234 protein-coding genes, 3 tRNA genes, 1 other RNA gene and 5 pseudogenes (2 of these 243 running past the window's edge) are annotated in these 226,089 nt (G+C 57.6%); 164 read left to right on the top strand and 79 right to left on the bottom strand.

From position 1 onward, the window contains the following. The 5 genes from KFE19_07220 to KFE19_07200 form a co-directional block, all read left to right on the top strand. Positions 1–416 carry the end of a relaxase/mobilization nuclease domain-containing protein gene (locus KFE19_07220; GenBank protein ID QUO39276.1) on the top strand. It extends 1,210 nt beyond the left edge of the window, so only the last 416 of its 1,626 coding nucleotides appear in the window; the start codon falls outside the window, past its left edge; it ends in the stop codon at positions 414–416. After that, positions 406–792 (top strand): cysteine-rich VLP domain-containing protein, encoded by a 387-nt coding sequence (locus tag KFE19_07215; GenBank protein ID QUO39275.1) that lies wholly within the window; start codon positions 406–408, stop codon positions 790–792. The genes KFE19_07220 and KFE19_07215 overlap by 11 nt, the downstream gene beginning before the upstream one ends. A 72-nt stretch (positions 793–864) precedes the next feature. Beyond that, positions 865–1,659, top strand: a complete 795-nt coding sequence (locus KFE19_07210) for a replication initiator protein A (protein ID QUO39551.1) — start codon at positions 865–867, stop codon at positions 1,657–1,659. Further along, positions 1,656–2,498 (top strand): ATP-binding protein, encoded by an 843-nt coding sequence (locus KFE19_07205; GenBank protein QUO39274.1) that lies wholly within the window; start codon positions 1,656–1,658, stop codon positions 2,496–2,498. The genes KFE19_07210 and KFE19_07205 overlap by 4 nt, the downstream gene beginning before the upstream one ends. A 14-nt stretch (positions 2,499–2,512) precedes the next feature. Further along, positions 2,513–2,707, top strand: coding sequence for a transposon-encoded TnpW family protein (locus KFE19_07200; protein ID QUO39273.1), 195 nt, complete (start codon positions 2,513–2,515; stop codon positions 2,705–2,707). A gap of 64 nt (positions 2,708–2,771) precedes the next feature. On the opposite strand, the gene KFE19_07195 is transcribed toward KFE19_07200, so the two are convergent. After that, complete coding sequence (locus tag KFE19_07195; GenBank protein ID QUO39550.1) at positions 2,772–2,972, bottom strand: hypothetical protein; 201 nt, start codon at positions 2,970–2,972, stop codon at positions 2,772–2,774. 225 nt (positions 2,973–3,197) lie between these two features. Between KFE19_07195 and KFE19_07190 the strand changes: the two genes are divergently transcribed. The 13 genes and pseudogenes from KFE19_07190 to KFE19_07130 all read left to right on the top strand — a co-directional run bounded on the left by KFE19_07190 (position 3,198) and on the right by KFE19_07130 (position 15,752). Then, positions 3,198–4,814 (top strand): recombinase family protein, encoded by a 1,617-nt coding sequence (locus KFE19_07190; GenBank protein ID QUO39272.1) that lies wholly within the window; start codon positions 3,198–3,200, stop codon positions 4,812–4,814. Positions 4,815–4,835: 21 nt separating this feature from the next. Beyond that, positions 4,836–5,000: pseudogene (locus tag KFE19_07185) on the top strand (hypothetical protein). Positions 5,001–5,066: 66 nt separating this feature from the next. Continuing rightward, complete coding sequence (locus KFE19_07180; GenBank protein QUO39271.1) at positions 5,067–5,933, top strand: hypothetical protein; 867 nt, start codon at positions 5,067–5,069, stop codon at positions 5,931–5,933. Positions 5,934–5,945: 12 nt separating this feature from the next. Next, a complete protein-coding gene (locus KFE19_07175; protein ID QUO39270.1) occupies positions 5,946–6,503 on the top strand; it encodes an adenine methyltransferase in 558 nt (185 codons plus the stop codon). 5 nt (positions 6,504–6,508) lie between these two features. Next, a complete protein-coding gene (locus KFE19_07170) occupies positions 6,509–6,931 on the top strand; it encodes a PrgI family protein (GenBank protein QUO39269.1) in 423 nt (140 codons plus the stop codon). Beyond that, the gene (locus tag KFE19_07165; protein ID QUO39268.1) at positions 6,861–9,284 is read left to right on the top strand and encodes a PrgI family protein; all 2,424 of its coding nucleotides are present in this window, start codon (positions 6,861–6,863) and stop codon (positions 9,282–9,284) included. Before KFE19_07170 ends, KFE19_07165 begins: the two co-directional genes overlap by 71 nt. Before the next feature lie 2 nt (positions 9,285–9,286). Then, positions 9,287–10,048 carry a phage antirepressor KilAC domain-containing protein gene (locus KFE19_07160; protein ID QUO39267.1) on the top strand — a complete coding sequence of 254 codons (762 nt, stop codon included), beginning with the start codon at positions 9,287–9,289 and terminating at the stop codon, positions 10,046–10,048. Positions 10,049–10,050: 2 nt separating this feature from the next. After that, the gene (locus tag KFE19_07155; protein ID QUO39266.1) at positions 10,051–10,686 is read left to right on the top strand and encodes a hypothetical protein; all 636 of its coding nucleotides are present in this window, start codon (positions 10,051–10,053) and stop codon (positions 10,684–10,686) included. After that, positions 10,674–11,690 carry a DNA cytosine methyltransferase gene (locus KFE19_07150; protein ID QUO39265.1) on the top strand — a complete coding sequence of 339 codons (1,017 nt, stop codon included), beginning with the start codon at positions 10,674–10,676 and terminating at the stop codon, positions 11,688–11,690. The genes KFE19_07155 and KFE19_07150 overlap by 13 nt, the downstream gene beginning before the upstream one ends. Continuing rightward, on the top strand, positions 11,691–13,589 hold the full coding sequence (locus KFE19_07145; protein ID QUO39264.1) for a C40 family peptidase: 1,899 nt from the start codon (positions 11,691–11,693) through the stop codon (positions 13,587–13,589). A 16-nt stretch (positions 13,590–13,605) separates the two neighbouring features. Next, on the top strand, positions 13,606–14,346 hold the full coding sequence (locus tag KFE19_07140) for a phosphoadenosine phosphosulfate reductase (GenBank protein ID QUO39549.1): 741 nt from the start codon (positions 13,606–13,608) through the stop codon (positions 14,344–14,346). Then, positions 14,333–14,614 (top strand): DUF4315 family protein, encoded by a 282-nt coding sequence (locus tag KFE19_07135; GenBank protein QUO39263.1) that lies wholly within the window; start codon positions 14,333–14,335, stop codon positions 14,612–14,614. Before KFE19_07140 ends, KFE19_07135 begins: the two co-directional genes overlap by 14 nt. Further along, on the top strand, positions 14,604–15,752 hold the full coding sequence (locus tag KFE19_07130) for a DUF4366 domain-containing protein (GenBank protein QUO39262.1): 1,149 nt from the start codon (positions 14,604–14,606) through the stop codon (positions 15,750–15,752). The genes KFE19_07135 and KFE19_07130 overlap by 11 nt, the downstream gene beginning before the upstream one ends. A gap of 51 nt (positions 15,753–15,803) precedes the next feature. On the opposite strand, the gene KFE19_07125 is transcribed toward KFE19_07130, so the two are convergent. Next, positions 15,804–16,517, bottom strand: a complete 714-nt coding sequence (locus tag KFE19_07125) for a toll/interleukin-1 receptor domain-containing protein (GenBank protein ID QUO39261.1) — start codon at positions 16,515–16,517, stop codon at positions 15,804–15,806. 90 nt (positions 16,518–16,607) lie between these two features. Here KFE19_07125 and KFE19_07120 point away from each other — a divergent pair, with 90 nt between their 5' ends. From KFE19_07120 to KFE19_07110, 3 genes are read left to right on the top strand one after another with little or no spacing between them, the layout of a single operon-like run. Continuing rightward, positions 16,608–18,704, top strand: coding sequence for a DNA topoisomerase 3 (locus KFE19_07120; protein QUO39260.1), 2,097 nt, complete (start codon positions 16,608–16,610; stop codon positions 18,702–18,704). Continuing rightward, positions 18,694–19,221, top strand: coding sequence for a hypothetical protein (locus KFE19_07115; GenBank protein QUO39259.1), 528 nt, complete (start codon positions 18,694–18,696; stop codon positions 19,219–19,221). The genes KFE19_07120 and KFE19_07115 overlap by 11 nt, the downstream gene beginning before the upstream one ends. Positions 19,222–19,233: 12 nt before the next feature. Continuing rightward, positions 19,234–21,093: an antirestriction protein ArdA gene (locus tag KFE19_07110; protein ID QUO39258.1), complete on the top strand. Its 1,860-nt coding sequence runs from the start codon at positions 19,234–19,236 to the stop codon at positions 21,091–21,093. 152 nt (positions 21,094–21,245) lie between these two features. On the opposite strand, the gene KFE19_07105 is transcribed toward KFE19_07110, so the two are convergent. Next, complete coding sequence (locus KFE19_07105; GenBank protein ID QUO39257.1) at positions 21,246–21,536, bottom strand: hypothetical protein; 291 nt, start codon at positions 21,534–21,536, stop codon at positions 21,246–21,248. 239 nt (positions 21,537–21,775) lie between these two features. Here KFE19_07105 and KFE19_07100 point away from each other — a divergent pair, with 239 nt between their 5' ends. From KFE19_07100 to KFE19_07080, 5 genes are read left to right on the top strand one after another with little or no spacing between them, the layout of a single operon-like run. After that, positions 21,776–22,291: a hypothetical protein gene (locus KFE19_07100; GenBank protein QUO39256.1), complete on the top strand. Its 516-nt coding sequence runs from the start codon at positions 21,776–21,778 to the stop codon at positions 22,289–22,291. 12 nt (positions 22,292–22,303) lie between these two features. Further along, the gene (locus KFE19_07095; GenBank protein ID QUO39255.1) at positions 22,304–23,119 is read left to right on the top strand and encodes a methyltransferase domain-containing protein; all 816 of its coding nucleotides are present in this window, start codon (positions 22,304–22,306) and stop codon (positions 23,117–23,119) included. A 14-nt stretch (positions 23,120–23,133) separates the two neighbouring features. Then, the gene (locus KFE19_07090) at positions 23,134–23,793 is read left to right on the top strand and encodes an L-2-amino-thiazoline-4-carboxylic acid hydrolase (protein QUO39254.1); all 660 of its coding nucleotides are present in this window, start codon (positions 23,134–23,136) and stop codon (positions 23,791–23,793) included. Between the two features lie 17 nt (positions 23,794–23,810). After that, on the top strand, positions 23,811–24,302 hold the full coding sequence (locus KFE19_07085; protein QUO39253.1) for an ABC transporter permease: 492 nt from the start codon (positions 23,811–23,813) through the stop codon (positions 24,300–24,302). A 13-nt stretch (positions 24,303–24,315) separates the two neighbouring features. Further along, positions 24,316–25,182 (top strand): alpha/beta hydrolase, encoded by an 867-nt coding sequence (locus KFE19_07080; GenBank protein QUO39252.1) that lies wholly within the window; start codon positions 24,316–24,318, stop codon positions 25,180–25,182. A gap of 48 nt (positions 25,183–25,230) precedes the next feature. Here the strand turns inward: KFE19_07080 and KFE19_07075 are convergent, their stop codons facing one another. From KFE19_07075 to mobC, 3 genes are all read right to left on the bottom strand, one after another. Beyond that, positions 25,231–25,566: a hypothetical protein gene (locus tag KFE19_07075; protein QUO39251.1), complete on the bottom strand. Its 336-nt coding sequence runs from the start codon at positions 25,564–25,566 to the stop codon at positions 25,231–25,233. A gap of 93 nt (positions 25,567–25,659) precedes the next feature. After that, entirely contained in the window at positions 25,660–27,009 is a 1,350-nt protein-coding gene (locus tag KFE19_07070) for a relaxase/mobilization nuclease domain-containing protein (GenBank protein QUO39250.1), read from the bottom strand. After that, positions 26,970–27,299: a plasmid mobilization relaxosome protein MobC gene (gene mobC, locus KFE19_07065; GenBank protein ID QUO39249.1), complete on the bottom strand. Its 330-nt coding sequence runs from the start codon at positions 27,297–27,299 to the stop codon at positions 26,970–26,972. The genes KFE19_07070 and mobC overlap by 40 nt, the downstream gene beginning before the upstream one ends. 262 nt (positions 27,300–27,561) lie before the next feature. Here mobC and KFE19_07060 point away from each other — a divergent pair, with 262 nt between their 5' ends. From KFE19_07060 to KFE19_07030, 7 genes are all read left to right on the top strand, one after another. Continuing rightward, on the top strand, positions 27,562–28,533 hold the full coding sequence (locus tag KFE19_07060) for a helix-turn-helix transcriptional regulator (GenBank protein QUO39248.1): 972 nt from the start codon (positions 27,562–27,564) through the stop codon (positions 28,531–28,533). A 147-nt stretch (positions 28,534–28,680) separates the two neighbouring features. After that, a complete protein-coding gene (locus KFE19_07055; protein ID QUO39548.1) occupies positions 28,681–29,277 on the top strand; it encodes an MptD family putative ECF transporter S component in 597 nt (198 codons plus the stop codon). Further along, positions 29,277–30,029 carry an energy-coupling factor transporter transmembrane protein EcfT gene (locus KFE19_07050; protein QUO39247.1) on the top strand — a complete coding sequence of 251 codons (753 nt, stop codon included), beginning with the start codon at positions 29,277–29,279 and terminating at the stop codon, positions 30,027–30,029. The genes KFE19_07055 and KFE19_07050 overlap by 1 nt, the downstream gene beginning before the upstream one ends. Continuing rightward, entirely contained in the window at positions 30,026–31,492 is a 1,467-nt protein-coding gene (locus tag KFE19_07045) for an energy-coupling factor ABC transporter ATP-binding protein (GenBank protein QUO39246.1), read from the top strand. The genes KFE19_07050 and KFE19_07045 overlap by 4 nt, the downstream gene beginning before the upstream one ends. 128 nt (positions 31,493–31,620) lie before the next feature. Next, positions 31,621–33,405 carry an ABC transporter ATP-binding protein gene (locus tag KFE19_07040; GenBank protein ID QUO39245.1) on the top strand — a complete coding sequence of 595 codons (1,785 nt, stop codon included), beginning with the start codon at positions 31,621–31,623 and terminating at the stop codon, positions 33,403–33,405. Next, positions 33,406–35,154 (top strand): ABC transporter ATP-binding protein, encoded by a 1,749-nt coding sequence (locus tag KFE19_07035; GenBank protein QUO39244.1) that lies wholly within the window; start codon positions 33,406–33,408, stop codon positions 35,152–35,154. 18 nt (positions 35,155–35,172) lie between these two features. Further along, entirely contained in the window at positions 35,173–35,544 is a 372-nt protein-coding gene (locus tag KFE19_07030) for a metal-dependent transcriptional regulator (GenBank protein QUO39243.1), read from the top strand. A 61-nt stretch (positions 35,545–35,605) separates the two neighbouring features. On the opposite strand, the gene KFE19_07025 is transcribed toward KFE19_07030, so the two are convergent. After that, positions 35,606–35,935 (bottom strand): helix-turn-helix transcriptional regulator, encoded by a 330-nt coding sequence (locus tag KFE19_07025; protein QUO39242.1) that lies wholly within the window; start codon positions 35,933–35,935, stop codon positions 35,606–35,608. 221 nt (positions 35,936–36,156) lie between these two features. On the opposite strand from KFE19_07025, the gene KFE19_07020 reads away from it, so the two are divergent. From KFE19_07020 to KFE19_07000, 5 genes are all read left to right on the top strand, one after another. Next, entirely contained in the window at positions 36,157–36,330 is a 174-nt protein-coding gene (locus tag KFE19_07020) for a hypothetical protein (protein ID QUO39241.1), read from the top strand. Continuing rightward, on the top strand, positions 36,308–36,856 hold the full coding sequence (locus KFE19_07015) for a sigma-70 family RNA polymerase sigma factor (protein QUO39240.1): 549 nt from the start codon (positions 36,308–36,310) through the stop codon (positions 36,854–36,856). Before KFE19_07020 ends, KFE19_07015 begins: the two co-directional genes overlap by 23 nt. Continuing rightward, on the top strand, positions 36,849–37,091 hold the full coding sequence (locus KFE19_07010; GenBank protein QUO39239.1) for a helix-turn-helix domain-containing protein: 243 nt from the start codon (positions 36,849–36,851) through the stop codon (positions 37,089–37,091). The genes KFE19_07015 and KFE19_07010 overlap by 8 nt, the downstream gene beginning before the upstream one ends. Positions 37,092–37,615: 524 nt before the next feature. Continuing rightward, on the top strand, positions 37,616–37,822 hold the full coding sequence (locus tag KFE19_07005) for a helix-turn-helix domain-containing protein (GenBank protein QUO39238.1): 207 nt from the start codon (positions 37,616–37,618) through the stop codon (positions 37,820–37,822). A 20-nt stretch (positions 37,823–37,842) separates the two neighbouring features. Next, complete coding sequence (locus KFE19_07000; GenBank protein QUO39237.1) at positions 37,843–39,237, top strand: site-specific integrase; 1,395 nt, start codon at positions 37,843–37,845, stop codon at positions 39,235–39,237. A gap of 186 nt (positions 39,238–39,423) precedes the next feature. Here KFE19_07000 and KFE19_06995 read toward each other — a convergent pair. The 3 genes from KFE19_06995 to KFE19_06985 all read right to left on the bottom strand — a co-directional run bounded on the left by KFE19_06995 (position 39,424) and on the right by KFE19_06985 (position 40,977). Further along, a tRNA-Arg gene (locus KFE19_06995) sits at positions 39,424–39,500 on the bottom strand. A gap of 27 nt (positions 39,501–39,527) precedes the next feature. Next, a tRNA-Arg gene (locus KFE19_06990) sits at positions 39,528–39,593 on the bottom strand. Between the two features lie 217 nt (positions 39,594–39,810). Beyond that, positions 39,811–40,977 carry a phosphoglycerate dehydrogenase gene (locus KFE19_06985; protein QUO39236.1) on the bottom strand — a complete coding sequence of 389 codons (1,167 nt, stop codon included), beginning with the start codon at positions 40,975–40,977 and terminating at the stop codon, positions 39,811–39,813. A gap of 337 nt (positions 40,978–41,314) precedes the next feature. On the opposite strand from KFE19_06985, the gene typA reads away from it, so the two are divergent. From typA to KFE19_06960, 5 genes are all read left to right on the top strand, one after another. After that, a complete protein-coding gene (typA, locus tag KFE19_06980) occupies positions 41,315–43,138 on the top strand; it encodes a translational GTPase TypA (GenBank protein ID QUO39235.1) in 1,824 nt (607 codons plus the stop codon). 147 nt (positions 43,139–43,285) lie between these two features. Next, a complete protein-coding gene (locus tag KFE19_06975) occupies positions 43,286–44,278 on the top strand; it encodes a hypothetical protein (GenBank protein QUO39234.1) in 993 nt (330 codons plus the stop codon). A 125-nt stretch (positions 44,279–44,403) separates the two neighbouring features. After that, positions 44,404–44,766 (top strand): BlaI/MecI/CopY family transcriptional regulator, encoded by a 363-nt coding sequence (locus tag KFE19_06970; protein ID QUO39233.1) that lies wholly within the window; start codon positions 44,404–44,406, stop codon positions 44,764–44,766. A gap of 2 nt (positions 44,767–44,768) precedes the next feature. Beyond that, positions 44,769–48,110 (top strand): hypothetical protein, encoded by a 3,342-nt coding sequence (locus KFE19_06965; GenBank protein ID QUO39232.1) that lies wholly within the window; start codon positions 44,769–44,771, stop codon positions 48,108–48,110. 80 nt (positions 48,111–48,190) lie between these two features. After that, a complete protein-coding gene (locus KFE19_06960) occupies positions 48,191–49,360 on the top strand; it encodes a PatB family C-S lyase (GenBank protein ID QUO39231.1) in 1,170 nt (389 codons plus the stop codon). 64 nt (positions 49,361–49,424) lie between these two features. On the opposite strand, the gene KFE19_06955 is transcribed toward KFE19_06960, so the two are convergent. From KFE19_06955 to mgtE, 4 genes are all read right to left on the bottom strand, one after another. After that, the gene (locus tag KFE19_06955; GenBank protein ID QUO39230.1) at positions 49,425–49,793 is read right to left on the bottom strand and encodes a TSUP family transporter; all 369 of its coding nucleotides are present in this window, start codon (positions 49,791–49,793) and stop codon (positions 49,425–49,427) included. After that, complete coding sequence (locus tag KFE19_06950) at positions 49,790–50,173, bottom strand: sulfite exporter TauE/SafE family protein (protein ID QUO39547.1); 384 nt, start codon at positions 50,171–50,173, stop codon at positions 49,790–49,792. The genes KFE19_06955 and KFE19_06950 overlap by 4 nt, the downstream gene beginning before the upstream one ends. Positions 50,174–50,287: 114 nt before the next feature. Then, positions 50,288–50,470: a DUF1540 domain-containing protein gene (locus KFE19_06945; GenBank protein ID QUO39229.1), complete on the bottom strand. Its 183-nt coding sequence runs from the start codon at positions 50,468–50,470 to the stop codon at positions 50,288–50,290. Positions 50,471–50,653: 183 nt separating this feature from the next. Then, positions 50,654–52,033 carry a magnesium transporter gene (gene mgtE, locus KFE19_06940; protein QUO39228.1) on the bottom strand — a complete coding sequence of 460 codons (1,380 nt, stop codon included), beginning with the start codon at positions 52,031–52,033 and terminating at the stop codon, positions 50,654–50,656. 460 nt (positions 52,034–52,493) lie between these two features. Between mgtE and radC the strand changes: the two genes are divergently transcribed. The 7 genes from radC to ybaK all read left to right on the top strand — a co-directional run bounded on the left by radC (position 52,494) and on the right by ybaK (position 58,570). Continuing rightward, complete coding sequence (gene radC, locus KFE19_06935; protein QUO39227.1) at positions 52,494–53,168, top strand: DNA repair protein RadC; 675 nt, start codon at positions 52,494–52,496, stop codon at positions 53,166–53,168. A 348-nt stretch (positions 53,169–53,516) separates the two neighbouring features. Then, positions 53,517–55,487, top strand: a complete 1,971-nt coding sequence (gene uvrB, locus KFE19_06930) for an excinuclease ABC subunit UvrB (GenBank protein ID QUO39226.1) — start codon at positions 53,517–53,519, stop codon at positions 55,485–55,487. Between the two features lie 132 nt (positions 55,488–55,619). Then, positions 55,620–55,721 carry a UvrB/UvrC motif-containing protein gene (locus KFE19_06925; GenBank protein QUO39225.1) on the top strand — a complete coding sequence of 34 codons (102 nt, stop codon included), beginning with the start codon at positions 55,620–55,622 and terminating at the stop codon, positions 55,719–55,721. A gap of 72 nt (positions 55,722–55,793) precedes the next feature. Further along, positions 55,794–56,171 carry a hypothetical protein gene (locus KFE19_06920; protein ID QUO39224.1) on the top strand — a complete coding sequence of 126 codons (378 nt, stop codon included), beginning with the start codon at positions 55,794–55,796 and terminating at the stop codon, positions 56,169–56,171. A 544-nt stretch (positions 56,172–56,715) separates the two neighbouring features. Beyond that, positions 56,716–57,129: an EamA family transporter gene (locus KFE19_06915; protein QUO39223.1), complete on the top strand. Its 414-nt coding sequence runs from the start codon at positions 56,716–56,718 to the stop codon at positions 57,127–57,129. A gap of 27 nt (positions 57,130–57,156) precedes the next feature. Beyond that, a complete protein-coding gene (locus KFE19_06910; GenBank protein QUO39222.1) occupies positions 57,157–58,056 on the top strand; it encodes an EamA family transporter in 900 nt (299 codons plus the stop codon). A 7-nt stretch (positions 58,057–58,063) separates the two neighbouring features. Next, positions 58,064–58,570, top strand: coding sequence for a Cys-tRNA(Pro) deacylase (gene ybaK / locus KFE19_06905; protein QUO39221.1), 507 nt, complete (start codon positions 58,064–58,066; stop codon positions 58,568–58,570). Here ybaK and KFE19_06900 read toward each other — a convergent pair. Then, entirely contained in the window at positions 58,517–58,774 is a 258-nt protein-coding gene (locus tag KFE19_06900) for a hypothetical protein (protein QUO39220.1), read from the bottom strand. The genes ybaK and KFE19_06900 overlap by 54 nt on opposite strands. Before the next feature lie 85 nt (positions 58,775–58,859). Between KFE19_06900 and KFE19_06895 the strand changes: the two genes are divergently transcribed. Then, complete coding sequence (locus tag KFE19_06895) at positions 58,860–59,078, top strand: helix-turn-helix transcriptional regulator (protein ID QUO39219.1); 219 nt, start codon at positions 58,860–58,862, stop codon at positions 59,076–59,078. A 793-nt stretch (positions 59,079–59,871) separates the two neighbouring features. Further along, on the top strand, positions 59,872–62,697 hold the full coding sequence (uvrA, locus tag KFE19_06890) for an excinuclease ABC subunit UvrA (protein ID QUO39218.1): 2,826 nt from the start codon (positions 59,872–59,874) through the stop codon (positions 62,695–62,697). A gap of 9 nt (positions 62,698–62,706) precedes the next feature. On the opposite strand, the gene KFE19_06885 is transcribed toward uvrA, so the two are convergent. Further along, a complete protein-coding gene (locus KFE19_06885; protein ID QUO39546.1) occupies positions 62,707–63,027 on the bottom strand; it encodes a multidrug efflux SMR transporter in 321 nt (106 codons plus the stop codon). Positions 63,028–63,218: 191 nt separating this feature from the next. Here KFE19_06885 and era point away from each other — a divergent pair, with 191 nt between their 5' ends. From era to KFE19_06830, 11 genes are all read left to right on the top strand, one after another. Next, positions 63,219–64,118 (top strand): GTPase Era, encoded by a 900-nt coding sequence (gene era / locus KFE19_06880; protein QUO39217.1) that lies wholly within the window; start codon positions 63,219–63,221, stop codon positions 64,116–64,118. 524 nt (positions 64,119–64,642) lie between these two features. Continuing rightward, positions 64,643–64,810 carry a hypothetical protein gene (locus KFE19_06875; GenBank protein ID QUO39216.1) on the top strand — a complete coding sequence of 56 codons (168 nt, stop codon included), beginning with the start codon at positions 64,643–64,645 and terminating at the stop codon, positions 64,808–64,810. Positions 64,811–65,036: 226 nt separating this feature from the next. Continuing rightward, positions 65,037–65,804, top strand: coding sequence for a DNA repair protein RecO (gene recO / locus KFE19_06870; GenBank protein ID QUO39215.1), 768 nt, complete (start codon positions 65,037–65,039; stop codon positions 65,802–65,804). Between the two features lie 48 nt (positions 65,805–65,852). Next, positions 65,853–66,320: a hypothetical protein gene (locus tag KFE19_06865; protein QUO39214.1), complete on the top strand. Its 468-nt coding sequence runs from the start codon at positions 65,853–65,855 to the stop codon at positions 66,318–66,320. Positions 66,321–66,356: 36 nt separating this feature from the next. Beyond that, entirely contained in the window at positions 66,357–68,750 is a 2,394-nt protein-coding gene (locus KFE19_06860) for an endonuclease MutS2 (GenBank protein ID QUO39213.1), read from the top strand. Between the two features lie 74 nt (positions 68,751–68,824). Continuing rightward, a complete protein-coding gene (udp, locus tag KFE19_06855; protein ID QUO39212.1) occupies positions 68,825–69,598 on the top strand; it encodes a uridine phosphorylase in 774 nt (257 codons plus the stop codon). A 246-nt stretch (positions 69,599–69,844) separates the two neighbouring features. After that, positions 69,845–70,156: a hypothetical protein gene (locus KFE19_06850; protein QUO39211.1), complete on the top strand. Its 312-nt coding sequence runs from the start codon at positions 69,845–69,847 to the stop codon at positions 70,154–70,156. After that, complete coding sequence (locus KFE19_06845) at positions 70,153–70,353, top strand: hypothetical protein (GenBank protein ID QUO39210.1); 201 nt, start codon at positions 70,153–70,155, stop codon at positions 70,351–70,353. The genes KFE19_06850 and KFE19_06845 overlap by 4 nt, the downstream gene beginning before the upstream one ends. A 24-nt stretch (positions 70,354–70,377) precedes the next feature. Beyond that, the gene (locus tag KFE19_06840; GenBank protein QUO39209.1) at positions 70,378–70,704 is read left to right on the top strand and encodes a hypothetical protein; all 327 of its coding nucleotides are present in this window, start codon (positions 70,378–70,380) and stop codon (positions 70,702–70,704) included. A gap of 12 nt (positions 70,705–70,716) precedes the next feature. Continuing rightward, on the top strand, positions 70,717–71,025 hold the full coding sequence (locus tag KFE19_06835; GenBank protein ID QUO39208.1) for a hypothetical protein: 309 nt from the start codon (positions 70,717–70,719) through the stop codon (positions 71,023–71,025). A gap of 4 nt (positions 71,026–71,029) precedes the next feature. Beyond that, positions 71,030–71,236, top strand: a complete 207-nt coding sequence (locus KFE19_06830; GenBank protein QUO39207.1) for a helix-turn-helix transcriptional regulator — start codon at positions 71,030–71,032, stop codon at positions 71,234–71,236. A 258-nt stretch (positions 71,237–71,494) separates the two neighbouring features. Here the strand turns inward: KFE19_06830 and metA are convergent, their stop codons facing one another. The 3 genes from metA to KFE19_06815 form a co-directional block, all read right to left on the bottom strand. Continuing rightward, the gene (metA, locus tag KFE19_06825; GenBank protein QUO39206.1) at positions 71,495–72,433 is read right to left on the bottom strand and encodes a homoserine O-succinyltransferase; all 939 of its coding nucleotides are present in this window, start codon (positions 72,431–72,433) and stop codon (positions 71,495–71,497) included. Position 72,434: 1 nt separating this feature from the next. Further along, positions 72,435–73,718, bottom strand: a complete 1,284-nt coding sequence (locus KFE19_06820) for an O-acetylhomoserine aminocarboxypropyltransferase/cysteine synthase (protein ID QUO39205.1) — start codon at positions 73,716–73,718, stop codon at positions 72,435–72,437. A 343-nt stretch (positions 73,719–74,061) separates the two neighbouring features. After that, the gene (locus KFE19_06815) at positions 74,062–74,901 is read right to left on the bottom strand and encodes a mechanosensitive ion channel family protein (GenBank protein ID QUO39204.1); all 840 of its coding nucleotides are present in this window, start codon (positions 74,899–74,901) and stop codon (positions 74,062–74,064) included. Positions 74,902–75,292: 391 nt separating this feature from the next. On the opposite strand from KFE19_06815, the gene KFE19_06810 reads away from it, so the two are divergent. Together KFE19_06810 and KFE19_06805 are read left to right on the top strand one after the other, a co-directional pair. Further along, the gene (locus KFE19_06810) at positions 75,293–75,808 is read left to right on the top strand and encodes a flavodoxin family protein (GenBank protein QUO39203.1); all 516 of its coding nucleotides are present in this window, start codon (positions 75,293–75,295) and stop codon (positions 75,806–75,808) included. After that, entirely contained in the window at positions 75,793–76,407 is a 615-nt protein-coding gene (locus tag KFE19_06805; GenBank protein ID QUO39202.1) for a hypothetical protein, read from the top strand. The genes KFE19_06810 and KFE19_06805 overlap by 16 nt, the downstream gene beginning before the upstream one ends. Before the next feature lie 136 nt (positions 76,408–76,543). Here the strand turns inward: KFE19_06805 and KFE19_06800 are convergent. The 5 genes and pseudogenes from KFE19_06800 to KFE19_06780 all read right to left on the bottom strand — a co-directional run bounded on the left by KFE19_06800 (position 76,544) and on the right by KFE19_06780 (position 80,825). Next, positions 76,544–76,869: pseudogene (locus KFE19_06800) on the bottom strand (hypothetical protein). A gap of 1,047 nt (positions 76,870–77,916) precedes the next feature. Beyond that, entirely contained in the window at positions 77,917–78,531 is a 615-nt protein-coding gene (locus tag KFE19_06795; protein QUO39201.1) for a DUF1349 domain-containing protein, read from the bottom strand. 246 nt (positions 78,532–78,777) lie between these two features. After that, entirely contained in the window at positions 78,778–79,482 is a 705-nt protein-coding gene (locus KFE19_06790) for a flavodoxin (protein ID QUO39200.1), read from the bottom strand. Beyond that, positions 79,479–79,853 carry a MerR family transcriptional regulator gene (locus KFE19_06785; GenBank protein ID QUO39545.1) on the bottom strand — a complete coding sequence of 125 codons (375 nt, stop codon included), beginning with the start codon at positions 79,851–79,853 and terminating at the stop codon, positions 79,479–79,481. Before KFE19_06785 ends, KFE19_06790 begins: the two co-directional genes overlap by 4 nt. Before the next feature lie 105 nt (positions 79,854–79,958). Then, positions 79,959–80,825 (bottom strand): LysR family transcriptional regulator, encoded by an 867-nt coding sequence (locus KFE19_06780; GenBank protein QUO39199.1) that lies wholly within the window; start codon positions 80,823–80,825, stop codon positions 79,959–79,961. Between the two features lie 121 nt (positions 80,826–80,946). On the opposite strand from KFE19_06780, the gene KFE19_06775 reads away from it, so the two are divergent. Together KFE19_06775 and KFE19_06770 are read left to right on the top strand one after the other, a co-directional pair. After that, positions 80,947–81,447, top strand: a complete 501-nt coding sequence (locus tag KFE19_06775; protein QUO39198.1) for an NAD(P)H-dependent oxidoreductase — start codon at positions 80,947–80,949, stop codon at positions 81,445–81,447. 11 nt (positions 81,448–81,458) lie between these two features. Then, positions 81,459–82,496 carry an aldo/keto reductase gene (locus KFE19_06770; protein QUO39197.1) on the top strand — a complete coding sequence of 346 codons (1,038 nt, stop codon included), beginning with the start codon at positions 81,459–81,461 and terminating at the stop codon, positions 82,494–82,496. Between the two features lie 92 nt (positions 82,497–82,588). Here KFE19_06770 and KFE19_06765 read toward each other — a convergent pair whose 3' ends face one another. The 5 genes from KFE19_06765 to KFE19_06745 all read right to left on the bottom strand — a co-directional run bounded on the left by KFE19_06765 (position 82,589) and on the right by KFE19_06745 (position 86,141). After that, a complete protein-coding gene (locus tag KFE19_06765; protein ID QUO39196.1) occupies positions 82,589–83,593 on the bottom strand; it encodes a helix-turn-helix transcriptional regulator in 1,005 nt (334 codons plus the stop codon). Positions 83,594–83,603: 10 nt separating this feature from the next. After that, on the bottom strand, positions 83,604–83,975 hold the full coding sequence (locus KFE19_06760) for a winged helix-turn-helix transcriptional regulator (protein ID QUO39195.1): 372 nt from the start codon (positions 83,973–83,975) through the stop codon (positions 83,604–83,606). Between the two features lie 53 nt (positions 83,976–84,028). Then, positions 84,029–84,379: a CGGC domain-containing protein gene (locus tag KFE19_06755; protein QUO39194.1), complete on the bottom strand. Its 351-nt coding sequence runs from the start codon at positions 84,377–84,379 to the stop codon at positions 84,029–84,031. A gap of 26 nt (positions 84,380–84,405) precedes the next feature. After that, positions 84,406–85,164, bottom strand: a complete 759-nt coding sequence (locus KFE19_06750) for an NAD-dependent protein deacetylase, SIR2 family (protein QUO39544.1) — start codon at positions 85,162–85,164, stop codon at positions 84,406–84,408. Between the two features lie 65 nt (positions 85,165–85,229). Continuing rightward, positions 85,230–86,141: an NAD-dependent protein deacetylase gene (locus KFE19_06745; protein ID QUO39193.1), complete on the bottom strand. Its 912-nt coding sequence runs from the start codon at positions 86,139–86,141 to the stop codon at positions 85,230–85,232. Between the two features lie 108 nt (positions 86,142–86,249). Between KFE19_06745 and KFE19_06740 the strand changes: the two genes are divergently transcribed. From KFE19_06740 to KFE19_06730, 3 genes are read left to right on the top strand one after another with little or no spacing between them, the layout of a single operon-like run. Next, complete coding sequence (locus KFE19_06740) at positions 86,250–86,708, top strand: Rrf2 family transcriptional regulator (protein ID QUO39192.1); 459 nt, start codon at positions 86,250–86,252, stop codon at positions 86,706–86,708. A gap of 4 nt (positions 86,709–86,712) precedes the next feature. Beyond that, positions 86,713–87,588: a patatin family protein gene (locus KFE19_06735; protein ID QUO39191.1), complete on the top strand. Its 876-nt coding sequence runs from the start codon at positions 86,713–86,715 to the stop codon at positions 87,586–87,588. 43 nt (positions 87,589–87,631) lie between these two features. After that, positions 87,632–88,225: a sugar O-acetyltransferase gene (locus tag KFE19_06730; GenBank protein QUO39543.1), complete on the top strand. Its 594-nt coding sequence runs from the start codon at positions 87,632–87,634 to the stop codon at positions 88,223–88,225. 82 nt (positions 88,226–88,307) lie between these two features. Here the strand turns inward: KFE19_06730 and KFE19_06725 are convergent, their stop codons facing one another. After that, positions 88,308–88,673, bottom strand: a complete 366-nt coding sequence (locus KFE19_06725; GenBank protein ID QUO39190.1) for a helix-turn-helix transcriptional regulator — start codon at positions 88,671–88,673, stop codon at positions 88,308–88,310. Between the two features lie 150 nt (positions 88,674–88,823). On the opposite strand from KFE19_06725, the gene KFE19_06720 reads away from it, so the two are divergent. Genes KFE19_06720 through KFE19_06710 form a run of 3 tightly spaced genes read left to right on the top strand, consistent with a single transcriptional unit; the run spans position 88,824 to position 90,945 of the window. After that, complete coding sequence (locus KFE19_06720; GenBank protein QUO39189.1) at positions 88,824–89,327, top strand: flavin reductase family protein; 504 nt, start codon at positions 88,824–88,826, stop codon at positions 89,325–89,327. Positions 89,328–89,353: 26 nt separating this feature from the next. Further along, positions 89,354–90,043: a radical SAM mobile pair protein A gene (locus tag KFE19_06715; protein ID QUO39188.1), complete on the top strand. Its 690-nt coding sequence runs from the start codon at positions 89,354–89,356 to the stop codon at positions 90,041–90,043. Then, complete coding sequence (locus KFE19_06710) at positions 90,031–90,945, top strand: radical SAM mobile pair protein B (protein QUO39187.1); 915 nt, start codon at positions 90,031–90,033, stop codon at positions 90,943–90,945. Before KFE19_06715 ends, KFE19_06710 begins: the two co-directional genes overlap by 13 nt. An 86-nt stretch (positions 90,946–91,031) precedes the next feature. Here the strand turns inward: KFE19_06710 and KFE19_06705 are convergent, their stop codons facing one another. Both KFE19_06705 and KFE19_06700 read right to left on the bottom strand, forming a co-directional pair. Next, on the bottom strand, positions 91,032–91,580 hold the full coding sequence (locus KFE19_06705; protein QUO39186.1) for a flavodoxin family protein: 549 nt from the start codon (positions 91,578–91,580) through the stop codon (positions 91,032–91,034). A 14-nt stretch (positions 91,581–91,594) separates the two neighbouring features. Further along, complete coding sequence (locus KFE19_06700; GenBank protein QUO39185.1) at positions 91,595–92,140, bottom strand: flavodoxin family protein; 546 nt, start codon at positions 92,138–92,140, stop codon at positions 91,595–91,597. A 173-nt stretch (positions 92,141–92,313) separates the two neighbouring features. Here KFE19_06700 and KFE19_06695 point away from each other — a divergent pair, with 173 nt between their 5' ends. From KFE19_06695 to KFE19_06680, 4 genes are all read left to right on the top strand, one after another. Continuing rightward, positions 92,314–92,631 carry a helix-turn-helix transcriptional regulator gene (locus tag KFE19_06695; GenBank protein ID QUO39542.1) on the top strand — a complete coding sequence of 106 codons (318 nt, stop codon included), beginning with the start codon at positions 92,314–92,316 and terminating at the stop codon, positions 92,629–92,631. Between the two features lie 205 nt (positions 92,632–92,836). Further along, positions 92,837–93,055, top strand: coding sequence for a cation transporter (locus tag KFE19_06690; protein ID QUO39184.1), 219 nt, complete (start codon positions 92,837–92,839; stop codon positions 93,053–93,055). Positions 93,056–93,082: 27 nt separating this feature from the next. Next, positions 93,083–95,083 carry a cadmium-translocating P-type ATPase gene (gene cadA / locus KFE19_06685; protein QUO39183.1) on the top strand — a complete coding sequence of 667 codons (2,001 nt, stop codon included), beginning with the start codon at positions 93,083–93,085 and terminating at the stop codon, positions 95,081–95,083. Positions 95,084–95,281: 198 nt separating this feature from the next. Then, a complete protein-coding gene (locus tag KFE19_06680) occupies positions 95,282–95,449 on the top strand; it encodes a hypothetical protein (protein QUO39677.1) in 168 nt (55 codons plus the stop codon). Positions 95,450–95,740: 291 nt separating this feature from the next. Here the strand turns inward: KFE19_06680 and KFE19_06675 are convergent, their stop codons facing one another. After that, positions 95,741–96,028 (bottom strand): helix-turn-helix transcriptional regulator, encoded by a 288-nt coding sequence (locus KFE19_06675; protein ID QUO39182.1) that lies wholly within the window; start codon positions 96,026–96,028, stop codon positions 95,741–95,743. Between the two features lie 200 nt (positions 96,029–96,228). Here KFE19_06675 and KFE19_06670 point away from each other — a divergent pair, with 200 nt between their 5' ends. Continuing rightward, positions 96,229–97,620 (top strand): IS1182 family transposase, encoded by a 1,392-nt coding sequence (locus KFE19_06670; GenBank protein QUO39181.1) that lies wholly within the window; start codon positions 96,229–96,231, stop codon positions 97,618–97,620. A 274-nt stretch (positions 97,621–97,894) separates the two neighbouring features. Here KFE19_06670 and KFE19_06665 read toward each other — a convergent pair whose 3' ends face one another. The 5 genes and pseudogenes from KFE19_06665 to KFE19_06645 form a co-directional block, all read right to left on the bottom strand. Continuing rightward, entirely contained in the window at positions 97,895–99,310 is a 1,416-nt protein-coding gene (locus KFE19_06665; GenBank protein QUO39180.1) for a transcriptional regulator, read from the bottom strand. A gap of 122 nt (positions 99,311–99,432) precedes the next feature. Next, on the bottom strand, positions 99,433–99,717 hold the full coding sequence (locus KFE19_06660; protein ID QUO39179.1) for a helix-turn-helix transcriptional regulator: 285 nt from the start codon (positions 99,715–99,717) through the stop codon (positions 99,433–99,435). A 372-nt stretch (positions 99,718–100,089) separates the two neighbouring features. Then, positions 100,090–100,329 (bottom strand): helix-turn-helix transcriptional regulator, encoded by a 240-nt coding sequence (locus KFE19_06655; GenBank protein ID QUO39178.1) that lies wholly within the window; start codon positions 100,327–100,329, stop codon positions 100,090–100,092. A gap of 299 nt (positions 100,330–100,628) precedes the next feature. Further along, a pseudogene (locus tag KFE19_06650) lies at positions 100,629–100,760 on the bottom strand (peroxiredoxin). A gap of 201 nt (positions 100,761–100,961) precedes the next feature. Then, positions 100,962–104,777 carry a CoA-substrate-specific enzyme activase gene (locus KFE19_06645; protein ID QUO39541.1) on the bottom strand — a complete coding sequence of 1,272 codons (3,816 nt, stop codon included), beginning with the start codon at positions 104,775–104,777 and terminating at the stop codon, positions 100,962–100,964. Between the two features lie 166 nt (positions 104,778–104,943). Between KFE19_06645 and KFE19_06640 the strand changes: the two genes are divergently transcribed. The 6 genes from KFE19_06640 to KFE19_06615 all read left to right on the top strand — a co-directional run bounded on the left by KFE19_06640 (position 104,944) and on the right by KFE19_06615 (position 108,962). After that, a complete protein-coding gene (locus KFE19_06640; GenBank protein ID QUO39177.1) occupies positions 104,944–105,621 on the top strand; it encodes a Crp/Fnr family transcriptional regulator in 678 nt (225 codons plus the stop codon). A 129-nt stretch (positions 105,622–105,750) separates the two neighbouring features. Then, the gene (locus tag KFE19_06635; GenBank protein QUO39176.1) at positions 105,751–106,770 is read left to right on the top strand and encodes an ABC transporter substrate-binding protein; all 1,020 of its coding nucleotides are present in this window, start codon (positions 105,751–105,753) and stop codon (positions 106,768–106,770) included. Then, entirely contained in the window at positions 106,760–107,509 is a 750-nt protein-coding gene (locus KFE19_06630) for an ABC transporter permease (GenBank protein QUO39175.1), read from the top strand. Before KFE19_06635 ends, KFE19_06630 begins: the two co-directional genes overlap by 11 nt. After that, on the top strand, positions 107,503–108,189 hold the full coding sequence (locus KFE19_06625; GenBank protein QUO39174.1) for an ABC transporter ATP-binding protein: 687 nt from the start codon (positions 107,503–107,505) through the stop codon (positions 108,187–108,189). The genes KFE19_06630 and KFE19_06625 overlap by 7 nt, the downstream gene beginning before the upstream one ends. Positions 108,190–108,267: 78 nt before the next feature. Next, entirely contained in the window at positions 108,268–108,597 is a 330-nt protein-coding gene (locus KFE19_06620) for a cupin domain-containing protein (GenBank protein ID QUO39173.1), read from the top strand. Between the two features lie 20 nt (positions 108,598–108,617). Further along, positions 108,618–108,962 (top strand): cupin domain-containing protein, encoded by a 345-nt coding sequence (locus tag KFE19_06615; protein QUO39172.1) that lies wholly within the window; start codon positions 108,618–108,620, stop codon positions 108,960–108,962. A 245-nt stretch (positions 108,963–109,207) separates the two neighbouring features. Here KFE19_06615 and KFE19_06610 read toward each other — a convergent pair whose 3' ends face one another. From KFE19_06610 to KFE19_06590, 5 genes are all read right to left on the bottom strand, one after another. Then, a complete protein-coding gene (locus KFE19_06610; protein QUO39171.1) occupies positions 109,208–111,301 on the bottom strand; it encodes a heavy metal translocating P-type ATPase in 2,094 nt (697 codons plus the stop codon). A 52-nt stretch (positions 111,302–111,353) separates the two neighbouring features. Next, the gene (locus tag KFE19_06605; GenBank protein ID QUO39170.1) at positions 111,354–111,626 is read right to left on the bottom strand and encodes a hypothetical protein; all 273 of its coding nucleotides are present in this window, start codon (positions 111,624–111,626) and stop codon (positions 111,354–111,356) included. 168 nt (positions 111,627–111,794) lie between these two features. After that, entirely contained in the window at positions 111,795–112,715 is a 921-nt protein-coding gene (locus KFE19_06600) for a helix-turn-helix transcriptional regulator (GenBank protein QUO39169.1), read from the bottom strand. A 110-nt stretch (positions 112,716–112,825) separates the two neighbouring features. After that, the gene (locus KFE19_06595) at positions 112,826–113,248 is read right to left on the bottom strand and encodes a flavodoxin (GenBank protein QUO39168.1); all 423 of its coding nucleotides are present in this window, start codon (positions 113,246–113,248) and stop codon (positions 112,826–112,828) included. A 44-nt stretch (positions 113,249–113,292) separates the two neighbouring features. Continuing rightward, positions 113,293–113,844, bottom strand: coding sequence for a DUF3793 family protein (locus KFE19_06590; GenBank protein ID QUO39167.1), 552 nt, complete (start codon positions 113,842–113,844; stop codon positions 113,293–113,295). Positions 113,845–114,106: 262 nt separating this feature from the next. Here KFE19_06590 and KFE19_06585 point away from each other — a divergent pair, with 262 nt between their 5' ends. Continuing rightward, positions 114,107–114,502 (top strand): metal-dependent transcriptional regulator, encoded by a 396-nt coding sequence (locus KFE19_06585; protein ID QUO39166.1) that lies wholly within the window; start codon positions 114,107–114,109, stop codon positions 114,500–114,502. A 198-nt stretch (positions 114,503–114,700) separates the two neighbouring features. Here KFE19_06585 and KFE19_06580 read toward each other — a convergent pair whose 3' ends face one another. The 6 genes from KFE19_06580 to KFE19_06555 all read right to left on the bottom strand — a co-directional run bounded on the left by KFE19_06580 (position 114,701) and on the right by KFE19_06555 (position 120,181). Then, positions 114,701–114,937 (bottom strand): hypothetical protein, encoded by a 237-nt coding sequence (locus KFE19_06580; GenBank protein ID QUO39165.1) that lies wholly within the window; start codon positions 114,935–114,937, stop codon positions 114,701–114,703. Continuing rightward, entirely contained in the window at positions 114,882–115,127 is a 246-nt protein-coding gene (locus tag KFE19_06575) for a heavy-metal-associated domain-containing protein (GenBank protein QUO39164.1), read from the bottom strand. The genes KFE19_06580 and KFE19_06575 overlap by 56 nt, the downstream gene beginning before the upstream one ends. A gap of 6 nt (positions 115,128–115,133) precedes the next feature. Further along, a complete protein-coding gene (locus KFE19_06570; protein ID QUO39163.1) occupies positions 115,134–115,820 on the bottom strand; it encodes a class I SAM-dependent methyltransferase in 687 nt (228 codons plus the stop codon). Between the two features lie 183 nt (positions 115,821–116,003). Then, a complete protein-coding gene (locus KFE19_06565) occupies positions 116,004–117,743 on the bottom strand; it encodes an ABC transporter ATP-binding protein (GenBank protein ID QUO39162.1) in 1,740 nt (579 codons plus the stop codon). Beyond that, the gene (locus tag KFE19_06560) at positions 117,740–119,491 is read right to left on the bottom strand and encodes an ABC transporter ATP-binding protein (GenBank protein ID QUO39161.1); all 1,752 of its coding nucleotides are present in this window, start codon (positions 119,489–119,491) and stop codon (positions 117,740–117,742) included. The genes KFE19_06565 and KFE19_06560 overlap by 4 nt, the downstream gene beginning before the upstream one ends. A 69-nt stretch (positions 119,492–119,560) precedes the next feature. Further along, on the bottom strand, positions 119,561–120,181 hold the full coding sequence (locus KFE19_06555; GenBank protein ID QUO39160.1) for a TetR/AcrR family transcriptional regulator: 621 nt from the start codon (positions 120,179–120,181) through the stop codon (positions 119,561–119,563). Positions 120,182–120,347: 166 nt separating this feature from the next. On the opposite strand from KFE19_06555, the gene KFE19_06550 reads away from it, so the two are divergent. The 3 genes from KFE19_06550 (at position 120,348) to KFE19_06540 (ending at position 124,525) form a co-directional block, all read left to right on the top strand. Then, on the top strand, positions 120,348–120,977 hold the full coding sequence (locus tag KFE19_06550) for a TetR/AcrR family transcriptional regulator (GenBank protein ID QUO39159.1): 630 nt from the start codon (positions 120,348–120,350) through the stop codon (positions 120,975–120,977). 75 nt (positions 120,978–121,052) lie between these two features. Next, positions 121,053–122,798, top strand: a complete 1,746-nt coding sequence (locus tag KFE19_06545; GenBank protein ID QUO39158.1) for an ABC transporter ATP-binding protein — start codon at positions 121,053–121,055, stop codon at positions 122,796–122,798. Beyond that, positions 122,795–124,525, top strand: coding sequence for an ABC transporter ATP-binding protein (locus tag KFE19_06540; GenBank protein ID QUO39157.1), 1,731 nt, complete (start codon positions 122,795–122,797; stop codon positions 124,523–124,525). The genes KFE19_06545 and KFE19_06540 overlap by 4 nt, the downstream gene beginning before the upstream one ends. Positions 124,526–124,615: 90 nt before the next feature. Here KFE19_06540 and KFE19_06535 read toward each other — a convergent pair whose 3' ends face one another. Next, positions 124,616–124,846 (bottom strand): helix-turn-helix transcriptional regulator, encoded by a 231-nt coding sequence (locus KFE19_06535; GenBank protein QUO39540.1) that lies wholly within the window; start codon positions 124,844–124,846, stop codon positions 124,616–124,618. A gap of 156 nt (positions 124,847–125,002) precedes the next feature. Between KFE19_06535 and KFE19_06530 the strand changes: the two genes are divergently transcribed. From KFE19_06530 to KFE19_06480, 11 genes are all read left to right on the top strand, one after another. Beyond that, on the top strand, positions 125,003–125,494 hold the full coding sequence (locus KFE19_06530; protein ID QUO39156.1) for a hypothetical protein: 492 nt from the start codon (positions 125,003–125,005) through the stop codon (positions 125,492–125,494). Between the two features lie 288 nt (positions 125,495–125,782). Then, a complete protein-coding gene (locus KFE19_06525) occupies positions 125,783–126,568 on the top strand; it encodes a ZIP family metal transporter (protein ID QUO39155.1) in 786 nt (261 codons plus the stop codon). An 18-nt stretch (positions 126,569–126,586) separates the two neighbouring features. Continuing rightward, positions 126,587–127,279 carry a class I SAM-dependent methyltransferase gene (locus KFE19_06520; protein ID QUO39154.1) on the top strand — a complete coding sequence of 231 codons (693 nt, stop codon included), beginning with the start codon at positions 126,587–126,589 and terminating at the stop codon, positions 127,277–127,279. Between the two features lie 41 nt (positions 127,280–127,320). Continuing rightward, positions 127,321–128,136, top strand: coding sequence for a class I SAM-dependent methyltransferase (locus KFE19_06515; protein ID QUO39153.1), 816 nt, complete (start codon positions 127,321–127,323; stop codon positions 128,134–128,136). Between the two features lie 24 nt (positions 128,137–128,160). After that, positions 128,161–128,985 carry a class I SAM-dependent methyltransferase gene (locus KFE19_06510; GenBank protein ID QUO39152.1) on the top strand — a complete coding sequence of 275 codons (825 nt, stop codon included), beginning with the start codon at positions 128,161–128,163 and terminating at the stop codon, positions 128,983–128,985. A 137-nt stretch (positions 128,986–129,122) separates the two neighbouring features. Further along, on the top strand, positions 129,123–129,722 hold the full coding sequence (locus tag KFE19_06505; protein ID QUO39151.1) for an MptD family putative ECF transporter S component: 600 nt from the start codon (positions 129,123–129,125) through the stop codon (positions 129,720–129,722). A gap of 1 nt (position 129,723) precedes the next feature. Then, entirely contained in the window at positions 129,724–130,419 is a 696-nt protein-coding gene (locus KFE19_06500) for an energy-coupling factor transporter transmembrane protein EcfT (GenBank protein QUO39150.1), read from the top strand. Next, positions 130,413–131,795, top strand: coding sequence for an energy-coupling factor ABC transporter ATP-binding protein (locus tag KFE19_06495; protein QUO39149.1), 1,383 nt, complete (start codon positions 130,413–130,415; stop codon positions 131,793–131,795). The genes KFE19_06500 and KFE19_06495 overlap by 7 nt, the downstream gene beginning before the upstream one ends. Positions 131,796–131,813: 18 nt before the next feature. Beyond that, on the top strand, positions 131,814–132,794 hold the full coding sequence (locus tag KFE19_06490; GenBank protein ID QUO39148.1) for a helix-turn-helix transcriptional regulator: 981 nt from the start codon (positions 131,814–131,816) through the stop codon (positions 132,792–132,794). A 60-nt stretch (positions 132,795–132,854) separates the two neighbouring features. Then, on the top strand, positions 132,855–134,651 hold the full coding sequence (locus KFE19_06485) for an ABC transporter ATP-binding protein (protein ID QUO39147.1): 1,797 nt from the start codon (positions 132,855–132,857) through the stop codon (positions 134,649–134,651). 2 nt (positions 134,652–134,653) lie between these two features. Further along, on the top strand, positions 134,654–136,399 hold the full coding sequence (locus KFE19_06480) for an ABC transporter ATP-binding protein (GenBank protein QUO39146.1): 1,746 nt from the start codon (positions 134,654–134,656) through the stop codon (positions 136,397–136,399). A 75-nt stretch (positions 136,400–136,474) separates the two neighbouring features. Here the strand turns inward: KFE19_06480 and KFE19_06475 are convergent, their stop codons facing one another. Next, the gene (locus tag KFE19_06475) at positions 136,475–137,440 is read right to left on the bottom strand and encodes a helix-turn-helix transcriptional regulator (GenBank protein QUO39145.1); all 966 of its coding nucleotides are present in this window, start codon (positions 137,438–137,440) and stop codon (positions 136,475–136,477) included. Between the two features lie 189 nt (positions 137,441–137,629). On the opposite strand from KFE19_06475, the gene KFE19_06470 reads away from it, so the two are divergent. Genes KFE19_06470 through KFE19_06460 form a run of 3 tightly spaced genes read left to right on the top strand, consistent with a single transcriptional unit; the run spans position 137,630 to position 140,480 of the window. Beyond that, on the top strand, positions 137,630–138,241 hold the full coding sequence (locus KFE19_06470; protein ID QUO39144.1) for an MptD family putative ECF transporter S component: 612 nt from the start codon (positions 137,630–137,632) through the stop codon (positions 138,239–138,241). After that, positions 138,238–138,963, top strand: coding sequence for an energy-coupling factor transporter transmembrane protein EcfT (locus KFE19_06465; GenBank protein ID QUO39143.1), 726 nt, complete (start codon positions 138,238–138,240; stop codon positions 138,961–138,963). Before KFE19_06470 ends, KFE19_06465 begins: the two co-directional genes overlap by 4 nt. Continuing rightward, the gene (locus KFE19_06460) at positions 138,960–140,480 is read left to right on the top strand and encodes an energy-coupling factor ABC transporter ATP-binding protein (GenBank protein ID QUO39142.1); all 1,521 of its coding nucleotides are present in this window, start codon (positions 138,960–138,962) and stop codon (positions 140,478–140,480) included. The genes KFE19_06465 and KFE19_06460 overlap by 4 nt, the downstream gene beginning before the upstream one ends. Positions 140,481–140,533: 53 nt before the next feature. Here the strand turns inward: KFE19_06460 and KFE19_06455 are convergent, their stop codons facing one another. Further along, positions 140,534–141,286 carry an alpha/beta fold hydrolase gene (locus tag KFE19_06455; protein QUO39141.1) on the bottom strand — a complete coding sequence of 251 codons (753 nt, stop codon included), beginning with the start codon at positions 141,284–141,286 and terminating at the stop codon, positions 140,534–140,536. Further along, on the bottom strand, positions 141,283–142,290 hold the full coding sequence (locus tag KFE19_06450) for a helix-turn-helix transcriptional regulator (protein QUO39140.1): 1,008 nt from the start codon (positions 142,288–142,290) through the stop codon (positions 141,283–141,285). The genes KFE19_06455 and KFE19_06450 overlap by 4 nt, the downstream gene beginning before the upstream one ends. A gap of 169 nt (positions 142,291–142,459) precedes the next feature. Here KFE19_06450 and KFE19_06445 point away from each other — a divergent pair, with 169 nt between their 5' ends. Both KFE19_06445 and KFE19_06440 read left to right on the top strand, forming a co-directional pair. After that, a complete protein-coding gene (locus tag KFE19_06445; protein QUO39139.1) occupies positions 142,460–144,223 on the top strand; it encodes an ABC transporter ATP-binding protein in 1,764 nt (587 codons plus the stop codon). Then, positions 144,216–145,925, top strand: a complete 1,710-nt coding sequence (locus tag KFE19_06440) for an ABC transporter ATP-binding protein (protein QUO39138.1) — start codon at positions 144,216–144,218, stop codon at positions 145,923–145,925. The genes KFE19_06445 and KFE19_06440 overlap by 8 nt, the downstream gene beginning before the upstream one ends. A 196-nt stretch (positions 145,926–146,121) precedes the next feature. Here KFE19_06440 and KFE19_06435 read toward each other — a convergent pair whose 3' ends face one another. From KFE19_06435 to KFE19_06405, 7 genes are all read right to left on the bottom strand, one after another. Continuing rightward, complete coding sequence (locus tag KFE19_06435) at positions 146,122–147,057, bottom strand: DNA adenine methylase (protein QUO39137.1); 936 nt, start codon at positions 147,055–147,057, stop codon at positions 146,122–146,124. After that, positions 147,054–147,398 carry a hypothetical protein gene (locus KFE19_06430; GenBank protein QUO39136.1) on the bottom strand — a complete coding sequence of 115 codons (345 nt, stop codon included), beginning with the start codon at positions 147,396–147,398 and terminating at the stop codon, positions 147,054–147,056. The genes KFE19_06435 and KFE19_06430 overlap by 4 nt, the downstream gene beginning before the upstream one ends. 152 nt (positions 147,399–147,550) lie before the next feature. Continuing rightward, positions 147,551–148,588, bottom strand: a complete 1,038-nt coding sequence (locus tag KFE19_06425; protein ID QUO39135.1) for a hypothetical protein — start codon at positions 148,586–148,588, stop codon at positions 147,551–147,553. Beyond that, on the bottom strand, positions 148,588–149,766 hold the full coding sequence (locus KFE19_06420) for a hypothetical protein (protein QUO39134.1): 1,179 nt from the start codon (positions 149,764–149,766) through the stop codon (positions 148,588–148,590). The genes KFE19_06425 and KFE19_06420 overlap by 1 nt, the downstream gene beginning before the upstream one ends. Then, entirely contained in the window at positions 149,759–150,745 is a 987-nt protein-coding gene (locus tag KFE19_06415; protein ID QUO39133.1) for a DUF4314 domain-containing protein, read from the bottom strand. Before KFE19_06415 ends, KFE19_06420 begins: the two co-directional genes overlap by 8 nt. Beyond that, positions 150,746–151,456, bottom strand: a complete 711-nt coding sequence (locus KFE19_06410) for a hypothetical protein (GenBank protein ID QUO39132.1) — start codon at positions 151,454–151,456, stop codon at positions 150,746–150,748. It abuts the gene before it with no gap. Positions 151,457–151,857: 401 nt separating this feature from the next. After that, entirely contained in the window at positions 151,858–152,895 is a 1,038-nt protein-coding gene (locus KFE19_06405; GenBank protein QUO39539.1) for an antirestriction protein ArdA, read from the bottom strand. A 188-nt stretch (positions 152,896–153,083) separates the two neighbouring features. Between KFE19_06405 and KFE19_06400 the strand changes: the two genes are divergently transcribed. The 4 genes from KFE19_06400 to KFE19_06385 all read left to right on the top strand — a co-directional run bounded on the left by KFE19_06400 (position 153,084) and on the right by KFE19_06385 (position 155,945). Then, positions 153,084–153,503 carry a hypothetical protein gene (locus KFE19_06400; protein QUO39131.1) on the top strand — a complete coding sequence of 140 codons (420 nt, stop codon included), beginning with the start codon at positions 153,084–153,086 and terminating at the stop codon, positions 153,501–153,503. Beyond that, entirely contained in the window at positions 153,493–153,849 is a 357-nt protein-coding gene (gene tnpB / locus KFE19_06395) for an IS66 family insertion sequence element accessory protein TnpB (GenBank protein QUO39130.1), read from the top strand. Before KFE19_06400 ends, tnpB begins: the two co-directional genes overlap by 11 nt. 79 nt (positions 153,850–153,928) lie before the next feature. Then, positions 153,929–155,545: an IS66 family transposase gene (locus KFE19_06390; protein QUO39129.1), complete on the top strand. Its 1,617-nt coding sequence runs from the start codon at positions 153,929–153,931 to the stop codon at positions 155,543–155,545. 187 nt (positions 155,546–155,732) lie between these two features. Further along, a complete protein-coding gene (locus tag KFE19_06385; GenBank protein QUO39128.1) occupies positions 155,733–155,945 on the top strand; it encodes a helix-turn-helix transcriptional regulator in 213 nt (70 codons plus the stop codon). A 357-nt stretch (positions 155,946–156,302) separates the two neighbouring features. Here the strand turns inward: KFE19_06385 and KFE19_06380 are convergent. The 4 genes and pseudogenes from KFE19_06380 to KFE19_06365 form a co-directional block, all read right to left on the bottom strand. Then, a pseudogene (locus KFE19_06380) lies at positions 156,303–156,518 on the bottom strand (hypothetical protein). Between the two features lie 14 nt (positions 156,519–156,532). Continuing rightward, positions 156,533–157,213 carry a hypothetical protein gene (locus KFE19_06375; GenBank protein QUO39127.1) on the bottom strand — a complete coding sequence of 227 codons (681 nt, stop codon included), beginning with the start codon at positions 157,211–157,213 and terminating at the stop codon, positions 156,533–156,535. A gap of 71 nt (positions 157,214–157,284) precedes the next feature. Further along, positions 157,285–157,959, bottom strand: coding sequence for a hypothetical protein (locus KFE19_06370; GenBank protein QUO39126.1), 675 nt, complete (start codon positions 157,957–157,959; stop codon positions 157,285–157,287). A gap of 342 nt (positions 157,960–158,301) precedes the next feature. Then, a tRNA-Ala gene (locus KFE19_06365) sits at positions 158,302–158,378 on the bottom strand. Between the two features lie 373 nt (positions 158,379–158,751). On the opposite strand from KFE19_06365, the gene ffs reads away from it, so the two are divergent. The 4 genes from ffs to KFE19_06345 all read left to right on the top strand — a co-directional run bounded on the left by ffs (position 158,752) and on the right by KFE19_06345 (position 162,838). Then, positions 158,752–158,851, top strand: an RNA gene (gene ffs, locus KFE19_06360) — signal recognition particle sRNA small type. A gap of 41 nt (positions 158,852–158,892) precedes the next feature. Further along, the gene (dnaX, locus tag KFE19_06355; GenBank protein QUO39125.1) at positions 158,893–160,608 is read left to right on the top strand and encodes a DNA polymerase III subunit gamma/tau; all 1,716 of its coding nucleotides are present in this window, start codon (positions 158,893–158,895) and stop codon (positions 160,606–160,608) included. 16 nt (positions 160,609–160,624) lie between these two features. Continuing rightward, the gene (locus KFE19_06350; protein ID QUO39124.1) at positions 160,625–160,987 is read left to right on the top strand and encodes a YbaB/EbfC family nucleoid-associated protein; all 363 of its coding nucleotides are present in this window, start codon (positions 160,625–160,627) and stop codon (positions 160,985–160,987) included. 66 nt (positions 160,988–161,053) lie between these two features. Further along, entirely contained in the window at positions 161,054–162,838 is a 1,785-nt protein-coding gene (locus KFE19_06345; GenBank protein ID QUO39123.1) for a DUF4127 family protein, read from the top strand. A 70-nt stretch (positions 162,839–162,908) separates the two neighbouring features. Here KFE19_06345 and KFE19_06340 read toward each other — a convergent pair whose 3' ends face one another. Continuing rightward, positions 162,909–163,676 carry a hypothetical protein gene (locus KFE19_06340; protein ID QUO39122.1) on the bottom strand — a complete coding sequence of 256 codons (768 nt, stop codon included), beginning with the start codon at positions 163,674–163,676 and terminating at the stop codon, positions 162,909–162,911. A gap of 333 nt (positions 163,677–164,009) precedes the next feature. Here KFE19_06340 and KFE19_06335 point away from each other — a divergent pair, with 333 nt between their 5' ends. Genes KFE19_06335 through KFE19_06315 form a run of 5 tightly spaced genes read left to right on the top strand, consistent with a single transcriptional unit; the run spans position 164,010 to position 168,040 of the window. Continuing rightward, on the top strand, positions 164,010–165,068 hold the full coding sequence (locus tag KFE19_06335; GenBank protein ID QUO39121.1) for an FAD:protein FMN transferase: 1,059 nt from the start codon (positions 164,010–164,012) through the stop codon (positions 165,066–165,068). Then, entirely contained in the window at positions 165,052–165,453 is a 402-nt protein-coding gene (locus tag KFE19_06330) for a NusG domain II-containing protein (GenBank protein QUO39120.1), read from the top strand. Before KFE19_06335 ends, KFE19_06330 begins: the two co-directional genes overlap by 17 nt. 10 nt (positions 165,454–165,463) lie before the next feature. Continuing rightward, entirely contained in the window at positions 165,464–165,979 is a 516-nt protein-coding gene (locus KFE19_06325; protein QUO39119.1) for a Gx transporter family protein, read from the top strand. 4 nt (positions 165,980–165,983) lie between these two features. Continuing rightward, positions 165,984–167,054 (top strand): AAA family ATPase, encoded by a 1,071-nt coding sequence (locus KFE19_06320; GenBank protein ID QUO39118.1) that lies wholly within the window; start codon positions 165,984–165,986, stop codon positions 167,052–167,054. Then, a complete protein-coding gene (locus KFE19_06315) occupies positions 167,051–168,040 on the top strand; it encodes a 2-hydroxyacid dehydrogenase (protein ID QUO39117.1) in 990 nt (329 codons plus the stop codon). Before KFE19_06320 ends, KFE19_06315 begins: the two co-directional genes overlap by 4 nt. Positions 168,041–168,154: 114 nt before the next feature. Here the strand turns inward: KFE19_06315 and KFE19_06310 are convergent, their stop codons facing one another. Further along, positions 168,155–169,432: a LysM peptidoglycan-binding domain-containing protein gene (locus KFE19_06310; protein ID QUO39116.1), complete on the bottom strand. Its 1,278-nt coding sequence runs from the start codon at positions 169,430–169,432 to the stop codon at positions 168,155–168,157. A gap of 336 nt (positions 169,433–169,768) precedes the next feature. On the opposite strand from KFE19_06310, the gene KFE19_06305 reads away from it, so the two are divergent. From KFE19_06305 to KFE19_06255, 11 genes are all read left to right on the top strand, one after another. Next, the gene (locus KFE19_06305; protein ID QUO39115.1) at positions 169,769–170,221 is read left to right on the top strand and encodes a Na+/H+ antiporter subunit E; all 453 of its coding nucleotides are present in this window, start codon (positions 169,769–169,771) and stop codon (positions 170,219–170,221) included. A gap of 2 nt (positions 170,222–170,223) precedes the next feature. Then, positions 170,224–170,550 (top strand): sodium:proton antiporter, encoded by a 327-nt coding sequence (locus KFE19_06300; protein QUO39114.1) that lies wholly within the window; start codon positions 170,224–170,226, stop codon positions 170,548–170,550. Continuing rightward, on the top strand, positions 170,540–170,863 hold the full coding sequence (locus KFE19_06295) for a monovalent cation/H(+) antiporter subunit G (GenBank protein QUO39113.1): 324 nt from the start codon (positions 170,540–170,542) through the stop codon (positions 170,861–170,863). The genes KFE19_06300 and KFE19_06295 overlap by 11 nt, the downstream gene beginning before the upstream one ends. Further along, positions 170,860–171,111 carry a DUF4040 domain-containing protein gene (locus KFE19_06290; protein QUO39112.1) on the top strand — a complete coding sequence of 84 codons (252 nt, stop codon included), beginning with the start codon at positions 170,860–170,862 and terminating at the stop codon, positions 171,109–171,111. Before KFE19_06295 ends, KFE19_06290 begins: the two co-directional genes overlap by 4 nt. Next, the gene (locus KFE19_06285; GenBank protein ID QUO39111.1) at positions 171,104–172,000 is read left to right on the top strand and encodes a hypothetical protein; all 897 of its coding nucleotides are present in this window, start codon (positions 171,104–171,106) and stop codon (positions 171,998–172,000) included. The genes KFE19_06290 and KFE19_06285 overlap by 8 nt, the downstream gene beginning before the upstream one ends. A 45-nt stretch (positions 172,001–172,045) precedes the next feature. Then, positions 172,046–172,408: a cation:proton antiporter subunit C gene (locus KFE19_06280; GenBank protein QUO39538.1), complete on the top strand. Its 363-nt coding sequence runs from the start codon at positions 172,046–172,048 to the stop codon at positions 172,406–172,408. Next, positions 172,408–173,922, top strand: a complete 1,515-nt coding sequence (locus KFE19_06275) for a sodium:proton antiporter (protein ID QUO39110.1) — start codon at positions 172,408–172,410, stop codon at positions 173,920–173,922. Before KFE19_06280 ends, KFE19_06275 begins: the two co-directional genes overlap by 1 nt. A 37-nt stretch (positions 173,923–173,959) precedes the next feature. Beyond that, positions 173,960–175,408, top strand: coding sequence for a proton-conducting membrane transporter (locus KFE19_06270; protein QUO39537.1), 1,449 nt, complete (start codon positions 173,960–173,962; stop codon positions 175,406–175,408). 40 nt (positions 175,409–175,448) lie between these two features. Beyond that, positions 175,449–176,936, top strand: a complete 1,488-nt coding sequence (locus KFE19_06265) for a proton-conducting membrane transporter (GenBank protein QUO39109.1) — start codon at positions 175,449–175,451, stop codon at positions 176,934–176,936. A gap of 16 nt (positions 176,937–176,952) precedes the next feature. Beyond that, on the top strand, positions 176,953–178,896 hold the full coding sequence (locus tag KFE19_06260; protein ID QUO39108.1) for an NADH dehydrogenase: 1,944 nt from the start codon (positions 176,953–176,955) through the stop codon (positions 178,894–178,896). Between the two features lie 79 nt (positions 178,897–178,975). Next, positions 178,976–179,704 carry a ZIP family metal transporter gene (locus tag KFE19_06255; GenBank protein QUO39107.1) on the top strand — a complete coding sequence of 243 codons (729 nt, stop codon included), beginning with the start codon at positions 178,976–178,978 and terminating at the stop codon, positions 179,702–179,704. A 94-nt stretch (positions 179,705–179,798) separates the two neighbouring features. Here KFE19_06255 and KFE19_06250 read toward each other — a convergent pair whose 3' ends face one another. The 6 genes from KFE19_06250 to KFE19_06225 form a co-directional block, all read right to left on the bottom strand. Further along, positions 179,799–181,550 (bottom strand): recombinase family protein, encoded by a 1,752-nt coding sequence (locus tag KFE19_06250; protein QUO39106.1) that lies wholly within the window; start codon positions 181,548–181,550, stop codon positions 179,799–179,801. Further along, the gene (locus tag KFE19_06245) at positions 181,547–181,852 is read right to left on the bottom strand and encodes a hypothetical protein (GenBank protein QUO39105.1); all 306 of its coding nucleotides are present in this window, start codon (positions 181,850–181,852) and stop codon (positions 181,547–181,549) included. Before KFE19_06245 ends, KFE19_06250 begins: the two co-directional genes overlap by 4 nt. A gap of 19 nt (positions 181,853–181,871) precedes the next feature. Beyond that, positions 181,872–183,137, bottom strand: a complete 1,266-nt coding sequence (locus KFE19_06240) for a plasmid recombination protein (protein ID QUO39104.1) — start codon at positions 183,135–183,137, stop codon at positions 181,872–181,874. A 348-nt stretch (positions 183,138–183,485) separates the two neighbouring features. After that, the gene (locus tag KFE19_06235; GenBank protein ID QUO39103.1) at positions 183,486–183,707 is read right to left on the bottom strand and encodes an LLM class flavin-dependent oxidoreductase; all 222 of its coding nucleotides are present in this window, start codon (positions 183,705–183,707) and stop codon (positions 183,486–183,488) included. Between the two features lie 420 nt (positions 183,708–184,127). Beyond that, a complete protein-coding gene (locus KFE19_06230; GenBank protein QUO39102.1) occupies positions 184,128–185,426 on the bottom strand; it encodes a DNA primase in 1,299 nt (432 codons plus the stop codon). Further along, positions 185,401–186,015 carry a DNA primase gene (locus KFE19_06225; protein ID QUO39101.1) on the bottom strand — a complete coding sequence of 205 codons (615 nt, stop codon included), beginning with the start codon at positions 186,013–186,015 and terminating at the stop codon, positions 185,401–185,403. The genes KFE19_06230 and KFE19_06225 overlap by 26 nt, the downstream gene beginning before the upstream one ends. Positions 186,016–186,188: 173 nt before the next feature. Between KFE19_06225 and KFE19_06220 the strand changes: the two genes are divergently transcribed. The 7 genes from KFE19_06220 (at position 186,189) to KFE19_06190 (ending at position 195,907) form a co-directional block, all read left to right on the top strand. Further along, positions 186,189–187,304 carry a hypothetical protein gene (locus KFE19_06220; GenBank protein ID QUO39100.1) on the top strand — a complete coding sequence of 372 codons (1,116 nt, stop codon included), beginning with the start codon at positions 186,189–186,191 and terminating at the stop codon, positions 187,302–187,304. A 32-nt stretch (positions 187,305–187,336) separates the two neighbouring features. Then, positions 187,337–188,527: a hypothetical protein gene (locus tag KFE19_06215; protein QUO39099.1), complete on the top strand. Its 1,191-nt coding sequence runs from the start codon at positions 187,337–187,339 to the stop codon at positions 188,525–188,527. Between the two features lie 240 nt (positions 188,528–188,767). Beyond that, the gene (locus KFE19_06210) at positions 188,768–189,121 is read left to right on the top strand and encodes a hypothetical protein (GenBank protein ID QUO39098.1); all 354 of its coding nucleotides are present in this window, start codon (positions 188,768–188,770) and stop codon (positions 189,119–189,121) included. Then, on the top strand, positions 189,114–190,778 hold the full coding sequence (locus KFE19_06205; GenBank protein ID QUO39097.1) for a type I restriction-modification system subunit M: 1,665 nt from the start codon (positions 189,114–189,116) through the stop codon (positions 190,776–190,778). Before KFE19_06210 ends, KFE19_06205 begins: the two co-directional genes overlap by 8 nt. Before the next feature lie 3 nt (positions 190,779–190,781). Further along, a complete protein-coding gene (locus KFE19_06200; GenBank protein QUO39096.1) occupies positions 190,782–191,591 on the top strand; it encodes a hypothetical protein in 810 nt (269 codons plus the stop codon). Further along, the gene (locus KFE19_06195; protein ID QUO39095.1) at positions 191,584–192,783 is read left to right on the top strand and encodes a restriction endonuclease subunit S; all 1,200 of its coding nucleotides are present in this window, start codon (positions 191,584–191,586) and stop codon (positions 192,781–192,783) included. The genes KFE19_06200 and KFE19_06195 overlap by 8 nt, the downstream gene beginning before the upstream one ends. Further along, positions 192,776–195,907 carry a type I restriction endonuclease subunit R gene (locus KFE19_06190; protein ID QUO39094.1) on the top strand — a complete coding sequence of 1,044 codons (3,132 nt, stop codon included), beginning with the start codon at positions 192,776–192,778 and terminating at the stop codon, positions 195,905–195,907. The genes KFE19_06195 and KFE19_06190 overlap by 8 nt, the downstream gene beginning before the upstream one ends. Before the next feature lie 120 nt (positions 195,908–196,027). Here KFE19_06190 and KFE19_06185 read toward each other — a convergent pair whose 3' ends face one another. From KFE19_06185 to KFE19_06170, 4 genes are all read right to left on the bottom strand, one after another. After that, on the bottom strand, positions 196,028–196,279 hold the full coding sequence (locus KFE19_06185) for a hypothetical protein (GenBank protein QUO39093.1): 252 nt from the start codon (positions 196,277–196,279) through the stop codon (positions 196,028–196,030). Between the two features lie 219 nt (positions 196,280–196,498). Next, entirely contained in the window at positions 196,499–198,007 is a 1,509-nt protein-coding gene (locus KFE19_06180) for a carbon starvation protein A (GenBank protein QUO39092.1), read from the bottom strand. A 230-nt stretch (positions 198,008–198,237) separates the two neighbouring features. Continuing rightward, positions 198,238–198,945 (bottom strand): response regulator transcription factor, encoded by a 708-nt coding sequence (locus KFE19_06175; GenBank protein ID QUO39091.1) that lies wholly within the window; start codon positions 198,943–198,945, stop codon positions 198,238–198,240. Positions 198,946–198,960: 15 nt separating this feature from the next. Then, entirely contained in the window at positions 198,961–200,025 is a 1,065-nt protein-coding gene (locus KFE19_06170) for a DUF4118 domain-containing protein (protein ID QUO39090.1), read from the bottom strand. A gap of 242 nt (positions 200,026–200,267) precedes the next feature. On the opposite strand from KFE19_06170, the gene KFE19_06165 reads away from it, so the two are divergent. The 20 genes and pseudogenes from KFE19_06165 (at position 200,268) to KFE19_06070 (ending at position 213,703) form a co-directional block, all read left to right on the top strand. Further along, the gene (locus KFE19_06165; protein QUO39089.1) at positions 200,268–200,843 is read left to right on the top strand and encodes a hypothetical protein; all 576 of its coding nucleotides are present in this window, start codon (positions 200,268–200,270) and stop codon (positions 200,841–200,843) included. Between the two features lie 142 nt (positions 200,844–200,985). Continuing rightward, positions 200,986–201,441 (top strand): terminase small subunit, encoded by a 456-nt coding sequence (locus KFE19_06160; protein ID QUO39088.1) that lies wholly within the window; start codon positions 200,986–200,988, stop codon positions 201,439–201,441. Further along, entirely contained in the window at positions 201,374–202,678 is a 1,305-nt protein-coding gene (locus tag KFE19_06155) for a PBSX family phage terminase large subunit (protein QUO39087.1), read from the top strand. The genes KFE19_06160 and KFE19_06155 overlap by 68 nt, the downstream gene beginning before the upstream one ends. Positions 202,679–202,719: 41 nt before the next feature. Beyond that, positions 202,720–203,850: pseudogene (locus tag KFE19_06150) on the top strand (serine/threonine protein phosphatase). A gap of 74 nt (positions 203,851–203,924) precedes the next feature. Beyond that, the gene (locus KFE19_06145; protein QUO39536.1) at positions 203,925–204,806 is read left to right on the top strand and encodes a hypothetical protein; all 882 of its coding nucleotides are present in this window, start codon (positions 203,925–203,927) and stop codon (positions 204,804–204,806) included. A gap of 27 nt (positions 204,807–204,833) precedes the next feature. Next, positions 204,834–205,178 (top strand): hypothetical protein, encoded by a 345-nt coding sequence (locus tag KFE19_06140; protein ID QUO39086.1) that lies wholly within the window; start codon positions 204,834–204,836, stop codon positions 205,176–205,178. A 15-nt stretch (positions 205,179–205,193) separates the two neighbouring features. Next, positions 205,194–206,225 (top strand): phage major capsid protein, encoded by a 1,032-nt coding sequence (locus KFE19_06135; GenBank protein QUO39085.1) that lies wholly within the window; start codon positions 205,194–205,196, stop codon positions 206,223–206,225. A gap of 67 nt (positions 206,226–206,292) precedes the next feature. Then, entirely contained in the window at positions 206,293–206,658 is a 366-nt protein-coding gene (locus KFE19_06130; GenBank protein QUO39084.1) for a hypothetical protein, read from the top strand. Continuing rightward, entirely contained in the window at positions 206,655–206,978 is a 324-nt protein-coding gene (locus tag KFE19_06125) for a hypothetical protein (protein QUO39083.1), read from the top strand. The genes KFE19_06130 and KFE19_06125 overlap by 4 nt, the downstream gene beginning before the upstream one ends. Beyond that, positions 206,975–207,466, top strand: coding sequence for a hypothetical protein (locus tag KFE19_06120; protein QUO39082.1), 492 nt, complete (start codon positions 206,975–206,977; stop codon positions 207,464–207,466). The genes KFE19_06125 and KFE19_06120 overlap by 4 nt, the downstream gene beginning before the upstream one ends. Then, positions 207,463–208,530: a phage tail sheath subtilisin-like domain-containing protein gene (locus tag KFE19_06115; GenBank protein QUO39081.1), complete on the top strand. Its 1,068-nt coding sequence runs from the start codon at positions 207,463–207,465 to the stop codon at positions 208,528–208,530. The genes KFE19_06120 and KFE19_06115 overlap by 4 nt, the downstream gene beginning before the upstream one ends. Positions 208,531–208,588: 58 nt before the next feature. Continuing rightward, complete coding sequence (locus KFE19_06110) at positions 208,589–208,978, top strand: hypothetical protein (protein ID QUO39080.1); 390 nt, start codon at positions 208,589–208,591, stop codon at positions 208,976–208,978. Continuing rightward, positions 208,975–209,292, top strand: coding sequence for a hypothetical protein (locus KFE19_06105; GenBank protein ID QUO39079.1), 318 nt, complete (start codon positions 208,975–208,977; stop codon positions 209,290–209,292). Before KFE19_06110 ends, KFE19_06105 begins: the two co-directional genes overlap by 4 nt. A 4-nt stretch (positions 209,293–209,296) precedes the next feature. Further along, complete coding sequence (locus KFE19_06100; GenBank protein ID QUO39078.1) at positions 209,297–209,785, top strand: hypothetical protein; 489 nt, start codon at positions 209,297–209,299, stop codon at positions 209,783–209,785. Between the two features lie 32 nt (positions 209,786–209,817). Next, on the top strand, positions 209,818–210,378 hold the full coding sequence (gene safA, locus KFE19_06095) for a SafA/ExsA family spore coat assembly protein (GenBank protein ID QUO39535.1): 561 nt from the start codon (positions 209,818–209,820) through the stop codon (positions 210,376–210,378). Continuing rightward, a complete protein-coding gene (locus KFE19_06090; protein ID QUO39077.1) occupies positions 210,375–211,319 on the top strand; it encodes a hypothetical protein in 945 nt (314 codons plus the stop codon). The genes safA and KFE19_06090 overlap by 4 nt, the downstream gene beginning before the upstream one ends. After that, the gene (locus tag KFE19_06085; GenBank protein ID QUO39076.1) at positions 211,320–211,694 is read left to right on the top strand and encodes a hypothetical protein; all 375 of its coding nucleotides are present in this window, start codon (positions 211,320–211,322) and stop codon (positions 211,692–211,694) included. Between the two features lie 15 nt (positions 211,695–211,709). Beyond that, positions 211,710–212,054, top strand: coding sequence for a hypothetical protein (locus tag KFE19_06080; protein ID QUO39075.1), 345 nt, complete (start codon positions 211,710–211,712; stop codon positions 212,052–212,054). A 13-nt stretch (positions 212,055–212,067) separates the two neighbouring features. After that, a complete protein-coding gene (locus KFE19_06075) occupies positions 212,068–213,126 on the top strand; it encodes a baseplate J/gp47 family protein (protein QUO39074.1) in 1,059 nt (352 codons plus the stop codon). Positions 213,127–213,130: 4 nt separating this feature from the next. Further along, a complete protein-coding gene (locus tag KFE19_06070) occupies positions 213,131–213,703 on the top strand; it encodes a hypothetical protein (protein QUO39073.1) in 573 nt (190 codons plus the stop codon). 44 nt (positions 213,704–213,747) lie between these two features. Here KFE19_06070 and KFE19_06065 read toward each other — a convergent pair whose 3' ends face one another. Then, the gene (locus KFE19_06065) at positions 213,748–214,980 is read right to left on the bottom strand and encodes a serpin family protein (GenBank protein QUO39072.1); all 1,233 of its coding nucleotides are present in this window, start codon (positions 214,978–214,980) and stop codon (positions 213,748–213,750) included. A 144-nt stretch (positions 214,981–215,124) separates the two neighbouring features. On the opposite strand from KFE19_06065, the gene pdaA reads away from it, so the two are divergent. The 6 genes from pdaA (at position 215,125) to KFE19_06035 (ending at position 220,236) form a co-directional block, all read left to right on the top strand. Beyond that, positions 215,125–215,958, top strand: coding sequence for a delta-lactam-biosynthetic de-N-acetylase (gene pdaA, locus KFE19_06060; protein QUO39071.1), 834 nt, complete (start codon positions 215,125–215,127; stop codon positions 215,956–215,958). Between the two features lie 223 nt (positions 215,959–216,181). Continuing rightward, on the top strand, positions 216,182–217,111 hold the full coding sequence (locus tag KFE19_06055) for a transcriptional regulator (GenBank protein QUO39070.1): 930 nt from the start codon (positions 216,182–216,184) through the stop codon (positions 217,109–217,111). A gap of 183 nt (positions 217,112–217,294) precedes the next feature. Beyond that, positions 217,295–217,903, top strand: a complete 609-nt coding sequence (locus KFE19_06050; protein ID QUO39069.1) for a DAK2 domain-containing protein — start codon at positions 217,295–217,297, stop codon at positions 217,901–217,903. A gap of 37 nt (positions 217,904–217,940) precedes the next feature. Further along, positions 217,941–218,939, top strand: a complete 999-nt coding sequence (locus KFE19_06045) for a dihydroxyacetone kinase subunit DhaK (protein QUO39068.1) — start codon at positions 217,941–217,943, stop codon at positions 218,937–218,939. Positions 218,940–218,942: 3 nt separating this feature from the next. Then, positions 218,943–219,830 carry a 3-hydroxy-5-phosphonooxypentane-2,4-dione thiolase gene (lsrF, locus tag KFE19_06040; GenBank protein QUO39067.1) on the top strand — a complete coding sequence of 296 codons (888 nt, stop codon included), beginning with the start codon at positions 218,943–218,945 and terminating at the stop codon, positions 219,828–219,830. Positions 219,831–219,912: 82 nt separating this feature from the next. Continuing rightward, positions 219,913–220,236, top strand: a complete 324-nt coding sequence (locus tag KFE19_06035) for a hypothetical protein (GenBank protein QUO39066.1) — start codon at positions 219,913–219,915, stop codon at positions 220,234–220,236. Positions 220,237–220,306: 70 nt separating this feature from the next. Here KFE19_06035 and KFE19_06030 read toward each other — a convergent pair whose 3' ends face one another. Then, positions 220,307–221,536, bottom strand: a complete 1,230-nt coding sequence (locus KFE19_06030) for a class I SAM-dependent rRNA methyltransferase (GenBank protein ID QUO39065.1) — start codon at positions 221,534–221,536, stop codon at positions 220,307–220,309. A 91-nt stretch (positions 221,537–221,627) separates the two neighbouring features. Here KFE19_06030 and KFE19_06025 point away from each other — a divergent pair, with 91 nt between their 5' ends. Both KFE19_06025 and rny read left to right on the top strand, forming a co-directional pair. Further along, on the top strand, positions 221,628–222,377 hold the full coding sequence (locus tag KFE19_06025) for an N-acetylmuramoyl-L-alanine amidase (GenBank protein QUO39064.1): 750 nt from the start codon (positions 221,628–221,630) through the stop codon (positions 222,375–222,377). A gap of 312 nt (positions 222,378–222,689) precedes the next feature. Next, positions 222,690–224,237, top strand: a complete 1,548-nt coding sequence (gene rny / locus KFE19_06020) for a ribonuclease Y (GenBank protein ID QUO39063.1) — start codon at positions 222,690–222,692, stop codon at positions 224,235–224,237. A 115-nt stretch (positions 224,238–224,352) separates the two neighbouring features. Here rny and KFE19_06015 read toward each other — a convergent pair whose 3' ends face one another. Continuing rightward, entirely contained in the window at positions 224,353–225,318 is a 966-nt protein-coding gene (locus tag KFE19_06015) for a hypothetical protein (protein QUO39062.1), read from the bottom strand. Positions 225,319–225,519: 201 nt separating this feature from the next. Here KFE19_06015 and proS point away from each other — a divergent pair, with 201 nt between their 5' ends. Beyond that, positions 225,520–226,089 carry the 5' portion of a proline--tRNA ligase gene (gene proS / locus KFE19_06010; GenBank protein QUO39061.1) on the top strand. The gene runs 870 nt beyond the window's last position, so only the first 570 of its 1,440 coding nucleotides appear in the window; the start codon lies at positions 225,520–225,522; its stop codon lies off the right edge, out of view.

Here is a 226,089-nt window from a genome sequence, read left to right as displayed (position 1 = left end):
AGAAAATGCGCCAGACCAGCGGCGAACTGAAAGCACTGGAAACGAAGCTGCAAGGGAAAAAGAAGTTGCAGCGGCAGGTGTTGGCCTACGCCCAGACCAAGGCCGCCCGCGACGGGCTGCGGGCACAGAAATCCGAGAAAGCCCGCGCCGCATACCGGCAGGCCCATGAGAGCGATTTTATCATAGCCGACGCAGCAGCCCGGTATTTCAAGGCGCATGGCATTACCAAGCTGCCCGCCCGGAAAGCGTTGCAGGCCGAGATCGAGCAGCTTATCTCCGAGAAAGACGGCCTGTATAACACCTATCACGAACAGAAACAGCGGTTCAAGGAGTTGCAGACCGTCAAGCGGAACATCGACCAGATTTTGCGCCGGGACGAGCCGCACCGCAGAAAGGAGCAGAGCCATGAGCGATAACCTGCCCCACATGGACTACCGCCAGCACCGGCGGGCGCGGCGGCTGGTACATGAGTGCTGTAACTACGATGAGGGGAACTGCCTGCTATTGGACGACGGGGAGCCTTGCGTGTGCGTCCAGAGCATTTCCTTTTCCCTCATGTGCCACTGGTTCCGTGTGGCTGTCCTGCCCCTTGACGGGGAGCTGGCCGCAGCCCTCTTGTGCCGGGGAAGCCGGAAACGGTGTGCCGTCTGCGGGGCGGCCTTTGTCCCCAAATCCAACCGGGGAAAATACTGCCCCGACTGCGCCGGGCGCATGAAGAAAATCAAAGCCGCCGAGAGAAAGCGGAAACAAAGGCAGAGATGTCACGCTTTAGAGCCTTTCAAACCCGCATAAATCAAGGCTTTTTTCGTGGGTGTCAAAGGGTACGCGATACATTTATCCTTTTCCCCCGGAAACGGCGTTTTAATGCGTGACAATACGCCAAAATCAACCCGAACACAGGGAGGTGATCCTATCGCTGATTATATCAGGGCAGACACGCGGCTGCCCGCCTATCTGCCGTATCCCCGTTTCCTGCTGAAAATGGAGATTTCACAGACCGCCAAGCTGCTGTATTCGCTGCTGTTAGACCGTTCCACCCTCTCCCAGAAAAACAAGTGGCTGGACGACGAGGGCAGGATTTATATTATCTATCCCATCGCGGAGATAGCAGAAATACTGGATAAAGGCAGCACCACCATCAAGGGGGCGCTTAATGAACTGGACACGGCGGGGCTGTTGGAACGGGAACGGGGCGGCTTCTCCGCACCGAACCGGCTTTATGTCAAAGTACCGCCAGTGCCACAGGTACAGTTTTCAGACCAACTGATGGCCGGAAGTCCGCCCCTCATAGAGCCGGAAAACCGTCCTACTGATGGTCAGAAAACCGACCTTATGATGGTCGGAAAACCGTCCCCTAACCAAACTACTATAAACAACCTTACAGAGAGCCAAACAAAGGGAGTGAGTGGGGGGCCGTCCGCGCCCTATGGCCGATATGGAAATATTTTTCTGTCACAGACCGAATACGACGAGTTGCAGGCAGAGTACCCTGACAGGCTGGAACGGTTCATCGAGGAAATGAGCCGCTACCTTGCCGCCAACGGGAAAAGCTACCAGAACTATGCCGCCGCCCTGCGGATATGGGCGGGGAACGACAAAAAGGAAGCCCCTAAAAAGGGCATACCAGACTACTCATGCAAGGAGGGCGAGAGTTTATGAAGAATGAAATCAACGCGGTTTTGGAGAATATGACGACCACCATCCCGGAGCCGGAGGACTACACCGGCGAGGACGGTTTACTGTACTGCGGCAAGTGCCGCAAGCCGAAAGAAGCCTATTTTGCGCCGGATAAGGCCGCTATCTTCGGGCGCGACCGCCACCCGGCAGAGTGCGACTGCCAGAGAACCGCCCGCGAGGAACGGGAAGCCGCCGAAAAGCGGCGCAGACACCTTGACACCGTGGAAGAACTGAAACGCCGGGGCTTTACCGACCCCACCATGCGGGACTGGACTTTCGAGAACGACAACGGCAGGAACCCGCAGACCGGGCTTGCCCGCCGGTATGTGGAGCATTGGGAAGATATGCGGACAGACAATATCGGCTGCCTGTTCTGGGGCGGCGTAGGCACCGGCAAAAGCTACCTTGCAGGCTGTATCGCAAACGCCCTCATGGAGAAAGAAATCCCCGTCCGCATGACGAACTTTGCTCTTATCCTCAATGACCTTGCCGCCAGCTTTGAGGGGCGCAACGAGTACATTTCCCGCCTTTGTCGTTATCCGCTGCTGATCCTTGACGACTTCGGCATGGAACGCGGGACGGAATACGGGCTGGAACAGGTGTTCAATGTGATTGACAGCCGTTACCGCAGCGGCAAGCCGCTGATCGTCACGACCAACCTTACGCTGGACGACCTGCACAACCCGGAGGACACCGCCCATTCCCGGATTTATGACCGCCTGCTTTCCATGTGCGTCCCGGTACGCTTTACCGGCGACAACTTCCGGCAGGAAACCGCCAAGCGGAAAATGGAGAGCATGAAGAAACTGATTACCGACTGAAAGGAGTATTGCCTATGGCAGATAACAAGCAGCACGACACCCGCACCACCCGCCGCCCTGACTGTGTGACGGAAATCCGCATGGGCAATTCCGTCCTTGTCGTGTCCGGCTATTTCAAGAAAGACACCACAACCACAGCCGCCGACAAAATGGCGCGGGTACTGGAAGCGGAAGCCGCTGCTACACAGGAGCCGACTTATCCGGCGTGAACCGGGGCATGGAAAAGCGGCCATGCCAGGGAGCATGACCGCTGGAACGAAAATCGGAAGTGCTTTAGCAATTCTTAATCTCATTCTCTATAAAATAATTTGCAATTTCAAAGGCTTTTATTCTTCTCTTTGCCAATGTGATTTGTGATTTATAACGCTCGGAATTATCCTTTGATTCAAATGTTTTTACTGTTTCTCTTAGCTTGTGCAGAGTTGAATCAATTTGCCTTTTGGCCGCGGTTAATTCATCTATTGTATACTTCATGTTTTCTCCTTTAACTTCTGATTTTTTTGTTAAATCAGAGTATACCACGGAGTTATGAACTTTTCTACTGCAAATATGGGACGACAACCCATACCATAAAAATCGGAAAATTGAAAAGCTGTAAAGAAGCAAATTTAACGCTTTTGCCGCTGTACAGCCCCCGCCGTTCCGTGGTACAATGAAACCACGGAATAGTGGGGCTGGCTGTCGGAAACGGAGGATTTTATGTTAAGACAAGCCACCCAAAACCTCATTACCGCCCTTTATCCGAGATTGTCCCACGAGGATGAATTGCAAGGCGAGAGTAATTCCATATCGAACCAAAAAAGGATACTCGAAACCTACGCAAAACAGAACGGCTTTACCAATCTGCGCTGGTACACCGACGACGGTTTTTCCGGCGCGAACTTCCAGCGGCCCGGATTTCAAGCCATGCTTGCGGACATTGAAGCCGGGAAAGTGGGTACGGTCATCGTCAAGGACATGAGCCGGTTAGGGCGAAACTACTTGCAGGTAGGGTTTTACACGGAAATGCTGTTCCCTCAAAAGGGTGTGCGTTTTATCGCTGTCAACGATAATGTGGACAGTGCCAGCGAGGGCATGGACAACGATTTTACCCCGCTGCGAAATCTGTTCAATGAATGGCTGGTGAGAGATACGAGCAAGAAAATCAAGGCAGTGAAAAAGTCAAAAGGCATGAGCGGCAAGCCTGTTACCAGCAAGCCGGTTTACGGCTATGTGATGGACGAGGACGAGAATTTTATTATAGACGAGGAAGCCGCCCCGGTGGTGCAGCAGATTTACCAGCTTTGCCTTGCCGGGAACGGCCCGACCAAGATTGCCCGTATGCTGACGGAGCAGCAAATCCCCACGCCGGGGACGCTGGAATATCAGCGGACAGGCAGCACCCGCCGTTATCACCCAGGCTATGAGTGCAAATGGGCGACCAACACCGTCGTTCATATCCTCGAAAACCGAGAGTACACCGGATGTCTGGTGAACTTCAAAACGGAAAAGCCTTCTTATAAGGTCAAGCACAGCATAGAGAACCCCGTCGAGAAGCAGGCCATTTTCGAGAACCACCATGAGCCGATCATCGACAAGGAAACATGGGAACGGGTGCAGGAGTTACGCAAACAGCGCAAACGCCCGAACCGCTACGATGAAGTGGGGCTGTTCTCCGGGATTTTGTTCTGCGCCGACTGCGGCCATGTGCTGTATCAGCAGCGGTATCAGAACAAAGACCGCAAACAGGACTGCTACATCTGCGGCAGCTACAAGAAGCGCACCCGCAACTGTACGGCGCACTTTATCCGCACCGATCTGTTGACCGCTGGTGTCCTGGCAAATCTCCGGCAAGTGACCGAATACGCAGCCAAGCATGAGAGCCGGTTTGTGAAACTACTTGTCCAGCAGAACGAGATCGGCGGCAAGCGAAAGACCGCCGCAGCCATCAAGCAGCTTGAACAGGCGCAGGAACGCATTTCTGAAATCAGCCGCATTATCAAGCGGCTGTATGAGGACAATGTAAACGGCAAAATCAGCGATGAGCGTTTCATGGAACTGTCGGCTGACTACGAAGCCGAGCAAGCGGAGCTGAAAAAGAGAGCCGCCGCCCTGCAAGCCGAACTGGACAAGTCACAGGCAGCTACCGTCAACGCCGAGAAATTTATGGGCATTGTCCGCAAGCACCTTGCCTTTGAAGAACTGACCCCCACTCTCTTGCGGGAAATGATCGAGAAAATTGTGGTGCATGAGTGCAGCTATGATGAGAACGGCACCCGCAGGCAGGACATTGAGATTTATTACAGCTTTGTCGGCAAGATTGACTTGCCCGAATAACCGCCCGACCTATCCGACACAATGGCCAAGTGTCGGATAGGAACGGCAAAATTTTTTGCACTTCTATTGCTTCTTTATCACACATAAGCAAAAAGCCAGGGCATCAAGCAGCTCATGGCCGGCGGCGGTGTCGCCCTCATCGGCCTGACCCTGATCCCCCTGCTGTCCGGCCTGCTCTCCGCCTGATGTCTGCCAGCAGACCCCACGGGAGGCCCCGGCACACGGGGCCTCCCGGAAAGGAGGTGATCCCCGTTGATCTTTGACGCGATACAGGAGTGGTTCCAGGAACTGCTCATCGACGGTATCATTTCAAACCTGACCGGGATGTTTGATACCCTGAATACCAAGGTGGGCGAGATCGCCGGGGAGGTGGGCATGACGCCTTCCGCGTGGAACAGCGGCATTTTCAACATGGTCCGCAACCTCTCGGAGACCGTGATCGTCCCCATCGCCGGCATCGTCCTCACCTTTGTCATGTGCTATGAGCTCATCCAGCTCATCGTAGAAAAGAACAACCTCCACGACTTCGACACCTGGATCTTCTTCAAGTGGATCTTCAAGACCTTCTGCGCGGTGCTCATCGTCACCAACACCTGGAACATCGTCATGGCGGTGTTCGATGTGGCGCAGAACGTGGTCAGCCAGAGCGCCGGCGTCATCATTTCGGACGCGGGCATCGACATATCCGGCGTGACCGCCGACCTGGAGACCCAGCTCGCGGACTGGAGTATCGGCGCTTTGCTGGGGCTGTGGTTCCAGAGCATCTTTGTGGGGCTGTGTACGCAGATCCTCTCCATCTGTATCTTCCTGGTGATCTACGGAAGGATGATTGAGGTGTATTTGGTGACCTCGATAGGTTCCATCCCCTTTGCCACGATGGTGAACCGGGAATGGGGCAACACGGGGCAGAACTATCTCCGCTCCCTGCTGGCCCTGGGCTTCCAGGCGTTCCTCATTATGATCTGCGTGGGCATCTACGCGGTGCTGGTGGAGGGCATCTCCCTGAGCGGCGACAACATTTCCGGCGCCATCTGGGGGTGCATGGGGTACACGGTGCTCCTGTGCTTCACCCTCTTTAAGACCGGCAGCCTCGCAAAGTCCCTGTTTGGGGCGCATTAGGGGGAGGCCGATATGGAGAAGAAATACAATGTCATTTACGCGGACCCGCCCTGGTCCTACAAGGTATGGAGCAAAAAGGGCGCGGGCCGGAGCGCGGAAAGCCATTATCCGACCATGAGCATAGAGGCCATCAAGGCGCTGCCCGTGTCCCGGCTTGCAGCCAGGGACTGCGCCCTGTTCCTCTGGATCACCTTCCCCATGCTCCGGGAGGGCTGGGGCGTTATGGACGCCTGGGGCTTCACCTTCAAGACGGTGGCCTTCGTGTGGGTGAAGCAGTGCCGCAAATCGGACAACATCTTCACCGGGATGGGATACTGGACCCGCGCCAACGCGGAGATCTGCCTGCTGGCGACCCGCGGGCACCCGAAACGGGCAGCCAGGGACGTCAAGCAGGTCATCCTCTCCCATGTTGAGGAGCACAGCAAAAAGCCGGATGAGGCGCGGCGCCGGATCGAGGCCCTGATGGGGGACGTCCCCCGGATCGAGCTGTTCGCCCGGCAGGCGACCCCCGGCTGGGATGTATGGGGAAATGAAGTAGCAAGCAACATTCAGCTTGCGGAAAGGAGCTGATTTTATTGGCCTATGTAACGATCCCGAAGGACCTGAGCAAGGTACAGAGCAAGGTCCTGTTCGGGCTGACCAAACGGCAGGTGATCTGTTTCGGAGCGGCGGCAATTATCGGCGTGCCGCTTTTCTTTTTGACCAAGGGGGCACTTGGCACCACCACGGCGGCCCTGTGCATGATCCTGGTGATGCTTCCCTTCTTCCTGTTCGCCATGTACGAGAAGAACGGGCAGCCCCTGGAGGTGTTCCTGGGACATCTCATTGAAAACAAATTTATCCGCCCAAAGACGCGGATCTACCAGACCAACAACCTGTACTCCGCCCTGGTGCGGCAGTACGAATTGGAACAGGAGGTGAGAGCGATTGCAGGCAAAAACGGCAAGACCCGCAAAACCGGCAGGGGCAAGGCGCAAGCTGACCCGCGCCGAGCGTAAGCAGATCGAGGCGGTGGTCCGCCAAGCCAAGGGGGACGGGAAAGCCCATACAGTGCAGGAGAGCATCCCCTTCCGCAATATGTTCCCGGACGGCCTGTGCCGGCTGGAGGGCGGGGCCTTCTCCAAGACCATCGCCTTCGAGGACGTCAACTACCGTCTGGCTTCGCCGGAGGATCAGCGGGATATTTTTGAACACCTCTGCGATTTCTACAATGGCTACGACCCCACCATTGGGGTGCAGGTGTCGCTCAGCAGCCGGTATGTGGAGCATGGGCCGGAGGAGGACCTGTTCGGCATCCGCCCCCAGGGGGACGACCTGGACCCTGTCCGGGAGGACGCGGCCGGGATACTCCGCTTCCAGTATGAGCGGGGCAGCAACGGCTATGTGAAAACCAAGTATGTGACCCTGACCATCGAGGCGGAAAACCTGGCGGCGGCGCGGGCGCGCTTCGCCCGCATCGAGACCGACACCCTCAACCGCTTCAAGGTCATGGGCGCCGCCGCCCATGTGCTGGACGGGAAAGAGCGGCTGGAGCTGCTTCACGGCATCCTCCACCCGGAGGGAGGCAAGTTTGCCTTCGATTGGGACTGGCTGGTGCCCAGCGGCCTTTCGGTCAAGGACTTCATCGCCCCGTCCTCCTTCCACTTCGGGGAGACCCGCACCTTCCGCATTGGCGAGATGTACGGGGCGGTGAGCTTTTTGCAGATCACCGCCCCGGAGATCCACGACCGCATTTTGGCGGAGTTTATGGAGACCGAGGGCAACATCCTGGTAACTATGCACATCCGGGGCATCAACCAGAACGAGGCCATCAAGATGGTCAAGCGCAAGATCACGGATTTGGACGCCATGAAGATCGCGGAGCAGAAGCGGGCGGTACGCAGCGGCTACGACATGGACATCCTCCCCAGCGACCTTGCCACCTACGGCGGCGCGGCAAAGACCATCCTCCAGGACCTGCAAAGCAGGAATGAGCGAATGTTCAATCTGACCTTCCTGGTCATGCACATGGCGGAGACCAAGCAGAAGCTGGAGATTGCCGTGTCCCAGGCGGCCAGCGTGGCGCAGACCTACAACTGCCTCCTCACCCGGCTGGACTTCCAGCAGGAGGACGGACTGATGAGCAGCCTTCCCCTGGGGCTCAACCGTATCAAAATCGAGCGGAGCCTCACCACTTCGGCGCTGGCGGTGTTCGTCCCCTTCGTCACCCAGGAGCTGTTTATGGGCGGGGACGCCATGTACTACGGCCTCAACGCTTTGAGTAACAACATGATCCTTCTGGACCGCAAACAGTCCAGAAGCCCCAACGGGCTGGTGTTCGGCACGCCGGGCAGCGGCAAGTCCATGAGCTGCAAGCGGGAGATCACTTTCATCATCCTGACCACAAAAGATAATGTCATCATCTGCGACCCGGAGGACGAGTATTCGCCCCTGGTGCGCCGACTGGGCGGGCAGGTGATCCGGCTGTCCCCGTCCAGCACCGACTATGTGAACCCCCTGGACATCAACCTGAATTATTCGGATGAGGAGAACCCCCTGGCGCTGAAAAGTGATTTTGTCCTGTCCTTCTGCGAGCTCATCATGGGGAGCAAGACGGGGCTGGAGGCCATCGAGAAAACGGTCATCGACCGGGCGGTGCAGAAGATCTACCAGCCCTACTTCGCAGACCCCCGGCCGGAGAATATGCCCATCCTGGGCGACCTGATGGAGGCGCTGCTGGCGCAGGGCATCCCGGAGGCCGACCGGGTGGCCCAGGCGCTGGACCTGTATGTGAACGGTTCGCTGAACTTCTTTAATCACCGCACTACCGTGGACATCCGCAACCGGCTGGTCTGCTTTGACATCAAGGGTCTGGGCAAAAACCTGAAAAAGCCGGGGATGCTCATTGTCCAGGATGCGGTGTGGAACACCGTCACCATCAACCGGGCCATTGGGCGCTCCACCTGGTATTTCGTGGACGAGTTCCACCTCCTGCTGAAGGAGGAGCAGACGGCGGCCTATTCGGCGGAGATCTGGAAACGGTTTAGAAAATGGGGCGGGGTGCCCACCGGGGCGACCCAGAACCCCAAGGACCTGCTCTCCTCCCCGGAGATCGAGAACATCCTGGAAAACAGCGATTTCATCTATATGCTCAACCAGGCCGCCGGCGACCGCAAGATTTTGGCGGAGCGGCTGGGCATTTCGGCGGAACAGCTTGCCTATGTGACCAATTCCGAGCCGGGCCATGGGCTGCTGTTCTTCAACAATGTGATCCTGCCCTTTGCGGACGACTTCCCAAAGGACACGGAGCTTTATAAGCTGCTTACCACCAAGCCCAGCGAGGTGGAGCACGCGGCGGAAACGGAGGCGTGAATATGAACATGGAGATATTCAGAAACAGTGAATTTGGCAGTATCCGCGTGATCGAGGAGGACGGGAAATACCTGTTCTGCGGTTCGGATGTGGCAAAGGCCCTGGGGTACAGCAATCCCCGAAAGGCTGTCCGTGACCATGCGAGGGGTGGAACGAAACGTTCCATCCCCACCGCAAGCGGTGACCAGACAATGACCTTCCTCCCGGAGGGCGACGTCTACCGCCTGATCGTTCATAGCCGGCTGCCCGGCGCGGAGCGGTTTGAGAAATGGGTGTTCGATGAGGTGCTTCCCACGATCCGCAGGACCGGGGGCTACATGACGCCCTCCCTGCTGGAGGAGGCGGCCAGGCACCCGGAGATCCTTCTCTCCTTTGCGGACCAGCTCCTGGCGGAGCATGAGAAGAACCGCCGCCTTACCGGGGAGGTGGAACGGCTGCGGCCGAAAGCGGATTTTTACGACGCCTTTGTGCGCCCCGGCAACTGCACCAATATCCGGGCCACAGCCAAGGAGCTGGGCGTGGGCGAGCGCGACTTCTGCCGCTTCCTGATGGAGGAGGGCTTCCTCTACCGCTGCCCGGCCGGATACCTTCTGCCCTACGCCAAGCCCTCCAATAAGGGGCTGTTCCAGGTGAAGGACTTCTGGAAGTACGGGCATTTCCGCCAGCAGACCCTTATCACGCCCCAGGGGAAGGACCTCCTGCGGATGATGCTCTGCGGCGGGCAGATGAGCATGGAATTTGATTTTTGTGAAAGCGAGGCGTGAATATGAAAAACAAGATTTACATTATCGACGGCAAGACCTATCTCAACCACATCAACGATGAGGTCCACCTATACGGCCTTCTCCACCAGCTCGCCTTCCTGGCGGGCCGGATCAAGGACGAGGAGGACGTGTTCCATGTGCTGGACGCGGCGAAGCGCTACGGCGAGATCGCCGAGGAGAAATTCCAGGGCTGGGGCATCCCCGGCCGCTACCTGGTATTCGGCGACCCCAAAGACCTAAAGGACCTTATGGCAAAGGAGCTGGCGGAGGCCACCCCGGTGCCCGTGGAGGAGCCGAAGCCCAAGAAGTATAAGGATGAGTACATCATCCCCGGCTATGGCTTCCGTATGCTGGTGGGCGACATCCACCACCTGATCGTCCTCTACTATTCGCTGGCCCGCCGCCTGTCCGAGACGGAAACGGAGAAGGACTTCCTCCGGCTGAAGAAAAAGGCCGGCGGCTATGAAAAGGTGCTGAAAAAGCTCTTCCGCAGCCTGGGCCTCCCGGAGGACAGCAATGCCGCCCAGGACGTCCTGGAGGAGTCCATCATCCGCCGCCATAACCTGGTCCGCCTGGAGGATGTGGAGGAGCCCCAGGACGAGGGAGACCTTGAAGGGGACGAGGTATGGAGCGACTGACCCATGTGAGCCTGTTCTCCGGCATCGGCGGTCTGGACCTGGCGGCGGAGGCGGCCGGGTTCGAGACCGTCTGCCAGTGTGAATGGGCGGACTACCCCTATTCCGTCCTGGAGCGGCACTGGCCGGACGTGCCGAAGTTCCGGGACATCACCACATTCACGAAGGAGGCGTTTTTTGAGAAAACAGGACTTGAAACAGTCACCATCATCTCCGGCGGCTTCCCCTGCCAGCCCTTCTCCACCGCGGGAAAGCGGAAGGGCTTTGCGGATGAACGCTACCTGTGGCCGGAAATGTGCAGAGTTATTACCGAGCTGCGGCCCCGTTGGGTGCTTGGGGAAAATGTTGCTGGCTTCATCAATATGGGGCTCGACAAAACGATTTTTGACCTGGCAAAAGCGGGATACGCTGTTCTCCCATTCGTATTTCCGGCTTGCGGCGTCGGCGCGTGGCATGAGCGCCAGCGAACTTTTATCGTCGCGGCTGATGTTTCCCACGCCCCTTGCCTCCGACAAATCCACCTGCAGGGACGCGGCAAACCTGGATGTGTACCTGTCGGACAATGGGATCTTCCGCAAGCGGAACAGGGACGGGACGATCTGGAGCCTGAGCCTTTCGGCGGCGGTGTTCTACCTGACGCCGGCGGCGTCGGAGGGCTACCGCTCCACCTTGAAACCGGCGGCCTTCCGGGGCAAGTCCCCGTCCAGCAACCTTTCGGCCCAGGTGATCCACCAGGAGCAGCCCCTGTCGGAGAAGGCGGCACTGAACCCGGATTGGGTGGAATGGCTCATGGGCTTCCCGAAAGGATGGACGGCCGTATCCTCTGGCGAGAGGAACCCGCAGATGTCCCCCGCATAACTGATGACACGAAGGACCGGGCCCTGCGCCTGAAAACCCTGGGCAACGCAGTCTGCCCGCCCCAGGCCTATCCCATTTTTCACTATATCGCGGCGATTGAGACCGGGGCGTGCGCCAGCATCTGCCCCTATGGAGGAGGTGACGGATAAATGCAAGAATGGAAAGCCTCCGAGAAGGAGGCCCAGAAGATGACCCGTGACGGGGCCATTTCGGTGAACCTGGTGACCGGCGAGGCCACCCACATTTCGGACCGCCCCCAGGAACAGGACTATTCCTCTGCTGATGAAACGGCGGGGACATTGAGCCGGGCGGTGGACGAGGTGGAGGGCCATGTGGAACGGCGCCAGGCGAAAAAAGCGCGGCGCAAGCGGCGCGACACCTTCCGGGAGGGTGAGGCGGCCAGGGACCGCCCTTCCTCCCGTTTGCAGTTTTCGGAGGCAGACCGGGCGGCGCCGGAGCTGAAAAAAGCTGTCCGCAAGTCGGACAAGGCGGCGGATAAGCTGGACGCGGCAAAGGCCGCCGTCCCCGTGAAGCCTCCCGGTAAGGAGCATGGCAACCCCTTATCCTGGCCGGTGCAGGAGGTGAAGTCCACCCTCCACAGCGAAGTGAGCAAGGTGGAGGGTGAAAATTCCGGCGTCCAGGCCGGCCACCTGGGAGAGCGGCAGATCGAGAAGGCCGTGGGCTATGGCGGCCGGCGTATCCATCAGGCACGCACGGACCGGAAACTGAAACCCTGGCGGGATGTGAAACAGGCGGAGCAGGCAGCGGTGAAATCCAATGCCGATTTCTACTGGCGGAAGTCCGTCATGGAAAATCCCCAGCTTGCGTCCAGTAACCCCATCTCCCGCCTGTGGCAGAAGAAACGGCTGCAAAAACAGTACGCCGCCGCCCACCGGGCAGGAACCGGCGCAGCCCAGGCCGCGGGCAAGGCGTCCCAGACCGCCGCCTCCGCAGCGAAGAAGGGCGGCGGGACCATCGCCCAGAAGCTGGGCGGCTTCGTCACCAAGAACAAACACACCCTTCTCATTGTGGGCGGGATTGGCTTGATCCTCATGCTCATCATGGGGCTGATGCAGTCCTGCACCTCCATGTTCGGGGGCGGGACTTCCGGCCTGGTGGCCTCCTCCTATCTTTCGGAGGACGCGGACCTGACCGGGGCCGAGGCCGCCTACTGCGAGATGGAGGCGGAGCTGCAAGAATATCTGAACACCTACGAGGCCACCCACGACTACGACGAGTACCACTTTGACCTGGACGAGATCGAGCATGACCCCTATGTGCTGCTGTCCATCCTGTCGGCGCTTCACGAGGGGGTGTTCACCCTGGACGAGGTGCAAGGGGATCTGGAAATGCTCTTTGACAAGCAGTACATCCTCACCGAGACCGTGACCACTGAAACACGGTATCGGACAGAAACGAGGACGGACAGCGAGGGCAACGAGTACGAGGTAGAGGTTCCCTACACCTGGTACATCTGCACCGTCACGCTGGAGAATTTCGACCTCTCCCATGTGCCGGTCTATATCATGGGCGAGGACCAGCTCTCCATGTACGCCGTGTATATGTCCACCCTGGGCAACCGACCGGACCTGTTCCCGTCCTCCGGGTATGTGGGCAAGTACATTGAGAACCCGCCCACGGCCTGGGACATTCCCGCCGAGTACCTGACGGATGAGCGGTTCGCCACCCTCATCACCGAGGCGGAGAAATACCTGGGATACCCTTATGTCTGGGGCGGGAGCAGCCCGGAGACCTCCTTTGACTGTTCCGGCTTCGTCAGCTATGTGCTGACCAATACCGGCCTGTGCAACACCGGGCGGCTGGGCGCCCAGGGGCTCTATAACATCTCCACGCCGGTCTCCGACCCCCAGCCGGGCGACCTGGTGTTCTTTGTGGGCACCTATGACACCAGCGGTATCTCCCATGTGGGCATCTATGTGGGCGACAATATGATGCTGCACTGTGGAGATCCGATTTCCTACACCAATTTGAACACCAGCTACTGGCAGTCTCACTTTTATGCCTACGGCCGGCCGCCGTACAACTGATGGGAGGTGGTAAAGCATCAATATGGTTTCCTACGGGGGCGGTGTCAACAGCACCGCCCTTTTGATCGGCCTGCACCAGCACCGCATCCCGGTGGACCTGATCCTCTTTGCGGATACCGGGGCGGAGCATCCCCACACCTATGCCTACCTGGACATTATGGACCGCTGGCTGAAGGGCCACGGGATGCCGCCCATCACCAGAGTCTACAAGACCACGCGGGACAGCAAGCGGCTGACCCTGGAGCAGGAGTGCTTGCAGAGCGGCACCCTGCCCTCCATCGCCTACGGCTTCAAGCGGTGTTCCCTGAAACACAAGATCGGGCCGCAGGAAAAGTTCTGCAATCACTATTTGCCCTGCCAAAAGGTATGGGCAGCGGGCAAGCGGGTGGTGAAATTCATCGGCTACGACGCCGGCGAGGGCTACCGCAGCGACAAGGTGCTGCTGGGCGACCTGGCCGACCCCAAGTACAGCAAGTGGTATCCCCTGATGGAATGGGGATGGGACCGGGCAGCGTGTATGCAGGCCATTGAAAATGCGGGTCTGCCCCAGCCGGGCAAATCCTCCTGCTTCTTCTGCCCCAGCATGAGGGCGGAGGAGATCATCCACCTGCGGGACCACCACCCGGACCTGTTCCGAAGGGCCATCGCGCTGGAGGACAATGCCCGCCCCAATTTGAAAACGGTCCAGGGCCTGGGCCGGAACTACTCATGGAAAGAACGATTTGGAAAGGAGTTTTGCGAACATGGCAACTGTTGATAAGATCCGCCGCGATATTGAAAAGACCAGGGAGAAGATCTCCGAGCAGCAGAAGCGCCTCCGCACCCTGGAGGCCCAGCTCACCGAGGAGGAGAACCTGGAGATCGTCCGCATGGTCAAGGCGGTGAAGATGGACAACCGGGAGCTGACGGCCTTCCTGAAGGCCTATGCCAGCGGCCTCATCACCCTGCCGAACGGCATGATGGAGGCGGAGCCCGCGGCGGACCCCGGCGAGAATGAGATGGAGGATGCCGAGTATGAAGAATAAGAAGATCATCCGCCTGTTTACGGCGGCCCTGGCCGTGGCGCTCTGTGCCACGGCCTTTGCTGTCCCCGCTTTCGCCGGCGGTGGGGAGGGCGAACCCTACTACACCGAAACTGCCGGGACGGAGGCGGACCCTGCGGAGGACGCCGAGGCCCCGGAGGTCACTGTGACCGATGATGAAGATACTGCTGGCAACAATGATACGCAGGCCGGCGCTGATACTCTGGATCAGCTTGCCGAGCTGCTGGGCGGCCTGGGGACTGTGACTGTCACCGAGGACGGTATCCTGTTTACCCCTGACACGGAGAAATGGGAAACCCAGCAGACCGGCACCGTGACCACCTGCGGCGGCAACCTGAATGTCCGCACCGGCGCTGGGCTGGATAACGACGCCTTCACCCAGCTTCCCGATGGGGCGCAGGTAGAAGTCATCGGCACCGAGGGCGAATGGGTCAAGGTGCTTCTGCCGGAGCGGGAGGGCTATGTTCATTCCGACTACCTGACCATCACGGACACGGGCAGCTTCTCCCTCTCCCTGGACGGGACGGACCTCTCCGCCCTGCTGGAGCTGTTCACCTCCGGCCTCTCCGGGGGCGGAGGGGCAGCCCTGACCCCGGATGGGAACCTGTCCCTCATTGACGACCTGGGCGGGACATCCTCCGGCAAGCAGTTCATCACGGTGGAGACAAAGGGCGGCAACGTGTTCTATCTCATCATCGACCGGGATGACGAGGGGGCGCAGACCGTCCACTTCCTGAACCAGGTGGACGAGGCGGACCTCCTGGCACTGATGGAGGATGGCGAGGCCCAGGAGGCGCCGGCGGTCTGCACCTGTACGGAGAAATGCCAGGCCGGGGCGGTGAACACCTCCTGCGAGGTGTGCGCGGTGAATATGGCCGAGTGCGCCGGCGCGGAGCCGGAGCCGGAACCCGAACCGGAGCCGGAGGCGGAGAAGTCCGGGGGCATGGGCGCCCTGGCGCTGGTCCTGGCGCTGGTGGTGCTGGGCGGCGGCGGAGCCTTCGCCTATATCAAGTTTATCCGTCCCAAGCAGGCGTCCAAGGTCAGCGCAGACCCGGACGACTATGACTTCGAGGATGAGGAATATGAAAATGAGGATACCGATAATGAAATAGTGGGATAGTCAAAAAACGTAAGGCCAACATTCCACTAAGTTAGAATGTTGGCCTTATGCTTATGCAGTTTCTTTCTCAAGTACAAGTTGGAGGGCCTTGCAAATATCATCGATGCTGTGGTTATCAGTGGAGATAGCATATAAGCCTGATAGTGTGGGACTAAACTCGTAAACATCTTCTTGAGTCACATTGTACCAGATTGGAAGTGGGGCATTACCGGATACGGTTTCCTTTGCCAAAATGCCATCCAACTCACGTCTGGGCCATTGCTTCTCAAAAAAGTGTTTAGACAGCACAAGGATAGCAAATTTTGAGCGTTTAATCCCATTGTCAATTTGCTCTCGTAAACTTTTACCCCATTGCAACTCCAAAGCATCATACCAAACCGTGATTCCGGCATCCTGAAGTTTTTCCACAAGGGGGGCCACAAACTCCTTCTTATCTTCACTGGCATGTGAGATAAACACATCGTACATTGCTTGGGACTCCAAATTTTCCGGTTTTCGGCGCTCGTCCAAAGCATAGAAAACATCCTCAACAGGCTTGCTGTAAACACCAGAAGGGAGAGTCCTTCTTCGAGACGAAGATTCAAGTTTTCTCTGCGCATTCTTAACTTCGTTAGACAAGTCGTTCAACGCCTTCTGAACCGGGGCGGTGGAGATTTGAGGTGCGGGTTGGGTGTATGTTATGGGTTGAGAAGTAACTTGCACATTGCGTTGAACACGCACCTGCTGTTTAACAGTTACTTTACGAGTGATTTTTATTTTTCCCATTATTCCCCTTCTTTCAAACGAAAATCCATATTTGGTATTATACTACGAAAATGAAAGCAAATCAATACATTATATAGGTGGTGGTATTAGGTGAAACTTATAATCTGTGAGAAACCGAGTGTTGCAAAATCCATCGCGTCGGCCCTGGGTGTCACATCCAGGGCCGATGGCTGTTTTGAAGGAAATGGGCTCATCGTTTCCTGGTGCGTGGGGCATTTGGTGTCCCCGATGGACGCAGCCGGGTACGACCTTGGTTATAAGAAATGGAAGTATGATGACCTTCCCATCCTGCCGGAGCCCTTCCGCTATGTGCTGGCGAATGGCAAGGAGGACGCCTTCCAGAACTTGAAGCACCTCATGGAGCGAGAGGACGTCACCGAGCTGGTCAACGCCTGCGACGCCGGGCGGGAGGGCGAGCTCATCTTCCGGCTGGTCTATGAGATGGCGGGATGCCAGAAGCCCTTCTCCCGTCTGTGGATCTCTTCCATGGAGGACGCGGCGATCCGGGAGGGCTTCCAGGACCTGCGCCCCGGCGCGGAGTATGACCCGCTGTACCAGTCCGCCCTCTGCCGCCAGAAAGCAGACTGGCTCATTGGGATCAACGCCACAAGACTTTTTTCTGTCCTCTACCACCGCACCCTGAATGTGGGGCGGGTGCAGACCCCCACCCTTGCCATGCTGGTGGACCGGGACAGCAAAATCACAATGTTCCGCAAAGAGAAATACCATCATGTGCGCCTGACCCTGGGCGGGGCCGAGGCGGTGTCGGAGAAGATCGCCGCCCCGGAGGAGGCGGAGGCCCTGAGGGCGGCCTGTGCCGGCGCGGAGGCAGTCTGCGCTTCCGTCACCCGTGAACAGAAGAAAGAGGCACCGCCCAGGCTCTACGACCTGACCACCCTCCAGCGGGAGGCCAACCGCATCTTCGGCTACACGGCGAAACAGACGCTGGACTACGCACAATCCCTCTATGAGAAAAAGCTGCTGACCTATCCCCGGACGGACAGCCGGTTTTTGACCGCCGACATGGCGGAGACCGCTTCGGTGGTCCTCCACCTGGCGGCCAAGGTACCGCCCTTTGACGGGTGCGGGGAGTTCTTCCCGGATGTGTCCTTGCTGGTAAATGACAAGAAGGTGTCCGACCACCACGCCATCATCCCCACGCTGGAGCTGGAGAAGGCGGACCTGTCCGAACTGCCCGTGGGTGAGCGCAATATCCTTCTGCTGGTGTGCCGGGAGCTGCTGTGCGCGGTTGCGGAGCCCTATGTGTACGAGGCGGTGACGGCGACCTTTACCTGCGGCGGGCAGACCTTCACCGCCAAGGGGCGGCGCATCCTCTCCGAGGGCTGGCGTGAGATCGACCACATTTTCCGCGCTTCCCTGAAGGAGCAGCCGGAGGGCGAGGCGGAACCCGCCGCTCTGCCGGACTTCACCGAGGGTCAACTTTTTGACCAGGTGGAGGCCGCTGTCACCGAACACTTCACCGCCCCGCCCAAGGCGTACACGGAGGACACCCTCCTGGCGGCGATGGAGACTGCCGGGAAAGAGGAGATGCCGGAGGACGCCGAGCGCAAGGGCCTGGGCACCCCGGCCACCAGGGCGGCGATCCTGGAGAAGCTGGTGGCGGCCGGGTTTGTGGAGCGCAAAGGGAAAAGCCTCATCCCTACCAAGGCGGGGATCAACCTGGTCACTGTCCTGCCGGATACGCTGACCTCTCCCATGCTCACGGCGGAGTGGGAGCAGAAGCTGACCGCCATCGCCAGGGGTGAGGGCGATCCCGCCGCTTTCATGGCGGGGATCTCTGACATGGCGCGGGAACTGGTGAAAACCTATTCCCACATCTCCGAGGAGGGCCAGAAACTGTTCGCCCCGGAGCGGGAGGCCGTGGGTCTCTGCCCCCGCTGCGGCAAGCCGGTCTATGAGGGCAGGAAGAATTTTTACTGCTCCGACCGCGCCTGCCGCTTTGTCCTTTGGAAGGACGACCGCTTCTGGACCTCCCGCAAGAAGGAGCTGACAAAAAAGATGGCCGGCGACCTTTTGAAGAAGGGCCGCACCTCCGTCAAGGGGATGTGGTCTGAAAAGAAGGGCGCCGCCTATGACGCGGTGGTGGTGCTGGACGATACCGGCGAGAAGTATGTCCGCTTCAAATTGGAGTTCCCCAAACGGAAGGAGGGCGTGAATGGCAGATAAAGCAATCCCGGATATTTCCCTGGGCGGCGCTGAACAGAACATGAGCCGGGAGGAGCTGGCGGCGGTAGCGAAAGCCGTTGCCGCCCTATCCCAGGAGGACCGGGACCTTCTGGCTGCTGTCCAGGAGTCCCCCTATCGGCTGACCACGGCGGAGCAGTTCCTGGAATTTGAGAAAAATGTGGACTGCTTCGTGCTGGAGCCCCATGTTCGGACCCTGGAGGACCTGGGCTGGGAGTACCTGGAGGAGAAACTGACCATCGGCCTGACGGACGACCTCCGGGCCGCCATTGACCCCGCCCCCTTCGGCCGGCGCGCCCTGGAGGAGGACCGGGGGTGCTTCACCAGCCGGGGGTATCTGTTCCCCACGGATGACCCATGGCAGCACGACCGCCCCCAGGCGAAGCAGGCGGACCGCAAGCCCTCCATCAGGGAGCGGCTGGAACAGAGCAAACAGGAGTGCAGGAACAAAAACAAGGCCCAGGCGCCCCGCAAGGGGAAGTCTGAGCCGGAGCTGTAAGGAGGTGCGTATATGCCCCATTATGAATATGACAAGGATTATCCCTTTGCCGCCTTCATCACCAACCTGGGCAAGTACAACGAGGGCGACCTGGTGGGCGAATGGGTGAAGTTCCCCACCACGCCAGAGGAGATGCAGAAGGTGTTTGAACGGATCGGCATTGGGCAGAAGGATGACTTCGGCCAGCCCTATGAGGAGTGGTTCATCACTGACTATGACTGCTATGTGGACGGCCTCTACGACAAGCTGGGCGAGTATGAGAACCTGGACGAGCTCAACTACCTGGCCTCCAAGCTGGACGAGATGAGCCAGGGCGAGTACGAACAGTTCCAGGCGGCGATGGAGATCGGCGACCATTCGGGCAGCTTGCAGGAGATCATCAACCTGACCGAGAACCTGGACTGCTACGACATTTACCCCGACATCCACGACCACGACGACCTGGGCCGGTATTACATCGAGGAGCTGGACGCCATGCAGGTGCCGGAGCACCTGCGGAACTACATCGACTATGAGGCCTACGGCCGGGACGTCGCCCTGGAGGAGGGCGGCGAGTTCACCGACCTGGGGTATGTGCGGGACACCGGGAGCAGCTTCCATGAGTATTACGATGGGGAGCATGGCAGCATCCCGGAGGAATACCGGGTGATGACCTTCCAGGACGCGGAGGAGCTGACCGAGGAGGAAAAATCCGAATGGGCGATGGACATCGCCTACGATATGGACGAGTTCTTCCGCCAGCACGACCCGCAGTATGCCGCCGAGCACCCGGAGGAGCACGCGGCCAAGGAGGAGATCTACGAAAATCTGATGGCCGGCCGCATTTCCGCCCTGGATGAGAAGCTGGCCGCCCTGGGGCAGACCCAGGAGGACTATCTCCCTTCGGAGATTGAGAAATTCAAAGACGCCACCGGCTATGAGGAATTTCTTGACTTTGATCCGGCTGTAATCAAAGCGGCATTGGAGGACCCGGACAAGTCCCATGTGGACGAGATGCTGGCCTTTGCGGAGCAGGCGGGCCGGGAGTATGAGGCGGAGCTGGCCGGACAGACCCCGGCGCCCTCCCCGGATGACCGGGAGACCGGCGAAACGGTGCGGACTCCCAGGGGCACCTTCTATGTGACGGATATGAGCCGGGAGCAGATGGAGGCGGCCGGGTACGGCTTCCACCATCAGTCTGACGATGGGAAGTACCTCATCATGGGCAACGGTTCCCGCGCCTTCGCTATCCGCAGCGAGGAGGCCCAGGAGCACGCCGCCCCGGAGAAGATGACCGTCCTGGTGGTGGAGCCCATGAAGGAGCCCTGTGTGAAGGAGATCGACCCCGGCCTCCACTCGTTACAGGCGGAAGTGGGCGGCGACATTGCCGCCTCCTATCCCTTCTCCGACCCGGTGGGACTGGTCTGCAACGATGAGGGCAAGCTCATCGGCCTGGAGCTGAACCGGAGCCTGCGGGACGAGCATGGGGAGATTTACGACGTCATGGCCGGCACCTTCCTGGTGGTGGGGCTGAGTGAGGACAGCTTCAACTCCCTGACCCCGGAGCAGGTGCAGAAATACACGGAGCACTTCAAGCAGCCGGAGCAGTTCATCAGCCTGAACGGGCAGATCATCGCCCTGCCAGCGGAGCCGGAGAACCCGCTCCGCACCGCCGAGATGACCCTGGAGGACGACTACGGGATGATCGACGGGGTGCTGAACAACGGCCGCAAAGGTGAGGAGCAGGAGAAGGCCCAGGGCGAAGCGCATAGGGGCGCCCCGGAGAAGCGCCCTTCCATCCGGGAGCGGCTGGCGGAGGCCAAACGGGAGTGCGGCGAGCGCAAGCCCCCGGACAGGGCCCAGCAGAAGAAGCCCCCGGAGCATGACCTGTGAGCCGGAGCAAGAAGTGGCGGCTGGAATGGTCCTTCTTCCTCGGGGAGAACGGCCGCCGCAGGTACAACAAGATTTGCAAGGGCTGTGTCCATCCCTGCAAGCAGAGCTTCCGGGCGGTTCTTATCTCCTGCCCTCATTACCAGTCCGCACGCTCAAAAAAGTGCGGGAATAGGGGTTGAAAACGGGCTGAAAAATCGCCTGTGGCGGCTTTTCCGGGAGCCGCCCTTATGATTTCCCATGTAGTCCTCACCCTCTGATTTGAGGGGGGACAAAGAGACTGTTTTGAACACTTTTCCATAACAAAGCGGGAGCGCCGCCTTCGGTTTAGGCCGAGGGTGACGCTCCCGCTTCTTTTTTTGTTCTCTTTTTTCTCTTTCAATCAGGATCGGACGGGAAGGATATTCGCCGTAGTAGGCGCTGTGGGAATGTGCGTAAACGGTCATGCTTGCGGAACTGTGGGAAACGATGTTTGCGGGCTGTGGGAAAGCCGGCGGCTTTTCCATCGGGCCGTGAATATCTGCTTTCCATCGGCGGAGCAGCCGTTTTCCACATTTCCATAGTGCAAAATCGCAGGAAGGCATCAATGGTGCATTGCTTTTTCACGCGGGATAAGGTATACTGAATACATATCAGTTAGTTATTGCTAACCTTATGATTACTTACAAGTGAAAGGGGGCTATATGTGAATTGGACACGCACCATCCTGGACGGGATTGCCATGGCGGCCTATTTTAACCTGTTCGCCGCGGCGGTGGCGCTGTATAGGCCCCGGCTGATGTTTCCCTGCTATCCGCCCGCCATCATCAAGGCGGCAAAAGATCCGCCGACAAAGGCCGAAAACCGTTTTTACCGGCTTTGGATCTGCTTCGGAGAGCTGCTGCCCCTCCTTCTTTATGGTGCGGTCAGCGCTGTGGAGGGAGGGACAACCGGATTCTGGAGTCTATCCCTGATGGGATACATCCAGTGGATGATGATCAACATAGGCGATCTTCTTTTTCTGGATGTGTGGCTGATCCAGAAAAAAGCGAAAGACCGTTTTGTGATCCCTGGTACAGAGGGACATCCCGGCTATGAGTTCACAGACTGGATGAAGGGCTATGCGCTGCCAGAGCACCTGCTCCAATGGCCGCTGCTGCTGTGCCCGCTCATGGCGGCGGCTCAGGCGGGATTGGGGCTGTTATTGCAAAAGATAGGATAGGAGATGGTTCAAATGAAACAACATCAAAAGCAACAAAAAATAATCCGACTCGGCACCCACGGCGAGGACTACGGAAGCTGGATGTCTAACCCGGTTTTTTACATGATCGGTGGGCTGTTGACCCTGTCGGCGGTGCTGGCAGCGCTATCCTTTTCCATGTTTCATATTGCCGCGCTCGGCATCCTGTTCTCTGTTGCCGCAGCGGCGCTGCTTGCCCTGCTGATCTGGTGTGCATGGATACGGAAACAGTACGCTTTCGGCGGCGGAGGAATGATGGAGCGGGTCCATCAGGTCGTCCTCTCCCATCTGGATTTTGACGGGCAGGGACAACTTCTGGAGGTTGGATGCGGCTCCGGCGCACTGAGCATACGGGCGGCTCTCACCTGGCCGGACGCCCAAATCACCGGCATGGACTATTGGGGTGTGGCCTACGGCTATGGTCAGGCCATGTGCGAGAAAAATGCCGAGAGCGAGGGCGTCGGCTTCAGGTGTGCGTTCCGGCACGGGGATGCCAACAAGCTGGATTTCCCTGATGAGAGTTTCGACGCCGTGGTGAGCAACTATGTCTACCACAATGTAATGGGTGCGGACAAGCAGGCTCTGCTGTTGGAGACCCTGCGGGTGCTGAAAAAGGGCGGCGTCTTTGCGCTCAACGATGACATGAAGCCAAAAATGTACGGGGACATGGATGCCTTTGTCCAAAAGCTGCGGGACATGGGCTATGAGGACGTGCGCCTCATCGACACGGCCACGGAGGTCTTCGGCTCCCGCCGGCGGGCGGGCATGATGATGCTGGGCGACTCCCGGATGCTGGTGGGGCGGAAGTAAGACGGAGGTTTGTCATGACCTATACATATTGTGAAAGGCTGATGTGGGCTGCCATCGCTCCTGCCGCATTTCGGTATCTGGCAAGGCAGGAGTTGGGATGGGATATTTCTGCGTTGAAGCAGCTCTCTAAGCAGATTTACCGGCAAATGGTATCCCGTACCCCGGATATTGGCTCCATGATGGAAAACCCGTTGCGGGTCTGCCTGACTGGTGGAATTCTATGGCTGTCTATCTATAAGGCGGCAGAAGAAAAAATGAGTGAAAAGCGCTTTGAGGGCATGGTAAGTGCCAGTATGCGTTCTCCTCTGGTTGTGGCTGCCTTCCGGGGCAAAGCCAAGACTGCATTTACTTTGAAGGCTCAATATAAGCGAGCAGCGACTGCATCTTTGGCGGATGCAGATAGGAACCCCTTTCAGTGGAATGCCGAGGTCATCTTCGGCCGGGATGCAGAGGAATATACGATCCTTTACCACCAGTGCGGTCTGTGTGCCCTGGGCCGACAGGAGGGCCTTCCTCATCTGGTTCCCTATCTATGCGCTCTGGACACGATGTCCGTCGACTGGATGGGTGGGCGGCTCTACCGTACCAAAACGCTGGCGGCCGGCGGTGACTGCTGTGACTTTTATATCTGCAAAAAGGGTTCCCGTTGGGACAAAGAACGGCAGGGAAAATAGAAATCGGGAGATGGAAGATGGTTCAAATGCTGCTGGCAGAGGGTATGCTCCTGTGTTCCTTGTTTTGGGCTTTTTGCTGGCTGGGCACCGGGAGCGACGAGAAAAACATCCGTAATTTTTCTACTTACCCGGACGAGGTACAGAAGATTGTGAAAGCCCGCCCGGAGCTATCAGGAAATATTCGGCAGCGAGGTCCTGCGGCCATCTTCGCTGGAAATCTGCTTTTGTTTACTGCGCTCCTGTTTGCGATGGGGCTTCTCACCCGGCAGGAATATTTTGCAGGCAACTTTTTGAACACTCTGCTTTTAGGACAGGCGCTGAATCTGTTTGATTTTTTGGTGATCGACCTGCTTTGGTGGCGGCACACAAAACGGGTGCGGTTTTCCGGCACCGAGGAAAGTCCGGAATTATATGCGGACCCCCGCAAACACTTTTACGCTTTCCTGCGGGGAGTTCTTCTGTTTTTGGCTGTTGCTTTAATCAACGGGTATCTGCTCACCTGGATCTGAAAGGAGGAGTTCCATGACACTTGCAGAATTTCGCCGGGTTTATCCAACCGCTGCCTTCACGGTCAGCAGCGGGAAACTCTTTACCTATCGCTACTATCAAAATCCCCAGGCCAAAGCCACGCTGGTCCTGCTCACGGGCGGCATTGGGCTGTCCGACCTGTTTTATAAGCACTTTGCCCGGTTCGCCAGGGATTTTTCGGTGCTGACCTTTGACTATCAGCTCCAGTTCGGGGACAACGGCGAGTTTGCCGATGCCGTGGCTGAACTACTCCGCCACCTGAAGGAAAAGGTCTGGCTGGTGGGACAGTCCCTGGGCGGCGTAGTGGCCCAGGTCATCGCCTCCCGCCACCCGGAAGTGGTGGAGGGGCTGGTCCTCTCCAACACCTGCTCGCTGTCCGGCAGCATGAGCAAGGCCGGGTATCAGGATCTGATGAAGATAATCGAAAGCCAGCGGAAGTTCAAAAAATGGCTTGCCTTCCTGCCGTTTCCGCTCATCAAGCGGATGATGAGATGGGCGGTGATGAAAAAGAAAACCGATGGCTTTACAGCCCAGGAAAAGGCCGCTATGGAGGAACTGTGCGGCGCTATGATGGAACTGCTCACCAAGCCCTATGAACAGCACATGATTGACTTTCTCTGTGACGCAGAACACTACTTTGGCATGACCCGCAATGATTTTGCCCCGTGGGAGGGGCGGGTGCTGCTGATTTTGTCCGAGGACGACACCACCTTCACCCCGGCCTGCCGGGAGGACCTGATCGCCCTGATGCCAAGTCCCACGGTGGTCACCGACCTGACCGGCGGCCACCTGGCGCTGATGGTGCGGCTGGAACAGTATGCGGATCTGGTAACAAAATTTATTCTGGAGCGGACACCATGAGGAGAGCCGGCTGGTCAATGCCAGCCGGCTCTCTATCATTTGTCCATCTCAATATCCCACGATCAGGCGGTAGATGGTGAGGGGCACATACCATGCCGCCACCAGCAGGCGCCACACCAGGACGAAGCCGCCGATGATGCCGCCGATCACGAAGTTCAGAACAAACAGGGCGGCGCCGCCGCCCAGGGAGTCGCCGCCCGGCACGATCCACACGCACATCCGATGGATGCCGAAGGGCAGGCCGCAGAGTATCCAGAGCCAGAGAAGATCCAGCTCTCCATTCCTGATGCAGGCGGATTTGAAAATGCAGTACAGCAGCCCGGCGATGGCGACGGGCAAAACTGCCTTCTTGAAAAATTCCTTAACGGCCTCGGTTCTCGTCATTGGCGGCACCTCCATTCCTGCCTCCCATTATACAGATAAAATCAGACCGCGCCCAGGGGCCTTTGAAAAGTCCGGCAAAGCGCACAATCCTACCTATTCCAGTTCGTGATTCCGCTGCCTCTGCGGTTCGGCTTCCCTTGGCTTTTCCAGCAGGGCCTCCACATTCTGGCGGAGGGTGTCGTACTCCCGCTCCTCCCGCTGGGCCTTCCGATATTCCGATTGCAGGGCGGTCCGCCTGGCGGTGAGCCCGTCCATCTCGGCCCGGAGCCGTTTGGTGGCGGGCAGGGGTACAGCGTCCAGGCGTTTCAGCTCTCTTGCCGCCGCCTCAAACAGGATGATTTCGCCCTCATGCCCCCGGAGGAACTTCTCCTTGTCCCTGGACTGGCGGTATTCCTCATACAGGGGACGGAGCTGGCGATAGGTGGCGGCGTGCTTCATGGTGAGGGTCAGCCGCTCCATCTCCTTCTCCGTTGCCCGGAGGTCCGCCTTCACCCTGGCGGTGGCGGCTGCCGCCCCGTCGCACCGCTCGGACAGGTCCTCCAAACTTCCGATGCCATGCTCCGTCAGGAAGTTCAGCGTTTCCGCCGCCCGCTTCAAGTTCTCGATGGTTGCCCAATGCTTGTAACCGGCGCTCTGTTGGGCCTTGATATTGTTCTGGATGTCGATGAGCAGGCTGGGCTTCCCGGTGCGCTGCTTCGGCTGGCGGGAGGGGCTGGGCCTGCCGGCGATCCGGGCGGTCAGGGCCTCCTCTGCGTAGTCGGCGCCCAGGGCCTTCAATCGGGTGAACCGCTCCTGGCCCGGTGCCCTGGCGGAGATGTACTTGCCCCGTTTCAGTTCGTACCCTTCCCGCTGAAGGCGGCGGAGCAGGTCCTCCAGGCCGGCGCAGCCGGGCAGGAGCCGGTCGATGGCGGAGCGCAGCTTCGCCTTGTAGCTGGTGCCGTTCTGTTCCGCCTGGTGTTCGATGTAGCTCTTGCCCTTGTCCCGGCCTGGGACGATGACGGACAGGCTATGCTCCTTGCAGATTCGGTCGCTGGTGCGGCGGATCTCATGGTAGCTCCGCTTATTGGAGTGGTAGTGCCGGTGATCCTGGAAACTGACCGCATTGAAAATCAGGTGGTTATGGACGTGATCCCTGTCTATGTGGGTGGTGAGGACAAACTCATATTTTCCCCCCAGGACCTCCCGCGCCAGCTCCATGCCGATCCGGTGGGCCTCCTCCGGCGTGACCTCCCCAGGCTCAAACGCCTGGATGAGGTGCCGGCCCAGGTTCGTGCCCTTGTCGATGGCATGGCGGCGGGTCCATGCAAATTCAATATCGGCGGTCTCCACGGTGCAGCCGAAGGAGGACACCAGCAGCTTCCCGTCCGTCTTGTCTGGATTGCAGATATAGTCGATGGCCGCTTTCAGCGTTGACTTAATAGGATGCGTCTTTGTAACTGCCATATCTGCTCCAATCTCTCCAGGATCTCCTCCATATCGGCTTGATAGGTTGGGCCGCCGGCGTTCACCCTCTTGGCGATTTGATTGATGTTCCGGCCGATGGAGCCCAGGGCCTTTGTCATCTCCTTGATGTCGGTGGTGTCCACCTGAATGATGTATCCGTCAATCGCCATCTTCCGCAGATATGCCCCATACCGCTTTGTGGGGAGCTGCGCCATCTTCTCGTCGATGAGCCGCTTCTCCTCCTCCGTCACCCAGAACTTCATCTGGATGTTCCGCTTTCTGTTTACCATTCCGCTTCGCCTCCGTTTCTTATAAGGGTCTGGGACTATCCCAGCAAGCAATTTTCGTGTTTAGGGGCAGGGGTCCCCCTAAACCGAAAATCCGCCAGTGGGTACTCGCTGGCTGTGCTTGCTATCGTAACCCTTCCCTCGTATTTACCCTCTACTAATACTACAATTCGGAGACCGCATTTTGGCCATATCTTGACTGGAGAGCAAAAAAGTTGTATCATGGTTAGCATAAACTAACCAACTCGCTAAAGTGGGTGTTGATATGATAAAAGATAACAATTTTCTCGATAAATTATATAGCGAAATGATTGCAAATTCTCCGAGGACTTGCTCTATGAATGTGCCATCAGAAATGGGGACGGGGAGGATTACTCAAACAACGACAAAGCAAGGAGTCGTACTTTCTGACTGGCAAATGTGCTATTCATCTGATGTGAATGTGCAAGGTAGTAATAATGAAACATTTCTTCATATTATTTTTTGCTTAAATGACGGCATTTCGTGGAACTTAATGAAGGGTGAACATGCTGTTAGTATTCAAAAAGGTGAGTCCTGTATATACAAGGGCAGAGGTGAAATGGAATATAGTTGCTATACAAAAGGTAGCAATTTCTCGTTCAAAAGCATCAAAATTCCGGTCTCCTATTTCAATCAGCTACTTAATAGTTATTTTGAGGAACAGGAGATTGCCGCATATGAAAAGAAATTGTTTTCTTCCGTTTCCAAAATAAAAACCACGCCTTCAATGGAGCGATTACTTGCTGAACTAAAAGACTTTGTTTTATATCGTGGTGGGCTGGGATATATCTATTTAGATGGAAAAGTTCTGGAGTTGATCTCCATATATTTAAGTGAGGTATTGGAACTTGATATTTTGGTAAGCAATAGTGTGCCCCTATCCAGAACAGATCGTGCTTCCCTAATTGAAGCCAAAAGAATTATTGACAGCAATTTGTCTGATGCGCCTTCTTGTCTGGAGTTAAGTAGACAGGTACAACTCAGTGTAAGCAAATTAACAAAGGGATTTGTTAATCTTTTTGGCAGCCCAGTACACAGTTATATTATCAATCAGCGATTAGAGAAAGCGGCTCAGCTTCTTACTGAAACAGAAATGACTGTTGGTCAAGTTGCACTTTCTGTTGGGTATTCAAAGCCAAGCAATTTTTCGTCAGCATTTCAAAGAAAATATGGTGTTCTACCTAAGACCTATCGAGAAACCCAAATCTTAGATTGAATAAAAATCATAAAAACCGTTTTTGGGTAAAAATATGCGGGTTTAGGGGGTGAACTCGCATCAAGAAACTAATATAATTGGGATGTACGGTTAGTCAGTGCTAACCGTACATCCCAATTTGTTTGTAGAGGAGGCATTTTTATGAGTATGAACTCAGAAAAATCGAAAAAAGGATTGGAAGGCAAAGACCTTATTACCATCGGCATTTACACTGTGATTTATGTTGTTATTGTCATGCTGGTGGCGATGCTTGGCTTCATCCCCATTTTTATTCCGCTGATGGCGGTGCTGTGCCCTTTGATCGGCGGCATTCCCTATATGCTGTATGTTACAAAGGCTAAAAAATTTGGGATGACCGCAATTATGGGTTTCCTGATTGGCCTGATTATGGTGTTCTTCGGCAACGGCTATCTTACTATGGCAACTGGTCTCGTTGGCGGCCTGTTGGCTGATGTGATCCTGAAAAAGGCTGACTACAAGAGCGCGAAAAGTACAGTCCTTTCCTGCGGCGTGTTCAGCATCTGGGTGTTTGGCAATTTTGCTCCCATTTTCCTGAACCGTGAAAGCTATATGGTAATGCTGACCGAAGGATACGGCGCTGAATATGCAGCTACCCTTAATACATATATGCCTATGTGGATTGCGCCTATTCTGCTGGTTGCCTGCTTTGTGTTTGGTATTGTTGGTGGTCTGATTGGAAAGGCCATTTGTAAAAAGCACTTCCAGCGTGCTGGTATTGCATAATGGCGCGGGAAATTCTACTCAGCAAAAAAGCAGAAACAGGCCTGCGGCTTGATCCGCGTACAAAGCTGTTGCTCATCTTCATCATCAGTATTTTTGTCATGGGAGGGACAGGCGGAGAAGCTATGGGGCTACTCCGCCTTGTTCTTTGTGCCATTCCAGCTTTGTTACTGCTTTTTTCCAAACAATTTGGAAAAGCGGTTGGATACATTGTTATTTTTGCTGCTTTTTATGCTGTTCAAATCTCTGTCCTGCCGCATCTCACAGGAATATTGAATTTTCTTGTGCTGTTTACAACTGGTTTCTTTTGCCGCATTCTTCCCAGCGTTGCAATGGCGGCCTATGCTGTGAAAACAACAACAGTCAGTGAATTGATTTCCGGCATGGAAAGAATTCATATGCCTAAAGAAGTGACAATCCCCTTAACAGTCATGTTCCGCTTCTTTCCGACTGTTTTTCAGGAGTCAGAAGCAATCAGCGATGCTATGAAAATGCGGGGAATTAAGCTTGGAGGGAAAAAATCTTCAAAGATATTGGAGTATAAGCTGATCCCGATGATTACCTGCTCCGTGAAAATCGGTGAGGAACTCTCCGCTGCGGCAATTACCCGTGGTCTCGGCGCTCCTGTTAAACGCACAAACATTTGCCAGCTCAAATTTAATTTTGCCGATGTGGTGCTGATTTTGTTTTGCTGCTTTGTAGTGTTTTGGGCGATTGCTTCCCCGATAATTTCCGCAGGAGGGATTTTGCCATGATAGATTTTCAAAATGTTTCTTTTTCTTATGGTGAAGAATCCCACGGCGGAGGTATTAGAAATATCAATCTAACCATAAAAACCGGGGAATTTGTTTTACTCACAGGGGAATCCGGCTGTGGGAAAACAACAATCACCCGTTTGGTAAACGGGCTGGTGCCTCATTATTATGAGGGCAATTTAGAAGGCGATGTCTTTCTGGACGGAAAAAGTGTATCCGATACGCCGCTTTACGACTTGGCTGCTATGGTGGGATCTGTGTTCCAAAATCCTAAAAGCCAGTTTTTCAACGTAGATACGGATAGTGAATTAGCCTTTGCCTGTGAAAATTTGGGCTATCCTCAGGAGGACATCCTGCAAAGGATGGACAGGACAATTTCCGATTATCATATCGAAGATTTGATGGGGCGGAGCGTGTTTGCTCTGTCCGGTGGTGAGAAACAAAAAATAGCCTGCGCTTCTTCAAGCGTATTGTTGCCGGGAATTATGGTCCTTGACGAACCATCTTCTAATTTGGATATGTCTGCTATTGACGATCTTCGGCAGGTCCTGAGCCTCTGGAAAAAGCAGGGCAAAACAATTCTGATTGCAGAACATCGCCTTTACTATCTTCACGACCTTGTGGACCGTGTGCTGTATGTAAAAGATGGGGAGATTAAACAGGAATACACACCTGCTGAATTTGACAGTTTATCGGATAGCACTCGAAAAGAAATGGGACTACGGCCGTTTTCGCTCTCGAAACTGAAACCAGCTAATCAGTATCAGACGCATACAGCTAAACAGATGGAGCTTCAAAATTTTTGCTTTGCGTATAAAAAGCGGGAGCCGAAAAGTCTCGATATTCCAAATGCAAAACTGCCCGTTGGAGAAACGATTGCCATTATCGGTCTGAACGGTGCGGGGAAATCTACTCTGGCCCGCTGTATTTGCGGACTTGAAAAGAAATGTGGCATTTTGCAGATTGATGGAAAATCCCTTGATTGGAAAGCCCGGCTCAAACATTGCTATATGGTGATGCAGGATACCAGCCATCAGCTATTTACCGAAAGCGTGACAGATGAAGTTCTTCTGAGCATGGATGACGAGGATGAGACTATTGTAAATAAAATCCTTAAACAGTTTGATCTTCTGGAATATAAAGACAGACACCCGCTTTCTCTTTCCGGCGGGCAGAAGCAGCGAGTAGCGATTGCGTCTGCCATTGTGAGTAACCGGGAGATCATTGTGTTTGACGAACCAACCAGCGGGCTTGATCTCAAACATATGCGGGAGGTTGCGCGGGGTTTGAAGTCACTCGCGGATCAGGGCAAAACGCTTCTTGTTATTACGCACGATCCGGAGTTGGTGATGGCGGGATGCTCTTATGTAGTCCATATGGAAAAAGGGCAAATCAAAGAAAGCTATCCATTGGACGAATCCGGCAGTAAAAAGGTTTTGGATTTTTTCCGAATCCGCCAGTGAACTTTAGAAATTATGAATGTCAGGGCCGCCTTGACTGAATAGAAAGATAATGACAGGAGGCCGCTTCACTTTGGCGGCCTCCTGTTTTTGAAGCACAGACAGTACGGCTCAATATAAGGAGGGCTTATATGTTCAAAAAAATCTTTGAGTACGCAGGGCCATATAAGAAAAATATGTATGCGGCCACGGTGGTCGTACTGGTTAGCGTTCTTATGGGCGTCCTGCCCTTTGTGCTGGCCTATCAGGTCATTTCGCCATTGGTTATGGGCGATTCTGTTGAGACAGGATTTGTTTTATTGCGTGTTATAGGGGTTTTAATCTGTCTTATTTTGCAGGCGGTTTTGTATGGATGGGGATTATCAATTTCTCATAAAGCCGCATATAACACATTACTCCGGCTGCGGGTATCTCTGCAAAAGAAGTTTGAGAAACTTCCTCTTGGCATTGTGGAGGAAAAAGGAACAGGAACAATCAAAAAGCTGTTTGTTGATGATGTGGACAGCCTGGAATTGCTCCTTGCGCATTCTGTCCCTGAGGGCATCGCAAATTTACTGATTCCGCTGGTAATTTATATTGCCATGTTTTGCGCAGATTGGAAACTGGCTCTTATGTCTTTGGCCTCTATCCCGATCAGCCTGCTCTCTATGGTTATTATGTACTCTGTTGGAATGAAGCGTATGGGACCGTACTATCAGTCTGCACAGAAAATGAACAATACAATCATTGAGTACATCAATGGCATGGAGGTTGTCAAGGTTTTCAACCGGGAGAGTGAATCTTACGAGAACTTCCGCAATGATGTAATGAACTATCGTGATTATACCCTGGCATGGTATAAGGCCGCCTGGCCCTGGATGGCGATATACGGAAGTTTGCTGCCCTGCACTGTTATTTTGACTTTGCCTCTTGGAGCGTGGTTTGTTCTCTGCGGCATAAGCACATTGCCTGATTTGATTTTAGTCCTTTGTCTTTCCTTAAGCATCGGGATTCCTCTCCTAAAAGCTCTGAGCTTTATGGAGACGATTCCAAATCTGAATTATAAGATTACAGCACTTGAACAGACGTTAAATGCGGCACCGTTGCAAGCTGCTGAAGATGATTTTCACGGACAGGATTTTAACATTTCTTACGATCATGTTTCCTTTGCATATCAGACGGCCCAGCCTGGCCCGGATGGAAACCCGATAATAGCGGAAAACGAAGTCCTCCACGATATTACCTTTGTGGCAAAGGCAGGACAAAAAACTGCCCTGGTTGGTGAATCCGGCTCTGGAAAGAGTACCCTTGCAAAACTGTTGATTCACTACTACGATCCGCAGAAAGGGAGCATTTCCATTGGAGGGCAGAAACTTTGTGATATGAGCCTGGAGGCATTGAACAGTCGCATTTCCTATGTGGCTCAGGATCAATATCTGTTTAATACTTCTCTGTTGGAAAACATCCGGCTTGGCCGACTGAACGCAACAGACGAGGAAGTAATGGAGGCAGCAAAGAAAGCTCAGTGCATGGAGTTCCTGAAAAAACTTCCCCAGGGCATTCATTCTATGGCAGGCGATGCCGGGAAAATGCTTTCTGGCGGCCAGCGCCAGCGCATTTCTTTGGCGCGGGCGATCTTAAAAGATGCTCCTATCGTTGTCCTTGATGAAGCGACAGCCTACGCTGATCCAGAGAATGAGGAAAAAATGGAGGCTGCTATTGCGGAACTGGTGAAGGGTAAGACCCTGATTGTCATCGCTCACAAGCTGCCCGCAATTATGAACGCTGACCAGATTTGTGTTATGGATCATGGTAATCTGGTGGCTACCGGAAAACATCAGGAATTGATTCAGTCCTGCCCGGAGTATCAAAAACTATGGAAAGCTGCACAGGACAGCTCCGAGTGGAAAGTATCTACTGCAAAGGAGGGAAGATAAATGTTTGCATTGATTTCAAGAATCCTGAACCTCTCCGGGAGGTATAAAAGCCGTATTCAAGCTGCGTTTCTATGTGCATTTGTCGAGTCCATTCTCTCCAAAATGCCAATCTTCATGGCGTTTATTGTCTTGGCCGGGTTTGCGGATAATACGCTGACTGGAAAGACCTGTCTGTTTGTCGGACTTGGATTGTTAGCCATTGTAGTGGTTCAGACAGTGGTTCACTATTTGAGCGACCGTCTGCAAAGTGCCGCTGGATTTATGATCTTTGCTGATAAAAGGATGGAGTTGGGAAATCATTTAAGAAAAATGCCGATGGGTTATTTTACATCGGGGAATATTGGTAAAATCAGCTCTGTTCTCAGTACGGATATGGTATTCATTGAGGAAGTTTCTATGAGTACCATTGGAAACATGATGAGCTATATGCTGTCTACTTTGGTTTTAGCTGTGTTTATGTTCGTACTGGACTGGCGACTTGGAATGATTGCAGTAATCATTACCTTGCTGGCATCACTGGTTGCAAAATATATGAATAGGGTTTCCTTAACGGAAGCTGTCGGGCGTCAAAATCAGAGCGAGAATTTGACGGATGCGGTCTTATCGTTTGCTGAAGGAATTGGCGTTATCAAAAGTTACAATCTGCTTGGAGAAAAATCTGATGAATTAACAGAAAACTTCAAAAAATCAAGGGATGTCAATACGAAGTTTGAGCAGAAAATGACACCGTGGACCACTGGCCTAAACATTCTCTATGGCGTGGGCATTGCTGTTATCTTCGGTTTGTCCGTTTTTTTACATCAGGAAGGCGTACTCTCCCTGGCTTATCTTTTGGGCGTGCTGCTGTTTGTCTTTGATCTCTTTGGACCTCTGAAAGCTCTTTATGGAGAAGCAACCCGCCTGACCGTGATGAATGCTGCGTTAGACCGCATTGAAGCTGTTTTGGACGAGCCCGAGCTTCCCAATAACGGAAATCAACATATTCCGTCAAAGGCACAGCCGGACCAGCCAGAAGTACAATTTAGTGATGTGGGCTTTGCCTATCAGGACAAGGAAGTCCTGCACAATATCAGCTTCTCTATGCAGAAAAACACCATGACTGCACTTGTGGGACCGTCAGGCGGCGGCAAATCCACCATTGCAAATCTGTTGGCCCGGTTGTGGGATGTAAAATCCGGCAGGGTTGCAATAAGGGGCGTGGATATTCGGAATGTGCCGCTGGCAGAACTGATGGATCAGATCAGCATGGTATTCCAGCGCGTGTATTTGTTCCAGGATACCATCTATAACAACATTAGTATGGGAAAACCGGATGCCACGGAGGAAGAAGTCTATGAGGCGGCAAAAAAGGCCCGCTGCTATGATTTCATCATGGCTTTGCCTGACGGGTTCCAGACCGTGGTTGGAGAAGGCGGCGCTACGCTTTCCGGCGGTGAGAAACAGCGTATTTCGATTGCGCGCTGTATTCTGAAGGATGCGCCTATCGTTATTTTGGACGAAGCTACCGCAAGTGTTGATACCGACAATGAAAGCTATATTCAAGAGGCTATTTCAGAACTGGTAAAGGGTAAGACCTTGCTTGTGATTGCTCACCGTTTGAATACCATCCAGAATGCCAATCAAATCCTGGTAATTGACAACGGCCAAATCGCACAGCATGGCACCCACGAGGAACTTCTGGAGCAGCCGGGTATCTATCAGGATTTCGTCAATATCCGAAAGAGTGCTGCTGGATGGAGCCTGACTTAATAGCGAAGGGAGGTCTTTATGAAACTTCATGCGTCCGGGGAGGACTATCTGGAGGCCATCCTTGTTCTCCATAAGAAGATGGGTATGGTGCGCTCCGTGGATGTCGCCCGGCACCTGGAGGTCACAAAGCCCAGCGTGTGCCATGCGGTGGCGACCCTGCGGGAAGGGGGCTTCCTGACAATGGACAGCGACTATTTTCTGCATCTGACCGATGTGGGCCGGGAAGTGGCGGAGCAGATCTACGAAAAGCACCGCTTCTTTACCGACCGGCTGATCGAGGCTGGAGTAGACCCGGTAACGGCGGAAAAGGACGCCTGCCGGATGGAGCATGTCATCAGCCAGGAGTCCTTCGAGCGTCTGCGCGATGCCTATAAAACAAAAAATGAATAATCTGCCCGCATAACAAACGGGTGAAACAGTAACGCGGCCGGGCACATCGAACCCGACCGCGTTACTCGTCTTTCTGGAAGGCTTCCACCTGTTTGCAGAGCGCGATAAATTTTTCGATTTCTGCTTCGCTTTTCCCAGCAAAGAAGTCCACAACTGTTTTCGAGACTGTCTGATTTACCATTTCCGGGAAGATGGCGGCGTCCACGCTGATATTCAATTCTTTGGCGACAAGGACCACCGTTTCAAATTTCGGATTACTCTGGCAGGTCTCCAAATCTATGATCGTGCGGGGGTTCATACCGAGGCGTTCAGCTAACTGCTTCTGCGTCAGATGCTGGCGCTTCCGTTCTGACCGCACCTTCCATGCAAATAGATCCAGCGGATTGTTCACTACACATCACCTCTACATCATTGTAGGGTGTGCTTCCGCTCATATAAATAACCATAGAACTCATATAAGGTGAGTTATAACTCATATTTCAGAGTAAAGGGAGATATGGATGAGAGCGCCAACACAAAGGAGGTCAAAATAAGGCGGGGTTCGCCTCTTGTACGGCGGACGCCCATGCCACTACGAAAAATATTCCAATAACGCAGTAGCGAGCCATGCTCATGAAAGTGAGTTATGGCTCGCTTTTTATATACTGCGGCTCATATCCAACAAAGCCCGTCCCCGTGACCGCCTGCGCCTGGGCGTGGGCTGCCGCTCCCCGCCTCGTTTCGTTCCGGCCTGTCAACCTGAACGAAACGAAAGGAACCGATTATGAGCGGCAAAAAATTTTTTGATATAAATGCGGAAAACCAGCCAAACAGCGGCATTGCCATAACAGTAGTGGGCGAAAGGGGAAGAAAAGAACTGCCTCCCGGCACGAAGGGAGGTGAGAACTTGAAACCTGACCGCCACTACGAGCATAAGCAGCACGCCTTTGACAGCTACTGCAAGAGATCCATCAAGAATGAAGCAATGAACGCTTACACGCAGCTTCGGAAACGGAGCCGGCGTGAGGTCTCACTCAGCGAGCTGCCGGAGGATGCAATGGCCCAGCTTGCGGTTTATGACCGCTACTCGTGGGAATACACAACCTTCCCTGTGGGAGGGGCCGTGATTCTGATCGAGGACGACCGGCTGGCCGAGGCGCTGCTGGCGCTGCCCCAGGAGGACCGGGACATCTTTATGATGCACTGGTTCCTGAACATGGTAGATCGCGAGATCGCCGAGTACATGAACATGGCCCGCCGGACGGTCAACACCCGCAGGCAAAAAGCCTATCGGCTGCTGAAGGAGCTGATGGGAGGTGAAGTGGATGACTAAATCTGCAAATATGCGGGCGTCACTGATTCCTTATCCGGTGATCGCCGCCGCTGTCGGAGGCTATCCCGAAGCGGTGAACCGGGTGATCCAGCACTATTCTGGCTATATTGCTGCGCTGTCCATGAGGACAAGCTATGACAAAAACGGCTTTCCTCACTCCTTGGTGGATGAAGATATGCGCAGGCGGCTGGAAACGAAGCTGATTATCTCCATCCTGAATTTTGACCTGAGCTGATTCAGGGCCGGGCGCTGCGTGTTTCCCCCTTTCCATGTGGTGCCCTGTATCGCTCCTTGACAAAGAAAGCCCGGCGGGAGGCCTCCGGCGCAGCATAAGGCAGACGGATACGATCTGTCTGTGTGGAGCCGGGCGGCCGGTGCGCCACGACCCTGTTGCAAGTCCGCAGGACGGGACCCCTACCAAACAGGTGAGCGACAAAACCGAGCCGTAAAACAGGTGTGGCAGCCTGTGGGCGAGGATGCGCAGGCAGGATAATGAGACTCGCGCATTGGACGCCCACAAAGCATCGTGCGCCGCACCCATCAGCATGGGCCGGGGTGAAATTCCCGTGGAGCTGCGGCCAGCAGCCATCCGCTTTCTGCCTCTTTCTTTTTAAGTAATCCTGTTGCTTTTGAGTTTATGGATAATTCATAAACTTTTTGATTAGCAGCAGACAAACCCGGAATGGCGCGTTAGAATGAGGATAGGCAAGTTATGACTTTCCTTCAACGCGCCGTTCTTGTTTAAGAAAGGGGGCTGCCATGTCACAAACATGGAACGGTACGAAGAAGGAGTCCCCCGAGCGAAGAACTTATACGGTAGAGGACATTACTCAAATCCTGGGTATTGGCCGCACATCCGCTTATCTTCTCGTAAAGGAAGGACACTTTAAGATCGTACGAATTGGCAACGCCATACGCATTTCCAAGCGGTCATTCGATGAGTGGCTGGAGTCACTTGACCTATGACTTAGAAAGGAAGTATCGTTATGGCTTCGATTATCAAACGCAAAAAGAATTATTCCATCGTCTACAACTATACGGATGAAAATGGTGAGACCCGGCAGAAATGGGAGACCCGCACCTCTTACCAGGACGCATTGAAGCGCAAGGCGGAGGTGGAAAACCAGCAGTTCACGGGGACCTTCCTTCCGCCCAGCAACCAGACCATCGCAGAATTTCTTTTGGACTTTGTTTCTCTTTATGGGGAAAAGAAGTGGGGCGTGTCCATGTACGACAGCCAAAACTCGCTGATTGCCAACTACATCAACCCCATCATTGGGGATATGAAGGTGCAGGATGTCACTCCGCGGGTAGTGGATAAGTACATCCAGACCCTGCAAAAAACCCCGGCGGTAAATACCAGAACCCATCACGCAAAGACAGACCTGGTCACTAACGCCACCATTGAGAAGATCATCAAGCTCCTGCGCTGCGCCTTCAAGCAGGCAGTACGGTGGGAGCTGATCGCCAAGAACCCCTTTGACAATGTGGTACTGCCCAAGACGGAGTATAAGAAGCGGGACATCTGGACCGCCGATATGATCCGCACTGCTCTGGATCAGTGTACGGACAGCAAGCTCTATGTAGCGATGAACCTGTCCTTTGCCTGCTCCCTGCGGATGGGTGAGATCCTGGGGCTGACCTGGAACAATGTCCACATCTCCGATGACGATATTGCCGATGACAACGCCTATGTTTTCATCGACAAGGAGCTGGCGCGGGCCTCCAAGCGGGCCATTGAGATGCTGGGGCAGAAGGATGTCTACCACATCTTTACGCCGCTGTTTCCCAACACCAGCACCAGGGTGATTCTGAAAAAGCCCAAGACGGATTCCAGTATCCGCAAGGTGTGGCTACCCAAGACGCTGGCCTACATCCTGCGGGAATGGAAGAAAGCCCAGGATGAGCTGCGGGGCTTTCTCGGTGACGAGTATCAGGATTATGACCTGGTAGTGGCGCTGCCCAACGGACGCCCCTGCGAGGACCGCATCATCCTGAAGGAGTTTGAGAAGCTGCGGGAGAAGGCAGGGCTGCCCAGGGTGGTCTTTCATTCCCTCCGTCATTCCAGCACCACCTACAAGCTGAAACTGAACCACGGCGACCTGAAGGCCACCCAAGGCGACACGGGCCATGCGGAGATTGACATGATTACCAGCGTGTATGCCCATATCCTGGACGAGGACCGCAAGATCAACGCCCAGAAGTTTGAGAGCGCCTTCTACGCAAATCCCAACCTGCGCGCGGTCCGTCCCCCAGAGGAGCCGAAGGAACCGGCACCGGCGACGCTTGACCTGGAGGCCCTGGTGGAACAGCTCCGGCAGTCGCCGGAACTGGCAAATACCCTGGCTGCGCTGCTCTCGGCGGCACCAGGCGGCAGGTAAGTCCGAAAACTCCAATTAGCAAAGATGGGATTTTTCTTAGCAGGAACGTGGAAATCGTTCGTTTCTTCTTAGCAGGATATACATTGCAGCGCATAAAATTCTCCCGGTCCCAAACGAGCAAGAGACCGGGAGAAGCAAAATAAAAAACGCTGCAAACCAGCGAAAAATGGCTTGCAGCGGTGTTTTTGGCGTCCCAGACACGACTCGAACGTGCGACCCCGGGCTTAGGAGGCTCGTGCTCTATCCAACTGAGCTACTGGGACATATATCAAAAATATTCAATTTTCCTCCGCCCACGGACTCGAACGAACTGCCGCTTAGGAGGCGGACCCTCTATCCCGGTGAGGTACGGGGGCATATACAGAAAATATTCAATTTTGCAGGGCTCTGGGGTTCGAACGGATCGATTGTTAGGAGGCGATCGCTCTATCCTGCTGAGCTATCGGGGCATGAAATTGAAGTTTATTGTACCCGCTTTTCCCGTCTCTGTCAATGAGGGAGCCGGCAGGAGGCCTTGCAGACGAAAAGAAGAGGCTCCTTTCTTGTTGGAAAGGAGCCTCTCGTGCGGCACATTCACGCGATGAACCGGACCCGGATGACGTTTTCCAGGTTTTTTACATCCTGGATTACGGCCCCGTCAATCTGAGAACCCAGGTCTACGATGGTATAGGCGTAGTCGCCCCGGGACTTGTTGCTCATGTTCTCCACGTTCACCCCGTCCCGGGACAGCAGGGCGGTGATGTTGGCCAGCATGGCCGGCACGTTCCGGTGCAGGATGCACAGCCGGCAAACGCCGCTGCGCTCCTGGCTGACGGCAGGCATGTTGACGCTGTTGCGGATATTGCCGTTTTCCAGATAGTCCTTCAGCTCATCCACCGCCATGACGGCACAGTTCTGCTCGCTCTCCGGCGTGGAGGCGCCCAGGTGGGGCATGGCGATGACGTGGGGCGCGCCCACCAGACGGTTGTTGGGGAAGTCGGTGATATAGGCCGCCACCCAGCCGGTGTCCAGGGCGGCGAGCATGGCGTCGTCGTCCACGATCTCGCCCCGGGCCAGGTTGATGAAACGGACGCCCCGCTTCATGGCGGCGATGGCCTTGGCGTCGATCATATGCTCGGTCTTGGCGGTGTAGTGGATGTGGACGGTGATATAGTCGGAGCGCTTGTAGAGCTCGTTGATATCCTTGACCACCCGGATGTGCCGGTCCAGCCGCAGAGCGGCATCCACGGACAGGAAGGGGTCGTAGCCGTAGACATCCATGCCCATGGACAGGGCAATGTTTGCCACCAGCGAGCCGATGGCGCCCAGGCCGATGACGCCCAGGGTCTTTTTATAGAGCTCCGGCCCCACGAAGGCGGCCTTGCCCTTTTCCACCACGGTGGTCACGTCCACACCGGTATCCACCTGCTTACGGACCCAGTCGATGGCGCCGGGCACGTCCCGGGAGCCCATCAGCATGGCGCACAGCACCAGCTCCTTCACGGCGTTGGCGTTGGCGCCGGGGGTGTTGAACACCACGATGCCCTGCTCGGAGCAGCGGTCCAGAGGAATGTTGTTGACGCCGGCGCCGGCCCGGGCGATGGCCAGCAGGTTGGCGGGGAAGTCGTAGTCCAAGAGTTTGGCCGAGCGGACCAGAATGCCGTCCTCCTGCGTCTCGGCGTCGGAGACGGTGTAGTGCTCCGGCTCCAGCCGGTTCAGGCCCACGGGGGAGATCTTGTTGAATGTCTTGATACGGTACATGGCGAAAAATGCCTCCTGGGGTGGTCCCAGCGGACCACGGTTACTTGCGGGGAACGTGCGGCGCTGGCGCCGCTTCCACCGCAGCAACTTTATTATAGTGTCGCCGGAAAGGATGGGTCAATGGAGGGGAAACCAAAAAACACCGGACGGGGCAGGGGGTTCTTTGTGGAAAAAGGTAATACTTTTTCGGGACGGAGCGCACTGACGGAAAAGTTGGGAAAAAATTTAAAAAAATGTGAGATATTATATTGAAAAGTCAAAAAAAGCGGACTATAATATTTAGCCGTATGTGAAAAACAGGCGCGCCCCCGGGGCCTGCCGTTAAGGAGACGAATATATGAAGAATGAACATTTGAGAAACGTCGCCATCATCGCCCACGTTGACCACGGCAAGACCACGCTGGTGGACGAGATGCTCAAGCAGGGCGGCGTCTACCGGGAGAACCAGGAAGTGGTGGACCGGGTCATGGACTCCGGCGACCTGGAGCGGGAGCGGGGCATCACCATCCTGGCCAAGAACACCGCCATCCGCTACAAGGACGTGAAGATCAACGTGGTGGACACCCCGGGCCACGCCGACTTCGGCGGCGAGGTGGAGCGCATTTTGAAGATGGTCAACGGCGTCATTCTGCTGGTGGACGCCGCCGAGGGTCCCATGCCCCAGACCCGCTTCGTCCTCTCCAAGGCCCTGGAGCTGGGCCACCGGGTGATCGTGGTGGTCAACAAGATCGACCGGCCCGACCAGCGCATCCACGAGGTGGTGGACGAGGTGCTGGAGCTGCTGATGGATCTGGACGCCACGCCCGAGCAGCTGGACAGCCCCATGCTGTTCTGCTCCGGCCGCAACGGCACCGCCTCTTACTCTCCCGAGACCGTGGGCACCGACCTCACGCCCCTCTTTGAGACCATTCTGGAGTATATCCCCGCCCCCGAGGCGGATGTGGACCAGCCCTTCCAGATGCTGGTCAGCTCTATCGACTACAACGACTTCGTGGGCCGTATCGCCATCGGCCGCATCGAGCGGGGCACCCTGAAGCAGAACCAGGAGATCGCCGTGTGCAACTACCACGACCCCGAGGCCGTGCTGCGCAAGGCCAAGGCCACGGCCATCTATGAGTTCGAGGGCCTGGCCCGGAACGCCGTCACCGAGTCCACCGCCGGCAACATCATCGCCATGAGCGGCATCGGCGACATCACCATCGGCGACACCATCTGCGACCCCTCCGCCGTGGAGGCGCTGCCCTTCGTGAAGATCTCCGCTCCCACCCTGGAGATGACCTTCTCCGTCAACGACTCTCCCTTCGCAGGTAAGGAGGGCAAGTTCGTCACCTCCCGCCAGCTGCGGGACCGGCTGTACCGGGAGACGCTGAAGGACGTGTCCTTAAAGGTCAGCGACACCGACAAGGAGACCGCCTTCAACGTGGCCGGCCGGGGCGAGATGAGCCTCTCCATCCTGATCGAGACCATGCGCCGGGAGGGCTACGAGTTCCAGGTCTCTCCCGCCCGCGTGCTGTACCAGGAGATCGACGGGGTCAAGTGCGAGCCCATCGAGCGGCTGGTGGTGGACGTGCCCGGCGACTGCGTGGGCGCCGTCATCGAGAAGCTGGGCAGCCGCAAGGCGGACCTGGTGGAGATGACCCCCGTGGGCGAGCGGATGAAGATCGAGTTCCTGATTCCCGCCCGGGGCCTGTTCGGCTACCGTAGCGACTTCATGACCGACACCAAGGGCGAGGGCATCATGGCCTCCGTGTTCGACAGCTACGCCCCCTACAAGGGCGACATCTCCCGCCGGGGCACCGGCTCCATGATCTCCTTCGAGACCGGCGAGTCCATCACCTACGGCCTGTACAACGCCCAGGAGCGGGGCACGCTGTTCATCGGTGCCGGTGTGCCGGTCTACGGCGGCATGATCATCGGCGTCAGCCCCCGCAGCGAGGACATCACCGTCAACATCTGCAAGAAGAAGCAGCTGACCAACATGCGGGCCTCCGGCTCCGACGAGGCGCTGCGCCTGGTGCCTCCCCGTCAGCTGAGCCTGGAGCAGTGCCTGGAGTTCCTGGCCGACGACGAGCTGCTGGAGGTCACCCCCAAGAGCCTGCGGATGCGCAAGTCCATCCTGGATCACGAAAAGCGGATGAAGGCCCTTCACGGGAAAAAGTAAACATTCGTACCGAAAGCCCCCGCCTGGACCAGGCGGGGGCTTTTTTATAAAATTTTCCTTCTTCAGCGGGAACTTTTCCCGGCCTGTGGCCGTCTGTACGGGCAAAGGGAGCAAAGGCTCCACCCCAAACGGGAAAGGATGATCGATATGATGAAACGATTTTTAAGAGGTCTGTCCCTGCTGCTGTGCATGGCGCTGCTGACTGTGCCCGCGTTGGCGGCAGAGACGGAGAAAGACCCTGCGGCGGACCGCCTGGGTCCTGTGATGGTCTGGGGCACGCTGTCTCACCTGGAGGACGGCGGCCTGCTGGTGGAAAACAGCAGTGACGGACTCAGTGAGGTGGTCCTCCACGGAGAGGACATCATCTGCCTGGATGCCGTCACCGGCGAAAGCGTGGATATTGACAGCCTGAAGGACGGCGATCTCATCTATGCCTGGGTGGGACCGGCTATGACCTTGAGCCTGCCGCCCCAGGCCACGGCGCTGCTGATCCTCACCAATATCCCCGCCGATTACGCGGTGCCTCAGTTCTATGAGATCGTATCCGTGACGCCCCAGGCTGTGCCCGCTATTGAGCCCCCTCCGGCCCTGACCTGGACCGAGGTCACTGCCGCCGGCGGCAAGGTGCTGAAGATCACCGACAAGGCCGAGCTGACCCCCTACCGCACCAAGAACATCGTCCGCCTGGAGGACCTGATCCCCGGGACCCGGATCCTGGTCTGGTCCGACAGCAAGGGCGAGGCTACCAAAGTCCTGGTGTTCCCCTACCAGTACAAGGGCTATGTGAACTGCTTTGAGGACGGCACCGTGACCCTGAACGGCGCCGCCCTGGCCCAGAAGGCCAAGGTCACGTCTGAGGGCGAGACGCTGCTGCCGGTCCGGGCGGTGGCCGAGGCCCTGGGCATGAACGTCCGCTGGGATGCGGCCAAGGGCGCTGTGGTGACGTACAGTGAGGAACTGGCCCCCGAGAACTGGGCCTCCGAGGCGCTGCTGTCCGCCGTGCCCGGCGGCGCCGTGTACGGCTATGAGGCTGACGGCACCTCCTTCGAGGCGGGCGGCACCTGCGTCATTGAAAACGGCGTCACCTATCTGTCCGAGACCGTTCTGCTGAATCTGCTGGATCTGTATCTGGCTGTGTGATTTGATTTCGTCGTCCCCATTGCCGGGCCGCCCGTAAGGCGGCCCGGTTTTTCTTGACAAGAGAGGTCTATTGTTATAGACTAAAGACAAGAGGTCGATAAAAATAGACCAAGGGAGGGCGGACCATGGAGCGGTATCATCTCAGCGACAGTGAGTACCGGTTTTTGCAGGTGGTGTGGGCGGCGGAGCCGGTGGGCTCCGGACGGCTGGTGGAGCTGTGCCGGGAGCAGCTGGGCTGGAAGAAGTCCACCACGTATACGGTTTTGAAGAAGCTGTGCGAAAAGGGGATCCTCCGAAATGAGAACAGCACTGTCGCGGCGGCGGTGCCCCGGGCGGCCGTGGACCACCATGCGGCGGAGGGGTTCGTGGACAAGACCTTCGGCGGGTCCCTGCCGGGGTTTCTCACCGCCTTTATGGGCGGGCGGAAGCTGACGGAGGGGGAGGCGGAGGACCTCAAGCGCCTCATCGATCAGTATAAGGAGGGGTGAGCATGGAACTGCTGACAGCGGTATTTTCCAGGCTCCTTTCCATGGCCCTGACGGCCCTGCCGGTGATAGTCGCGGTGCTGCTGGTGCGTCTGGCTCTTCAGCGGGCGCCTCGGAAGTACAGCTACGCGTTGTGGCTGGCGGTGGGGTTCCGGCTGGCGTGCCCCGTCAGCACCGAGGACTTGTGGAGCATTTTTGAGCTGCCGGGGCTGTATGAGCTGGCGGAGACCACCGGCGCCGTGGGCACCGGGATGGTGGACGAGCTGCCCCGGGTGGCGGCAGCCCTGGCCCCGGCGGCGCCGTCTGTCACCGCCCCCGCCGTATCGGGCGGCGCCGTGAGCGTCCCCTCTGTTCCGGTGGAGGAGGCGGCACAGGCGATCCCTCTTCTTTCGGACTCCGGTGCCATTTCCTGGAGCCGGCTGCTGCTTCAGATCGGGGCGGTGGTGTGGCTGCTGGGGGTGATCGCCCTGCTGGCGGTGGGCGTCCTCAGCCTGGTGCGCCTGCGGCGCCGCCTGGCGGGGGCCGTCTGGTGCGGCGGCGAGGTGTGGGAGAGCGAGGCAGTGCCCACGCCCTTCGTTCTGGGCTTTTTCCGGCCCCGGATCTACCTGCCGCCGGGCCTGACCGGCACGGAGCGGACCTGCGTTCTGGTCCACGAGCGCCATCACATCCGCCGCGGCGATCCCTGGTGGAAGCTGCTGGGGTGGTGCATTCTGGCGGCATACTGGTGGGACCCGGCGGTGTGGCTTTGCTGGGTGCTGTTCTGCCGGGACATGGAGATGAGCTGCGACGAGGCGGTGCTCTCCGCCCTGGGAGACCAGACGAAAACCGGGTACAGCGAGGCGCTGGTGTCCTTCGCCCTGACCCGGCGGGTGCCGGCGGCCCTGGCCTTTGGGGAGCACGACGCCGCCCGGCGGGTCAGACACGTGCTGAACTGGAAGAAGGAGACGCCCCGCATCGGCTTTCTGGCCTTTGCGGCGGTATTCCTGGCGGTCACGGCCTGCATCAGCAATCCCGCCCCGCGGCCGGACAGCGGCTTTGTCCGGGGCACGGAGGGAACGGACGGAGTCTGGTCCCTGGAGTATCAGTTCCCCGAGGACACCCGCTCCTTCGTCTTTTACCGGGAGGTCTACCGCTATGGGGAACTGGAGGACCGCTCCTGCATGGTCATGGACGGCATGGCGGAAAACGAGGAGGGCGTCACAAAGCGGGAGGGCGCCTTCCCCCTGGAGATCTTCCGGGAGGACGGCAAGACCGGCGTGCGCTTTTCCTCCGGCTCCTTCCCCACGCTGATGCCGGAGGCGGACGGCTGTGAACTGGTGTCCTGGACCTATATCCGGGAGCAGACGGAGCTGTGGCTGGGAGACAGCGCCGCCATCGCGGCAGTGCTTTACAGCGACGCCGAGACGGGCATTCCCGCCATGTCCTGTGACGCTCTGAATCAAGGGGACCCGGCGGAGCTGCTGGCCGCCTGTCCCGTGGCGGTGGTGCTGCGGCTGGCGGTATCCCGACAGATGGCGGACACGCTGGCGGAGCGGATCGAGACCGGCGTCATCGGCCTGCCCGCCGTGCTGTACGGACTGCGGATGGACCGGGCGCTGGAGGGAGACCTGCCCACCCTGCCTTTGCAGGAGACCCTGGACCAGGACCTCTCCGGTGTTCGGGCCATCCTGGAGGCGTTGGGGGTGCCGGACCTGGAGAACTGCACCTTGGAGCTGGGGATCCATCCCCTCTATGAGGACGCGGGAACGCTGCGGGTATTCTGCGAGAGCCCGGCGGACCTGGAGGCGTATCAGAACGCCATGATCACCGCCTCCAAGGTGGTGCCGGCCCTGGTGGGAGACGTGGACCAGGTGATGTACGGCTATGGGCGGGACGGCGGCCGGAACTGGCAGACGCTTTACACCAAGGACGGCTCATACAGTCTGGACAAGTTCGCCCGGGAATTGGGCTGGCGGGATATCCATACCCTGGGGCAGACCCTGGCGGGCCTCCAGGCGCTGGTGGACGACTTGTGGGAGGATCTCCCTGCCGTCACCGCCGCGGACGCCCTGGCCCAGCGGCTGTGGGCGTTGCGGGACGGCTCTGAAATGGAGCTGGAGAAGATTTTGCTGGACCAGGGAATTCCCGGTGTGGATGGTCAGCCCTCCTGGGTCCCGGCGGGGAGCCGTACCATCGCCCGAACGGATGCCCAGACCCTCTCTTTCCGCTTTGACGACCCGGAGGCGGATACCCAGGCGGTCGGGCGGGCCATGGAAAAGAAGGCGGTGGTGCTGCTGGCGCTGCGGGAGGAACTGACGAAGGTGATCTGGGAGTGGACGCCGGAGGGCTCGGACGCCCCGGCTGCCACCGGGGAATTGACGGCGGCGAAAGCCGACGAACTGCTGGCTGCGGCAGGCATGACGGACGGCGTCAAGGCCATGGGGGCCTCTCCTGCCGCCTTGACGCAGTTGCTGGAGTGGCTGGAGAACTGGACGGCGTTCCAGCCCTTGACTGCCGGGGAGCTGTACGACATGGCCCGGACGCTGACGCCGGAGGCCATGGCGGCGGAGGTGGTGTGCCGGGGCCCCTGGGCGGATCCCTATCTGGAGGGGGCCTTCACCGTATCATGGGAGGGAGACGGGCTGCTTCTGCAATTTACAACGGAGGACGCCTGGGATCGGGCTGTCTCCGTGAACCGCCTGGCCAGCGACGGTCTGCTGCTTCTGGCGCTGTATCCCCAGCTCCGGGAGGTCCGGGCCTGGTCGCCGGACGGACGCAGTTACACCTGGGTGACGTCGGAGACCGCCGAGCGGAGCCTGCCGGAGGGAATGACCATCGGGGACTGCGGCGCCTCGCCGGAGGCCTTCGCCGCTCTGGTGGAACTGCTGGCGGCCAATGCGCCCGCCTCCACCCGGGAGGAGCCCTTCACGGACATTCTGGGCTACGACGGCGTGCTGGTGACGGTGACCACCCTGTACGGATGGAGCCAGCGGACCTATTACGCTGTGTCCGATGGCGGCAGCCGGACCGCCGTCGCGGCCAGCTTCGGCTATGGAGAGCCGGAGGACTATACCGTGGACCTGGACGGGGACGGGGCAGAGGAGCTGGTGTGCAACGTCACCTTCGGCGCCGACGGCGGCAGGGAAGTCTATGTGTACCAGCGCCGGGACGGCGGGGTATATCTGGGGACCTGCCGTTTTGAGGAACTGCCGGACTTTGTCCCCGGCGGAGGGCTGAACAATTGGGCGGAATACGACTTGGACGCCGGCTGCTTCCGGCTGCACTACCGGACCAGCGGGGCGGAGGAATTCGCGGAGGTGGAAGTGCGGGGCCTGGAGGGGCTGAGCTTTGAAAAATTCTCCCTCTGAGATGGCGAAGCCTTGACAAACGGAGCCGCAGCCCCCATGATGGAGACAGCAGATGACCATCGTGGAAAGGAGTTCACCCCATGAAGTACGATTTCGACCAGATCATCGACCGCTCCCGGAACCACTCTGCCAAGTACGACGAGCGGGTGAAGAAATTCGGCACCGACGACGTGATCCCGCTGTGGATCGCGGATATGGATTTCAGAACGGCCCAGCCCGTCATCGACGCTCTGGAGGCCCGGGCCCGGGAGGGCATCTGGGGCTACACCGCCCGGCCGGAGAGCTACTTTGCCGCCATCCGGGCGTGGCAGAAGCGCCGCAACGGCTGGGACATCGACCCCGCCCTCATGAGCTTCTCCCTGGGCGTGGTCCAGACCCTCAGCGCCTGCGTGAAGCTGTTCACCCCCCAGGGCGGCAGCGTGCTGATCCAGACCCCGGTGTACTCCGAGTTCTACGACATGACCGAGGCCTGGAACCGCACCGTGGTGGAGAACCCCCTGGTGGAAAAGGACGGGAAGTGGACCGTGGACTGGGCGGACTTTGAGGAGAAGCTGAAGATCTCCGACCTCTTTCTCCTGTGCTCTCCCCACAACCCCGTTGGCATCGTGTGGACCGAGGAGGAGCTGCGGCGGATGATGGAGCTGTGCCTGAAGTACCACGTGCCCGTGGTCTCCGACGAGATCCACTCCGACCTGATCTTCCACGGCAAGAAGCACATCCCCACGGCGTCTCTCTCCCCGGAGATCGCCGCCAACGTCATCACCGGCATCTCCGGCACCAAGACCTTCAACCTGGCGGGCCTCCAGGCCAGCACCGCCGTGTTCCCGGATGCCCACAAGAAGGCGGTGTTCGACAAGTTTTGGATGAACATGGACATCCACCGCAACAACGCCTTCTCCCTGACCGCCATGGAGGCGGCCTTTACCGGCGGCGAGGAGTGGCTGGAGCAGCTGCTGCCCTACCTCTCCGACAACTTCGACTTCGTGGTGGACTACTGCGAAAAACATATCCCCAAGATCAAGACCTTCGCCCCGGACGCCACGTATCTCATGTGGCTGGACTGCCGGGCCCTGGGCCTTACCAATCAGCAGCTCCACGACTTCATGATCCAAAAGGCCAAGCTGGGCCTTAACGACGGCTGCTCCTTCGGGCGGCAGCTGGAGGGGTTCATGCGCCTCAACGCCGCCTGCCCCCGGGCTACGCTGCAGCGAGCCATGGAGCAGCTGGAGGCGGCCGTCAACAGCCTGTGACGGCGCAGAAAAACGCAGAAAGACCGTGCCCGAAAGGGCACGGCCTTTTTTCACGCAGAGCGGCTCAATGCTCCCGCTTTTTCGGCCATAGCAGGCTGACGCCGGAGAGCAGCAGATAGATCCCGAAGGGCTTTCGCAGCGCAGCGGGGTCTGCCGCCGAGGACAGCCAGGCTCCGGCCGCCGCCGCGGCCACTGCCCAGGGGATGGCGGCCCGGAGGGAGGGCCTGTCCAGGCAGCCGCTGCGGGCGTGGCACACCAGGGCACTGGCGGCGGTGGGCAGAAAGAACAGCAGATTGATGCCCTGGGCTGTCCGCTGATCCACGTCCAGCAGCAGCGTCATCACCAGCAGCAGCAGCGTCCCGCCGCCCACGCCCCAGGCGGAGAGGATCCCGGCCCCCAGTCCGCAGGCCAGGGCCAGCAGCCACGCTGTCACAGCAGATACCTCACGCCGCCGTAGAAGAGAAAGGCGGCGAAGAGCCACTTCAAAACCGCGGTAGGCACCTTGCCGTACAGCCGCCCGCCGATCCAGCCGCCGATCAGGCCGCCCAGCAGGTAGGGCAGGGCCGCTTCCAGATCCAGCTGCCCCCGCAGCAGGTACACCGCCGCCGACACCAGGCACACAGGGAAGATCACTCCCACGCAGGTGGCGTACAGCTGCCGCTGGGTCAGGCCGCCCCACCGGGCCAGGATGGGCAGCAGCACCATGCCGCCGCCTCCGCCGAACAGCCCGTTGGCAAGGCCCGCCGCGGCTCCGCCCAGCCGGGCGGGCCATGGATGGGTTTTCGTGAGACCGCCTCCCCTCCGCTGTGGTATGTAAGGCCGGACCTTGGGAGGCCAAAGGGTCTCCCAAAGCCCGGCGGGATGAGAGGGTTCCTGTCTGTCCCGGTCACGGCGCCGCGAGGCGCCCGCTTCCGGTGGAGCGGGGCCTTATTTCATCTGGAAGCTCTGGCAGTCGGTGCACTCCATCTTGGTGGGGTTGGCCTCGTGGGTGCCGACGCTGATGCTGGTCAGGCCGCAGTAGTCCTGGTTCTGGCAGTGATGGGCGCAATTGCTGACCGTGCACTTGATGCTCTGGTTGGGGGTGCAGGCGCCGTTGGTGCAATCCTTCATATACGTGATCCTCCTGCGTGATAAATCTTTTGGCTTTCGCCGCAGGTAGTGTGTGCCGCGGACCGGAAATTATGCGCTGCCAAACAGACGCAAGCCGGCGCCGGCGGTCTTTGGAACAAGCGGGAGTGCTGAGAGCCATGAAAAAAGGCCGCCTGAACAGGCGGCCTTGATCGTTTCAAAAATTCAGATCCCCAGAAGCGCCGTGGCAAACTGGAAATAGATCAGCAGAGAGATGGAGTCCACGATGGTGGAGATGAAGGGGGAGGCCATGACCGCCGGGTCAAAGCCCGCCTTTTCCGCCAGCAGCGGCAGGGAGCAGCCCACCAGCTTGGCGCACAGCACCGTACCCACCAGCGTGCAGCACACCACCAGGGCTACCGGCGCCGTCACCTCCGGATTGTTCATGAGCCAGCGGTCCACCACCATCATCTTCACGAAGTTGGCTGCCGCCAGGCAGGCGCCGCAGCACAGGGATACCCGGAATTCCTTCCACAGCACCCGCAGCAGGTCGGAGAAGCGGACCTCGCCCAGAGACAGGGCACGGATTACGGCGGTGGAGGCCTGGGTGCCGCTGTTGCCGCCGGTGCCGGAGAGCATGGGGATGAAGGCGGTGAGGATGGCGCAGGCGGAGAGGGAGGACTCGAAGTGGGTGAGGATGATGCCGGTGAAGGTGGCCGAGAGCATCAATATCAGCAGCCAGGGTGTGCGGGCCTTCCAGGTCTCCAGCACGCCGGTTTTCAGATACGGCTTGTCGGAGGGGAGGATGGCGGCCATCAGCTCGATGTCCTCCGTGACCTCCTCCTGCAGGACGTCCATGGCGTCGTCAACGGTGACAATGCCCACCAGGCGGTTCTCCGTGTCCACCACCGGCAGGGCCAGGAAGTTGTACTTGCTCAGAGAGCGGGCGGTGGTCTCCTGGTCGTCCAGGGTCTGGACGGAGATGATGTTGGTCTCCATGATATCGCCGATGACGTCGTCCTCGTCGGCCAGCAATAGCGTCCGGATGGACAGCAGGCCGGTCAGGTGGCGGCGCTCGTCGGTGACGTAGCAGATGTTGATGGTCTCCTTGTCAAGACCCGTGCGGCGGATGCGCTTGAAGGCGTCCTCCACCGTCATGGTGGCCTTCAGGTCCACGAACTCCGTGGTCATGATGCTGCCGGTGGAGTCCTCCGGATACTTGAGGATCTCGTTGATGCTCTTGCGCATCTCCGGGTCCGAGTGCCGCAGGATGCGCTTGACCACACCCGCCGGCATCTCCTCCACGATGTCCACGGTATCGTCCAGATACAGCTCGTCCAGCACTTCCTTCAGCTCCGTGTTGGAAAAGCCCTGGATCAGCATTTCCTGCTGGTCGCTGTCCAGCTCCACGAACACCTCCGCCGCCTGCTCCTTGGGCAGCAGGCGGAAGGCCAGGGGCAGCGCGTGTTCCTCCAGCTCGGCAAAGAGCTGGGCGACATCCGCCGCCTCCAGCGGCAGCAGCAGGTCCCGCAGGTCGGCGTATCGTTTTCGGGCTACGTAGTCCTCGATTTTTTCCAGCAGCTCCGTCCGTTCATCCTCAAACATCCCGCGGGACCTCCTCTCTGATCGGCGATCATTTTTTGCCCGGAAAAACAAAAAGCCCCACAGCCGTCCGACCGGTACGGCTGAGGGGGAGATCCCTCTCCAAAAACGGAAATCCGCCCTGGCGGGTTTTCGTCGCCGTTCAAGCTTTAGCCTCACAAGGCGGTGAAATCGCGTTAGATGATACCTTCGTGTTCGATATCGCCTGTTCAAACCATCTCATGATGTCTCCATCACTCCGCGGCAGCGATCCATATCCCTGTGGTAGCCTTACCTACCGGACCCTATGCAGTTTTTCCGCAATCTACTGTTTATATTATGACAATTTGTGGGCGCTGTCAAGGCGGGGCGGGGATTTGAAGGGAATTTTACATCCCGGATTCCCCTTGTGGGAGAACGGGGGCTGTGGTATAATGATACGATTCCAAGGTTTCCGCCGCGGGCGGGGAGAGGAGGGCACTTGATGGGCATTCACGACGGCCACCGGGAGAAGATGCGCCGGCGGTTCCTGCAGGGCGGACTGGACGCCTTTGCGGACCACGAGGCCCTGGAGTTGCTGCTGTACTATGCCATCCCCCGCCGGGACACCAACCCCATCGCCCACGCCCTGATGGACCGGTACGGGTCCCTCTCCGCCGTGCTGTCCGCTCCGGTAGAGGATCTTCAGAAGGTGGATGGCATCGGAGAGAGCGCTGCCATTTTGCTGCGTCTGGCGCCGCTGCTGGCCCGGAAGGCCCGTCTGGCGGAGAGCGAAAAGGAGACCATCCTCAACTCCTCGGAGCGGGCGGGACGATACCTGCTGGAGCGGTTTGCCGGGGAGACCCATGAGGTCATCTACCAGCTGTGCCTGGACCGCAAGGGAAAGCTGCTGGCCTGCAAGCGGCTGGCCGAGGGCGGTGTGGCCGGCGCAGATCTGAACATCCGGCAGCTGGTGTCCAACGCCCTGCTGACCTCCGCCAGCGCCGTGATCCTCTCCCACAACCACCCCAGCGGCGTGGCCTTGCCCTCGCCGGAGGACTATGCCACCACGGACCGGGCCAAAGAGGCCCTGGCTACCATCGGCGTGGAACTGGCAGACCACATCATTGTGGCCGACGGGGACTTTGTGTCCATGGCGGACAGCGGCTACCTGGGATAAACAGGGGGACAGGGGGTTTCTGCCGTGTTTGACGAAGAAGAAAATCGAACAAATGTTGCGATTTTTCGGCGGCTGTGATAGGATGGCCGTGACGGAAAACCGGATGGATTTGTGGAGATACTGCTGTTACGCCGAAATTTGAAGCAGCCTCTGAATACGAGCCCTCCGGCGAGCCCCATAAAGGCTCCGCCTCTGCGGGGACCCCTTAACAGGAAATGACCGGGCAGGCGGGGCCCGGTCCAAGGTTTTGCCACAGGCAAGACACTTGTACGCCGCCGGTGCGGCGGGGCCCCCAAGAGGCCCGGCTGGCCGCCGATCGAGACTGGAACATACAGCGGAGAGGAAACTATGCCGAAATTTGAAGTGGTCTCTGAATACAAGCCCTCCGGTGACCAGCCGGAGGCCATCGCCGCCCTGGCGGCGGGGATCGAGAACGGATTGAAGGAGCAGGTGCTGCTGGGCGTCACCGGCTCCGGCAAGACCTTCACCATGGCCAAGGTCATCGAAAAGGTCCAGCGGCCCACTCTGGTCCTGGCCCACAACAAGACCCTGGCGGCCCAGCTGTGCGCCGAGTTCAAGGAGTTCTTTCCCAACAACGCCGTGGAGTACTTCGTCTCCTACTACGACTACTATCAGCCGGAGGCGTATATCCCCCACACCGACACCTATATCGCCAAGGACGCCTCCACCAATGACGAGATCGACCGGCTGCGGCTCAGTGCTACCTGCGCGCTGCTGGAGCGGCGGGACGTGATCGTGGTGTCCTCCGTGTCCTGCATCTACGGCCTGGGCGAACCGGACGACTTCGCCAAGCTGGTGGTGTCCCTCCGGGTGGGAGCCCAGTGGGACCGGGACGAGCTGCTGCGGCAGCTGGTGGAGATCCGCTACGAGCGCAACGACATCGCCTTTGAGCGGAACATGTTCCGGGTCCGGGGGGACACGGTGGAGCTGTACCCGGCCTACTACCGGGACCACGCCATCCGGGTGGAGTTCTTCGGGGACGAGATCGACCGCATCAGTGACTTCAACCCCCTCACCGGCACGGTCAACCGTGTGCTGAACCATATCGCCATCTACCCCGCCAGCCACTATGTCACCACCAAGGAGAAGATGGACAAGGCCATCGGCCAGATCCGCACGGAGCTGGAGGACCAGGTGAAGGTGTTCACCGACAATGGGCAGCTGGTGGAGGCCCAGCGGATCCGTCAGCGGACGGAGTACGACATGGAGATGATGGCGGAGCTGGGCTACTGCTCCGGCATCGAGAACTACTCCCGCATCATCTCCGACCGGCCCGCAGGATCCGCCCCCATGACGCTGCTGGACTTCTTCCCGGATGATTTTATCCTGTTTGTGGACGAGAGCCACGTGACGCTGCCCCAGGTCCGGGCCATGTACAACGGCGATCACGCCCGGAAGGACTCCCTGGTAAAGTACGGCTTCCGGCTGCCCTGCGCCTACGACAACCGGCCGCTGAAATTCGAGGAGTTCGAGGAGCGGATCGGCCAGGCGGTGTTCGTCTCGGCCACGCCCGGCCCCTACGAGCGGGAGCGGGCGGACCAGGTGGTGGAGCAGGTGATCCGGCCCACGGGACTGCTGGATCCCAGGGTGGAGGTCCGGCCCGTGGAGGGGCAGATCGACGATCTCATGGACGAGATCCGCGCCCGCGCTGCCAAAAACGAGCGGGTCCTGGTGACCACCCTCACCAAGAAGATGGCGGAGGACCTGACGGAGTATCTGAAAAATGCCGGCATCCGGGTGCGGTACATGCACTCCGATGTTCAGACCATCGAGCGCATGGAGATCATCCGGGACCTGCGCCTGGGCGAGTTCGATGTGCTGGTGGGCATCAACCTCCTGCGGGAGGGCCTGGACCTGCCGGAGGTGAGCCTGGTGGCCATTCTGGACGCCGACAAGGAGGGCTTCCTCCGGTCCGAGACCAGCCTGATCCAGACCATCGGCCGGGCGGCCCGGAATGCCGAGGGCCTGGTCATCCTCTACGCCGACGAGATCACCCCCTCCATGCGGGCCGCCATGGACGAGACGGAGCGCCGCCGGAAGATCCAGGACGAGTTCAACCGGGCTCACGGCATCGTGCCCAAGACCATTGTCAAGGACGTGCGGGAAATCCTGGAGATCTCCAAGACCGCCGAGGAAGAGCCCGGCAAGGGCCGCCGCAAGCGCAAGCTCTCCGACCAGGAGCGGGCGGCGGAGATCGCCAAGCTGGAAAAGGAAATGAAGGAAGCGTCCAAAATGTTGGAGTTCGAGTATGCGGCAGTGCTGCGTGACCGGATCATTGAATTGAGAGGGCAGCGGTAGCTTCCTTCATTTTCGGGGCCCCGCACTGCGGGGCGCGCCTGAGGCGCGTCAAGCGCTTTGCCCGAGAGGGCAAAGCCTTGAAATCGGCCGGATTCACTCCGGACGATTTGAGTGAAATCAAAGGGTTCCCGCATGGCGGAGCCATGTGGGACAATGAAGGAAGCGTCCAAAATGTTGGAGTTCGAGTATGCGGCAGTGCTGCGTGACCGGATCATCGAGCTGAGAGGGCAGTAACACTTTGTGCTCCATATATTCAGGTATTCATGCAGAAAATCGTCTGCCTTGCTTGATTTGGAGGTGGATTGTATGATGAGAGAGCCCGAAGTAAAAGCATTGCTGGAGCAAGCTTTTGAAGCGCTGTTTCCAGGCTTTCTGATGTCCTTGTCTCGTAAACAATATGCAAAGCTCCAGATCGAGCGGGAGCAGTATACGGCGCGGGATACCTGCGGCTATGATGAGGCGCTGCTTATGCTGAGCGGCTGTGGCACTGTTATAACAAATGTGTCCAATCAGCGGATTGTGCTGTTCATAGAGAGCGGCGCTGCCCAAAGAAATCCCGCTGTGGCAGAATTGGAGTTTTTTGACCATTCCATCACAATTACCACATGGGCGAAGGAAGGGCTGATAGACCAAAAGACGGCGCACAGAGCCTTGCAGGGCATTCGGGTGTTGCTGGGCCATTGAGGATTTGGGGCCTGTGTACTGCACAGGCACTTATCAGTGCACCGGCGGGCCGGAGTGGCTGTGGGGCCCCCGTGGGGATCCGCCCCCCATTCTCTTTTTGACAGCGCCAAAAAGAGAACGGGCCGCGGCCGGTCCAAGAGAAAAAGCGCCGGGTGCCGGACTTTGCACCGCAGGCGCAAGGTCCGGCAAATACGAGAGTCGAGCGAATCGGTCCGACAGATGTTGGAAGCCCCGTCGACCCTGCGCCGTCCCCCGGTGGTCGAAATACCCCGGAGCCGCACAGACCGTGCGGCGGATGACCGGGGCGCAAGACCGCATTTGTCTCTGCTCCTGTCTCCGCGCGTTACGCGCTGCCCCAGCGGACGATGCGGGCTTTCTGGCTGGGGTTGTAGGGGCGAATTCAATATCCGCCCGCTGCCTCGGTAACCATCGCGCCCCGCCGTCAGCGGGCACTGTGGGCTTTTCCGGTGGGGGCCGGGCCTTTCGGCCAAACAAAAAAACGGCCCTCGGGCCGCGAAAAATTTCATCTTTGGGAGATGACGGTATGTGGTTCCTGTTTGCCCTGCTGTCGGCGGTGTTCGCTGCCCTCACGTCCATTCTGGCAAAGATCGGCATTGAGAACGTGGACTCCAATCTGGCCACGGCCATCCGCACCACCGTGGTGCTGGTGCTGGCCTGGGGCATCGTGCTGCTGACGGGAAAAATCGGAGGGCTGGCCGACATCGGCCGGCGCAGCTGGGTGTTTCTGACCCTCTCCGGCGCGGCCACGGGCCTTTCCTGGCTGTGCTACTACCACGCCCTCCAGATCGGCCAGGCCAGCCGTGTGGTGCCGGTGGACAAGTTCAGCGTGGTGATCTCCCTGGTACTGGCCTTTCTGGTGCTCCATGAGCAGCCGGACCTCAAGACCGTCCTGGGCGGCGTGCTGATCACCGCCGGGACCTTCGTGATGATCTTGTAAGCAACGGGCGGACGGCCGCCTGAATCCATGCAAAGCGAGCGTTTTACGGTGAGAGAGAACAAAAAGAGCGCCGCCGGGGCCTGCGCCTGCATCCTGGCGGCAGCGGCCCTGTGGGGCATCATCGGCGTGTGGAACCGCCGCCTGATGGCCGGAGGACTGTCCCCGGCCTCCATCGTGGTGGTGCGGAACTTCGGCGGCATGGCGCTGCTGTCGGCGGTGTTCGCCCTGCGGGACCGATCCGTGTTCCGCGTGAAGCGGGCCCATCTCAAGTACTTCTTCGGCACCGGCGTAGTGAGCGTGGTGCTGTTCACCCTGTGCTACTTCACCTGCCAGAAGCTCTGCTCCCTGGCGGTGGCCTCCATTCTGCTGTACACGGCGCCGTCGTTCGTGGTGGTGCTGTCGGCCATCCTGTGGAAGGAGCCGGTCACGAAGCGGAAACTGGCGGCCCTGGGGTTGACGCTGGTGGGCTGTGCCTTGGTCTGCGGCGTCTTTGCCGGGGACCTGACGGTGACGGTGCCGGGGATTTTGCTGGGCCTGGGAGCGGGCTTTTTCTATGCCCTGTACAGCGTGTTCGGCCGGTACGCCCTGGCCCACTACGATTCCATGACCGTGACGGTGTGGACGTTTTTGTTCGCGGGCCCTGCGTCGCTGGTGCTGCTGCGGCCGGCGGAGATCGCGGCGGCCTTTTCCATCCGTCCGCCCCTGTGGCTGACGGCGGCGGGGCTGGTGGCCTTCTCTACCGTAGCCCCCTACATCCTGTACACCCGGGGGCTCAGCCAGGTGGAGGCGGGCAGGGCCAGTATCATGGCAAGCCTGGAGCCGGTGGTGGCGTCCCTGGCCGGGGTGCTGGTGTTCCGGGAGCCCATGAGCGCCCTCACCGCCGGCGGCATCGTGTGCGTGCTGGCGGGCGTGTATATTCTGAGGTGAGAGAACGATGGCAAAGAAAAAAGAGGAAAAGACCAACGTCATGCGGATCCTGGATCAGAAGAAGATCCCCTACACCGCGCGGTTTTATGACGACAGCGAGGGGCCTGAGGGCACCCGGGAGTACGGCGTCCACGTGGCGGCGGCCCTGGGCCAGGACCCGGCCCGGGGCTTCAAGACCCTGGTGGCCCGGGGCGCCTCCAAGGGCATCTATGTATTTGAGGTGCCCGTGGCGGAAAACCTGGATCTGAAGAAGGCCGCCCGGGCGGTGGGGGAGAAGTCCATCGAGCTGCTGCACGTGGCGGAGATCAACGCCGTCACCGGCTACATCCGGGGCGGATGCAGCCCCGTGGGCATGAAGAAGCAGTACCCCACGGTGTTCCATGAGACGGTGCTGGACTATGACACCATCTATATCTCCGCCGGAAAGATCGGCGCGCAGGTGGAGCTGGCGCCCCGGGCCTTACTGGACCTGCTGGGAGCGGACACGGCGGACCTGATCGTGGAGCAGGGATAATCCCAGGTGCAGCCTCAGGGCGAAGGCATCGGCGGACCAGCGGAGGTAGCGGTCGAAGAAGGCGTCCTCCAGTTTCAAGCGGGCTTTCTGGTCCGGGGCACACTGCTCCAGCAGGGCGGTGATGGCATCCTCGTCGTAGTTGTCCGCCTCCTTGAGAACGGAGCAGCCGTAGGTATCAAACAGCGCTTCATAGATGGGGTTCATAAAATACCCTCCCCAATAACGACTTTATATGTCGTTCTACGCTCTTATTATACGACGCGAAAAGTCGTATGTCAAGGAGAATATTATGGACACATTACAGATAATGGGACAACGCTTGCGAGAGCTGCGGACCGAGCGAAAATTGCCCCAGAGGGAACTTGCGGGAGTTTTGAATGTTACCCTGCGGCATTACCAGAGGGTGGAACATGGAGAGATCAATCTTCCTGTATTGACATTGTGCGCCCTGGCGGATTACTATGGCGTGACGACGGATTATCTGCTGGGCCGCAGCGAGACCCGGTAGGAGCCAGACTCAGCGCCGCGCCCGTAGGGGCGGATTCAATATCCGCCCGTTCCTGCCCCGTCAGGCGCTCGCATGGGATTGCCCTTTCCTCGTCGGGCCGGGTTAGCTACGGGCTCCCCGCAGGGGATCCGCCCCCCATTCTCTTTTGTCTTGACAAAAGAGAATGCGCCGCGGCCGGTGTAAGAGAAAACCGCCGGGCGGCAAAACGCTCCGTTCGGAGCTTATTTGCCGAAGTACGATGGTCGTGCGAATCGGTGCGGCGGGGATCGGCGGCCCCGTCGTCCCTGCGTCTTACCACGGCACTTGAAGAACCCGGTTCCCGCATAACGACTGCGGTGGGCGAACGGGGTGGTTATCGCATTTGCCTCTGCTTCTATCCCCGCGCCTTCCGCTGTGCTAGGCGCTGCCCCGGCACCGCACCGCACTTCCGGCAGCGCGTAGCAAAGCGGAACGCGCGGGAATAGAAATACGCCGATTCAGGGTTCCACCCCGTCCCTCCGCCGCACGGTCTATGCGGCTCCAGGGTATTTTGACAACCGGGGTAGGGCGCAGGGACGACGGGGCCGCCGATCCCCGCCGGTCCGATTCGCTCGCCCCCCGTACTCACGAACAGGCGGGACGCCTGTTCGTCCAAGCGTGTTTTCTTTTGGACCGTGCACGGCCCGTTTTCTTTTCGACAAGACGAAAAGAAAATGGGGGGTGCAGTCCCCCGGGAATCTCCCGGCCTTCGGAAAAAGAATTACTCGCCGCCATTGCGCGGCATTTGAACGAAATAAAAGGAGAACCATCCCCCATGCAGGACAAGATCATCGTCAAAGGCGCCCGCGCCAACAACCTGAAAAATATCGACGTCACCATCCCCCGGGACAAGCTGGTGGTGATGACGGGCCTCAGCGGCTCCGGCAAGTCCTCCCTGGCCTTCGACACCATCTACGCCGAGGGACAGCGGCGGTACGTGGAGTCTTTAAGCTCCTACGCCCGGATGTTCCTGGGGCAGATGGACAAGCCGGACGTGGACTATATCGAGGGCCTCTCTCCGGCCATCTCCATCGACCAAAAGACCACCAGCAAGAACCCCCGCTCCACTGTGGGCACGGTGACGGAGATCTACGACTACCTGCGCCTGCTCTGGGCCCGGGTGGGTACGCCCCACTGCCCCAAGTGCGGCAAGGTCATCCGCCAGCAGACCATCGACCAGATCATTGACCAGGTCCTGGCTCTGCCCGAGGGCACCCGCATCCAGGTCATGGCTCCGGTGATCCGGGGCAAGAAGGGCGAGCACGCCAAGGTGTTCGAGGACGCCAAGCGCTCCGGCTACGTCCGGGTCCGGGCCGACGGGAACCTCTACGAGCTGGACGAGGAGATCAAGCTGGAGAAGAATAAGAAGCACAACATCGAGGTCATCGTGGACCGGCTCATCATCCGGCCCGACATCCAGCAGCGGCTGACCGACAGCGTGGAGACCGCCTCCAACCTCTCCGGGGGGCTGGTGATCGTGAACCTGCTGCGGGAGGAGCAGGACCTGATGTTCTCCCAGAACTACGCCTGCGAGGACTGCGGCATCTCCATCGAGGAGCTGACCCCCCGGATGTTCTCCTTCAACAACCCCTTCGGCGCCTGCCCCACCTGCACGGGTCTGGGCAGCCAGCTGAAGGTGGACCCGGCCCTGATCGTGCCGGACGGGTCATTGTCTATCCTGGAGGGGGCCATCCAGGCCAGCGGCTGGAACAATATCCGGGGCGACGGCATCTCCCGGATGTACTTTGAGGCGTTGTCCAAAAAGTATCACTTCTCCCTGACGGAGCCCTGGGACACCCTGCCGGAGGAGATCCGTGAGATCATCTTCTACGGCACCGGCGGGGAGAAGCTGGAACTCCACTACGACCAACCCCGGGGCAAGGGTGTGCTGTACCAGCCCTTCGAAGGCATCTGCAACAACATCGAGCGCCGCTGGCGGGAGACCCAGTCCGACGCCAGCAAACGGGAGCTGGAGGAGCTGATGGCGGAGTGCCCCTGCCCCACCTGCAAGGGCAAGCGGCTGAAAAAGGAGTCCCTGGCCGTCACCGTGGGCGACAAGGACATCGATGCTTTGACCCGCCTGTCCGTGGTGGACGAGCTCCAATGGGTAGATCGGCTGGAGCTGACGGAGCAGCAGCACCTGATCGCCGACCGGATCCTCAAGGAGATCCGGTCCCGGCTGGGCTTTCTCCAGTCCGTGGGCCTGGGATACCTGACCCTGAGCCGCAGCGCCGGGACCCTCTCCGGCGGCGAGAGCCAGCGGATCCGTCTGGCTACCCAGATCGGCTCCAGTCTCATGGGGGTCCTCTATATCTTGGACGAGCCCTCCATCGGCCTCCACCAGCGGGACAACGACAAGCTGCTCTCTACGCTCCGGAATCTCCGGGACCTGGGCAACACACTGCTGGTGGTGGAGCACGACGAGGACACCATGCGCGCCGCCGATTACCTCATCGACATCGGTCCCGGCGCCGGCATCCACGGCGGCGAGGTGGTCTCCGCCGGTACGCCGGAGGAGGTCATGGCCGATCCCAACAGCTTGACCGGCCAGTATCTCTCCGGCAAGAAAAAAATCCCGGTTCCCTCTGTGCGCCGTAAGGGCAGCGGAAAGTTCCTGAAGGTCGTGGGCGCGGCGGAGAACAACCTGCGGCACATCGACGTCACCTTCCCATTAGGAACCTTTACCGTGGTCACCGGTGTCTCCGGCAGCGGAAAGTCGTCCCTTGTCAACGAGATCCTCTTCAAGCGGCTGGGGGCGGAGCTGATGCGGATGAAGGTCCACCCCGGCAAGTGCGACCGGATCGAGGGGATCGAGTATCTGGACAAGGTGGTCAACATCGACCAGAGCCCCATCGGCCGGACGCCCCGGTCCAACCCGGCCACCTATACGGGGCTTTTCAACGACATCCGGGATCTGTTCGCCGCCACCCAGGAGGCCAAGAGCCGGGGCTACGGGCCCGGCCGGTTCTCCTTCAACGTCCGGGGCGGCCGGTGCGAGGCCTGCTCCGGCGACGGTATGCTGAAGATCGAGATGCACTTCCTGCCGGATATCTTCGTGCCCTGCGAGGTGTGCAAGGGAAAGCGGTATAACCGGGAGACCCTGGAGGTCCACTACAAGGGCAAGAACATCGCCGACGTGCTGGACATGACCGTGGACGAGGGAGTGGAGTTCTTCTCCGCCCTGCCGAAGCTGCGCAACAAGCTCCAGACCCTCCAGGATGTGGGATTGGGGTACGTGAAGCTGGGCCAGCCCTCCACGGAGCTCTCCGGCGGCGAGGCCCAGCGGGTGAAGCTGGCCACGGAGCTGAGCAAGATCGCCACGGGAAAGACCATCTATATCCTGGACGAGCCCACCACCGGCCTCCACAGCGACGACGTGCGCAAGCTCCTGGAGGTGCTCCAGCGGCTGGTGGAGGGCGGCAATACCGTGGTGGTCATCGAGCACAACCTGGATGTCATCAAGTGCGCTGACCATCTCATCGACCTGGGGCCCGAGGGCGGCGACGGCGGCGGCACCATCGTCGTCACCGGCACGCCGGAGGAAGTGGCCGCCTGCGAGAAGAGCTATACGGGCCAGTATCTCAAACGGATGCTGGGGTAAGGCGGGGTGTCAATGGGTTGAGGTGATTTTCAGACCGATAATACCCACCAGCAAAAGTGCTGCGAAGAGCAGCCGAAGGGCGGTGACCGGTTCTTTAAAAAGAATGATCCCCACTGCTACGGCGCCCACAGCTCCGATTCCCGTCCAGATACCATAGGCTGTGCCCAGAGGGAGTACCTTGGTGGCTTGGGCGAGAAAGAAGAAGCTGAGGGTCATACCTGCTACAGCTATTACGCTGTACAGAGGGCGGGTAAATCCCTCTGAGAGTTTCAGAAAGGTGGACCAAAAGACCTCCAACCCGCCTGCAATCAACAAATTGATCCATGCCATGACCACTGTACCTCCAAAATAAAAAATAGCGCTTGTTTTCACACCTGCGATGGCCTGACGGTGTGAAAGCAAACGCTTCTGTTCCACTCGGCAGCGGAACAGCGCACCCAATATAGCCGATTTGAGCGGTGTTGTCAAGCCGTCTCTTCTCAAAAAATAATGCTCAAATGAAAGAAAGCTGAGGATCACCTATGTCTGAAATCAAAAATGTCGCCATGATCACCGTCTGCGGACGGCCCAATGTGGGCAAGTCCAGCCTGACCAACGCCCTGGTGGGGGAGAAGGTCGCTATCGTCTCCAACAAGGCCCAGACCACCCGCAACCGTATTTACGGCGTGGTGGAGCGGGGGGACACTCAGTTCATCCTGCTGGACACCCCGGGCCTCCACAAGCCCCGTCACGCCCTGGGAGAGTATATGGTGAAGGTGGTCACCTCCAGCCTCTCCGACGTGGACTGCGCCCTTTTGCTGGTGGAACCCATCGCCCATGTAGGCGCCCCGGAGCAGGCCCTGATTGACCGCATCCGGGAAGAACAGCTCCCCTGCATCCTGTGCATCAACAAGATCGACACCGTGGAGCCGGCGGAGCTGCTGCCGGTGATCGCCGCCTACAACGAGGTTTGGGACGGCTTCGATGCCATCCTGCCCATCTCCGCCCACACCGGCGCGGGGCTGGAGGAGCTGATGGGCGAGCTGCGCAAGTACGGCCAGGAGAGCCCCCGGCTGTTCCCGGAGGGCCAGACCTCCGACCAGCCGGAGCGGCAGATGATGGGTGAGATCCTGCGGGAGAAGCTGCTGCTGTGCCTGGACAAGGAGATCCCCCACGGCACCGCCGTGGAGATCACCAAATTCTCCGAGCGGGACAGCGGCGTGGTGGACGTGGACGCGGTGATCTACTGCGAGAAGGCCAGCCACAAGGGCATCATCATCGGCAAGCAGGGGGCCATGCTGAAAAAGATCAGCTCCCTGGCCCGCCGGGACATGGAGAAGTTCATGGGTACGAAGGTGTTTCTGGAGACCTGGGTGAAGGTCAAGGAAAACTGGCGGGACAACATGAATTATGTGAGGGGCTTTGGCTACCGGGACGAATAAGACGGAAGGAAAGCAGTATCCGCCGCCCGCCGGTTTTCCGCAGCGGGGCAGCGCCCCGCCGCCGCGGAAGCGGCGTCAAGCGGTCCGCGGAGCGGACCCTTGAAATCGGCGGAATTCACTTCCGACGATTTGAGTGAAATCGCGGGGCCCCCGCCGGATGGGACATCCGGGGGGGCAAACTGGCGGGACAATATGAATTACGTGAGAGGCTTCGGCTACCGGGACGAATAAGGCGGAAGGAAAGTAGTATCCGCCGCCCGCCGGTTTTCTGCCCGCCTCTGGCGGGCCGCCGCAGATGCAGCGTCAAGCGGTCCGCGGAGCGGACCCTTGAAATCGGCGGAATTCATTTCCGGCGATTTGAGAGCAATCGCGGGGTCCCCGCTGGAGGGGACATCCGGTGGGGCAAACTGGCGGGACAATATGAATTACGTGAGAGGCTTCGGCTACCGGGACGAATAAGGCGGGAGGGGAAGAAGAACTCCCGCCCGCCGGTTTACCAGCCGGACAGACAGGAGGCGTTTTTGATGGAAGAGAGAACCACCATCGTGAAAAAAACGGTAAAAACAGGAATCACGTTTGGCAGCGCCCTGGCCATGGTAATCAGCTATACCACGTGGCAGTCCGTGGGCTGGGCCATCGTACACGGCCTGCTGAGCTGGTTCTACGTGATCTATTTTGTGTTGCTGTACTGATCTCTGCCTGTCATTTCCACCTATAACCTTCGACAAATTCCGCAGACTATCCCTGTAAAAGGAGGTCTGCCGTATGAGATCGGATTCTGAAATCTATTGGGAGATGTTCTGCCTGACCGGGGAGCCCCTGGCCTATATGCTGTACCGTTCGGCGGAGGGAGAGCGCCCTCTGCCCTGACGCCCGGGGCGGCGTTTGCCGCCCCCATGCCGGAAGGAGGGAGGAGCCGTGACGTCCGCGCCCTACATCGTGACCAAAGGCGTCGTCCTGCGGGAGACCGAGACCAAGGACGCCGACAAGATCCTGACCGTTCTGACGGCGGAGCGGGGAAAGATCTCCGTCATCGCCAAGGGGGTCCGCCGCAAAAGCTGCAAGTACGCCGCCTGCGCCCAGATCCTGACCTACTCCGAGTGGACCCTCTTCCAGCGGGGAGAGTGGTTCTATGTCCGGGAGGCCTCCGTGGAGGAGCAGTTCATGGGACTGCGGGCCGATCTGGAGGCCCTTGCCCTGGGGTGCTATCTGGCGGAGCTGACCGAGGCGGTCACCGCCCCGGAGATCCCGGCGCCGGAGACGCTGCGCCTTCTTCTGAACGGGCTGTATGCGCTTTCCGCTTTACATAAGCCGCCGGCCATCGTGAAGCCTGCCTTCGAGCTGCGGCTTCTCTGCCTGGCCGGATACGAGCCCCTGGCGGACAGCTGCGCCTACTGCGGAACTCCCGATCCGGAGAACCCCATGCTGGACGTGGTCCAGGGGGTGCTGCGCTGCGGCAAGTGCGGCGTGGGGGAGCGGCTAAAATCCCTGCCTCTGTGCCGGGACTCCCTGGCCGCCCTGCGGCATATCGTGTACGGAGAGGCCAAGCGGCTCTACTCCTTCACCCTGGGCCCGGAGGCCCTGGGGCGGCTGAACGCCGCGGCGGAGGCCTTCGTCTCTGCCCAGCTGGAGCGGGGATTCCGGACCCTGGATTTCTACAAGAGCCTGCAGCTGCCGCCAAATTAGAATACAAACCGTAATATTAACCATCGTTTCTACAAAAAGGAGCAAAATATGACGGAATTCACCCTCGGCGGCTACCGCCTCTTGGTGGATGTGGAGGCCACCCGGGCTTACTACGCCGCCCACAACGAGCCCTGGATCACCTGCGAGTGCGACGGGTGCCGGAATTTCGCCCAGGCGGTGAAAGACCTGCCTCAGGCGGTAAAAGACTTTTTTGACGCTCTGGGTCTGGATCCGGAGAAGCCGGGGGAGCTGATGTACTACCAGGGCACGGAGAAGGACCTCTCCGGCGGCGGGTGGTACCACCTGGTGGGCTCCGTGCTGGAAGGGTCCTCCCGGCCGGGAGATTACGAGGTGTTCCCGGCGGGGTGGCATGAGCTGGCGGAGGGCTTCTCTGTGGGCTTCAAGAATGAATGCGACCTGCTGCCGGAGGATTTTCCCCGGCCCTGCTGCCAGATGGAATTCAACCATGTGATGCCGTGGGTGCTGGCGGAGGCAAATCCCTATATTTACGAATGACCATCAAGTGAAACCGCTTGACAGGAGATCAATGCTATGAGCGAACTGTTTGACAAATCCATCCGCACCCTGGAACTGCCCCGGGTGCTGGAGCTGCTGGCGGACCAGGCGGTCAGCGCCGCCGCCAAGGACCGCTGCCGCCGCCTGACGCCGGAGACGGAGGCGGAGGAGGTGCTGCGTCTTCTGGACCAGACCGACGCGGCGCGGGCTATGATCGGCCTGCGGGGGAGCCCTTCCTTCTCTGGGGTGAAGCCGGTGGCGGAGGCCCTGGACCGGGCGGACCGGGGCGGCAGTCTCAATAACCACGAGCTGCTGACCATCGCGGATCTGCTGACCGCCGCCCGCCGGTGCAAGGAGTACTTCAACGACGAGGCGGCGGAAAAGACCGCTATCGACCACCTGTTTTTGTCCCTCCACGGCAACCGCTTCCTGGAGGAGAAGATCAAGCGGTGCCTGCCCGACGAGGACACCGTGGCCGATGCCGCCAGCACAGAGCTGGCGGACATCCGCCGCCATATGCGCGCGGCCCAGGCCAAGAGCCGCCAGATTTTGCAAAAGATCATCTCCTCTCCCAGCTACTCCAAGATCTTGCAGGAGACCATCATCACCCAGCGGGACGGGCGGTTCGTGGTGCCGGTGAAGGCCGAGCACAAGGGCGACCTGCCGGGCCTGGTCCATGATATCTCCTCCACCGGCGCCACCCTTTTCGTGGAGCCTATGGGGGTGGTCCAGGCCAACAACGAGTTCATCGAGCTCCAGGCCAAGGAGCAGAAGGAGATCGAGCGGATTTTGGCGGAGCTCTCCGCCGAGGCCGCCGCCCACCGGGAGGACATCCAGTGGGACTACGACGCTCTGGTGCATCTGGACGTGATCTTCGCCCGGGGGCAGCTCAGCTACAAGATGGACGCCGTCCGGCCGGAGGTTCGGTGGGATGGGGCCATCTCCCTGCGAAAAGCCCGGCATCCGCTGCTGGACCCCAAGACGGCGGTGCCCATCGACATCCAGCTGGGCGGGGACTTCGACACCCTGGTCATCACCGGCCCCAACACCGGCGGCAAGACCGTGAGCCTCAAGACGCTGGGCCTGCTGACCCTGATGACCCAGTGCGGCCTCCACATCCCCGCCGGGGACCGCAGCGCTGTGTCCGTGTATGAACAAGTGCTGGCGGACATCGGCGACGAGCAGAGCATCGAGCAGAGTTTGTCCACTTTCTCGGCACATATGGTCAATATTGTGGCTATTTTGAAGGAGGCGGGCCGCCGCAGCCTGGTGCTGTTCGACGAGCTGGGGGCCGGCACGGACCCGGTGGAGGGCGCGGCGCTGGCTATCGCCATCATCCAGGACGTCCGGAAGCGGGGGTCCAAGGTGGCCGCCACCACCCATTACGCGGAGCTGAAAACCTTTGCCATGACCACCGCCGGGGTGGAGAACGCCTCCTGCGAGTTCAACGTGGAGACGCTGAGCCCCACTTACCGGCTGCTGATCGGCATTCCCGGCAAGTCCAACGCCTTCGCCATCTCGGCGCGGCTGGGCCTGCCGGCGGAGGTCATCGAAGCGGCCAAGGTCCAGATGAGCGGCGAGAGCGTCCGGTTCGAGGACGTGCTGACAGAGCTGGAGGCCAAGCGCCAGGCGCTGGAGAAGCGGGAGCTGGAGGCGGACCGCCTCTACGCCCAGCGGGAGGAGGACGCCCGCAAGGCCCGGGAGTTCCGGACGCAGATGGAGCGGGCCAAGGACAACGCCCGCAGCCGGGGCGAGGCAGAGGCCAAGCGGATCGTCCGGGACGCCCGGGCGGCGGCGGATCAGGTGTTCGCGGAGCTCAGCGAGATGCGCAAGGCCCAGGCCAAGGCCGACCGGGCCCTCAACGACAACGAGGCCCGGGCCGCCCTGCGACGGACCCTCAACGAGGCCGAGGAGGCCGTCACCCGCCGGGACGCCCGGCAGGAGCCCATCCCCAAGCCCAGCCGCCCCATCCGGGCGGGGGATCTGGTGGAGATCCCCGGCGTCAAGACGCCGGCGGAGGTGGTGTCCGTGGGCAAGGACGGCACGCTGCAATTAAAGTCCGGCATTTTGAAAATGAAGGCCAGGGCCGACGAGGTGCGGCTCATCGAGGACGACGAGCGGGCCGCCCGGAAGAAGGCCCCCGCCGTCGCCATCCGGCAAAACGCGGACCGGGCGCTGCGGTCCTCCGCCGCCCGGGAGCTGGACATCCGGGGCCTGGAGACCCTGGAGGCCGAGGGCGTGGTGGAGAACTTCCTCTCCGCCGCCGTCATGGGCCGGCTGGAGACCGTCACCATCATCCACGGAAAGGGCACCGGCGCATTGCGCAAGGCCGTCCACGACATCCTGCGGCGGAACAGGGCCGTCAAAAGCTTCCGCCTGGGCGTCTACGGCGAGGGCGAGAGCGGCGTCACCGTGGTGACGCTGAAATAAATGCGGATGGGGAGCCGGCCTTGTAAAGACCGGCTCCCTTTGCTATACTGGGAAAAAGGAAAGGAGTGACTGCCATGCAGGCATTGGAGAGACAGTATCACATCGACTGCACCGCGGAGGACGTGGGCCGCTACTGCATCCTGCCCGGGGACCCGGGCCGTGTGCCCGCCATCGCCGCGCTGTTTGAGGACGCGAAGCAGGTGGCCTGCAACCGGGAGTACAACGTCTGGACCGGGTATCTCATGGGGGAGAAGGTCACCGCCTGCTCCACCGGCATCGGCGGGCCCTCCGCCGCCATCGCCATGGAGGAGCTCCACAAGTGCGGTGCCGACACCTTCATCCGGACCGGCACCTGCGGCGGCATCGCCCTGGACGTTCAGTCCGGCGACATCGTGGTGGCCACCGGGGCCATCCGGTTCGAGCACACCAGCCGGGAGTACGCCCCCATGGAGTTTCCGGCGGTGGCGGACTTCCAGATCACCGACTGCCTGGCCCGGGCTACCAAGGCTTTGGGGCTGCCGCTGCACACCGGCATCGTCCAGTGCAAGGACAGCTTTTACGGCCAGCACAGCCCGGACGCCTCCCCGGTCTACTATGAACTGAAGCAGAAGTGGGAGAGCTGGAAGCGGCTGGGCGTCAAGGCCAGCGAGATGGAGTCCGCGGCGCTGTTCGTGGTGGCGGCGGCTTTGGGCTGCCGCTGCGGCTCCTGCTTCCATGTGGTGTGGAACCAGGAGCGGGAGGCCGCCGGCCTGGACCAGAAGATGAGCGAGGACACCACCGCCTCCGTCCGGGTGGCGGTGGAGGCGCTGAAGCTGCTGATCCAAGAGGACCGGGCCGCCGGCCGCTGAGCCCCCACGACCATACATAGCTCTATATATCATCAAAAGAGGGACCGCCCGTGGGGCGGTCCCTCTTTTCTGTGCCTCGGGGCGGCGGTCCTGGGGGAAGGCGAGGGCCGAGGGCGGGCACATCGGCGGACAGGAGAGCTATCTTTTTTAGCTTGCCTCTTGACAAGTATACTTGGTATATGCTATGTTTTATTTGCAAAGTAAACTTGGCAAAAAGAAAACTAAACTGTGTAGGGAGGCTTTGCTATGGACCGCGATGAGATCCTCAGACGCAGCCGCGAGGAGGGAGAGGACGAGGGCGATATCTTCGCAGAAAACCGGGGCCGCCGCTTCGGCGTGGTGGGTTTTTCCCTTATGTTTGCCGTATTGCAGGTGTTCGACCTCATCACAGGTCAGGCTTCGCATAACATACGAGCGCTATTTTGGTGCTATGTTTCTCTGGAGTCCTGGGGCAGGTATCGTATTTCGTCTGGGAGGATCCTGTTGGCTACGGCTGTTCTATCGGCAATGGTGTCTTTGTGTGACCTGGCTTGCTACGTGCTGGAGGTGCTGCGATGAGGGGCGAGGCCACGGGACGGCAGACGGGGATGGCCCTGCTGGCTGCTGCCGCTCTGGTGCTGACCGTGGTCCTGCCGGGGCTGGCTCAGCCGGTGGAGTGGACCGCGGTACTGGAGACCTGGGAGGTCCTGCCCTGGGGCGGACCGCTGTGGTGGCTGCTGCGGACAGCGCTGGCCTTGGCAGGCCGTATTTTTTGAGTGAACGATCGGGAGGGAACGTCGATGGAAGAACGACTGAGCAAAGAGGAGATCTTGGAGCGCAGCCAGCGGGAGAACCGGAACGGGGACGAGATGGAAAAGCGCGTGCGCATCGAGGGGGAGTCCTTCAGCCTGATCTTCGTGTTTGTAATGGGCATCGTGCTGCTGGCCTGGAAGCGGATCCATGGTCTGCCGGATGAGGACGTGCTGGCCATGTTCTGGACGGCCTGTGTGGCCAACCGGATCTATCGGCTGACCCGGCGGAGGGATACCTCCGACGTGGTGACGCTGCTGATCTCCCTTGCCTTTTTGGGGTACAATCTGGTAAAATTCTTTCAGATCACCGGATAAGGAGGAGAAGCCATGGACCGGGAGGATATCTTGAAAAAGGCCCGGGCAGGAAATGCCGGCCTGGACGAGCGGGAGCAACAGATGCTGGGCGTCTCCTTCGGCTTCGGTGCGATGCTGATGACGCTGCTGTGTGTCATCCTGGCGGCGGTGCGGCTGCTGGAGGGCGGTCAGGCCTATGAGTATGTGGCCATCATCTCTATCTACCTGGCCGGGACCCAGGGCCATCAGTACTGGAAGACCCGCCGGGCGCCTGCTTTGGTGTGTGCTGTGGCCTATGCCCTGGTGTGTGCCGCCAACCTGACCCTGCAGTTTTTGGGGTGACGTCATGGACGATCAGCTGATCTTAAAAAACCGACTGAAGGTGGCACGGGCGGAGAAGGGGCTGTCCCAGACCCAGCTGGCGGAGCTGGTGGGCGTGTCCCGGAATACCATCAGCTCCATCGAGACGGGGCAGTTCAACCCCACCGCCAAGCTGGCGCTGATCTTGTGCATCGCCCTGGACAAGAAGTTCGAGGACCTGTTTTATTTTTGACCGGGACACCGGAGGGCCGGATGTTCCGGATGGAACCCGATGGAAAAAGCGCCGTCTCCGAAAGGAGACGGCGCTGCGGCTGTCGGATGACCGGAAGATCCTGCGCGGCGGGAAGGAAGAGCGTTACGAGAGGAACCCAGGAGGGGTTCCTCTCGTTTTCAATTATAAGTTTTTTGTGTTTCAAAAAACTTGCTCAGCCTGTCAAAAAGATTTTTTTGACAGGCTGAGCGCCGTCTCCGAAAGGAGACGGCGCTTTGTTCACTCGTCGGTGCGGACGCCCAGACGGATGTCCCGGATGTCGTAGGGAGCGGTCTGATAGACGCAGTAGTTCAGCCAGTTGGCGTAGAGCAGGTGGGCGCAGGAGCGCCAGTTCATCATGGGACGCTTGGTGGGATCGTCATTGGGATAGTAGTGCTTGGGGATCTGGATGGGGACCCCGGCGGCCACGTCCCGGTGGTACTCCTTGCTGAGGGTGTCCCGGTCGTACTCCGCATGGCCCATGAGGAACACCTGGCGGCCCTGGTCTGTCTTGACGGCGTAGACCCCGGCCTCCAGGGAGGCGGCCAGGACCTTCAGCCCCGGCACTGCCTCAATATCGGCCCGGTCCACCGTGGTATTGCGGGAGTGGGGGACCCAGAACTCGTCGTCAAACCCCCGGAAGAGGATGTAGTTGGGATCCTCCACCGTGTGGCGGAACACGCCAAAGAGCTTGTGCGGCAGCTGCCGCTTGGGGATGCCGTAGTGGTAGTACAGCCCCGCCTGGGCGCCCCAGCAGATGTGGAGGGTGGAGTGGACGTGGGTCTTGCTCCACTCCATGATCTCGCACAGCTCCTGCCAGTAGTCCACCTCCTCGAAGTCCATCAGCTCCACCGGCGCGCCGGTGATGATGAGACCGTCGAAGGTGCGGCGGCGGACCTCGTCAAAGGATTTGTAGAAGGCCAGCATGTGGGCCTGGGAGGTGTTCTTGGACACATGACCCCTGGGGGCGATCAGCTCCAGTTCGATCTGCAGGGGGGTGTTGCCCAGGACCCGGGCCAGCTGGGTCTCCGTGTCCACCTTGGTGGGCATCAGGTTCAGCAGGAGGATTTGGAGGGGGCGGATGTCCTGGGTGATGGCCCGGGTCTCCGTCATGACGAAGATGTTCTCCCGCCGCAGGACCCCGGTGGCGGGCAGTTGGTTGGGGATTTTGATGGGCATATTACTTCACCTGCTCCAGGGCCTGGGCGATGTCGTCGATCAGGTCCTGCTTGTGCTCCAGACCGCAGCTCATCCGCACCAGGCCCGCGGGGATGCCGGCGGCGGCAAGCTGCTCGTCGGTCATCTGCCGGTGGGTGGAGCTGGCGGGGTTGAGGCAGCAGGTCCGGGCGTCGGCCACGTGGGTCTCGATGGCGGCCAGCTTCAGATGCTTCATGAAGGTGCCGGCGGCTTCCCGGCCGCTCTTGAGCTCGAAGGACACCACGCCGCAGGAGCCATTGGGCAGGTACTTCTGAGCCAGGGCGTAATAGGGGTCGTCCGGCAGGCCGCAGTAGATCACCCGGGCCACCTTGGGGTGGTCGTGGAGGAACTGGGCCACCGCCAGGCCGTTTTCACAGTGGCGGGCCATGCGGACGTGGAGGCTCTCCAGACCCAGGTTCAGGTAGAAGGCGTTCTGGGGGGACTGGATGGAGCCCAGGTCCCGCATCAGCTGGGCGGTGCACTTGGTGATAAAGGCACCCTCCTTGCCGAACTTCTCGGCGTAGGTGATGCCGTGGTAGCTGTCGTCCGGAGTGGTGAGGCCGGGGAACTTGTCGGCATGGGCCATCCAGTCGAACTTGCCGGAATCCACGATGGCGCCGCCCACGGCCACGCCGTGGCCGTCCATGTACTTGGTGGTGGAGTGGGTGACGATGTCGGCGCCCCACTCGATGGGCCGGCAGCCCACGGGAGTGGGGAAGGTGTTGTCCACGATCAGGGGCACGCCGTGCTCGTGGGCGGCTTTGGCGAACTTCTCAATGTCCAGCACCGTCAGGGCCGGGTTGGCGATGGTCTCGCCAAAGACGGCCTTGGTATTGGGGCGGAAGGCGGCATTGAGCTCCTCCTCCGTGCAGTCCGGGGAGACGAAGGTGGTCTCGATGCCCATTTTCGCCATGGTGACGGAGATCAGGTTGAAGGTGCCGCCGTAGATGCTGGAGGAGGAGACGATGTGGTCCCCGCAGCCCGCGATATTGAACAGGGCGAAGAAGTTGGCGGCCTGACCGGAGGAGGTCAGCATGGCGGCGGTGCCGCCCTCCAGTGCCGCGATCTTGGCGGCTACATAGTCGTTGGTGGGGTTCTGGAGGCGGGTGTAGAAGTAGCCGCTGGCCTCCAGGTCGAAGAGCTTGCCCATGTCCTCACTGGTGGCGTACTTGAAGGTGGTGGACTGAATGATGGGGATTTGGCGGGGTTCGCCGTTGCCGGGGGTGTAGCCCCCCTGGACACAGGTGGTTTCGATGCGATTGCTCATAGGTGATGTGCTCCTTTCCGGTCTTGGAACGAAAAAACGGCTTTCGTCCCAAAGAATGATCTTTGAGACGAAAGCCGTGATCGACTTCCGCGGTACCACTCAAATTGCGCCTGCCTCACGGCCCGGCGCCCCTTATGGGGTCCAACAACCCCTCTGCACTGACGCGGCGTCACGGGGCGGCCCTAACGGCGGCGCACCGCCCTCGAACCCCCGGCTCAGGAGCCATAGGACCTGGAGACCCTTGCCGCCGGCTTTCACCGCCCGCCGGCTCTCTGAGGGCGCCGGTCTCCGTCCCTCTCCTTCATCGCTTTGGCAATTATTATAAAAAGCGGGACGCCGTTTGTCAACCGGGGATTTTTCCGCCGCCCTGGGTCCGGTCCTCCACGATATGGACGTTCAGGTGGTCGTAGGTCATTTCCACGTCGGCCTGAGCGAAGGTGGTCCGCAGGTTTTCTCCTACGGACATAAAGACCTGCCAATAGTTTTCCGGCGTGGCCCAGCAGTAAACCGTGTACTCGATGGAGCTGTCCTTGTAGGCGGTCAGGTACACCGTGGGGGCCGGGTCCTCCAGCACGTTTTCCGTCATGGCCACGGCGGCCATGCAGGCAGCTTTGACGGTGTCCGTGGGTGCGTCATAGGATGCGGTGACTTTCTGAACGATCCGCCGCCGGCCCAGGATGGTGTAGTTGATCATCTTGGAGGAGGCCAGTTCCTTATTGGGCAGCATGGCCAGATGGCCGTCGGTGGTGACCAGCTTGGTGTGGTTGAGACTGATCTCCTGAACGGTGCCGGAGGTACCGGATACCTCCACGAAATCCCCGATGGAGAAGGGGCGGGAGGAGAGGATCACCAGCCCGCCGGCCACGTTGCCAAGGATGTCCTCCGCCGCCAGCGTGATACCCAGGGAGCCCACCGACAGCAGGGCCACCAGGGACGTCATGGGAATATTCAGACTCTCCGCCACGATGACCACAGTCACAACGTATAAAAGCAGCTTCAGCGCTGCCAGGGCATAGCGCTGGACCCGCTCGTCCAGCCGGGTCCGGGCCAGGAGCCGCCGCAGCAGCTTGCCCAAAATGTGGACCGCGGCCAGGCAGACCAGCAGCGTCACCGCCGCGGTGAGGACGGTGGACAGCGGGAGATTGCCCAGGGCGCCGGACAGGGCCGAAGCGACGTTGTTCATAGGAAGATACCCCTTTCATGCGCAGATGGATCGCTGCTTCCAGCATAGCGGAAGCGGAAATAAAAGTCAATGCCGCGGTGGACTGGCTGTTCCCCGCGGCGCCAGGAAGGAGTCGCTGTGCGGTCGGAGACTGTCCGCCGCAGGACGAGGGTCTGCTTGATCCGCCGGGAGCAGCCAAGCAGGGCTCTGCTGAAGCCTCCGGCGGTGAACCAGGGTAAGAAGAAAGCTGCCAGGTGATGATGTTCGCATGATCGGGGAGCTAGCTGTCTGTGCGCACCCGCAAGGACGGAACCGGGCGGCAGCTGCTTTTTTCAAAAAGTTGCTTTTGCCCTGCAAGCAGAGCGAAATTTATGCTATCCTAACAAACAGGCTATGAAAGATGGAGGTTCTTATGAAACTGATCGTAAGCGACAGGCCGCTGACTCTGGCGGAGCCAGTCTGCCGGGACATCCAACTGATCGATCTTTCCGGACTTCAGATCACGAACTGCGTGGGCTGCTTCGGCTGCTGGACGAAAACACCGGGAAAGTGCGTGATCCGGGATGATGCCGTCAAGGTATATCCCTGTATCGCGGCCAGCGACAAGCTGATGTACGTCAGCAAAATCAGATACGGAAGCTATGATACCATTATGAAAACCATGCTGGAGCGGGCAATCCCGGTACAGCAGGCCTTTATCCGCCTGCATCACGGAGAGACCCACCATTTCCAGCGCCGCGTGGCATCCAAGCAGGCGGTCATCATCGGATACGGCGAGAGTTCCGATGCTGAAAGGGCCGTCTTTGAAAAGCTGGTGGCCCGCAACGCCCACAACATGAATTTTGAGAGCTGGCGGGTGGTCTTTGCACCGGAACATGAGCTGGAACAGACGGTTGAAAGGGAGGTGCTCGCATGGGAAAAATCCTGATGATCAATGGCAGTCCCCGGGCGCCCCGATCCAATTCCAAGCGGTATGCCGAGTGGTTTGCCCGGGTATGCCCGCTGGAGACGGAATACCGGCCCCTTACAAAAACAAACCATATGGAGCTTTGCCGTGCCATGGATGAGGCCTCGGACGTGTTGTTTGTATTTCCGCTTTACGCTGACGGAATACCCGTCACGCTGCTGAACTTTTTAAAAACGCTGGAGGACCATCCGCCTTCGCACAGGCCGACGATCTCCGTGCTGATCAACTGCGGGTTCCTTGAACCGCATCAGAACGACATTGCAGTGCAGATGGTAAAGCTGTTTGCCGGGAAAAACGACTATCCCTTTGGCTCTGTGCTGAAGATCGGCAGCGGCGAAGCCATTTTGTCGACCCCCTTTCGGGGCCTGGTAGGGAGGGGTCTGAAAAAGCTGTCCAGGGCGATCGCCGGAGGGCGCTGCCAGGTCATAGAGGTTACCATGCCCCTGCCCAAGCGCGTGTTCATCAGAGCTTCCGGGAGGTACTGGGAAAGCTATGGAAAACGAAACGGCGTGACAAAAGCGCAGATGGAAACACTGGCGATCGAAGATCAATTATTATGACACGGGAGCGGCAGGAACTGCCGGCCCAGGGACGAAAAAGGCAAGGAGAGGGGCGCGCCGATAGGCGCGCCCCTCTCCTTGGAACATTGCAACGAGACGAATCCCGGCATGTTCCGGCGGATAAAATGAGAAATTCCTAGGGCAGTTCTGCCAGCAGTTCATTCGCCCCCAGAGCCTCCAGCACTGCGGGGTCATGTGTGACCGGCAGTACGGTTTGCCCAGCGCAGCGGCGCCTGGTGTCCTCCATGACCAACTGCCGGGTCTCTTGGTCCAAGCCCCTGAAGGGTTCGTCCAAGACGAGGAGGTCATAGTCAGCCAACAGCCCGCGGAGAATCGCGACCCTGCGCCCGAAGGGGCCATCAGCCCAGTGACGCACCCGGCCGCCAATGTACCGGATACATTCCGCAGTACCGCCTTTCCCCTGAAAGACTTTCACAGTCCGCGAATCACGATATCCTGCATGACTTACATCCTCTCCAGATATCGGGCAACCAGCTTGAGCAGCGACAAAAAGAATCGTTCAAAGACAAGACTCACCAGTACGATCACCAGCGTCCGGGCAAACAGGTCCGGCGTGTCCAGATAGACCTTATGCTTGGATATGAATCATTCATTTCCAGATCTTTTCGGCTTTTCCCAAGGGGCGGAGGACAAAAAATAATGATCGTTTCTGGTATCCTGAACAGCGGATGCGAACGGAGCGGGGGGCTGGTACGGAAAATAGGGCAGAAACGGTTGAACTGCAGGCCCGCAATTTTTACAAAAAAGTCGCAAAAAATCCGTGAAACTTATGGTTTCACGGATTTTTCTGGTGGACCTAATCGGGATCGAACCGACGACCTTACGGATGCGAACCGTACGCTCTCGCAAGGTGGTAAGTTTTCTGCCCATGGACTGCGGTGTATGGTTTGATGAAAATGATAGACGAGGGGCTATAAAAAATACCGCTTTCAGTGTTCCGATAAGGAACTGAATGGCGGTGTTAAGGTGGACTGTCCGTAGTCAAAGAAACAGTTCGCAATCTTTCCACTCAGAGCATACCTTCTTCAGCATCAGGCTGGCAGCAGAGAGCATAAAAGTACCGGCAGCGATCTGGTTGTAATCCGCAACATTTTCAGCGCGTTGAAAAAAGCAGGGCTTATCACGGTGCCCAGCTGTGTGCCGATCCATCCCAAACCACATTGTATCTGATCTATAGCGTACTGGAACCTAAAGGGGGCCCCTCTCTGATTGAGATTCATTTCTGCGAGGGCCGTCCCTGCACGGTGGCATAGAATGTCCGCAAAGTGCTGGAAATCCCGTACCACGGGATTGAGAATGCCGTCAAGGAAGGGATGGAACAGACTACACTGGCATCCATGAGTGAGAAGTTCTGCGGACTGGTAAACTGTCGCAGAATTTCCAACATAGAAGTAAGCAGCAGCGCCTCCGGAAGCACATCGTAAGATGTTGCCTTCGGAGGCGCTGCTGCTGATACTTTGTTATTGTCCACAGTCGGCCTTTTTGAACTCAAATACTGTCGTCTGGAGCCTGCCCGTCATGTGCCATCCATTTGCAGTCTGTTACTTCCATATTGGTGAAAGCCGCGCGGAAGGACGAGTCCTCAGGGCTGCAGGCGTAAATGCCAAAGGATATTTTTCCCTCAGCTTCATTCAGGTGACAGATGCGCATCTGATGGAATGACTTACCGTCTTCCGAGCACTCGATGCAAAAATCATTTTCTCTGCGGCTTAAGCGGTACCACATGGATTTTATATGGGCAGAGATCTCCGTGGTCGCCCAGTCAGAATAGCCGTGATTGGTCACCACACTGCCCAGGTGCTGAAAGGTCTCATTTTCATATTCAATAGAACCCTTCAGCCAGTTTTCACTGTCCAGATACAGCACAACCCCACACTGGTCAAAGCGGTGATGGCTTTCCGAAAATTCCGTTTTTACCACAAAGGAAAAAAACGTTTCTTCCGTTTCCATCTGCAATACAGGAGCATTATCGTTGCGGAAATGGTAATAGGTTCTTTGCCAAAGATCCGTGTGGGGTTTCGTGACAATTTCGATTCGATCCTGTGTGATCACACAACTCTTTGGTTCTCGTGTCCATGTTAAGTTTTGAATGTCAAATTTCAAGATAATTTCCCCCTGTAGTTCCGGCTCTTGCTTTTTATCTCCAGCTGTCAACTTTTACATGGTTCACTGATAAGGTTGTGTCATTCGAAATGCCAGGCAAAAGTTGATTCTGCTCCATATACGGCGGTAGTATATCATATTTTCAGCAGATTCTCAACTTTGGCAAAAACTGCCTCGCCGCTGCCGTGGCCGATGCAGCACATGCCCAGGCTGGAAAACCTCAAGCTCTGAACATCATGGCCGCTCTTATACCGGAGAAGATTCGGGGAGATCCAGTCCCTGCACCCAGGAAGCCACAGTGTTCTGGGACACACTGCCGCTGAACCGCTGGCCATCCAGCCACCGAGCGTTTTCCGTCAGTTCCTGCAGGCCGTCGGCACTGGAGCCGATACCGCTGGAGCCGGAGGTGCAGAAGGGAACGATAGTGGCGTCGCCGAAGTCACAGCTCTCCAGGAAGGTGTAAATCACCTTGGGGGCCTGCCCCCACCAGATGGGGTAGCCCAGAAACACCACATTGTAGTTCTCCGGATGTTCCAGAGTACCAGTGATGGCGGGCCGGGCGGCAGGATCATTTTGCTCCTGGTTGGCGCGGCAGTTGTCATTGCTGTAATTGAGATCTTCGTCGGTGTACGGCACTTCCGGAACGATCTCATAGAGGTCGGCATCCAGGATGCTCTGGAGATGCTGGGCAATGCCTTCGGTGTTGCCGGTGGCGGAGAAGTAGGCCACCAGAACGCCGTCCTCCGGTGTTTCCACGTCAGATTCGCCTGCCTCCGGCGTGGAGAAAGCGGGAGGGGTGGATTGGTTGGGAGTGGACGACTCCTCCTTGGAGGATGTCCCCTCCTGCTGCGTCTGGGACTGGCCGGGGTTGCTCTGGGTTTCCACCTGGCCGCAGGCCGTCAGGCCAAGCAGCAGAGTCAAAGTGATTAGAATCGTAAACAGTCGTTTCATTTTTTGGTGCCTCCTCCTGGCGTGGTTTGTGTCTTGCGTATCTCATGGCGCAGGTAATCCAGCCGCTGGAGCTGGCGCTCCTTAAAGTGTATCTCATCCAGAGCAGCTGTGCGCTTTTCCTCCAGCATTCTGAGTCGTTGCTCCTCCGTGTGGGGCTGCTCCAGGAGCAGGCGCATATAAGTCTCCACCTCCGATGTGGTAAAGCCCAGGTCATGGAGCGTCAGGATGGTGCTCAGCCGTTCCAGATCCGTGTCGTCGTACTGCCAGGCCCCCATCACTTCTTTTACCGCCCCGCAGAGCCCCCAGCTTTCATATTCGCTCAGGATGTGCATGGGGATCTGGTAGCGCTCGCTTGCCTCCTGTTTCGTCATCATAAAACCTCCAAAATGAAAATGCAGGCGTCCTTCCTCGGACACCTGCATTGTAAATCAGACTTTTTGCTATGTCTAATGCTTACTTTCTTTTTCCAAAAATGCCTATTGCACATTTTTGATATGCTGATGGAAGGCCTCCACCACCGGTGTCAGTACCAGATCCTTCTTCCAGACCAGGACGGTTCCTGTGTCCATCGTGGGAGAAAGCGGTATGAATCGGAGATCATCAAAAGAAAAATTCAAATCAAAACTCAGCGCGGTTCCCACACCATAGCGTACCATGTTGGCTGCGTTGAGGATCAGATTAAAGCTGGCGGCAATCTGCAGCCGCTCCCATCGGTCACCAAACCAGTTGGCTAACTCCCTCTGGACACGCTCACGGCCGCTGATAATCAACGGAACCTGTTCCAGATCATCGGGTGTGACGGAATCCAGTCCGGCGAGCGGAGAGTCCAGGCGCACCAATACCCCCCAACGATCACGTTCTTTCATTCGGCAGAACGCATATCGCCCTACATCCACTGGTTCTGTCAGAAGGCCCATATCCAAAAGGCCCGTGTCCAACCGTTCCTTCACATCGTCGGCGGTGGCGCTGAAAATTCGGAAGGTGACCTTGGGATAGCGTTCCCGGAAAGAAACCATGGCGCGGGAGAGGAAGGACATGCTTCGGGTCTCTCCTGCACCAATGGCGATTTCTCCCATCAGCTCTGTTTCACGCATGGTAAACTCCCTGGTCGTCTTTTCTGCCAGATCCACCAACTCCTGCGCACGGCGGCGCAGCAGCATTCCGTCTTCCGTCAGTTCAATGTGATATCGGCTGCGGCGAAAAAGCTGTACCCCCAACTCCTCCTCCAGCTGCATCAACTGCCGGGAGAGGGTGGGCTGGGTCAGGTGAAGCAGAGCTGCTGCCTTAGTAATGTTTTCCTCCCTGGCCACCGCCAGAAAATATTTCAAGACACGAAGTTCCATGGTTCTGCCTCCTTGAGTCCATCGTATCATATCCACTCCCATCCGGCAATATAAAAATGCCTTACAAGAATATTTCTAAATAGGAAATGAGTATTTTACATTTTTAGGTGCTGGATTTACAATGAGGTCAAAGGAGGTTTCATCTATGAACGCATTGGTTGCTTATTTCTCCGCCAGCGGTACCACCGCTAAGGCGGCAAAGGTCCTGGCAAAGGCCGCAGATGCTGACCTTTATGAAATCAAACCCGCAATTCCCTACACAAGAGCGGACCTGAACTGGATGGACAAGGGCTCCCGCAGCAGTGTGGAGATGAGCGACAAGCACTCCCGTCCGGCCCTGGCCGATACGGATGCCCCCATTGCTGGGCACGATGTCATTTTCCTGGGCTTTCCTATCTGGTGGTATGTTGCTCCCACTATTGTCAACACCTTCCTGGAGAGTTACGACTTTACCGGCAAGACCATTATCCTTTTTGCCACCTCCGGCGGCAGCGGGCTGGGCAAATCGGCTGTTAGCCTGCGCGCCAGTGTGCCCGGTGCCAGGATCGTGGATGGACGATTACTCAACGGACGGCTGAACGCGGACGAACTGAAAACATGGGTGTCCGGGTTGAAACTCTGAGGTGAATCGATATGAGATATACAAAACTGGGCAAATCTGATTTAAATGTCTCCCGTATCTGCATGGGGTGCATGGGCTTCGGAGACGCCCAAAACGGTCAGCACTCCTGGACCATTGACGAGGCGCATTCCCGGGAGATCATCAAGCGAGGACTGGAGCTTGGGGTTAATTTTTTTGACACCGCCATTGGCTACCAGAGTGGCACCAGCGAGCAGTATGTGGGCCGGGCCCTGCGGGACTTTGCCAAGCGGGACGAGGTGGTGGTAGCTACTAAGTTCCTGCCCCGCACCAATGAGGAAATTGAGGCCGGCATCAGCGGCCAGGAGCACATTCGGCGGATGCTGGACAAGAGCCTTCAGAACCTGGGGATGGACCATGTAGATCTCTATATCTATCACATGTGGGATCACCAGACGCCCCTTTATGACATCATGGAGGGACTGAACAACGCTGTAAAGGCGGGCAAGGCTCGGTATATCGGCATTTCCAACTGCTTTGCCTGGCAGCTCGCCAAGGCCAACGCCTTGGCGGAGAAAGAGGGCTTTACCAAATTTGTCTCCGTTCAGGGGCACTACAACTTGATCTTCCGGGAAGAGGAACGGGAGATGGCACCCTACTGCCGGGAGGAGAACATTGCCATGACCCCTTACAGCGCTCTGGCCGGCGGGCGGCTTTCCAAGCGCTCCGGTGAGACCTCCAAGCGGCTTCAGGAGGACAGCTACGCCCAACTCAAATACGGCGCGGCTCACGATCAGGACGCTCCCATTTTGACCCGGGTGGCGGAGCTGGCGGACCGCCGGGGCGTTTCCATGACAGAAATCTCCCTGGCCTGGCTGCTGACCCGTGTTACCGCTCTGGTGGTTGGAGCTACAAAACTCCATCACATCGAAGGGGCCGCCAAGGCGGTGGATCTCGCCCTGACGGTGGAGGAGTGTGCCTACCTGGAGGAGCTTTACACCCCCCATCCGCTGGTGGGTGTCATGGCCCAGAACACGATTGCTGCAGCGAAAAAGGACCATGTCTGGTCTACCGGCAATCAGATTATCTGAACAATCAACGAGATTACAAAAAACCGCTTGAAGGGCACTCCTTGCAAAAGGGGTGCCCTTCAAGCGGTTGTGGCTAAAATCTTTTGCCTGTTTTAATCGTTCCAATTGGAATCCTGGGTACGACGATACTCGGTTGGGAGTATCTGTGTCACATCTTTGAATGCTTTTGAAAATTTCCCTTGGGTTTCGTAGCCCACCCGATCTGCGATTTCGGAGATCGGAATCCTGGTTTCTCTCAGCAGTTTCATGGCCTGTGCCATGCGGTATTCTTTCATGTAAGTGGCAATGGGCAGGCCATATACGGTCTTAAAGACTTCCTTCAGCGTGGAGGTGTTGATGAGGTATTGCTTGGAGAGTGCCTCAATGGTAAACCGCTGATCCAAATGTTCTGTCAGCTGACGGTGGATTTCCTTGATCAGTTCCGTCTGTTGAGAACCGTATTGCGTCAGTGCATGCTTTTCGGGCTCCACATCCGAGAGATAGAGCAGCAACTCCTGGATTTTGAGCTGTAAGTAAGCCCTGCGCCGGAAAGAGGGGGCTGAATACAGGGGCGCAAAGATCCCTTCCAGTTCCGGGCAGGCCGGGATAGCTACCGGTTTTTCACCGCAAAAGGTGCTTTGTATGGTTGGAAGATCCAAGCCGGACTCTTTTAGAATTTCCGGGCAATTTGCGTCCAGGACCGGCAAATCGATGGAAAGAGAAATGCCCTCCGCATAGCCCAACGGAAACATCATGGCCGAGTCCGCACAGCAAGCGGAGCTGTGAGCGGTGAGATCTCCGGCACCCAAATAGACCGCTGTGCCACCCCGCATATTCCAGCCTACACGGCCGTTACGGCAGTAGAACAGCTCCAGAACAGAGGAGGAAGCAGCGTGGTGTACGGTGATTTCCGCAGCTGACAGCAGGTTGTAGGAAGCGTCGACGCCGGGGAATACATGGTAGGCTTCTATTTTCCCTTTTCCAACTGTTTTTGCAGAAAATTGCCCGGTTAGAAGGACATACTCCTGACCGGATGGAGAATTGCGAACGATTGTCAGGCCTCCGGCCGGAACATCCTGTAATTGCTGTGTGACATGTGTGGGTTCCTGTTGTTTCATGCGAACTTCCTCACAAATTTTGCTTTGATGGGCAGGCAATTACCACTAAGTCTTCAATCATGTGATGGAGCAGCTGAGCCTGCTGTGTGTTTGCCGCGGTATAATATACTTCTTTTCCCGCCCTGCGGTTGACAATCAAACCGGCGGCTCTCAGTAGTTTGAGGTGATGGGATACCGCCGGACTGCTCATCCCTACCATGGCGGAGAGATTGACCACACATTCCTCGCAGTGGCACAGCAGCCAGAAAATACGCAGGCGACTGCCGTCCCCCAGCTGCTTAAAAATATCTGACAGCGTCTGAAAATTCTCCACACTGGGCATATTCTGCAGTTCTTGCTCCATGGGCTGTCCATGGTCGTGAGGCAAAGAAGTGGTTTGCATCGGATCACCCTCCTGTTTGATTTATCATACCACAGGTAGGTGCGGGTGCAAACTTATTCCTGTTCCGGTCCTGCGTCGTGGGTATAGTCCAGGATTTGAACCTTGTCGCCAACGGCATTCTGTACCAGATCCTTCATCCGCTTGGCAAAGGGGCAGGGATAGCCGATGGGCGTGCCCTTTTGGATACAGGAGGCAAACGCAATGGTGTCCGCCCCCTGGCTAACCAGAGAGTTCGCCCGCAGCACTACTTTCTTTCCGGGACAGCCTCCGCAGTTGATAAAACCCACCAGCTCAATATCCTCCACACCTGCAAAAGCGCCTTTCCGCTCACGGATGGTTTGAAAATCCCCACTTCCGGGGCAATAGTCCTCTGTCTGCGTACAACGAATAATTCCCAATTTCATATTTAGTGTCTCCTTTCCTGATATGTTCATCGTTGATCCGCCTCCCGAAGGGCGGATAAAATCTCGCCCAGCGAGCCGTCCAGACCAAATGACTTGCGTTTGATACTGTCTGCAATGTAGACCTCGCCCAGATTGATGGTAGCATAGGTGGCGTTGGGCTCCTGATCCACCAAACGCATCAGAGGCGCTTTGATGAGTTGATTGCGCCATCCGATCCCCAACTCCAACACGACCAGCTTTTTTTCGTGATATTGGTTCAGAAAACTCTGGAATCTCTGCGTGGCGCCGTGGTCCGGAACCATATTCGGCCCTGCTGCCATATGAACCTCCATGGGGCCGCCGCATCGGGGACACCGGGGCACCAAATCAGAGGGGATTCTGCCATCCTGTTCCGCAGCTGCCATCTGCTCTGCCAACTCCAAAATGGGATAGAGGGTATCATGGCAGGGGCGGGCGCATTGCATGGTCAGCCAGGTCCCCTCGATTTCATAAATCTTCTCCGGTGCAAATCCGCTGCGTTCAAAGTGACATTCTCCGTTGGAGGTAAGGACGAAATAGTCCCTGTTGCCCACAATGGCTTTCAAGTCCTGCATGACCTGTGTGGGTTGATACTGTCCGCAGTAGTGGTGGATGAGCCTGCTCCAGAAGGCCCATTTTACTTCTTCTGAAGGCCAGCGGGTTCCCATCCCATGCAGCAGGCACCGAAGGCCGTACTTGTCCTTAAAGTCGCCGAACAAATTCTCAAATGCCTGGTTATCTGCAAAGAGGTGCAGTCCTTCAGTCATGGACAGGCCATTGCTGGCTCCAATCAAGATGGCATCCGCTTTTTGGATTTTCTCTGCAACTGGTCTTAGATCATACATGATGAGTCTTCCTTTCCGGACATATGTGCTGCCGCATCCTGCAAGACAGCGGCAATATCCTCTTTGATGGCCCAACCCTTTTGAGATAACGCTTGGGGCAGGAGCGCGTCTTTTGGGTTGATGGTGATGTAATATGCCTGCGGGAGAGAATAGGTCAGATTCCAAAAGGGTTCCTGAATAAACATGGGGGTCATGCACCCCACCCCCAACTCCAGGAAGAGGATTTTTTTATTCTGATTAGCAGTCAGGAACTCATTGATCTTTCTGTATTCTTCCTTGTACTTCTTACCCTCCAAAAAGGTATAGCCTCGCACCCAAGGTTCCATTTCCGCACCGCATTTGGGACACCGAGGGATCAATTCTGCCGGGATACAGAGATTTTCATCAATTGCATCGTTCATTTCATAAACCATCTCTTTGTTCCAGTAGATCTCGTCGTGGCAGCGGCGGCTGCACTGATAATAACGGGAGTCCCCTTGGATGGCGCTCAGCTTATCTTCTGATACCACGCGGGTAAACTGAAAGTCTTGGTTTGTAGTCATAATGTGGTAATTCCTATCCTGAAGCAGCTTCATCAGGTCATAATAGGGCTGACCTGTGGGACATTCATACTCCATGTAACCCATTCGGGCAAGGAAGGCCCAGTGGGCCTCCGGGGACGGATAACGGTAGTAAAATCCATTGAAGGCACCGGTAAATCCATATTTTCGGTGGAAGTCCCCCAAGTATTGCTCAAATATCGCATCGTTTTGATAGAAGAAGTTGAAGCCGCAGGAAGCTGACATACCCGCCGCAGCGCCCACCAAAATTGCATCGGCCCCACTAATTTTGTCTACCAAGACCTGCACATTTTGGCGGTGGACGGCGGAATCAATGAATATTTTGTGGTTCAGTAGCATAGTTGACATGATTCCTCCAACCTGTTATTATAATAATTACATGTTGCAAGCATAGCGTGTTATTTTATAAATTACAAGTAGGCAATTAAAAATTTTTGAGGTGAGCCCATGAAATACTCTACCAAGTTGAGTGACGCACTTCATATATTGGCCTTTCTCAGTATGGGAGCCGGTCAGCGGATCACAAGTGCTAAGATCGCAGAAAGTGTAAAAACGAACCCGGCCTATATCCGGCAGCTAATGGCCAAGCTGAAGAGTGCCGGCATGATTACCAGCTCACAGGGACAGGCCAATGCGGAATTGACCAGGCGCCCGGATGAGATCACGGTGTTGGATGTCTACCGGGCAATTGAGGGCAATAAGCCCCTACTTCACTGGGATATTGATACCAATCCGGAATGTGGCGTGGGGATCTATGTGCAGCTGAGCATTGCGGACTTTTACCAGGAGATCCAGAAGGCTGCCGAACAAAAAATGCAGACCATCACCCTGCAAGACATCATAGACCGGTACGGTAAAAAGCTGGACGAGCTGGAGCAGAAGGCAGAGCGGGACTTTACCCCATGAGGAGATGTTGACAACGAACACGCAGAAAAAGATCGGATTGGTGGTGGAAGGCGGCGGGATGAAGTGCGCCTATAACGCTGGGATTCTGGATGCCTTTCTGGACGAAGGGATTACGTTTGATTATTGCATTGGCGTATCCGGTGGATCTGGCAATCTGGCTTCCTATCTGGCGGGGCAAAGAGGCCGGAATCTTCGTTTTTTTACGGAGCATATTCATTCGCAGAATTACTTCGGTTTGAGAAGCCTGCTGAAAACCGGAGATCTGTTTGGATTGAAGTACATCTATGGTGAATTGACCCGCAAAGAAGGAGAAGATCCTCTGGATTTTCCCGCTCTGATGAACAACCCGGCGGAGTACGAGATTGTGGTCACAAACGCGCTGACAGGATTGCCGGAGTACTATGGGCGGGAGATGATGGCGCAGGACGATTACCGCCTGATCATGGCCTCCAGTGCCATCCCGGTTGCTTGCCATCCGGTGGAACTCAACGGAGTGCCCTACTTTGACGGAGGCCTTACCGATGCCATCCCGGTTCGCCGCGCCCTGGAGCAGGGGTGTGATAAGCTGGTGGTCATTCTCTCCAAGAACCGGGACTATGTACGAAAGCCTCAGGGTATGCGCAGGCTGTATCGGCGGGCCTGCCGCAGTTACCCCAACATTGTGGATGCTATTGATCGTCGCCATGTAGTGTACAACGAAAATTGGAAGGATGTGTTTTCCCTGGAACGGGATGGGACTGCCTTTGTCTTTGCTGCCAGTGAGCCCATCCGCGTGGGGACTTACTCCATGAAAGAGGATGCGGAACGAAACCTATATGATTTGGGGTTGCGGGATTTTACCGCATGGAAAAACGATTTGTTGGAATTTCTGAGTATTTGACCATAAATGAGCATTAGCAGAGGAAAGGTATGTGAAACAAACGATGGAACCAATGGAACTTTTGACAAGCAGCACTCCGTACAGCGTCTATAACTTTCATCTTCCTCAAAGTCTGAAGAAAAATGCCGAGCAGCTGTGCTGGGAGTATAATCAGCTGCCGCCCGGGCAGGAGGAGCGGCGCAGAGAGATTTTGAAAAAGCTGTTTGGTACATGTGATCCGAAAACCTTTGTCATGCCTGGGTTTCGTTGCGATTATGGGTTCAATATCCATACTCACGGACTGGCGTTTATCAATTATAACTGTGTGATTCTGGATACTTCCCCGGTGCATATCGGGGCCAACGCCTTTATTGCCCCCGGCGTATGTATCAGTTGTGTGGGCCACGCCATGGATGCCCAACAGCGGGCAGAGACGATTACCACATCGGCCCCTATTACCTTGGAGGAGGATGTGTGGATTGGTGCCAATGCTGTGATATGCGGAGGAGTCACCATCGGGAAGGGTTCCATCATTGGGGCTGGAAGCGTGGTGACCCGGGACATCCCCGCGGGCGTTGTTGCCGCAGGAACGCCCTGCCGTCCCTTAAGACCGGTTACAGAGGCAGACAAGCTCGACTTGCGTACCGTTTCCTTTTAAAAAACGCCGGAATGATTTGACCGATTGTCAAACCATTCCGGCGTCTCTTGTTGTTTTGGAGAACTCTTGGAAAGCCACTTGCTCAAGGGATATATTTCATGCCCCACTGGGAGATGGCGTAGAAAATGGGCAGCAAATCCGTTCCCTTTTCTGTCAGGGAATACTCTACTCGGGGCGGGATCTCATTATACTGCTCCCGGTGTACCAGACCATCCCCCTCCAGCTCTTTCAATGCGTTGGTGAGCATGGTGTTTGTGATAGGTTTGAGCATCTTTTTCAGTTCCCCAAACCGCATGGGAGACTGGATACAGAGCTCGTAGATGATCTGGAGCTTCCATTTCCCCTGGAGCATCTGAACCACCGGGGTCACCGGGCAGTTTCCGTTTTCGGTCAGGATAACACTGCCCACTCGGGCTTGAAATTCCTCATAGGTCATGGATTGATTCATAACGCAGCACTCTCTCCATCGGTATGGTTTTTCGTACCAAGTACAAATAATCTGCGTACTTGCACCGTTATTTCTTCTAAGTATAATAATTATATCGACATCAAAATGGGATGTCAATGACAGAACGAATTGAGAGTGAGGTATTGATTTATGAAAGAACTGAACATCATGGAGGCCACTGTCCTGACCTCCCCTAATCCCCTGACCCTGATTTGTTCCCAGAATGAAGACGGCACCACGAACCTGGCCCCCATCTGCTTTGTGTCCTACCTGTCCTTCAACCCGCCCATGGTCGGCTTTGCCGCTGGCAAGCAGTCCCATACCGGCAAGCGGGTGCGGGAAACCGGCAAGGTGATCGTGACAGTTCCGGGGGAGAGTCTGACTCAGGCCGTGGTGGCCTGCGGCAGTTCCACCGGTGCCACCAGCCACAAGGTGGAGGAAAACCACATTGAGATGACCTCCGTAGAGGGCAGCGACATTCAGATTCCTGCGGATACCCGCCTTGCCATGGTAGCTACTTTACAGCAGACTGTAGAGGTGGGCGACCATATCATGCATATCTGCCAGGTGGACAAGTTCCTGGGTGACGAGAGCAAACAGGGTCTCTATGCCTGGAATGGCTTTGGAAAAGTCGCCCCGGCAGTGGAAGGCTAAGACAGAAATGACTGGGGGAGATTCCAATGGCGGTGTGCATCAAATCCCAGATTCAGAACATGAATCTGGTCATTGGCTGTACCATCGGCTGCAGCTACTGTTATGCCAGAAATAATGTACGACGGTTCCATATGATTGATGATTTTGAGAAGCCGGAGTACTTCCCCGGAAAATTGCGGCTTATGGAGAAAACTCGCCCCCAGATTTTTCTGCTTACTGGAATGAGTGACTTTTCCGGCTGGAGAGCAGAGTGGCGGGATGAGGTATTTGCCAAAATGGAGCGCAATCCCCAGCACCAGTATCTGTTCCTGACCAAGCGGCCGGAGGAAATCGATTTCTCTACCCATCTGGATAACGCCTGGTTCGGCGTGACCGTTACCTCTTGTAAGGAAAAGAACCGGATCCCGGCACTGCGGGAGCATATCCGCGGCGGACATTATCACGCCACCTTTGAGCCCATGTTTGACGACATCGGGCCAGTGGATTTCACAGGGATCGAGTGGGTGGTCATCGGAACTGAAACTGGACGCCGAAAAGGAAAATCTGTATCCAAGCCGGAGTGGGTGTGGAACCTGACCGACCAAGCCCATACCCTGGGTATCCCGGTCTTTATGAAGGAAGACCTGCTTCCCATTATGGGAGAGGAACAGATGATGCAGGAATTACCCACCGCATTTCATAAGGTACTGGAGGAACAAGCCAAATGGCAGAAATGATGGAAAACGATATCCTGATCCGGGATGTGGAGACAAAAAACATCATGACCAAATCCAATCTGCCCGTAGGAGGCTACTCCGTAAACCCCTATGTGGGCTGCACTCACGGCTGTAAGTACTGCTACGCCTCCTTTATGAAGCGCTTTACCGGGCACACCGAGCCCTGGGGGACCTTTCTGGATGTAAAGCACTGGCGGGAGATCAAAAATTCTCAAATATACCGGGGACAGCGGGTGGTCATCGGCTCGGTGACCGACGGCTATCTCCCCCAAGAGGAGCAGTTTCAAAACACTCGCAAGCTGTTAGAGCAGCTGAAAGGCAGCGGGGCGGAGATCCTCATCTGTACCAAGTCCGACCTGGTGGTGCGGGATATTGACTTGCTCCGGGAGATGGGAAAGGTGACCGTCTCCTGGTCCATCAATACACTGGATGAGGATTTTCGTAGGGATATGGACAAGGCAGTGAGCATTGAGCGACGGCTTTGTGCCATGAAGCAGGTCTACGACGCGGGTATCCGTACGGCCTGCTTTATCGCGCCGGTATTTCCCGGTATCACGGATTTTAAGGCCATTTTCCATCGAGTGAAGAATCAGTGCGACCTGGTCTGGCTGGAGAACCTGAACCTGCGGGGCGGATTCAAGCAGGAGATTTTAGACTACATCCATGAAAAGTATCCACACTTGATCAACTTGTATCAGGCCATCTATCAAAAGGGTGATCGGAGCTATTTCCGTGACCTTGAGCAGCAAGCAGAGCAGCTGGCGATCGAAAATGGCTGTCCCTTTGTGGATAACGAACTGCCCTATGGCCTGGCGGAGCCGGGCCACCCGGTGATTGTGGACTATTTCTACCACGAGGAGGTCAGGGGGTCGGAGAATACGGGGAAACGAAAAAGAACCTGATGTCGCAGGCAAAAGGAAGGCCGGAGCAACACCGCTCCGGCCTTCCTTTTGATATTTTGTTTGGCCGTTTCGTGAGAGCAGGAATCTCAAATGGATTGTCCCAGTGCATAAGCCTGCTGAAGCTCAGGTTTTCCGTCAATATCCCCCACATCTGCGTTTCCGCCGGCCAAAACATGACCAAGTTCTGTCCATCGAAGATGCTTCATTAGGTGGCTGTAGTATGCCTGTACATCTTCAAAATCGTGGCCTTCCGCAGCCATCAGTAGCACGCCAAAGCGGTCATGTCCCCGGAGCAGATTTCCATCGTTCTCCTCCAGCGCAAAAAGACGGTCCATGGCTGTTCGAAGCTGGCCGCTCAGGTTCCAGTAATACAGCGGCGATGCCAATACGACCACATCGCTCTCCCGCACCGCCGGATAGATCTGATCCATGTCGTCTCTCTGGATACAGGGACATTCTTTTGTACTGTGTCCACTGAAGCAGCCCTTACAGCCGTGGATATTCATATCGCTCAAAAAGAATTCCCGGACGATATGCCCGGCCTTTTCCGCACCCTCTGTAAAGGCGCGTACCAGGGCTGAAGTGTTTCCTTTTCGCCGGGGACTGCCATTGAGAATTACGATCTGCTTGCCCATTCCTTTTCTTCCTTTCAGATCTTATCCACCAGCTCTGCGGCCTGCCGGCAGCCGTCCGTCTTGTTGATGTCGCCTGCGTTCAAGACGCCGGGAATCAGCACTTCGCCCACCATCTTCCACTTGTTGAGGGCAGCTGTTCGCTCCATGGGGATGCGCACACCGTCCAGTACAGACAGATCCTCCTCCTCGCAGCAGGCGATGAGGGCGCACTCTTTCCCGGCAATGTCCTTGCCACCCACCACCAGGGAATAGATCCGGTCGATAACGCCTTTGATCTGGGCGGGAATGGAGTACCAATAGACGGGCATGGTAAAGACAATGGCATCAGCCTTCAGGATAGCCGGTGCGATGATATTGAAGTCATCGTCAAAGGAGCAGGCCTTCCCAGTTTTGAAACAGGTCTCGCAGGCATGGCAGCCGCCGATCTTCATCATGGCTGCGTCAAAGCGGGTGACGGTGTGTCCCTTTGCCTCCGCTGCCTGGATGAAACTATCCGTCATGGCAAAGCTGTTGCCATTTTTTCGGGGACTACCTGTAATGACTACGATGTTCTTACTCATAGAATTTCCTCCTTGTCCTTGAGAAATTGACTTTCTCACCTGCTGATAGTACAATCATAGCAAGAATGGGAAAAAGAACAAGTACGCACATCAAAGTGCGATACTTGCGTAGAGGTTTAATACTTACGAAAAGGAAAGTGTTTATGAGCGAGTTAAAGGAATATAAAACCTGCATTTTATCTGCCAATCTGGCCGATACCGGGTTCAGCTATACTTTATCTCTGATCAGCGGCAAATATAAAATGACTATTCTCTATACCCTCATGTGTTTTGGGGTGGTTCGCTTCAACGAGATGAAAAAGTATATTGGGGGGATCTCCTACAAGACGCTGAGTTCCACACTGAAGGAACTGGAGGCAGATCAGCTGGTCCACCGGGAGGAGTATCCGCAGATTCCCCCGAAGGTGGAGTATAGTCTCACTGAGCGTGGAAAGTCTCTGATTCCCATTCTGGACCAGATGTGCGACTGGGGAGAGCGAAACAGACTGTAACCATAGATTGAAGAAAAGGACTGGAGTTGTCATGGATGACTCCAGTCCTTTTATATGTTAAGAAAACACTCACTATTTGCCCAAACGGAAGGATATCGTCCTGAAACATTGACGGCGGGAGGTTCACCGGCTATGATGACACTACAATTAAATACTTGCTTAATCGTAATAGCGAAAGCAAGGAATTCAGAGAGGAGTTTTCAAGATGAAAAAGACTTACAAGATCGAAGTGGACTGCGCCAACTGTGCCAACCTGATGGAGGAGGCTGCCCGCAAGACTCCTGGCGTTCAGACTGCCACCGTAAACTTTATGACTCAGAAGATGATCGTGGAGTTTGAAGAGGGTCATGAGCCTGCCGGCGTCATGCAGGACGTGGTCAAGGCCTGCAAAAAGGTAGAGCCTGACTGCGAGATCTTTCTGTGAGGAGACCGGTAGAAAGGAGTATAGACGATGCAGGAACTGATCGTGAATATCCTGCTGGCTGCAGTAGCCCTTCTGGCGGCGGTGCTGCAGCTCATTGGCCAGAAGTCCAGCAGCGGTATGACAAAAAAACAAAAGGTCATGCTCTGGCGCATTCTGGCAGCAACGGTCTTGCTGTTGGGCCTCCAGTCTTTGGGGACATCTGTCTTTGATTCGCTGGGCAGTTCAGGCCGTTGGCTGCGGCTGGCTCTCTATTTAGTGGACTACCTGGTCATTGGCTATGATATCCTGCGGAAGGCCTATAAGGGCATCCGTAATGGTCAGGTATTTGATGAAAACTTTCTGATGGCAGTGGCCACACTGGGGGCCTTGGCCCTGGCGGTCTATGAAAACGGGGACTATCTGGAATCCATCGCGGTGATGCTGTTTTATCAGGTGGGTGAGTGGTTCCAAAGCTACGCTGTGGGAAAGAGCCGCCGGAACATCAGCGACCTCATGGACATCCGGCCCGATTACGCCAATGTAGAGCGGGACGGCAAACTGGAACAGGTGGATCCGGATGAGGTGGACATCGACTCCATCATCGTGGTGCAGCCTGGGGAGAAGGTACCCATCGACGGCACGGTGGTGGAAGGAGCCTCTACTTTGAATACCGCCGCCCTGACCGGAGAATCTCTGCCCCGGGAGGTGCAGACGGGAGATGCCATCATCAGTGGATGCATCAACATGACCGGGCTGTTAAAGATCCAGACGACCAAGGCGTTTGGGGAGTCCACCGTGTCTAAAATCCTAGATTTGGTGGAAAATGCCTCTTCCCGTAAGTCCAAGTCGGAGGACTTTATCTCCCGCTTCGCTCGGATCTATACCCCTGCTGTGTGCTATGCCGCCCTGGCGCTGGCCATTCTCCCGCCGTTGGTGCTCATGCTGGGATTGGGACAATCTCCCGCCTGGGAGACCTGGATCTACCGGGCGCTCACGTTTCTGGTAGCCAGCTGTCCCTGCGCCCTGGTCATCAGTATTCCCCTGAGCTTCTTTGCCGGCATCGGCGGAGCCAGCAAGGCCGGTGTATTGGTAAAGGGCTCCAACTATCTGGAATCTCTGTCACAAACTCGCATTGTGGTGTTTGATAAAACCGGCACTCTGACCCAAGGGGTCTTTGAGGTCAACGGAATTCACCACAATGAAATTGAAAACGCCAAACTGGTGGAATATGCTGCGCTGGCGGAGTCAGCCTCCAGCCATCCCATCAGCAAGAGCCTGCAGCGTGCCTATGGCAAGGAAATCGACCGCAGCAGGGTATCCCAAATCCAGGAAATCAGCGGCAACGGAGTCACCGCCGTGGTGAACGACCACACCGTGGCGGCCGGCAATGATAAGCTGATGGATCGTCTGGGTATTCCTTACATCAGTTGCCACAGCGTGGGAACCATCATCCACATGGCGATTGACGGACAATATGCCGGGCACATTGTCATCTCCGACTTGATAAAGCCCACCTCCAGGCAGGCTATCCAGGCATTGAAGTCCGCTGGTGTATACAAAACGGTGATGCTCACCGGGGATGCCAAGCAAGTGGCCGATCAGGTAGCGGAGGAGCTGGGGGTGGATCAGGTGTACAGCCAGTTGCTCCCAGCTGACAAAGTGGAAAAGGTAGAGGAGCTACTTGCCAGAAAGCGAGGCAAGGAAAAGCTGGCCTTTGTGGGGGACGGTATCAACGACGCCCCCGTGCTGGGCCGCGCCGATATCGGTATTGCCATGGGTGCCATGGGTTCTGACGCCGCTATCGAGGCTGCAGATGTGGTTCTGATGGATGACGATCCCATGCAGATTGCCAAGGCGATCAAAATTTCACGCAAGTGCTTGGGCATAGTGTATCAGAACATCGTGGTGGCCATCGGGATCAAGCTGCTCTGCCTGGTGTTGGTCGCTTTGGGATTTGCAAATATGTGGCTGGCGGTTTTTGCTGATGTAGGTGTCATGATTCTGGCGGTTCTCAATGCGATCCGGGCTCTTTTTGTAAAAAACCTATAAGTACAATACACGCAATTCCGGGCATGTAACTTCTGGTTATGGCAAGGGGCTGACGGTTTTGAAAACAAGAGAGTATTAAGCCTGATTATATCAATCGGAACCTTTGGAAGACTAAGACAACTAAATTATTGAAAAATATAATAGTGGATATTTCCTCGAACCTGTGCTATTGTGTCTTGCTATAAGGAGGCGAGGCACATGAATGACACGCTGAAACTACTGTATGACAGATTTTACACTCCGTTGCCTATGGAGGAAACCGAGCAGGAAATTGATGACTGTCACCGGCAGCTCATCGAGCGATTGGAAAAACCAGAAAGGAAGTTAGTTTTACGGATTATCGATGCCCAGAATCTAATAGGCTGACGGGGTCATGGCGGGGACAGCTTGCCAAGGCTGTCTTGGCCTGAGTGGGTATCGCTCTGCACCTTATTTGGCCGTCCTTTGATGCGGATATGCTCCGCACAGGTGGTCTTCGCGCACTCGGCCTAACGCTCTCTCCGTTAGCTAACGTATTCAAGTTGCCGGATATGACCGCCTGGGGCGGTGTTTTTCAAGGTCCACTGAGATGTTTTGATCTCACGAAGATTGTAACTCCGAGCGTATTCTTCCAACAGAAACAGAATGGAAAGTTTACCAACCCAAAATGGAAAGTTTTTAGAGGGATGCCTCCAATTCAGACAGCAGAGCGATGGCCATCCGCAGTCCGCGCTTCTGTTCCTCTGCAAAATCTCCTTTTCCCACCAGGAGATAATCCAGAGAAACCTCAAAGAATGCTGCAAATTCTACAGCCAGTTCGACTGGGCCGGTTTGTTTTCCATTTTCAATTTTTGCTATGTAGGGAGTGCTGACATTCATCTTCTCTGCCAGCTGCTCCTGTGTGAGCCCACGATTTTTCCGCAAACTCCTGATTCGTAAGCCGTAGTCATCTGTATTAAAATGCACAGCAATTTCCTCCGTTTTCTGAAATTTGGGTGTGAGCCAAAGTTCAGAGCGGAGGTCCGCGGCAGCGGCAGACGTACTTACGGGTAAAAAAAGAAGGGGTGCTTATGCAAGTAAATGCAAAAGCACCCCTGTCGGAGAAAATCCTGTCTCAAAGTAACGATCTGTTGACAAAGTAGCCCACCGGCGAAAACCATGGTAAAATGGAATCGGAGGTGGGGTGGATGCAACTGAAGCTGCACATGGTGACCATCGAGGACCTGGTGCCCCAGGAACACTTCCTTCGAAAATTGGAGGCGGCACTGGACCTTTCCTTCCTATATCGTGAGACGGAAAAGCTGTACAGCCGCCGGTACGGCCGGCCACCCATCGACCCGGTGATGCTGGTAAAGTACCTGCTGGTGGGATACCTGTACGGCATCCCGTCGGAGCGGCAGATCGAGCAGCGCATCCAGACCGATGTGGCCCTGCGGTGGTATCTGGGACTGGATCTGCTGGATCGGGTTCCGGATCACAGCACCATCTCGCAGCTTCGCAGACGGAAACCATCCTTCCGGAAGGTGTTCCGGCGGCTGTTTGAGGAAGTGGTGGAGCAGTGCGTGAGCAAAGGTCTGGCAAGCGGGCGGCTGGTGGCGACGGACTCCACCCACGTGAAGGCAAACGCGTCCCCGGCCTCGGAGCACCTGGTGGAGGCGGTGCAGAAGCCGGGGGCGTATTGGGAGCGGCTGGACGCGTATGAGGAAGAAGCGCTGGAGGAACTGGACCGGAGGACCCAGGCGGGAAAGACGGGCAGGAAACGGAGGCAGAAGGGACGGAGCAGGCAGGTCAAAAGCCCTCTTCGGTACGACCGGAAATGGGCCAGCCGCACGGATCCGGAGTCGGGGCACTTGAACCGTCCCGGAAAGCCAAAGGGGCCCCATTATCTGTCTCATCAGACGGTGGACTGCGATCACGGCATCATCCTGGATGTGGCGGTGACCTCCGGGGAAGTGAACGACGCGGTGCCATATCTGAGGCAGATCGAGCATATCCATCGGGAGATCCTCCCCGTCCGGGCGGCCGTGGCGGATGCGGCCTACGATCTTCCGCTGTTCCACCGGGTGCTGCGGGACCACGGCATCCGCTTTTATGTCCGGCCCATGCCCCGCTCCGCGGCGGCCCTGGGCGGAGCTCCCGGGTCTCCCTTTCTCTACGATGAGGAGAACGATCTCTATACCTGTCCCGGCGGAAAGGCGCTGCGGCTGCGGAACCTCAACCGCAGCGTGGGCGGACTGCACTGGGTGTATTTCGCGGACAGGAGCGACTGCGCCGCCTGTCCCTTGAAAGAGCAATGCGTGGGAAAGGGACGGGCCAAACGCCTGGAACGCAGCTACTTCTGGAGAGAGATCCGGGAGGATCTGAGGGAGTTGGACAGCCCGACGTACCAGAGGGCCTTGCGCAAGCGGCAGATCTGGAGCGAGGGGACTTTTGCAGCACAGAAGTGGGGGCACAGGTTGGGGCGGCTCCTGCGGCGAGGACGAGAGGCAGCGGAAGACCACTGCCTCTTGTCAGCGACCGCATTGAACCTGAAGCGGATGATCAAATGGACCGTGTGACGCCGTGAGGCGTCTTTTTTGCTATCACTGCCTGCTTCCGTTGCTCTGGGGGATCTACTTTGTCAACAGGTCGAAAGTAACAACCCCCGTAATTCGGATGTCGAGCTCTTGCTCGATCAATCTAAACTACGGGGGTCATTCAGCCCGTTGAGAGGGCGTCATTTAGGGCGTTATATAGGGGAAAAATCAATACCATTGCATTAGATAGTGCGTTAGTCAAATCCATTATTTCCAAGAATTGCGTCATGAATAGTGTTATGCATCTGAAAATGCACTATCTGATCAGCTTTTCCAGAGGAACTCCATCTTCTTTTCTTAGATAGTCTTCCAAGATACTAAATTCTTCTGAAGTGAGTATGTCCTTAGCGTGGCAAAGCTGATGCTTGGCTAAATCAAGAGAGCCCAACTGGTAAGTAGACACAATGAGCCAATAATGTGCTCTCAAATTTGCTGGCATAAATTCTATGGCGTGTAGCGCGTACCGCTGAACGCAACTATAGTCCCGTATCTCAGAAAGACTGCTCAGCAGTTCATTTATCAGAGAAACATATCGAAGGCGGTATAGACTGACCTGGCTGATGATCCAATGTTCATCCTCCGCGCCACGAAATATGGGACCACGATATAACATTACAGCTTTCTTCATGAGATTAATTTTTTGCACCACAGAGGTTGCCTGCCTGGCCCCGTCAATTAGACGGTCGAACTGCTGTACATCGGTGATGATATTCAGGTTTGGATTAAGGCGGTAGCCACTGGGCGTTGACTCAATGAGGGGGAAATCACAGATCAAGGAAAATGTCTGCCTGAATCGATAAATATACCCGCGAATATTCCTGCTGGCCACCTCTGGTTCGACATACTCCTCCGGCCACAGTGCATGATAGATCTCCAGTGGGGGGTGGGTGGTTTTGGGGTTGAGAATAATGTAGGTGACAACTCGGCTGCTCTTAGGCGAATTGAAAAAACGCTCACTCAGAACGCCCTTTCTGGTGCATATCTCCATATCACCGAAGAAGTTAATGGCTACATCTTTATTGCTCTGTACCAAATCAGGCATCGGTGCCAACTTCGCACTTTCAATCATTTTCTGCTGAGCCATAGCACGTTGCAGCACATAGGCAAGTGCGCTGAGCATACTGGACCTCTCAAGATAACGAGATGGATTTCGGATGACCAGGAAGCCCGTTGGCTTCGGCATGAAAGGAACCGCAATCAGCGACTGCGCCAACAGACGTTTATAGACTGCGTATTCCTTTGGATTCTGATCCTTGATGATATCTACATCAGGAATTACAATATTTTTACCATGCTGCATAGCTTCAATCCATCGGGGCATGAAGTCAAGGGATTCGAATTCCAGAATCAGCTGTGTCGTGCGATCCGGAATATAGGAATTGTACCACCATACGGGCGCCCATATATCAAAATCCAAGTCCACTTCCAGTATGCCAGCCCAGTCGCCGCCGTAGAAGGTACACGCTGTCCTCAATGCCTGCATAGCGATTCCTTCCGGATTACTGCTGGTGAGCAAACAGGTTTCCAAAGAACTAAGTGCCTGTTCCAATTCCGTACAATAGCAGACATACGAATCATCACTTTTGTGCAGTCGGCTATCTTTTACAGACGATGGCGAATGCGTAATGGACTGGTCGGATTTTCCTAATAGCGTGTCTAAGAATTTCCCCATGTGCTTTCTCCTTTGCGATAAATAAAAACAGCGCAAAGCTGCTGTACAGGTGCGTAGCAGTCTTGCGCTGTTCATTCTTTCCGCCGATTGCTCGGCAGCTTATGTAAAGTTAAAACAGATACTCAGCCCTTCCTGCTATGTATTATCTTGTCAGGAAAAATGGAAGCATTCAAAAGATCGGCAGGCGCAATCTCTAAGGCATCTGCAATATTAAAGAAAACTTCCAGGGAAAATGGACGGGCAATACCTGGTGCTTCAATAGAACTGATATGTGAGCGGCTGACATTTGCCTTTTCGGCGAGCTGTTCCTGTGAGAAGCCTCGCATCTTTCGTAGGGCAGCAATGACAATACCCAACTGGACATACCTGTCTCTATTCTTAAAATCAATTTCTTTGCTCATGTGCATCACCTGCCGCCCCTATGCATATAATTATACTTTGACCCAGCACAAAACTCTGCATTTGAAAAAGAGCAAATGACTAATATTTTGAGCAATTACCGGATTTAAGAAGAAATTAAAAGAATTCAAATGCAGATGATTGCATTCCAGAGCAAGATGAAATGATCTCGTTTCATTGAATCGGCTACTGTCAATTGCCCTTGGCCGGTATTACATAGGCTTATCTTAACGTTATGGGAGCAGACTCCTCTAAAAAAGACAAAGGCACCAATGCAGTTTTCTACATTGGTGCGCCTGATTCCCAATTCTATGCCGCACTGGCTGGTGCTGTTCCAATCTTAAGACATGATAGAAAACCTCCGGCGAATGTCGGAGGTTTTAGGGATCTAAATTGTCTTCCTGAAAAAGAGGTGAAACAAAAAAAGTGTCTAAACCGATCTCCATGCCCTGACATATTTCGTGAATAATTCGTAGCTTAACCGAATCATAGGAGCAGTTGATAATATTGCTTATTGTAGACTTAGGGACACCGCTTTTCATATACAGTTGATACTGTGTCATGTTGCGCTCTGCCAGTAACTGCAAAAGGCGTTCGCTGACTGCTTGATTCAGCTTCAATTCCTCTCACCGTCCCTGTCCCTGTACTAAAGGTATTATATGGGCAGGTATGAGAAAAATAGTCCCTGTAACTGTACCAACAGTGCTGTTCTGTAGTGATTAATTTCTCTGCCAAGATACAAAAATACAGCCCGTAGTCTCGTTTTGGTAATACTTTGTGTAAGATTGGCAGCCATTATTAAGTTTTTTATTATGTTGCCTTTGTGCACCGTTGCAAACTGCAGATAACATGAAAAACCGGTCGAGATATTGCTCATGAGATCTCGACCGGTTTTCTGTTATTGTGGAATTAACTTATATTACTTCGACTCTTTGCGGAAGCACATGAACCAGTCCAGGCAATACTGATTCTCGCTCTGGTTGTCCATCCGCTCCTTGGCTACGCCGCAACTAATGCCGCTTCCCCGGACCACCATGGCATCTACCGGCTGGATTGGGGCATGGGGAGCAGCACCCATCCTGAGCTGTGCTCCACCAGACACAATCCATATTCAGGGACATACATCGGGTCAAATCAACAACAGGTTTTTTCCTTCACCACTCCTCCGGTGCTTTTTCTACAGCCTCGGTCGATAAAAACAAAAGAGGCTTCTATAAACTGCCTGCACGGACAAAGGGTATGATTCTGGGGTTTATTTCAGGTAATAGAGGAAGGAGTTTAGGCGGGACCAGGCGCTCTCGTCCCAATCACTGTCCATGGCAAGATGTAAGTGGGGGATTCCACCCATTTCACCAGTCATATCCAACAGTGTTGCTGTGTTTTCATACCGGGGAGCCAGCGTCAGCACACCAGCCGATGTTCGGCCAAGTTCCCGTGCCTTGGCCAAACGGTACCGACCGTTGGCTCCGGCAAATCTCGGCAGCAGCTGATCCGCTGCAGTACGCATCCCCTCTGGATCTTTGGAGAAGCTGCTTCTCGCCCCCAATAGGCGCCCCAGTTCTGTCATTTGATCCGTCCAGGAAGCGGCTATGACACTTCCGGAATCTCGCCAGAGAAACCAGAGGTACTCGCTCAGGGGGGCACGATACAGAGGCCGGCCCTGCCTTTCCAGCGTTCCCAGCACCCCGTCGTTTAGAGCAAACAGCGTAAGGGGTTCTCCCACCGCGGCAAGAGGCTGGCTTTTGACAGGGATGCTTCCGATTTGCGCCGCCAACGTGCTCAGGCTGTCCCAATTTGGAATGTCGTCTGGACTTAGTGCGCTGCGCTGCTCAGGCGGGGCGCACAGTATGAGATCTCCTGCCAACACAGCTCGGAACAACAGGTCTGGATCTGGGATGTTCTCCGGCAAAGTTTCCAGTTCCGGGGAAACCAGTGTTACCCGCTCCAGTCCCCGGTTGGCAAGCACTGCCTCCACCGCCCACGGGTACTGGCCGTCGGCCTCCGCGCCTTGGGTGGAGGGAATCAGCATCTGAAAGGAATCGGATTCCTTCTCCGCTGCGTTCAGAATACCACCCAGTAATGCGGGGAAGGGAAGGTACTCTTTGGAACTGGTCTCCCCCCGGCCCAAAACCAGGGAAGTGCCGCCCAGAGGCATGGGATGGGTTTCCACATTCCATACCATTTCAGCATATTTCCTAAGATATGTGGTAAACGGCGGCAGATCCAAAACATATAAAGGGCCGTGGTTTGATTCTGGGATATCAACGACTTTGGTAGAGCAGTGTTCCACAGCTGTGAGCTTAAAGTGATCCGGCAGTGGCTGAGAGGAACGGCTTTCCAGACTCTGGAGAAATGCCTCGATGCGAGTAATAACGCCTACTGGTGAGAAGTGCTCATCCACTTCGATGTGCAGATAGGGTTTTTCGCCCATCTCCTTCCGGAACAGATAGGAGAGCATCGTATCCGGTCCGCAGCCGTGATTGGTGAGATAGACGGCGTACAGATTAGGGTGATGGGCCACGAGTTTCGCCCCGGAGAGGATGTGTTGTCCGAAGGGCCAGTACAGATTGGGGTAGTCCGCTGACAGATCCAGGTCGTGAGCAGGTAAATGGGAGAGAGTAATTACCTTGTGCCCCCGTTCCAGCAGCAGACGAGGGATTCCCATATTCAGCACCGGATCGGAAAGACCGTAGTTCCGGGTGATCAGTACAAGTACTTTGTCCTCAGGATTCAGAGAGGAAAGCAGTTCACGACCCTGCCGCTCTACTGCTGCTGTATGCCGGCGTACCGCTTGGGCTCCGGCCATCAGGGCAGGCAGACACCGCAGTTTGGGGATGCCAAGCTGTTTTCCAAGGCCCAGCATAGCTGATGCCATCGCTTTCTGCCCAAAGTCCAGATCGAACACAGGGTTGAGCAACTCAATGCCCCGCTCCGCCAGACGAAGGGCACGGGCGGCCAACTGAGGTGCGGTCTGCATATAGACACAGCCGTAGTTGTGCTCAACCTTGGAGGTCTCATGCCTCATGGTATGGATGGAGGGGAGAAAGATATAGTCAACACCGCGCTCTGCCAACCAGGCCATATGACCATGGATCAGCTTTACCGGGTAACAGGTCTCCGCCTGGGCTGTCTGTTGGGAGAGGCGTATGATCTCCTCGTTGGTAGACGGCGAGAGCAGTACATTGAATCCCAACTGCCGGAAGAAGGCATTTGCCATAGGAAAGAACTTGTGGATCATCAGGGCAAAAGGTACACCCACCGTTTTCCTTCCGGGGACAGGTGTTGGATCATAACCTTCCAACAGCAACCGTGGGCCACGCTGGTAAAAGGCGATGTTGCGTTGAATCTCCGCGGACAGGGCGACCTCCGCTTCCGGCTGCCTGTCGAACCCATGGAAGCGGGTAGGGCCTTTCTTGGATTCCAGTGCCAGCAGGGCGGCGCCGTATGCTCCACTGATGGAGAAGCAGGGAGAGACTGTGAGCCGATCTCCAAATTCCTGGCGGAAAGCGGCCACGATGCCGGGGTTATAGGCCACACCGCCCTGGAGCACAATATGGTGTCCTACTGGCTTGCTCCCAACTACTTTGTGGAGATAATTTCGGACAATGGACTGGCACAAACCGGCTGCGACCTCTGCCTGGGTGGCTCCCTGTGCCTGGGCAGATTGGATAGCGGTCTCGATAAACACGGTGCATCGCTCTCCCAATTCCACAGGGGCCTTTGCAGTAAGAGCCAGGCGGCCGAAGTCCTTCAAAGGGATGTTCATGCGTGCGGCCTGCTCCTCAACAAAGGAGCCGGTTCCGGCAGCACAGATTTTGTTCATTTGAAAGTCTGTAACCTGCCCATTCTGAAGGGAGATGTATTTAGAATCTTGACCGCCGATCTCAAAGACGGTATCTGCTTTGGGCATACATTGGATGGCAGCTCTTGCTTGGGCTGTAATCTCATCTCGCACGGCATCCGCACCGATGAGCCGGCCGATCCGCTCTCGTCCGGAGCCAGTGACGCCAACTGCCAGAAGGGGAATCCGCCCAAAACGGGAGCGGATATTCTCCAGGCCCTTTCGCACCGCTGCCTCCGGGTCTCCGGCGGTGCGAAGATACTGGAAGTCCACCAGTTCTCCGAATTGATCCGTGAGAACCAGGTCTGTGCTGGTAGAACCTACATCAATGCCCAAAGCGCAGCCCTGTGGTGGGATATGGCCGGAAACAGGCGGATCAGATACAAAAACCTTGGGATCAGGCCCCAGTGGCTGACGACGGTGCAGCCGGTCTTCCGTGTTTGAATCCTGCCCACACAGAGAGGCCAGTAGTTCTCCCATGGAACAGGTGCCTGCCTCCTGAGCAGCCAGCGCAGCCCCGGCGGCGCCGGCGTAGAGGAAATTCTTCGGTAAAATCAATTCTTCTTCCGTGAGACCAAAAACATCCCGAATAGCCCGAAGAACCCCCGCATTGTAGCCAACTCCGCCGCATAAAGCCACAGGCTTCTCCACAGAAAGTCCCCGCACAATGACTGCTTTATAGTTGCGGACCATTGCGTAGCAGAGCCCCAGCAGAATGTCAGGAGTAGGCACTCCCTCCTGCTGTCGGTGAATGATATCCGTTTTGGCAAAGACAGCACATCGGCCAGAGAGGCGTGGAATGGAGCGAGCCTTTGCTACCAGTTCGGAATAGTCTTCGATCCGCAGGCCCAGCCGGGACATTTGGTCTTCAAAAAAGGAACCAGTGCCCCCGGCACAGTGTTCATTCACTGCAAATCTGGGCGGAGTGCCACAATCCAGAGCGGTGAGGAAACGGGCGCTCTGACTTCCAATTTCAATGACAGATTTCGCTTCCGGTGCCAGCAGATGGATGCCGCGATGGATGGCGGGAATATCGCCCAGAGTTAAAAGTCCGGGACAGACATCTAAAAGTCGATTTCCTATGCTTCCGGTAAGCATCACTGGATAGCCGCAAGCATTGCTATCCGCCTGCAGTAGTTCGCCGAGAAGTGCCCGAACTGTTTGAACTGCGGCACCATGATGCGCGGAGGATTTGAACCACAAAAGCTCCCTCTCCTGTGAGAGCATAGCCAGTTTGACAGTAGCAGTTCCGCAATCTAAACCGATCCCATTCATAGACAGCCTCCATACATTGACATTTCATTGTCTAAGCAGTATAATAATGGTTAGTTATCGCTAACTATAAAGAAGCTTTTTGTTTTTGTCGGTTGCCACAGCAACACGGAGGGATCTCATGGGTTCGATTTTTGCGGCGATGCGCCGTTGCCAGCTGTTCGACGGTATTCCGGAAGAAAAGTATCAGAATGTTCTTAACTGCCTGCATGGAGAAGCGCGGGCAATTCCAAAGGACACAATTCTGCTGCGGATCGGTGATTGCCAAAAGCGCCCCGGCGTTGTTATGTCTGGCACCTTAAGGATCTCACTTTACAGCGAGGACGGAAATCTACTAACCATTGATCGCCTGAGTAGGGGGCGCGTGTTTGGGGAGACATTGGTCTGCTCCATGTCCCAAGACAGCCCCATTCAAATTGATGCCCTTAACGATACAGAGGTGCTCTATCTGGACTTTGACCCTTTGTTGCTGCAGCAAGAGAACGGGTGTCCATACCGGATGCGGGTAACCGCCAATTTGTTGCAGGAAATGGGAAGAGGAGCTTTATTCCTCAACCAGAAAATGCGTATTTTGGCACAGAACCGGCTTCGCAATCGGATTAAGGTCTATCTTCAAGGTTTGCCAGTTGCCTCCAATGGTGAGATACGCTTGGAGATGGGACGTGGAGAGATGGCGGACTATCTGTGTGTAGATCGCAGCGCCCTTTCCCGAGAACTGGGCCGAATGCAGAAAGAGGGTATTCTTACTTATCAGGGACAGGTTATTCAAATTTTGGACAGTAAGTTTTTAACCGCATAGACAGAAAAATCAGGGCTATCCGTTGCCATAGCAACGGACGGTCCTGTTGTTTTATGTAATAATCCTGCTTGTGGTTAGCTATGTCTAACCACAAGCAGGATTATATTGATTCAGATTGGAGGATCTCAAATGAAACGCACCCTTGCTTCCATCCTGGCTTCTGCTATGATGCTCTTTGCCCTGGCCGGTTGTGCCGGGGGCAATGCGCCTGCGGACAGCACCAACCAAAACGACACAGCAGAGGAATCCAGCCAGGCCGCCGAACCGATTACCATCTCTGTAGGCGTGCCCACTGCCCCGCCTGCTCTGCCGGTTCTTCACATGATGGAGGAGCAGCTGCTGGGGGAGAATGTGACAATTGACCTGAATGTGTGGAATGCCCCGGAAGAACTTCTGGCTATGGTCCAGGGCGGAGAACATGACCTGTACGCATTTCCCCTGACCGTGATATCCACCCTCTATAATAAGGGACTTGATGTACGTCTGATGAATGTGAACACCTGGGGCGTTACGTACTTTATGACCACCGATCCGAATTTCACAACCTGGAGTGACCTGGAGGGCAAGACGGTATATATCCCGCTTCAGTCCTCTCCTCCGGATGCGCTCACCCAGTATTTTATGAGTGAAGCCGGCCTGACGGTGGGTGAAAATGTCCAGGTGGTCTACGCCAGTACTGCAGAAGTAGCCGCCCTTTTGGCCTCCGGGGAGGCGGAATACGCCACCTTGATCGAGCCCCAGGTTACTTCCGCCATGGTACAGAATGAGAATGTGCGCCGGGCACTCAGCTTTGAAACCGAGTGGCAGCGATCCACCGGCACCGATACCATGATCCCCAACGCGGGCTTCGGCACCACGCAGACCTTCCTGGACGCGAACCCGGAGCTGGCCGCCCAGTTCCAGGCGGCTTATGAGGAGAGCGTGCAGTGGGTGCTGGATCACCCGACCGAGGCTGCTGCTCTGGCTGAGGAGTATCTGGATATGAACGCTGCTGTGGTAGAAGCTGCCATTCCCAATATGGGCTTGACTTTTAAGAGTGCCCAGGATGCCAAAGAGGAGCTGGATACCTTCTATAACCTTCTTTACAACTTTGAGCCCTCTATGATCGGCGGAGAGTTGCCCGATGAGGGACTGTTCTATGCAGGGTAAGACGGGACTATGGTTCCGCCGTGCCTTGGGAGTGTGCCTACTGCTGGGAGCCTGGCAGCTGGCCGCTCTCTTTTTCCCGCCGCTGGTGGTGCCCCCCATTGCCCAGGTCCTTTCCACATTGGTTAGGTTGATGACGCAGTCGGACTTCGGAGCCACCATAGGAACAACAATCCTGAGGCTGATTGCCGGATTGGCCATCGGTGTGGGAGTTGGCGCTGTTCTGGGACTGTTGTTTGGCCTGTGTCCCAAGATAGAGGACGTGGGAACCCCACTGATCCATGTACTCCAAGCCATTCCGCCCGTATGTTGGGTGGTTCTGGCACTGGTGTGGTTCGGATTTAACGGAAAGCCCTGCGTCTTCATTGTAGCCACAGCCACAGTTCCAACTGTGGTGATCAACCTTAGTCACGGCGTCCGCAGCGTAGATCCACGGCTGTTGGAGATGGCACGCCTTTACCAATTTTCCCGCTGGAAGACGCTGCGCCATGTAACCCTTCCGTCTATCCGCCCCTATTTCCGCTCAGCGCTGGAAATCGTGATCGGAGGCGGATGGAAGCTGGCAGTTATGGGAGAGGTTCTTACCACAAACAGCGGAATCGGAGGAGCCATCACCACAGCCCGGCTCAACATTGAGCCCGATGCCATCATTGCCTGGTCGTTGCTGTTGGTATTGGGATGCTATCTTACACAGAGATTGCTGAGGATGGCTTTTTGCGGGAAAGAAGGTGTGACATGCTGAAACTGAGTGGGATTACCAAGTCCTATGACGGATTACCTGTCCTGTCTGATTTGTCTTTGACCCTTTCTCCGGGGGAGATCGTGGCCCTGATCGGTCCCTCCGGCTGCGGAAAGACCACGCTTCTTAACCTGATTTCAGGCCTGGCAACACCTGACACGGGTACCATCGAGGGAACCAATACTCGGCTGAGCTATATGTTTCAAAGTCCACGCCTGCTGCCGTGGCGAACAGTGGAAGAAAACATTCGTCTGGTTCGTGAGGATGCTGAGCCGGAGGCAGTGCGTACCCTCATTTCAGATGTAGGGCTGAAAGGCTTTGAGGGATACTACCCCACGCAGCTCTCCGGGGGCATGGCCCGTCGCTGTGCGCTGGCACGGGCCTTCCATTTTGGCGGAAAGTTCTTCCTGATGGATGAGCCCTTTCAGGGGCTGGACTACGGCATTCGCATGGAGATGGTGAATATGCTTCTGGAGATCTGGCAGATCAAAAAGCCGGGTGTTCTGTTTGTCACCCACGAAATTGATGAGGCGTTGACCGTGGCCACCCGAATTGCTGTCCTGACACCCAGGCCAACCACCATTCAAACATGGATCACCCTGCCTGGCCGGGAAGGCCGGGATGCCTCGGCACCGGAGCTGACTGAGATCCGGCGGGAAATTATTGGTCGCATCACAGCCTGATCGTTGTTGCTGTGGCAATGGAATGATCCCGTTTCCTGGGGTATCATAAGGATAAAACGACCCATGGAGGTATGAGTAATGGACTTTTTACGCAACCTGCCCACACAGCAGCCCCAGCAGCTCACCCAGCTGATTCAGATTCAACCTGGCCGCGTGGTCAGTATGGCTATGAGCCGGCAGGAACACTGCCAAATGACTCTTTTGGCCTTCGGCGACGGGGAGAGTATCAGTGAGGAATGCTATTTTGGCGATACCCTCTACTACATTCTGGAGGGGGCGCTTTATGTCTCTGTGGGGGAGGACAGCCGCTGTCTTCAAACGGGCGATTGCCTGGCAGTTCCCGCCCATACCCCCCACGCAGTAGTTGCTCCGGATGGCTGCAAGCTGCTGCAGATCACGCTTTCATAATGATTTAGGAGGAATAACTCATGGAAACTCTGATTAAGAATGTGCCTCATGCGCAGCCCTTTGCCTTGAAGGGGCAAGTGGAATATGAAGGGGGTAAGGTTGTCAGCCTGACCCTGGCCCAACAGCCCGGTGCGGGGATCACCCTGTTTGCCTTTGATGCGGGTGAGACCATCAGCACCCACGCTGCTCCCGGAGACGCTATGGCGACTATTTTGGAAGGAACGGCACAAATTACCATTGACGGCGTTCCCCACACCCTAAACGCAGGAGAAGCCATTATCATGCCTGCCGGCATCCCTCACGCAGTACAGGCGGTGACAGCGTTTAAGATGTACCTGGTGGTCGTGAAGACCCCGTCCTGCTGACAGAAAAAGAACGGACTCCATAGAAGCATTTTGACATCTGTGAAGCCCGTTTTTTATTCCAGTTCTGTCAGCAATTCGGCACACCCAGCATATCCAGCTCTGTGGGATCATGCGTGACAAGCAGCACGGTTTTTTCCATGCACAGGCGTTGGGTATATAGAGGCATGTATCAGGAAAATAATTACCCATTTAGAAAGAAGTAAAATAAGGAGAGGCGATCTCTGTAGATTGCCTCTCCTTATTCGTCATGGTGTATTCTTTTTGCTAAGTGGTAATGCACTCATACTCCGTAAGCTGACGCCCAGGGTGGAAAGATTGTGCAGCGTGGCGGAGGTGGCAGGCGGCAGGACACCGGCCACGCCGAGAGCGATCAGGGCGCCGTTGAAGCCGATAACAAAGCGATAGTTGGAGTGGATGCGCGCCATCAGCGCCATGGCGATCCGACGCAGCTCTACAAGCTCCCAGAGGCTGTCGGCGGCAATGGTGATGTCTGCAATCTCCCGGGCGATGGCGGCGCCGTCGCTGATGGCAATGCCTGCATCCGCCTCGGACAAGGCCGGTGAGTCGTTGATGCCGTCGCCCACCATCAGGACGGTATGCCCCTCCCGGCGTAGCCGTGCCACATACTCCGCCTTGTCCGCCGGCAGGACTCCGGCGCGGAAGTCATCCACTCCCACCTGTGCGGCGATGGCTGCGGCGGTGCGGTAGCTGTCGCCGGTGAGCATGACGGTACTGGTGACTCCCAGAGCACGGAGGGTGGACAGGACTTCCTTCGCCTCCTCCCGCAGCGGGTCGGAGATGCAGATCACAGCGGCCAGCTGTCCCCCCACCGCCAGATACAGGTGGGAATACTCCGGCGGCAGCGCATCAAAGCGTTCCTGCTCGCCCTCTGGAATGACGCAGCCCTCATCCTCAAAGATAAAGTGGGCGCTGCCGATGAGGACTCGCTCCTCATCGACGGTGCTTGCGATGCCGTGAGCCACCAGATACTCCACCTTGGAGTGGTACTCCTCGTGGCGCAGGCCCCGGCGCTTGGCCTCCTCCACCACGGCGTTGGCCATGGAATGGGGGAAGTGCTCCTCCAGACAGGCAGCCAGCCGCAGCATTTCGGATTCCTCTTTGCCACCGAAGGACACCACCTGAGCCACCCGGGGGCAGGCGTGGGTCAGGGTGCCGGTCTTGTCGAAAACGATGGTGTCGGCGGTAGCCACCGCCTCCAGGAACTTGCCGCCCTTGACGGTGATATGGGCCCGTCCCGCCTCCCGCATGGCAGAGAGGACGGCCAGAGGCATGGCCAGTTTCAGGGCGCAGGAGAAGTCCACCATCAGCACCGACAAAGCCCGTGCCACATTGCGGGTAAGAGCAAAACTCAGCAGGCTCCCTACAAAGGTATAGGGCACCAGCTTGTCCGCCAGATTGGCAGCCTTGCTCTCAGCCTCCGACTTCATCTGCTCCGACTGCTCGATCATGTGAACGATTTGGTCATAGCGGCTCTGACCGGAGGCCTGCTTCACCTCCAGCACACACTCGCCCTCCTCCACCACGGTGCCGGCATAGACTGCGCCTCCGGGTCGCTTGGGCACCGGGATGGACTCACCGGTGAGGGACGCCTGATTGACGGTGACCTCCCCCTCCAGCACCAGGCCGTCCACGGGGACGATGCCGCCGGCGCGGACGACTACCGCATCCCCCGGCTGGATCTGGGACACGGGGACCAGCACTTCGCCCTGGGCTGTGCGCAGCCAGACCCGGTCCACATTCAGCGACATGCACCGGGCCAGATCCGCCACAGATTTCTTTCTTGTCCACTCCTCCAGCAGTTCGCCCACCTCCAGCAGGAACATGACCATTCCGGCGGTTCCAAAGTCCCTTCTGCAGGCGGAAATGGAAATAGACAGGGCATCCAGCAGTTCCACCTTGATGCGGCGGCGCAGCAGGCAGCGCAGTCCCCGCCGTACAAAGGGGATCATGTGCCAGAGTATGCGGGCAATCCGCAATGGAGGTGGGAGAAACAGGGTACAGGCAGCTTTGCACACTACCTTAGTTACCAGTTTCTCCTCGAATTCCCGGTTCAGCGCCCGGCTGCTGTGGGCGGGCAGCGCAGTGGTCTGCTCTGCCTCCTGCCATGAAAACTGCCGGATGGCCTCCAGCACGGTTTGTCGATCCCCATCGTAGTACAGGATCACAGCACAGGTGCGTTCATGGACGGTGACCTGGCGTGTCCAGGATTTTCCTTGGAGCCAGGCTTCCAGCAGATCCGCCTGTGCCAGCGTCATTCGTTTCTGGCGCAGCCGGAACCGGATGCGCCCCCGGCTCTCGTGCAATATGGTTGCGTTCATAGATTCCTCCTTCAAGAAATAAGGGAGCCGCTGGCGGCTCCCTCGGGGTCAATCAGGCTTCTTCGCTTTCCAGATTGGCAGCGGCGGCTTCCTCCGCTTCCTTTGCAGCCCGGTCCTCGTTCAGCTCCTTGGCGGAGGCCAGAATGTCCGCGGCGTTCTCCTGCACCGTGGTCACGGTTCCCATGACCGAGTCCTTCATCCGCAGGCCAGCGGCCGTGATATGGACATAGGCCTTTTTGGCGTCCTTGCTGGACAGCAGCTTAACGCCAAAAGAGCCAAATAACGCACCGCCCGCAAAGCAGGCCAGTTTCGTATAAACACTCATTGCAATACTTCCTTTCCCTTATTTCCGCTTGTAGCCGGTGACCATGACCATAATCATGCAAATCACAGCGCCCCAGGCCCAAAAACGATGCTGTTTCATCGCTCTCACTCCTTTGATCACTTTGGAATGTCTGGTTATTATAACAGGAATTGTGGGAGTTTGTCGCTGTCAAAACGGACGCAGAGTTGCGGTTTCCGACATTTTTCTGTACTGGCCGGGAGTCATGCCATACTCCCGCTTGAACGCTGCGTTGAACTGGCTCATACCCTCATACCCCACAGACTGCGCAATTTGCTGAATGGACATCCGGGTGGTGCAGATCAGCTCCTGTGCTCGCCGGAGGCGCTGCTGGATCAAATACGTGTGGATCGGTACGCCGTAGGCGCGGCGAAAACCTTCTTTCAAGAAGGTCGGGGAAACGGAAAACTGTTTGCAGAGGAGCGCAATGGTGAGCTTATCAGACAGATGCGTCTGTATGTATACCTTGACTTCCAAGAGGCTTTGGGATACTGGGCAGCCTGAGCCGGAGAGAGATTCATCCGATTCAGATACCTCGGTGCAGAGCAGATACAGCAGTTCCACCGACTTGAAAACACAGTAGCGTTCCTGCTCCTGCTCTGACAGACGACGAACGGTTTCAAAAAAAGCCTGTGTCCAAGGTGTGCCGTGCAGGGCCGTGCAGCCGTTTCTTGCTGTCATCTTTTTCTTGACGATCCTGGTGTCCAGCTTCATCCCCAAAGTGGAGCAGACCGTCACAAGGCTTTCCTTTGCGGCTTTTGCGTCTACGGCAATCAAAACACCGCTCAGGTTTCCGCTGTACCGACACGAGCGGAGAGCAGAGCTGTCGGAGAGCAGGAAAATCCCCGGCGCCTCCACCGTGCAGGAGGTACCTTGTAACGTTCGGACAGTAAGGCGGCCGGTCAGGCAGAACAGCACCTCAAACTGGAGCGGTGCGCCGCACACCGGGACAGACCGCAGAGGTTCCTGCTCCGGCTCCGGCAGGGAAAACCGGCAGATCTGCACCCCTGGCATACTGCTGCTCCAACGGCCTGTGGCGGAGCCCTGGCTCGATAAATATTCTTTCAGCATGATTTCTCACGACCTGTTTCTCTGGGTTCGGAAATGGTTTTGCCTATGCTGACTGGGGATACAGGCAGAAGGCAGGAGACGAGCGCCTCCTGCCTTCTGCGGTGTTTTTGTCAGGCCAGCGACGCGCCCAGCTCGCGGCAAGCCGCCAGAGCGTCATCGTCCGGAGTCTCGTTGCAGATCACGCTGTCACAGGCCAGATTGGCGCCGTCGTCGTTGCAGCGGGACTCCCAGCTGCGCATCCATTCGCCATCGCCCCAGCCGTAGGAGCCGAACAGGGCGATATTCTTCCCGCTCAGCCTGCCCTCACAGGCGGTGAACATAGGCTCGAACTCGCTCTCCTCCAGCTGCTCCGACCCCATGGAGGGGCAGCCGAAAGCGATGGCGGAATACTCGCTGACCTGCTCCGGGGAGAACTCTGCGGCGGTGATCACAGACACCTCGGCACCCTTGCCCTTGGCTCCTTCGGCCACCGCCATGGCCATGGCCTCGGTGTTTCCCGTGCCGCTCCAATACACAACTGCAACTTTACTCATAAGACTCAACGACCTTTCTTTCTGGATTTGTTATGGTAGAAACATCAACCAGCCACGGTGAGCTGCTCGATGGATTTCCCTTGCTGCCACTGCCGGGAGTAGATTTTGCTGCACATCTCGTATTTCTCAAAGAGGTTTCTGGCGGCCTGCTCGTCGCCGTAGACCTTCCAGCAGCCCACGCATTTGTGATTGCATGCCCGATTGCAGATGAAGCCCAGCACATCCTCCGGCGGATAGCTCAAAAACAGTCCGATCTCATGGGGAAATTCCCCCTCGCTCCGGAGCCGGTGGATCAGGTGAACCACACAGCCATTGGGATTTTCCGGCACATAGCCGTATTTGAGAAGCAATGCTCTGGCGCGGTGATCAGTCAGATCGCTCTCCAGCGCATGGGGCCGGTAGGCGTAAATCAAAGCTCGGCCTTTGCAAACCCGAAGCGGCAGGATGCGAATGCCCTTGGGCACCAGTTTCTTGTTCAGCCGGCACAAGTCTCGCGTCAGATCCTTCCGGCTGGGGCAGGCGCAGGAAAAGAGATTTCCCGTCTTGATTCCGGCCAGGGTGGGAGAACAGTGACGAATCAGCAGATCCTCTGACATAGGCGTTTCCCTCACAAAATCATGTCCATGCGAAGACTGTACGGCAAAATGAAAAAACGGACAGTAAACACGGTTAGCAATAGCTAACTAAAGTGTCAAATATATAGCTGCCGCCTCTTGGTTAGCGGTAGCTAACTAATGCAATTATATACAGGGCAAATTCGCTTGTCAAGAGGACGGATGGATTTTGCTGACAGAAAAAATGGCGCTTGTCGGACGCCTGTGTTATAATAAGCAAAACGCCCGTTTTTTGGAGGTTCCTATGGCGATTCACGAGTCTGGCCAGATGTATCTGGAAACCATCTATATTCTCTCACAGAACAGCACCTTTGTTCGGGCTATCGATGTGGGAGAGCGGTTGGGCTTTACCAAGCCCAGCGTCAGCAGAGCCATGTCCATTCTGAAAAAGGACGGATATGTGAATGTGGATGCTGACGGAGCGATCACCCTGACGGAGACCGGGCTTGCCATTGCTAAGACGATGTATACCCGCCACACGGTGTTGAGCCAGATGCTGATGGAATTGGGCGTGGACGAGGAGACTGCGACCGAGGATGCCTGCCGGATCGAGCATGTGATCAGCGAAAAATCCTTCGCGGCGGTGCAGGCGCACTTGGAGCAGGTAACGAAAATGCGGGAAGATGCGCACGGACAATGAGCCTATGCAAATTTGGCGGACTTTGCTATCGAGCAGCAATGCGATAAGTGAATACTTGCCATTTGGCACGGAATATTAAATGAGGTGGAGCCTTGATATGGCTTCCACCTCATTTTTATGTGATCTGCGCTTTTGAATCAGGAGCAGCCTGCTGTGTAAGTTCACCGCCAAGTGTACCTGCTCCATAGCTCCAAACGCTTACGGCAGCTCATCCTTATGTGTCTGCTGGCTTTTCAAAACCTTTCGGGCTGCTTTTTTGATTTTATGGCACACGCCAAGAATAGCGATGCAAAACAGCAAGGCCGCTAATCCATATCCAAACGACTGCGTTGCCATGTTCATATTCACGCCTCTTTTCTGGCCGCTGCCGCCAATGAACTCAACCAAACAATCCTCTCTTTTTGTACGGCTCCTTCTGGATCGTGCCGACCTCATACCCCGTGCTGCGAATGGCGTTCATAACAGCCTCCGTGTCCAGCTCTGTTTCAGAGAGGATCACGGTCTGGTTTTTGCTCCGGGAAGAACTCACCTTTTTGACCGGGCAGGCTTTGCGCACGGCGTCATTGACATGAGCCTCGCACATCCCGCACATCATTCCGTTGACTTCCACTGTGTACTTCCACATGTTCTATCACTCCTTCTTGACTTTTGGATCATCGTGCTGTGCGGACCGGACGGTAGCCTGCCGTGCCGCAGTCCGTTCATCCGGGATCTTCCTGGCTATCAGACAGCACAGCGGCGCCAACGAACTTCCGAGAAGCTGATGGCGAACGATGGAATAGCCGCACTCGGACAGGTATGCCATCAGCTCCCCGGCAGTCCAGACATGGTACACCCGAAAGCCTGACAGCCTCATGAACCAGAGCCGGAGTCTGGCGCTTCGGCTTTTGCCCCAGACAAAGGTGGGGGCGAACAGCCATCCCCCCGGCTTCAGAACCCGCCAGGCCTCCGCCAGAGCCTTTTCCGGGTGCGGCATGACATGGAGAGCGTTAGAGATCACAACCGCATCGAAGCTCTCCAGGCCGTAGGGCAGCTTGGTGGCGTCCTGGACGGAGAAATGAAGCCGGGACGAATGCACCTGCTTTTTGGCCTGGCGGATCATTTCAGATGAAAAGTCGGTTGCCTCCCAGCTCCGGACACATGGAGACAGCGGCACGGACAGCTGACCTGTTCCGCAGGCCAACTCCAGCACATCCATATCCCGTTTCAGAAAAGGACGCATTGCTTTGCATATCTGTTGATAGGTTGCCTGAGAGCGGCGCATGAAACCAGAGTAGTGCCGTGAAAACCGCTCCCAAAACTGCTTATTGTCATCCATCAATATGGTCACCTCAACAATGGTTAGCATTTGCTAACTACATCATACTCTTTGTTGCATGAAATTGCAAGATGCCGCCATATTGGTTTTGCATGTTCTCCGGGATCAATCAAGGGAAGAAGCTGGAACGAAGAATGACCGGGACACGCATCCCGGTCATTCTTTTCTTTTGCGCCTCTGCCTTTACCGGCACCAACTGGTGGGATTGGAGCGGGCGGTGATGAAGCGGCGGTAAATGCCCTCCTCCGCCATAAGTTTGTCATGGTCGCCGGCCTGGACGATGCGCCCCTGGTCGATGACCAGGATCTCATCGGCGTGGCGAATGGTATTGAGCCGGTGGGCAATGACCAGCAGGGTCTTACCCCGGCACAGCTGGGTGATGGCCTCCTGGATGTAGCTCTCGTTGTCGGCGTCCACGCTGGCAGTGGCCTCATCCAGAATGACGATGGGAGCATCCTTCAGAATGCAGCGAGCAATGGAGATTCGCTGTCGCTCTCCGCCGGATAGGCTGGCTCCACCTTCGCCGATGACCGTGTCAAAGCCGTCGGGCAGCTCCATGATGAAGTCATAGCATCGGGCTTTTCTGGCCGCCTCATAGACCTCCTCCCGTGTGGCGTCTGTCCGTCCCATGGCGATGTTGTTATAGACGGTATCCTGGAATAAGTAGACCCGCTGGAACACCATAGAGATCTGATCCATCAGATCAGAAAGAGGAATATCGCGGATGTCCCTGCCCCGTACCAGAACCTGCCCCCGTTTCACATCCCAGAACCGGGAGAGCAGGTTGGCTACCGTACTCTTGCCGCCGCCGGAGGGGCCCACCAGGGCCAGCATCCGGTTTCTCTCCAGCGTGAAGGAGACATCATGCAGTACCTCTTTCTCCCCGTAGGCAAAGGTGACATTTCGGAACTCTACCTCCGGGGCACCGCCGGCTTTGGGTAAGGTCTCCCGGCCCCGGTCAGGTAGTTCTGGTTGGGCCAGTACCGCCTCGATCCGGTCCATGCAGGCGTTCATCACCGTCAGGCGGGTGGCTTGGCTGTAGAGTGCCTTAATGGGGCCGAAGAGGTCAAAGACGAAGAGCAGGACACCCAGCAGGAAGGTGATGGAGAGTTGCCCCCGGCCATAGAGCCAGAGAGACAGGGGAATTATCAGCACCGAGCCCAGACCGCACACCAGATAAAGGGCCCGCATCCAGGGGGCCTGGCTTTTCTCGAACGCAATGCTGACCTTGCGGCTCCGGGCGAAATTCTCGGTGAGCTGCGCGGAACGCTCTCCCAGCAGGTTGAAGGTCTTGGCGATGCCGATGCCCTCCACATAGTCCAGTACCGCCCGTGTGAGAGCCTCGCTCTGCTCCTGTCGGACATCAGAGTGAGCCAGGGTGCTCCCCAGGGAAGCGCGGCCCAGCTGCCAGATGATCCCTACCACCACCAAGGCGGCCAGTCCCAGCCAGGAATTCAGGAAGGCCAGCCACAGCACCAGAATGGCCTGGGCAAAGGTATAGCTCATCATGTTGGCAATGTCGTGCATACAGTTCTCCTCAATAAACACCATGTCGGTGGACAGAACGGAACTGATTTTGCCGATGTTGCCCTCTGTGAAATAGCCCATGGGCAGGCGGCGCAGATGCCGCCCCAGCTCCATGCGCAGATCGGCGAATACCATATAGCCCGCCGCGGCCTGGAGCCGGTCAGCGATATTCTGGCACAGGCACTCCAGCAGCACGCAGCCCACCGTGCCCACCGCCAGCCACAAGCACAGCCGTGCCGTTATGGTTCCCTGGAGAAAGGCACCCAGGGCCAGGAAAGACAAGCCGATGGGAGCCTTGGACAGCATGGCCTTCAGGAACGCAAAGACAAAGGCCAGCTTGATCCGCCCCTGATAGGGGCCGGATACGGACAGGATTCGTTTCATCAGCGCGATCATGCCTCGTCGCCTCCTTTCTCCGCAGAGACACGCCAGGCAGCGGCTCCCTCGGCAGCCCGCCACAGTTTTTCATAGGCGGGGCAAGTCTTTCGCAATGTATCGTGGCGGCCGATCCCTGCCACATTGCCCTGGTCCAGCACCACGATCTGATCGGCACCTGCAATGGACTGAAGCCGGTGGGCGATGACGATGACCGTCTTGCCCCGGATCACCTCGGCAATGGCGGCGTTCATTTTCTCCTCATTCTCCGGGTCCAAAAAAGCGGTGGCCTCATCCAGCACCACGATGGGAGCGTCCTTCAAAATCGCCCGGGCCAGGGCGATCCGCTGCCGCTCCCCGCCGGAAAGCCCTTTGCCGCCATCGCCGGCCATGGTATAGATTCCTTTTTCCAGCCGTTTCAGAAACTCTCCGCATTGAGCCCGTTCCGCCGCCGCCAGCACCTCCTCGTCGGTGGCGCCGGGTCTTCCCAGCCGGATGTTCTCCAACAGGCTGGTGTTGAACAGGAACTGCTCCTGCGCGACGAAGGAGATCTGCTCATTCAGAGAGGCGAGGGACATCTCTCGCAGGTCTTGCCCCCCCAGCGTGATGCGTCCGTCCGTCACATCGTAAAAGTGGACCAGCAGCTTGGTAAGGGTCGACTTCCCGCTGCCGGATTCTCCCACCAAAGCGGTAAGGCTCCCCTGTGGGACAGAGAAGGAGATGCCGTGGAGGACTTCGTCCTTTTCATAAGAAAACCGCACATTCTCAAAGCGGATCTGCAAATCGTTTCCGTTGAAATCCGTTTTTCCTTCTTTCAGGGGCGGAATATTGAACAGAGATTCCATTTGATCGATCTTGTAGCTCAGCTGGGGCAGCACCGACATAAAGTTCATGGCTCGGATCAGAGGCGGTCCCACGGAAAAAGACATGCACAATACCAGCGCGTAATCCGGCAGGGTGGAGGCGCCGGTGAGTACCAGATAGCCGCCGGCTGGCAGCAGCACCAGCGCCACGCAGGGCAAAATGCTGGTGTAGAGGGCCATCCACAGCCAGCAGGCCCGGAACCAATCCAGCGTAAAATCACGGTAGTTTTTTACATCGGTCTCAAAGCGGTGATAGGACTCTCCGTCCCGGTTGAAGACTTTCACGACTTCCATGCCGTTGATGTACTCCACGATGGTGTTGTTCATTTTCTGCCCGGCGGCGTAGTAGTCTCCCATCTTGCTCATGCCGGAGCGGTACATCATGCCCATGGCCAGCACGCCCAGCGGAAGGGAGCAGAGGGAAAGCAGACCCAGCTTCCAGTCCGTGAGGAACATGGCCGCAAATACCACCACCGGCACCGCCAGATTGGACAGCCCTTCCGGCAGGGCGTGGGCCAGCAGAAGTTCCATGCTCTCAATGTCGTCAATGAACATCTTCTTCCAGACTCCAACGCCCTTCTCCTGGATCGCGCCCAGGGGCTGCTTTTCCAGCTTGCTCTGGAGATGGAGCCGGAGGTTTTCCAAAGTATGATAGGCGGAGCGATGAGACAGAGCCAGCCCCTCCACATAAAGAAGGCTGTAGAGGACCATGCACAGAGCCATGGCCCCGGCGTTGAACAGGGTTTCCTCCAACGTGAGACTGCCCCCAGTCAGCAGGGGCCGCAGCAGGCGGTAGAGGAAGAAATAGGGCAGCACGCTCATGGCCACGCCGGCCACCAGTACCAGAATGGAGGCATAAGTCGTCTTCCGGTGGCGTCCAGTGTAGCGCAGGACTTTTTGAAACACAGTATCACTCCTTTTTAGTTAGTTATTGCTAACTTATTAGCGAGAAAAAAGCCTCCGCAGAGGCGTTTTTCATCCCTTGGGGAATCCCAGGGCAGCGTACCAGTCAAAGAGACGGCAGACCAAAGTGCAGTGGCGCTGGATCTCCGGCCAGGCGAAGGCGTGGATAAAGGGCTCGTAAATGGTGGTCCAGAAGGCGGACAGGACCACATGGAGTTCCTCTTGCGTCATGTCCACCGTACATAACCCTCGGCGTCTGGCCTCGGCGTAGTAGGTCCAGGTGCCTTCCGTCATTTTCTCCACCCAGTCGTGCTGGAAGTTGGCGTAAGCGGTGCCCTCCGCTCCGGTGAGCAGCAGCACAAAGCCATCCCGCCGCTCATTGAGAAAGCGGAACCACCACAGCATGTATTCCTCATCCATATACCACGCCCGGATCAGGTCTTCGTCGGAGAGGGCGGATGCCGGCACCGCCGTCCGCTCCTCATAAACAGCATCCAAATCCGCCACCGTATCCGCCACCACAGCGCGAAACAGTTCCTCTTTTCCGGCGTAACGCTTATAAAGAGCCCCGGTTGTCACCCCAGCCCGCTGGCAGATGGATTTCAGGGAAGCCTTCTCAAAGCCCAGCGTCCGGAACTCCTCTTTGGCGCTGTCCATGATCCGAGGGTCAATGGAAGTATCCGGTTTTGCCATAACATCCCTCCCAACGCATGATAATTTGATTACCGATAATTTGATTATCAATATAGCAGTTCGTTCCACCTTTGTCAATAGAAAATCATCGCTTGACAAACGCGTTGTGCTGGTGTATATTCAAAACACCGTTACGAAACACCGTTTTGAATTGTGAGGCGATACCATGGCAAAGCAGATTGAAGGGGTCTATGAAAATGTGCTTCGCTGCGCCCGTCAGGAATTTTTGGAAAAAGGTTTTGCTCTGGCATCCCTGCGGGATATCGCCAAGGCGGCGGGAACCAGCACCGGCTCCATCTATACCCGCTTTACTGACAAGGCGGGATTGTTCCGGGCCCTGGTGGAGCCTGCCGCGGGAGAGCTGAAGCGCCGTTTTTTGGAGATTCAGGAGTCTTTTCACCAGTTTGACGGCCCAACCCAGCAGAAGGAGATGGGGCGTTACACCGCCCATGCCCAGGAGGGACTGTTTGACTACATCTATGAGCACCTGCCGGAGTTTGAACTGCTGCTCCGCCGGGCCGCCGGGACGGAATATGCCCACTATATTGACGAGTTGGTGGAGATCGAAGTCAGTTACACCTACAAATACATGGAGGTCATCGGCTGTGAGAGCGTCCGCTCCGGTCAGGTCACCGAGGACTTGATCCATATCGTTACCACCGCCTACTTCAACGGAATGTTTGAGCCGGTGCGGCACCGCATGGATAAGGCCCGGGCGCTCCACTATGTCCGCCAGCTCAACCGCTATCACATGGCAGGATTTGAAACGATTTTTCATCCTGAAAACTTCCGGTAGTGCAAAAGGCCGCTTTTCCGGCGGCCTTTTCATAGAACCAAAGGTTAGCAATAACTAACCAAAGGAGGCTTATTTATGCAGCAAACACAAAGCCCGCTGCTGCGGTTGTGGCAGCTGGGCAAGGATCATCACGGTGGCCTGATTGCCGCCATCTTCTGCGCGGTGGCGGGTGTCCTGCTGGGTCTGCTGCCGTATCTCTCGGCAGGGCGTATCCTGGTAGCGCTTCTCACCGGGCAGCGGGACTGGAACTTCTATCTTCTGTGGTGCATGGTGGCCCTTGGTGGCTATCTGGCCAAAACTCTGCTTTACAATCTGGCGCTCTCCCTCTCCCACAAGGCCACCTTCCAGATCCTGCGGGACATCCGGAAGATGGTTCTGTCCAAAATGCCCCGCTTACCCTTGGGAGACATTCTGGACACCTCCAGCGGACGGCTCAAACAGATCGTGGTAGATCAGGTGGAGAGTATGGAGACGACACTGGCCCACCTGCTGCCAGAGATGACCTCCAATCTGCTGGCGCCGGTATGCGTTCTCGTGTATCTGTTTACGCTGGACTGGCGCATGGCATTGCTGAGTCTGGTGTCCATTCCTGTGGGCATGGCTTTTATGATGGCCATCATGGGCAGCTATGGCAAGGACTATCAGGGTGCGGTGGAGACGACCCAGGCCATGAACGAGACCATTGTGGAGTACATCGGCGGCATTGAGGTCATCAAGGCTTTCAATCAGGGAAAGAACTCCTATGAGAAGTTCTCCTCCCGGGTACGGGCCAATGCTGCCTACTACTACAACTGGATGAAGAAATGCCAGTTCGGAATGGCGCTGGCCTATGCCATCGCTCCCACCACGCTTATTACGGTGCTGCCTGTGGGCTGGATCTTCTACACGGACGGCAGCTTGTCCGCAGAGGTATTTCTCACCACCATCATCCTGTCCATGAGCATTGTGGGACCTCTCATTGCTGCCATGGGCTTTGTGGATAATCTTGCCAAGGTAGGTACCATCGTAGGCTCGGTGGACGAGATCCTCCTGAAGCCGGAGCAGGATCACGGAACACAGCCGGCACAGCTGGGAAGACCGGATATCGCCTTGGATCATGTCTCCTTTGGGTATGCCCAGGACAAGGAGATCCTCCACAACATCTCCCTCACCATTCCGGCCGGCAGCCTCACCGCTTTGGTTGGTCCCTCCGGTTCGGGCAAGTCCACCATTGCCAAGCTCATCGCCGGTTTCTGGGATGTGACCGAGGGCCGCATTACCCTGGGCGGCGTGGAAGAAAGCCGTATCCCGCTGGAACAACTCTATGACCAGGTGGCCTTTGTTTCTCAGGACAATTACCTCTTTGACGATACCATCCGGGAAAATATCCGCATGGGCCGGGTAAATGCCACGGATCAAGAAGTGGAACAAGTCGCCAAAGCCGCCGGATGCGACGGTTTCATCCGCCAGTTGGAGCATGGCTATGACACCCGGGTGGGCGGCGGAGGCGCCCATCTCTCCGGAGGAGAGCGGCAGCGTATCGCCATCGCCCGGGCTATGCTGAAAAACGCCCCCGTGGTGATTCTGGACGAGGCCACCGCCTATATTGATCCGGAGAATGAAGCGGTGGTTCAGCGGGCGGTGGCAAAACTGGTGGAAGGCAAGACAGTCATCATCATTGCCCACCGCCTGTCCACCATTACCGGCGCGGATCAGATCGTGGTGGTGAAGGACGGAAGCATCGAGACGCAGGGAACACATGAAGAACTGCTGCAGCAGTGCCAGTTGTACGCCGATCTATGGCAGGCTCACATGGGCGTAAAGGAGGGTGAAACGGTATGATTGAGACATTCAGAAGCATCTGGCGGTTTGCCGGTGAGGAACAGCGCAACGTCCGGCGTTCGGTGATCGCCTGCTTTTTCAATGCGGTGTTCCATATGTTTGAGATCGCCGCCATCTACTACACCATCCTGGCTCTGCTGGATGGAAAAACCGGCCCTGCCACGGCGTGGCAGGCGCTGGGCCTGTTGGCAGTCAGTATTCTGGGCAGCGCCGTGACCAGATATTTCTCCCAGCTTGAGCAGACCCACGCAGGGTACTTCATGGCGGCAAATAAGCGCGTTGTCATCGGGCAGCGGATGAAATCCGTCCCTATGGGCTACTTCAACGACAACAGCCTGGGAGAGCTCACCGGGGTCTGCACCACCGTGCTGGACAATGTGGAGTCTGTGGCTCCTATGGTACTGGTGACCATGTTGGGTGGGCTGCTCAACGCTCTGGTCTTTACGGTGATGATCCTGATTTTTGACTGGCGGATCGGTCTTATTGTGGTGGTGGCCACCGCGGTTTATCTGTTTATCACCTCTGCCATGGAGCAAAGATCCGCCTCGCTCGCCCCGCACCGTCAGAAATCCGAGGCCAAGCTGGTGGAGGCGGTACTGGAGTATGTGCAGGGCATGAGCGTGGTGAAGTCCTTCAACCTCACCGGACGGGGTGACCGCACCTTGCAGGAAGCACTGGAATACAATTGCCGCAGCAATCTGAACATCGAAAAGATGTTTACCCCTTATATCATGGCGCAGGGGATCGCGCTCCAGCTGGGAAGCGTGGCCATGATGCTCTCAGCGGTATGGTTCTATCTCTCCGGGACCATGATCCTGGCCAACGCCCTGATGGTGGTCATCATGTCCTTCCTGGTCTTTGCTCAGATCTCCTCGGCGGGCAGCGGTATGTCCCTGCTGCGTATCGTCAGCAGCTGCATGGCCCATGCTGATGAGACGGACGCCATGCCTCAGCTGGCAGAGACCGGTCGGGCCGGCACGCCCAGGGATCACGGCATTACCTTCGACCATGTTTCGTTCTCTTATGACCAGCGGCCTATCCTGCGGGATGTATCCTTCTCCATCCCGGATAGAACCACCACCGCCATCGTGGGTCCCAGCGGCTCCGGGAAAACCACGCTGTGCAATCTCATCGCCCGGTTCTGGGATGTGGAGAGCGGCGCCGTCCTGGTGGGCGGTCAGAATGTGAAGGACTATACCCTGGAGGGCCTGATGGATCAGATCTCCATGGTATTCCAGAAGGTCTATCTCTTTGCCGACACGGTGGAAAACAACATCAAGTTTGGATGCCCCAATGCCACCCACGAGGAAGTGGTGGCTGCGGCGAAGAAAGCCTGTTGCCACGACTTCATTCTCACCCTGCCCCAAGGCTATGACACCGTCATCGGCGAGGGTGGTTCCAGTCTTTCCGGCGGCGAGAAGCAGCGCATCTCCATTGCTCGGGCTATCCTGAAGGATGCTCCCATCGTGATTCTGGATGAAGCCACCGCCAATGTAGACCCGGAGAATGAGGACCGACTGCAAAAGGCCATCGAAGCCCTGACCCGGGACAAGACTATCCTGATGATCGCTCACCGGCTGAAGACGGTCCGCAATGCGGATCAGATCCTGGTGCTGGACGGCGGACAGATCGTTCAGCGAGGCACACACAGCCAGCTCATGGCCCAGGAGGGCCTGTATCAAGCGTTCGTATCTGGCCGTAAAGAGTCCGGTCAGTGGAAGCTCTAAGAGGAGGAACGCCTAAACCATCATGAAAAGAGGAGTGCCGCCACCGGATACATTCCGGTGGCGGCACTCCCTTTCTTTTTACAATGTTAATCAGTCGTCCTCCAACAGTTTGGAGGGCTGAATCTTCAATACTTGGGCAATTTTGAACAGGGTCTCCAAGGATACACCCCGAATTGTTCCTGTTCCTTCTACCTGGCCGACAAAATTAACACTTTTTCCGATCCGTTCAGCAAGAACCTCCTGTGTCAATCCTGCCTTTTTTCTGTAATAGGCGATTTTTAAGCCCAGAGTAATATATCGTTCAGGAAACTCTGTCTGCATCATGCCACCTCCCGACATTATGCTACCAACAGAGCAAGCAAAATATAATTGAAACCAATTAGAGGATTATTTACTTTAAGTAAATGTTTATATATAATGAGAGGTGAATTATTTACTTAAAGGAGCTGTTGGCCCCAAAATGCCAACGAAAACGCCATGAACCTATTTACCGTCAGTTTCTTTGGGCATCGGATCATTCCGGAATTTCGGGAAGCGGAAGAGCGTGTGGAGCCGCTGATCCACACATTGCTTTTGGAAAAGGAATATGTGGAGTTTCTGGTTGGCCGTAATGGAGACTTTGATCAGATTGTTTCCTCTGCCGTCAAGCGCCAACAGCGCTGTGTGCGGGACGATAACAGCGCCCTGATTTGGGTGCTTCCCTATCCGACGGCAGAACTGCGGGACAATCTGGAGAGCTTTGAAGCATATTATGATGAAATCGAACTGTGCAGCGCCGCCGCTGGTAGCCATCCGAAGGGTGCAATTCAGATCCGCAACAGGCAGATGGTGGATCGAAGCGACCTTGTGGTATTTTATGTGGATCATTCCAGCGGCGGAGCATATCAAACACTGCGCTACGCCCAGAGAAAGGACAAAGAGATTCTGAATCTTGCATATTTTCGGGATCTAAAAAGAGCATCCACCTGATTCCTATGTGGGATGTTTCATTGCAGCTGTGAGGGAAATTTATCGACCAGATGGGAAATGACTTGACGGGTTAGCGATAGCTAACTATAATCAATCATAGGACGCTACGCCTTTTGCTGAGGATCTATGGAGAAATACAAGATTGAGAAAAACTCCGTGCCGGAGATTCTTATACGGTTCTTGGTTGCGTCCGTCAGCTGCTGGCGAAGCTGGCCGACGGACCGATGCACCTGCAAATCGTCCGGATCGACTTTGCGGAATACAGTCACGGTTAGATTGGAGGAGAATATGCCGATTGAACTATGGCAAGGGCTGCTGATCCCTTTTGCCGGGACGACGCTGGGGGCGGCCTGCGTCTTTTTTATGCGGAACAATTTGGGTGAGATGGTACAGCGTGCGCTCACCGGCTTTGCGGCAGGAGTCATGGTGGCGGCTTCCATCTGGAGCCTGCTGCTGCCCGCAATGGAGCAGGCAGCGGACATGGGGCGGTGGTCCTTTGTCCCCGCCGTTGCGGGGTTCTGGCTCGGCATCCTGTTCCTGCTGGGCCTGGATCGGCTGATTCCGCATCTGCACCGCGGCAACGCGGAGGCCGAGGGCATCAAAAGCAGTCTTGGAAAGACGACCATGCTGACCTTGGCTGTGGCGCTGCACAATATTCCGGAGGGAATGGCGGTAGGGGCGGTCTATGCCGGGTGGCTCTACGGAGACAGCGGTATCACGCTGGCGGGGGCGCTGGCTCTTTCTCTGGGGATTGCCATTCAAAACTTCCCGGAGGGCGCGATCATTTCCATGCCCCTGAAAGCGGAGGGGTTCTCCAAATCCCGCTCCTTCCTGTATGGGACGCTGTCCGGCGCAGTGGAGCCAATAGGCGCCATCCTGACCATCCTGCTGGCGGGGATTTTGGTTCCGGTGCTGCCCTATGCGCTGAGCTTTGCCGCCGGAGCGATGGTCTATGTGGTAGTGGAGGAATTGATCCCGGAGATGTCAGTGGGAAAGCACTCCAATATAGGGACTATTCTGTTTGCAGTCGGTTTTACCCTCATGATGACGCTGGATGTGGCGCTGGGTGCTTGAGTGAGTGAAGGTGAAAAAATGGGACAAGAAGAGCGGATTCAAAACGCCTACCGGGGATTGGGAGGCAAACGGACATTTTATGATGGCATGATCACCTGTTCCACCCTGTCAGGCCGAGCGGTATGCCGCCTGATATGGGGAATGGATCGGGCGGAAACCCAGGACTACCTTTCCGCCGCCCTTTCCGGAATACCGGAGGGGTTTTCCGGAAGACTGCTGGAAGTCCCCGTGGGTACCGGCATACTGACCATGCCCCTCTATCGGGAAATGCCGGAGGCGGAGGTCACCTGCCTGGATTACTCGCCGGAGATGCTGGAGCGGGCAAAATCCCGGGGCGAGGGACTTGTCCATGTGTGCTTTCAGCAGGGGGATGTTGGGGCGCTGCCTTTTGGGGATGGCAGTTTCGACATCGTGCTCTCGCTCAACGGGTTTCATGCGTTTCCGGATAAGGAGGCCGCCTGGCGTGAGATCTTTCGTGTACTGCGGCCAGGCGGGATCTTCTGCGGCTGCTTCTATGTGAGGGGGCAAAACCGCCGCACCGACTGGATAATCCGCAGGCTGTATGTGCCAAAGGGCTATTTCACCCCGCCCTTTGAGACGGCGGAGAGCCTGTGGCATCGTCTGGAGGAAACATTCGGGCCGGCAAAGGTTCGCACCGTTCAGGGCATAGCCTCTTTTGTCTGCCGGAAGGCGAAGGAGAAACACCCGTAAACGAATTGTACACAAATATTGAACAACAGGAGGAAAATCAAATGCAGCAAAAGCGTAATCAACAAGCAGAAATTCGTCTCGGTAGCCATGGCGAAGACTACGGAAGCTGGATGTCCAATCCCGTGTTCTATATTATTGGCGGTATCACGGCTCTGGCCGTAGTTTTGGCCGTACTCTCCTTTTCGGTGTTCCACATCACGGTTCTCGGTGTTCTGTTCTCTGTTGTTGCGGCGGCGCTGGTGGCCCTGCTGGTCTGGATCACATGGATCAGGCGTCAGTATGCCTTTGGCGGTGGCGGGATCATGGAACAGGTTCACCGGGTCGTTCTCTCTCACCTGGACTATGACGGACAGGGCAGTCTCTTGGAGGTCGGATGCGGTTCCGGGGCCCTGTCGATCCGTGCGGCCCTAACCTGGCCGGAGACAAAGGTCACTGGCATGGACTACTGGGGAGCTGTTTACAATTACAGCAAGGCCCTCTGTGAGAAAAACGCCGCAAGTGAAGGTGTGGCCTCCCGGTGTGTATTCCAGCATGGCGACGCCAATCATCTGGATTTCCCCGATGAGAGTTTTGATGCGGTCATCAGCAACTATGTCTACCATAATGTCATGGGAGCCGATATGCACAAGCTGCTGCTGGAGAGCCTGCGGGTGCTGAAAAAAGGAGGCGTCTTTGCTCTGAACGATGATATGAAGCCCAAGCTGTACGGCGATATGGATGCCTTTGCGCAAAAGCTGCGGGAGATGGGCTATCAGGATGTCCGGCTCATTGATACCGCAGAAGAAGCCTTCGGCTCCCACCGCCGGGCTGCCATGATGATGCTGGGATCTTCCCAGCTGCTTGTCGGCAGAAAGTAATTCGTCAAAACGGGAGGGCTGACCATGTCCAAGTTGGGCGTTGTGGAGGACACATTGTTTGTCCCCATGCTGGGCAGGCTCTATGCCAGCGAGCACTGCCCGCAGATCTTATACGATGGGAAGGCGCTGGAGCTGAAGGAGAAGCTGCCGCCCGAGCTGCTGTCGCAGGGCCGCCTGAGTCAGTATACCCTGCTGGCTTCCGCCGCTCGGTCTGCCAATCTGGACCGGATCATCCGGGCCTTTCCGGAGCGCAGGCCGGACGGTGTGATCGTCCAGCTCGGCTGTGGCCTGGAGACGGTCTATTACCGCTGCGACAATGGAAGGTCGCACTGGTATGCCGTGGATCTGCCCCATGTGGTGGAATACCGGCGAGAGCTGCTGCCGGAGCCGGAGCGGGAGACCTATCTCGCCGGAGACGCCTTTGCCGAGGACTGGATCAAGCAGATCCGCGCTGATGTGCCGGATGCTCCTATTCTGGTCACCGCTGGCGGCCTGTTCCACTATTTTGAGGAAAGCAAGGTTGTGGGACTCCTGCGGATGCTCACGGGGTTTGGAGAGATTGAAATCGTCTTTGACTCCGTGAGTAAAAGCGGTATGGCCATGATGCGGAAAAAGTACATGAAGCAAGTGGGCCACGGAGATGCGCAGATGTTTTTCTATGTGGATTCCGCATCGGTGCTGGCCGGAAAAATCGGCAGTGGGGTCAGGGTGCTGGCTGAGGAGTCTTATTACCGCCATATCCCCCGAACCGGATTGAAGCTGTCCGCCAAGATCAGCATGGCAGTTTCGGACCGATTCTGTATGGTGAAGATGGTACATCTCTGTCACAGCGCTAAATTCCATGACTAAACGGGATAAAGTCGTCCAATCGGAGCAGAAAGAACGGCGATGTGTCGCTATACTCAGTAAGGAGGGGCGCGCTGAGCGCCTTTTCTCAGAAATAACGGTTAGCATAATCTAACTATGTTGAAGGAGAGCGGTACATCATGAACACGCAGAAAAAAGGGATGACGGGAAAGGACATCATTACGGTGGGAATTTTCTCCGCCATCTACTTTGTCATCAACTTTGCTTTTATGCTTCTCAGCGGTCTGCATCCCCTGCTTTGGATCTTGATGCCTGGCCTGATCGCCGTATTTGCGGGTATCCCATTCCTGATGATGTGTACTAAGGTGCCAAAGACCGGCGCAGTGGTCCTGATGGGCTTTATTACGGCCTTGATCTACTTTGTTACTGGCCAATTTACGGTGGTGATTCTCATTGCTTTTGCGGTGAGCTGCATCCTGGCGGAGCTTTGCCGGATCTGTAGCCATTACCGGTCTTTCCGTGGTAATGCTCTGGCCTACGTGTTTTTCTCGCTGGGGATGATCGGCTCCCCGCTGCCTGTCTGGATCATGCGGGACAGTTTTCTGGCGCAGATCAGCCAGCAGGGAATGCCGGAAGCCTATGTCTCCACCTTGGCGGCATTGACTTCCCCGGGTATGATCGTGGTTCTGGTGGGGGCGCCTATCGTGGGAGCTATTCTGGGTATCCTGCTGGCCAAAGGAATGTTCCGCAAGCACTTTGAGAAGGCGGGGATTCTGTAACATGGATGAGGCGCGGCGCTGTTTGGTGTTCGACCCCAGGGTGGGTCTTGCTCTGCTGGTCTTCGCCAATCTGGCAGCCTTTAGTGAGCAACCTTTTTGGATGGAAATGACACGGATCGGTTTTCTCCTGTTCCTGATGTTGCTCCATCACTGCTTTACCATGGCGGGGAAAAGCCTCTTGATTTTTGGAGGAATTCTGTGCCTGCAATACTGGATTCTGCCGGCCGCGCCGGGATGGGCTGCTACCAGCTTTTCCATTTTCGCTAACTATGCCCGCCGGATGATGCCCTGCCTGATGATCGGCTTCCTTATGCTTCGCCGGACGCCTATGCCCTATCTGGTGGCTGGAATGCGGAAGATCCACTTCCCTCAGCGGCTGATTGTGGCCGTCTCGGTGACACTGCGGTACTTTCCCGCCATTCGGGAAGAGACAGGCTATATCCGGGATGCGATGCGATTGCGGGGCATCCGGGGATTGGCAAAACTGGAGGGGATCATGGTTCCCCTGATGGTCTCCGCTACCGGCACTGCGGAGGAGCTGTCCGCAGCGGCAGCGACACGAGGGATCGAGGACCCGGCGCCTAAGACCAGTTTGGTGGAGCTGCGGGCCTCGCCGGTGGACGGCGCCGCGTTCCTTGTGGGCGTGGGGTTGACTGCTGCCCTCCTGGCGGTCAAATTGGGGGTGTTTCCATGGTAAAGCTGCAGGATGTATCCTTTTCCTATACAAAAGATGCGGGCACCCTCACCCATGTGGATCTGACCATCAAACCGGGCGAGTGTGTCCTGCTCTGCGGCGCTTCCGGCTGCGGAAAAACCACCATCACCAAGCTGGTCAACGGCTTGATCCCGGCATTTACAGAGGACTGCACGCTGACCGGACAGGTTCTGCTCAACGGCGCACCGGTGCGGGAACAGCCTCTTTACCAGCTGGCCCGGCAGGTGGGGTCTGTTTTCCAGAACCCCAAAAGTCAGTTTTTTAATCTGGATTCCGACAGCGAGCTGGCTTTTGGCCTGGAAAACCAGGGCGTGGCCCGGGGTGAAATCCTCCGCAGTCTGGACGACACCACCAACCGCCTGCACCTGAAGCGGCTGAGGGGCCGGAATATCTTCACTATGTCAGGAGGAGAAAAGCAGCTGCTGGCCTTTGCCTCGGTCTATGTCATGAGGCCGGAACTCTATATTCTGGATGAACCTACGGCTAATTTGGATCGGGAAACCATCGAAAGACTCCATGATCAAATCGCATACCTGAAACGTCAGGGACACACCATTCTCATTGCGGAGCATCGGCTATACTTTCTGGCGGATCTCATAGATCGGGCCGTCTATCTGCGGGACGGGATCGTGGAGCGGATCTGGAGCGGAGCAGAGTTCCGGCGGCTGACTGAGACAGAACGGATCGCTCTGGGCCTTCGCACGCTCACGCCTACTCAGGTGACTCTGCCGACCTCCCGCGCTGCAGGGGAACAGGATGGACTGTCTGTGGAGGGCCTGTACTGCCGGTACAAGCGGGAGCCGCCGGTATTTCAAAACCTTTCCTTCTCCGCCCGCCCGGGGGAGGTGCTGGCCGTCACGGGTGACAATGGCGTGGGAAAAAGCACCCTTTCCCGCTGCCTGTGCGGCCTGATGCGGGAGAGTGCCGGAACGATCCGCCTCAACGGCCGCATCCTTGGTGCGAAGCAGCGGCAGCGGATTGCCTACTGCGTCATGCAGGATGTGAACCATCAGCTCTTTTCCGACAGCGTATGGGGAGAGTGTCAGTTGGCTATGGAAGGACTCTCTGACCAGCGCATCCAGGAGGTGTTGGAGCGGCTCCATTTGCTTGCGTTCCGGGAAAAGCACCCTATGTCTCTCTCCGGCGGCCAGAAACAGCGTTTGGCGGTGGCTACCGCCATGCTGTCCCAAAAGCCGCTGCTGGTATTCGACGAGCCCACCAGTGGCCTGGACTATGCAAGGATGCAGGAAGTGGCCTGTTGCGCACGGGAACTGGCGGACGAGGGCCGGGTGGTTCTGGTGGTGACACATGACCGCGAATTTCTCCAGTGCGCCTGTGATCGAGTCCTGGAACTTTGAGAAAGGAGCTGAGCCGCAGTGGCATTTTTACAGGACAGCCAACCGGATCTGCGCCTCCTGGCCAAGAGCGGTGGGTGCAGCGTTTATCAGCTGCGAAATGAGAGCGGCGAGGGAACCATGACCGTCTACGAGGCGTTCCACGGCGCTACCATCCTGTATAACGATTTCCACATGGCCTATTGCGACTCCTCTTTTGAAACCCGACAGGATCTCCTCTGCATCGACTATTGCCGGGAGGGCCGGATGGAATACGCTGTGGGCAACGATGCGTTCTCCTATGTGGAGGCAGGTGACCTGAAAGTGGATCGCCGCCTGAAGCACAAAGGATACTTTTCTCTCCCGTTGTCCCACTATCATGGCATCTCCATGTGCTTTGACCTGTCCATGATACCCATGGAGCTGGCTCGTCTGGCGGGAGACTATCCTTTGGATCTGGCCGCCATCCAGCAGAAATTCTGCCCGGATGCCCGGCCGCGGGTCATTCACGGAGCACCCTCGGTGGATCACATTTTTCAGGAGTTGTGTACCGTACCGGAGCGGATCAAAATGCCCTACTTTCGGGTAAAGATTCTGGAGTTGTTGCTGTATCTCGACGCCCTGGAATTGGGAAGTGGAACGGAAAAGCCATATTTTTACCGTTCTCAGGTGGAGACAGTCAAGGCTATCCGCTCCTACCTGGCAGAGCATCTGGATCAGCATATCACATTGGAGGCTCTGTCCAGACAGTACCAGATCCCTTTAACCACTCTGAAGGCCTGCTTCAAAAGTGTATATGGCAGTCCGGTGAACACCTATATGCGGGCACTGCGGATGGATCGGGCGGCTCTGCTGCTTCGGAAAGAACCGGAGACCAGCGTTACAGAGATCGCCGGAGCGGTGGGCTATGACAGCTCCAGCAAATTTGCCGCGGCTTTTCGGGCGGTGAAGGGACAAACTCCGCTGGAATACCGGCGAGGCGGTGGGAATCCCGTTCTCTCTTTTCCTGACGAAACGGAGTGACGCTGGCTGTGCGGAGCGGCAAGCACGGGTAAGAACCGATACAATAGGGCATGGTGAGAGATGTCTCACCATGCCCTATTTTTTGAAAGGAGTGGTTTTGTGAAACAACGCAGCTGGCTGGCCATCCTGCTCTCCTTTGCCGGTCCCTGCCGGGGAAAGCTGGTCTTGTCTGTTATATGCGCAATTATCAGCGTGGTGGGGGGCTTTGTGCCGTATCTGGGGGTCTATGAGATCCTTCGCCTGTTTATCCATCAGTCGGCCTCCGGAACGGAGCTTCTCCGATGGGCTGGAGTGTGTCTGGCGGGATATACGGTCAAGGTGGCTTTTTACGCCTTTTCGACTATGCTGGCCCATGTGTCTGCCTACACCATTTTGGAGGGACTGCGCCGTCAAGTGGCCCATAAGCTGATGCACGCCCCCTTGGGGAGTGTGCTGTCGAAGCCCGTCGGTTCCCTCAAAAGCACCATCGTGGATCGGATCGAGGACATTGAGCCGCCGCTGGCCCACATGATACCGGAATTGAGTTCCAATGTGCTGCTGCCTATCGTGGTGGTGATCGCCCTCTTTGCCATGGATTGGCGGATGGGCCTTGCCTCCCTTGCTACGATCCCGGCCGCGCTGATCCCCATGGCGGCGAGCCTGCGGACCTACAACGAAAAGTATGCCGCCTATATGGCAGCCAATGCTCAGGTCAACAGTATCATCGTGGAGTATGTAGAGGGCATCGAGGTGGTAAAGGCTTTCAACCAGAGCGGTGCCTCCTATGAGAAATTCGTCCGGGCAGTGACCAGTTTTCGTGACTTCACGCTGGATTGGTTCCGCTGCACCTGGAAGTCCATGAACCTGTGCCTGTCTATCCTGCCTACCACGCTGCTGGCCACCCTGCCAGTTGGGATCGCCCTGTATCAGACCGGCGTCCTGGACCCGGCCCGGCTGGCTCTGTGCTTGATGCTGGTGCTGGGTATCGTGTCCCCGCTGGTGCAGGCTGCAGCCTTTCTCAATTCCATGAAGAGCATGGAATTTGCCGTCCGGGACACCCGGCAGCTGCTGGATCTGGAGGAGCTGCCCGAGGCGTCCGAGCCCGCCCGCCTCTCCGGCAGCGGTATCACTTTGCGGGATGTGTCCTTCTCGTATAGCGGGAAAGAAGAGGACACTGTGCTGCGTCACATTGATCTGGAACTTCCCGCTGGCACCTTCACCGCTCTGGTGGGTCCCTCCGGTGGCGGCAAATCTACGGCAGCCCGGCTTATCGCTCGGTTCTGGGATGTGACGGATGGCTGCATTGCCATAGGCGGTGTGGATATTCGGAATCTCACACTGAAGCAGCTGGCGGATCAGGTCAGTTTCGTGACACAGGACAATTTCCTCTTTGACTGCTCTCTGAAAGAAAACATTCGATTGGGGAAGCCGGACGCCACGGAGGAGGAAGTTTGGGCGGCTGCCCGGGCTGCTCAGTGTGAGGAGTTTTTAGGGCGGCTGGAGCATGGATGGGATACCCCAGCGGGTGAAGCGGGCAAGCAGCTCTCCGGTGGGGAGCGGCAGAGGATCGCCATCGCCCGCGCGATTCTGAAGGACGCCCCCATTGTCATTCTGGACGAGGCCACCGCCTTTACCGATCCAGAGAATGAGGACAAGATCCAGCGTTCCCTGATGGCGCTCTCCCGGGGGAAAACGCTGCTGGTTATTGCCCACCGGCTGAGCACGATTCAGAACGCCGACCAGATCGTGGTGCTGGAGAAGGGCCGTATTGTGGACAAAGGCACACAGCCGGAGCTGCTCAGCCGATGCCCGCTATATCAAAAGCTATGGCAGGCCCATGTGGGTGCCCAGAACTGGGCGGTTGGAAAGGAGGCTTGACGATGTTTCGGAGTATGAATCGGATTCTGCGTTGGACAAAGGGGTACCACAGACGGCTGTATCTCGGAAGCCTCTGTTCGTTTCTTGCCACCTGGGCCGCCGCCGGGCCGGTGATGCTGGCGGCCTGGGCCCTTGGGCTGGTCATCGAGAGTGCCCAGGAGGGGACGGCGCTGGACGCCAGGCTCCCCTGGCTGTGCCTGGGCGGGATCATCCTGCTGATCGTTTTGCGCTTCGTGTGTGCTTACTGGAAAAACCGGCTCCAGGAGAGTATCGGAACAGAGCGGGCGGCGCAGCAGAGACTGGAACTTGGTGACCTGCTCAAACGGGTTTCCTTGGGGTATTTCTCCAAGAATAACCTGGGCGACATTCTGGCTGCTCTGACTACGGAACTGAGTACCCTGGAGCTGCAGAGCATGAAGATGGTGGATGCAGTCATCAACGGCTATCTGCAGGTACTGGTCATCGTTTTGTGCATGGCGTTCTTCTGCCCGGAGGCGGCGCTGGTGGCAGTGGTGGGCGTGCTGCTGTCCGCCTTTGCCCTCCGCGGCATCGGGCGGCAGAGTGCCCGCACCGCTCCGGTGGGACATCGGGCCCAGGAGGCATTGTCCGGGGCGGCCATTGAGTACATCCACGGCCTGCCCGTGGTCAAATCCTTTGGCCAGGAGGGGGTGTCCTCCCAGCGGTTTTTTGAGGCGTGCCGGGCCAATAAGGACATCCGTATCAAAAACGAGTTTGGCTTTGTGCCTTGGAACTGCCTGCACCTGTTTTCTCTGAAGGCCGCAGCTGTTGGCCTGGTGCTCACCGCCGGCTGGCAGACTATGAACGGAACCTTGGAGCTGCCGGTGCTCCTGATGGCTGCCATGTTTTCCTTCACGATCTTCGGCAGTGTGGAGTCCATCAACGACGCCGCCCACATCCTTTCTGTCACGGACTCGGAGCTGGACCGTCTGGAAGAACTGGAGGGAACGGAACTGCCGGATCAGGATGGGAAAGACATCTCTTTGGAGCATTACGACATCTGCTTCGACCATGTCTCCTTCGGTTACGGAACACGGGAGGTGATCCACGATGTTTCCTTCCAGCTGCCGCAAAACAGCGCCACCGCCATTGTAGGGCCGTCCGGCAGCGGGAAGAGCACCCTCTGCGCGCTGCTGGCCCGGTTTTATGACGTGGATCAGGGACGCATCACCGTGGGCGGCCATGACATCCGGAAGATGACCTGCGACAGCCTTTTGCGCAACATTGCTATGGTATTTCAGAATGTGTATCTGTTCCACGACACCATCCGCAATAACATCCGTTTTGGCCGTCCGGATGCCGCTGAGGAGGAAGTGATCGCCGCGGCCAAAGCGGCCCGCTGCCATGACTTTATCATGGCACTGCCCCAAGGGTACGACACCATGGTGGGAGAAGGCGGCTCCAACCTCTCCGGCGGAGAAAAGCAGCGGATTTCCATTGCCCGATGTCTGCTGAAGGATGCCCCCATTGTCATTCTGGACGAGGCCACCGCCAGCGTGGACCCGGAGAATGAGCATGAGATCCAGGAGGCGCTCTCTGCTTTGGTGCGGGGGAAGACCATCATCACCATCGCCCACCGTCTGGCTACGATCCAGAATGCTGACCGGATTTTAGTGGTGGAGGATGGCCGCATTGCTCAGCAGGGCACCCATCAGGAGCTGATGAGCCAGGAGGGAACTTACCGGAACTTTATCGAGATCCGACAGCGGGCCGAGGGCTGGCGGATATAAAAACAGTATGTGGGGAGGCAGATTTGCCTCTCCACATACTATTTTGGGATGATTCTTTGAATTTTTGCATTGGTATCATTTCCGATTTGCCATTTTCCTGTACTCCAGCGGGAGCAGGCCGGTGCTTCTTCGAAACAGTTCCGCAAACCGGCTGGATGTAGAATATCCTATCGTTTGAGCAATCTGACCAATTTGCAGATCGGTATGAGCCAGCAGATATTCTGCCTGACTCATGCGGCGCTGCTGTATATACTCTGTGATCGTGCAGCCATAGACCTTCTTGAAGCTGCTTTTGAGCTTTGTCGTACCCATGCAGGCAATTTGTGCCAGGCGTTCTATGGGCACTTCACCAGCGTAATGATCACTCAGATAGGCCGCGACGGTTTGAATCCGTTCCAAATCCTGAGGAACCAGTTTATGATCAGAAACTGAACGCTTTTTTTGATATTCAACCACCAGAGAGAGCGCCTCGGCTACCTTGCTCTCATAATAGAGTTTAGCTGCAATTCCGGTTCCACGGTAGCTCTGTAGTTCTGATAGAAGCCGGTACATTTCCGGGAAATCTGTTGTTTGGTCGATTTCCCGAAAAGCCTCGACAGGATTCCGATATACTTCTGGATATTGTTTTTTCAGATAATCCTCATAATATGCAGGGGTGATCTCGATGCCTATGGATCGAACCGGTATATTTTTGTGGACGATTACTTGATATGGCTTGTATCCGCCCACATAGGTCTTGATACATCCGGCTGACAACCGGCGATACGGCGACAACTCTTCACCGGAGATGGAATCGTAACGGGTAATACTGAGACATTCCGGGAGATCAAATTCCAGCATAAAATCCTTATTGAAAGAGAAGTTGTGTATCTTGATGTCGAACAGATCCCTTTGTCCGTAGGTCCAATAGGAACCTTCGCCAACTTCCGGAGATAGCTTCCAGCAAAGCCCCAGAGGACCATACTGATCATTATCTGGTTCCGGTACAAAACCGTGCTTTTTCAGTAATGGGGCATAGTATTGCTCGATGATACCGGTCATTACAATAGATACGCCTCCCTTGTTTTGCAATGATTAGACGAATTTTTGAAATGATAGGACGAACCTCGCTCCAAACGATTGAAAGTAGGTTGTGCATGGTGTAATTATATATAATGGTTAGCCATATCTAACCAAAGGATAGCATACCTATCCCATAAAGTCAACGCATTACAAAATAGGAGGATCAACATGAGCAATCAAATCAATCCCGCAAAAAAGAGTCTCACTATCAAGGATCTTGTGACAACCGGCATTTTCAGCGCAATTTTCTTGGTGTTTACCATGATCGGCGGTATTTTCTTTGCACCAAACCCAGTTTTGACATTCTATATGCCGATAGGCGCAGCCCTGCTGTGTGGTCCCGTGTATCTTCTGATGATCGCTAAGGTGCAGAAGCGGTGGAGTGTCACCATTCTTGGCATCGTTATGGGAATCATCTGGTTTGTTACCGGAATGCACTGGGCCTTTTCTTTAGGCTATATCGGGATGGGAATCATTGCGGATCTGGTGGCTGGTGCGGGACATTACCGCAACAAGGTAGTCAATCTGCTGTCCTATATGCTGATGTCGCTGGGCAGCGTTTATACCTATGTGGTGTTTTTTATTGATCCGCAAGGCTGGGCCAGCACGATGCTGGAAAACGGCACGGAACAGTCCTATATTGACACAATGAGCGCGTCTGCTCCTTCCTGGCTATTGGCTGTCATCATTATCGGAACGCTGGCGATTGCTGCGTTCAGTGGTTGGATCGGTGGAAAGTTGCTGAAAAAGCAGTTTGAAAAGGCTGGGATCACCGCATGATTGGCGGAGCGTTATCCAGGCGTGGACTGTGGCTGGACCCCAGAACGAAGATATTATTGCTCCTGTTGTGTATCCTTTCTGCCATGATGGCTCCATCCTTATTCTATGAACTGGGTCTTGTGGTGCTGATCGGGCTGCTCGGCATTTGCTTTGGAAAGTGGAAGTATGCCTGGAAAGGAGTGCTGTTCTACGCGCTGATCGTTCTGCTCACCTTCTGGATTTTGGATACCATGACCGGAACTTGGCGCACCATGTTTATCGCTTTTTTAGGGTTGTTCCATAAGGTCTACCCCTGCGGGATGCTGTCCGGCATTGTCGTCTCCACTACAAAGGTTAGCGAATTCCTCTCGGCGATGAATCGCATCCATGCACCCCAAAAGCTGGTAATCCCCTTGGCCGTCATGCTGCGTTATATCCCTACCATTCAGGAGGATTGGCGGTTTATCAAGGATGCGATGCGGATGCGGGACGTCTCACCTTCGCTTAAGGGGCTCCTGACACATCCCGGAATAACGGTGGAGTGTATCTATGTTCCGTTGATGATGGCGGCATCCAAAGCGGCGGATGAACTGTCCATCGCTTCCATCACCCGCGGCATTGAAAACCCAAAGCCTCGAACTTGTCTGGTGCAGATCCATATTGGTTTGATGGACATTGCGGCAGTCTTTTGCTTTGCAGGCGCGTTGGTTGTCGGGCTTTATGGAAAGGGGCTGCTGGGATGATTGAGTTAAAGCGTGTGTCATTTACTTATCAAGGACAAAAAGGAGACGGGCTGCAAGACATCAACCTGACCATAGAGGACGGAGAATGTGTGCTGTTCTGTGGCCGGAGCGGCTGCGGGAAGACCACCATCACGAGGCTTGTAAACGGTTTGATCCCGCAATTCTACGCAGGAGAACTGGCGGGCAGCGTACTGGTGGATGGTCAGGAAGTCAGTGATCTTCCCATGCATCAGCTTGCCGCAAAGGTTGGATCGGTGTTTCAGAACCCAAGGACACAGTTTTTCAATGTGGATATAGACAGCGAGATCGCTTTTGGTATTGAAAATCAAGCACTTCCAGTTTGCCAGCTGAGAGAACGCGTGGATCGTACATCGGCAGAACTGCACATTGAAAACCTCCGTAATCGCAACATCTTCGAGTTATCCGGTGGAGAAAAGCAAAAGATAGCATTTGCCTCGGTCTATGCGATGAATCCTCAAATATATCTTTTGGATGAACCGTCCTCCAATTTGGATATGCGTTCCATTCAAGAATTGGGAGAACATCTCAGGCTGATCAAATCGCAGGGAAAAACCATATTGATTGCAGAACATAGGTTGTACTATTTGATGGATCTGGTGGACCGGATTGTGTATTTGGAACATGGGAAAATCACACAGGTCTTTACGCCGGAAGCATTTCGGCAGCTGTCGGAGGATACCCGGGAACAAATGGGCCTTCGAGCGATTGATTTGCATCGTGTTCTCCCACCACGGAATCATTCCCTTGCGCCTGTCTCAGATCCTATCTTGGAACTTAACAATGTAGCCCTTCACTATAAGAAGAGGACCATTTTGCACGACATCAACCTTACAGCAGCAAAGGGAGAGGTAATTGGCGTCGTTGGCCACAATGGGGCCGGAAAAACGACCTTTTCCCGTGCTTTGTGCGGGCTTCACAAGGCCTGTGATGGTCAATTCTTTTGGAACGGTCTGTCCATGGATCACAAAGATCGCCTGCGGCATTCCTATATGGTCATGCAGGATGTGAACTACGAGCTTTTTGCGGATAGTGTGGAGTCAGAATGTACATTCGGTATCCGCAATCCGAAACAGACGCTCGTTGACGCAACACTGGAAGAGTTGGCCCTGGCCCCATTCAGAGACCGCCACCCCAATACCCTGTCCGGAGGTCAAAAGCAGCGGGTGGCGGTAGCGGTCAGCATGATTTGTGGGAAAGACCTGCTGGTGTTTGACGAGCCGACCAGCGGGCTGGATTTTGATAGCATGACACAGGTTGCGGGTCTGATCCGGCGGCTGTCTGATATGGGAAAAGTCATCTTTATTGTCACTCATGATTTTGAATTTGTCAGTCGTACCTGTTCCCGCATCCTCCACTTTGATGAAGGAGAAATGCCCGACGATGTGCCTGTTACCATGGACGCTCTCCCTACATTGAGAGAATTGTTCTCCATTTCAGAAAGCAGGCCGGGACGGATAGAACACCGGAAAAGCCGATTCTGTTCTGCCGATTGCTGACGATTGAAAAAGCCGCATGGTGGAATGTTCCCCATGCGGCCTCTTGGGTTCTATTAGTGAAGTTCCCTGGCGAGGTATTCCTCCAATACCTTGGAATACTGCTCTCCCAGAACGGCGGGATATTGGCAGTGAACATAGCCTTCCCGGATTGTAAAGGAAGCAGACGGATAGTGCTTTGAGACAACCCTGCGCGCGGTCTTGGCGCTGATGTCCTCACTGCCATACTCAAAAAACAGGTGAGCTTCCAACTCCTTTGGATAGTTGGGAAAGGTGCAGTCCGAACAGGCGGCAGCGATGGCTTGCAAAGTTTCCGGACGAATTTGTTCAAAGGTGTGCCCCATGATAAGGCCGAGCGTCTCCCCATAGATTTTCGTCATCCGCTGTGCAGACAAACCGGGATGTTGCTGTGCTTTCCGATGTTTTGACAGAAACATACGGGTCGCTATCATCCGTAGAAAAGCAGCATTGGAATGGAGGGGGCACCCCTCTAAGACTGCGGTATGAACTTTGAATGTGGGCATGGCAATCAACTGCATCGCCACCACGGCACCGATGGATGCACCAAACACTAACTTCAGATCAATCCATCCCTGCGTTGTCAGCCAGCCGGCCAGCGTTGCTGCCTCTTGTTGGGCACTTTGAAAGATCCCAGTATCTGTTCCATGGCCTGTCAGATCCGGCGCGATCACACAATGACTGTTCCGCAGTTCGCCCAGCAGAGGCAGCATACTTTTCCCGTCCAGAAGCATGGGGTGCAGAACAACGATTTTGGGATTAGATGGATCTCCAAAATACTGTATTTTCATAAAGAATCTTTCCTTTCCATATCGTTTACCTCCGTGAAGGAATTCCAGCATGCTCTGCGGTATTCCGCAGGGGAGCGTCCGGTGTTTCGCCGGAAGATCTCCGCGAAACGGCTGGGATTCTGATACCCAACAATGGCCGCCACCTGACTCACCGGCAGGTCAGTTTCCCGCAGTAGCCGCCCAGCCTGCTCCGTGCGCTGCCCCTGAATGTACTGGGTAATCGTGCAGCCATACCGGACATGGAAGGCATCCTTCAGCTTGGAAATGCTCATGCAGCCAATACGGCTGAGCCGTTCCAGCGGCAGTTCACCCGCACAGTGGGCCGTGATGAAGGCTGCCACATCAGCCAGCCGTACCATATCCTCCGCACTGACAGAACGGCGGTTCTTGCGCTTCAGGTGCCGCTCTGCCACCAGCGCCACCGCCTCCGCCACCTTCCCATCATAAAACAAACGGGCGGGAAGCCCCTCCCACCGGTAGTCGCGCACCTGTTTCAAGAGCTGCACCATTTCTGGGAAGTGTTCTGTCTGATCCAGCGTTTGAAAAGACTCCAGCAGGCTTTGATACTCCTGGGGAAACTGGCGGCGCAGATAATCCCGGTAGTAAGCCGGGGTGATCTCCACGCCAATGGAAACGATGGGGATCTGCCTGTGGATGAGCGCCCGGTATGGTTCCCGACCTCCGATAAAACTTTTGACACAGCCTGGAACAAGACGGCGGCAGGGGGAGAACTCCTCCCCGGAAATGGATTCATACCAGGTGACACTGAGACTCTCCGGCCAATGGAACTCCAGCAGCTGATCCTCATGGAAAAAGAAATCATGGATCTTGATGGTATAGAGATCCTGCTGCCCGTAGGTCCAGAAAAAACCGCCGCCCTGCTGGGAGGTGTGCCGCCAGCACAGCCCCATGGAGCCGTAACGCCGGTTCTCCGGATCTGGAAGAAACCCGTGTTCCTCCATCGCCCGGCCATATTGCTGCTCCAAGTCTTTGTTTGCCGCCATAACCTGTCACCACCTCGATCAGCCACATCTCCACCCCAATCAGCCGGAACCGCGCCCAAAGCCTTGCGATACTGCTGTTTTGCCGGTAGGATGGATGTTGGTTAGTATCCGCTAACTAAAATATCACTTCCCGGCGCTCTCGTCAAGCCGGGGGAAGGAGGAACAGACGATGAAAGAAAAACGGCCATCACCGGTGATGCGGCTGCTGCAGTGGGCCGGGCCGGAGCGGAAATGGCTGATCCTGTCCGTTTTGTGTGCCTTTGGCAGCGGTATTCTGGTCATCACATCGTATATCGGCATTTACCGGCTGATGGATGCGGTGCTCTCCGGCACCTGTACCAAAGCAGTTATCGCCGATTGCGCTTTGCTGGTCACGGCGGGCACCGTGGGAAGGCTGGTGTTGCTGGGTACTTCAGGTGTGCTGTCTCACAAGGGAGCCTATGGGGCACTGTTTCGAGTACGGTGTATGGTAACGGAGCATCTTGCCAAAGTGTCTCTTGGAGCCTTGGACGAGCGGAGCACCGGCGCGGTCAAGACCGTTCTCAATGAGGACATCGAGAAGTTGGAACTGTTTCTGGCCCACAACCTGCCGGAATTTGTGGCCTATCTCACAGGACCGGTTGTGATTTTCCTGTATCTGCTCTCCGTCAATGCACCTCTGGCCCTGGTTTCCCTGATCCCGCTGCCCCTGGCCGGCATTGTGATGGCGGTCATCTTCCAAAGAATGAAGGGGGTCTTGTCCGATGTCAACCGCTCCCTGGTAGGCTTTAATTCCGTGACGATTGAGTACATCTCTGGTATGCGGCTGATCAAAGCGTATAACATGGGCAGCCGCTCCTTCCAGAAGTTTTCCCATGCCATTGAGGAGGAGAACCGGATCTGGAACCTGGTCACACACAAGACGGCTCCGCCCTATGCCGCCTTTTTGTTGCTGGTGGAGTGCGGGATGGTGCTGATGGTTCCAGTAGGCGGCCTGCTTTTCCTCCGGGGAAGCGTCACCGGCAGCGTATTTCTGCTCTTTGCCTATGTGGGCGGGATGTATCTCACCGAGATCCTGCCCCTGCAAAAACTGGCCACTACCTTTGCCCAGGCGCTTTCCGGCGTGAAAAAGGTGGAGGAGATTCTGGAACTGCCCACCTTTTCCAGTGGCGCGGCCTTTCCGGAGACCTGCGGCATTACCCTGGATCATGTCTCCTTTTCCTACGATGGAAAGACCGATGTGCTCAGGGATTGCTCCCTCACTGTGGCGCCGGGGGAAAAGGTTGCGCTGGTGGGGGTGTCCGGTGCAGGCAAAAGCACCGTGATCCAGCTGATGGCCCGCTCTTACGATGTGACCCAGGGAACGGTCCGCATCGGCGGCAGAGATGTGCGGGAGCTGGACTACGAGGACCTGTTGGACCATATCTCTCTGGTGTTCCAGAAGACCTTTCTGACCCGGGGAAGCGTGCTGGAAAATATCCGCATGAACTCGGGAGCAACACTGGAGCAGGTGCGCGAGGCTGCCAGGCTGGCGCAAATCGATGATTTCATCCAATCGCTGCCCCAGGGTTATGAAACCAAGGTGGGCACTTTCGGCTCCCGTTTCTCCGGTGGGGAGCGGCAGCGCATTGCCATCGCCCGGGCCATTTTGAAAAACGCCCCCATTCTGATCCTGGATGAAGCCACCTCAGCGGCTGATCCGGAAAACCAGGTGGAGATCGACCGGGCCATTGAAAACCTGTGCCGGGGCAAGACAGTCGTGATCGTGGCCCACCGGCTGGGCGCCATCAAGCTGTGCGACAAGGTGGCAGTGGTGGAGAACAACACCATTACCTGCTGTGGTACCCATGAAGAGGTGCTGGAGAAAAATGAATACTACCGCAGGGCTTGGGCGGATTACCGGGCTGCTCGTGCCATTGCCTATTCCGTAGAAGGGGGTGTGCAGCATGCGTGAGGCAAATGTGTTCCGTAAAAATCGGGCCTTCTATTCCGGTGTGATCCTCACGGTAGTGGAAGGGCTGCTGTCCGGGTGCAGCTACTTGTCCATTTATATGGTTCTGTCCGGGCTGTCTGAGGGCAGCCTGAGCGCGCAGCGGCTTGGGCTGCTGACTGCATTTCTTGCGGTCATCTTCCTGATTCGACTGGTCATCTACGCCGCCGGTTACACGCAGGTTCAGCTGGGCGGAGCTGCTGTTTCCAAAGGACTGCGGCTTCGGCTGGGTGACAAACTCAAACAGATCCCTCTTTCCCGCTTCACCCAGGGACAGGTGGGAGAGTATGTGAATACCATGACCAGCGATGTGGGCAGCTACGAGAAGATCCTGACCCACTCCAGCGGCAACATCACCAAAAACGCTGTGCTGGCCGCCATGCTGGTAGGCTTTGTATGCAAGGTGTATCTGCCGGCGGGGCTGATTCTTTTCTTGGTGGTAGCGGGGCTGATCCCCAATCTGTGGCTGTCCTTCCGTGTTGTTGCCAAATACGGCGTGGCCAAGCATGAGGTCAGTGCCGAGACGGTCAGCAGCATCGTGGAGTACATCGACGGCATCCAGACCTTCCGTGCCTATCATATGGGTGGCGTCCAGAATCAGGCCACGACCGAGGCGATGCGGAGGTTCAGCCGGGTGTGTTATCTGTACGAGGCAAAGGGCATCCCTATTGGCTTCGGGTATAACATTCTCAGCTGGTGCAGTGTGCCGGCCATCATGGCGCTGGCAGCCGGTCCCTGGGCAGCCGGTACGCTGAGCAATGTGGATTATCTCATGGTCTCCATGCTGCCCATTCTGCTGACCAAGCTTACCACTGCCATTTCCATCGATCTCTTTGAATGGAAGCACCTGATGGTCTCCAAGAACAATATCCTCCAGGTGATGGCGGAACCGGAGGAGAGAGGTTCCGTGGCGCCCTTCCATCCTGCTGAACAGAACATCACCTTCCGCTCGGTCTCCTTCTCCTATGTGCCGGGAGAGCCGGTGCTGAAGGAGCTGTCCTTTACGGCGCCGGCAGGAAAGCTCACTGCCATTGTAGGAGACTCCGGTTCCGGCAAATCCACCATTCTCAATCTGATCGCCAAATACTACGAACCGCAGAGCGGCGAGATCTCCATCGGAGGGCAGTCCATTGAGACCGTGGCGGCAGAACGGGTGCTGGAGCAGATCTCCATGGTGGATCAGCAGGTGTTCCTCTTTGACGATACCGTTCGGGAGAATATCCGCCATGCCCGCCCCTCGGCCACAGACCGTGAGGTGGAGGCCGCCTGCCGTGCGGCTGGATGTGACGGCTTCATACAGAAGCTGGAGCATGGCTATGACACCCCTATTGGGGAAAACGGAGCCTTTCTCTCCGGCGGGGAGCGTCAGCGTCTGTCCATCGCCCGGGCTATTTTGAAAAACAGCCCCATCCTGCTGCTGGATGAGGCCACTGCCTCACTGGACATTGAAAACGAGCTGGCGGTCAAGCGGGCGATCCTGGGGCTTTTGTCAGAGCGGAAGACAGTAGTCATGATTGCACATACCCTGTCTATCGTCCGAAATGCGGATCAGATCCTGGTGGTAGCAGACGGGAACATTGCGGAGTCCGGCACTCATGAGGAGCTGCTGGCCAAAGGCGGAAAATATGCCTCTATGTGGGCCGCTGAGCAAAGACTGTCCAATTAAACGGAGATGCTTTCCCGGCACTGACAACGATCCCTTCTCCTCCTATCCCAATAAAGAAGTCAAATGGACTGCAAACTGCTGCCCAGTTGATTCCCTTTCCAGAATGTTCATGGCTGCAGACAGAGAAGCGGCCGCCGACAGAATATCCTGTCAACGGCCGCTTTTTGTCATAATTCAGAATTCCGGAATCACGCCATTATAGCGATCCGCCTTTTCCAGAAGCGGCCCTCTGGCGCCCATGGTAAAGGCAATGCCTTGCGGAATCGTGGCGGCGGGGGTCGTAGTTGGTGATGACGATCTCCTCATATTCGCTTCCGGCCTTCTGAGACATACTGTTGGGGCGAGTGGTGTAGAAGATATAAAACTCCTTGTACAGCTCCACGATGAATGGGCAGTAGTTATAGGACACCATGACATATCCCTTACACTCCAGCAGAGCGTCGTGGAGACGCTGATGATCTTCCTTGGGAAACACCGCCGCATAACAGTCCTCTGCATCGTAGTAGGGCGGATCAAAATAAAGAAATGCGTCTGGCCGGTCGTACTGGTGGACGATTTCTACGCAGTCCTTGTTTTCGATGACGACATTTGCCAGCCTGCGGGAGCACTCCCAAATCAGATAGAAGAAACGGCGGATATCGCAGGATTTTCCGGCAAAGGACTTGGCGCCGCCGCTGAAGCTGTATCGAATCAGCTTGAAAAAGTCGGCAGCGCGCCGTACATCACCGCGAGGCGCTCGTTCCAGCATCATTCTCTGGATGGTCTCAGCGTCCGGAAGCTCCAGATACCGCTCCGTCAGCTCCAGCTCCTCTTTCAGATAGTCATCGGTGAATTCCTCTTTGGAGAAGAACTTATACAGCACATTGAAATCGTCGCGTGTATTCAGCGGCAGAAACCCCAACTCCAGCAGGAGTGCCATGGTCCTGTTTTTGACACAACAGAACAGGTTGGTCAGGTCGCTGTTGAAGTCGTTGTAGACCTCCATACATCCCGGCTGGATGGGGCGGCTCAGGGTTACTGTGCCGCTGCCGCCGAACACATCAATAAAACGGGAATACCGCGAGGGAGACAGCTTTCGGATCAGCCACAGCAGCTTGCTTTTACCGCCCACCCAGGGGATGAAGCTTTTCAAGCGGTATCACCGCCCTCCAGCGGAAGGGATATCTGTCCGCTGTCGGTGGATTGCTCCAGCGCCTTGGTGAGACCGCGTTCCGCATGGGCGATCTTCTTGATCCGGCTCCGGAGCTGTCGGATGGTTCTCTGCAGTTCTTCCTCAGTACCGGCGTAGTAATAGCCGGAATCAGAACTGCAGATGGGGATGCCATCTCCACGCAGGCTGTTGATCAACCGGCGCAGGTCGGGGCCGCGGATATGGAAAGCTGCCTCCAGCTCCCGGCTGGATATGACGCTTTGCGCTCCCTTGTGATAGGTCTTCAGGTACTCGGCGATGGGGTTATCCGTTGTCGTGGTCATACGGGCTCCTTTCCGGGGCTGTTACCCGAAAAGAGCGCAAAAAATCAGGGGCCGTTTGTCCCGATTCGGGTAACGGCCCCTGTGGCGTTCAGGCTATTTCATTTTTTATTTCATCACCTCCGTCCCGGCGGCAACTGTTCTGTGGGGGCTTCTCACATGGACATGGTCGGCTCCATATCCGGCTGACTGTACTCATAGACCAGCTCTATGCCGTTCCAGGATACGAAACCATGCTCAGCGGCGGATAAACCCATGTTCTTCATCCGCTGATTGGCATAACCCTCCGCATCGAAGCAGGAGGCGAGCAGTTCATCCTTGGGGTAGACACCGTCGTGTTTCGCCAGTGTTTTGCCGTAGTCCTCCAGCTCCATATCGCGGGGCATGAAGTGATAGCAGTGGAGGTTCTGTGCCAGATCCAGGGCGTAATCCAGACGGTGGCAGTCCTCCAGCTCCATAACAGCCTGCCATTTATCCAGCCACCGGGGTTCGCCCTGACCCTGCTCACCCCACGCATAGCCGAAGTCGATGGCATGACGGACAAGTTCCGCTGCGGAGGCATACTGGGAGAGGATGTTCTCCAGCTGCGGGAGGCAGCAGTCCACATCCACGGCGATACACTCAGTCAAAGAGTCTACCTCCAGTGCATCCAGCGCCAAGAGAAGTTCGTCCGGGTGTGCGGTATCCATATACTCGCCGGTGTCCGGGAATCCAACCCACACGCCTTCCGTATTGGAGCGGCTTGCCAGCTTGACCCGGATGCCGTAGTCACCTTTGTCGGGGTTCAGCGTCGGGTCGCCGTCCAGGAACGGATCGATCAGAGAGGCGACCTTGATGAAGTGCCCATTGCAGAAGGTGTTCCCACCTTTCTGACGGTAAGCTGCCCCCACTTTCTCCGGGTCAAGGAATGCACGTGCCTGGGAGGAGGGGCGCTGGATCTGCTCCATGACGAATTTGCCAAGTCGGGCATCGTCTCCTGCACCGTAGAACAGGTCGTAGTGATCCAGCTGATTGGCAATCAGCATCACATCGCAGGTCATCCTCGGCTGCTCGATCTGCATTGCTCCGCGGAACAGAAGGCTTTCTTTTACCGTCATGTTCTCGAATCGCCGTTCCAGCCAGTCGTGTTGGGATTTGGTCATTTCAAAACCGTCCAGAAGATCCAGGAGTTGCCTGGTTTGCCGACTCGCCATCACATCATCTCCATTCCGGCATTTTCTGCCTGTGTTTCTTCATTGCGGATCGGCTCGCCATCTCTGCGCTGAACCAGCCCGTAGGGGGTCAGCAGAGCGTTGTGTGCTGCCATGACATCCTGACCGTAGTTGTAGAGGACGACGTGCTTCTGCAGAATGGACCGGGAATGCTCGTCCACAATGAAGCGAAGCTCCTCTATGGCCACCTCCTCGGGGTTTCGCTGATCAGGCTCGAGCAGATAGTCATCCAGATTTTTCGCAATCTGGACAGCGGCAGCGATATCGTGACAATCTGCCGCAAGGATAACTGCCTTGAATTTGGAAAGTTCTCCTTGTGTGCTCAGCTCCTTGAAGCATTTAGCCAACTCGTTCAGTCCATGGATATCGTCGCAGTCCATGTTTTCCAGAAGCGCAGGCATCGCGCTGTCCTCCACCCGGAAGACCATTTCCGACCAGGAGGCGCCTCCGCAAGCCTCCAGCACGGCGTCCAGCCGTTCCTGCGTGGCGGGCAGATCCAGGCACATCATGTTCTCCGGCTGCTCATTGGAGTGGAAGGGATACCTGCCGACCATCAGGCGGATGCCATATTCCGGCGCTTTGGGAACCAAGGCCAGGCTGCCATATACCTGCTTCAGCTCGGTGTGCTGCGTAACATAACCGCCGCTTGCGAAAACGCCGCCTTCTTCAAATCTGGCTTTTCTTCCGAGCATCTCAAAGTCAAGATACTCAAAGATGGAATCCGGAACTTTTTCCAGGGCAGGGATGAAATCGTTCTCCGCATAGAACCTGCCGAGCTGCTCGTCCGTTGTGGCGTTGATCACATGGCAGCAGTCTGTGCTGTAGGCCAGGTTGATCATGGTGGCAACGCTGATGGGGCCGTATTTCTTGGACACCTCCATGTTGAACAGCCCTTCGAAGGCAGTTTTTTCTCTGCCGTTCATCTGTCCCAGGCAGGTTGCCAGCGCATTGAGCTGATAGAGATCGCATTCATGGGTCAGATGGACATGGAGGAACTGAAAGCCGTGGTGTTCAAGAAATTCCCACCTCGGCTTGTCGCCCAAGGGCATCTGGAGCTTGTCCAGCGCATCCTGGAGACCATAGTAGCTGGCCGGAAGCTCCAGCTCGCACCACCGATCCGTTTTTCCGCCGAACAGCTCCACACGGAACACTTCATTCAAGGGTCATCCCTCCCATCTGGGGCCTGTAGTCCTCCTCGTATTTGGCGGGATCAGCGCCGGGGACATCCCAGCCGCACATACTGCCCACCTCCATGGCCTGGCGCTGCCACATATTGACGCCAAGCTGTTCGTTCAGCTGGTCGGCCAGTTCCACATTCTGTTCCTTGTCGCCGGTGTCCCAATTGGAGGGGTAGTAGCCGTACTCGCCCCGGCGGATGCAGATGAGGTCGCCGGTAGACTTGAGGGTGGAGAAGCACATCTCCGGCAGCCCCTCCGCCACTTTGGGGGCGAAGCGTTCCGCCTCGGTCTGGATATCCCAATCATCCTCCACGCTCCACAGATGGACATACAGCTCGTCATCACCGGCGCAGATCTCCCGCTGTTCGAAGCCCTCGCCCCAGCCATCCGACGCCTGTCCGGAGATATACTCTTTCAGGGTGGTCAGTTCCTCCGGGGTGAGGGTGCCAACCACGCGGCACTCGGCAACACCCCAAAGCTGGCCGTTCCGATCCTCGACGGTGAACACGACAGATTTGACCTTCTGGTTGACGCTGTCATCCTCGCCATACCAGTGCATGATGCCGCTCTCGGATTCTTCCGGCATCCGGTTGTTGATCAGAGCTCTGAGGATCTCGCCCTCATAGGCACGAAGCGATCTGCCGTCCAACTGAGTGTAGTCATCCTCCATCTCCCCATACTCGTTGCGGGTGTAGAGATCCGCCGTCAGAGGCATATACAGCTTCAGCGTGGTGGGCTCGGGCGGCAGGACAGAGAAGCTGTCCTCTCCGATGGTCAGCGCCAGGGTTCTGCCATTGTCCCACTTCATGTGGAACTGCCCGGCGTCGTCGATGTAGTCCAGAGTCCCCGTACTGCCCGGCTCCAGCGGGGCATAGGGGTCTTTCATCTCTCTGAGCTTGATCCTTGAGCCTGCGGGAAACTGTTCCCGCAGGAAGCTCAGCCATTCTTTGGGTACTGACATTTACATTCCTCCCATCTTCATATCTCGGTCGGAGCCGTTTTCATAGTCCGCCAGGGACTGCGGATTCTCCTCGCCATACAGGTCGAAAAGGATATCGTCCACCTGCTTGCGAACAACCGGGTCATCCGTCAGCGTCTCATAGCGGAAGCCCGTGACCGAATGCTGAGGCAGTTCCTCCTGGATGCACCGGAGATATTCCTGCGTGTCGGTGTAGTCCATCCGGCTTCCATCGGCGAAGGTGACCCGGCCCACAGGCTTTGCCTGCTGGGCCATCTGTTGCTGGCGCAGGTTGTAGCAGTAGAGATACCCCTGGTAGTCGCCAGGGGAAGGGGTGCAGCGGAGGCAGTAGCGGTAATGCTCGGTGTCCACGACATAGCCATAGCACCGGCCATCCTCGGTAAGCTCACCCCCGTTCCGGTAGCAGTAGCTTCTCATCGAAGCCAGATCCTTGAGCGGCCCATCTGCCCGAAGCGCATCCACGACTTCCTGAAGTTCACCCTTGAATTCCTTGGTGTTGAACTGGTCATCGTTGTGGGGCCACCATGTGTGGTAGAATCCTTTTCCGGAAGATCCAAAGTCCATCCGGACATGGCCGACCGTGCCCAGCGCCGCATCCTCGGTCTCCTTCATCTGGGAATAGAAAAGGCCCGCCTCCTCATGGGAAGCGGGCCTGATGTGAATCGGTGTATTTACTTTTTCATTCTGCTTCATGGTATTTGCCTCCGTATCCGTACAGAGATGGTAAATTTGCCAGTCAGGATGTCCCATCCTATAGTCCGACACCTGTTCCGCCACACGAATCATATCGTTCAGATCATTGATGCTGTTGCCATCCAAGGCGCCGGCATAGATGCTCCGTTCACGAGAGTCCATTTTGGCAATGATGCTCGAAAGCAGATTCAGCTGTGCAAGCTGCGTTCTGGAATCAGGGTCGAGTCCGCCGAGATATGACGGCAGGTTGGCAATCACACTTTTGATCTCAACGATCTCTGTTTTTCCTGTTCTGTTAGCTTGTTCAAGCTGGCTGTACGCTTCTGTCATAGCGCCATGAGATGCGGGCAAATTGAGCGGGACAATGACAGAACTCCCGCTGCGGCTCATAAAGAGTTGGATCATGTCATCCCTCCCATCTGAAAGTCCTGCTCCCGCTGATAGGACTCTGCCGGGTCGTCTGCCATCAGTTCCTCCAGACTTACTGTACCGACATAGGCGATGTAGCCGCGGTCGGTAAACACGCCCGACTGATAGTCCATGTGCTGCAGGCCATACCGCTCGTAGTCATAAAACTCGTCCAGATTGGGGTCATACTCAAAATGGCCGGATCTCTGAATCACGTATTTCCCATATTCCTCGGGGGTGTGGGCGCCGGGGGCGAATTCAAACAGATCCAGGTTTTCCGCCAAGCGGCGGATCTGGCTGGCGCATTCCGGTTTAGCCATACTTACTGCTGCTCCCAGCTTTCTGCGGTCGTCATACGAGAGTTTATCTGCGACCAGCGCCAGCTCATTGAGTTCGTGGATGTTGTCGCACCGGAAGTCCAGTGCTACATCCACTTCCTCCGGGAATGAACTGTCTGCCATAAAAAGGCGCATATCCTTTGGGTCAGCAATGCCGGAACGCTGCATGGCGCGCTCAATTTGTCCTTTTGAGGCAGGGAGATAGATCCAGGTCACATTCCTGCTGTTCTCCGGCTCCCACCGGGAGGATATCCCGACAGCGGTCATATCGGCCTCATAGTGATAGCAGGGCAGGTGCTTCCCATCATAGAGCTGTGAAAGCTGCATGCCGTTGTCATAGACCACTCCGTAGCGGGTGATAGTCCCCTCATTGTCCTCAATCAACAGGACAGCGGTTTCCACTCCGTCCAGCTGTTCCAGTTCTTCCATGCTGGCACACCCGCCATGGATGTTCATGTAGTGATCACGGCCAACCTCTTTCAAATTTGTGAAGCCCGTGATCACCGTCGCCTGCTGGCAGCAGAAGGTCAGGTTGATGAGATCCTTCATGCTGGTGAGATGCAGTTTTTCAGCCATTGCCTGAAATTGCGAAAACTCGCCCACAGTAAAGCTGTCCAGCCGCTTGACCAGATAGTCCAACTCATCAAGGTAAGCGTCAAAAAAAGCGCCGGATTGAAGAAGGAAAAGGGATATGGGAAAATACCACCATAGCGCGGAGCAGGCGAAGGTAGCGTCAACTTGCCGGAAGTGCCGGGTAGTGCTGCAACTTTCCTGAAAGCCATGTACTTGCCCCAACTTGCCGGCAGTTTCGGATAGTGCCCTGACTTCCCGGAAGAAAGAGGCACAGCCCTCGTCCCCTCCGCAGAAGGGAAGGTGGCAAGATGGAGAAAAAGAGCATCCGAGAAGTAAAAGGAGAGTATCGGCTTGCCGAATGGGCGGGCCTGGTCCGGGAGTGCCGGCACAGCGGGCTGAATGTCATGACCTGGTGTGAGCAGAAAGGGATCACGACAAATCAGTTTTATAAATGGCAGCGGAAGGTATTTGACGCGCTGATGGAGCAGCAGGAGGCCCAAATTCAGAGCACAGGGCTCCAGGAACCGAAAGTACAGTTTGCAGAGCTGCCGCCTCCGGAAGAAGACGGGACTGCCCCGGATTGTTTGGCGGAGAGGCCCACAGAAGCGGTACGCCGGGCAGCAGTCATTGCCACGCTGCGTGTGGGCGGCGCTGAAATCGATATCTACGAAGGGGCCAATGCCGCAGTCGTGGAGGCGCTGTGCAAGGCGGTGCGCCATGCTGAGTGACTTCACAGGCGCAGACCGGGTATACTTGGCGGTGGGGTACACAGATCTGCGGAAGGGGATAGACGGGCTTGCATCCCTGGTACAGCGGCAGTTTGAGCTGGATCCATTCACGAACACCCTGTTTTTGTTCTGCGGGCGGCGGAGAGACAGGCTGAAAGCACTTTACTGGGAAAAAGATGGATTTGTGCTGCTATATAAACGGCTGGAGGGCGGGAACTTCCATTGGCCGCGCAGCGGAGATGAGGTGCGGCAGCTGACCTGGCAGCAGTACCGGTGGTTGATGGAAGGGCTGCAGATAGACCAGCCAAAGGCGCTGAAAGAGGTGGTTGGCCTGAGTGCGGTTTAGGGGCAAAAATTGAAAGTAAAATATCCGAAACGCCTTGAAAACACTGGTATTTCAAGGCGTTTCATGGTATAATTGATCCATGAAAAACGATTTGAAAACAGCGACAAGCAACACGGAAATGGTGACCATTTCGCGTGCGGAATATGACGCGCTGCTCCAGAAGAGCGAGGGGTATGCGGAGCTGAACCAGAAGCTGGAGTGGCTGATGGAACAGCTGCGGCTGGTGAAGAAAAAGACCTACGGTTCCTCCTCTGAACATACCCGAGAGGAGCTGATGGACCAGTTGAGCTTTGTCTTTAACGAGGCGGAGGCTTGGCAGGCCGCGGAGGAAAAAGCGCGGGAAACAACCACAGTGGCAGAGCATACCCGGAAAAAACGCTCGTCCCGGGTGGAGGAAGTGCTTCCGGAGGATGTGCCGGTTGAAGTGGTGGAGCACTATCCGGATGAGGCGGCCCAGGTCTGCCCGGAGTGCGGCAGCCAGATGTCCATGATTGGCAAAGAGGTGCGGCGGAGCCTGGTGATGATCCCTGCCCAGGTAAAGATCCGGGAAGATGTATACTATACTTATTCCTGCCAGCGATGCAAAAAGGAGAGTACAGAAACTCCGGTCGTAAAGGCAAAAAGGGTTCCGGCCGTGATCCCCGGCAGCTATGCGTCCCCGGAGGCGATAGCCCACATCATGGTGCAGAAGTTTGTAATGGGGTCCCCGCTGTACCGGCAGGAGCAGGAGTGGAACCGGGCCGGGGTAAAATTGTCCCGGCAGACGATGAGCAACTGGATCCTGCGGGCAGCGGAGGACTGGCTCCGGCCAGTATATGACCAGCTCCACCGGGAATTGGTGGGGCGGGATGTGCTGCACGCGGATGAGACCACCCTGCAGGTGCTGCGGGAGCCGGGGAGATCTGCCCAGTCCAAGAGCTATATGTGGCTTTACCGGACGGGGTGCGATGCGGAGCATCCCATTGTACTGTATGAATACCGGCCGAACCGGAAGGCGGAGAATGCGGCGGCATTCCTACAGGGGTTTACCGGGTATCTGCATGCGGACGGCTACTCAGGGTACCACAAGCTGCCCGGAAGCATCCGGGTAGTTGGATGCTGGGCCCACGCACGGCGGAAATTTGACGAGGCGGTGAACGCTCTGCCCAAGGGGGAACAGGCGGGATGTGCAGCCCTGGAGGGACAGCGGTTCTGTAACCAGCTGTTCTCCATAGAGCGGGAAATTGCCGGCCTTCCATTTGAAGAACGATGTATCCAGCGGCAGAGCCGGGCAAAGCCGGTCCTGAACGCTCTGTTGTCATGGGCAGAACGCAGTAAGGCGCCGCCAAAGTCCGCTTTGGGGAAGGCAGTGTATTATCTGAAAGAACAGTGGCCGTATCTGATCCGCTATCTGGAGGACGGGCGGCTGGAAGTGAGCAACAACCGGGCTGAACGCAGCATAAAGCCTTTCGTAATGGACCGGAAGAACTTTCTGTTTGCCAATACACCCAACGGGGCACAGGGCAGCGCAATCATTTTCAGCTTGATTGAAACGGCAAAAGAGAATGGGCTTGATCCATACCGCTATTTGGTCTATATCATGACCAATGCGCCGGTGCTGGAAGATAAGGGTAAGGAGTGGGCAGAAAAATTGCTGCCGGAATACGCACCGGATGAGTGCCGGACTTATTCCATACAAAACCAAAAGGATATTTGATGGGATGGGCCGGTTTCTTACTGGCCCATCTTATTATATTGGATGACAAAATTCTGCTTTTTTTGCAACCCGACACAGGTGCCGTGTTGTTTGGGCAGTATTTCCTCTAAAATGACAACGGGAAGTATCCCGTTAAAAATTTTGTAAGGAGGAGCTACTATGAAAAAAAAAGCAGATTCCGACAAGAGTGGGCGGAGGTCATCCTGAGAATCCACTTCAGCAGGCGCGTATAAAGGCCGGCGTCTCCCAAGAGGAAATTGCGGAAGAACTCGCCTGCGACATACGCACAATCCAGCGGTACGAAGCTGGAGAGCGATTCCCAGACTGGAACGAACTGTTAAAAATGAGGGCTCGTTATTCCTGCGGATTTGCTGACCTGTTCCCGGGGGAAGAACAATGATGGGAACGGGCAGAAAAGAACGGGGGAGATCTAAAACTCAGACGCAAACATCCCTTCCCCCGGCGATCTTTACCAACCTTCTCCTCATCCTTGCTGGCTACCGTATGAAGATGCCCGTAACGGAGGTCATGCTCTTTCCCGATGGTAACAGTTACTATGTTTGTCCCAGATGCCATATAACTATGGAACGGGAGTTTATGAACTTCTGTGACCGGTGTGGCCAGCACTTGGATTGGAAGGGCTACAAAAAAGCCAGAATCGTATATCCTGGCCAGCGTAACATCCTACATACCTGATTCATTAAAACGCAGGAGCGGAGGATAATCCTCCGTTCCTGTGTTTTTTATTTGACGCTTACTCATCAAGGTTGACCTTGGTGCATACCAGCCGATTCAGCACGGGCCAGGCACTGTCGAGGGAGTCCAAGCGGCAGTCGGCTTCAGAGGCATCGCCGATCTCCAGTGCCTCCAACAGCGCAACGCAGTGGTCGTATTGATTTCTGGGAATAGGAAGAGGAATCGTCGCAACACCGTATTCCGGGTGGTCGGCGTTGCTCAGAACTGCTTCCATCATCACATTGCATCACCTTACTTTCCTTCAAAATTCAAAATCGCATCTCCGTACTTGGCCAGAAGCAGAGCGCAGACAATCAGGTGGAACGCCTCATCTGTGACCAATTCGGGGGATGCGAGATCGGCAAGAGTGATATTGGGGCTGCCGGTGGAGATGGCTTTGGCCGCCTGATAAACACTGTACAGCTCCGGTTGGATGCCGGCGAGCTGGACAGATTGGAAGTCAAACCCACTGGCATCAAATTTCCAGATCATCCTGCGCCAGATGTCCCCATACGCCGTGAGAAGAAACAGTGCGGCCAGGTTACGGTTCGGCATTCGAAAACAGCGCTCACGCCAGTGCTGCCAACGCTCCCGATGACTGTCGCTCAGGAAAAATCCAATGGAGCAGCCATTGAAACTCCTCTCTAAGCGGGCCTGAAGCTGCACTCCCGCTTCAGGGAAGAAGCAATCCCTGACAAACTCGTTGAGGTCAATTGCACCGGCTACAATCCGTTCATCCAGACAGACGCACTGCTCCAAAGGGCAGGGATGATTGCGTCTGAAGTTCATGCAGTATGGGCACTCCATGTCATCTCTGCTATATTGGAAACCGGGATAGTATCGGCCATGGCCTCTGGGCTTGAAATAGGGCGGGGTCATCATCTGCTGTTCCATCTGGCACAGCGGTGTATCCCACATGAAGTAGCGTGTCATTGGCGGTGTGCTCCTTTCAGTAAAGCAAAAAAGCGCCGGAGTCTTATTTCTAAAACTCCGGCGCTTGAATATTACATGATCGGTTCCTGGTTGTAGGGTTCCATGGGGTGCTGCTCCTGCTCCCTTATGCGCTCCAGGGCATCGGGAGCTGCAGTAGCAATCTGCTCTTGAACTCCCCGGATGCACTTTTCCTGCTCGGCAGTCAAGTCAAAACCAGTATCCAAGGTGTCAGAGCAGCACCGGTAGATTTCAACAAGCTGCTCCTGATTGAAAATTTGCTGTTTGGAAATGAGGCCAGCGCGGATGGCGAAGTCCTGCTTGGCACCTATATAGTTTTCCTGAAAGTAATTGCCCTGGTTGAGACCTGTGCGGTCGAAGCTCCAGTCCCATGTGACGAATTGGACGCCAAGCCGGGTGGGATGGGCAGCCAGGACGGCTCCATTGAAGTCAGCCAGCAGGCGGTAGTCACCGGTCAGGCTTTGGGCTTGCAGGGGCGGAGCCTGTTCCAGCAGAGTCGTGTACTCCCGCACAGTACAGGCCAGATCGGTGGCTCGCTCACAGGCTCGTTCCCGTTCCGGCGTCGCTACATCCTCCTGCCAGTAGCGAACGCCTCCGTCCGCTGTGATCCGGCAAAGGGGGAGACCATCCCACTCCACAGGAAGCAATTCATCCTGTTCCGGCTGCGGGACAAAACCCTCACGGTGAAGAGCGGTACGAAGTTCTTGAAAAAACTGTTCTCGATTCATTTACTACCTCCTGACATTTAGTGCCCTTTTTGAAATTATCTGAAAACGAAAAAGGGCGCCAACCCATTGGCCCATCACGACCAACAAATCGACGCCCCAAACTTTGTGTATTCTATTGGTAGAAAAATAGCGCCCTTTTTGAAAGTTGCTGTTTCAAAAAGGGCGCCACATGGTTTCGGGTTTGCCAACCACTGAGAAGAGGGGGTTCGAGTCCCACCAGTTAGGGGAAAACAGTGGTTGGCATCTATGGAATCATCATCGAATTTTCGAGCTGAAAAAGCCCGGAAACAGTATAGATGCCGTAGGCTTCTGGCCTACGGCATCTATACTGTTTTGCTTTTATGGTGGACCCGAAGGGGATCGAACCCTCGACCTTACGGATGCGAACCGTACGCTCTCCCAGACTGAGCTACGGGCCCAAATCAACAGTTCCAAAAGCGGAACAGAAGAATAAAGCAATATGAAATTATAGATGTGGCAGAAAACCGAACCCTTTGCGCTCCCAGCTGAGCTATAGGCCCATATTTGGTTGTTTTGTATATTTTAACTTTATCTGCTTGTGCAGTTTGCTGTTTTGGCCGGGCCTGTGTTATGTTGCGCTGGTTCTCCCAGCTGAGCTACAGGCCCATAGATGACGCCGCATGATTTTGGCTCAGCGGCAAATGATATTATACCATAATTTTTCCCGTTGTAAAGCCTGATTTTTTCTCAGCAAAAAAATTTCTGTTGCCAATTCTGTTTTCGTATAGTAAAATGGGTAAGCTATGAATTGCTCCTCCGCAGACAGCTGCGGAACCGGTCTCGCGCAATGGGGCCCCGTGAACCATGTCAGGCGGGGAACCGAGCAGCATTCAGCGGGATGTCCCATGTGCCGCGAGGGTGCCGGTTCCGCAGCTGTCCGCGGAGGAGTGTTTTTGACCCGGAGGTGTTGGCGTGTACCAGGCGTTGTATCGAAAATGGCGGCCCAGGACGTTTTCCGACGTGATCGGCCAGTCCCATATCACCGAGACCCTGCAAAAGCAGGTGGCGGAGGGCCGCACCTCCCACGCCTACCTCTTCACCGGCACCCGAGGCACCGGCAAGACCACCTGCGCCAAGATCCTAGCCAAGGCCGTCAACTGCGAGGCGCCGGTGAACGGCGACCCCTGCTGCCGCTGCCCGGCGTGCCTGGGCATTGAAAACGGCAACTTCCTGGATGTGCTGGAGCTGGACGCCGCCTCCAACAACGGCGTGGACCAGGTCCGGGCCCTGCGGGATGAGGCGGTCTACGCCCCCGCCAACGTGAAAAAGCGGGTCTACATCGTGGACGAGGTCCACATGCTGTCCACCCCGGCCTTCAACGCCCTGCTGAAGATCCTGGAGGAGCCGCCGGAGCACCTGATGTTCATTCTGGCTACCACGGAGCTGCACAAGGTGCCCGCCACCATCCTCTCCCGGTGCCAGCGGTTCTCCTTCAAGCGCATCATGCCCCGGGACATCGCCGGACGGCTGGAATACGTGGCGAAGCAGGAGGGCATCGGTCTCACCGCCGACGGCGCCGAGCTATTGAGCCGCCTGGCCGACGGCGCCCTGCGGGACGGACTGAGCCTGCTGGACCAGTGCGCCGCCGCAGGCGGCACTGTGGACAGCCGGTCCGTGCTGGATGCCCTGGGCCTGGCGGGCAATCTCCAGACCGCCCAGCTGCTGGAGCGCGTCCTGGCCCGGGATGCCAAGGCGGCGCTGCTGCTGCTGAACCAGCTCTACGCCGGCGGCAAGGACGTGGGTGCGGTGCTGGGTGAACTCAGCACCCTGGTACGGGACCTGCTGCTGCGGCGAACCGCGCCGGAGGGCGGCGCGGCGCTGCTGTCCGGCGGCTATGACGACGCCACGCTGGACCGGCTGGGGAAGGAGACCTCCGCCGCCCGGCTGATTTATCTCGCCACCATGCTGCAAAAGGCGGGGGCCGACCTCTATTACAGCGCCAACCGCCGCACCGACGCGGAGCTGTGCCTCCTGCGGCTGTGCGACGAGAGCCTCTCTGGAGATCTGACGGCCCTGGAGGCCCGGATCCGCCGGCTGGAGGACCGCGCCGCCCGGGGTGGGATCGCCCCTGAGACGGCAGTGCAGAAGGCCGCGCCTGCGGTGCAGGCGGAGACGGCTGCCCCCAAGGTTGCCCCCGCGGGGCCCGGGGCACCGGAGGAGGCGCCTCCCTGGGACGAGCCGCCCATGCCGGAGGAGCCCGGCGCCCGGGTGTTCGACGTAGCGGAGGACCGGATGGCGCCTGCCGTGCCTGCGGCCAGCGCTCCGGCGGCCCCGCCGGAGGAGCCCGGCAAAAAGGCAGCCCCGGCCGCCGGGGACGGCGCCTGGTGGCGGACCCTGGCGGAGACCTGCAAGGGAAGGCTGCCGGTGATGTACCGGGCGTTTCTGGACATGTGCGCCGGCCAGCTGGAGGGAGACGTGCTCACCGTGTGGGCTCCCGATGAGATCACCTACGGCCGGCTGGACAACGACCGGGTCCGCACCGCCCTTTTGGAGGAGGCGGCCCGGAGCGCGGGAACGCCGGTGCGGCTGGTGCTCAAGGTGGGGGAGGCCCCCAAGGCCGCGCCTCAGGAGAATTTGAAAAATCTGCTGAAATTCGGCAGTCAGTTCGACAACATCGAAATCAAGTAAAAAGGAGCAAATGACCATGGGATACAGTGCAAGACGGGGCTTTACCAACGGAAAGGTGTCCGGCGCCCAGCGTCAGGCCGAGATGCAGGCCAAGATCCAGCAGATGCAGGAGCAGATGAACGCCGCACAGGAGGCCGTGGAGGCCCAGGAGTTCACCGCCAGCGTGGGCGGCGGCGTGGTGGAGGCCAAGGTCAACGGCAAGAAGGAGGTCCTCTCCGTCACCATCAAGCCCGAGGCCGTGGATCCGGAGGATGTGGAGATGCTCCAGGACCTGGTGGTCTCCGCCGTCAACGAGGCCCTGCGCCAGGCAGGCGAGGCCATGGAGAAGAGCATGAGCGGCGTCACCGGTGGACTGGACCTGGGGGCTTTCGGCCTCTGAGCTGCCGGCAGCGGAAATCAGACAGCGGGGCCGTGGGCCCCGCTTCTTTCAAATATGGAGAGACGTATGAACAGACGATTTTTGACGGCGGTCCTGGCGGTCGCCCTGCTGGCGGGCTGCGGTCCCGTCAGCACGGAGCCGGTGGACCAGGAGAGCGCCCCGGCGGATGAGCCGGTGATCGCCTACGTGCCCCTGGACGACCGGCCCGACAACGAGGAGCGGGTGGTGTACCTGGCGGACTCCCTGGGCTACGAGCTGCTGCTGCCGGAGCGGGACGACTACCAGACCCGGCTGGACGGCCAGCCGCTCAATGAAAACGGCACCCAGTACGGCGACCGGGCGGACCTGTATGAGTGGGTCCTGGCCCGGGAGGCGGAGGGCTGCGACCGCTACATCCTGTCGGTGGACCAGCTGCTCTCCGGCGGGCTGGTCAGTTCCCGAAGCATGGCCGGGGAAAACCCGGTGACGCTGTCCGACGGCCGGACGCTGAGCGAGGCGGAGCTGCTGACAGAGCTGCTGGGCCTGCTGGCCGCCGATGAGAACAATCAGGTGTGGCTGCTGGACACGGTGATGCGCCTGGCGGCCACCACCGGGTACGGCGGCTTCGGCCTCAATGAGTACAACGCCCTGCGGACCTACGGCATGGCCGCCCGGCCTCATCTGACCGGGGCGGAGCTGACGGTGGAGAACATCGTGGCGGACTATCCCCTGGGCGCCGACGGGCAGGTCATCCGGGCCGAGGCGGAGGAGCCGCTGCCGGAGGGCGCCGTGGAGGGATACCTGGCGGCCCGGGAGCGGAAGCTGCGGCTGAGCCAGACGCTCTTCGATGCCCTGCCGGGCACGGAGGGGCGGTTCCACGTGCTGGTGGGCATCGACGACTCCTCCGAGGAGGACAGCATCCAGAAAAATGAGATCGCCTATCTGCGCAGCCGCCTCCGGGAGGGAGACGCGCTGCTCTCCGGCGTGGACGATCTGGCCTTCAAGGCCGTGGCCCGGCTGTATTTGGACGAGTGCGGCTGGGAGGGGGCGGATGTCAGCGTGGAGTATTTCGGCGGCACCGAGGACCAGCCTGCCTGTGCCTACGACTATCAGCCCCTGACCGCCATCATGGATGAGCACTTTGACTTTTTTGACCTGCGGCCGGCGGAGCCGGGAGCGGCGGAACTGCGGATCCTGGTGCTGACCCAGCCTGCTGACGAGACGAAGAAGGACGACTATATCCAGGCGGTGGTCCGGGAGCTGGAGGGAGACTCCGCTCAGACGCCCACGGTCCTGATCGACGCCGGCAACGGCACCTACGGCACCGCTTTCCACGAGGCGTTGACTGAGAAGGTGCAGCTGGGGCGCCTGCTGAGCTATGCGGGCTTCCTGGACATGGCCATCGTCACCGGCACGGCTCTGAGCCACGGAGTGGCCCGGTACGCCTTCCTGCGCCACGGGGAGCAGACCGACGCCACGGAACGGGCCTTCCTGCGGACCGTGGCGGACAGTGTTCTCAAGGACTTCTGCTACAAAAACGTGGTGCGCAACGACATTTTGAATTTTGTCCGAAGCGATCTGAGCGGCAATGCCGACAACTTCTGGACCCCGGATATCGACCGGGACGCCGTGCTGGAGCGGCTGGAGAGCGGCATGGCCGCCGCCACCGCGGACGTGATCGCCAATCTGGAGCGGAGCAACTTTATCTCCGCCCTGCCCTCCGCCGGGGAGTACGCCGAGCGGGGCTGGGGCGGCGTGGAGCTGACCAACTACCGCTTTCCCTGGGACCGGGCCTTCGAGATCGGCATGGACATCCGGCTGGGAGACTTCACGGAGCCCCACAAGCAGGTCCTGGGCATCTACTACCAATAATCAAACAGCGTATAAAAAGCGGAGGTCTGTGGATATCCACAGACCTCCGCTGATGGTTTCGAGAGAAGTCTTACAGCTGCTTGACCGTGTAGTACACCGCAAGGATGAACACCACCAGGGCCAGGGCCCACATGGCGTAATAGGCTACGGTGGTATTGAACAGAGCCACGGCCACCGCCACGAAGGACAGGCCACAGGCGGCGTAAATGGGAAGCGCGTCGGCATTGGCGGGCAGGATCTGAAGCTTGCCCAGCATACCGTGGCTGCGGTCGGCCTTGCGGATCAGCAGTGCCGCCAGCACCAGGACCACCAGGTAAACCACAGAACCGGCCAGAGCCAGCTTGCTGAGCAGTCCGGCGCCGCCCAGCAGGTGACGGCAGACCCACAGCACCATCAGGGACAGGGCCAGAATGGTCAGTGCCCAGGCACACTCCCGATCGTAGAGCTGCCACAGGATGCCCAGCAGCATGGCCGCGGGGACCACTACGCACAGCACGGTCAAAGCGGAGCCGCCCAGAGTCCGGACCAGCAGGGCAGAAAGGGCCAGAAACACGCCGGCGGCGAAGATCGCCCAGCCCAGGCGGGCCTTTTTCGGCTGCTTCCGGGCAGCCAGAGCCAGGATCAGTCCCGCAGCCAGCACCACGACGCCCGCGATCATCACATACAGCAGAGCGGTGTGGCAGGCCAGCAGCTGATAGATGGTACCGGAGACATAGAAACGGCGGATCACCAGCAAATACAGTTCCGCAACGCAGCCCGCCAGAAACAGCTTCATAGCGCCGTTCATGGGTTCGTCACGCTTGACAGACTTGGAATTACGGTTGGGATTTTTTGACATATATGGTAACCTCCAGGGCTTTTGTTTCGGAAATGCCCGCAGTGAAAAAAGCCGTTCGCCGCCGACATACTGTGATAGTATAGCAGACTTCGCCTGCTTTTGCAAGGAAAACCGAAAGGCTTTTTTGTTTTTTACGGGAGGTCCGCCGGTATTACCCTGCACCGGTGGCGGGCAGTTTATGCATGTTGGCACCACCGGCTGGAAAAACGGGACCATGGTGGGGCACCGGACGGCGGAAATGGGGATTGACGGTTGAGAAGTGGGGCGGAAGGTGCTATACTATTTCATTATGAAAATTTCCGCCCGGAGGCGGACAGACTGAGGAGAACGCTCATGAAAAAAATTTGTGCGCTGCTGATGGCGCTTCTGCTGAGCCTGAGCGCCGGATGCGGCACCATAGACCCGGACGAGGCCCAGGAGAGCATCCAGGTGATTGCCATGGACACCGCCATGATCTTCACCGCCTACGGCGTCAACAGCACCAAGGCCGACTATGCCGCCGAGGAGGAGGTCTACCGGCTGGAGGCCATGCTCTCCCGCACGGATGAGGAGAGCCAGGTGGCCCGGCTGAACAGCCAGGGCACCGCCGACATCGACGCCGAGCTGTGGGGCCTGATCGAGACCGCCATGGCGTACAGCGAGGCCACCGGCGGCGCCTTTGACATCACTGTCGCGCCGGTGCTGCTGGCCTGGGGTTTTACAACGGACGAATACCAGGTGCCCTCCCAGGCGGAACTGGAGGTGCTGCTGCCTGCGGTGGGGGCGGAGCATATCCGCTGCCTGGGGGAGAATACCGACGGCACCGTCACCGTGGCACTGGACCCGGGCACCCAGATCGATCTGGGCGCTATCGGCAAGGGCTACGCCTCCGACCGGGTGGCGGCCATTTTTGAAGAGTATGAGGTCCCCCGGGGGCTGATCCGCCTGGGCGGCAGCGTGCTGGCCATCGGCGACCGGCCCGACGGGGAGGCCTGGCGGGTGGGCATCCAGGATCCCCGGGACCCCGACAACGCCGAGGCCTTTGCCGCCGTGCTGAACCTGACCGACGCCTACGCCGTCACCTCCGGCAGCTACCAGCGGTATTTTGAGCAGGACGGGAAACGCTATCACCATATCATTGACCCCGCCACCGGCTACCCGGCGGACAGCGGCCTCACTTCCGTGACGGTGGTGACAGATGGTACCCAGGGAAACGGCACCCTGTGCGACGCCCTGTCCACCGCATTGTTCGTCATGGGGGAGGAACAGGCCCTGGACTTCTGGCGCAGCGGCGTGTACAACTTCCAGCTGGTGCTGGTGACGGAGGACGGCCGGGTGGTCGTCACCGACGGGCTGACGGACGAACTGACAAAGGTGGAGGGGAATGGGTACACCTATGAGACGGTCTCCTGAGCTGCGGCCCGGCCTGTGGGACGGGGCGGTGGTGCTGGCGGTGGTGCTGCTGGCGGCGGCCTGCGCCCTGGCGCTGTGGGGCCGGGGAGGCGGCAGCGCTCTGACGGCGGTGATCTCCGTGGACGGAACGGAGACGGAGCGGATCGCCCTGGCGGGCCTGCCGGAGACGGAGCGGGTGGTGGAGAGCAGGGGCTATACCCTGCACGTCCACTTGACGGAGACAGCGGTATGGGTAGAGTCCTCCGACTGTCCCACCCAGGACTGCGTCCGCACCGGCCATATCTCCCGGGGCGGGCAGAGCATCGTGTGCCTGCCGGCCCGGGTGATCGTGTCCTTGGAGGGCGGAGAGCCGGCGGAGAGCGGCGTGGATGCCGTGATCGGATAGGAGGGGCGCCATGAAGTGGACCACAAAGCAGCTGACGCTGTGCGGGGTGCTGACGGCCCTGGCCCTGGCCCTGAGCTATATGGAAAACCTCTTCCCCCTGACCCTGGCCATCCCCCTGCCGGGGGTGAAGCTGGGCCTGGCCAACATCGTGACGGTGTTCGCCCTGTATGCCCTGGGGACGGCGCCGGCCTTTTTGATCCTGATCGCCCGGTGCCTGCTGGGGGCCATGTTCGCCGGGAATATGAGCGCGCTGATCTTCTCCCTGCTGGGCGGCGTGGCCGCTATGGCGGTCATGGCGGGGCTGAGCCGCCTGGGGCGGCTGAGCGTGTACGGCGTGTCCGTGGGCGGCGCGGCGGCCCACAACTGCGGCCAGGTGGCCGCGGCGGTGCTGACCCTGGGCAATACGGCGCCGCTGTATTATCTGCCGGTGCTGCTGGGGGTATCCCTGCTGACCGGAGCCCTGACGGGGCTGGTCAGCGCCTGCTTGTTCCGGGCACTGGCCCATACGGATCTGATGAGAGGGTGAACACATGGCGGACAACCACAAAAAGGACGAGATCATTCTGCAGCAGCTGGAGGTGATCCGCACCATGACGGAGCACAACCTCAGCCGCATGGGATCGGACTTCTGGGGCGCACCGGCCCCGGCGCCGGGGAGCGGCGCACCGGAGAGAAAGGCTGCCGCGCCGGAGGCGAAAGCGGACGGCGGGACGGAGAAGGCCGCAGAGGCTGCGGCGGACGGGACCGACCAGGCGGTGCCGCCTCCGGAGAAGCTGGAGGACCTGCAGGCGGAGCTGGACGGCTACATCGGCCTGGCGCGGGTGAAGCGGGAGGTAAAGACCCTGGTCAATCTGGTGAAGGTCCACCAGATGCGGAAGGAGAACGGCCTGCCGGAGACGGAGATGAGCCTGCACATGGTGTTCTCCGGCAATCCCGGCACCGGCAAGACCACCGTTGCCCGGATCATGGCCCGGATCTACCACTCTCTGGGCATCCTGTCCAAGGGGCAGCTGGTGGAGACGGACCGCAGCGGCCTGGTGGCGGGCTACGTGGGCCAGACCGCCATCAAGACCCGCAAGGTACTGGAAAAGGCCCTGGGGGGCGTGCTGTTCATCGACGAGGCTTACGCGCTAAACGGCGGCGGGGACAACGACTTCGGCCAGGAGGCCATCGACACGGTGCTCAAGTATATGGAGGACCACCGGGACGATCTGGTGGTGATCGCCGCCGGGTACGACGGGCTCATGGACCAGTTCATCCGCTCCAACCCCGGCCTGGAGTCCCGGTTCAACCGCTTTTTGCACTTTGATGACTACACGCCCCAGGAGATGCTGGAGATCTTCCGGATGCAGTGCCGGAAGGGCTGCTATGAACTGGATGAGGACGCCGCGGGGGCGGTGCAGGAGCTGATCGCCCGGGAGAACACGGACCCGGTGTCCTTCGGCAACGCCCGGGGCGTGCGGAACCTCTTTGAGCGGGTGCTGGTGTGCCAGGCCGACCGGCTGGCCCGGCAGGAGAGCGTGAACCGGGAGGACCTGATGCGCCTGACGGCGGAGGACGTGCGCCGGGCGGGCGAGACGGAGAGGGAGGATGCGCAATGAAGGTGTTGATCCTGGCGCCCCAGGCGCGGTATGACCAGTACGGCCCGGCGCCGGAGGCGCGGGAGGGCCTGGAGCTGGTCTTTCGGGACCGCACCGGCACGGAGGCGGAGTGGCTGGCCGCCGGCGCCGACGCCGAGGTGCTGGTGGTGACGCCGGTGACGGCGGTGACGGAGCAGCTGATCGCCCGGATGCCGAAGCTGCGGATGATCCACAGCGAGGGCGTGGGCTACGACCGGATCGACCTGGAGGCGGCCCGGAAGCGGGGCATCTGGGTGTGCAACAACGCCGGGTGCAACGCCGACGCCGTGGCGGAGCTGGCGGTGACGCTGATGAGCATGCTGCTGCACCGGACGCTGTGGGGCGACCGGATGATGCGCCAGGGCCGCCACGCCGAGGCCATCCGGACCCTGGAGGGGGATATCCCGCCGGATCTGAGCGTGTCCACGGTGGGGCTGGTGGGATTCGGCAACATCGCCCAGGCCACGGCCCGGCGGCTCCGGGTCAACGGCAGCCGGGTGTTTTACTACGCCCGGCACCGGCGTGATCCGGAGACGGAGGCGGCCCTGGGGGCCGGCTATCTGCCCCTTCTGGAGCTGGCGGAGCGGTGCGACATCATCAGCCTGCACCTGCCGGCCACGGCGGAGAGCCGCCACCTGCTGGACGAGACCTTTTTTGCCCATCTCAAGCCCGGGGCATTTTTGGTGAACACCGCCCGGGGCGCCGTCATCGACGACGAGGCCCTGTGCGCCGCCATGCGGTCGGGACGGCTGGCCGGGGCGGCGCTGGACGCCTATGAGCCGGAGCCCGCCGGGGCGGACCACCCCCTGGTGCATCTGGCGGCGGAGTTCCCGGACCGGATGATCCTGTGCCCTCATCAGGGCGGCGTCAACCAGTCGGCTTACCGCCGGGTGGTGCAGATGATCTTTGAGAACCTGGAGACGCTTCGGGCGGGCCGCCGGCCCGACCGGGTGGTCAACGGACTGTGAGAACAACCAGGCGCCGGGGCGGATGTTTTCCGCTCCGGCACCTGTGTGTTGGCGGGAGCTGCCCGCCGGTGCGGAAGCGGGGAGGCGCCCTTTTGGGGCGCCTCCCCGTTTCCTTTAGTCCGCGATGTCGTAGAGGGAGGCCGTGGTCAGCCAGGTCTGGGAGAAGGGGCGCATCAGGTTCCAGAAGCCGCCGCCCAGAAGTCCGTACTCCGCAATCAGTTCCAGCTTGGCCGCAAGGCTCCGGGCGTCCTCGAACCAGACCTCGTGGACGGCGCCGGAGTCCCCGGTGTAGTGGAAGAAGGGGGATTGGGCGGTCTCATCGTACTGGATGTCGATGCGGTGGGCGATGGCCAGTTCAATGGCCCGCTGGTTGGAGATGGACTGGGCCCGGGTCTCCCCCCGGACGAAGGGCAGGGGCCAGTCGTAGCCGTAGTTGGGGATGCCCAGCAGGATCTTGGACGGCGAGATGGCGGTGACCGCATAGTCCAGCACCTGCCGGACGTTGGGCAGGGGTGCCACCGCCATGGGAGGGCCCGCGGTGTAGCCCCACTCGTAGGTCATCAGCAGAACGCCGTCCACCGCCTCGCCCACGGCGGCGTAGTCGTGGCCCTCGTACAGCAGGCCTGCCTGCCGGGCGGAGGTTTTGGGGGCCAGGGCCGCCCACAGGAAAAAGCCCTGGGAATGGAGCAGCCGCCGCAGCCGGGCCAGGAATTCCGCGTAGGCGGCGGCCAGGGTGCCGGGCAGATACTCAAAGTCCACATCCAGCCCGGCGTAACCCCGGCGGCGGAGGGTTTGCAGGACCTCCGAGATCAGCTGGGTCTGGACCGCCTGGTCCGTCAGCATCAGAGCGCCCCGCTCCGTGTCGAACTGGCCGTCCTCTGTCAGGGTGGACAGGTGCATCACCGGCCGGACGCCCCGCTGTCGGGCGGCGGCGAGCAGAGCGTCGTCCGCCAGGGGCAGCAGGCCGCCGGAGGCGGTGATGCCGTAGGTGAAGGGAGCCAGATAGCTGAGATAGGGCAGCTCCGAGGCCAGGAGAGGAGGGTCAATGGTGGGATAGGCATAACCGCTGAAGAGGGCCGATCGAAACGGCTGGCCGAAGTAGGAGATCACCAGGGTCTCCCCGGGCCGCAGGTCCGTGCCGCCGCCCAGGGGCCAGTTGTTCTGCCACAGCCGCCGGACCGTGGTGCCGTAGGCTGCTGCCAGGGAGAAGAGAGTCTCCCCTGGACGGATCACATGGACGGTCTCGGGAAAGCGAACCACCAGGGTCTGTCCCACCGCCAGGGCGCCGTCGGCGCCTACGTCGTTGTCGGCCGCCAGACGGCGGGCGTCCACGCCGTACTGCGCGGCAATGGAGGTCACGGTGTCGCCGGGCCGGACCACATGGATGTTCATTTGCACATCACCCCTTTTTTGCAAGCCTATGCGGTCCCGGCGGCAGATATGAGGAGAACGGACCGGGGAGATGCCGGGAGAGCCGGGAAAAAAACGCAGGCGGCAGAATTTTTTCTTGCGTTTTGCCGGCCCATCCTGTACCATAAATGCAGATGATACTTCCGCCGGGACGCTTCTGCCGGAGCGATGGCGGAGCGGGACCGGCATTGTTAGTTTTTTAACGAGTTGGAGATGACAGACGACGCCCCCCGTATGTGGCCGCTGCTGCTTGGATGCGCGCGGCGGGACGGGGCGGGCGTTGTTTTTTTGACTGGAAATGGAGAGGAGGGACGCGGCGTGTTCGTGCTGTTTTTCCTGCTGTGGCTGCTGATGACCGGGGAAGTGACGGTCCACGCCTGTCTGTGGGGGCTGGCGGTGTCCGCGGCCATGACCTGGTTTTGCTGGAAGTTTCTGGACTACCGGATGTTCCTGCCCCGGCCGGGGCGGCTGTGGGGCTGGGCGCGGTATCTGGTCCGCCTGCTGGCGGAGATGCTGAAGGCCGGCTTTGTGGTGATGCGCCTGGTGTACACCCGGGGCCGGAACATGCGGCCGCTGCTGGTGTGGTACAACACGCCGCTGAAAGCCGACCGGGAGCGGGTGATCCTGGCCAACTCCATCACCCTCACCGCGGGAACCATCACCGTGACTGCGGAGGGCGGACGCTTCTGCGTCCACGCCCTGGACGCGTCGCTGGCGAAGGGGATCGAGGACTGCGACTTCCAGCGGCGGCTGGAAAAGATGGAGGCGTGAGCATGGAGCAGGTGAGAGGTGCGCTTTTGATCTTCAGCGCCATCGTTTTGGCGGCGCTGATGCTGGCCACGCTGGTCCGCGCCATCCTGGGGCCCCGGTTCACCGACCGGATCATCGCCGTCAACGTCATCAACACGCTGGTGGTGGCGGAGATCGTGCTGCTGTCGGTGTGGATGGAAGAGGACTTTCTGGTGGATGTGGCACTGCTGTACGCGCTGCTGAGCTTTCTGACTGTGGTGGTGGTCTCCCGGCTGGTGCTGACCCGGCGGAGGAAACAGCTGGAGAAGGAAAAGCGGGAGAGAATGGGAGGCGGCGTCCATGGTGCATAACATTGCGACGGTGATCGGCCTGGGACTGCTGCTGTTCGGGCTGTTCGTGTTTTTCTCGGCGGTGCTGGGGCTCTACCGCTTCGGCGACGCCCTGAGCCGGATGCACGCTGCCGCCGTGGGCGACGCCCTGGGGATCTTCTGCATCCTGGCGGGGCTGATGGTGCTCCACGGCTGGTCGCTGTCCGGGGCCAAGACGCTGCTGGTATTTTTGTTCTTGTGGCTGACCAGCCCCGTGTCCAGCCACCTCATCGCGGAGATGGAGGTCATGACGGTGGCGGAGATCGAAAAGGAATGTGAGGTGGAGGTGCGATGATCCTGCTGGAGTACATCCTGCTGATCGGCGTTATCGCCTGCGCCGTGGCGGCGCCCCTGTGCCGCCGCCTGCTGGCTATGGTGATCGTGTACATGGCCATGTCTCTTTTGATGGCGGTGCTGTGGAGCCTGCTGCAGAGCCCCGACCTGGCCATCACCGAGGCGGCGGTGGGTGCGGGTGTCACCAGTATTCTGTTTTTCCTGACCCTTAAACGGATCCACGCGCTGAAAGGAACGAAGGATGGCTGATCGGAAGGAACAAGAGAATTGGAGAGAAAAGCTGACCGCCTGGGTGGACGGGGACCGGGAGCCGAAGGACCAGTCGCTGTTCGTCATGGAGCAGCGGCCGCCCCGCTCCTTCCGGCCCAGCGATGAGGAGCACGAGCGCCGGGAGAAGCATCGGCTCCATCGGTTTTTCAACTGGTATCCCCTGGCCGCCGGGGCGCTGTGTCTGGTGCTGGTGGGGATCATGATGGCGGCGGTGCTGACCATGCCGGTGTTCGGCGATGAGGACAACCCCACCAACAACGAGGTCGCCGAGCACTATCTGGAGTACGGCAGGGAGGAGACCGGCTCGGCCAACGCCGTGACGGCCATGATCCTCAGCTACCGGGGCTTCGACACCCTGGGGGAGAGCTGCGTGCTGTTTTTGGCGGTGACGGCGGTGATGATCCTGCTGCTGCGGGACCGGAACAACACCTCGGAGATGGATGCGGCCAAGCAGGCCCGGGAGGACGCCATCGCCGCGGGGCATCGGGACCCCATTTTACGGCAGGTGTCCTGGCTGCTGGTGCCCTTCATCTTCCTGTTCGCCATCTATGTGCTGCTCCACGGTGAGGAGTCGCCGGGCGGCGGCTTCTCCGGCGGGACGGTGCTGGGGGCGGGACTGATCCTGTTCTCCGCCGCCTTCGGCCACCAGAACATCCGGGCCTTCATGGACCGGCGGACCTATGCGGCGGTTCGGACCTGCGGACTGCTGCTGTACGCCCTGCTGTACGGCGCGTATATCTTCATCGGCGCCAACGGACTGCCCAACTACCTCACCGGCATGGTTTTGCTGATCGACCTGGCGGTGGGGCTGGTGGTGGCCTGCACGGTATACGGATTTTACGCCCTGTTCTCCCGGGGGGAGCTGTGACGGGGCGGCTATGACGAGAGAGAGGGGGGGACGCCTGTGCTGGAGATGGTTTTGCAGAACCGCTTTGCCGTGACCGCGGTGATCCTGTTCGGTGTGGGGCTGATGAACATGCTGCTCCAGCAGAACCTGCTGCGGAAGGTCGTGGGCTTCAACATCATGGATTCCGCTGTGTTTTTGCTGCTGGCCTCCCTGGGCTACATTGACGGGGGCACCGCGCCCATCGTGGGGGATCAGGGCTTCGATCCCCTGTACATCAACCCCATCCCCAGCGGATTGGTGCTGACGGGCATCGTGGTTTCCGTGTCCATCACCGCCTTTTCCCTGGCCCTGATCCAGCGGATTTACCGCCGCTACGGTACCATCGAGCTGCGGGAGCTGCTGGAGCGGGCCCGGAAGGAGGACGACTGATGCGGCCGCTTGTGGAGAATTTTCCCTTTCTGTCCATCTTCCTGGCTATCGTGGCGGGGATCCTGTGCGCCACGCTGCGCCGGGGAGCCCTGGCCTACCGGTTGACCCTGGCGGTGGCTCTGACCGCGGCGCTGCTGAACGCCGCGGTGCTGGAGTATACCTACCTGGGGGATCTCAGCTTCACCTACACCATGGGCCGGTTCGTGGCACCCTACGGCAACGCCATCAAGTGCGGGCCGCTCCAGGCGCTGTTGGCCGCCGCCTTCTGCGTGGTGCTAGCCATGTCCCTGGTGGGGGGACGGCGGGACCTGTTCCACGATGTCCTGCCGGAAAAGCAGCGGTTCTACTTCGTCATGGTGAACCTGCTGACGGCGGCGCTGCTGGCCCTGACCTACACCAACGATGTGTTCACCGGCTATGTGTTCATTGAGATCTGCACCATTGCCTCCTGCGCCCTGGTCATGGCCAAGGACAACGGGCCAAACCTTATCGCCACCATTCGCTATCTCTTCATGAGCCTGCTGGGATCAGGGCTGTTCCTCATCGGCCTGGCCCTGCTCAACAGCATCACCGGCTATCTGCTGATGCCCTCTTTGGCAGAGGCCGTGGCAGAGCTGGCGCAGACCGGACGGTATCACCTGCCCCTGACCGTGTCCATTGGCCTGATCGTGGGGGGCCTTGGCATCAAGAGCGCCATGTTCCCCTTCCACCTGTGGCTGCCGGACGCCCACGGCGGCGCCACCACCGCCTCCTCCGCCATGCTGTCGGGGCTGGTGCTCAAGGGCTACATCGTGCTGCTTCTGACGCTCATTGTCCGGGTGTTCAGCTTGGAGCTGATGGCGGAGATGGGTGTCATGAACGTGATTTTGGCCTTCGGTCTGCTGGGGATGATCTTCGGGTCTCTGGGCGCCATGCGGGAGCGGCACATCAAGCGGATGCTGGCCTACTCCTCTGTGGCGCAGATCGGCTACATCTTTATGGGCATGGGTTTGGGAACCATGGCGGGGCTCACTGCCTCCTGCTTCCACATTCTGGTCCACGCCTGCTGCAAGCCGCTGCTATTTGCCTGCGCTGGACGGCTCAGCGCCGTCAGCGGGCACCACAAGAGCCTGCGGAACCTCCGCGGCAGCGCCTTCCGGGACATCGTGGCGGGACTTGGGTTCACAGTGGGCGCACTGTCCATGATCGGTATTCCGCTCTTCGGCGGGTTCGTCTCCAAGCTCTACTTTGCCAGCGCATCCCTGCCCACCAACAAGACGGCGCTGACCCTGCTGACCATCGCTCTGTCCACAGTGCTCAATGCCCTGTATTACGTGCCGGCTCTGCTGGCCATCTGGGTGCGGCCTCCCGCCGAGGAGGAAAAGGCCCTGCTGGCAGATGTGGCGCCGGGGGATCTGGTTGCCGATCGCTCCTTTACCGCCGCTGCGGCAGTGCTGACGGCGGGGATCTTCGCGCTGGGCATCTTTTATCACCCTGTTTTGAATGTGATCGAGGCCGGGCTCCGGCTGACCTGATGAGAAATTTTGAGAATGTGAGAGGACTGCGCCCATGGTGCTGCTGCTGCCGATCCTGGTGCCTCTGATAGGCGGGATCTTTGTGTTCCGGCAAAAAAGTGAACAGCTCCGTGACCGGCTGGCCCTGACGGTGATCCTGGCTACGGCGGTCCTGGCAGCGGTGGCGTGCCTGCTGCCGGAGCGGCGGCTGGTGCTGCTGACCATCCAGGGGGCGCTGCACCTGGCGCTGCGGACCGACGGCCTGGCCCGGTTTTTCATGCTGCTTTGCGTCTGCATCTGGGTGCCGGTGCTGCTGTTCGCCTTCCCCTATATCCGCCACGCCGGCCGGGAGCGGCAGTTCCTGGGGTTCTACACCATGACCCTGGGTGTGCTGATGGGCCTTGCCATGGCGGCTAACTTCGTGACGCTGTACATGTTCTTTGAGGTCATGTCCCTGATCACCGTGCCGCTGGTGCTGCACACATCCACCGCCGCTGCCCGGCGGGCGGGGTTCAAGTACCTGGGCTATTCGGTGTTCGGCGCCGGTATGGCTCTGATCGGGTATTTCTTCGTGGCCTACTATCTGGCGGCGCCGGACTTCGCTGCCGGCGGCGTCATGGATCCGGCCCGGTCCGCCCAGCACCGGGAGCTGCTGCTGGCGGCATACTGCCTGATGATTGTGGGCTTCGGCGCCAAGGCGGGCATGGTGCCCATGCAGGCCTGGCTCCCCTCCGCCCACCCGGTGGCTCCGGCACCGGCTTCCGCCGTGCTCTCCGGCGTCATCACCAAGGGCGGCGTGCTGGCGGTGATCCGGGTCACCTACTACATGTTCGGGCCGGAGTTTCTCCGGGGCAGCTGGCCTCAGTATGTGCTGCTGACCCTGGCGCTGACTACGGTGTTCGTGGGGTCCATGCTGGCCTACCGGGAAAAGCAGCTCAAGCGGCGGCTGGCCTACTCCACCGTGAGCCAGGTGTCCTATGTGCTGTTCGGACTGCTGCTGCTGACCCCGGCCGGAGTCCAGGCGGCCATGACCCAGATGATCTTCCACGCCGTGGCCAAGGACGCGCTGTTCCTGGCGGCGGGCGCCATCATCTTTTCCACCAACTACACACGGGTGGACCAGCTGCGGGGCATCGGCAAGCGGATGCCGGTGAGCATGTGGTGCTTTACCCTGGCGGCGCTGTCCCTGATCGGGATTCCCCCCATGGCGGGCTTTGTCAGCAAGTGGTATCTGGTCTCCGCAGGACTGGAGGCGCCGGTGGGGCTGTTCAGCGCGGCGGGAATGGCGGTGCTGGTGGTGTCGGCCCTGCTGACGGCGGGATACCTGCTGCCCATCGTGACGGACGGTTTTTTTCCTGGAAAGGACTATATCGCCGAGCGCAGGGAAGTGGGGCCTTGGATGCGCTGGCCCCTGGTGGCCTTTGCCGCTGCGGCGGTGGTGCTGGGCCTGGTGCCCGGCGCGGTGACCGGATGGCTGGGGGAGCTGGCTGGAGGACTGTTTCCGTGAGGGAGCGGCCCTGGAATTTTTGTGAGAGGAGGGAGATCGGATGCACCGGTTTTTGACGCTGCCTATTCTGGTGCCCATGCTGCTGGGTTTGGTGCTGCTGGTGGCGCAGCCCAAGGACCGCCGGGTCCGAAGCATCTATGTGACGGCCTCCGCCCTGGTCACTTCCGTGCTCTCCTTCCTCTGTATCCTGATCACCTATGCCAAGGGATCTGCCGCCCTGGCCTGTATCCTGGTGCGCTTTTCCGAGAGCTTCTCCATCTCCCTGCGGATCGACGGGGCCTCCATGGTGTACGGGGCCATCGTGTCCTTCCTGTGGCCGCTGGTGACGGTGTACGCATTGGACTACATGTCCCATGAGGGCCATGAGAGCCGCTTTTTCAGCTTTTGGCTCATGGCCTACGGTGTGGTGCTGGGCATCGCCTACTCCGAGGACTTTTTGTCGCTGTACTTCTTCTATGAACTGCTGACCCTGGCCACGCTGCCGCTGGTCATGCACGCCATGGATGAAAAGGCCCGGTACGCCGGGCGCAAATACATCATCTACTCCCTGTCGGGGGCGGCCTTTGCCTTTATCGGCATCGTGTTTTTGCTCAACTACGGCGTGGGGCATCTGAACTTCACCTACGGCGGTGTGCTGGACCCGGCCCGGGTGGCCGGCAGCGAGAGTACGCTGCTGGTGGCCTTTGTGGCGGCCTTCTTCGGCTTCGGCGTCAAGGCGGCGCTGTTCCCCTTTCACGGCTGGCTGCCGGACGCCTCCGTGGCGCCCACGCCGGTCAGCGCCCTGCTCCACGCAGTGGCGGTGGTGAAAGCAGGCGCCTTCGCCGTGCTGCGGCTCATTTACTTCGGCTTCGGGGCGGACTTCCTGCGGGGGACCTGGGCACAGACCGTGGTCATGACCGCCACCATCATTACCATCGTCTACGGCTCTGCCCGGTCGCTGCGGACACCGCACCTGAAGCGGCGGCTGGCCTTTTCTACCGTCAGCAACCTCTCCTATATCCTCTTTGCCCTGACGCTGATGAGTCCGGCGGGGCTGGTGGGCGGCATGACCCACATGGTCTACCACGCCTTCACCAAGATCACCATGTTCTGCTGCGCCGGCGCCATTTTGCACCAGGGGCGGGAGTATGTCTACGAGCTGGAGGATTTCGGCCGGGTGATGCCGGTGGTGTTCGGCACCTTCACGGTGTCCTCCTTCGCTTTGATCGGTGTGCCGCCCCTGGGGGGCTTTGCCGGAAAGTGGATGATTGCCGAGGGGGCGGTGGCCTCCGTCAATCCCCTGGCCTACGCGGGCCTGGGGGCGCTGATCCTGTCCACGCTGCTGACCACGCTGTATCTCATCACCATCGTGGCCCGGGCCTATTTCCCCATCGGGGAGCTGGACCGGGCGGTGCTGGACCAGGTGCGGGACCCGGGCTGGGCCATGAAGGTCCCGCTGCTGGCCCTGACGGCCTCCGGTGTCCTTCTGGCGCTTTGCTCCGACCTGGTCATCGGCTTTTTGCAGCTGGTGGGCCAGGGCGTGCTGTGAGGAAGGGGGAGAGACGATGGCGCAAGGTTTGATGCTGTTTCTGATCCTGTTCCCCATGGCCATGGCGCCGGTGGTGTTCCCCCTGCGGCGCCGGGACCGGGGCCTGCGGGACCGCTTTATCCAGCTGGTGCCGCTGGCGGAGCTGGCGGCGGCGCTGGTGCTGCTGTTCCTTCCGGCGGCGGAGTTGATCCTGCCGGGTGTCTGCGGCCTGGGGCTGTCCTTCGCCGCCGGGAGTCTGGGACGGCTGCTGGCGGCAGTGGCGGCGGCGCTGTGGGTGGGCACCGGCGCGGTGTCCCCGCCCTATTTTGCCTCCGCCGAGGGCTGCAACCGGTATTATTTCTTCTGGCTGCTGACCCAGGGGGCCCTGATGGGCGTGTTTCTGGCGGGAGATCTCTTTACACTGTTCGTGTTCTTCGAGATGATGTCCTTCACCTCTTACGTGTGGGTGGCGCAGAATGAGACGCCCCAGGCCCTGCGGGCCGCAGAGACGTATCTGGCGGTGGCGGTCATCGGCGGCATGACGCTGCTGGTGGGTCTCTTGTGGCTGGGCCACCTGCTGGGGTCCCTGGAGTTTGCCCGGCTGCCGGAGCTGGCCGCTGCAGTGGCGGCGGAGGACCGGTGGGAGCTCTACGGGGCCGGGGCCTGCTGCCTGGTGGGCTTCGGCGCCAAGGCGGGCATGTTCCCCCTGCACATTTGGCTGCCCAAGGCCCATCCTGTGGCGCCGGCGCCGGCGTCGGCGTTGCTCAGCGGCATCCTGACCAAGAGCGGCGTGTTCGGCGTGCTGATCGTGTCCCGCTTTTTGTTCTGGGCCGACGTGCCGTGGAATAGAGTGATACTGGTCCTGGGGACCGTGACCATGGCCCTGGGGGCCGTGCTGGCGCTGTTTTCCATCGACCTCAAGCGGACCCTGGCCTGCTCCTCCATGTCCCAAATCGGGTTTATCCTGGTGGGCGTGGCCATGCAGGGGTATCTGGACGGGGAGAACGCCCTGGCGGCCTGGGGCACCGTGCTGCACATGCTCAACCACAGCCTCATCAAGCTGGTGCTGTTCGTGGCGGCGGGCGTGGTGTACGTGAATACCCACACCCTGGACCTCAACGCCATCCGGGGCTGGGGCCGCAACCGCCTGTGGCTGAAGGGGACCTTCTTCGTGGCGGCGGCCTCCATCGCCGGTGTGCCGGGCTTTTCCGGCTACGTCAGCAAGACGCTGCTTCACGAGGGCATCGTGGAGTACATCCACCTGCTGGAGCACGAGGGGCTCTCCGCGGCGCCGTTCCAGGCGGTGGAGTGGATCTTCCTGATCTCCGGCGGCCTGACGGCGGCCTACATGACCAAGCTGTTCGTGGCGATCTTTGCCTCCCCCCGGGCGGTGGGACAGCGGATCGGCGTTCGGGAGTATATGTCTTCCTGGACCCAGGCGGTGCTGTGCTGCGGCGCGGCGATGCTGCTGGGGCTTGGCGTGACGCCGGGACGGACCACGGAGCCCATTGCCCGGTGGGCCGCGGCCTTTTTGGCGGCGGACGAGGGCCACGCCGTCCACTACTTCACCTGGGTCAATCTCAAGGGCAGTTGCATCTCCCTGGGGATCGGCGCGGCGGTGTATCTGCTGGTGGTGCGGCAGCTGCTGATGAAGCAGGAGGGCAGCGAGCGGGTCTATGTGGATCGCTGGCCCGCCTGGGCGGATCTGGAGGACCGGGTGTACCGGCCCGTGCTGCGGGGACTGGCCTTTGCCGGAGCCCTGTGCGCCAGGGTACTGGCCTCTTTGGGAGATCTGGTGGTGCTGGTCGGAGAGCGGATCCTCTTCACCAAGGCGCCGGGCATTTTCGTGCCCAAGCGGAACGAGGACTTCGGCGTGTACGGCAGAAAGCCCCGGCGGTTCCTGGTGGAGGAGACCTTCTCCTTCGACCTGCTGCTGTCCGGCCTGGGATTGGTGATCCTGCTGATTTATATTCTGATCTGAGGCGCAGAGGCGCCATACGAAAGCGGGAAGCGGCGGAAGCTGCCTTCCCGCTTTTGTGCGCTTTGAAGGAGGTGGAGGAATGTTCTGGACAGCGGTGGCGGCCACAGGGCTGGCGGGGATCGGCGGTACGGGCCTGGGAGGCGGGATCGCGTGTTTGCTGCGGCGAGACTCGCCCCGGATGGTGAGCCTGCTGCTGAGCTTTGCTGCCGGGGTCATGACGGCGGTGGTGTGCTGCGACCTGCTGGCGGAGGCTGTGGGCGCCGGTGGGCGAATGGGATTGGCCCTGACCGCGGCGGCGGTGCTGGCGGGACATGGGGCCGTGGAAGGGTTGGAGCAGCTGCTGGAGCGGCGGGGCGCCCATGGCCTGGCCGCTGCCGGAGCAGCGCTGGCAGCGGCGGTAGCTCTGCACAATGTGCCGGAGGGCATGGTGATCGGGGCGGCCTTTGCCTCCGGAGGCAGGGAGGGCGCCGGAGGGGTGGCTTTGGCGGGTGTGATTGCCCTGCACAACATTCCGGAGGGCATGGCGGTGGCTGGGCCGCTGCGGGCCGCGAATCTGCCCCGGATCTGGGCGATGGCCGCTGCGGCGGCCACAGGCGTGCCCACCGTGGCCGGTGCGGCGCTGGGATATCAGCTGGGGACCCTGGGGCCGGTGGGGCTGGCGGTGACGCTGGGATTCGCCTCCGGCGCCATGCTGTATGTGGTGTTTGGAGAGCTGCTGCCGGAGGCACTGACACTCTGGCAGTCACGGATGCCGGCCTTGGCTGCCGTGTTGGGCATTGTGACTGGACTGATGGTAGTGTATGCATAGTGAGAACATGAAAAAAGCCCCGCCGCACAAGGCTTAATAGTGATAAGGTACTATTTAGCTTTGCGAGGGGCAGAGAACGGTGTGACCGCAATGGTCACGCCGTTTTTCTGCGTCCAGGGGTAGATTTCGCAACAACAGGCTCGGAAATCACAGGAATCTCTACGTCATCCACAAAGTTGAAGTAGATTTTTACCTTCTGTACACGCTTGCCACTGGATTTGTCCGGCGCAAACACCTCAATCTTCTTGATATATTCATTGACTATCGTAGGTGTCAATTCCGGTACATCCACATACTTCTGAGTCAGGGCGACAAAGGCATCCACATCCGCACTCATGGTTTCCTGTGTTTCCAGCCATTCTTCCGTCACTTCGATTTCGAGCTTTAACCGTTCCTGTTCTGCCTCGTAATCGGCGGTCATTTTCTTGTACCGCTCCTTGTTCAGATCGCCCAGGACAAAATCCTCATAGAGTCGGGACAGAAGAACATTCAGGTCAGTCAGCCGCTTCCTGGCCTGCTCCACTCGCTTCCGATCTTCACGGATGTTGCGTTCCTGATCGGAACGGCGGCATTGCAGCCATTCTTCCTGAAAACCTTCCACATCCTGCCGGATATAGGCATTGACCGCACGGATGCGTTCCAACACCAGTTCTCGCAGTACATCTTCCCGGATATAGTGGGCAGAACAGGTGCCTCGACCGCTTTTGTAGCTGGAGCATACATAATGGTCTTGCTTGCCGTCAAAGCTTTTGCAGGTAGCAAAGTGCAGCTTATTCCCGCAATCAGGACAGAACAGAAGCCCAGAGAACAATCCCTGCCGTTCCGCTTTTGTGGGACGGCGTTTGTTTTTTCGCAACTCCTGCACCCTGTCCCACTGAGCCTGAGAAACGATTGCTTCCTGCGTATCAGGGAAGATACACATATCTTCGATGGCATTGGGAATCCGCTTCTTCAGCTTATAGGACTTGGAATAGGTCTTGAAATTGCAGGTACAGCCGGTGTACTCCATCCGCTCCAGAATACCCGCAACCGATTGACCAATCCAATGGTAAGGGCGCTCCGGCATTTTCTTACGCTTTTTGGGGTCAGGATGGTCTTCCGACTGTTTGGCATACAGCGCCTTGGTAGTCAACACCTTATCCTTCTCCAGTATACGGGCAATCTGTTCCGGCCCCTTACCGTCAATGGCCAAGTCAAAGATGCGCTTGACTACTGGGGCGGCATCCTCGTCAATGATCCAATGGTCTTTATCGGCAGGGTCAGTGCGATAACCATAGGGTGGTTTTCCCAGATGCTTTCCGCTGGTGCCTTTCTGCCGGAATACGACTCGGACTTTTTTGCTGGTGTCCCGTGGATACCATTCGTTGAACAAATTACGGATAGCGGCAAAGCCGTCGCTGTCGCCCCGTTCACTGTCCACACCATCATTGACGGCGATAAAACGCACATCGTAGCTGGGGAAAATGATGTCCGTGTACTGTCCAACGGTCAGGTAATCTCGGCCAAACCTACTAAGATCCTTGACCAGCCAGCAACCGACAAGCCCCTGCTTAACCAGTGCAAAGCCTTCCTGCACGCCGGGGCGGTCAAAATTGGTTCCTGTATATCCGTCATCCACCAGAATTTTCAGGTTGGTGTAGCCATGCTCGGCTGCGTACCGGGTTAAAAACTCTTTTTGATTCTGTATCGAATTTGATTCTCCATCCAGTGCATCCTCATTGCTGAGGCGGCAGTACAGGATGGTGATTTTCTGCTGATCCAACATAGCGTCCTCCTTTACGGTTGGGTCAGCTGACAGAATCGGTGTGCATGGTGATATTGTAGCATGAATTTGAGTCTGTGTCATGAACAAAGCGCCTCCTTATCCGAGAAAATGAGCCGTTTTACCTTGTGGGTAAGCGGCTCATTTCCGTCACATACAGTCTCCAGCAGATACCAGGTATTTCCGATTTTTCGTTCTACCGTACCTATAAAAGGATTCATTAGGTTTTCCCAGCGTTTCCGGCATTCTTCCAGAAAATCAATCGGCGGTTCAAAAATCGGGTCAAAGCAGGATTCAATATCGATTTCAGCACAAGCGTTAATCAGCTTTTCCGAAGGAGAATCATCGAGCATCAGCTTATTGAGTTTTGTTGTCAGATTGGTCATAAGCAAAAATTCCTTTCTGTTAAAGCTCCATATCTTGCGATTTGCGGCGGGAAGATTGATCGTGTTGCTTTGTTTGCCGAGTTCGTGTCAAAATGGCGTCAAGAAAAGCCCGCACCTTTTCGGGTGCGAGCTTGACAGCTTCCAGATAAGGCCGTGCCTGTTCTTTCAGTAATTCATATCGCTGTTTCCAGACAGCGACGCTCTTTTGCGCTTGTTGCAGTTTTTCCTCCAAACGGCTGTTTTCCGCCTTGGCAAGAATCCCATTGGCCGCATAATCCTTGAGCGTGTTACACTCGGATGGGGTCAGAGTGATGTTGCCGGTGATCGTCTTTTTCCCCATGGAGCGGATTTCCTGTACCGTCAGGGCGGCAGTACGCTGTTCTTTGGCCTGCTTTTGCAGGGATTGCAGCTCCTTGTGCTTTTTCTCAACGGCAGCCTGTGCGGTGTCCAGCGCCTGTTCTGTCTGAGCGATTTGGGCGGTCACATCTTCCAGCCGCTGCTGCTCCTGTGCCACCTTGAACTGGGTCACAGTCAGATGTTCTTCAGTGCTGCCACGCTCTCCACGCTCCACATCGGTATATCCGGCAGCTTTCATATAGTTGAAGAAATCGTCTTGCAGGACACTGTACGATGTCCGCAGAACTTTCTTGCCCTTGGAGGTCAGAAGCGGATTGCCCTGTTCATCCAGAGCAACTTTGGATTCCCACTTTTTACTGCGGCTGACCTGCATAATGGTCTCCTTGACTGTACCTACAAGGGACTTATCCTTGCACCGCTTCGACCAGAGAATCTGTTTTTCCACCACCGGGACATAGACCACATGAAGGTGGTAGTGATACACATCCTGCCCCAGAGCTTCCGACATGGCTCGGTTGCGCTCATCGGCGTGCATGACGGCAGAGAGGATATACTGCTCACCGCCCACGATCTCTACGGCAGCTTTGTATGCGTCGGTGTAGAATTGCTTGGCATATTCATATCCGCCGTGATTGTGAAAGTAAGCGGAGTTCACATCAAAAATCAGTTCCCCGTATTTCACCGCATCGGCTTTCAGGCCACGGGTGGAGATGACGCCATCGGCAATCATCTGATCGAACATAGCGGCATAGCTGTCGGTAGGAGCTTTGAAGTGGATATTCCGGTAGGTCTGGGAGGTATCAATATCCTGGTTGGAGTAGCTGTCTTTTTCTCGTTCGTTATGCTCCTGCACCTTCGCCACATCATCGAGGGTGGGCAAGTCCTGGTTACGGGCAAAGGTGCGGTCGATTCCGTCGTTTCTTGCCATAAAAATCAGCTCCTTTCCATTGTGCGGCAGACGGCTGAGGGCCGGGGATGCACTTCCTGCGGGAAGTGTAATAACCTATGACACTTTCATCCCGAAGGGCTGCAAAGTGCCGTGGGCTCTCCGAGGGGGAATGCGGCATCTGCGGATGCCTTGACGCCTTTAGAGGCTTGTGTGTGGCACCCAAATCCTCAAAAGGCAGTGTGACCGACAGCATCTCCGCAATCTCGATTGCTTCATTTCTGCCGCTCACAGGCAGAGCAGATTTTGCAAATCCACTCTGCCATCCATCTCCAAATCTGCGGATTTTTCGATGGGGACGGGAGATGCGGTGGGCAAGAACGACAGGCATCATTCGTCCCTCCGCTTTTGCCATACGAGATCATAACCAAGGGCGTCGGCAAGCTGTACCGCCTCCACATACCGCAGAGACTCCCGCTGGAGCTTGTTGGACAGGTTGGAAACGCTGTCGCTCCAGCCGTAATCCTCAGAAAGCAGGTCAACGACTTTCTGCATCGTGTAGCCGGAACGCACGATGTACGACTTAATTTCATTTCTTAAATTGGATTTCATAGAAAATACCTCATTCTTTCGTAAAGTTAGTTTGCCGTGGAGCACACACGCTGCACGGTACAGTTAATCTTAATTACTTCTCAAAAATCGTTCAGAACTGCGTTTGTGAAGAACTGTCCGCAACAGCACCCCATCGACTTTGCCATTAGGTGGGCTTGCAAGCGAAACCGTGAAAATAGTCACCTTACCGCATACCAGCGTCACTGTTTCGCAAATCACCGAATGATGATTTGCATTCTGTTTACAGTAGTGTTTTTCACTGTTTGCACAACCATTGATCGGGAAGTGCGGATTTTAGAGCGCCCTCTGAGCCGAACAATAAAAAATGAACTTCGATTTTTTGCGTTCGTGCGTTCCTTCGTCCCACAGGCTGCACCCGATCAGGAACGTATGAACGCACGAACAGAAGATTTTGAAGTTTCATTGCAATTCCACAGGTGAGAGCAGAACATAAATGCCCATATATCCTCGGCATCGCTTCCCACCGCCGATGTGCAGATTATTGACCGGCTCTAAATTGTAGCGTTCTGCATTTTGGCTGAGCTGATTTGCGAAGCTCTTTGGGGACAGTGGGTTTTCTGCGTTGTCCTCACACCACCGCTTATAGGCTGCATACAGATTTTTGGTGCTGGCTTCATAATCGGCCTTGAATGACACATAACCCTCAGAATCGAGAAAGTCCAGAATGTTATTAGCATCCCGAACAGCGGAAGTGATATTGTCCTTGGCTCTCTGACTGATGGTGAAGTGGTAGTGATTGACGATCAGCCTCCGCAATCCCTCCAGCATCCAGAGAAAAATCCCCTCTTTTTCGGCAATCAGTTTCTCGGCAAGAAACGGATCATCGAACCGATCCGTAGGCTTATCTTTGGTGGTCAGAATGATCTGGCGGCGAAAGAAACCGTCGCTACGGTCATGAAGTGCAGTCAATGCCCCGTTGCCGAAGCAGAGGAAACGCGCATACAGCTGCCCCTGATAGCTCTGCTCTTTCTTCCGTTCCAAATCCATTCGCAGTTCTGCTGTCACAATGGATTTTACATAGTTGGTTTTGGTCAAGGCATTCATATCCAGATCATCGTCCACCATCAGCAACTTGCCCTCCAGGTCTGCTCTGGCGAAACGGTTGTTTTCTACCTTCTGGATAGAAGTGGTGTTCATGTTTAGCCCGAAAATGGCGTTCATCACCACACCGATCCGGCTTTTGCCCTCGCCGCCTTTGCCGATCAGCATGAGCATTTTCTGACCTTTGGTGGACGGAATCAGGCAGTAGCCCAGATACTCCTGCAAGGCGGGAATGTCCTCCGGTTCCAACAGTTCCGAAAGGAAATGCAGCCATTGTTCCGGTGCGGGAGCATCTGCCCGATAAGGCACCGACAAGCGGTTGTTGCAGTATTCTTTTTCCTCTGTGAATGTACCGTCCAGAAAATAAGTGCCGTTCGCCACATGGATACGGTCACATTGCAGGGGCAACGGGTCTGTGTATGCCGCCAGCTTCAACGCCTTGACCACCTGCTCCACCGTCTGTGCGACCTTGGCATGAAGCCAGGGCGAGATTTCCTCATAAATCGTCCGCTTCAATTTGCTCTCATCCGGCAACGGTCCATCCACAGTATAAAAGCGTTCATTGATGCAGCGCATGGGATACCGGGTAAGAAAATCCCGGCAGTATTCCGGCTCAACGATTTTCCCCTTATCATCGATCCAAACAGGGTTGTTCATGGTATCGCTCCTCTCTCAGGCAGGTCTGTAATTTGCGGATAAATCCGCCTGCCGTTAGTTCACTCACAACTTCGCCTCGTTCATAGGAATCGCCTTGCAGCAGGATGTCCAGCTGATACTCTGCCCAGGGCAGCCGGTGGCAGGCTTCCACAAACCGCTCGTCCAACACATCTTCCGGCGCTTGCGGCGCATACCGTTTTTCCCAATCCAGAAGCCGCCTCCGATACTCGTTCAAAACAGAAAAGCACAGCTGCTCGTTCTCACGAAGCTGCTGTGCTTTGGTTTTGTGTTTCTTTTTCCGGCGAATGGCTTCCGGCAAAGGCTTGTCCGGCGCAAGGTGAAAGTCCGCCGCCAGTTTTCGGGCCGCATCATACAACCGAAGGTCAAACAGTTTTGCGGTCAGGTCGATTGCATCCCCGTGTTCTCCGCAGGCGAAACAGTGGTAGTGGTCATCCGATACATACAGGCTCGGATGACGGTCGTTGTGGAACGGGCACAGCGCCATGCCATGGTGGTTGACGTCGATTCCATACGCCTGCGCTGCTTCCCGTGTGTTGATACTGGCTTTCACCACTTCAAACAGATTCATACAGATTCCCTCCATTTCCTTTTTGATGGGGCAGTTTTCTCACCCCTCTGTATAGGTTATGGGGAAAATCGAAAAAAACAGGCTGATGGCATGACAAGCCGTTTTCAAAAAACATGACAAGATTTTAATTGTGTGCTATTATGAAAATAAAAAAACATGACAGGAGGGAGAAGATGGATCAGATTATCAACCATGCAGTTTTGTCGCTGGATTTCTGGCAGGACACCGTGACCTATGAGGGAAGTACCATGCCCACGGGAACCATTGGCTGCGAGGTGCTGAACATCCCGGACAGCACCATTGAGAAGCTGGATACTCCCTGCAATGTGCTGAACCAGCTACTTCAGGGGATGAACACCGGTTCCGTGGATATGGAGCTGCTGCCGCGGGTGCAGCAGGCCGCTGGCGAGATCATCTCCTTTTTGCAGGCAACGCCGCCATTCTCCCGTCTGGATCGAGGCTATTTTGAGCAAAAGCTGGCCGTCATCTTTTCCGAAGAATCTATGGAGGATGCAAAAGCCTATTTGCAGCTCACTCAGCAGGAGCAGCTGATTTGTGCTTTGACTGGTCAGCACAGCAAGGCAACCATGCTCGTCCGAATAGCGCAGGTGCTGGGGCATTTGAGTTATTCTCTTGGGCAATACAAGGAGGCCCTGACGAAATTTGCAGAGTGGTTAAATGAACCAGGCTATGACCGTACCCCGGATGGTTATGCGGCAATGTTCGGGCAGTTCTTCAAAGGTGAGCCAACTTTATCGCTGGAAAATCCATCTTGGATGACCCTGACCAATGCTTCGGTGCAGTATGTAGCCACCACTCGACCAGGAAAGACGGAGCCTCAGCTGGTCAAGCGGATGCACTATGTCTCCTTTGTGGGGATGTTCCGTTCTGATCTGTTTGAGGGGCTTTGCGTGGGCCATGCGCCCAAGAAATGTCCCATCTGCGGCAGATGGTTTCTCACCATTGACGCACGGCACACCAAATACTGCGGCGGGCTGGCCCCCGGTGACCAGCGGGGACGGACGTGCCGACAAATCGGCAATCTGAGAGGTCGGGAACAGCGGGAGCTTGCCGACGATCATCCCATTAAGGCGATTTATACCCGCCGTATGAACACCATCCTGCAAAATACCCGCCGGGGAAAGCTGGATGAAGGAACGGCAGCAGCTATGAAAAAGCTGGCAAAAGATAAGATGCTTCGTGCGCTTTCAGATCAGCGTTATGCCAGCACTGTCTATGAGCAGGAAATGACCCAAGATGCACTTTTGAAGGCCGTACAAAAGAAATAAGCAGAGAAACATCCGAAAGGTGGTGAGGGAAAATGGATACAGCGTGGACATGGGAGCTGTCCGGCTACTGTGCCAAATACAGCTTTCTGACGGAACCCAAGGGCTTAACCATGCGGGAAGTGGAACGCATCTTTCAGCTTGCCCCGGAACCGCCTGTTCTGGAAAATATGAACGACTACATCATTGAGGCTGTGCGGAGCCGTGAATTGCGCTGGTTCTCCTTTTTTCTGCACTGCTATGAAAACCGGCTTAATGGTCGTGTTCGCCGTTTCCTGCTGCGGGAGGGGCTGGATCGCTATGACCCGGAACGCTTTTTGGACTACAAAATGGGCTGTGTACTTGCCATGTTGGACTGTCTCCGGGGATATGATCCCTCACAAGGAGCAGATTTTCTGACCTATGCCCATCATTTTATCGGGAACGCCCTTTTGACCTGTCGGATGCAGGAGGAGACCGGTTCCTTTGAAAATGTGGATGAGTACAAAGCTGTGCGTGGGATTGCATGGCTCTACAATCAATCCGGTCAGTCTGAACAGGCGGCAATCCAGAAATATGCCCAGAAAAACGGTTGTACCGAGGAAACCGCAGCAAAGTTTTTGGCATTGGCCAAACAAAATCGAAGCCGTGTTCCGTTTTATCAGACCGTACAAGACGAGGACAGCGAGGAAACCGGCGAGGATGTCAGTCGGGATGACCATTGGGACTATGCGGAGATTCTATGGAACGGCATCCAGGCTGAAGCTGTCCGGGAAGCGTTTGAAAAGCTGAATTACCGGGAGCAGACACTTTTGGGAAAGCGAAACGCCATCTGTATGACTTGTGGGCGGGTCAGCCCCATCAGCACCCGGTTGACCTTTGAAGAACTGGCAATCCTCTTTGAGGGCAGCACAGCCAGCGGTGCAGAACGGGCCTATCGTAAAGCCGTGGATCATTTGACCTGTTTGCTGACAGAGGCCGGAGTCCTTCACATGATTCGCCTGAAACGAAAATCCCAGACCAAACGCAAAAAGAAAATCGCCGCCGCTATCTACCTGTATCAGGTGGACAACGACGGCGAATGGGGTGAGATTTCGTTTGATTTTGAGGCTGGAACAGTGGAGATCATCCGGTTGGCAGAGTGGGATACGACGGTAAGTAAGAAATTTGCAAGAAAAGTGATTCGATACTTTTTGAACAGTGATTCTGATAAATTATATAGAGAAACCTCTTTGATATGTGAATAGAAGCCTGTGCCCTTGCACAGGCTCTTTTCCATTATCGGGAGTTTGCTTTGTGGTTTGATAAAGTCTTTTCTGCTTTGCTTTTTGCAGGTTTGGTAGAATTTTTTTGGGGGAAAGTTTTCTACACCTTACCACTATCATACACAGCCATAATCGAAGGCTTTTCAATTGACACTTTCTTTTAAGCATGATAGTATGTTAGTATGTAAACTTACATTCTAATTTGAGAATGGTGGTGATTCTTTGATTGTTGATGATTCTATGAAATTCTGCAATTTGCTTGCACAAATGATAAAAGAAGCAAATTTATCAAATGTCAAGTTTTACACCGCACTTGGCATAAAGAAACCTTACTTTTACGATATTTTAAGCGGCAAAGTTAATCCGCCTCCTCCTGAAAGACAAATTGCAATGCTTCAGTTATTAAGGCCAAAGCCTGAACAAATAGCGTTGTTTTTTGACTTAGCTGCACAAGAGCGAAATGAAGTACCCGTTGATATTGCACAAAAGCTAAAAAATAAAGATTTGTGCAAACAATTGAGAAATGATATAGACTACGAAAAATTATTAAAGAACGGAGAAAACAAAGATGAGTGATAATAAAAGAGAACAAGAGAGAGCAGAACTTCACAATACAATTTGGGCACTTGCTAATGAACTTAGAGGCAGCGTTGATGGTTGGGATTTCAAGCAATATGTTTTAGGTATGCTATTTTATAGATACATATCTGAAAACCTTACAACTTATCTCAACAAGGGTGAATGGGATGCAGGAAATACTGATTTTGATTATGCCAAAATCAGCGATGAAGAGGCTTTAAGTATTAGAGATGATATGGTACAAGAAAAAGGCTTCTTTATTTTACCCAGCGAATTGTTCGAGAATTTATTAAACAGAATCAAAAAAGCAGATAAAGATGCAAAGGATCAAGCAGAAAAAGATGGTAAAGAAGTAGAAGTTGCCGATTTGGATGAGAACTTAAATGAAATATTGCAAACAACCTTTAAAAATATTGAAGCCTCTGCTATTGGTAGTGCGAGCGAAGAAAACTTTAAAGGTTTGTTTGACGATATAGATGTAAATAGCAATAAGCTTGGGCCAACAGTTATTAAGAGAAACAAGAGGCTTAAAAAATTAATTACCGTTATCGGAGATATGAATCTTGGTAATTATCAAGATAATTCAATCGATGCTTTTGGGGACACCTATGAGTATCTAATGGGAATGTATGCTTCTAATGCTGGCAAAAGCGGCGGCGAATTTTTCACCCCACAAGAGGTATCTGAGCTTCTGACAAAAATCTCACTTCTTGATAATAACGGTAAAATGAAAACAGAAGTAAACAAAGTATACGACCCGGCTGTGGGAAGCGGCTCGTTACTTTTGAAGTTTGCAAAAATTCTCGGTAAAGACAATGTTCGCAATGGATTTTTCGGTCAGGAAATCAACATTACAACTTATAATCTTTGTCGTATCAATATGTTCCTGCACGACATAGGTTACGATAAATTCAGCATTGAACACGGCGACACTTTGACTGATCCTAAACATTGGGATGAAGAACCGTTTGAAGCCATCGTTTCAAATCCACCCTACTCTATCAAATGGGAAGGGTCTGACAACGGAACACTGATAAACGATCCCCGGTTTTCTCCTGCCGGTGTATTGGCTCCTAAATCAAAAGCGGACTTTGCTTTTATTATGCATTGTCTGCATTGGCTTGCTACAGATGGAACAGCGGCTATTGTTTGCTTTCCCGGTATTATGTATCGTGGTGGTGCAGAACAGAAAATCAGAAAATATCTGATCGATAACAACTATATCGAATGTGTTATTCAGTTGCCTGATAATCTCTTTTACGGAACAAGTATTGCAACTTGCATTATGGTTCTTAAAAAATCAAAAGTTGACAACCAAACTTTGTTTATTGATGCCTCAAAGGAATTTATCAAATCTACCAACAGCAATAAATTGGGGGATGGAACATCAAGCAACGAGCCTAATAATATTCAGAATATATTAAACGCTTATATCAACCGAAAGACTGAAAAGCATTTTACTGCTCTTGTGAAAAAGGAAGATATTGAAAATGCAGATTACAATCTTTCGGTATCAACTTATGTAGAAAGCGAAGATACAAGAGAAGTTATCGACATAGCTGTCCTCAATGAGCAAATATCTCAAATCGTTCAGCGTGAAAATACATTGCGTGCCGAAATCGATGCGATTATAGCTGAAATTGAGGAGGCGTAATATATGAGATTATCAGATGTGCTGTCCAAACCGATAACAACAGATTATGTACAAATAGAAGGCTTTTTAGGTAGCAGAAAGCTTAAAACCGGAAATTCTAAAAAAATTGCAGTCGGTAAGGTTGCATTAAATTATTATTGTAATAATTGCGGCGATCAGCGAACATTTTATTCCGGGGAAGACTTGTTCTGCATTGGTGTAAACGAAAAGACTGTCAGCATTGACTGTGTTCTTGAATGCCCTCGTTGCGGGGCTTCTGTGCAAATGTGGTTTTTGCTTGAGTGCAGAGAAGAAGATAATATACATAGTCAATATCCCTATGTGCGTATTGTAAAAAGAAGTGAAAAATTTTCGGAAGCAGTTTCATTCAATACTGAAACATATGGCGATTTTACAATTTTCCTTGAAAAAGCAAAAAGAGCAGCAAGAGAAGGATTTGGTGCAGGTTCAATTGTATATTTAAGGACAGTATTTGAATCTGTTATCAGTCAAATTGGAGCTGCAGAAAATATTGCTCACACCTTTATCGATAAAAATGGTGTGGAGCGGCATAAAACAACGGAAAGATACTTAAAAGAAGTTGATGAAAAGCGTCATATAATTCCTTCTGAATTTTCTGCGGATGGATATAAATTATTTCGAGAATTAAGCGGTGTTGTGCATGGCAATTATAGCGAAGATGAAGCTCTGATAAAGTTTGATGCTTTTTATAGATTAGTAACTGGAGTTTTAGATAATATAAGAAACAAACAAGAGTTAATGGATGCAATGGGTACTTTAGGATGGAACACCGGAGGTGAAGAAAATGGGTAAATTAGAACAACTTATAAATGAACTTTGCCCAGAAGGTGTAGAGTGCGATTTTTTGTACACAGTGATGGATTATGAGCAACCTACAAAATATATTGTAAAAGATACTAAATACGATGACGATTTTAAAACCCCTGTATTGACAGCGGGGCAATCTTTCATTTTGGGATATACTAATGAGAGTACGGGTATATTTGAGGCGTCAACAGATAATCCGGTTATAATTTTTGATGATTTTACTACTTCTTTTCATTGGGTAAACTTTAATTTCAAGGTTAAATCTTCTGCAATGAAGATGTTAAGATTAAAAAGGGATAGGTCTCATGATGCAGATTTTAGATATATATATCATGTGATGAAAAACATACAATACGCTCCTGTAGACCATACTCGTCAGTGGATTGAAAAATATTCAAAGTTTAAAATTCCTCTTCCGCCTTTACCGGTACAAGAAGAAATCGTTCGTATACTGGATAAATTTACGGAACTCACTGCGGAACTCACTGCGGAACTCACTGCAAGAAAACAGCAGTATGAGTACTATAGAGATGATTTGTTGAGTAAAAACACCAATAAAAAGTCATTAAAACAAATAGCACTATCAAGTCGCTCTGGCGGTACTCCTTTAAAAAGTAATAAAGATTACTACGAGAATGGGACTATTCCGTGGCTTAGAACGCAAGAAGTTGTTTTTAATGAAATCAATAAGACAGATTGTTTTATCACAGAATTAGCCGTGCAAGAAACATCAGCAAAGTGGATACCTGTAAATTGCGTAATTATTGCGATTTCGGGTGCATCAGCGGGACGATGTGCTATAAATAAAATACCATTAACCACAAATCAGCACTGTTTGGCAATAGAAATTAATCCAGAAGTTGCTTTGTATAAATATGTGTTTTATTGTGTTTGTAATCAATATGACGATTTGATTGCAAAAAAAGAGGGTGCACGGGGAGACCTTAATTCTTCAAGAATTTTAGGCTTAGAAATTCCAATTCCATATCCAGGAGATAAGGAAAAATCACTTGCAGAGCAACAATGCATAGTTGATATTCTTGATCAATTTAATAAGCTTTGCTACGATATAAGCGAGGGATTACCTGCCGAAATTGAAGCAAGACAAAAACAATACGAATATTACCGAGATAAACTCTTAACCTTCAAAAAGAGGGAGGCGACGGAAAATGAATAGCTTTGAAATTGTGGCAAGTTCTAATGAAAGTACGGTGGTGGCAGAGTATACACCCGAAAAAAGAAAAAGAACTGACTATCAAAGCGAAGCAGAACTTGAACAGGATTTTATCAAGCGTCTTGTCAGCCAGGGCTATGAATACATTTCTATAAAAAGCGAACAGGACTTAATTGACAATCTCCGTGCTCAGCTTGAAAGACTGAATAACTACACCTTTTTTGATAAAGAGTGGAACGACTTTTACAACAGCGTTATTTCAAACGGCAATGATGGAATTGTAGAGAAAACCCGCAAAATACAGGAAGATTATCTGCAAAATCTCACTCTTGATAACGGTTATGTAAAAAATATCAAGCTGATAGACAAGACCAACATCCATAACAATCATTTGCAAATAATAAACCAGTATGAAGAAGACGGCGGAAAGCATGATACTCGTTATGATGTGACAATTTTGGTAAATGGATTGCCGTTGGTGCATATTGAACTTAAAAAACGAGGGAACGCAATTCGAGAAGCGTTTAACCAAATCAATCGATACCAGCGTGACAGCTTTTGGGCAGGCAGCGGATTGTATCAGTATGTACAGCTGTTTGTAATCTCCAATGGTACGCATACAAAGTATTATTCTAACACAACAAGATTTCAGCATATCAAAGATAATGCAGAGAAAAACGCAGCAAAAAAGAAAAAGACTTCTAATAGCTTTGAATTTACAAGTTATTGGGCGGATGAGAAAAACCGCACCATCCCGGACCTTGTAGACTTTACAAAAACTTTTTTTGCAAAACATACGCTGCTTAATATTTTGACTCGTTACTGTGTATTTACTTCAGAGGATTTGTTATTGGTAATGCGTCCTTATCAAATTGCGGCAACTGAAAAAATTTTAAACCGCATTATCGTTTCTACCAATCTCAAAAAAACCGGCAGAAAAGAGGCGGGCGGTTACATTTGGCATACCACCGGAAGCGGTAAGACTTTAACCAGTTTTAAAACTGCACAGCTTGCTCAAGGATTGAATTTCATTGATAAAGTATTGTTTGTTGTGGATAGAAAAGATCTTGACTATCAGACAATGAAAGAATACGACAGATTTGAAAAAGGTGCTGCCAACAGCAACACCTCTACTAAAATTCTGCAAAAACAAATGGAAGATGATAATGCAAGAATCATCATTACAACCATTCAAAAGTTAGATAAATTCATATCCAAGAACAAAGAACATGAAGTTTATAAAAAACACATTGTTATGATTTTCGATGAATGCCACCGTTCTCAGTTCGGAGATATGCACAAGTCGATTACAAAGCACTTTAAGAATTATCATATTTTCGGGTTTACGGGCACCCCTATTTTCGCCATAAACTCGAATAGTTCCAATGCTCCGAATATGCGTACCACAGCACAAGTTTTCGGAGGTGAGCCGGACGAAAACGGAAACAAAGTAAGACCACTGCACGCATACACCATTGTAGATGCTATTCACGATGGAAATGTCCTGCCTTTTAGAATCGATTATATCAACACGATCAAAAACCCTGAACTTTTATACGACAAGCAAGTAAAGGCAATTGACCGTGAAAAAGCTTTGCTTGATCCTAAAAGAGTATCTGAGATTACACAATACATTCTTGAACATTTTGAGCAGAAAACCTATCGTAATCAAAGTCGCTCCTATTATGACCATAAAGTGATTACGAATGTAGAAAAAATGGCGAAGTCCAAGAATAATACGGTATCAGAGCAAAAAACAACTGCAAAAGTAAATGGTTTTAATTCGATTTTTGCAGTCGCATCTATTCCGGCAGCAATTGCATACTACAATGAATTTAAAAAGCAAATGGAGGAAACAGGTCACAAATTAAATATTGCTACGATATTCAGTTTTAATCCAAACGAAGAAGATCCGGATGATATCTTGCAAGATGAGAATTTTGACACAAGCGGTCTTGATCAGACTTCACGGGATTTTCTTGACAGTGCGATTGATGATTATAATAAGCTGTTTAATGTTAGCTATGATACATCCGCCGATAAATTTCCCAACTATTATAAAGATGTATCATTGAGAATGAAAAATCGTGAGATTGATTTGCTGATCGTAGTCAATATGTTTCTAACGGGATTTGACGCTACTACTCTCAATACCTTATGGGTAGATAAGAATTTAAAGGATCATGGTTTGATACAAGCGTTTTCCCGTACCAATCGTATTTTAAACTCAGTTAAAACATTTGGAAACATTGTTTGTTTTAGGAACCTTGAAACAGCCACTAATAATGCCTTAGCACTTTTTGGGGATAAAAACGCAAGAGGTATGGTTATTCTAAAAACTTACAATGAGTATATGAATGGCTATGAAGATGAACACGGAAAACATATTGAAGGTTATAACGAGCTTGTAGCCAGACTGGTAAACGAATTTCCGATAAGCAGTCAAATCATCGGCGAGGATAACGAAAAAGAATTTATCAAACTGTTTGGTCGCATTTTGAAATTGAGAAATATTTTAAGGTGTTTTGATGATTTTGAAAGCGGCAGTTCTGTATCCGTTAGAGATTTACAGGATTATCAAAGCATTTATATTGACTTATATCAAGATTATGCTAAAAAAAGCGACATTGAAAAAGAACGAATCAATGATGATATTGTTTTTGAAATCGAACTTATCAAGCAGGTTGAGGTCAATATAGATTATATTTTGATGCTTGTTGCCAAATATCACGAATCAAATTGTGAGGATAAAACGATTCTTGCTAATATTAATAAATCAATAGATGCAAGTGTTGAGTTGCGCAGCAAAAAAGCTTTAATTGAGGGGTTTGTTGCCCAAATGACAGTAAAAACAGATGTTGAAAAGGATTGGAAAGACTTTGTTAAAAAGCAAAAAGAGCAGGACTTAGAAACAATCATCAAAGATGAAAAACTAAAACACGCTGAAGCTCAAAAATTTATAGAAAACTCATTCAGAGATGGTGGGATAAAAACCACAGGAACAGATCTTGATAAAATATTGCCGCCAATTTCAAGGTTTTCAGGTGGTTCAAATAGAGCTTTGAAAAAACAGACTGTCATTAATAAGCTAAAAGACTTTTTTGAAAAATATTTCGGCTTAGTATAACATATTTTATTCTACATGATGGCAAGCAACCAACCACATCCATAAAAATCTACGAATTCTCTATGTAAAAAAGCCGCCAGAAGCAGTATCTCTTGGATTCGACTCTGGCGGCTTTGCTTATCAATCGAGATCTAACTGCGGAGTCTGCGTTACGGTTCGCAGGTATTCTTCTGGATCGCCATTCAAAATCAAATCTGCATAAGACAGTGGATCGTTATAGATGAGCCAGTCCAGTTCAGACCGCTGGAAACGACTATTCGCCACCTCATCCTCAACGGCGGTACAGTTGATGGAAATCATGCTGCCGTCAGAATATCTTAGTTCAACGCAACCGGTATCCATGTTAAATTCACAGGAAAGTAATGTTTTCATAATGCTATCCTCCAATATAAACTCTGTCAACAAGAAAAACTCCCGCCCAATTCCTGTTAGGAATCAGACGGGAGTTTCGTATGCACCCGAAAACCGTCAGCTAACAGTTGATAAGTGATTTAGTTCCTTATCACTGTTAAGCCAAGTGCGGCGGGGCTTTTTGCGGCATGCTCCCGCAAACGAGAATGCGGAGAGCTGGAAAAGGGGAGATGAAGAATCTTATTTTGCCAGGACGCTGGCGCGCTTCTTGCCGTACCAGATGATAACAGCCACATACGCCACAGCGGCGACCACGCCGATCACATAGGCGGCGGTCCAGGGGATGTTGAAGCCGATCTTGGCGTTGGCAATGTAAGTAACGGTGATGAAGGTGTACCAGGCGCCGGGGATCAAAGGCACCCACACGAAGTTGCCCTTCTTGTTCTCGAACATCCAGATGGAGATGGCCAGGAAGGCGAACAGAGACAGGGTCTGGTTGGACCAGGCGAAGTAACGCCACAGGATGTTGAAGCCCTCGGCATTGGTCTTGGCGAACACCAGGATCACGGCCACCAGGGCGAAGATGATGGCGGACAGGCCCAGGCGCTTGCTGTTGCTGCTCTGGTCGATGTGCAGGGTTTCGGCCACGGTCAGGCGCAGGCCGCGCAGAGCGGTGTCGCCGGAGGTGATGGGCAGAACCACAATGCCGATCAGGGCGATGACGCCGCCCACGTTGCCCAGAATATCCTTGCAGACCGCGATAACGGTGCCGGTGGCGCCGGCGTTGGCAGCCTGGATGCCCAGGTTGTAGATGCCCATGGCGGCAGCGGCCCAAACCATGGCGATGAAGCCTTCCAGGATCATCATGTTGTAGAAGGTCATGCGGCCCTGCTTCTCGCTCTTGACCGTACGGGAGATGATGGCGGTCTGAGTGGAGTGGAAGCCGGAGAGGATGCCGCAGGCCACGGTCACGAAGAACACGGGCAGGAAGTGGCCGGTGGCGAAGTACTCACCATAGCTGAAGGGGGCGGTGCCGCCGTCAGCGGTGGTCTGGAAGGCGCTGAAAGCGACGCCCTGCCAGTCGTCCCAGATGTTCAGCAGAGGATAGCCGTGAGCGAACAGACCAATGAACACGCCCAGGGCGGAGAACATCAGGATGGCGCCGAAGATGGGATAGATGCGGCCGATGATGGCGTCGATGGGGAACACGGTGGCGATCAGGTAATAGACAAAGATAGCACCGTAGATGATCCAGGTGGTGGGATCATTGGCCAGGCCGCTGAAGTTGAAGATACCGGTGGCGGCGATGTCGCCGGGGGTGTAGATGAACACGGCGCCCACCAGCAGCAGAAGCAGGCAGACGAACACGTTGTACACGCGGTAAACACCCTTGTTGGAATACTTGCGGATCATGGAGGACATCTGGCTGCCGCCGTCACGCAGGCAGATCATGCCGGAGAAATAGTCGTGCATAGCACCGCCGATGACGTTGCCGATGGGGATGGTGATGAAGGCGATGGGCCCGAAGAGGATGCCCTGAATGGGTCCGAAGATGGGGCCGGTGCCGGCGATGTTCAGCAGGTTGATCAGGCTGTTCTTCCAGCCTCTCATGGGAACGTAGTCCACGCCGTCCTGCTTGGAATAAGCAGGAGTCTCACGGTCGTCGGGGCCAAAGACTTTTTCGCAGAACTTGCCGTAGATGGCGGCGCCTACGAACAAAATCACGAGGCCCAGGATAAATGTTGCCATAAACACACACTCCTTTTTCGCATTGTGCCTCGAAGGACGTCTCGTTTCGCCCTCCTATCACAGCATATACGATAGCAGATTTTTTGAGGAGTAGCCGTTAAGGAATGGGCAATTTAATTTAGATAGCATAAGAAATTTAATCGATTGCGTTAAGAAATTGTTAATAAGACAAAAAGCCGCCGCCACGCAAAAAGCGCGGCGGCGGAATAAAATCGGGAGCATGGAGAGCGTCATTCTCCCTCGGCCATGCGGTAGCCCACGCCCACTTCTGTAAACAGATACTCCGGCTCGGCGGGGTTTTTTTCAATCTTGCGGCGGATATTGGCCATATTGACCCGGAGGATCTGGTTGTCACCGCTGGCCCGGGGGCCCCACAACTCCTTGATGATGAAGTCGTAGGTCAGGACCTTGCCGGCATATTTGCCAAGAAGCGCCACGATCCGGAACTCGCTGAGAGTCAGATGGACGTTCTCCCCCCGAACCAGGACCTGATGCTTGTTGTAGTCAATGACCAGCTCCCCCACAGAGTAGGTACCGTTGCGGGCAATCTCATCGTTGCCGGAGGCGGTGCGGGTGTGGCGGATGGCGGTGCGGACCCGGGCCAGCAGCTCGTCGGTGCCGAAGGGCTTGGTGAGATAGTCGTCGGCGCCCAGGTCCAGGGCATCTACTTTATCCCGCTCGTGGGAGCGGGCGGAGACGACCACCACCGGAAGGCTGGACCAGGAGCGCAGCTGGCGCAGGATGTCCAGGCCGTCCATATCAGGAAGGCCCAGATCCAGAATGATCAGGTCCGGGCAGTGGGAAGAGATCATGGACAGGGCCTCTGCGCCGGTGCGGGCCTGCATGGCCTCGTAGCCGTTGGAATTGAGTACAGTGGAGATGAAATGAGAAATGCTCTTTTCATCTTCAATCACCAGAATTTTTTCCCGGATGTTCATAAGTCAGGTTCCTCCTCAGGCAAGGGGCAGACGGAAAGAGAATTCCGCGCCCTCAGACAGATTGTTGGCCTCCATGGTGCCGCCGTGGGCCCGGACGATCGCCAGGCACACGGAAAGCCCCAGGCCCATATTTCGTTTGCCGTCGCCGGCGCTGGTCTCGCTGTGCTTGAGACCGCCGTCGAACAGAGTGGGCAGAACTTTCGCGGGGATACCGCCGCCGTTGTCCCGGACGGAAAAACGAGCGTGGTCGCCGTCCAGCCGCACGGACAGGGTGATGTGTGTGGTGTGGATCCCATGAAGCGCTGCGTTTTCCAGCAGGTTGGAGAGTACCTGCTCCACCAGAATGGGGTCCATAGGCACCAGCAGCAGTTCCTCCGGTGCCCGGACCTCCACTGTGATTCCCGGGAACCGTTTGCGGAATTTCCGCACCGCTTCCCCCAGAACTTCTTCCGCTGCTTCCGGCTGCTTGGTGATATGGGCCTGAGTATCTCCCATGCGGGTAATGGACAGCAGATTTTCTACCACCCGGATCAGCCACTGGGCATCGTCCCTGGCATCCTTCAGCAGCGTCTGCTGCTCCTCCGCGGACAGACCCGGATTTTCCAGCAGAGTAGAGGTGGCCCCCACGATGGAGGTCAGAGGGGTGCGGATATCGTGGGAGACTGAGCGCAGCAGATTGGCCCGCATCTTCTCCTTTTCCCCCTCGGCCCGCAGCCGCTCCTGCTGCTTGATTTGAGTGGTCAGGGTGCTGGTGATGACCGACACTGCCAGAAAGGTCAAAAAGGTGAGGGGATAACCGGAGAGTGTGAAGTTGAAAGCCCAGTAAGGCGAGGTGAACACGTAGTTCACGCAGATGACGCCTGTCACTGAGGTGATGAGTCCATAGAGATAGCCGGAGGTCAGACGAGAGACCAGCAGCACCGCCAGAACGAAAATGGGAGAGGCGAAGCCATCGCTGGTGTCGCCCATCTGCAGCAGGATGCACAGTTCCAGGGCGCACAGCAAGATGCCGGCGGAGATCACCAGGTCCCGCCAGGAAAAGGGGAACAGCCGCGCGGAAAGGGATTTATTGGATTTCAAGGGGATGCCTCCTTGTCCGCAGCACCGGCAGAGGCGGGCTGCTTCTACGGCTTCTATCATATCAGAAAATGAGTTAAATTTCCGCTAAAAAACTTAACAAAAAGCAAGCACAGCCCTCAGCCGTTTTGACAAAGACCTAACAAAGGGGCGGAGGATTTTCGCGGCGGTTGAACGGGGAGATCCGGTATAATACCAAGTAAAGCAAAAAGCGCAAACCCAACCAAAAAAAGGGAGTGGAAGAAATGGAAAAGGCTTTGAAGGATTGTCTGCGGGAACAGGAAGAGGTGTGCTGGCAGGGCGTGCCGGTGGAATTCCCCCTGCTGGACAGCGCCAATACGCGCTCCATCCTGCTTAAATGGATCCTGACGGTGGCGATTGCCGGTGGTATCCTGATCCCCTATCTGAACAATAACCGGGAAGCGGTCAGCATGGGCTTCATCGGCCTGCTGGCGCTGGTGGTGGCGCTGATCCTGGTGTCCCCCGTGATCGAGCGGTGGAGCCTGCGGCAGCAGCGTTACTGGATCACCAATCAGCGGGCGATCCTGATGTCCCGTGACAAAAGCATCTATTACATGGAACTGGATGAGATCGACGAGTTCAAGCTGGTGACCGACATGGCTGCCGGACAGTGCCTGGTGCTGGGCGGATGCCTGTTCCCGGAGATCCACAAGCAGCTGCGCTGGCGGGCTTGCCATCCCAAGATCGATATGCAGAGCACGGGCCAGGGCGGCGCCATGGGCCTGGTGTTTTACAGCGTCAGCAACGCCGATGCCGCCGCTGCCCTGCTGGAAAAGAGCACCGGCAGAGCGGCCGCTTAAAAATGAGATCAGACACGCAGAAGTCCCGCGGGAGATTCCCGCGGGACTTTTTTTGCGCAAAAATCAAAAAGAGTTGCACGCCGGCGTGCAACTTTTTGGCTTGTGCGGCCCTGGATGTGAGACGGAGGAGAGGAGGAACGGCATGGAGAGGCGGGAGAGCGAGGCACGGTTTTGCCGTGCGTATCTCAGGACCATGGATCCGGAGCGGGCCGCCGCGGAGGCGGGGCGAAAGGACGGATTCGCTCTGCTGGAGCAGGAGACAGTCCGCAGCCGGCTGGAGATCATGCGCTCCGGTGCCGCAGCTCAGGTCCGGCGGGAGGACGTGCTGCGAAGGCTGGCCCAGCTGGCCTTCGGCCGGGCCAACGACGCGGTGCGCCTGGCGCTGGGGCAGGGAGGGACGGACCCGGAGGGGCTGGACCTGTCCGCTGTGGCGGAATTCCGGGTGACAGACAAGGGCGGTGTGGAGGTCAAGATGGTGGACCGGGTGCGGGCTCTGGAGACCCTCTGGGGCCTGCTGGACGGCGGCGCGGATGGGGCTGAGGAGCTGTGTCGGGCCCTGGCGGAGGCCGCCGAGGACGGGGGGTGGGAGGACGGCTGAGATCACGCGGTTTTCCCCCAAGCAGAAGAAGGTTCTGACCTGGTGGCGGCGGCAGCGGTGGGAAGCTATCATCTGTGACGGCGCCGTCCGCAGCGGAAAGACCTTTTCCATGGGGCTGTCCTTCTTCCTGTGGGCCCAGAGCTGCTTTGACGGGCGGCAGTTCGGCCTGTGCGGCAAGACCATCTCCTCCCTGCGGCGGAATCTGCTGCAGGATCTGGTGCCGTACCTGAGACGGCTGGGGATGACGGTGCGGGAGGTGCGGTCGGAGAACCTGCTGATCGTCCGGACCGGGGGGCGGGAGAACCGCTTCCTGATCTTCGGCGGACGGGACGAGTCCAGTGCCGCCCTGATCCAGGGCAGCACCCTGGCGGGGGTGCTGCTGGATGAGGCGGCCCTGATGCCGCGGAGCTTCGTGGAGCAGGCCTGTGCCCGGTGCAGCGTACCGGGCAGCCGCCTGTGGTTCAACTGCAACCCTGAGGGGCCTCAGCACTGGTTTTACCGGGAGTGGATCCTGAAGGCGGAGCAGCGGCGGGCGCTGTACCTTCACTTTACCATGGAGGACAACCCGGCGCTGACGCCCCGGATCCGGGCCCGCTACCGGCGGGCCTACTCCGGGGTGTTTTACCGGCGGTTCGTGCTGGGGGAGTGGACCGCCGCCCAGGGGCTGGTGTACGACTTCTTCGACCGCAGCCGCTGCCCTCCCGCGCCGGAGGGGCCCTTTGAGGCGTGGCGGGTGTCCGTGGACTACGGTACGTCCAATCCCGCCTCCTTCGGCCTGTGGGGCAGAAGGAACGGCGTTTGGTATCGGACGGCGGAGTACTACTACGACTCCCGGAGGACCGGACGGCAGAAAACCGACGGGGAGTACGTGGAGGACCTGCGGCGCCTGGCGGGGGACCGGGTGATCCAGCGGGTCATCGCGGACCCCTCGGCGGCCAGCTTCATCCTGGCGCTGCAGCGGGCCGGATTTCCCGTGGTCAAGGCCCGGAACGACGTCGCAGACGGCATCCGGGTGACGGCGGACCTGCTGAAGGCGGGACGGCTGGTGATCTGCGAGGGCTGCGCCGACCTGCTGCGGGAGATGGAGCTGTACTGCTGGGAGGACCGGGGGACGCGGGACGCGCCCCGGAAGGAGCACGACCACGCCATGGACGAGATGCGGTATTTCGCCATGGACGTGGCGGCGGAGGAACAGGGCGGATTCGCGGCCACCTGCGTGGAGCGGCGGGCCCTGTGAGAAAACGGCCCGCAGAGACGGGCATGGGAGGGATCGGAAGGTTGAAGTGGTTTCAAACGCGCAAGGAGCCGGCGGCCGCGGCGGTGCAGCTGCGGGAGACCGGACGCCATCCCTTCGGGGAGCTGGGCAGCTATGCGGCCCTGCGCTCCGGGGAGATCCGGCTGTACCGGGCGGTCCGGGAAGCGGTGCCGGTGGTGGACGCCGCCATTTACAAGCTGATCCGCATGACAGGCGGTGTCACCGCCGTTTGCGGCGACCCGTCGGCGGAGCGGGAACTGGGGGAGTTCCTGCGTACCGTGCCGGTGGGGCGGGGACAGTTCGGCATCAACGCATTTCTCGACGGGTATGCCGACTCTCTGCTGACCTGCGGCCGGGCCGTGGGGGAGATCCTGCCGGCGGCGGGGAACCGGGACATCGCGGCGGTGCTGTGCGGCCGGGTGGAGAGCATCGAGATCCGGGAGGGGGACAATCCCCTGGACTTTACCATCTGCGGACCCGACGAGCAGGGAAAGATGGGGCCGCTGCCCTGTCAGGACCTGCTGCTGTTCACCCCCTTCAATCCGGAGGGGGACAGCCCATACGGCGTGTCGCTGCTGCGGTCGCTGCCCTTTTTGACGGACATCCTCATGAAGATCTATCACACCATCGGGGTCAACTGGGAGCGGTGCGGCAACGTGCGCTACGCCGTGACCTGCCGGAGCGGCGAGGGCGGACAGGCGGCGGAGCGGAGCCGCCAGCTGGCCGGGGAGTGGTCCCGGGCCATGCAGGAGACCCGCAGCGGCAGCGTCCGGGACTTTGTGGCGATTGGCGACGTGGAGATCAAGGTCATCGGCGCCGACGGGCCTATTCTGGACAGCGAGGTACCGGTGCGGCAGATCCTGGAGCAGGTGGTGGCCAAGACGGCCATCCCGCCTTTCATGCTGGGACTCAGCTGGAGCTCCACGGAGCGGATGAGCTCCCAGCAGGCGGACCTGCTGACCACGGAGATCACCGCCATCCGGCGGACGCTGACCCCCACGGTGGAGCGGATCTGCCGGCTGTGGCTGCGGATGCACGGCTATGGCTGCGGCTTCCGGGTGGTCTGGGACGACATCAATCTCCAGGATCAGGTGGAGGAGGCCCGGGCGGCCCTCTACCGCCAGCAGGCCCGGAAGCTGGAACTGGAAAACGATGCGGCGGAGGCCGCGGCGCAGAAAGCGATCCCCGGCGGGGACGCGGAAATTCAGGAGGGAAGCGGGGAGTGAGCGTGGAGATCCAGAAGGAGCGGAGCGAGCGGGCGGCCGGGACCCCGGCCGCGGAGGAACTGGCGTACATCAATCAATACGCCAAGACGCCCCTGGAGGCGGAGCAGGTCTACGCCTTTGCGGTGCGGCTGTGCGACAACGAGGTGGACCGGGATTACGAACGGTTCGAGACCGCGGGCCTGAAGCGGCTGGGGGAGCTGTTCCTGGGCAAGAGCGGTATCTTTGATCACCAGTGGTCCGCCAGGGGGCAGACGGCCCGCATCTACCGGACTGAGGTGGTGGCGGAGCCGGGGCGGATCACCGCCGCCGGGGACGGCTATTGCTACCTCAAGGGTTGGGCGTATCTGCTGCGGACTGAAGCCAACGCGCAGCTGATCGCCCAGATCGAGGGCGGCATCACGAAGGAGGTCAGCGTGGGGTGCAGCGTGGCGCAGAGCGTGTGCTCCGTCTGCGGAGCGCCCGCCGGGACCTGCCACCATGTGAAGGGGGAGGTCTACGACGGAAGGCTGTGCTTCACGGAGCTGCGGGAGCCCACCGACGCCTACGAGTGGTCCTTCGTGGCGGTGCCCGCCCAGCGGGACGCGGGCGTGCTGAAGCGGTACGGCGCTCCCGACCGGGAGCGGGTGCAGCTGGAGCGGGAGGCGGCCCTGGGGCGCCGGTACATGAAGGAGCTGCGCCGGGAGGTGGCCCGCCTTGCCATGCTGACCGACGAGACTGTGCCCGGCGAGGTGTGGGCCGGCGTGGCGGAGAAGCTGGAGGAGCCGGAGCTGCTGGCGCTCAAGAGCGCCTATGAGCGGCAGGCGGCCAGACGGTTTCCGCCCCGGCCACAGCTGCGGGACACGGCCGCGGCGGCGGACGAGGACGAGACGGTATTTCTGGTGTGACAAGGAAATGAAAAGGAGAGGTTGCAGATGAAACTTTCTTATGAGGGAATCGGCCAGTGGGCCGCTACCTTCGCCTGCACGGAAGCGGCGGAGGGCGAATTGGTGAAGATCAGCGGAAGCGGCGCCGTGGCCGCCTGCGGAGACGGGGACGACTTCTGCGGCATGGTGCTGTCGGTGAGCCGGGGCGGCGACGCCTGCTCCGTGGCTCTGGGCGGCATGGTCACCGCCGGATATACCGGGGAAGCGCCGGCTTTGGGCTGGACCGGGTTGGCCGCAGACGGCACCGGCGGCGTGAAGCCGTCTGAGACCGGCAGGGAATTTTTGGTGGTGGATGTGGACACGTCCGCCAAGACTGTGACGTTCGCACTGTAAGGAGGAGAGGGAAACATGGCTTATCACTATGAGAACATCCGCCTGGAGAAGGGCATGTACGGCCGCAGCGGCCGCACCTTCTCTCAGACCCTGGAGGAGCTGGATCCCAGCGAGCAGTACCGGGGCACGGCCCTGGAGGGCCTGGACGCCTTCCAGCGCCAGCTCAAGCGCTTCGACATCCGGGTGAAGGGCGCCGGGTCCGACTGCGTGGAGAAGTTTTTCCACACCACGGATTCCTCCGTGCTGTTCCCGGAGTTCGTGTCCCGGGTGGTGCGCCAGGGCCTGGAGGAGGAGAGCATCCTGCCCGCTATCACCGCCACCGTAACCCGCTTTGACGGCATGGACTACCGCTCCATCGCCTCCGTGCCCACGGAGAGCGAGAAGGAGCTCAAGCGGGTGGAAGAGGGCGCCCAGATCCCGGAGACCAGCGTCCGCACCCAGGAGAATCTGGTGCGCCTGCACAAGCGGGGCCGTATGCTGGTGGCCTCCTATGAGGCCATCCGGTTCCAGCGGCTGGACCTGTTCTCCGTGACCCTGCGCCAGATCGGCGCTTACATCGGACGGATGCACGTTCAGGACGCTGTGGACGTCATTATGAAGGGCGACGGCAATGACAACGCGGCTCCGGTTTTTGAAGTGGGGGATGGCACCATCTCCGGCAGCTCCGGTTCCCTGAGCTACGAGGGCCTGCTGGACTTCTGGAGCCAGTTCGACCCCTACACCATGAATACCATGCTGGTGTCCGGGGATGTGATGCTGGCCATGCTGAAGCTGAGCGAGTTCCAGAACCCCCTGACGGGGCTGAACTTCCAGGGCACCGGTACGCTGACCACGCCTCTGGGCGCCAAGCTCCTGCGGACCACCGCCTGCCCCGCCGGGACCCTGATCGGCCTGGACAAGAACTACGCCCTGGAGCAGATCTGCGGCAGCGAGGTGACGGTGGAGTACGACAAGCTCATCGACCGTCAGCTGGAGCGGGCGGCCATTACCTCCATCTCCGGCTTTGCAAAGCTCTTTGACGGCGCCAGCAAGGTACTGACGGTCTGAGGGGAGAAACGGGAAATGGCGGGGCCGCAGGGCCCCGCCGGAGAGACGAGAAAGGCGGCGATGAGACGTGCATGAGACGATCCTGGAGCTGGCCCGGACCATATCCGGCGCCGGCGAGGCGGAGACGGCTCTGCTGGACGCCCTTTGCCAGGCGGCGGAGGCGGCATGGCAGCGGCGGCTGCCGGAGGACAGGAACCCGGAAGACTGCGGCACCGCCTTTTCCTGCGCGGCGGCTTTCACCGCCGCGGCGGATCTGGCGGCCGGGCGGAGCGGCAGCGCCGTGGCGTCCTTCAAGGCTGGGGATGTCTCGGTGGAGAGCCGGAACGGCGCCGACGGCGCCGCTTTGGCGGAGGCCCTGCGGCAGACGGCGGAGCGGCTGATGGCGCCTTACGCCGTGCCGGCGGATATGGTATTCAGGAGGGTGCGGGGATGATGACGGACTGGGTGCGGCAGGTGCTGGACCGGTACGGTCAGCCAATCACTCTGCGCCGAGGAGAAACGGAGACCGTGATCCGGGCCTTTTTGCAGCCGGTGACAGAGCGGGGAGAGCGGGCGCCGGACACCGCCACGGCCCTGGGCTGGATCGACGGACGGCAGTGGCTGTACCTGGGACAGACGGCCCTGGAGATCGGGGACGTTTTGACATGGAAGGAGATGGCTTTCCGGGTGCGCAGCTGCCGGCCCTATTACATCGGCGAGGCGCTGTCCCACTACTGGGCGGCGCTGGAGAAGGAACGGGAGGCGGCGGTATGAGAGAGCTGACACAGGTGCGGGACGCGGTGATCGGCGCCCTGACGGCGGCGGGACTGCCGGCTTTTGCGGCGTTTCCGGCAGAGGAGGCCCGGCGGTACGAGGCGGCGGTGGCCGCCGTGGATGTGGGCACCGCCCAGGGAGCGGCGCTGGGCTTTTGCAATTACCTGGGCCAGGTGAGAAACGAGGACGGATCAGCCAGCGAGGTCTACGGCAAACAGCTGGAGGCGGAGATCACCGTGGAGATCCGGGCAGGCCGGGCTGCGGACTGCCAGAGCGGCTGTGAGGCGGCGGCAGACGTGCTGCTGGGCGGCCTTCCCGCCGGCGTGCGGCCGGAGGAGCTGAGCTGGGAGGCTTTGCAGTGGGAGCGGGAGACAGAGCTGTTCCTGCGGCGGGGACGCCTGCGGTGCAGGGCGCTGTTCACGGCCCGGGCGGAAGAGGAGGGCCAGACCTTCCTGGACTTTGTTTTGAAAGGGGTTTTGACCACTTGAGCGAGATCATTCATGAGCGGCCGGGAGTGTATTCCAGCTATGACGCCTCCGCTGTGGTCAGCGGAGGAAGAGCCGTGCGGACCGTGGGCGTGGCGGCCAGAGCTGTCAGGGGCGACGTGGGCAAGGTCGTGACCGTCACCGGCTACACCGCCGGTGTGGCGGTCTTTGGTGAGGACGCGGCGCAGAGCCCCGGCATGAGTACCCTGCTGCGGCTGCTGTTTGCCAACGGTGCGGCTACGGTGCTGGCGGTCCGGGTGGACGACGCCGCAGGCACGGCGGACTACGAGGCGGCCTTCCAGGCGCTGGGCCGGGAGGAGGCCCAGATCCTGGTATGCGACAGCGCCGAGCTGGAGGTGCAGCAGGCCCTGCGGACTGCGGTGGAGGAGGCGTCCTCCACACGCCGGGAACGGATCGCCCTGGTGGGCGGCAACGGCGACACGGCTGCGGAACTGGTGGAGCGGGCCGCGGCCCTCAACAGCGAGCGGATGGTGCTGGTGGGGCCCGATGCCCTCAGCAGCACCGGTGAGCAGCTGCCGGGCGTGTTTTCCGCCGGGGCCCTGGCCGGTGTGGTGGCCTGTGGGCGGGACCCGGCGGTGCCGCTGAACGGGGCGGAGATCGCGGGCCTCGGCGGGGTCTGCGAGGATTACAGCGACAATGACATCGACCTGCTGGTCCGGGGCGGTGTGACGCCTCTGGAGTGCGTGGCGGGAGTCGTGTCCCCGGTGCGGGGTATCACCACCCGCACCACCACCGGCGGCGCGGCGGACACCACCTGGCGGGAGCTGACCACCATTCTGATCGTGGACGATGTGATCCCGGCGGTACGGCAGAGCCTGCGCAGCAAGTTCTCCCGCACCAAGAACACTGCCCAGACCCGCAGCGCCATCCGGTCCCAGACCGTGGTGGAGCTGGAGAAGAAGCTGGCGGCGGAGATCATCGACAGCTACGGTGAGGTGACGGTCAGCGCCTCCGCGGACGATCCGTCCGTGTGTCTGGTGGAGTTCACCTTTGCGGTGGCCCACGGCCTCAATCAGATCTACCTGACGGTCCACATCACCATCTGACGGACCGGGGGCCGGGCCGGATGACCTCCGGCCCGGCCCGAAGAGAAAGGAGCGGAGCATGGATACAAAGGGATTCCCCACCAGTTCGGACATCTATCTGGAGCTGGACGGGCGGAAGATCGCGGTGGTGCAGAGCTACACCGCCAAGGCCAGCAAGTCCAGCCAGAGCGTGGAGGCCTTCGGCGAGAGTGAGCCGGTGGCCACCATCGAGGGCCAGCGCAAGTACACCCTGGAGCTGACCCGGCTGTACGCCACCGAGGAGGCCGTGTCCGACGGCATCAATTTCTACGATCTCCAGGACTTCTCCCTGGTGATCTGCAAGCCGGACCGGAAGATCATTTACAGCGGATGCCAGTGGAGTGCCATCCAGGAGGAGGGCCAGCTCAACGCCATGGTGGCCGAGCGGGTGACGGTGGTGGCCGCCAAGCGCATCGAGACCGGCGCATGACGCGGCCGGAGGAGATCGACCGCCTGCGGCCCATGCCGGCGGCGCGGCTGCTGGCCATCTGGCGGGACACCCGGGAGCGGACGGAAGAGCCGCTGGAACGGTGTCTCCTGTGCAACGCGCAGGTGCTGGCGGAGTGCTGCTGGCGGGGTGAGGAGCGGGCCTTTGCAAGCGCGGAGCAGGTGCTGGCGTCCCTGACCGGGCGGCAGATGGAGGCGCTGCTGCGGCGGCTCATGGGGGAGGAGCCCGCCCGGGTACCGGAGACGGAGAACCCGGCCTTTGACCCGGAGCGGTTCCGGGCCCTGAGAGAGGGGTGAGACCGTGGATTACATCCGGGAGGAGCTGCTGCGCCAGCAGGCGCTGCTGGTGATTTTGCTGACGGGGCAGCGGACAGAGCTCCTGGCGGAGGAGTGGGAGGTGCGGAGCGATGCCGGAGAGAAATTGCTCCCAGAGACCGCTCCGGTGCGGCGGCTCCGGCAGGGGCGGTCTGGCGGCGCTGACGGAGAACTGCCTTGGGAGAGCGCCCTGCCGGAGGCTGCGACGCTGTGGACGGCGCTGGCGGACCCATCTGCCGGAGAATGGGCCGGCACAGCAGCGGAAAGGGATGCCGGCGCTGTCCGGCGGAGCTCTGCGGCGGCATGGGAGGCACCGGCCCGGACCGCCGGTGAGATTCCGCCGGAGGCGGGGGAGATCCGTCTGGTGACGGAGGTGCGGCGGCCGGAGAGCGGGAGAAGCGCCGATCCGGCGGCACTGTCCCTGGCATTCCAGCGGGACGCCCGACGCTATGACGGGGGCTTTCGCCTGTACTGAGAGGAGGAACAGGGATCATGCGACTGGAGCCCATGCGCTACAAGGAGTATACCTGGCCCTACAACCCGGAGACCTACACCGTGGAACGGCGCAGGAGCGTGGCGCTCCACAAGGTGCCCTTCGGCGGATACTGCCTCCAGGACCTGGGGGATACCTGCCGGGTGCTGCGGGGAGAAGGGGTCTTTGCCGGAACGGGGGCCTATGAGGAATTTCAGAAGCTGGAGGCGGTGTTTGACGAGACGGGGCCGGGACTGCTGGTGCATCCAGTTTGGCCGGCGGCCAGCGCCTATTTCGTGTCACTGCAGCTGGCGGAAGAGCCGTTGCCGGACTATGTGCGCTATACCTTTGAGTTCTGGGAGGATCAGGTGGCCGGCGCCGGGCTGACCGAAGTGACCGGGGAACAGACGGCGGCGTCCGGCTCCTCTGCCTCCGGCAGCGGCGGCGAGCGCGCCGTCTATACCGTGAAGAAAGGAGATACCCTGTGGGGGATCGCCGGGCGGTACGGCGTGGCGCTGACAGATCTGATCGCCGCCAATCCCCAGATCAAGAACCCTAACCTGATCTATCCCGGGGACAGGGTGACGCTGCCATGACAGGACGGATCATCACCTGTGACCACAGGACCTTTGACCTGCCGCCTCTGACGCAGTGGCAGGTGACCTACACGGGGTCGGTGCCCTGCGACAGCTATTCGGTGACCTTTCCCTACCGGGCGGACATGGCGGAGATCCTGCACCTGGCAGCGGGCTTTCTGGCCATGGACGGCGAGACGATATTGCTGCGGGCCATCGTGGACGAGTATACGGTGGACCTCTCCGGGAGCGGACTCACGGCCACGATCACCGGCCGGGGCTACGCCGCCCGGCTGCTGGACAACGAGACCCGGCCCGTCACCTACCAGGCCGCCACCCTGGCGGAGATCGTGCGGTGCCACGTGACGCCCTACGGCATCTCCGCGGCGGAGATCGCGGACGTGTCCGCCGACTCGGTGTTCACCGCGGCGGCGGGCACCAGCCAGTGGAAGGTGCTGGAGGACTTCTGCCGGACCTACGGGGGCTTTGCGCCCCGGTTCCGGCAGGACGGCAAGCTGCTGGCGGTGCCGGAGCAGAACTCGGGGCGGCGGCTGGTGATCGGCGGGGACAGCCCGGTGCTCTCCTGCTCGGTGCGGGAGGACCACTACGGCGTGCTGACGGAGGTGCTGGTCATCGATAAGACCCGGAACGCGTCGTACAGCGTCCGCAACCAGGACATGGCGGACCGGGGCGGACAGTGCCGCCGGGTGGTGTACACGCCGGGACAGAGCACCTGGGCCGCCATGCGCTACACCGGGGAGTATCAGATCGCCCGGTCCCGGGAGGAGGAGTGGTCGGCCGAGATCTGCCTGCCGGGGGCCTTTCAGGCCTTTCCGGGAGACGTGGTGCGGCTGGAGCTCAGCCGCCTGGGTCTTGCAGGGGAGTACCGGGTGGCGGAGGCGGAGAACCGCGCCTCCGCCGACGGCGAAACCATGACCTTAACACTGAAGGAGCGGATGTGAATGTGGCTTTCCAAACAGATGAGGCCGGAGATCCCCACCGCCGACGCCGACCTGGGGATGACCACCATTGCCGGCGGCAGCGCGGGCGTGGTGACCAGGGGAGAGGTCCGGGCCCTGCCGGTGTACGGCCCCGGCGGATACGCGTGGCTGCCGGAGAGCGGCGAGACGGTGCTGGTAATCAAGGGTGGCCCCGGCGGCGAGGAGCAGTGTGTGGCCGGGGCCCGGCAGAGACAGATCCCGGAGGGGATGCAGCCTGGTGAGGTGTATCTCTTCGGCCCCGGCGGCGGAAGCGTATATCTGCGCCAGGGCGGGATCGTGGACATCCGGGGTCTGCTGCTGATCAACGGTGAGGTCTACCGGCCCTGCTATTGCTGAGAGGAGGAGACTGTTATGCTGGCGATCCGGAACGGAGACTATGTGCCGGACGGCGCGGGAGGACTGCGCCGGGCGGAGGGCCGGGAAGCCCTGCTGGAGCGGGTGCTGTACCGGCTGATGGCCCGGCGGGGACAGTTCCCCTTTTTGCAGGACCTGGGCAGCCGCCTGTGGCAGCTGGGCCGGGTCGGCGCCGCTGGGCGGCAGTCCGCCGCAGAGCAGTACGTGGCGGAGGCCCTTGCGGCAGAAACAGGACTGACGGTGGAGACGGTGACCCTGCGCCAGGCGGAGGGGCGGACAGAGCTGACCGCAGAGATGACCTGGCAGGGGGAGACGCTGTCGGTGACCCTGGAAGTCCGGTGAGAGGAGGAAACGGGTGAAAACCATTGATGAGATCTATCGCCTGCTGCTGGAGTCCTATGCCCGGCGGACCGGGACGGCTCTGGCGGAGGACTGTGACCTGGCGGTGCGGCTCTATGCCGCGGCTGCCCAGCTCCAGGCTTTGGATATCCAGGCCTGGTGGGTACTGGACCAGTGCTTTCCCCAGACGGCCCAGGGGATGTATCTGGACGGCCATGCCCAGATGCGGGGCGTTTCCCGCCGGGAGGCCACAAAGGCGGTGGGGACGCTGCGCTTTTCCGTGGTCAGCCCGTCGGCGGTGGAACTGCCCATCACTGCCGGGACCGTCTGCATGACGGCGGGAGAGGTTCGATTTCAGACCACCGCTGACGCGGTGCTGCCGGCGGGAGACCTGTTTGTGGATGTGCCGGCGGAGGCAGTGGAGAGCGGCGAGACCGGCAATGTGCCGGCTGGCAGCGTGGCGGTGCTGACCGCCTGTCCCGTGGGCATTACCGGTTGTACCAACCCCGCCGCATTTTTCGGCGGAAGCGACGCCGAGGATGACGAGAGTCTGCGCGCGCGGGTGCTGGAGAGCTATCTGCGTCTGCCCAACGGAGCCAACGCCGCCTGGTATGAGCAGTCCGCCATGAGTCATGCGGGCGTGGCGGCGGCCCAGGCAGTGGGCCGGGCCCGGGGGATCGGGACTGTGGATGTGTATATCGCCACGGAGGCGGGGCTGCCGGACGGAGAACTGCTGGAGGAGGTCCAGGCAGATCTTCAGGAAAAGCGGGAGATTGCCGTGGATGTGGAGGTGCTGGCGCCCATCGCCAAAAGTGTGGATGTGACGGTGCAGGTGGCGGCGGCTGACGGGACGGCCTTTGAGACGGTCAAGCCCCTGGTGGAGCAGGCTGTGACGGCCCTGTTCGGCGGACAGCTGCTGGGAAAGCCGCTGCTGCGGGCGGAGCTGGGCAGCCGGATCTATGCCGTAGAGGGCGTGACCAACTACCGCATCACGGCCCCGGCCTCGGATGTGACCGGGGGCAGCGGGATGCTGCCCTTGCTGGGGACGCTGACCGTGGCGGAGATGGGAGTGTGAGCGGATGTACGCGGACTATCTGATCCGGCTGCTCTCGCCCCTGGGGATCTACGACTTGTCGGAGACCTCCGCCGGAGGGGCGGCGGTGTACGCATTAGGCGACGGCCTGGACGCGGCAGAAGAGACCCTGGAGTACGTGGAGCGGGAGGGCTGCACGGCCACGGCCCAGGGGGAGGGCCTGGACCGGCGGGAGGCCCTCTTCGCCCGCAGGCCCGCCGCCTTTACTGCGGAGGACCGCCGGGCCGCCATCGCCGCCCTGTTGCAGATCGACGGCGACAGCCTGACGCCCGGTGCCATCGACGCCACCCTGCGGGGGTGCGGCATCAAGGCCCGGGCCATTGAGATGGGCGGACAGAACGTGCGGGTGATCTTCCCGGAGGTGGCGGGGGAGCCGCCGGAGTACGAGCAGATCCAGAAGATCATTTTGGACATCCTGCCCTGTCATCTGGGTGTGGAGTTCTACCTGCGGTATCTGACTTGGGAAGAGTGTGAGCGGACCGGATACACCTGGGCCATGGTGGAGGCAGCGAAGCATACCTGGGAGAGCTTTCAGCTGGCGGTGCCGCCGGAAGAATGAACAAAAAAGGAGCGGGACCAGTGGCCCCGCTCCTTTTTTTCGTTTCAGTTTTCCAGATCCCGGACCGCGCCGATGAAGAGGGGAAGGTTCGCCTCACAGTCCACCAGCAGGTACAGGAAGGGGCGGTTGAGATACACCGTCCGTCCGGGAGCGCTGGAACCGGTATCCACCTCCACCACCGTAGCGGCGCCGGCCCGGGTACCCTGGGCATCCAGGGCCAGGAAGGTCTTGTGGAGCACCCGGCTGATGTAGAGGGGGCCGTCGGGGGAACTGCCCATAGAGGAGAAGTCCGCCCGGGAGGCGTCAAAGGCATCCGCCATGCCCAGCTCTGTCAGCACGCCGCTGAGTTCACTGCTGTACTGGGCGGTGAACTGGGGGACGGCGGCCTCCATGGCCTCCGACTGGGCGGAGGTGAGCGTATTCCGCAGTCCTTCGCCGGTCAGGGAGGCGATGTAGTCCTCCAGGGACACGCCCTCATTGGGAAGCAGCGCGGCAAAGGCATAGGTCCCGCCCTCGTAATATTTGAGAAAGCCTGTGGCCAGACCGTCTTCCAGGTAGGCGTACTCCTGGCTGTACATCATTTGGACCGGCTGCGCTGCGCCGTCCTCCGCGGTGAAGGTGCCCTCGTGGATCTGATTTTCCCGGTAGACACTCTCCCACTGGCCGTCAAAGGCCAGGGCGTTGACCAGGTACACCATGGCGCTGTCGGGGATACGGTCCAGGATGGCGGGGATCATCCCGTCGGTGCGGTCCGACACCCAGGCGTTGAGGTCCGCCAGGGTGGTCTTGTCGAAGGGCGCCCGGAACAGGTCGGCGCCGTAATAGCCGGCGCAGGTATCCAGAAAGGCCTGCTCCATCGTGAGGCGGCCGGCATCGTCCCGGAACCAGACGGAGTTGGCCAGGGAGCAGCGGGCCTCTTTGCTCTCAGGGAGGGAACCGGCGTAAGATTGAAGGTAGGCGTTGAGTTCCTCCACCGGCAGGCCCAGGGTTTCTTCCATTTGGGTTTTCGTCTCCCCGGCGGCGCCGTTGGCCGTCATGGCCAGGGCCGAGAGGACGGAAATCGGAGACAGGAGGATGTTTCCGCCGTCGTCGGTATGTTGCAGTAGCTCCACGGCAAAGTCCGTGGCGGCCAGGGCGCCGGGACCGTTCAGGTCCACGGCCTCCGCCGGGGCTTTCCGGCCGCCGGAGGACAGGACTTCGGCGGAGTAGGCGGGACCGCCGCAGGCGGTCAGCAGGGACAGCAGGCACAGGGCCAGGGCAAGCAGCTTCTTTTTCATCACGGACCTCCTTTGATATCAGCAGGCGCTTCTGCCGATAAAGACGGCAAAAACGAGGCGGCGTTCCGTGCGGGCGAAAAAAATCCGCATAGCCGCGGCTCCGGCGGCGCATCCTGTGAGCAGAGATCACAGGAGGTGCATCATATGTTTCGGACCCGTGACAAGGTGATGATCGTTTTGGCGGCCCTGACCCTGTTCGTGGCCGGGTCGGTGTGGCTGTATGTGCAGGAGGACGGCCCGGCGGCCCAGACAGCGGGGGGAGCCGCGGTACCCGCTTCGGCAGTGGACTGGGGATTGTCCTTCCAGACGGAGGGGCAGGCGCCCATCGGCAATGCCACGGCAGAGGATCTGGCCCGGTACGGCGCCTATTACCTGGGCGATACCGGTGAGAAGGTGATTTACCTGACCTTCGACTGCGGCTATGAGAACGGCTATACGGAGGCCATTCTGGACGCGCTGAAAAAGCACAGCGCACCGGCGGCTTTCTTCGTGGTGGGCAATATGGTGGAGACGGCGCCGGACATCGTCAAACGCATGGCGGCGGAGGGCCACATCGTGGGCAATCACACCTACCACCACCCGGATATGTCCGCCATCTCGGACCAGGCGGCCTTCCAGGAGGAGCTGGCGTCGCTGGAGGCGCTGTACCGGGAGACCACCGGGCAGGAGCTGTCCAAGTTCTACCGCCCGCCCCAGGGCAAGTACAGTGAGGAAAACCTGAAACAGGCCCAGGCCCTGGGATACACCACGGTGTTCTGGAGCCTGGCCTATGTGGACTGGTACGTGGACGACCAGCCCACGGCGGAGGCCGCCTACGCCAAGCTCCTGCCCCGGATCCACGACGGGGCCATCGTGCTGCTGCACTCCACCTCCGCCACCAACGCCGCCATTTTGGATGACCTGCTGACCAAGTGGGAGGACATGGGCTATCGGTTTGCCTCGCTGGAAGAACTTCCCCAGCTAAATCGTGGGATTTAAAACTTTTGAAACAATCTCTGCTGGTTTGCTTAACAACTCTGCGGTATCGTAATACTTGCAAGAGACAAAAACTTCTTTTCATCCAATCTTCCGCCAAGGAGGGAGCCGGGATTCCGGCTCCCTCCTTGGTGTTTGGAGAGCGGAGAAGGGGGTTGCATTTGTAACTGTCATATGGTAAAGTAACATATGTAACAAGACACAGACACGAAAGGGGGCGGCGGCGGTGCCGGAAACGGAGAAGCTGCGGCGGCTGGCTCATGTGGCCCGACGGTATTATCTGGAGGACCGGAAGCAAAGCGACATCGCGGCGGAACTGGGGGTGTCCCGTCCTCTGATCAGCCGGATGCTCAGTGAGGCCAGGGAGCTGGGCGTGGTGGAGATCCTGATTCACGAGCCCGGGACCCGGGCGTCCAGCCTGCTGGACCGGCTGCGGATGACCAGCTCCATCCGGGGCGGCGTCCTGGTGGAGGACGGCGAGGATGAGGACGCCACCAACCAACTGCTGTCCCAGGGAGCTGTGGACCTGCTGCGGCAGATCGGTGCCCGCCGCCTGGGAGTGGGCTGGGGCTATCTCATCGGCCAGCTGGTGACCTGGCTGGAAAAGCACCCCCAGCCGGACAGCTCCGTCACCGATATCTGCCCTCTGGTGGGCAATGCCAGCATCCCTGCCCGCAACTACCAGTCCAACGAAAATGTGCGCCTGATGGCCCAGCAGCTGGGCGCGGCGCCCCATTTCCTCTACCTTCCGGCCCTGCCGGACAGTCTGGAGGAAAAGCAGGTCCTCTGCTCTACGGAGGTCTACCGCCAGATCCACCAGCAGTGGGAGCAGATCGACACGGCCCTGGTCAACATCGGCGACTATCCCTCCAGCCCGGACTTCGCCTCCCTGGTCCGGTACGGCAGTCTCCTCCAGCAGCAGCACGCCTGCGGGCGGATGCTGGTCTACTACTTCAACGAAGCAGGGACCATCATCCAGTCGGACCAGGACTTCGCCATCCAGGTCCCCCTGGAGACGCTGATGCGCTGCCCCAACATCGTGGGGGTCTGCTCCGCCAACACCAGTGCCAGAGCTCTGCGGGGTGCGCTCCGCACCGGGGCCTTCACCCACATCGTGGCCCGGGCCGCCCTGGCTCAGACCCTCTTCGGACAGTGACCGGCACGAAAGCTCCCGGACGCGGCAGCGTCTGGGAGTTTTGTTTGCACATTTTGACCAAGGCGATCCGCCGCGCTCTATGGGATACGGAGAAAAGCGTCAGGAGATATTGACTTCTGTAACTGCCGGTGTTACGTTAAATGCACAAATGTAACATTTCGGATGGGGAGGAGGTGACAAGTGATGACGAAAGATCAGCTGGCGGCGCGTTTGCAGCACGCCTGCGGGGCGGTGATGGCCGCGGAGCAGGAGCTGACGGAGATCGACTCCAAGTTCGGCGACGCCGACCACGGGCTGACCATGACCAAGATCGCCGGGGCCATTTCCGCCGCGGTGGAGGCCGCGGACGGCGGCATCCAGTCCATGCTGGACGACGCGGCCATGGCCGTCATGACCCTCAACGGCGGCAGCGCCGTGCCGCTGTGGAACACCTGGCTGGACGGGATGCAGGAGGCCGCCCCCGAGGGGGAGGAGGTCGATGCGGCGGGCCTGCGGGCCATGTTCGCCAACGCCTTCGCGGAAATCGATGATATGTCCGGCGCCAAGGTGGGAGACAAGACCATGATGGACGCCCTGATCCCCGCCAGCGAGGCCATCGCGGCCTATGCCGGGGAGGATGAGCAGGAGCTGTTCTCTGCGGCGGCCGCGGCTGCGGAAGCAGGGGCTGAGGCCACCAAGGGCTTTGTGTCCAAGTTCGGCCGGGCCAAGAGCTACGGCGAAAAGACCATCGGCACGGCGGACGCCGGCGCTACCTCCATGGCGTATTTCTTCCGGGGCCTGGCGCAGGCCTGAGTACAAGACGATATCTGTGGAATGGGAGATGTTTACTATGAAAATGAAGAAGTTCATCAACGCCCCCGAGACCATCACCGACGAGGAACTGGTGGGTCTGGGCCTGGCCTATCCCGACATCGTGGACGTGGACGGCCACCTGGTCATCAGCAAGGACCTGGAGACGGCGGACCGGGTGACCATCGTCACCTACGGCGGCTCCGGCCATGAGCCCGCCCAGGCGGGCTTCGTGGGCCGCGGCATGCTGGACGTCCAGGCGGTGGGCGACATCTTCGCCGCTCCCAACGGCCAGCTGGTGTTCGACGCCATGAAGCTGGCGGACAAGGGCCACGGCGTGCTGCTGCTGACGCTGAACTACGCCGGCGACCAGCTGGCCGGCAAGCAGGCCATGAAGCTGGCCAAGAAGGCGGGCCTCAACGTCCGTCAGGTGGTCACCGGCGAGGAGATCCAGTTCGACCCCAACGGCGAGGACAACAAGCGCGGCCTGGCCGGCGCCGTGGCCCTGTACCACATCGCCGCGGCTGCCGCCCGGGAGGGCAAGAGCCTGGACGAGGTGGCCGAGATCGCCCAGCACTATGCCGATAACATGGCCTCCATCACCGTCAAGTCCACCGACGCCACCCATCCCCAGAACGGCATGTCCTTCGGCGACCTGGGCGAGACCGACCTCATGGAGATCGGCGCCGGCCAGCACGGCGAGGGCGGCGGCGTCCGGGTGCCCATGATGTCCGCCAAGGAGACCGTGGCCACCGTGGCCGAGGCCCTGTGCAAAAATCTGGACCTCAAGAGCGGCAACAAGGCCTTCGTCATGATCAACGGCTGCGGCGCCACCACCATGATGGAGATGCTGGTGCTGTTCAAGGACACCGTGGAGTTCCTCAAGGCCAAGGGTGTGGAGGTCGTCGCCAGCATGGTGGGCGAGATCCTCACCGTTCAGGAGGCCGCCGGCTTCCAGATGAACATTGCCAAGTGGGACGACGAGACCCTGCGGCTGTGGAATACCCCCTGCCACACCCCGGCGTACAGCAAGGAGTGAGCCATGGCGGACGCAATCGGAAACAAGGCCGCCCACGACTACCATCTGGACGTGCCGGCCCCGGAACAGGGGTTCTTTGCCAAGGGTCTGGGCCACGGGGACTGGGGAGCCAAAAACCGCCTGTCCCGGCTGTTCAATCCCAAGAGCGGCAACACCGTCATGCTGGCCTTTGACCACGGCTACATCATGGGCTCCACCGCCGGGCTGGAGCGGATCGACGTGACCATCGCCCCCCTCTGCCAGTATACCGACGTGCTGATGGGCACCCGGGGCGCCATCCGCGCCTGCATCCCCCCCACGGTGCACAACGCCATCTGCCTCCGGGCCACCCACGACGCCAGTGTCCTCATCGACGACATGAGCACCGGCAATGGCATCGGCGCCGACATGGAGGCCGCCATCCGCATGAATGCCGCCGCCGTGGCCATGCAGTGCTTCATCGGCGGGGCGGGCGAGGCCCAGTCTCTGGAGACCCTCTGCCGGGCCGTGGACGCCGGGGAGCGCTACGGGATCCCGGTGCTGGGCGTCACCGCCGTGGGCAAGGAGATGGCCCGGACCACGGAGTACTTCCTGCTGGCCACCCGGATCCTGGCGGAGCTGGGCGCCTCCTTCGTCAAAACCTACTACTGCGACCACTTTGAAAAGGTGGTCTCCGCCTGCCCGGTGCCCATCGTCATCGCCGGCGGCAAGAAGCTGCCGGAGGCCGAGGCCCTGGAGATGGCGTACCGGGCCATCTCCGACGGTGCCCGGGGCGTGGACATGGGCCGGAACATCTTCCAGTCCGAGTGCCCTGCCGGCATGGCCCAGGCCATCGCCAAGGTGGTCCACGAGGGCTACACCGCCGCCCAGGCCTACGAGGTGTATCAGGAGATCCTGCACAGCCAGGGCTGACCGCCTGCCGGAGCTGGCACAGCGCGTTGACAATCAGGCGGCGCAGGTTTGACCGCCGCTGGAGAAAAAAGGAGGAATTCCCATGTCCGCCACTTATATGCACATCGGCATCCCCATCACCAACCGCAAGCCCAACATGACCTACAACGAGGGCGCCAAGTTCTGGGTCAGCAACGTGGACGACTACGACTACAAGATCGAGTATCTGAAGTTCGAGGAGGGCACCCCCTTCCCGGAGGAGATCCACCGCAACCCCCATGTGGCCTACAAGGTGGACGATCTGGAGAAGTATGTGGCTGACGCCGACAGCGTCATCTGCGGGCCCATGACCGCCAATGAGAAGGGCGACCGCCTGGCCTTCGTCTGGAAGGACGGCGCCATCCTGGAGCTGTACCAGGAGGCCTGAGGCCCCACCGCACCATTATAAATGTAAAAGAGGAAGCCCGCCGCGAAACGCGGCGGGCTTCCTCTTGCCGTTATACCACCTGGAAGAGGTAGAATTTCAGATAGTTGGTCTCCTCCACGCCCCAGAGGATCGGGTGGTCGCAGCACTGCTGCCGGGCCTCGATCTGCCGCAGCTGGACGCCTGCGTCATGGGCGGCGTCGGCCAGCATGGCCAGGAATTTGTCCTCCGTGGCGAAGTGGGAGCAGGAGCAGGTGGCCAGATATCCGCCCCGGGGCAGCAGACGCATGGCCCGGTAGTTGATCTCCTTGTACCCGCTCAGGGCGTTGCGGACGGTTTTCCGGGACTTGGTGAAGGCCGGCGGGTCCAGAATGATGAAGTCGTACTTCACCGGCTCCTTCTCCAGTTGGGGCAGCAGGTCAAAGACGTTCTCGCAGAGGAAATCCATCCGGTCCGTCAGGCCGTTGCGCGCCGCGTTGGCCCGGGCCATCTCCACCGCCGCCTCCGACACGTCCACGGCGGTGACGTGGGCGGCGCCGCCCAGGGCGGCGTTAAGGGCGAAGGAGCCGGTGTGGGTGAAGCAGTCCAGCACCGTCCGCCCCTTGGCCAGGCGCCCTACCGCCCGGCGGTTGTACTTCTGGTCCAGGAAGAAGCCGGTTTTCTGTCCGTTCTCCACGTCCACCAGATACCGCACGCCGTTCTCCGTGATCTCCGTCACCGGCGTCTCGGGGACCGCCTCTCCCGGCAGAGGGAACCAGCCCTTGTACTGGGGCAGGCCCTCCTTATCCCGGAGGGCCACATCGTTGCGCTCGTAGATGCCCCGGACGGTCTGCCCGTCCTGCCGCAGGATCTCCGCCAGCATAGGCAGCAGCATCCCCTTGATTTTCTCCATGCCCACGGACAGCACCTGCACGCTCAAAAGGTCGTGGAACTTGTCCACGGTGAGCCCCGGAAAGGCGTCCGCCTCCCCGAAGAGGATCCGGCAGGCGTCCAGGTCCTCCGGCGCTAGGACGGCCTTCCGATACTCCCAGGCCCACTGGAGCTTCCGGTGCCAGAAGGCCTCGTCAAAGCGGTCGTTGGCGTTGCGGGAAATCAGCCGCACACGGATCTTGGACTGCTCTGACAGAAAGCCGGTGCCGAGATATTGGCCTTTTTTGCCTACTATATCCACCAATCCGCCGTTTTCCGCCGTTCCCTCCATGGAGAGGATCTCCGCGTCGTAGACCCAGGGGTGTCCCCGGGTCAGGGCGGCGGCCGCCTTGGGCGTGACGGTGTATCTGGGATAGCTGCGTTCCGTTTTCATCATCGTTCTCCTTACCAGCACGGTTACTTCCCTCCCAGTGTAGCACATTTTTTCCCTCCGCGCCATAGATTGAGAAAAAGGAGGAGTAACCATGCCCATCATCTACCTCAGCCCGTCCACCCAGGAGTGGAATGAGTACGTCACCGGCAGCGGCTCCGAGGAATATAACATGAACCTGCTGGCCGACGCTCTGGAGCCCTACCTGCTCGCCAACGGCATCCAATACCGCCGCAATTCCCCCGACATGACCGCCGCCTCCTCCATCCGGGAGGCCAACAGCGGCTGGTACGACTTTTACCTGGCCCTCCACTCCAACGGCGCCCCGGAGGGCCGATACGGCCAGGAGCGGGGCATCATCGCCTTCTACTACCCCGGCAGCAGCGAGGGACAGCGGGGCGCGGAGCTGATTGCGGAGCAGCTTCGCCAGATCTACCCCCTGCCAAATAAAGTTACCACCCGGGCCACCACCACCCTGGGCGAGGTCCGCCAGCCCCGGTTTCCGGCAGTGCTGGTGGAGATCGGCTATCATGACAACTACGCCGACGCCACCTGGGTGGAGGGGCACATGGACGCCATCGCCCAGCAGCTGGCCCGGGCCCTGACGGAGTTCTTCGGCCTGCCCTTCATCTACCCCATGCCTCCGGTGGAAGGGACCGTCACTGTCAGCTACGGCACGCTGAACCTGCGCAGCTATCCCTCTTCCACCGGAACCATCCTGGCCAACATGCCGGACGGTGCCGCCGTCACCGTCTTCGGCGAATGGGAGGGGTGGTACGTGGTCCATTACGGGGACTACGTGGGGTATGCGGCGGCGGCCTACATCGACACCCAGGGCCAGTGAGCCGTGCCGGGTCAAAGGCCCGGCCGCCGCGGAAGCGGCGTCAAGCGGTCCGCGCAGGGGACCCTTGGGCCGGGCGGGCTTCGCCTGCCCGGCCTGCGGCGCCTGCCGGTGCAGTGTAGGCGGGCTGCATATTTATCGCAATCCCATCGGTTTTTCTTGACAGCTGTCCTGTAAATGATTAAACTAGATAAAGATAATTGTCGGCAGGGGACAGGGGACCCCCCGATTATTTTCTGCATCGTGCGGCCCGCCGGGCCTGCATATACAACATTCCGCATATACCATATACCGAAAACAGGAGGAAGAGCAATCGTGTTAGACGCCATTATCGCCGGTCTGATCGGGCTGGCGGTCGGCGGCGCGGTCTGCTTCCCCCTCGGTATCCGCTACCGGAAGATCGTTTCCGAGAAGGAAATCTCAAGCGCAGAGGAAGAGGGAAAGCGCATCATCAATGAGGCCATCAAGAGCGCCGAGACCAAGAAAAAAGAGGCACTGCTGGAAGCCAAAGAAGAGATTTTGAAAAGCCGCAGCGAATACGAGAAGGAAGAAAAGACACGCCGGGCCGACCTGCAGCGGCAGGAGAACCGTCTGCAGCAGAAAGAGGAGAATCTGGACCGCAAGACCGAGGCCATCGAGAAGAAGGAAGAATCCCTGGCCCAGAAGCACGTGGCCATCGACAAGGAAAACGAAGAGATCAAGGTCATCAAGCGCAGCCAGACCGAGATGCTGGAGCGGATCTCCGGCTTTACCGCCGAGGAGGCCAAGCAGTATCTGATCGATCAGGTGGAGGCCGAGGTGACTCACGAGACTGCCCTCAAGATCAAAGAGGTGGAGTCCCGGATGAAGGAGGAGTGCGAGGCCCGCGCCCGGGAAGTGGTGGCGCAGGCCATCCAGCGCTGCGCCGCGGACCAGGTGGCCGAGATGACCGTCAGTGTGGTTCCCCTGCCCAATGACGAGATGAAGGGCCGCATCATCGGCCGCGAGGGCCGCAACATCCGCACCATCGAGACTTTGACCGGCGTGGACCTCATCATTGACGACACGCCGGAGGCCATCACCGTCAGCTGCTTCGAGCCCGTGCGGCGGGAGATTGCCCGCCTGGCACTGGAGAAGCTGATCGCCGACGGCCGCATCCATCCCACCCACATCGAGGAGATGGTGGAGAAGGCCCGCCGGGAGGTGGAGGCCACCATCAAGGCCGAGGGCGAGCGCGTCACCTTCGAGTGCGGTATCCGCAATCTCCACCCCGAGCTGGTGAAGATGCTGGGCCGCCTCCACTACCGCACCAGCTACGGCCAGAACGTATTGCAGCACTCCGTGGAAGTCAGCCACATCGCCGGCATGATGGCCGCGGAGCTGGGCGCCGATGTCCAGGCCGCCAAGCGGGCCGGACTGCTCCACGACCTGGGCAAGGCCGTGGACCACGAGCTGGAGGGCACTCATGTGTCCCTGGGCGTGGAGTTCGCCCGGAAGTACAAGGAGCGGGAGGACATCATTCACGCCATCGAGGCCCACCACAACGATGTGGAGCCCCGGACCATCGTGGCCTGCCTGGTCCAGGCGGCGGACGCCATTTCCGCGGCCCGTCCCGGCGCCCGGCGCGAGAATCTGGAGAACTACATCAAGCGCCTGGAGCAGCTGGAGACCATCACCGGCACCTATCCCGGCGTGGACAAGGCCTACGCCATCCAGGCCGGACGGGAGGTCCGGGTCATGGTCAAGCCCGAGCAGGTCAGCGAGGACCAGATGGTCATCCTGGCCCGGGAGCTGGCCAAGAAGATCGAGGAAGAGATGGAATACCCCGGTCAGATCAAGGTCCACGTCCTGCGGGAGACCAAGGTTGTGGAGTATGCGAAATAAGGAAAAAAGAAGCGGCGGGCGTGCAGCCCGCCGTTTTTCTTCTGCCGGGATCGGATGACGCGCTTTGGCGGCCGTACGCGGGCGAGGCCCAGCGGCGACCTGCACCTACGGTCCCTTACCATGCATCTCCACCCGCCAGAGAGAGCCGGATGCCCGGTCCGTTGTCATCGGGACCTAGATAGGTGGTCTCCACCGTGTATCGTCCGGCGGACTCTGTCAATGTCAGGCGGATCACTGCATTGCTGCCGTCCTGGGCGATTTCTGCCTGGGAGAGAAAACGGTTGGACCCGTTGGGCAGCGGCCCCGTGGGAAAGCACCCGGGATACAGGGTCCCCGTCGTCTGAAGACGTTCCAGATCCTCCGGTGTTTCGCCCTGAGACAGGGCCATGCAGTCCAGATAGGTGTCATGGCAGGTGATGGTCATGACGTTTCCGCCGCAGGCGATCTCCGTCAGCGGCGGCGCACAGAAGGCTGCATCGAAATCCTGGCCGGACATAGGGCCGAACAGGATCTCCAGGCCAGTCACGGTCACACGGGCGTCCAGCACCGCCTCTGAGCGGCCCTCCATGCCAAAGGAGGAGGGCTCGTCCAGCGGGGCCCAATAGGTCTCCAAAGCGGCGGTTTCGCCGGAATGGTAGACATCATAAGAGACGAGGGCGCCGTCCTGGTCCCACGCGTCGGAAAAGGAGACGGTCCCGCTCTGGGGAAAGTCCCGGTACGCACTGTCGAACAGGACCCCTTCCGTGGTAAAGCGGACGCAGCCCGCGTAGAGGATCTCGTAGTCCCGGATGCCTGAAAAGCCCACATACAGCCGCCGGCGGATGCCGATAGAGCCAAAGACCCAATCCAGAGCGGGGCGGCTTTCCGGGCCGGTCTCCACCAGAAAGTCCTCCTCATAGGCGGTGATCCGGAGGACCTCCTGCTGCTCCTCCTCGTAGACGGCCCGAAGGGCCTCCTCTGTTATGGGCAGCGGAAGGGAGTCTCCGGCGCACTCCGATTGTTCCGAAGCTGGTCCGGCGGCCTGGGACCCGCATCCGGTCAGCAAAAGCAGGCACAAGATTGCCAGGGCGGATCGTTTCATGATATCCCCTCCTTTATATATGTATATATGCAGGATAGCATTTGAGGGGGAAAAAGTCTTTACAGAGTGGAAAAAAGCCTTTACAGATCGATTACAGTTGACTTTTTCCTGCGGAGTGGATACAATAAATGTTCAGTGTAAACTGCGCCGGGAAGCGGCGCTATCATAGAGAACGCTATCATAGAGAAAAGGATGGAGACTATGGCACAGGATAAGAGACAAGTGGACGCCATCACCGCCCGGGACGTGGACTTTGCCCAGTGGTACACCGACGTGTGCAAGAAGGCGGAGCTGATCGACTACACCTCCGTCAAGGGCATGTTCATCTACCGGCCCTATGGCTACGCCATCTGGGAGAATATCCAGACGGAGATGGACCGGCGCTTCAAGGAGACCGGGCACGAGAACGTGTACCTGCCGGTGCTGATCCCGGAGTCCCTGCTCCAGAAGGAGAAGGACCACGTGGAGGGCTTCGCCCCGGAGTGCGCCTGGGTCACCATGGGCGGCAGCGAGAAGCTGGAGGACCGCCTGTGCGTCCGCCCCACCTCCGAGACCCTCTTCTGCGAGCACTACGCCAACATCATCCACTCCTGGCGGGACCTGCCCAAGCTCTATAACCAGTGGTGCAGCGTGCTGCGCTGGGAAAAGACCTCCCGTCCCTTCCTGCGCCACCGGGAGTTTTTGTGGCAGGAGGGCCACACCATGCACGCCACCGAGGAAGAGGCCCGGGAAGAGACCATGCGGATGCTGAACATCTACGCCGACTTCATG

The sequence above is a fragment of the Dysosmobacter sp. Marseille-Q4140 genome (assembly GCA_018228705.1).
Taxonomy (GTDB): Bacteria; Bacillota; Clostridia; order Oscillospirales; family Oscillospiraceae; genus Oscillibacter.
Note: the sequence above shows the minus strand (reverse complement) of the source record. Positions and strands in the feature narration are given on the sequence as shown.

Excerpts from the sequence above, each read along its gene's own strand:
- KFE19_06845 (QUO39210.1), top strand. The coding sequence starts at position 70,153 with ATGAGGGGCGAGGCCACGGGACGGCAGACGGGGATGGCCCTGCTGGCT.
- KFE19_06120 (QUO39082.1), top strand. The coding sequence starts at position 206,975 with ATGAGAGAGCTGACACAGGTGCGGGACGCGGTGATCGGCGCCCTGACG.
- KFE19_07175 (QUO39270.1), top strand. The coding sequence starts at position 5,946 with ATGGAGAAGAAATACAATGTCATTTACGCGGACCCGCCCTGGTCCTAC.
- KFE19_06660 (QUO39179.1), bottom strand. The coding sequence starts at position 99,717 with ATGCACATGAGCAAAGAAATTGATTTTAAGAATAGAGACAGGTATGTC.
- KFE19_06200 (QUO39096.1), top strand. The coding sequence starts at position 190,782 with ATGAGATTATCAGATGTGCTGTCCAAACCGATAACAACAGATTATGTA.
- KFE19_06960 (QUO39231.1), top strand. The coding sequence starts at position 48,191 with ATGAAGTACGATTTCGACCAGATCATCGACCGCTCCCGGAACCACTCT.
- KFE19_06225 (QUO39101.1), bottom strand. The coding sequence starts at position 186,015 with ATGAATCTGTTTGAAGTGGTGAAAGCCAGTATCAACACACGGGAAGCA.
- KFE19_06205 (QUO39097.1), top strand. The coding sequence starts at position 189,114 with ATGAGTGATAATAAAAGAGAACAAGAGAGAGCAGAACTTCACAATACA.
- KFE19_06895 (QUO39219.1), top strand. The coding sequence starts at position 58,860 with ATGGACACATTACAGATAATGGGACAACGCTTGCGAGAGCTGCGGACC.
- KFE19_06390 (QUO39129.1), top strand. The coding sequence starts at position 153,929 with ATGAAAAACGATTTGAAAACAGCGACAAGCAACACGGAAATGGTGACC.
- KFE19_06475 (QUO39145.1), bottom strand. The coding sequence starts at position 137,440 with ATGACCGGTATCATCGAGCAATACTATGCCCCATTACTGAAAAAGCAC.
- KFE19_06315 (QUO39117.1), top strand. The coding sequence starts at position 167,051 with ATGAAGGTGTTGATCCTGGCGCCCCAGGCGCGGTATGACCAGTACGGC.
- KFE19_06480 (QUO39146.1), top strand. The coding sequence starts at position 134,654 with ATGTTTCGGAGTATGAATCGGATTCTGCGTTGGACAAAGGGGTACCAC.
- KFE19_06310 (QUO39116.1), bottom strand. The coding sequence starts at position 169,432 with ATGAACATCCATGTGGTCCGGCCCGGCGACACCGTGACCTCCATTGCC.
- KFE19_06865 (QUO39214.1), top strand. The coding sequence starts at position 65,853 with ATGACGGAATTCACCCTCGGCGGCTACCGCCTCTTGGTGGATGTGGAG.
- metA (QUO39206.1), bottom strand. The coding sequence starts at position 72,433 with ATGCCCATCAAAATCCCCAACCAACTGCCCGCCACCGGGGTCCTGCGG.
- KFE19_07035 (QUO39244.1), top strand. The coding sequence starts at position 33,406 with ATGTTTGCATTGATTTCAAGAATCCTGAACCTCTCCGGGAGGTATAAA.
- KFE19_06415 (QUO39133.1), bottom strand. The coding sequence starts at position 150,745 with ATGTCAGTACCCAAAGAATGGCTGAGCTTCCTGCGGGAACAGTTTCCC.
- KFE19_06080 (QUO39075.1), top strand. The coding sequence starts at position 211,710 with ATGCTGGCGATCCGGAACGGAGACTATGTGCCGGACGGCGCGGGAGGA.
- KFE19_06465 (QUO39143.1), top strand. The coding sequence starts at position 138,238 with ATGATTGGCGGAGCGTTATCCAGGCGTGGACTGTGGCTGGACCCCAGA.
- KFE19_06735 (QUO39191.1), top strand. The coding sequence starts at position 86,713 with ATGTTGACAACGAACACGCAGAAAAAGATCGGATTGGTGGTGGAAGGC.
- typA (QUO39235.1), top strand. The coding sequence starts at position 41,315 with ATGAAGAATGAACATTTGAGAAACGTCGCCATCATCGCCCACGTTGAC.
- KFE19_06915 (QUO39223.1), top strand. The coding sequence starts at position 56,716 with ATGTGGTTCCTGTTTGCCCTGCTGTCGGCGGTGTTCGCTGCCCTCACG.
- KFE19_06135 (QUO39085.1), top strand. The coding sequence starts at position 205,194 with ATGGCTTATCACTATGAGAACATCCGCCTGGAGAAGGGCATGTACGGC.
- KFE19_06570 (QUO39163.1), bottom strand. The coding sequence starts at position 115,820 with ATGGATGACAATAAGCAGTTTTGGGAGCGGTTTTCACGGCACTACTCT.
- KFE19_06340 (QUO39122.1), bottom strand. The coding sequence starts at position 163,676 with ATGTCAAAAAATCCCAACCGTAATTCCAAGTCTGTCAAGCGTGACGAA.
- KFE19_06495 (QUO39149.1), top strand. The coding sequence starts at position 130,413 with ATGGTAAAGCTGCAGGATGTATCCTTTTCCTATACAAAAGATGCGGGC.
- KFE19_06265 (QUO39109.1), top strand. The coding sequence starts at position 175,449 with ATGCACCGGTTTTTGACGCTGCCTATTCTGGTGCCCATGCTGCTGGGT.
- KFE19_06760 (QUO39195.1), bottom strand. The coding sequence starts at position 83,975 with ATGCAAACCACTTCTTTGCCTCACGACCATGGACAGCCCATGGAGCAA.
- KFE19_06575 (QUO39164.1), bottom strand. The coding sequence starts at position 115,127 with ATGTGGAAGTACACAGTGGAAGTCAACGGAATGATGTGCGGGATGTGC.
- KFE19_06230 (QUO39102.1), bottom strand. The coding sequence starts at position 185,426 with ATGAACAACCCTGTTTGGATCGATGATAAGGGGAAAATCGTTGAGCCG.
- KFE19_06190 (QUO39094.1), top strand. The coding sequence starts at position 192,776 with ATGAATAGCTTTGAAATTGTGGCAAGTTCTAATGAAAGTACGGTGGTG.
- KFE19_06185 (QUO39093.1), bottom strand. The coding sequence starts at position 196,279 with ATGAAAACATTACTTTCCTGTGAATTTAACATGGATACCGGTTGCGTT.
- KFE19_06285 (QUO39111.1), top strand. The coding sequence starts at position 171,104 with ATGGCTGATCGGAAGGAACAAGAGAATTGGAGAGAAAAGCTGACCGCC.
- KFE19_06820 (QUO39205.1), bottom strand. The coding sequence starts at position 73,718 with ATGAGCAATCGCATCGAAACCACCTGTGTCCAGGGGGGCTACACCCCC.
- KFE19_06970 (QUO39233.1), top strand. The coding sequence starts at position 44,404 with ATGGAGCGGTATCATCTCAGCGACAGTGAGTACCGGTTTTTGCAGGTG.
- KFE19_06300 (QUO39114.1), top strand. The coding sequence starts at position 170,224 with ATGGAGCAGGTGAGAGGTGCGCTTTTGATCTTCAGCGCCATCGTTTTG.
- KFE19_06645 (QUO39541.1), bottom strand. The coding sequence starts at position 104,777 with ATGCTCTCACAGGAGAGGGAGCTTTTGTGGTTCAAATCCTCCGCGCAT.
- KFE19_06815 (QUO39204.1), bottom strand. The coding sequence starts at position 74,901 with ATGAACAACGTCGCTTCGGCCCTGTCCGGCGCCCTGGGCAATCTCCCG.
- KFE19_06520 (QUO39154.1), top strand. The coding sequence starts at position 126,587 with ATGGGACAAGAAGAGCGGATTCAAAACGCCTACCGGGGATTGGGAGGC.
- KFE19_07055 (QUO39548.1), top strand. The coding sequence starts at position 28,681 with ATGAACTCAGAAAAATCGAAAAAAGGATTGGAAGGCAAAGACCTTATT.
- KFE19_06425 (QUO39135.1), bottom strand. The coding sequence starts at position 148,588 with ATGGCGAGTCGGCAAACCAGGCAACTCCTGGATCTTCTGGACGGTTTT.
- KFE19_06235 (QUO39103.1), bottom strand. The coding sequence starts at position 183,707 with ATGAAATCCAATTTAAGAAATGAAATTAAGTCGTACATCGTGCGTTCC.
- KFE19_06975 (QUO39234.1), top strand. The coding sequence starts at position 43,286 with ATGATGAAACGATTTTTAAGAGGTCTGTCCCTGCTGCTGTGCATGGCG.
- KFE19_06925 (QUO39225.1), top strand. The coding sequence starts at position 55,620 with ATGGCGGAGCCATGTGGGACAATGAAGGAAGCGTCCAAAATGTTGGAG.
- KFE19_06690 (QUO39184.1), top strand. The coding sequence starts at position 92,837 with ATGAAAAAGACTTACAAGATCGAAGTGGACTGCGCCAACTGTGCCAAC.
- ybaK (QUO39221.1), top strand. The coding sequence starts at position 58,064 with ATGGCAAAGAAAAAAGAGGAAAAGACCAACGTCATGCGGATCCTGGAT.
- KFE19_07015 (QUO39240.1), top strand. The coding sequence starts at position 36,308 with ATGAGCGGCAAAAAATTTTTTGATATAAATGCGGAAAACCAGCCAAAC.
- KFE19_06720 (QUO39189.1), top strand. The coding sequence starts at position 88,824 with ATGAAAGAACTGAACATCATGGAGGCCACTGTCCTGACCTCCCCTAAT.
- KFE19_06615 (QUO39172.1), top strand. The coding sequence starts at position 108,618 with ATGGAAACTCTGATTAAGAATGTGCCTCATGCGCAGCCCTTTGCCTTG.
- KFE19_07145 (QUO39264.1), top strand. The coding sequence starts at position 11,691 with ATGCAAGAATGGAAAGCCTCCGAGAAGGAGGCCCAGAAGATGACCCGT.
- KFE19_06180 (QUO39092.1), bottom strand. The coding sequence starts at position 198,007 with ATGGCAACATTTATCCTGGGCCTCGTGATTTTGTTCGTAGGCGCCGCC.
- KFE19_06455 (QUO39141.1), bottom strand. The coding sequence starts at position 141,286 with ATGAAAATACAGTATTTTGGAGATCCATCTAATCCCAAAATCGTTGTT.
- KFE19_06070 (QUO39073.1), top strand. The coding sequence starts at position 213,131 with ATGTACGCGGACTATCTGATCCGGCTGCTCTCGCCCCTGGGGATCTAC.
- KFE19_06620 (QUO39173.1), top strand. The coding sequence starts at position 108,268 with ATGGACTTTTTACGCAACCTGCCCACACAGCAGCCCCAGCAGCTCACC.
- KFE19_06515 (QUO39153.1), top strand. The coding sequence starts at position 127,321 with ATGCAGCAAAAGCGTAATCAACAAGCAGAAATTCGTCTCGGTAGCCAT.
- KFE19_06850 (QUO39211.1), top strand. The coding sequence starts at position 69,845 with ATGGACCGCGATGAGATCCTCAGACGCAGCCGCGAGGAGGGAGAGGAC.
- KFE19_06155 (QUO39087.1), top strand. The coding sequence starts at position 201,374 with ATGGGGCTGAGGAGCTGTGTCGGGCCCTGGCGGAGGCCGCCGAGGACG.
- KFE19_06345 (QUO39123.1), top strand. The coding sequence starts at position 161,054 with ATGAACAGACGATTTTTGACGGCGGTCCTGGCGGTCGCCCTGCTGGCG.
- KFE19_06810 (QUO39203.1), top strand. The coding sequence starts at position 75,293 with ATGAAACTGATCGTAAGCGACAGGCCGCTGACTCTGGCGGAGCCAGTC.
- tnpB (QUO39130.1), top strand. The coding sequence starts at position 153,493 with ATGCTGAGTGACTTCACAGGCGCAGACCGGGTATACTTGGCGGTGGGG.
- KFE19_06545 (QUO39158.1), top strand. The coding sequence starts at position 121,053 with ATGCAGCAAACACAAAGCCCGCTGCTGCGGTTGTGGCAGCTGGGCAAG.
- KFE19_06630 (QUO39175.1), top strand. The coding sequence starts at position 106,760 with ATGCAGGGTAAGACGGGACTATGGTTCCGCCGTGCCTTGGGAGTGTGC.
- KFE19_06875 (QUO39216.1), top strand. The coding sequence starts at position 64,643 with ATGGAAGAGAGAACCACCATCGTGAAAAAAACGGTAAAAACAGGAATC.
- KFE19_06220 (QUO39100.1), top strand. The coding sequence starts at position 186,189 with ATGGATCAGATTATCAACCATGCAGTTTTGTCGCTGGATTTCTGGCAG.
- KFE19_06770 (QUO39197.1), top strand. The coding sequence starts at position 81,459 with ATGAGATATACAAAACTGGGCAAATCTGATTTAAATGTCTCCCGTATC.
- KFE19_07190 (QUO39272.1), top strand. The coding sequence starts at position 3,198 with ATGTTAAGACAAGCCACCCAAAACCTCATTACCGCCCTTTATCCGAGA.
- safA (QUO39535.1), top strand. The coding sequence starts at position 209,818 with ATGCGCTACAAGGAGTATACCTGGCCCTACAACCCGGAGACCTACACC.
- KFE19_06460 (QUO39142.1), top strand. The coding sequence starts at position 138,960 with ATGATTGAGTTAAAGCGTGTGTCATTTACTTATCAAGGACAAAAAGGA.
- KFE19_07045 (QUO39246.1), top strand. The coding sequence starts at position 30,026 with ATGATAGATTTTCAAAATGTTTCTTTTTCTTATGGTGAAGAATCCCAC.
- KFE19_06165 (QUO39089.1), top strand. The coding sequence starts at position 200,268 with ATGGAAAAGGCTTTGAAGGATTGTCTGCGGGAACAGGAAGAGGTGTGC.
- KFE19_06370 (QUO39126.1), bottom strand. The coding sequence starts at position 157,959 with ATGAATCGAGAACAGTTTTTTCAAGAACTTCGTACCGCTCTTCACCGT.
- KFE19_06085 (QUO39076.1), top strand. The coding sequence starts at position 211,320 with ATGTGGCTTTCCAAACAGATGAGGCCGGAGATCCCCACCGCCGACGCC.
- KFE19_06565 (QUO39162.1), bottom strand. The coding sequence starts at position 117,743 with ATGATCGCGCTGATGAAACGAATCCTGTCCGTATCCGGCCCCTATCAG.
- KFE19_06470 (QUO39144.1), top strand. The coding sequence starts at position 137,630 with ATGAGCAATCAAATCAATCCCGCAAAAAAGAGTCTCACTATCAAGGAT.
- KFE19_06550 (QUO39159.1), top strand. The coding sequence starts at position 120,348 with ATGGCAAAGCAGATTGAAGGGGTCTATGAAAATGTGCTTCGCTGCGCC.
- KFE19_07135 (QUO39263.1), top strand. The coding sequence starts at position 14,333 with ATGGCAACTGTTGATAAGATCCGCCGCGATATTGAAAAGACCAGGGAG.
- KFE19_06350 (QUO39124.1), top strand. The coding sequence starts at position 160,625 with ATGGGATACAGTGCAAGACGGGGCTTTACCAACGGAAAGGTGTCCGGC.
- KFE19_07000 (QUO39237.1), top strand. The coding sequence starts at position 37,843 with ATGGCTTCGATTATCAAACGCAAAAAGAATTATTCCATCGTCTACAAC.
- KFE19_07020 (QUO39241.1), top strand. The coding sequence starts at position 36,157 with ATGAAAGTGAGTTATGGCTCGCTTTTTATATACTGCGGCTCATATCCA.
- KFE19_06295 (QUO39113.1), top strand. The coding sequence starts at position 170,540 with ATGGTGCATAACATTGCGACGGTGATCGGCCTGGGACTGCTGCTGTTC.
- KFE19_07130 (QUO39262.1), top strand. The coding sequence starts at position 14,604 with ATGAAGAATAAGAAGATCATCCGCCTGTTTACGGCGGCCCTGGCCGTG.
- KFE19_06775 (QUO39198.1), top strand. The coding sequence starts at position 80,947 with ATGAGGTCAAAGGAGGTTTCATCTATGAACGCATTGGTTGCTTATTTC.
- KFE19_06555 (QUO39160.1), bottom strand. The coding sequence starts at position 120,181 with ATGGCAAAACCGGATACTTCCATTGACCCTCGGATCATGGACAGCGCC.
- KFE19_06445 (QUO39139.1), top strand. The coding sequence starts at position 142,460 with ATGAAAGAAAAACGGCCATCACCGGTGATGCGGCTGCTGCAGTGGGCC.
- KFE19_07050 (QUO39247.1), top strand. The coding sequence starts at position 29,277 with ATGGCGCGGGAAATTCTACTCAGCAAAAAAGCAGAAACAGGCCTGCGG.
- KFE19_07030 (QUO39243.1), top strand. The coding sequence starts at position 35,173 with ATGAAACTTCATGCGTCCGGGGAGGACTATCTGGAGGCCATCCTTGTT.
- KFE19_06900 (QUO39220.1), bottom strand. The coding sequence starts at position 58,774 with ATGAACCCCATCTATGAAGCGCTGTTTGATACCTACGGCTGCTCCGTT.
- KFE19_07085 (QUO39253.1), top strand. The coding sequence starts at position 23,811 with ATGGTTCAAATGCTGCTGGCAGAGGGTATGCTCCTGTGTTCCTTGTTT.
- KFE19_06530 (QUO39156.1), top strand. The coding sequence starts at position 125,003 with ATGAACCTATTTACCGTCAGTTTCTTTGGGCATCGGATCATTCCGGAA.
- KFE19_06275 (QUO39110.1), top strand. The coding sequence starts at position 172,408 with ATGCGGCCGCTTGTGGAGAATTTTCCCTTTCTGTCCATCTTCCTGGCT.
- KFE19_06670 (QUO39181.1), top strand. The coding sequence starts at position 96,229 with ATGGAATCGGAGGTGGGGTGGATGCAACTGAAGCTGCACATGGTGACC.
- KFE19_06535 (QUO39540.1), bottom strand. The coding sequence starts at position 124,846 with ATGCAGACAGAGTTTCCTGAACGATATATTACTCTGGGCTTAAAAATC.
- KFE19_07010 (QUO39239.1), top strand. The coding sequence starts at position 36,849 with ATGACTAAATCTGCAAATATGCGGGCGTCACTGATTCCTTATCCGGTG.
- KFE19_06765 (QUO39196.1), bottom strand. The coding sequence starts at position 83,593 with ATGAAACAACAGGAACCCACACATGTCACACAGCAATTACAGGATGTT.
- KFE19_06375 (QUO39127.1), bottom strand. The coding sequence starts at position 157,213 with ATGACACGCTACTTCATGTGGGATACACCGCTGTGCCAGATGGAACAG.
- KFE19_06045 (QUO39068.1), top strand. The coding sequence starts at position 217,941 with ATGAAAATGAAGAAGTTCATCAACGCCCCCGAGACCATCACCGACGAG.
- KFE19_06610 (QUO39171.1), bottom strand. The coding sequence starts at position 111,301 with ATGAACGCAACCATATTGCACGAGAGCCGGGGGCGCATCCGGTTCCGG.
- KFE19_07070 (QUO39250.1), bottom strand. The coding sequence starts at position 27,009 with ATGGCAGTTACAAAGACGCATCCTATTAAGTCAACGCTGAAAGCGGCC.
- KFE19_06745 (QUO39193.1), bottom strand. The coding sequence starts at position 86,141 with ATGCTACTGAACCACAAAATATTCATTGATTCCGCCGTCCACCGCCAA.
- KFE19_06840 (QUO39209.1), top strand. The coding sequence starts at position 70,378 with ATGGAAGAACGACTGAGCAAAGAGGAGATCTTGGAGCGCAGCCAGCGG.
- KFE19_06250 (QUO39106.1), bottom strand. The coding sequence starts at position 181,550 with ATGACACAGACTCAAATTCATGCTACAATATCACCATGCACACCGATT.
- KFE19_06065 (QUO39072.1), bottom strand. The coding sequence starts at position 214,980 with ATGAAAAAGAAGCTGCTTGCCCTGGCCCTGTGCCTGCTGTCCCTGCTG.
- KFE19_06600 (QUO39169.1), bottom strand. The coding sequence starts at position 112,715 with ATGCTGAAAGAATATTTATCGAGCCAGGGCTCCGCCACAGGCCGTTGG.
- KFE19_07160 (QUO39267.1), top strand. The coding sequence starts at position 9,287 with ATGAACATGGAGATATTCAGAAACAGTGAATTTGGCAGTATCCGCGTG.
- KFE19_06035 (QUO39066.1), top strand. The coding sequence starts at position 219,913 with ATGTCCGCCACTTATATGCACATCGGCATCCCCATCACCAACCGCAAG.
- KFE19_06625 (QUO39174.1), top strand. The coding sequence starts at position 107,503 with ATGCTGAAACTGAGTGGGATTACCAAGTCCTATGACGGATTACCTGTC.
- KFE19_07110 (QUO39258.1), top strand. The coding sequence starts at position 19,234 with ATGCCCCATTATGAATATGACAAGGATTATCCCTTTGCCGCCTTCATC.
- KFE19_07205 (QUO39274.1), top strand. The coding sequence starts at position 1,656 with ATGAAGAATGAAATCAACGCGGTTTTGGAGAATATGACGACCACCATC.
- mgtE (QUO39228.1), bottom strand. The coding sequence starts at position 52,033 with ATGTTTGAGGATGAACGGACGGAGCTGCTGGAAAAAATCGAGGACTAC.
- KFE19_07200 (QUO39273.1), top strand. The coding sequence starts at position 2,513 with ATGGCAGATAACAAGCAGCACGACACCCGCACCACCCGCCGCCCTGAC.
- KFE19_06700 (QUO39185.1), bottom strand. The coding sequence starts at position 92,140 with ATGAGTAAGAACATCGTAGTCATTACAGGTAGTCCCCGAAAAAATGGC.
- lsrF (QUO39067.1), top strand. The coding sequence starts at position 218,943 with ATGGCGGACGCAATCGGAAACAAGGCCGCCCACGACTACCATCTGGAC.
- KFE19_06255 (QUO39107.1), top strand. The coding sequence starts at position 178,976 with ATGTTCTGGACAGCGGTGGCGGCCACAGGGCTGGCGGGGATCGGCGGT.
- KFE19_07090 (QUO39254.1), top strand. The coding sequence starts at position 23,134 with ATGACCTATACATATTGTGAAAGGCTGATGTGGGCTGCCATCGCTCCT.
- KFE19_06985 (QUO39236.1), bottom strand. The coding sequence starts at position 40,977 with ATGTACCGTATCAAGACATTCAACAAGATCTCCCCCGTGGGCCTGAAC.
- KFE19_06260 (QUO39108.1), top strand. The coding sequence starts at position 176,953 with ATGGCGCAAGGTTTGATGCTGTTTCTGATCCTGTTCCCCATGGCCATG.
- KFE19_07155 (QUO39266.1), top strand. The coding sequence starts at position 10,051 with ATGAAAAACAAGATTTACATTATCGACGGCAAGACCTATCTCAACCAC.
- KFE19_06215 (QUO39099.1), top strand. The coding sequence starts at position 187,337 with ATGGATACAGCGTGGACATGGGAGCTGTCCGGCTACTGTGCCAAATAC.
- KFE19_06725 (QUO39190.1), bottom strand. The coding sequence starts at position 88,673 with ATGAATCAATCCATGACCTATGAGGAATTTCAAGCCCGAGTGGGCAGT.
- KFE19_07210 (QUO39551.1), top strand. The coding sequence starts at position 865 with ATGCGTGACAATACGCCAAAATCAACCCGAACACAGGGAGGTGATCCT.
- KFE19_07195 (QUO39550.1), bottom strand. The coding sequence starts at position 2,972 with ATGAAGTATACAATAGATGAATTAACCGCGGCCAAAAGGCAAATTGAT.
- KFE19_07115 (QUO39259.1), top strand. The coding sequence starts at position 18,694 with ATGGCAGATAAAGCAATCCCGGATATTTCCCTGGGCGGCGCTGAACAG.
- KFE19_06835 (QUO39208.1), top strand. The coding sequence starts at position 70,717 with ATGGACCGGGAGGATATCTTGAAAAAGGCCCGGGCAGGAAATGCCGGC.
- KFE19_06540 (QUO39157.1), top strand. The coding sequence starts at position 122,795 with ATGATTGAGACATTCAGAAGCATCTGGCGGTTTGCCGGTGAGGAACAG.
- KFE19_06680 (QUO39677.1), top strand. The coding sequence starts at position 95,282 with ATGAATGACACGCTGAAACTACTGTATGACAGATTTTACACTCCGTTG.
- KFE19_06710 (QUO39187.1), top strand. The coding sequence starts at position 90,031 with ATGGCAGAAATGATGGAAAACGATATCCTGATCCGGGATGTGGAGACA.
- KFE19_06410 (QUO39132.1), bottom strand. The coding sequence starts at position 151,456 with ATGAAGCAGAATGAAAAAGTAAATACACCGATTCACATCAGGCCCGCT.
- KFE19_06785 (QUO39545.1), bottom strand. The coding sequence starts at position 79,853 with ATGACGAAACAGGAGGCAAGCGAGCGCTACCAGATCCCCATGCACATC.
- KFE19_06280 (QUO39538.1), top strand. The coding sequence starts at position 172,046 with ATGGTTTTGCAGAACCGCTTTGCCGTGACCGCGGTGATCCTGTTCGGT.
- KFE19_07060 (QUO39248.1), top strand. The coding sequence starts at position 27,562 with ATGATAAAAGATAACAATTTTCTCGATAAATTATATAGCGAAATGATT.
- KFE19_07005 (QUO39238.1), top strand. The coding sequence starts at position 37,616 with ATGTCACAAACATGGAACGGTACGAAGAAGGAGTCCCCCGAGCGAAGA.
- KFE19_06525 (QUO39155.1), top strand. The coding sequence starts at position 125,783 with ATGCCGATTGAACTATGGCAAGGGCTGCTGATCCCTTTTGCCGGGACG.
- KFE19_06585 (QUO39166.1), top strand. The coding sequence starts at position 114,107 with ATGGCGATTCACGAGTCTGGCCAGATGTATCTGGAAACCATCTATATT.
- KFE19_06175 (QUO39091.1), bottom strand. The coding sequence starts at position 198,945 with ATGAACATCCGGGAAAAAATTCTGGTGATTGAAGATGAAAAGAGCATT.
- KFE19_06450 (QUO39140.1), bottom strand. The coding sequence starts at position 142,290 with ATGGCGGCAAACAAAGACTTGGAGCAGCAATATGGCCGGGCGATGGAG.
- KFE19_07095 (QUO39255.1), top strand. The coding sequence starts at position 22,304 with ATGAAACAACATCAAAAGCAACAAAAAATAATCCGACTCGGCACCCAC.
- KFE19_06025 (QUO39064.1), top strand. The coding sequence starts at position 221,628 with ATGCCCATCATCTACCTCAGCCCGTCCACCCAGGAGTGGAATGAGTAC.
- KFE19_06485 (QUO39147.1), top strand. The coding sequence starts at position 132,855 with ATGTCTCACCATGCCCTATTTTTTGAAAGGAGTGGTTTTGTGAAACAA.
- KFE19_06335 (QUO39121.1), top strand. The coding sequence starts at position 164,010 with ATGAAAAAAATTTGTGCGCTGCTGATGGCGCTTCTGCTGAGCCTGAGC.
- KFE19_06945 (QUO39229.1), bottom strand. The coding sequence starts at position 50,470 with ATGAAGGATTGCACCAACGGCGCCTGCACCCCCAACCAGAGCATCAAG.
- KFE19_06705 (QUO39186.1), bottom strand. The coding sequence starts at position 91,580 with ATGGGCAAGCAGATCGTAATTCTCAATGGCAGTCCCCGGCGAAAAGGA.
- KFE19_06160 (QUO39088.1), top strand. The coding sequence starts at position 200,986 with ATGGAGAGGCGGGAGAGCGAGGCACGGTTTTGCCGTGCGTATCTCAGG.
- KFE19_07105 (QUO39257.1), bottom strand. The coding sequence starts at position 21,536 with ATGACCGTTTACGCACATTCCCACAGCGCCTACTACGGCGAATATCCT.
- KFE19_06580 (QUO39165.1), bottom strand. The coding sequence starts at position 114,937 with ATGAGGTCGGCACGATCCAGAAGGAGCCGTACAAAAAGAGAGGATTGT.
- KFE19_06595 (QUO39168.1), bottom strand. The coding sequence starts at position 113,248 with ATGAGTAAAGTTGCAGTTGTGTATTGGAGCGGCACGGGAAACACCGAG.
- KFE19_07040 (QUO39245.1), top strand. The coding sequence starts at position 31,621 with ATGTTCAAAAAAATCTTTGAGTACGCAGGGCCATATAAGAAAAATATG.
- KFE19_06500 (QUO39150.1), top strand. The coding sequence starts at position 129,724 with ATGGATGAGGCGCGGCGCTGTTTGGTGTTCGACCCCAGGGTGGGTCTT.
- KFE19_06750 (QUO39544.1), bottom strand. The coding sequence starts at position 85,164 with ATGACTGAAGGACTGCACCTCTTTGCAGATAACCAGGCATTTGAGAAT.
- pdaA (QUO39071.1), top strand. The coding sequence starts at position 215,125 with ATGTTTCGGACCCGTGACAAGGTGATGATCGTTTTGGCGGCCCTGACC.
- KFE19_06015 (QUO39062.1), bottom strand. The coding sequence starts at position 225,318 with ATGAAACGATCCGCCCTGGCAATCTTGTGCCTGCTTTTGCTGACCGGA.
- KFE19_06105 (QUO39079.1), top strand. The coding sequence starts at position 208,975 with ATGACGCGGCCGGAGGAGATCGACCGCCTGCGGCCCATGCCGGCGGCG.
- KFE19_06590 (QUO39167.1), bottom strand. The coding sequence starts at position 113,844 with ATGTCAGAGGATCTGCTGATTCGTCACTGTTCTCCCACCCTGGCCGGA.
- KFE19_06400 (QUO39131.1), top strand. The coding sequence starts at position 153,084 with ATGGAGAAAAAGAGCATCCGAGAAGTAAAAGGAGAGTATCGGCTTGCC.
- KFE19_06860 (QUO39213.1), top strand. The coding sequence starts at position 66,357 with ATGAGCGAACTGTTTGACAAATCCATCCGCACCCTGGAACTGCCCCGG.
- KFE19_06320 (QUO39118.1), top strand. The coding sequence starts at position 165,984 with ATGGCGGACAACCACAAAAAGGACGAGATCATTCTGCAGCAGCTGGAG.
- KFE19_06245 (QUO39105.1), bottom strand. The coding sequence starts at position 181,852 with ATGACCAATCTGACAACAAAACTCAATAAGCTGATGCTCGATGATTCT.
- KFE19_07080 (QUO39252.1), top strand. The coding sequence starts at position 24,316 with ATGACACTTGCAGAATTTCGCCGGGTTTATCCAACCGCTGCCTTCACG.
- KFE19_06730 (QUO39543.1), top strand. The coding sequence starts at position 87,632 with ATGGAACCAATGGAACTTTTGACAAGCAGCACTCCGTACAGCGTCTAT.
- KFE19_06605 (QUO39170.1), bottom strand. The coding sequence starts at position 111,626 with ATGAGTGTTTATACGAAACTGGCCTGCTTTGCGGGCGGTGCGTTATTT.
- KFE19_06665 (QUO39180.1), bottom strand. The coding sequence starts at position 99,310 with ATGGGGAAATTCTTAGACACGCTATTAGGAAAATCCGACCAGTCCATT.
- KFE19_06805 (QUO39202.1), top strand. The coding sequence starts at position 75,793 with ATGGGAAAAATCCTGATGATCAATGGCAGTCCCCGGGCGCCCCGATCC.
- KFE19_06330 (QUO39120.1), top strand. The coding sequence starts at position 165,052 with ATGAGACGGTCTCCTGAGCTGCGGCCCGGCCTGTGGGACGGGGCGGTG.
- KFE19_06430 (QUO39136.1), bottom strand. The coding sequence starts at position 147,398 with ATGACCACGACAACGGATAACCCCATCGCCGAGTACCTGAAGACCTAT.
- KFE19_07125 (QUO39261.1), bottom strand. The coding sequence starts at position 16,517 with ATGGGAAAAATAAAAATCACTCGTAAAGTAACTGTTAAACAGCAGGTG.
- KFE19_06740 (QUO39192.1), top strand. The coding sequence starts at position 86,250 with ATGAAATACTCTACCAAGTTGAGTGACGCACTTCATATATTGGCCTTT.
- KFE19_06140 (QUO39086.1), top strand. The coding sequence starts at position 204,834 with ATGAAACTTTCTTATGAGGGAATCGGCCAGTGGGCCGCTACCTTCGCC.
- KFE19_07075 (QUO39251.1), bottom strand. The coding sequence starts at position 25,566 with ATGACGAGAACCGAGGCCGTTAAGGAATTTTTCAAGAAGGCAGTTTTG.
- KFE19_06965 (QUO39232.1), top strand. The coding sequence starts at position 44,769 with ATGGAACTGCTGACAGCGGTATTTTCCAGGCTCCTTTCCATGGCCCTG.
- KFE19_06510 (QUO39152.1), top strand. The coding sequence starts at position 128,161 with ATGTCCAAGTTGGGCGTTGTGGAGGACACATTGTTTGTCCCCATGCTG.
- era (QUO39217.1), top strand. The coding sequence starts at position 63,219 with ATGTCTGAAATCAAAAATGTCGCCATGATCACCGTCTGCGGACGGCCC.
- KFE19_06635 (QUO39176.1), top strand. The coding sequence starts at position 105,751 with ATGAAACGCACCCTTGCTTCCATCCTGGCTTCTGCTATGATGCTCTTT.
- KFE19_06050 (QUO39069.1), top strand. The coding sequence starts at position 217,295 with ATGACGAAAGATCAGCTGGCGGCGCGTTTGCAGCACGCCTGCGGGGCG.
- radC (QUO39227.1), top strand. The coding sequence starts at position 52,494 with ATGGGCATTCACGACGGCCACCGGGAGAAGATGCGCCGGCGGTTCCTG.
- KFE19_06885 (QUO39546.1), bottom strand. The coding sequence starts at position 63,027 with ATGGCATGGATCAATTTGTTGATTGCAGGCGGGTTGGAGGTCTTTTGG.
- mobC (QUO39249.1), bottom strand. The coding sequence starts at position 27,299 with ATGGTAAACAGAAAGCGGAACATCCAGATGAAGTTCTGGGTGACGGAG.
- uvrA (QUO39218.1), top strand. The coding sequence starts at position 59,872 with ATGCAGGACAAGATCATCGTCAAAGGCGCCCGCGCCAACAACCTGAAA.
- KFE19_06505 (QUO39151.1), top strand. The coding sequence starts at position 129,123 with ATGAACACGCAGAAAAAAGGGATGACGGGAAAGGACATCATTACGGTG.
- udp (QUO39212.1), top strand. The coding sequence starts at position 68,825 with ATGCAGGCATTGGAGAGACAGTATCACATCGACTGCACCGCGGAGGAC.
- KFE19_06715 (QUO39188.1), top strand. The coding sequence starts at position 89,354 with ATGGCGGTGTGCATCAAATCCCAGATTCAGAACATGAATCTGGTCATT.
- KFE19_06910 (QUO39222.1), top strand. The coding sequence starts at position 57,157 with ATGCAAAGCGAGCGTTTTACGGTGAGAGAGAACAAAAAGAGCGCCGCC.
- KFE19_06755 (QUO39194.1), bottom strand. The coding sequence starts at position 84,379 with ATGAAATTGGGAATTATTCGTTGTACGCAGACAGAGGACTATTGCCCC.
- cadA (QUO39183.1), top strand. The coding sequence starts at position 93,083 with ATGCAGGAACTGATCGTGAATATCCTGCTGGCTGCAGTAGCCCTTCTG.
- KFE19_06195 (QUO39095.1), top strand. The coding sequence starts at position 191,584 with ATGGGTAAATTAGAACAACTTATAAATGAACTTTGCCCAGAAGGTGTA.
- KFE19_06090 (QUO39077.1), top strand. The coding sequence starts at position 210,375 with ATGACAGGACGGATCATCACCTGTGACCACAGGACCTTTGACCTGCCG.
- KFE19_06290 (QUO39112.1), top strand. The coding sequence starts at position 170,860 with ATGATCCTGCTGGAGTACATCCTGCTGATCGGCGTTATCGCCTGCGCC.
- KFE19_06325 (QUO39119.1), top strand. The coding sequence starts at position 165,464 with ATGAAGTGGACCACAAAGCAGCTGACGCTGTGCGGGGTGCTGACGGCC.
- KFE19_06830 (QUO39207.1), top strand. The coding sequence starts at position 71,030 with ATGGACGATCAGCTGATCTTAAAAAACCGACTGAAGGTGGCACGGGCG.
- KFE19_06780 (QUO39199.1), bottom strand. The coding sequence starts at position 80,825 with ATGGAACTTCGTGTCTTGAAATATTTTCTGGCGGTGGCCAGGGAGGAA.
- KFE19_06030 (QUO39065.1), bottom strand. The coding sequence starts at position 221,536 with ATGAAAACGGAACGCAGCTATCCCAGATACACCGTCACGCCCAAGGCG.
- KFE19_06920 (QUO39224.1), top strand. The coding sequence starts at position 55,794 with ATGATGAGAGAGCCCGAAGTAAAAGCATTGCTGGAGCAAGCTTTTGAA.
- KFE19_07215 (QUO39275.1), top strand. The coding sequence starts at position 406 with ATGAGCGATAACCTGCCCCACATGGACTACCGCCAGCACCGGCGGGCG.
- KFE19_06440 (QUO39138.1), top strand. The coding sequence starts at position 144,216 with ATGCGTGAGGCAAATGTGTTCCGTAAAAATCGGGCCTTCTATTCCGGT.
- KFE19_06640 (QUO39177.1), top strand. The coding sequence starts at position 104,944 with ATGGGTTCGATTTTTGCGGCGATGCGCCGTTGCCAGCTGTTCGACGGT.
- KFE19_06790 (QUO39200.1), bottom strand. The coding sequence starts at position 79,482 with ATGAAACGACTGTTTACGATTCTAATCACTTTGACTCTGCTGCTTGGC.
- KFE19_06110 (QUO39080.1), top strand. The coding sequence starts at position 208,589 with ATGGATACAAAGGGATTCCCCACCAGTTCGGACATCTATCTGGAGCTG.
- KFE19_07150 (QUO39265.1), top strand. The coding sequence starts at position 10,674 with ATGGAGCGACTGACCCATGTGAGCCTGTTCTCCGGCATCGGCGGTCTG.
- uvrB (QUO39226.1), top strand. The coding sequence starts at position 53,517 with ATGCCGAAATTTGAAGTGGTCTCTGAATACAAGCCCTCCGGTGACCAG.
- KFE19_06240 (QUO39104.1), bottom strand. The coding sequence starts at position 183,137 with ATGGCAAGAAACGACGGAATCGACCGCACCTTTGCCCGTAACCAGGAC.
- KFE19_06125 (QUO39083.1), top strand. The coding sequence starts at position 206,655 with ATGATGACGGACTGGGTGCGGCAGGTGCTGGACCGGTACGGTCAGCCA.